Genomic DNA, 226311 nt, shown 5'->3' with positions numbered 1-226311 from the left:
TGGTTCTGCCGCACCAGGTCCTGGAAGCGCAGCATCAGCCGCATGCGGGCGCCGAGCGGCGTCGTGCGCCAGGTCTGAAACGCCTTGTGCGCCGCAGCGACGGCGGCATCCACTTCGTCCATCGTCGCGAACGGCACGCGGCCGACCACGTCCTGCGTGGCCGGATTGACGATGTCGCGCCATTCCGCGCTCTTCGATTCGACGAACTGGCCGTCGATCAGCAGCTTGGCCGTGCGGACAGACGCATTCTGCGCCGGATGTTCAGCAGCGATATTCACGAGTCACTCCTTGCGTGGGAAATTGCCGACGGGCAGGAAAGGTGGAAGGGAACAGCGAGGACAGGCGAAGAGACGCGCCGCGCGGGCGCTGGAAGAAAAAGCATCGTGTCTCCGTCTTGTTGGTATGCAGCCCGCAATGATGCAGGCTCGCTTCCTGAGTATAGTTATGCAAAAGTCCATCATGGCGCGATAAAAACACCCGATCGATATGCAAAAAAATCCGATGCCATCCGCCCCGCCCGACCTCGCCCGGCTCAACTGGGACGACCTGCGCTACTTCCTCGAAGTCGCCCGGACGCAGCGTGCCAGCGGCGCGGCGAAGCGGCTCGGCGTGGACTACACGACCGTCGCGCGGCGCGTGCGGGCGCTGGAAGACGCGCTCGGCACCCTGCTGTTCGACAAGTCGCGCAGCAGCGGCTTCATCCTGACCGCGGAAGGACAACGCCTCCTGGCCTATGTCGATTCCATCGAGACCACGGTGCAGTCGGCCACCGAGCAGATCGCGAACACGGGGCATGCGCTCTCGGGCCACGTGCGGGTCGGCTCGACCGAAGGCTTCGGCTGCTTCTTTCTCGCCCCGCAACTCGCGCGCTTTCAGGACGCGCACCCGAACATCACCATCGATTTGTTGCCGGTGCCGCATTTCGTGAGCCTGTCGAAACGCGAGGCCGATATCGCGGTGACGCTCGAACGTCCCGAACAGGGCCAGTATGTCTATACGAAGCTCTGCGAGTACCGTCTAAGGCTCTACGCCACCGCCGACTATCTCGCGGCTCACGCGCCGATCCGCACCACCGACGACCTGCGCCAGCATCGCTTCGCCAGCTATATCGATGACCTCGCCTTCAGCTATGAACTGCTGTATCTCGAACGCGCGGTGCCGGGCGCGATCTCGCGCTGGCGCAGCACGAGCGTGATCGCGCAATACTTCGCGGCGCTGCAGGGCCGGGCGCTGGCCATCCTGCCGTGCTTCATGGCGTCGTCGGACGCGCGCTTCGTGCCGGTGCTGCCCGACGAGATCATCGTGACGCGCGCGTTCTATCTCTCCTGCCGCGAGGATCTGCGCAAGCTGAAGCGCATCACGACGGTGTGGAACCATCTGCGCGCGGCGGCCGAAGCGAACCGCGCATTCCTCATGGGCGACGAAGCCACGATGGCGTGGGTGGATGTCAAGGCATCCTGATTGCTCCCGCTTCCTGGCCGGAATGCGCTCGGCGTCGCCGGTTGGAATCAGCCGTTTGGGCTAAGATTCAACGGATGGAGGCCACGCGCTCGCGCCCCCCGAGCGCCCATCGACGCGTGGCCGGGTCACATCGATAGCGTCACATCGATAACAAGAAATCGATATAAAAAAGGGCGCCCCATGCTGGTCAACTGCGCGGTTTATGAGAACGGCCGAAAGCTCGCCGATGTGCCCATCGACGACATCAATGCCTATCGCGATCGTCCCGACTCTTTCATTTGGGTTGCATTGAAGGAGCCCGGTCCCGGCGAACTCGCCCACTTGACGCAGCAGTTCGGGCTGCATGAACTGGCGGTCGAGGACGCGCAGAACGGTCATCAGCGGCCGAAGATCGAGGAGTACGGCGACTCGCTGTTCGCGGTCTTTCACACAGTCGAATTCGACGAAGAAGGCGACGTGCTGGTCGGCGAGATGAACGTGTTCGTCGGCAAGAACTATGTGCTCTCGGTGCGCAACCGGACCACGCAGGGCTTCCAGGAAGTGCGCAAGCGCTGCGAGCGCGAACCGCATCTGCTCAAGCACGGTCCCGCCTTCGTGATGTATGCGCTGCTCGATGCCGTCGTGGACCGTTACTTCCCCGTACTGGAAACGCTCGGCGCCGAACTCGACGAAGTCGAAGAACGCATCTTCGAGCAAAAGGGTTCGGTGGAGTCGCGCGAGATCATCGAGGACCTGTACTCGCTCAAGCGCCGCATGACGATTCTCCAGCATCACACGGCGCCCTTGCTCGAAGCCGTCAGCAAGCTGTATGGCGGCAGGTCGCCCGGCGTGTGTTCGGGCATGCAGGAATACTTCCGCGACGTGTACGACCACTTGCTGCGCATCGTGAAGACCATCGAGGGAAGGCGCGAAATGATCGTCACGGCGATCCAGGTGAATCTGGGCCTGATCGCGCTGGCCGAAAGCGAGGTGACCAAACGCCTGGGTTCCTTCGCCGCGCTGTTCGCCGTGCCGACGATGATCGCCGGCATCTACGGCATGAACTTCAAGTCGATCCCCGAACTTGACTGGGTATATGGCTATCCGGCCTGCATTGCTGTCATGCTGGTGGTGGATGTCGTGCTGTACTGGCGTTTCAAGAAGGCCGGGTGGTTGTAGCAAAAAGCGCCCTTGCAGAAACCTTCCGGCGAATTTCATTGTCTAATCAAGCGTTTTAGGCGAAAATAACGCCAGGGCTTGCAAGTTTGACCCTTTGGCCGCATATCAGTCAGGCGTTCGATATACGCGCCGCGGCCTGAAGACAGATTTGAAAGTTTTTTGCAAGCTTCATCGCGCGATACGTCGCGTTTCGCTATAACCCGCTTTTTAACCGCACGTCGGCACCGCAGTCCGCCGACGTCGCCGTCCCGGTCATGCCGGCCGCGGCGCGCCGCCTGCGCGGCCCGCACGTCCATCCGGCCTATGCCGTCAAGCTCACAACGAGCCTGAAGAGAGACGCGGTGCGCTTCCGTTGCGCCACGTATCGCATTGCCCTTCGAGTCCGCTGCGACGCCGTCCAGTGAAATGCCGCACGGCTGCTCATCGGCGACGAGCGCAGCGCCGGAAGCAGGTCGAACACGGGCGCAGGACGCGCGGCAGCACCCATCATTCATTACACAGGAGCCTCATATGGCGAAAGAAGAACTCATCGAACTCGACGGTATCGTTGACGAAGTCCTTCCCGACAGCCGCTATCGCGTGACGCTGGACAACGGCGTCGTGGTCGGCGCGTACGCCTCGGGCCGCATGCGCAAGAACCACATCCGGATTCTCGCCGGCGACCGCGTGACGCTGGAACTGTCGGTCTACGACCTGACCAAAGGCCGCATCAATTTCCGTCACAAGGACGAGCGTGCCGGCGGCGGTGCCCCGCGCGCACCGATGCGCCGTCGTTAAGCGCACCGGCTTCCTGCCACTGCTTCAACCACACCGAGCGTCCGCCTGATCCGCGGCGAACGCCTGAGACGCCCTACCGCGGATTTCCTGACCTTCGACGCAGCCGCCTGCCTCGCGCCCAGCCACATTCGCAGCGGCAGCGCCTCGCGTCGATGTCAACGCCCTTCGTGGCTACGTGGCTCAGCCGCCCGCGCGCGCCGCCACGATCGCCTCGACGCCCGTCGCAAAGCCATCTTCGTCATTGCTTTTCGAGACAAGGCTCGCCTGACGCCGCACGGCGTCCGACGCCTGTCCCATCACGATCGACACGCCCGCGATCTCGAACATCGGCACGTCGTTGCCCATGTCGCCGAGCACGGCCACCCGTTCGAGCGGCACGTTGGCCAGCCGCGCCAGCTCGCGCACCGCAGTGCCCTTGTTGGCGTCGATGCTGGTGACGTCGAGATAGTAGGTCTGCGAGCGGGCTGCGTGGCCGCGTTCGTGCAATTGCTGCTGCAAGCCAGTCTCGACGCGCGACAGCAGCGCGGTATCGGCCGTCGACCCGACGATCTTATCGACCGCAGCGAGATCCAGGTCCTCGAAACGCGCAACCCGCACGCCTTCGTAACCCACCGTGCGGGTTTCGAGCGGCACATAGGTCGCGTCGGGATTGGTCAGGTACCACGCATCGTCGATGAACACCCACGCATCGACACCCGCCGTCGCGAGCGTTTCGAGCGAGGTCTGTACGACGTCGCGCGGCAGCTTGTGCGACGACAGCACCTTCCACGTGCCCGGCTCGACCAGACTGCCGCCGTTGTACGACGCATAAGGCATATCGATGCCCAGCGCCTCGACGATATGGCGCATGCCTTTGCCCGGCCGGCTGCTCGCCGCCGTGAAGCGCACGCCCGCGGCTTGCAGGCGGCGCACGGCGTCGATCGCGGGCTGGCCGAGCGCCTTGTCGGTGTAGAGCAGCGTGCCGTCGCAATCGGTGACGACAAGTTCGATGTTCGCCAGTGCCTCGAACGCGTCCGCTCCGCCCGTGCTCGTCAGTCCGTACTTGCTGTCGCCTGCCATCAGTGCGCCCCTTCACGCTGGTTGAAATGCGGCAATTGCCGCGTCTCGCGCACCGAGCGCGGATGCCACAGCCGCGCGCCGCCCTCGATGCCCGCCGCATTCGACACCGTCGCGACGTTGTCCGGCAGCTTGAACTTGATGTGCGCGGCATTGCCGCCGCCGATCCACAGCTTGTCGTAGTTCACGAGCGACGCGAGGATCTCGATCGTCTTCTCCACGCGCCGGCTCCAGCGCTTCTTACCGGCCTTCTCGCGCGCCGCGTTGCCGATGTACTCGTCGTAGGTCTTGTCCTTCGCAATCGGATGATGGGCGAGCTCCAGATGCGGCATCAGTTCGCCGTCGCGGAACAGCGCGGTGCCCGCGCCGGTGCCGAGCGTCAGCACCATCTCGATGCCGCGTCCTTCAATGGCCGCGAGCCCCTGCATCTCGGCGTCGTTGATCATGCGCGCGGGGACGTCGCCGAGCCGCTCCGACAGCAACTGGGCGAGCGGCACGCCGCGCCAGGCCGGCGTGCCGAGATTCGGCGCGGTCAGCACGATGTTGTCGCGCACCACGCCCGGAAAGCCGATCGAGATATGCGTCGGCGGCGTGGCGACGATCGGCGCGATCAGCTGCATCAGCGTCTCGACGACCACGTCGGGCTTGGCCGGCTGCGGCGTCGCGACACGCAGGCGGTCGCTCTTAATCTGGCCATCCTCGGAAATGATCGCCGCCTTCAACCCCGTGCCGCCGATGTCGATCGCGAGAATGCGTTCCGCCTTGATCGCGAGTTTGTCCGCCGTCACGTGGGTTTTCTGTCTGGTTCTGGATTCTGTGCTCACGTGTGTTGTCCTTGCAGTGAAGTTCGAGTGGTGTTCAGTTCTTTTTGACCGGATCGGTCAGCGCGCGCCACGCGCGGCCATCATCGGCCAGCAGCTGGTCTGCCTGCGCCGGTCCCGTGCTGCCCGCCGCATACCCGTGCACGGGCAACGGGCTGTCCGGATGCAGCACGTGATCGACGGCGGCCCATGCCGTCTCGATGCTGTCGGCGCGCTGGAACAGCGTCTCGTCGCCGAGCATGCAGTCGTACAGCAATGTCTCGTAGCCGACGTTCGCGCGCTCCGCGAAGTAATCCGCGTAATTGAACGCCGAACGCGCCTTGCCGATCTGCATCAGCGGACCCGGCACCTTCACGTTGAAGTCGAAGGTGGTGCCGTGCGCGGGATCGATGCGCAGCGTGAAGACATTCGGCGTGAGCGCATCGACGGGCGTATCGCGGAACAGCAGGAACGGCACCGCCTTGAGCGTGATCGAAATCTCCGTGCGGCGCTCGGTCAGCCGCTTGCCGGTGCGCAGATAGAACGGCACGCCGGCCCAGCGCCAGTTCTCCACGTACACGCGCGCCGCCGCGTAGGTTTCGGTGCGGCTGTCGGGCGCCACGCCCTCTTCCTCGCGATACCCCGGCCCCGCCGGACCCGCTTCGTATTGACCGAGCACGACGTCCTGCGCCGTCAGAGGACGGATCGCGTCGAACACTTCGGCTTTCTTGTCGCGCACGGATTCGGCATCGAACGAATTGGGCGGCTCCATCGCTACCATGCCAAGCAGCTGGAACAGATGGTTCGGCAGCATGTCGCGGAATGCGCCGGTCTGCTCGTAGAACGCGCCGCGCCCTTCCACGCCGATCGTCTCGGCCGCCGTGATCTGAACGTTGTCGATGTATTCGCGCCGCCACACCGGCTCGAACATCGCATTGGCGAAGCGCACGGCCAGGATGCTCTGCACCGTGTCCTTGCCGAGGAAGTGATCGATCCGGTACACCTGCGTTTCCTGCGCGTACTTGAGAATGCAGGCGTTCAGCTCGCGCGCCGTTGCCAGGTCCGTGCCGAACGGCTTCTCGATCACGATGCGCCTGAAGTTTCCGTCCTTCTCCTCCAGCAAGCCGGCCGCGCCGAGATGCTCGACGATCGGCTCGAAGAACCGCGCGCCCACCGCGAAGTAGAAGATCACGCTGCCCGACTTGGCCTTCGCGAGACGTTCCTTGAGGCGCTTGAAGGTGTCCTCGTCGGTGAACTCGCCGGGAAAGTATTCGAGCCGCTGCTCGACCCAGCTCCAGGCTTCCTCGTCGAGCTTCGACGTGTGGAAGGTCGCGGCCTTGTCGGAGGCGAACTTGCGCAGCGATTGCGTGAGCTCGTCGCGCCAGTCGGAGGTTTCGCGTTCGCCGCGATTCACGCCGATGATCTCGAGCGCGTCGTCGAGCAGCTTGTCCGAGGCGAGGTTGTACAGCGAAGGCATCAGCAGGCGCTTGGTGAGATCGCCTCCGGCGCCGAAGATGACGAGCGTGCACGGCGGCGCGGGATGCTTGCCCGCACAGGTCTCGCTGGCCGGCTTGCCGTTTTCCGGTTGGTTCGATTGATTCGGCTGAGTCCCTTCGTTTGCATCTTTCGACATGGTGTGGCGCCCCTTATCAATTGCACGGTTGCGTATTGAACCTTGGAAAGACCATCGGCGTTGCGTCACAGTTCAACTGAACCTCAGTTGAAAGCACGGCCGCACAGCAGCGTATGCTTTTTGTAATTTCGATGCTTTCGTGAAGTAAGATATGCACGCTTGCGACAGCGCTCGCGGACATGGCGACAGACATCGAAGCCGACCCTTGCCCGGACTCCACATGAACGCACACGACACTTCACCCGACCTCGCCGCCTACTTCATGCGCATCGGCTTTTCCGCCGCCGCGCGCCCGGCGGCGACGCTCGACACCTTGCGCGCGCTGCACCTGCTGCATCCTCAAGCCATCCCCTTCGAAAATCTCGACGTCCTGCTCGGCCGCCCGGTCCGGCTGGATCTCGCCACGATCCAGCGCAAGCTCGTCACGCAGGAACGCGGCGGCTACTGCTACGAACACAACCTGCTTCTGCGCAGCGTTCTACGCGCGCTGGGCTTTCGCGTGCGCAGCTTCGCGGGTCGCGTGCTGTGGGGGCGCGAGGGGAATCATGACGTCTCAAACCTGCCTGCGCGCACGCACATGCTGCTGCTGGTCGATCTCGACGAAGGCACCTATCTCGCCGATGTCGGTTTCGGCGGCATGGTGCTTTCAGCGCCGCTCGTCTTCGAAACCGGTCTCGAACAGATCACGCCGCACGGCGCGTTCCGGGTGGAGAACGCAGACGGCGCGAGTGGCCAGCCGCCCGCGTTCATCCTGAAGGCGCTGGTGGACGGCAACTGGGCGAGCGTCTATCACTTCGATCTCGATCCGCAGTATGACGCGGACTACGACATGGCCAACCATTTCGTGTCCACTTACCCGCAATCGGTCTTCGTGCACAACCTGCTGGCCGCGCGCCTCGCGCCCGGCGTGCGCTACGGCCTGTTCAACGGGCGCCTGCACATCCATCACACGCACGACGACGGCGCGCCGAGCGAAGCCCGCGTGGCCGCGAGCGTGGCCGAGCTGCGGCAGATCCTCGCGAGTGAGATCGGCATTCGTCTGCCGGATGGCGACGACGCCGCCGCGCTCGATGCCGCCTTGTCCTGCCTGCCCTGAAGCCTGTTCTGAATCATTGGGGAACCCGCCGCCGGCACTCCCTAGCTTACTTGTGAGACAACGATGTTCAAGAAGAAGACGCGCGGCGGCAGCGATTTCCAGACGCATCACCGCAGTTCGGTCCTGACCACCACCTTGCCCGCCTGGCGTTCACGGCTGGTCGTCGTCGGCGTGACGGCGGCGTTTCTCGCGCTCGGCGCGCGCGCGCTGTGGGTGCAGGTGATCGACCACAAGTTCTATATCGGCGAAGGGCAGAAGCGCTATCAGCGGACGTTGTCGCTGTCGGCGACGCGCGGGCGCATCGTCGACCGGAACGGTTCGATGCTCGCCGTCAGTCTCGCCACTTACGAAGTCTGGGCCTCGCCCAAATTGTTCGACGGCGATCACGGCAACGAGATCGCGCGCCTGCTCGACATGCCGCCGCAGGAATTGCAGCGGCGCATCGACGGCAACCGCGCCTTCGTCCTGCTCAAGCGCCAGGTGGAAGCGGAAGCCGCCGAGCGCATCGCGACCATCGGACGCGCGGGCATCACGCTCGTGCCGGACACCAAGCGCTTCTATCCCGAAGGGGAATCGGCGGCGCACGTGGTCGGCTTCACGAACAACGAGGACCATGGCCAGGAAGGCGTCGAACTGGCCGCCGACGCCCGCCTCACCGGCGAAGCGGGTCAGCGCGAAGTGATCCGCGACCGGCTTGGCCGGGTGATCTCGCAGATCGGCGAGATCGACCTGCCGCAGAACGGCGAAACCATTCAGCTGACCATCGACCGGCGCATCCAGCAGCTCGCGCATACGCAACTGAAGGCGGCCATCCTGAAGCACAAGGCGCGGGCGGGCAGCGTCGTCGTGCTGGACGCGAAGAACGGCGAAGTGCTGGCGCTCGCCAACTACCCGAGCTTCGATCCGAACGACCGCACGCGCCTCACCGGCGAACAGTTGCGCAACCGCGCGCTCACCGACACCTTCGAGCCCGGCTCGACCATCAAGCCGCTGGTGGCCGCGCTGTCCATCGATCTCGGCAAGGTGCGGCCCGACACGCGCATCGACACCGGCCCGGGCACGATCAAGATCGGGCCGAACGTCATTCACGACACGTCGAATCACGGCGTCATCACCGTGGCGGAGGCGGTGCAGATGTCCAGCAACGTCGCGCTGACGAAGCTCGCGCTGCAGCTGCCCGCGAAAACGATCTGGGACAAGTATCGTGAATACGGCATCGGCCGCGCGCCCGAGCTGACCTTTCCCGGCGCGGCCACCGGCCGGCTGCGGTCGCCCGAGCGCTGGAAGCCCATCGAGCAGGCCACCATGGCCTATGGCTATGGCCTGTCGCTGTCGCTGGTGCAGATTGCGCAGATCTACACGGCCTATGCCGGCGACGGCCGCTTTCACGCCGCCACGCTGATCGCCGGCGACAAGCGCCGCGACGCGCTGCCGGTCACGCAACCCGCCACCGCGCGGGCGGTGCGCGACATGCTGGAGCGCGCCATCGGCGAACACGGCACGGGGCGCGCGGCGGCGGTCGACGGCTATCGCGTCGGCGGCAAGACGGGCACGGCGCGCAAGCAGATCGGGCGCGCCTATGCAGCGAACAAGTATCGCGCGTCCTTCGTCGGCATTGCGCCGATGAGCGATCCGCGCCTGATCGTCGCCGTGATGATCGACGAACCCGGCGGCAGCAGTTACTACGGCGGCACGGTGGCCGGGCCGGTATTTTCGGGGATCGTCGGCGGGACGCTGCCGCTGCTCGGCGTGCCGCCCGACGCGTGATCCGTCCCGAATCGGGCGCGGCCCTTGCTGCATCGTCCGGGATGCCTGCTCGCGAACCTGTCCGAACTGTAAAGGGCGTGTGCTCTAATGCCGGGTTCAGCCCGACACCTCGACCGGGAGCGATCCCCGGGAGATCCAGACGGAAAAGACCATGAAAAAACTTGCCGCGGCGCTCGCGCTGCCTTTGCTGATCGCCGCCTGTGCGCAATTTCACAACGAAGATGCCGGACAACCCGAGGTCGAGAAATCGTCGACCAACGACAAGGTGAACGGTATCGTCCAGTGCATCGACGCGGAAGCGAAGAAGCACGACGCCAAGTACCAGCAGACGTCCATCCCGCAAGGCGTGATGCTCGAATTCGGCGATTCGAACGTCATCAAGGTGCGCTACGACAACGGCGAAACCACCTACCGCTTCTATCCGGGCAAGCGCCACGCGTCGAATCTGTGGATCGAGGGCGCGGGCAAGAAGTGCGCGCCGTCCGACACCCCCAGCACCGACAGCACCGAGAAATAACCCGGCGATCATGCGCTCCACCCAAGCCATCAACGCCGTCGAACGGCTCAAGACGCGCAGCGGCAATCCGAACTACGCGGCGGTGTCGATGCCCGGCGGCCTCTTCTATCTCGTGGAACGCTCAGCCGCCGGCTCCGCCCGGCTCTCGGACACGATGCCCATGGACGCCTTCGTCGCGTTCGTCAACGCCCGCGATCCGGCCAGGCCGCGCAAGGTCAGCAAGCTCGATCTCGCGATGGAAGAGCAGATCCGCCGCAGCGGCAATAAGGCTGCGGAACCGCCCGAAAGCAGCGAATAAGGTTTTTCACGTCTCATGCGGCAACGTTTCATGCCGCACCTTCCGGCCGCCCGAGTGTGCGATGACAGACGGAGCCACCCGCCAGTCATTGCGTACATTTTTGCTAACGATCGAGTCAGTTGTTAACTGGCATCGATCGGTCATCCGAAGAAAAGAGCAAAGGCCGCCCGCGACAGATTTAAAAAACATGCGCGGGTGAACGGGGTGCCTGGGGCAGCACGCGATCCGCGAGCCGGATGGGGTGCTGCACGGCCGAGAGGAAGACCAGATGAAAAAGAAGAAAAGCGAGACCAAGGGCAGCCTTTTGCCCTCGGCAATGGCCGATGTCGAACTTCAGCATATCGAGCGCGCGCTCGCGCAGCTTCGCACCATGAAAAACCAGGCATCCGGAACGCTCAACGTCGAGTACTGGCGCGAGCGGCTGACGGCGGTCGTCCAGGGCTATGCGCTGGTGCCGGCGCAGAAGCAGCGCGCGGAAGCCCTGCGCGTCGCCTTTGATACGATCGATGCCGGTCCGCGCCATTCGGGTTCGCGCGGCAGGAGCCCGACCAACAGGCTTTGGGCGAAAGCGGCCTGAACCGCCGCTTTCGCCATTCGCGCGACAGGCGCGACTCCCGGTGGACGCCCGCTCTCGTTTCGTTTGGTTTCGTTGCGAGCCGGGCGTACCCAGCCAGTTCTGCATCTCACGATTCGCGGCGTCAGGCATCGAACCTGCTCGAAAGACCGTATTTCGATCATGCCGGGAGCCGCCATGTCCAGCCTTTCTCACGAACGGTTCGTTCGACTCGTCCTCGCGAGCCTGATCGCCGCGTTCAGTACCTGCGGCGTCGCGCAGATCACCCAGGGCGCGGGCGCCGGACGCCAGGACAACCGCCAGTCCGACTCGAGCGCGAACGGCGCGTCCGAGTCTGCGGGCAGTCCAGTCATTGAATCGAACAAGCCGCAGTCGAAGGATGCGGCGCAGGGTCGCCGTGCCGCCTCGGGCAGGCACCAGAAGCCCGAGGGAAATACCGGTTTCGAGAACGGCCTGTACGGCACTGGTGCGGGCAACAACAAATAGCCTGGGTTAGTCGGGGTCCGCCTTCCGCTGCGACGCGCCGCCGATCTCCGGCGCGATCGCCGCGTGATTGACGATGGCTACCATCGACACGCCGCCGATGATGTTGCCGATCAGGGTCGGCACGAAAAACACGAAGACATAGTCCGCGATGCCCGCCGCGCCGCTCATCACCGCATACGCCGCTTCGACGGAACCGGCGATCACGTGCGTCAGCTTGCTGACCGCGACGGTATAGGTCACGAGCAGGATCGTCAGCAGCCGCGCCGAACGCGCGCTCGGCAGCAGCCACACCATCAGCGCGATGAGCCAGCCGGAGAACACGCCCCGCACGACAGTCACGCCGAATTCGGCGGACAGCGGCGTCATCGCGAGTTCGGCGAGCGCCTCGGTCACGTCCGGCGCGAATACGCCGCGGATCTGCAGGATCGCCGCGAAGAGGCTCGTGCCGACGAGATTGAAGAACAGCACGATTGCCCACAGGCGCAGCGTCTTGAACAGCGTCGCGAAATCGCGGCGCGTGAGCACCGGCAGCACAGCCGTCAGCGTGCTTTCGGTGAACAGCTGCTGGCGGCCGAGAATCACGAACACGAAGCCGATCGTATAGCCGAAGCTCGATATCAGATCGCTCCAGGGACGCTTGGGCAGTGCGCTGTCGAGAACGCCCTGAACGAGAAAGGAAAAGCCCATCGAGAGGCCGGCGGCGAGCGCGGAGAACATCAGCGCGACGAAGGTGCGTTCCATCGCCACTTCGCCCTCCTCGCGCACGATCTCGTGGATCACGAGCGGATGCGGCGCGGAATGTTCGGCGGCCTGCTCCTGCTCGGCGCTGTCGAGGTGCGGCGAGTCCGCGCCGGCTTGGGGGTCGTTCATGTGGGGTCTCCCTGGTCGCCGCCCGATGCGGGATTGGATGGGCGGCTGGCCCATCCTTACAGCAGGAAGAATGCCCGTGGCTTCAGCCGGTGACGCTCTGGTCGAGGTCGTCGTAGCCGCGCCATTTCCAGATCAGCGCCGACAGCAGCCAGCACCCCACGAACAGCGCGACGATGCCGTAGCCGAGCGCCCCGAAGTGTTCCGACAGCGCGCCGGCCACGTCCCACAGTCCGCCGCTCAGTTGCAGCCGGCCGGCGATCAGTCCGATCAACTCGATGCCGCCGACCAGCACGGCGATCAGCACCGAGACGCAGGTCACGGTGAGGTTGTAGTAGAGCTTGCGAAGCGGTTTCGTGAAGGCCCAGCCGTAGGCGCCGGTCATGAGCAGGCTGTCGGCGGTATCGACGAGCGACATGCCGGCCGTGAACAGCATCGGAAACACGAGAATCGACCAGACCGGCAGGCCGCGCGCCGCTTCCGCCGCGGCGATGCCCATCAGGCCGATCTCGGTGGCCGTGTCGAAGCCCAGGCCGAACAGGAAGCCGAGCGGATACATGTGCCAGCTCTTGCCGATCAGCTTGAACAGCGGCCGCGCGACACGCGCGAGCGGGCCGCCGGCGGCGGCGAGCAGATCGGCGTCCTGTTCGCGAACCGGCTCGCCGCGCCGCACACGCCGGAACGCGCGCCACACGCCGCGCAGCACGAACAGGTTCATCGCGGCGATCAGAAAGAGGAACAGCGCCGACACCGACGTGCCGATGAGCCCGCCAATCTCCCGGAAGTCCGCAAAGCGTCCCTGCACGGCGAGCGCGGTCGCGGCAATCAGCGCGGTGGCCAGGATGACGATGGTCGAATGGCCCAGCGAAAAGAAGAATCCGGCGTACAGCGGCCGCTTGCCTTCCTGCATCAGTTTGCGGGTGACGTTGTCGATGGCGGCGATGTGGTCGGCGTCGACGGCGTGACGCAGCCCGAGCGAATACGCCAGCAAGGACGTGCCGAGCAGCAGCGGATAGTGCCGGAACGCGACCAGCGCCCAGATCCAGGTGAGCAGATTGAAGGCGATCAACCCGGCGACGAGGCGGGCGGAGCTGCGCGGCAAGAGAGCCGAGGTTTGCAGCGAGCGGGACGCGGAGGGTTCGGTCATGGGCGATGCGAAGGCCGCTAAAGGCGTCAAGGATACCGTGCCGGATCGCCCGGCCAATAATGGCGACGCCCCGAAGCTTATAGCGCCGCATCAGGAAAACTTAGACGGAATGCTTGGTTTGAGCGCGCGGGACGCGCCGTTACGATGGCCCCTCGCCCATTCTGACTCCGCGTGAATTTCGCCATGCCCCGCTATCTCGACGACGTCCAGCGCATCGAACTGCAAGCCCGGCGCGCCAGCTGGCGCTGGCGCAGCGAATGGCCGACCTGGGCGGTGATCGTCGCGGTGTACGCCGGCTGGTTCGGAGTCGCGCTGAACGCGCGTGCGCTCGGACTCGTGCCCGCGCTGGGGCTGCTTGCGCTGCTGTCGTGCTGGTACATGTCGTTGCAGCATGAACTCATGCACGGGCACCCGACGCGCTGGCCGCTCGTCAACATGCTCTTCGGCCTGGCGCCGCTCGCCGTGTGGTTTCCGTACGCGGTGTATCGCGACTCCCATCTGCGCCATCACGACGACGATCATCTGACCAAGCCCGGCCTCGACCCGGAAAGCTATTACGTGACGGCGGAGCAATGGGCGGGCGCCGGCGTCGTGCTGCGCGGCGCGCTCGCCGCGCGCAATACCTTCGCCGGACGACTGCTGCTCGGACCCTGGTTCTCGATTGCCGCCACCTTGCGCGAAGCGTTCCGCGCCGTGGTCGAGCGGCGTTGGGCGATCGTCGCGAGCTGGGTATTTCATGGTGTCGCGCTGGCGGCGCTCGCGTGGTGGCTCGATGCCCGCTGCGGCATTCCGTGGCGCGCGTTCGTCTTCGGCGTCGGCTATGCGTCGCTCGCGCTGGCGTCCGTTCGGTCGTTCCAGGAGCATCGCGCGGCGGCGCAGGTGGACGAGCGCACGGTCATCAACGAAGCCGCCTGGGCGTGGCGCCTGCTTTTTCTCAACAATAACTACCACGCCGTCCATCACGACCTGCCCGGCGCGCCGTGGTTCGCGCTCGGCGAAATCTACGCGCGCCGCCGCGACGCTTATCGCGCCCGCAATGGCTGCTTTGTCGTGCGCGGGTATGGCGAATGGATGGTCCGTCACGCGTTCGCCCAAGCCGAGGATGCCGTGCATCCGGACGCCGCGCCGCTGCGGCCGGACGTTGCTTCCGGCCGTCTCGCGACGTCCCGGCGCGGTCTCGCGGGCTGACCCGCGCCGCTGTACCATGCGGCAACGCCGACTTTCCGGATTCCCCCGATGCGCTGGATCGCCGCACTGCCGATGTACAACGTCAGCCCCGCGCTCGCGGCGGACTGGCGTGAACTGCTGCATCACGTCCGCGCGAATCTCGCGGACTGGCTGGAAGCGCGCGGCGATACGATCGACATCGTCGATGCCGACGCCGATCTGACCACCTTCTGGCTCCGCGACGACCTTCTGCTGTCGCAGACCTGCGGCTATCCGCTCGTGCATGCGCTCGCCTCGCGGGTGCGGTTGCTCGGCGCACCATCATTCGATCTTCCCGGCTGCGACGACGGCCGCTATCGCAGCGTCCTGGTGGCGGGCGCGCATGTCGGCGCGACGTCGCTCGAGGCGTGCCGTGGCTTGCGCGCCGCCAGCAACGCCGCCGATTCCAACAGCGGCATGAACCTGCTGCGACACGCCGTCGCGCCGCTCGCGCGGGACGGCCGCTTCTTTTCGTCGGTGCTGTGGACCGGCGCGCATCTCGCGTCGCTGCGCGCGCTGGCGATCGAGCGCCGTGCCGATGTCGCGGCGATCGACTGCGTGACCTTCGCCTTCGCCCAGACGCATGCGCCGGAACTGACCGACGGCGTGCGCGTGATCGGCACGACGGCGAGCGCGGGCGCGCTGCCGTTCATTGCGTCGACCCGGCTGCCGGAGGACGCGCGGGAACGCGTCTTCCAGGCGCTCGCCGACGCCTCGCGTGCCGACCCGGCGCTGGCCCGGCGGCTTCGGCTCACCGGCGTCGTCCGGCGCACGCTCGCCGATTACGCGTCGATCCTCGACTACGAACGCGACGCGATGGCGCTCGGCTATCCGAAACTCGACTAAGCCTGGGCTAGACCGCGGCGCAGGGTAACGGACCGTCCCGGCATGGTTCGCGGAGTTTCGGCACAATCGAGTCTTTCAGCGCCTGGCGCGCAACAGCGCCGCGGATCGTGCCGACCCGCACCGCGAAGCCGCGCCCGCGCCGCCACGCTTACGGAACGCCGCAATGATCCCCTTTTCGCTACTCGACCTTTCCCCCGTCCCGCAAGGCTCGACGCCCGCCGATGCGTTCGCCCATTCCCTCGATCTCGCCCAGCACGCCGAGCGCTGGGGTTTTGTGCGCTACTGGCTCGCGGAACACCACAACATGTCCGGCATTGCCAGCGCGGCGACGGCCGTCGTGATCGGCCATATCGCGGCCGGCACGAAGACGATCCGGGTCGGATCCGGCGGCATCATGCTGCCGAATCATGCGCCGCTCGTCATCGCCGAGCAGTTCGGCACGCTGGCCTCGCTGTTTCCGGGGCGCATCGACCTGGGACTCGGCCGCGCACCCGGCACCGACCAGACGACCGCACGGGCGCTGCGCCGCGATCTGATCGGCAGCGCCGAGTCGTTTCCCGATGACGTCGTCGAATTGCAGCGCTATTTCGCCGATCCCGTCGAAGGCCAGCGGGTGCGCGCCGTGCCCGGTGCCGGCCTGCATGTGCCGATCTGGCTGCTCGGTTCGTCGCTGTTCTCCGCGCAACTGGCTGCGGCGCTCGGACTGCCGTTCGCGTTCGCGTCACACTTCGCGCCGGATTACCTGCTGACCGCGCTGGAGGTGTATCGCACGCAATTCCGCCCGTCGGCGACGCTGAAGAAGCCGCACGCGATGGTCGGCGTGAACGTCTTCGCCGCCGATACCACCGAGGAAGCGCGCTTCCTCTTCACGTCGCTGGAGCAGCAGTTCATCAATCTCCGACGCGGTACGCCCGGACAATTGCCGCCGCCGGTCGAAGCGGTGGCGTGGAGCGACGCGGAACGCGCGGGTATCGAGCGTTCGCTGGCGTGCTCGGTGGTGGGCGGTCCGGCCGATGTCGAAGCGGGCCTGCGCTCGGTGATCGAGCAGACCCAGGCCGACGAACTGATCGTGACGGCGCAGATTTTCGATCACGCGAAGCGCCTGCGCTCGTTCGAAATCACCGCCCAGGCGCGCGACGCCATCGGCCAGACGGCCTGAAAGGGGCGCGCCGCGGGTTGTCATCGATTGTTGCGTGCTGGACGCCGCTGCTTTTGACAGGCAATAATGAGGAACCGGAAGGCGGCGAGCACCTCGGCGCCCTCCGCGTCCGCTTCATCCGCCCGGCCTGACCCGCTTCACGCGCGCCCGCAAAGGTGCACGCGGGATTGGGGCGCGGCGCAACAACAATGACGCAGCAAGATGGGAGGAAGAATGTCGATGCCGAGAAGCGCCGTCACGGGCGCCATCACGCTCATGACGGAATATGACGACGCCGGCGGCCAGGAAGTGCGTTCGCTGCGACTCGAACCGGCGGCGGACGGCAAGGCTGTACTGTTGATTGAAATCGACGAGCGCAAACCCGGCATTCATCGCGAAGTGCGTTATGAGATAACGCCAGCGGAATTGATTGCCGCCATACGGGCGCATGGCGCGGAATTACCGGGAGAACAACACAATCGTTAAAAGCGATTTAACAGTGACGATTGGCAGCATACAATAGACATACGCGAGGTAATCGGCCGTTCGTCATGCGGGCACTGGCTGTGATGACCTTGCTTCTGGCGGATCGTGGCTCGGTCAACGCGGCGTACCGTGCGCATCGAGGCGCGCGTCCGTCATTGCGATGCCCGGGTGGATGAATGTTCGCATTCGGGGCAAATGCCGGCAGTAATGGCAAGGTGCCCGGGCGCATTAATTGATATTGCGGTAATACACTAATTGACGCGAGGCACGCACTGCGCCACGCTTCAAGAAACACATCCAATCAAGTCATCGAGCCGCCTGCCGGTCCGCGCGGGATATCGGTTCGTCTTCTGATAATCAAAAAGCTGAATCAGGAAAGCCGTGGACGAAAGAAAGCGAGACAGCATCATTGCGTATTTGCGCAGCCGAATGGTCGAGTTCGGCATTTCGGAAAGAGCGTTGGCTGAATCATTGGCCGAAGTGCCTGCGGAGAATCCGCCGCCGCCCTCCTTCACCAAGACCAACGGACCTAATGGCGCGCCCAAGGTGAAGCGGCCGATGCCGCAACTGCCTTCCATGCCGCATGCGGCGGGCAGCGCCATGCCAATCTTCCGCAATGCATCCGGCGACACGTGGGACGGCCTCGGCGACATGCCCGAGTGGCTCAAGCGCGCGGTTCATGCGGGGCAGGACATCGAGTTCTATCGGGTTTGAGGCGGTTTGTTGCTGGAACGCCGGGTTGGCCTTTCGCAGGTCTCTGCCGTGTGACCCTTTGACCCTGCATGCCTGTGTGCCTGTGTGCCTGCCTCGCGCGGTCGTCATAGGAAATTCATCGGGAATAATCAAGCCAAAAAATTTTCGGCGATGCTGGTCCATCGTCGCTGAAAACGTTTATTGGTACATCTCGGAAAGGCGGCGCACGACAGCCGTACACCGAACTCACATCGCCCGATCCCGTCCTGCCGCCGTTACGCAACGAGCCTCACTCGACAAGGGGGCAACCATGAACGCACACCCACACCGCAAGGTTGCTTGCGGTGCGATGCGCATTGCCTGTTGCCTCGCGGCCCGTGGTCTGGCCGCGATCGGGTTGGCCTGATCGAACGGCGCGCCATGCTTCCCCGTCCCCATTCCGACACCCTGCCGAGCGTCGCACGGCGCCTGGAAGCGGGGCGCATGTTGATGGAAGGGGCGTCGGTGGAAACGGTTGCGGATGCGTTGCATCTGTCGATCCAGACGGTGCGGCGCTACAAGGCGCTCGTTGAAGAAGGCGGTCTTGATGCGCTCGGAAAAATGGCCGTGGGTGGGCGGGCGTCGGCGCTGGATCGCGCGGCACTCGACTGGATCGCGGAGGCGTTGCAAGGACCGGCGCGCGCGCACGGTTTCGAGAGCGACGCGTGGACCAATGCGCGGTTGCGCGAGCTGATCGAGCGACGCTATGGGGTGCGCTACTCACGCGTCTATGTGTGGCAGATCGCGACCAATTTGGGGTTGGGGCATGCGTTGTCGAAGTCGCGGCGGTAAGGGGTCGATTCGTCGCTGGCGATACTGTCCTTGATAGTTCAGCAAGCCGATCGCCGAAGTAACGCCTACGCCGTCGATCAATCCTTCACTCACACCCCTCATCAGGATAATTGCCTTGGCTATGTTCATCGACAAGCTCAGGAAGATTGGGTTGGTGAATGAAGCGAGCATGAGTGCCTGGGGTAGCCGGAAAGATCGTGACATTTCCGCTAAGAAATGCCCGGCATAACGAAGACTTTCTGGCGCCGCGCATGAGCATCGGCCGCCTCAACGCGTCAAGTCGATGCGCAAACGATATTGAGATGATCGCGACAAAAGGTGATTCAGAATTCGCTCCTTTATGGAGGATTTCTAATGAGACGGCTCTTTTTCGCTTCTGCCTTGGCTATCGCAGGCAGTGGGTGCGCACAGCAAGAAACTTCTGAAAGCAGGCTGAGTTGCGATATCGCTGAACCCTACTACCCAACAGTCTCTTTGCAAAGAAGGGAGTCCGGCAGCGTGAAGCTAAAAGTCAAAGCGGATCGAGAAGGGAAAATCGCGAGCGTTGAAGTGCTCGAAAGCAGCAATCGCCCGTTACTGGACGCAGCCGCGATTTCGGCTATGAAACGCTCACGATGTACTCCGTACTACGCGGATGGGCAAGCCGTCGAAGTCGGGTTCACGGTTCCGTTCACTTTTTCTGTCAATTGAGAAGCGCCCCGGATTTTTGCCCGCGTACAAGCGTGCAGGCCGTCCCGCCGGCAGAAAATCCAACGGCGTCCAGCGCCGGGAGTTACAAGCGCTCGGCGGCGATCCTCCATGGGCGCTAGCGGTCGGATAGAAAAACAACTCTCTTATTGGGTTGTGTCATGCCGACTAAAACCTTAGGAGTGAGACCCACCGACGCAGCATCATGTCAATGTCGAGGAATCGCTTGTTCTGGCTCAGCAGGCGCTTTGCGCTTGGCTTCCCGTTGTCCTGTACAACTTTCACAGCGACGATCTACTTCAGTACGACTCCCCATTGAAGCGTGAACAGAAGATGGTCGTGAATAATTCGACACGGCAAATTTGCATTCCGCCTCCTGCTCCTACAGATAGCCAGCGCCCTTCGATCTCCGAAAGCCCACCAACTCCGGGTAGATTCAACCGCTGTCCCGACTCTGAGGCAGGCTTCGTCAACGCTTCCAGTCTTGGCGTGGAAAATCAAAGACTTCAGATTGAAAATGAGAAATTGCGCCGTGCGGAGCAAGAAAATTCGAGGGCGCGAAAGAAACATGCCGCCGTCAAACGACGCGACTCCGACGAATCGCGCACATGCTCACAAGTTATCGCAAGCGTCCGACATCGAAGTCCTGGTCGCGAGATTCATGAATGCATGCACGTATTAGTTTCCATGCGTCTGAAGGCAGGAACGAAGCTGAAGAAAATCATAGGGTGTGATTTTCGGTTCGATTCGCCTGCGTGCACAACATGCAACGACAATCCCCCCAAAAAAACGGGACGCCCGCAGGCGTCCCGCCATCTCTCAGGTCCAACACCCCTTTCTCCCACCGCCCTCAAAAATTGAAATTATCGATATTCGCCGCATCGAACGTCGTGGGCGGGCCAAGAATCACTTCTCCGCTCTTCCCGACCGTCCGCTTGCCCAGTTTCCCTGCCTCAAACGAATCCCCTTCCTTCCCGGTAATCGTCCCCGACGCCAGATTCGCCGCCGCGAACGCCGCCAGATACCCGAGTTGACCCGGATCCCACAACTGGAACGCCTTGACAGTCCCGTTCTTGACAAAAGCACGCATCTGATTCGGCGTGCCGAGTCCGGTCACGACCACCTTGCCCTTGGCCGGCGAACTCGAGATATAGCGCGCGGCAGCCGCAATCCCCACCGACGTCGGCGCCACAATGCCCTTCAGATTCGGATAAGCCTGCAACAGACCCTGCGTCTCGACGAACGACTTCTGATCGTCGTCGTTGCCGTACGCAATCTTCACGAGTTTCATCTTCGCGTACTCGGGCTTCTTCAACTCCTCCTGCATCCACTTGATCCACGTATTCTGATTCGTGGCATTCGGCGTCGCCGACAAAATGGCGAACTCGCCCTCGCCGCCAATCAGCTTGGACAACAACTGGATCTGCCCGCGCCCGATCGCCTCCGAATCCGCCTGATTGACGAAAATCTGCCTTCCGTCCGGCGCGGTATCCGAATCGAACGTGACGACCTTGATCCCCTGTGACATCGCCTTCTTCAAATACGGCACGACCGCATTCGCATCGTTGGCCGCGATGACGATCGCGTTCTGCCGCTGCGTGATCAGCGTATTGATATAACTCACCTGCGACGACGCCCCCGCATCCGACGGCCCCACGACCTTGCCATCGCCCTTCATCTCCTTGATGGCCGCCATGCCGCCGTCATCGGCGATGACCTCGTACGGATTGTTGATCTGCTTCGGCAGGAAGGCGATCTTCAGGCCGCTCTTGACCTCGGCGGCGGCGGCCGTCAGCGCGACCGTCACCGCAAGAACAGCCGCCGCCACGGCCGGGCCGCGCGGAAATCGAATGGGCTTCTTCATGTCGTAAAGTCTCCTGTCATTGCGCGCGGACAGCGGCGACGCCAATCCTTGCGCTGGTTATCGACGAGCACCGCCAGTCATTCAGTCACGCCCCGGATCATCAGGCGTTTCTCGCGCACGGCCCGCCAGCGTGCCACGAGATTCGGAATCAGCACCGACGAAAGCAGCAATGCCCCCGTCACGATGGTCAGCGTCTCGCTCGATACATCCGCGAGCGTCAGCGCATTGCGCAGCACGCCGATGATCACGAGCGACAGCAGCACGCCCACCATCGAGCCGCGTCCGCCGAAAATGCTCACGCCGCCGAACAGCACCGCCGCGATGACCGAGAGCTCGAAGCCCTCGCCGTTGTCGCCGCGTGCGCTCGTGAAGCGCAGCGTATAGACGATGCCCGCGAGCGCCGCCATCGCGCCCGACATCATGAAGAGCCTGAGCTTGGTCTTCGCCACGTCGATGCCCGAGAACTGCGCGGCCGTCGGATTCGCGCCGATCGCGAACAGGCTGCGGCCGAACGGCGTCGCCTGCAACAGCACGGTAAAGATCACCGCGCCGGCGATCACGAGAATGAAGGGCATCGGCAGGAACGTGTCGCCGAGTGTATTGATGCCGAACGCCGTATAAGCCGCCGGAAAATCCGCGATCGCCTGGTCGCCGAGCAGCACGTACGCCAGGCCGCGGAACAGCGCGAGCGTGCCGATCGTCACCGCCAGCGAAGGCAGGTTGAAGCGCACGATCACCAGGCCGTTCAGGAGCCCCGCCAGCGTGCCGAAGAGCAACACGAGCACGATGACCAACGGCATCGGCAGGCCCATGTGCCAGAGCACGCCCATCAGCGCGCTGGAGGCGCCGAGCACCGAAGCCACCGAAAGATCGATCTCCGCCGCGACGATGATGAGCGTCATCGGCAGCGCGATCAGCGCGATCTCGGTGAAGTCGGCGAGCATGTTCGACACGTTGGCCGCCGACAGGAACAGCGGCGACAGCACGCGCCCCGCCGCCAGCGACACCACCAGCACGATGGCGAGCATCGCTTCCCATTGCAGGTGCCGGCGACGGCTCGTCGAGAGTGCGGAGTCCGGTTTAGCCATGATCGCGTTTCCTCATCATGCGGCGCGCCACTGAACGCGCGAGCAAGGTATCGAGCGCGATCGCCGCGACGATCAGCGCACCCTGGATGGCCTGCTGCCAGAACGGCGACACGCGCAGCACCACCAGCGCGATGTTGATGACGCCGAGCACCAGCGCGCCGAGCGTCGCGCCCGCGATGGTGCCGACACCGCCCGTGATCGCCACGCTGCCCACCACCGCCGCCGCCACCACCTGAAGCTCGATGCCCTTGGCGGTGCTGGCATCGACGGTGCCGAAGCGCGCAAGCCACAGCACGCCGGCCAGGCCCGCAATCGCGCCGGACAGCAGGAAGCCGATCATCACGCGCCGGTCCACGCGAATGCCGGCAAGCCGCGCCGCCTCGGGATTCGAGCCGATCGCGTAGTGCTCGCGCCCGCCGCGATACTGCTTCAGATACACCGACAACGCGATCAGCACCACGAGCGCAATCAGCACGAGGTTCGGCACGCCGAGCAGCGAACCGGTGGCGATCGCCGCGAATGCATCCGGCAGGCTGGTCGCGTTGATCTGGCCGCCGTGGACCCATGCGTAATCCGCGCCGCGCACGATGTACAGCGTCGAGAGCGTCGCCACCAGCGAGGGCACGCGGCCGAACGTGACGAGCACGCCGTTCACCGCGCCGATCGAGCCGCCAATACCGATGCCCGCAAGCAGCGCGACGATCACCGGCAGATGCGGGAACATGACGAACAGGCTGCCGACCGCATACGCGCTGACGCCGACGATCGACGCCACCGAGAGATCGATATGCCGCATCAGCATCACAATCGTCATGCCCGCCGTCAGGAGGCCGATGATCGAGACGTTCAGCAGCACGTCGCGCAGGTTCTGCAGGTTCAGGAAGTCGGGCTTGGCTGCCGCCGTCGCGCCGATCAGCACCAGCAGCACAATGAAGAGCGTCAGTTCGCGGCTCTTCGCGATGGAAACCGCGATACTGTCGCGCTTGGTTTCGGCCGGCGGCATCGCGGGCAGCGTCGGAGAGTGTCGGGTCATCATGCGGCGCGCCCCAGATTCTGCGGCGATGCACCCAGTGCGGCGCTCATCACCCGTTCCTCACTGGCATCCGCGCGGGCGATGTCCGCACTGATGCGCCCTTCGTGCATCACGAGCACGCGGTCCGCCATGCCGAGCACTTCCGGCAGTTCGCTCGATATCATCAGCACGGCCATGCCCTCCTTCACCAGTTCCGCCAGCGTGCGGTACACCTCGGCCTTCGCGCCGACGTCGATGCCGCGCGTCGGTTCATCGATGATCAGCACCTTCGGATGCGTGGCCAGCCATTTGCCGAGCACGACTTTCTGCTGATTGCCGCCCGACAGCGTGCCGACCGGCGCATCGAGATCGCCTGCTTTCAGGCGCAGGCGCTTGCCCCAGTCAGCCGCCAGCGACGACTCGCTGCGCGCCGTAATCAGCCCATGCCGCATCAGGCGTCCGAGCACTGTCAGCGACGCATTGCGCGCAATGCTCAACTCCAGCGCGAGCCCTTGCGCGCGACGGTCCTCCGGCACCAGCGCGAGGCCCGCGCGCACCGCCGCAGCGGGCTTGCCGAGCGCGAGCTTGTTGCCCGCGATCTTCACTTCGCCGCCATCCACCGGATCGACGCCGAAGATCGCCCGCGCCACTTCGCTGCGCCCCGCGCCGACCAGTCCCGCCAGCGCGACGATCTCGCCCGCGCGCACATCGAAGGAGATGTTCCGGAACACGCCCTGGCGCGTCAGATTGCGCACCGAGAGCCGCACGTCGCCGGGCGTGACATCGGCTTTCGGATAGAAGGTGTCGAGGTCGCGGCCTACCATGCGGCTGACGATCGCGTCGATGCTCATGTCCGGCGTCAGCGCGTCGCAGACCTTCATGCCGTCGCGCATGATCGTCATGCGCTGCGTCAGCGCGAACACTTCGTCCAGACGATGCGTGATAAAAAGAATGGCCACGTCGCGCTCGCGCAGCGCGCGCACAATCGCAAACAGCCGCTCCACTTCCGGCAGCGAGAGCGCGGCGGTCGGCTCGTCCATGATGAGCACGTTCGCATCCAGCGAGAGCGCCTTGGCGATCTCCACCACCTGCTGATCCGCAATCGACAGCCCGCGCACCAGCCGCTGCGCCCGCAGGCTCACGCCGAGCGACGCGAGCAGCGCATCCACTTCGCGATGCATCTCGTCGTAGCGGATCCGGCCCAGGCGGTCGCGCGGCTGCCGGCCCATGTAGATGTTCTCTGCAATCGAGAGATCGGCGAACAGCGTCGGCTCCTGATAGATCACTGCAATGCCGGCATCGCGCGCCTCGGCCGGATTGGCGAAGCGGCGCGCGACGCCTTCGATGCGCAGTTCGCCCGCATCGGGCTGATAGACGCCCGCGAGCAGCTTGACGAGCGTCGACTTGCCCGCGCCGTTCTCGCCGAGCAGCGCATGCACTTCGCCGGGAAAGAGTTGCAGGCTGCCGTCGCCGAGCGCCCGCACGCGGCCGAACGACTTGCTTGCGTGCAGCAGTTCGAGACGTGGTGTCATGGTCATCGCGAAACCTCTCTAGATCCGGTAGATGCGCTCGGCATTGCGCACGAACAGCGCGTCCTTCTCGCTGTCGCTCGCCCCGCCGACGATCCGCGCATACGCGTTCCACAAGCCGGTATAACTGCCGAACAGCCGGTCCACCGGAAAGTTCGACGCGAACATCGCGCGCTCGCAGCCGAACACGTCGATGCATTCATGCACGTAGGGCCGCAGGCTTTCGAGGGTCCAGTCGTGATCGAACATCGCGAAGCCGCTCAGCTTCACCGCGACGTTCGGACACGCGGCCAGCAGGCGCATGCCGTCGCGCCATTCGCGATAGCCGCGCGTCGCATTGCGATCGACGAACATGCCCGCGTGATTGACGATGAACTGCGTATCGGCATGCTCGCGTGCAAGTTGCGCCGCTTCCGCCATCTGCGACGGATACAGTTGCAGGTCGAACGACATGCCGTAGCGACGCAGCAAGCCGAAGTGCTCGCGCCATTGCGGCTCGCGCATGTAATGGCGGCCGACGTAGTCGTACAGCGGATCGTCATGCACGTTCAGGATCTGGCGGATGCCGCGCGTGTTGGCAAACACGGCATGGGCTTCGAGCACGGCCGGCGCATCGTCCGCCGAAAGATCCGCGCCCGCGATCATGCCGTTCGGCATGCCGCGCCCTGCGCCATCCGCGATGCCCTGCAGCCAGCGCGTTTCCTCCACCGGATCGGCGGGATCGTGATTGGCGTCCACATGCACGATCTTCAGCACCTGGATGTCTTCGGCATCGCTCAGCAGATCGCCGAGCAGATAGTCGTGCTTCAGCTTGCGCGCGTCGCCGACGAAGGAGGTCTGCGGATTCGCGAGCCAGGGGTAATGATGCGTGGACAGATCCCACAGATGGATATGCGGATCGACGACCTGCATGGTTGCGCTCCTCGCGAAAGCGGCCAGGGTTTCAGGGTAGATGGAAGACCGGCGTCAGCGGCACGCTCAGCGGCGCGTTGTCGGCGTGCGTCTCCATCAGTTCGGCCATGCTGTCCCACCAGGTGCGCATGATGGGCAGCATCGGCAGCGCATCGACGGTGTGGTCTGCCGTGCGCGCGTAGATGGCGAAGAGATGTCCGGTCGATTCGTCGAGAAAGATGCGGTAATCGCGGATGCCCGCGGCGCGCAACGCTTCGGCCAGTTCCGGCCAGATCTCGCGGTGACGCCTTGTGTATTCCTCGCGCATGCCTGGTTTCAGGGTCATGCGAAATGCCACTGTCTCCATGGCGGACCGCCTTGTTCTGATTGAGTGTTTCCCTGTGTCCGGGACTCGTTGTGCTGCGACTATAATTCGCCGACCGATAACACGACAATCCGAATGCAGGATTGGCCGATCGCAAAACCGTATCGCTGCGCCCTATCATCGCGCGCTTTCACGCGGACTGTCGAATGAACGAGATTGCGTCCCACACTGTGTCGCCGAGCCCATCGCCCAGCATCTCGCCGAGCGCTCTGGTCAACCGGCTGAAGTTCAAGCATCTCGCGCTGCTCGTCGCACTCGACGATGCCCGCAACCTGCATCAGGCCGCCGAAGCCATCAACGTGGCGCAGCCGAGCGCAAGCCGCATGCTGGGCGATATCGAGGAGGCGTTCGGCTTCCTGCTGTTCGAGCGCAATGCGCGCGGCATGCAGCCGACGCCGCTCGGCATGGCGGCGCTGGCTTACGCGCGCCGCTCGCTTGCGGACCTCACGCGCTTCGCCGAAGACCTCGACGCCAAGCGCCGCGGCGGTCACGGCCAGTTGACGGTGGGCGCGATCATGGGTGCCGCGCCCGACGTGCTGGCCATGGCCGTCACCGAACTGAAAACTGAGCGGCCCTTGCTGAACGTGCGCATCCTCGGCGAAACCAGCGATCAGGTCGTGCAGTTGCTGCATCGCCGCGAAGTGGATCTCGCGCTCGGACGGCTGACCACGCCGCTGCAACACAATGACTTCGACTTCGAGCCGCTCGCCCGCGAGGCCATGCGACTCGTGGTGCGCGCGAGCCATCCGCTGGTCGGCAAGACCGCGCTCACGCTCGAACAACTGGTGGGCTGGCCATGGATCCTGCAACCGATCACGAGTCCCGCGCGCGCGCTCTTCGAGGACGAACTCGCGCGTGCGCGGCTCAGCTCGCCGGCGGACATCGTGGAATGCGCGTCGATCTTCGCGACGCTTCAATTGCTGCAAAACGGCGAGGCCGTCGCGATGCTGCCCGAGTCCGTCGTGCGCGACTATCTGCGCGCGCAGTTGCTGGTGGAACTGCCGATCGAGGTCGGCAAGAGCCTGTCGGGCTTCGGGCTGCTCCGCCGCCGTTTCGAAACCTTGAGCGAACCCGCCGAGTATTTCATCGCGCTGCTGCGCAAGTACTCGGCGTCGGCGCAGCACTGACGCACTGAAGCACGTTATTGCAGGTTCACGAACAGCCCGCCATCGACCAGCAAGGACGCGCCCGTCACATAGCGCGCGCGCTCCGAGCCGAGGAACACCACGCATTGCGCGACATCATCGGGTTCGCCCAGGCGGCCGAGCGGAATGCGCTTCTCCATATAGGCGCGCTTGTCCGGGTCGGCGAGATCCTCGGCGTTGAGATCCGTCGCGATGGTGCCCGGCATCACCGAATTGCAGCGGATGCCATACGGCCCGAGCGCAATCGCGCACGACTGCATCAGCGAATGCACGCCCGCCTTGGTCGGCGTGTAATGCGTCTGCATGCCGCCGCCGACGAGCGCGCTGATCGAACTCGTCGCGACGATCGCGCCGCCCGTGCCCTGCGTTTTCATCTGGTTCGCCACCGCCTGCGTCACATAGAACGCGCCGTTCAGATTCACGGCGACCGTGGTTTCATAGACGGCGGGCGGCATGTCGAGGAACGCATGAAACGGGCAGATCCCGGCGTTGCTGGACAGCACATCGATGCGCCCGAACGCCTCCACCGTGCGCCGGACCAGTTCGGCGCCGGTATCGTGCTCGGCGACGTTGCCTTCCACTGCAATTGCGCGGCGTCCCAGCGCCTCGATCTCGCCGACGATCGATTCCACCGCCGACCCGCGGCCATAGGAACGATCGTTGTCGCCCCAGTAGTTGATGGCGACGTCCGCGCCTTCGCGGGCGCTGGCCAGCGCAATCGCCCGGCCGATGCCGCGCGATCCGCCGGTCACCACGACGACCTTGTTCTCAAGCAGCATGACGTCCTCGTCCTCGTCAGTGGGTATAAGGCCTTTCGAGCTTGCACTCGGGATTGAGCCGCACGCCGAAGCCCGGCGTCTCGGGCACCTTCATGCGGCCGTTCACCGGCACGGGTTCGTCGAGCAGGAGCGGCGTGAACATCGGCACCACCTGGTCGGCCTTGGGCGCCATCATCAGGAACTCGGCGAACGGCGAGTTGTGGCGCGTGACGACGAAGTGATAGCTATACACCGACGAACCATGCGGCACGACCAGCACGTTGTGCGCATCCGCGAGCGCCGAAATCTTGATGAGCTCGGTGATGCCGCCGCACCAGCCCACATCCGGCTGCACCAGGTCCGCGCAGCCCATCTCGAACAGCATGCGGAAGCCCCAGCGAGTCGCCTCGTGCTCGCCGGTCGACACCATCATGCCGCCGGGCACGCTGCGGCGCAGTTCGGCATAGCCCCAGTAGTCGTCCGGCGGCAGCGCTTCCTCGATCCACTTGAGACCATATTCCCGCGCCGCGTGCGCCAGCCGCTTCGCGTAGTTCACATCGAGGCTCATCCAGCAGTCGAACATCAGCCAGAAGTCGTCGCCCACTTTCGAGCGCATGTCGGCCAGCTTGGCGATATTCTTCGCGAGCCCTTCCTCGCCCTCCGCCGGACCATGCTGCAAGGGCATCTTGCCGCCGATGAAGCCCATCTGCTTCGCCAGATCAGGCCGCGCGCCGGTGGCGTAGAACTGGAGTTCGTCGCGCACCGGGCCGCCGAGCAGCTGGAACACCGGCTCCTTGCGCACCTTCGCGAGCAGGTCCCACAGCGCGAGATCGACGCCCGAAATCGCGTTCAGCACAATGCCCTTGCGTCCGTAATAGAGCGTCGCGTTGAACATCTGATCCCACATCTTCTCGATGTCGGTCACGCGCTGTCCTTCCAGAAAACGCGCCAGATGCTTCTCGACGATGAACGCGCCGATCTCGCCGCCCGTCGTCACCGCGAAGCCGACGGTGCCGTCGCTCGCCTCGATCTCCACCACCAGCGAGCCGAGCACGTTCAGGCCAAACGACTGGCGGCTCTTGCGGTATTCGGGATAGCGCGCCATCGGCGTGGCAATGTGATCGTCGATCCAGTGATCGGCGCCCTGATCGTGATAGTCGGCGCCGCCGCCGCGAACCGTGAAGGCGCGCACCTGGCGAATCGTAGGCATGGACATGGTCTGCTCCGTGTTGGGCTGGGTGTTCAGGAGGTTCAGGATGCACGGGCGTTGCCGGCGCGCGCATCGGCTAGCGGGAGGTCGCGGTGCGGGCGCACCATCACGACGATGATCAGCGCCGCCAGCACGCTCGCGCCGCCGAGCACCATGAGGCCGGTGCCGGTCGAGTGCAGGGCGGCGTCGGCGGCGGTGCGGGCCATCGGCGCGAAGAAGCCGCCGAGTCCGCCGAGCGAATTGATCAGCGCGATGCCGGCGGCGGCGGCCGCGCCGGTCAGATAACGCGTCGGAAAAGTCCAGAACAGCGGCTGCGCGGCGATGAAGCCGCTCGCGGCGCAGCACAGCGCGATAAGCGAAATGGCCGGATGCCCCGCCAGTCCCGACACGGCAATCGCGACGCCCGACATCAGCAGCAACGCGACGGCGCACAGGCGATGCCGCCCGGTGCGGTCGGCGTAGCGCGGCACGATCCACGTGACGACCACAGCGGCAAGCCAAGGCAGCGCCGTCACCAGTCCCACGCGCAATCCCACCTTCGTGCCGAGCAGCGCCGCCACTTGCTGCGGCAGATAGAACACGACGCCGTACACGGCCGCCTGGATCAGGAAGTAGACGCAGCACAGCACCAGCACGCGGGCATCGACGAGCGACGCCAGCACGCTGCGCGGGCCATGCGAGGACGCGAAACGGGCATCGTCGGCGAGTCGCGCGACCAGCGTGGCGCGTTGCTCCGGCGTGAGCCAGCGGGCGCGGGCGGGATCGTCGTCTAGATACCAGAAAGCCCACACGCCGACGATCGACGCAAGCAGCCCTTCGACGAGAAACAGCCATTGCCAGCCGTTCAGGCCGGCCGCGCCGTGCAGGTCGAGCAGCAGGCCGGACAACGGCGCGCCGAAGATAAACGCGAGCGGCGCGCCGAAATAGAACACGCCGAGCGCGCGCGCCCGCGCCGATTGCGGAAACCAGCGCGTCAGGTAATAGACGATGCCCGGAAAGAAGCCCGCCTCCGCCACCCCGAGCAGGAAGCGCAACGTATAGAAGGTCGTCGCGTTGTGCACGAAGGCCATCGACGCCGAGACGAGACCCCACGTGACCATGATGCGGCACATCCACAGCCTGGCGCCGACGCGATGCAGCAGCAGGTTGCTCGGCACCTCGAAGATCGCGTAGCCGATGAAGAACACCCCCGCGCCGAAGGCAAACGCCGCATTCGACAGACCGGTGTCCTGCTGCAACGCCTTCTGCGCAAAGCCGATGTTGGCGCGGTCGAGAAACGCCAGCACGTACATCAGTAGCAGGAACGGCAGCAGCCGGCGCATCACGCGCGACGTGACGGCGCCTTCCGCGCGTGCGGAGTCATCCATGTCTCTCTCCAGAAGCGCCGCGCAGGGACGCGCGGCGGCCGTCCGCTTCAATAGGTGGCGCGTCCGCCCGACAGGTCGAACACCGCGCCCGTGCTGAACGCGCAGTCTTCGGAGGCGAGCCACAGGATCAGCGACGCGGCCTCGTGCGGCAGCAGGAAGCGGTTCATCGGGATTTTGGAGAGCATGTAGTCGATGTGCTGCTGCGACATCGAATCGAAGATTTCGGTCTTGGCAGCCGCGGGCGTGACCGCGTTGACGAGGATGTTCTTGCCGGCGAGTTCCTTGCCGAGCGACTTGGTCAGCCCGATCAGCCCCGCCTTCGACGCACTGTAGTGCGACGCGTTCGGATTGCCTTCCTTGCCGGCAATCGACGCAATGTTGACGATGCGTCCATAGCCGCTTTTCAGCATGTGCGGCACGACCGCACGGCAGGTCAGATACGGGCCGATCAGATTGACGTCGATCACGCGGCGCCATACGTCCGGCGCGAGTTCCCAGGTGCTGCCGTTGCCGCCGGTGATGCCCGCATTGTTGACCAGCACGTCGATCCGGCCGTGCGCGGCAAGTGTTTTCTTGACGGCGGCATCGACGGAGGCCTCGTCGGTGAGTTCGACGACCGCGTCGCTCACGCGGCGTCCGGGGTGTTGCGCCGTGAGGTCGGCGCTGGTGCGTTGCAGGCGTTCGCCGTCCGCATCCCAGAGGGCGACGTCGGCGCCCGAGTCCAGCGCCCGTTCCGCAACCGCGAGGCCGATGCCCCGCGCACCGCCCGTGATGATCACCGTGCGTTCAGCCAGATCGATACGGTTCATGCGTGTCTCCTTTCGTTGTCTCGTTGGACTTATGGCCGGTTCGTGCCGTGGAAAGCACTATAGTCCGGCGCCAATAGCGGAACAATTCGAAAGGGCGATCGTTCGATAGCAAAAGTGAATCGAACGGCGTGCGACGTTGAATTTCGGGGCAATCAGCCCGTGTGGCGCTGCTTTTCGCGTGGCCGCGAACCCCCGCCGACCTGCAAGAAGCGATTTTCCGCCAGGAAAGCGCTGTCCCGGAAAGTTCTGTCTGCGAAACGCGCGAATGCAAAAAGCGCGGCGACGCCCACGGGGCTGATCAACATGACGGCAAGCAACACGATTTCGACTCCAGTCTGACCCGGTTGAAGTCTAAATCGTCGTGTGACGTCAATTGTCGTGAAATTGGACAATACTCCGTTCAACCTGCGCGAATACTGCGGCTAATCGCTCCAGACTGTCAGCCGGGGAATTCGTCTTTCGAACGCTCAGGCACGCACGTTGCTCAAGTCAGCGGCCGTCGATTGAAACGCGCATGCCGCGCGCACGACGATCACTCATCTACAAGAAAGCATGTTCACACCGAAAGCCTGTACCGCCACCTGCGTTCTCGACGGCATGCCCGTCACGCTCACCTACTACCCAGACACCACCCTGCTGCGCATCACCGACGCCAACGGCCGCTGTGTGCGCGAAACGCGCTGGCCCGCGCCGTGGCGCACGCTGCTCGCGACGCTGCGCGAATTCAGCGGCGGCAATGGCGACCACGAACTGTCGTCCCTGCTCGACGAGATTCCCGTGGCCGCCGCGCCCGCCCGGTCGCGCGTGGCGGCGATGGCCTGATCCCGGCACTGCTGCAAAACCGTATTGATCAACCCAGGCGGGACGCCGTCTCGCTCAACGCTGCAAGAAGAGGAAACAATGGCAACTGGTACTGTGAAGTGGTTCAACGACGCAAAGGGCTTTGGCTTCATCCAGCCGGACGACGGCACGCCCGACGTGTTCGCGCATTTCTCGGAAATCCGCGCCGACGGCTTCAAGTCGCTGCAAGAGAACCAGCGCGTGATGTTCGAAGTGCGCCAGGGACCGAAGGGCTTGCAGGCCGCCGAGATTCAGCCGCAGTAAGGCAGGATCAGCGCGAGCGCGGCGCCGGGAGATTGCTGCCGGCGCGACTGCGCGCTTTGTCGGAAGAATTCTTTTCTTCAATTCAATCAATGCAGTACGAGGAATCTGCCGGCACCTTTTGAGTGCGTCGGGCCGCGCCCTTTACAATGTCCGTTCGACTGCGCCTGGCCGATCGTCGCGCCAGACTGTTCCCCTCCCGCAGTCCCACTTTTCACTCCGCTGGCGGTATGGTCACTGAAACGTCTTCTTCGGAATCACTCGCCGTCGCTGAACGCGTGCGCGAGCTCATGGGCCGTCATGGCATCGGCAAGCGGCAACAGACCGCTGAGTTGTGCCGCATTCTCGATCTGAGTTTTTCGCAAGGTCACCGCAAGCTGCGCGGCAACAGTCCGTGGACGCTCGCACAAATCCGCCGGGTCGCCGACGCTTTCGACGAACCGGCCCTCAAGCTGTTCGATTCGATCAACACCCGCCCCGACGAAACCGAAGGCACCGCGCACGACGCCGTCTTCAAGCTCGGCTCGGTGGAGATTCCCTGCATGGCGTGGGTCGGCAATGCGCTCGATCCGGGCAGCCGTCCGGATTTCATCGCGCAGAAACTCAATGGCCGCTGGATCGTCAGCAAGCACGAAGGCGTGTTGCTGCACGAAGCGAGCGACGTCCACAAGATCGAGATCCAGCCGCGCCGCCCGGACACGGACAAGCCGGTGATCGCCGTGGTCGATGACGACCACGCCTCCGCCGACAACCTGCACGACTATCTCGAAGCCACCGGCTTCACGGCGATGGCCTTCTATGGTCTCGACGCTTTCCTCGAAGCCTTGCAGTCGCAGGTTTTCGATGCCGTGGTGATCGACTGGCTGTTCGGCGTGCATACGTCGGCGGGCGCGATCCGCGCGGTGCGTGAATCGGACAATCCGGATGCGCCGATCTTCGTGCTCACCGGCGAACTGACCACGGGCAAGGCAAGCGAATCGGAGATCAGCCAGCTGATCCGCGACTACAATGCCACGTGCTTCGAAAAGCCCGCCCGGCTCGGCATTCTGGTCGCCGATCTCTCCAAGCGCCTGATGCGCAGCTAGGCGCGTTGCCGGCCCTCAGCTCACGCGCCGCCGTGCCATCACAGCGCGGTGGACGGCGCCTTTCAACACTTCGTAGCGCACCGGCTTCAGCAAATAGTCGAAGAACAGGATGGCCGCGCTCGGATCCACCAGCTCGGGCGCGTATGCGCTCACCGCGATGATCGGGACGCTGGCGCCGGGCGCGATGCGCGCGCGGTATTCGTTGGCGAACGAGTAACCGTCCTTGCCGGGCATGTGCAGGTCGGCCAGGATCACGTCGGCGTCGTTGGCCCGCAGCCAGGCGAGTGCGCTGTCCACCTCCGGCATGGCGACCGCGGAATAGCCCAGATGCGTGAGCATTTCGCTCAGCGATTCCCGGATCGACTCGTGGTCGTCGATGACCAGCACGCGCGACTTGCGCTGCGCCGGCGCCGCCGCGTCGAGCTCGGCGCGCGCGGGCAGATGATCCACCGACACGACCGGCAGGCTCACGCGAAACGCCGCGCCCTGGCCCACTTCGCTCGACACCGTGATCTTGCCGCCGAGCAGTTCCACCAGTCCGCGCACGATGGCGAGGCCCATGCCGGCGCCGTCGAAACGCCGCGTGCTCGATGAATCGAGCTGGGTGAATTCCTGGAAGATCAGCGGCAACTGCTCGCGCGGAATGCCCGGCCCCGTGTCGATGACGGAAATGTCGAGGCGCTTCTCGGTGCGCATGAAGTGCACCTCGACCGAACCCGTATCGGTGTACTTGATGGCGTTGGTGACGAGATTCGTGACGATCTGCCGCACGCGATGCGCATCGGATTCGAGCGGGCCGCGCTCGCCCGCGAAGTCGCCGCGCAGCGCGAGCCCCTTGGCGGTCGCGGAGGACGCATTCGCATCGACGATCGATTCGAGCAGTTCGACCGGATCGAACGCCATGGTGCGCAGTTCCAGCTTGCCCGCGCCGAGCCGCGCGTAGTCGGTCAGGTCGCGCATTTGTGCTTCCAGATGACGCGCGCCGGATTCCAGCCGGTGCATGATCTTGCGATCCGCATCGCCGCGCGCGTTCAGCCCGAGCAGTTCCACCGACGACACGATGGCATGCAGCGGCGTGCGCAGTTCATGGCTCAGCATGCCGAGGAAGGTGTCCTTGGCGACGCCGGCTTCGCGGGCCGCGCGCGTCGCCTGGTGCTCGGCCGCGAGCGCCGTGCGTTGCTGTTCGATCAGGCGCGTGCGGCGGTAGCCGTTGAACAGCAGCAGCATGGTGGCCGCCGCCGACAGGATGCCGAGCAGAATGCCGCCAAGAATCAGATAGCGGCGCTTGGCGTCGAAATCGCGCACGATGCTTTCGCGCTCGGCCACATCCATCAGGCGCCGCCCGCTCGCCAGCTCCGCCACGACCGGCGCATTCTGGCGCAGCACGCCGACGATGCGCAGACTGTGTCTTCGCTCGGCATCGATGGCATCGACGTCGGCCTGGATGGAATCGAACGCGGTCTGCAATTGCCGCAGGATTTCGCGCTGCCGGTTGAACAGCGCTTCATGGCCGGCGGCGAGCCCCGGCGACGACGAGACCTGCAGCAGCCGCGCACGCAGCAGCCGATAACTCGTGCGCACGGCGTCGGCATCTTCGTCGATGCCGTTGCGGTACAGCAGCACGTGATTCTCGAAGCGTTCGTAGGCGATCTGGAACTGTGCGGCATCCCAATACACGTCGTACGGAGCGACGAGCGTATGGGTTTCGCGCGCGAGCAGCCCCGAATAGAGCATGTAACCGACCGCGCCGATGGGCGGCGCGATGGCCAGCGCGACCAGCGCCGCGTACCACAGGCGGCGGAACCATGGACGCACGGCCGGGCCGCGCACGGAAGAGACGGAACTCGTCACGGGCAGCCGGCCGCTACAGCGCCTCGATGGCGCGTGCGGCGCGTTCGGAGGCCACGACGATCAGCTTCATGGTCGCGCGCGTGGCGCCGACGAAGATCTTGCGCGCGGCCTGTTCGTCGAGCGGGTCGAAGTCCACTTCGGTGAGGATCACGCACGGCGCGGACTGGCCCTTGAAGCGATAGATGGATTCGAGCAGGACGTCGCCTTCGCGATATTCCGGGTTGCCGAACAGGTCGTAGGTGCCGGTGAACGCACGCAGCCTGTGCGGACCGAGCTGCTCGACCGCCGTGAGCGCCGAGCCTTCACGGCCGCGGAACGACAGCACCGCGATGTCCTGCTTGCGGAAACCGAGCGAGAGCGCCTGCGTGATCGCACGCTTGGTGGCCTCGACGATCTCCTCGGTGTGACCGTTCTCGTAGGTGGCGATGCTGACGTCCGAACCGTCGAACGGACTGCCTGCGTCGAGCCGCACCTCGGGGCCGACGATCTTGCGAATGAAACCCAGGAGATCGCGCGGGCTGCGATAGTTGGTCGATTCGCGCAGGATGGTCCAGCCCGGCAAGGGCACCGGCTCACGCAGATACAGGTTCTGCATCGGGTCTTCGAGCCACCACCATGCGCCGGCCGGGTTCAGCAGGCGTTCCAGCGCCTCGACCCAGGCCGCCTGGAAGTCCTGGCCTTCATCGACGATCAGCACGTCGGTCTTCCAGTGCTCCGGCACCGGCACGGCGGCGAAGCGCTCCTCGAGCGTGGCGAAGATATCGGGCTGGCTGAAGTCGGGCGGGCTGCCTGCATCGCGCGCCACCGCCGCGCTCAGTTGATGGTAATTCGCGACCTTCGCCTCTTTCGGCGCGATGGCGCGGATGTGATCGGCAAGCGGCCGGTTGAAGCAGACATAGAGCACGCTCTTGCCCTGCGCGAGCGCCTCGCGCATCACGCGCACCGCGAGCTGTGTCTTGCCCGCGCCGGCGGTCGCGATCACACGCAAGCGGAACGGTTCGAACTCGAGCCGCCGTGCCCAGGTGGCCAGCCCGCCCGAGAGCCGCGTGACGAGCGTATTGGCCGCGCCGACCAGCGCGTTGGTGTCGGGCGTGAGGGAGAGTTCGTCGGCGAGAAAGTGATGGATACGGGCCGCCGCCTCGAAGCGCGGTTCATCCGGCGGGAGGATATCCAGCACGACGCGCGCGAGTTTGTCCTTGCGGCTGGCGTCGACGATCCGCGCAGGCGGCACGCCCGCAATGGCCGCGTCCTTGATCGTGTAATCCGGGCAGTACAGCAGTTCCTCGATCCGGTAGGTGCCCGCGCCGAACGCCGCCGTGAAGCGCCGATGCAGGTTTTCCAGCGTGCGCGCCAGCTGGATGGCGACGTTGCGTTCCTTCTGCAGATAGACCTTCACGAGGCCGGCATTGGTTTCGCGCAGGAAGCCGGCCTTCTGTTCGATCATCAGCACGCGTCCGGACGGCGCCACGACGACGAAATCCGCCTCGCCGAATACCGAGAAGCCTTCGTTGACGCGCGTCCAGTGCACGCCGTGATACACCGTGTACTCGTCCGGCAGCTTTTCGAGCCGCGTCAGGGTTTCGAGCTCGCGCGCGGCCGCGCCCGTTGCTTCGAGATTCTTCCAGTCGTCAGGAACGATTCGAGCCATGCTTGCCTTTGGGTTTGCGTCCAGCGATTGACTTTGTGCGGCTCATTGTACGCAAGAGGCCGGGCGTTCCGAACCTGGCCGGATGGCTAGTTTTGGTTAGCGTCGGCTAGCTCGCGTAGTCGTAACGCCCGCCGCGTTCCAGCGCGCGCTGGTACGCGGGCCGCGCATGGATCCGTTCGAGGAACGCGCGGATATGCGGCAACTGCTTGGCCCCCGCGCGCTGGCTGCCCGCTTCGAGCGGGAAGCTCATCTGCACGTCGGCGGCGCTGAAGCTATCGCCGGCAAACCAGGGCGATTTGGCGAGTTCGGCGTCGATGTAGCCGAAGTGCAGCCGCAATTGCGGATCGATGAAGCTGCTCTGCATCGTCTGCGCGATGCGCCGTGCAATCGGCCGCACGAAGAACGGCATCTTCGCGCTTTCAAGACGCCGCGCGACCAGCTTGAGCAGCAGCGGCGGCATGGCCGAGCCTTCGGCGTAGTGCATCCAGTAGGTGTAGCGCACGCGCTCGGGCGAAACGCCCGGCGGCGGCGAGAAGCGCCCTTCGCCGTAACGCTCGACCAGGTAGTCGATGATCGCGCCCGACTCCGCGAGCGTCAGGTCGCCGTCCGTCACGACCGGCGACTTGCCGAGCGGATGCACGGCGCGCAGCTCGGGCGGCGCGAGCATCGTGTGCGGATCGCGCTGGTAGCGCTTCAGTTCGTATTCGACGCCCAGTTCTTCCAGCATCCATAGGACGCGCTGCGAACGGGAGTTGTTGAGGTGGTGGACCGTCAGCATGAGTTTGAATTTTCCGTGTCGCTCACCGCACCCGCACCGTGACCCCGGAAGCATCCGGGTCCACGCGCGCGGCGATCGGCGCCGAATGACCGGCCGGCCAGGCGATGCCAAACGGCAGATCGTCGTTTCGATAGATCGTCAGGTCGTTGAAGCCGGCTAGCTTCAGTTCCTCCAGCACCGACCATTCCGAGAAGCGCCGCATCTCCAGTGTCTCGCCCGGGCCGCCATGGAACACGAGGTTGTAGAAATACTGCACGTCGCCATTCGGCTTCGTATTCTTCAGCATCGGACCGAGGTATTCATCCTCGACGATCCGGTAATCGTGGAGATCGGAGAAATGCTCCGTCGTGAGGACGTGCTGCTCGCCCTGGTGGAAGTAAGGCACCGTGAACACGAACACGCCGCCCGGCTTGAGGAGCCTGCGCGTATTGTCGAAAGCCCTGTGCACCGGCGCGGCAACATGCTCGAACACATCCGTCGAGACGACGAAGTCGAGCGTCCCTTCCATCGCAGGATCGATCTGCGTGATGTCGAGCCGCGGTTCCTGGTGATAGAAGGTGTTGCGGTACGCAATCCGGTGCGCGATGGGACCGGCGTAGCCATGCCAGCAACTCATCCCGATGCCGACGATATCCGGCCGCGGCGGATCGATTTGCGCGATCGTCATGCTTCGCCCGAACAATTCGCGCGTCAGCACCTGCACGATCGACCTCATCCTCACGGTCGAGCCGCACGAGGTGCAGCTGGGCTCCTCGCGCGTCAGCCGCGCCTTCTCGACGCTGTTGGCCTGTCCGCAAATATTGCAGGTGAACGCCACGCACCGGTCTGCTTCTCGAACCACCTCATGAGCATGCGACATAGTCTCGGTCTGCCGTGTCGAAGAAAGAGTGGCTCGGATTCTATCAATATCCCCGACACACCGGCCCGTGGCGCCGGTACGCATCTTGCAGGCAGCATGCCTCTACCTGTCGACAACTAGAAACAGAGAAGGAGAAAACGATGACGTTGATCATTTACCTCGTCGGATGGCTCGTGCTGATCGGCGGCGTGTCGTGGGCGCTCGTCGCGATGCACGTCTCGCAGCACACGATCATGATCGTCGCCGTCATCATGCTCGGCATTGCGATCATCACGGGCGCAACTCGGGCACGCAACCGCGACCGGTCCTGAGCGCGTAGCGGCACGCGGCGCAGCGCGCCGCGTGCGATGGCCTTCGGCGCGCTACATCACGACGCGCGCTCCGGCCGCATCCTGGATCAAGGTGACGAGTTCATCGGGATGCACGGGTTTGGTCATGAAGTGCTGGAAACCTTCGCCGATGCTGCGCAGGCGGTATTCTTCGCCATCGTGTCCCGTCAGCGCGATGGCGACGGACGGCGGCAGGTTGCCGCGTATTTCATGGTCCCGCAAACGTTGGATCAGGTAGAAACCATCCATTTCAGGAAGGTCGAGATCGCAGATCACCGCGTCGGGAAGATGCTCGATCGCCGCCTGCGCGCCGTCCTCGGCGTCGGCTACGGCGATGACTTCGGCCCCCTCCTCTTGCAACAGCATCTGCAGCGATGCCCTGCTTTCCGGATCGTCCTCGATGAGCACGATCCGCATATGCCCCAGTCTTGCTACTTCGTTCATGATGTTCTTTTCAACTGCCAAAAACGGAATTCTCGCGACGGTCTCCTTGACTCGCCGCATCGGGCGCTCCGCAAACACGCGGTGCGCCTTGTTGACACGAAAACGCGGCGGGAATTCCGAACGCACCGCTATTTGAGCCGCGCGTGCGCCGGTGCGGAACGCCTCGCGGTTTCTTGCCACGCCCGGCGAATCGTCGCTGGCCGTGGCGTGCGTGTTCGAGCAAGAAGCGGACCGGTTTTCTCGAAACAAGCCGCGACCGCCCGTCTGGCGGGCCTGAGCGCCGGTTACACGCAGCCGGATCCGCCCTGGAACCGCACGACCATGTAATTCAGGGACCAGTTGTACCCCGATTTCCCGTCAGACTTTTGTGTCCTGCGGCGAATCGGGGCGCATTGTGCCCGATTGCAGCAACGCGCGGTATTCGGACGGCGTGATGCCGACCGTCGCCTTGAACTGGCGCGTGAACGCGCTGTGATCCGTATAGCCGCACAACGCCGCGACGTCCGTGACCTTGTCGTCTTGTGAGACCAGCAGCGCGGTGGCGGCGTCGAGACGGGTCTTCAGCAGCACCTGCCGCGGCGTCAGGTGAAACACCTTGTGGAAATAGCGCTCCAGTTGCGCAATCGACATGTTGGCCATTTGCGCGAGTTGCCGCATGTTGAGCGGCTGGACGTAGTTCTCCTGGATGTGCCGGACCACCGCGGCAAGCCGGCTGTAGGCGGGATGCGTGCCTTCGGCAGCCTGCAGGTCGCGCGAGATGCCCGCCAGCCCGACGATCGCACCCTGGCCGTCCAGCAACGGCTGCTTGCAGGTCATGCACCAGCCCGGCTCGCGGCCCGGGTAGAGATGCAGTTCGAGCTGGTCGATGAGTTGATGCCCCTGCGCGATGATCGCCTGGTCCTGCGCGGTGTAGATGCGGCCGAAGCGGCGGGGAAACACTTCTTCGGCGGTCTTGCCGAGCAACGCCGTCTTGTTGTCCTTGTAGCCGCACCGCCGGGCGAGCGTGCGGTTGACCATCGCATAGCGCGCTTCACGGTCTTTCACGAAGAACACGATGTCCGGCATGGCGTCGAACACCGGCGCGAGCTGGGCGAAATGCCCGAGCATGTCGGCAAGCGTGGATGCCGGAGGGCGCGCGATGAAAGTCCCGCTCGATGGGGCTGCCGTGCTCGTCATGCGTCGTGGTGTCGGGGTGCAATCGGGTTGAGGTCGAATGCCGCGCGCCGGAAGCGCGAGGGATTCTGGCGCTCGATTATAAAAGCGCCCCGCCCTGAAAAAAATGCGTGCCGCCCCCACGATGCATCGCGATGCGACCCACGCTGGCTGCCCCCGCCGTCAGGCGGCGATCTGCGCGGCGGCGGACTCGACGCGCTCGTCGCCTCTTCCCTTGCCGTCGTCGTACAGATGAAGCAGCCGATACCCGCTCTTGTAGACCGGCTGCAGCCGAAAGTTGTTGACCGGCTCGATTTCGAGCGCGAGCCGCAGACGCGACACGTGGCTGTCGATGGTCCGCGTCGTTTCGCGGAACTCGCGTCCCCAGACCATCGCGAAGATGTGATCGCGCGACAGCACGCGGCCGATGTTCGAGAAGAACAGCTGCGCCAGCCGGAATTGCGTGCCGCTCAGCTGCACCGGCTTGCCGCGCACCGTGACGATCTGCTGGCGGGCGTCGAAACGATACGGGCCGATTTCGAGGCAGGCGTTCGACGTGGTCGGATAGGCGCGCCGCAGCAGCGCCTCGATGCGCGCGCCGAGTTCGCCGGGACGGATGGGATAGACGACGTAATCGTCCGCGCCGGCGGTGAGCGCGCACACGACGTTGTGCTCGGCGCCGTCCGGCGTGGCGAACAGCACGGGCACGCGCTCGCCGAAGCTGGAGCGCACGGATTTGAGGAGATCCAGTCCGCACAGGCCGGTGGAATTCCAGTCGAGGATCAGCAGATCGACCGTGGAGCGCGACAGGGCTTTCGACAGCACGAGGCCGTCGCCAAAAGTCACGCAGGTATGGCCGAGTCGCTTGACGACGTCGCTGACGAGATTTCGATAACTCGGATCGGTTTGCAGAACGGCGACGCGCATGGTGTCTTACCTGATGAGTCCAAGGGACATGGAGCGGATGCGCGGCTAAAGGCATCCGCCGGGCGTCTCGTCGAAGGGATGAGACGGGCGCTTCGAACTCGGCATTCTGGGCAAGCACGCGCCGCTTTCCCATCGGACTCGTCTGAATTGTCAATGCATGTGTCCGGGCATGAGGACAATCTCGTGCCGTCTTATGCGCGCAACCCCTGCAAAAAATAGAACGGCATTTCGTTTTTTCAGCCGCTTGCATCCTGTAACATCGCGCGTCTGGCTTTTCAGTCCCCGCTTACGCCGTTTTACCGAGACGTCGCGTAGCAAGCTGCGCCGCGGCTCTCCGCCGCTTCCCGCAGCGCGGATGGACGGGTGGCGGCTCTCGACTCCGCACCTGTCCGGTCATCGGCGTTTTCCACACCCGGATCCGCCGCGCGCCCATCCGGCGCACCCGACCCTTCCCGCATCGGGCACAGCCTCGCCCTGCCCGCGCGTCACGCGTGGTCTTTTCACTCACGGGTTTTCTTTCGATGCAGGCAACACCTCTGTCCGACGCCCCGCGCGCGGCCAGCCGCGCCCTCACGCGCGGCGACTACAAGACGCTCACGCTCGCCGCGCTCGGCGGCGCGCTCGAGTTCTACGACTTCATCATTTTCGTGTTCTTCGCACCGGTCATCGGCCAGCTGTTCTTCCCGCCGGCCATTCCTGACTGGCTGCGCCAATTGCAGACTTTCGGCATCTTCGCGGCGGGTTATCTGGCGCGTCCGCTGGGCGGGATCATCATGGCGCACTTCGGCGACCTGCTCGGACGCAAGCGCATGTTCACGCTCTCCGTGCTGCTCATGTCGGTGCCGACCCTGCTGATGGGCCTGCTGCCCACGTATGCGTCGATCGGCCTGATGGCGCCCGTGCTGCTGCTCCTGTTCCGCGTGATGCAGGGCGCGGCGGTCGGCGGCGAAGTGCCGGGCGCGTGGGTGTTCGTGTCGGAACACGTGCCGGCGCGGCATATCGGCTATGCATGCGGCACGCTGACGGCAGGCCTCACGGCGGGCATCCTGCTCGGCTCGCTGATCGCGACCGGCATCAACAAGGCGTTCACGCCCGCCGACGTCGCCGCTTTCGGCTGGCGCCTGCCGTTCCTGCTGGGCGGCGTGTTCGGGCTGTGCTCGGTCTATCTGCGCCGCTGGCTGCACGAAACGCCCGTCTTCGCCGAACTCAAGCTGCGCAAGTCGCTCGCGGCGGAACTGCCGCTCAAGGCCGTGCTGCGCGACCACGGCCGCGCCGTGATCGTTTCGATGCTGCTCACGTGGATGCTGTCGGCGGCGATCGTCGTCGTGATCCTGATGACGCCGACGCTGCTGCAGAAGCAGTTCCACCTCGCCCCGGCGACGGTCCTGATGGCGAACTGCGCCGCGACGCTGTTCCTGACGATCGGCTGCGTGCTGGCCGGCGCGATCGCGGGCCGGATCGGCGCGGGCAAGACCATCTTCATCGGCGGCCTGGCGCTGGCGGTGTCGTACTGGATGCTGTTCCGCGAAGTCGCCGTCGATGCCTCCGCGCTCCTGCCGTGGTATTCGGTCGCGGGCTTTTTCGTCGGCGTGATTGGCGCGATTCCGTTCGTGATGGTCAAGTCGTTCCCCGCCGCCGTGCGTTTCTCGGGCATTTCGTTCTCGTACAACGTCGCGTACGCGGTGTTCGGCGGACTGACGCCCATTGTCGTTTCGCTGTTCATGAAGTCGAGCCCGCTCGCGCCGGTGTGGTATGTCGCCGCGCTGTGCGTGGTGGGCGCGCTGACGACGCTGTTCATCAAGCACGCCCGTTAAGTTCGGGTTTCATTCGAGAAAAATGGCGCACCTGCTGATGCAGTGCGCCATTTTTTTGGTCCGATGTCCGGATTTCACGTTTCAGGCCAGCCCGAAACATCGAACGCGCGACGCGCCTACGATGGTCGGCATGAACTCGAACCTTTCCTCCTCCTCCGCGCATCTTTCCGGGCGGCAGAAGCTCGTCGTGACCGCGACCAGCGTCGGCTTTGTCGTGTCCCAGCTGGATGTGTCCATCGTCAATGTGGCGCTCGCGAGCATCGGCCGCGATCTGAGCGCGAGCGTCTCGAGCCTGCAATGGACCGTCGACAGCTATGCGCTCGCGTTTTCCGCGCTGATGCTCTCGGCCGGTTCGCTCGGCGACCGCTTCGGCGCGCGGCGCATGTTTCTCGGCGGACTGCTGCTGTTCGGGCTGGCATCGCTTGCGTGCGCCTTTTCAACCGATGCGCCGCAGCTGATCGCCGCCCGCGCGGCGCAGGGCGTCGGCGCTGCCGCGATGCTGCCTAACTCGCTCGCCCTGCTCAACGCGGCGTGCGGCCACGATCAGCGGCTGCGCGCTCGCGCTGTCGGGCTCTGGACGGCGGCGGGCGCGGTGTCGATTGCGTCGGGGCCGATCGTCGGCGGCCTGCTGATCGCGGCCTTCGGCTGGCGCAGCATCTTCTGGGTGAATCTGCCGGTCTGCGCGGCGGGTATCGTGGCGACGTTGCTGTGGGTGCGGGCCGCGCAACCAAAGAATGCGCATGACGCCCGCGGTCTCGACCTGCCGGGTCAGGCGCTCGCGATCGTGGCGCTGGCGGCGCTGGTGGGCGCGGTGATCGAATGGCGGCCGCTCGGGATCGCTCATCCGCTCGTGTGGGGAGGATTTTTGCTCGCGCTGGCGGCGGGTGGCGGTTTCATCGCGACTGAACGAAGAAGCGCGTCGCCGATGCTGCCGCTCTCGCTGTTCGCCGAGCGCACCTTCAGCGCGGCGGTCTTGTTCGGTATCGGAGTGAATCTCACCTACTATGGAACGGTGTTCATTCTGAGCCTGTACCTGCAACGCGTGCTCGGCCATACACCGCTGCAAACGGGCCTGGCGTTCCTGCCGCTGACGGGCGGGTTCCTCATCTCGAACCTGGCGAGCGGACCCGTGGTGGCGCGTTTCGGCTCGCGCGGTCCGATGATCGCGGGCGCGCTGCTCGACGCCGCCGGTTTCGCCGCACTCTGTTTCGTCGATGCGCACACGCCCACGGCCGCCCTGCTATTGCCGTTCCTGCTGATTCCGTCCGGCATGGGGCTCGCGGTGCCCGCGATGACGACCGCCTTGCTCGGCACCGTCGGCCAGCAGCGCGCGGGGACGGCGTCGGCGGTGCTCAACACGGCGCGCCAGGCGGCGGGAGCGATCGGGGTCGCGGCGTTCGGCGCGCTCGCGGGTCATGGGGACGGCGCGGCGGGCGCGGCGCATATCGTCGATGCCGTGCGCTGGTCGGCCGGAATTTCCGTCGCGCTCCTGCTGGGCACGGCGTTGGTTGCGCGTCAGATCAGCAATTCGGCGCAGACAAACAAGGATCGCCCGTCAGACTGCGTGCGCAACGCGCTTTCGGAGAATGTTGACTAAATGCAGCAATTTGACGCGTGTCAGTCAGCGGGTACGCCTGTTGCAACGATCAAGCGAGACGCCCGGGGCAGACCGGATCGAAGCAAGCTGCCTCGGAGCCTGAAGCCATCCAACCTCAAGGAGAAGCTGATGTCGACGCTGCCCCGTTCCCCTGAAGAGCCGTACGAACCGGATCCCGACGAATTGTTCGATCCCGATGCGGCGCCGAACCCCGACGATCCGGACATGCCTGACGGCCCGGATTCCGCCACGCCGATGGTGCCCGCCGATCCGAAAAACGGCGAACCGCGCCTGTAGCGCCGGACGTTTCCGCCTGACAAGACAATGCCCGCGCGGCTCGAAGAACCGCGCGGGCACGTTTGTGTGACGCCGGCTGCCGCGAAGCCTACAGGCTCGTGGTCTGCACAGCGCCGGTTTCCAGTGCGCGCTCGATGAGCGCTTCCTGCTGCGCCTTGCGAACGGCATCGGCAACGAGCGACGCGGGCGCTTCCACTTCCGCCTTGATCGTGCTGATGATGCCTTCCGCTTCGACGATCACCAGTGACTCCGCCGAATCTGCGCGGCTGATGATGACGCGCGGCGGGCCGCCGCCGTCCGCAATGCTTGCGCAGAACTGCATGCTTTGCCCGCCGATCACTTGCTCGAATGTTTGAATCATCGCTATCTTCCGCGTTGGTTGGACAAAAGCTCACCAGGCTCGGAATATCCGGCCTGCCTTTCTGATTGATCCGCCTGCCCGCACGAGGTTCCATTCTGTAAGCCCGTGCGCGCCGGCGCAAGTTCAGCGTCGTGCCTCGGCGAGCCGGCCGAGGATGGCGGCGGTGACGTCGTCGGCGGGAAACAGGGCTTCGATCGCCAGCTCGGACAAGGTGATGTCGACCGGCGTGCCGAACACCGTGGTCGTGCTGAAGAACGAAAGCATGCCATGCGGCGTGCGCAGGCGCAGCGGCACGACCACCGGATCGGGCTCGTGACGCCTGGACGGCGGCGCGTGGGCGTGCGCGGGCGCGGGATACGCCTCCAGTTCGGCGTGCAGTGCAAGCAGCACCGGATCGCCCGACACCTCCACCTGCCGATGCAGCCGCGCGAGCAGATGCGCGCGCCACTCGTGCCAGTTGTCGATGACGCCGGCGAGTCCGCGCGGATGCATCGAGAGGCGCAGCGCGTTGACGGGCGGCGCCAGCAACGCGGCATCGGCGGATACGATCAGCGGCGGCAGCGCCGCGTTGGCCGCGACGATATTCCAGTGGCGGTCGATGGCAAGTGCCGGAAACGGCTCGTGACCTTTCAGGACCAGTTCGACGGCGCGGCGCGCGCTGGCCATATGCGGATCGGCCAGGGCGCGCTCCCGATACAGCGGCGCGTAGCCTGCCGCCATCAGCAGCGTATTGCGCTCGCGCAGTGGCACATCGAGCTGTTCGGCGAGGCGCATCACCATTTCCCGGCTCGGCAGCGCCCGCCCCGATTCGACGAAGCTCAGGTGCCGCGTCGAGACATCGGCCTCGCCGGCCAGATCGAGCTGGCTCATGCGTCTTCGCTGACGCCATTCGCGCAGCAGCGCGCCGACGGTCGCGTCCGGGGCGGAGGACGCCGGATCAGCAAGGGCGTGGACGAGAGTCGAGTTCATGCGGACGATCTTAGTCGAACCGGATGCGCCCGTTCCATTACCTGCCACGTCATCACAGCGCGACTGCCTTGCGTCCGCGGCGCCGATCGGCCGGAACGTAACATTTACGACGCAAACATTTGCGCAGAAAAACTTGCTCCGGACACCCTTCATTTCCCGTTCTTACCGGCCGTTAAGAGCCTGAACAAGCGAACAATGCGTCGCGAGCCGTGCGCGTCTTTTCTTCAAGCAAGCACGCACGGCCCGCGGCGCGCGGAAAACTGCGGAGAAATCATGTTTGTCATCATCGGATGGGTGGTGGTCATCGGCTCGGTGATCGGCAGCTTCATCGGCGTCGGCGGCCACCTGGCCGCGCTCGTGCAGCCGTTCGAGCTGCTGTGCATTTTCGGGGCGGCGATCGGCGCATTTGTCGTGTCGAATCCAACCGCGACGCTCAAGAAGACCCTGCAATCCATCCCGAAGGCGTTCAAGGGCGGCGGCTATACCAAAGAGAAGTACGTCGCGCTGATCGCGCTGCTGTACGAACTGCTTCAGAAGGCGCGCAAGGAAGGCATGATGGCGCTCGAAGCCGATGTCGACGCGCCCGAATCCAGCCCGCTGTTTCAGAAGTACGAGCACGTGATGGCCGATCATCATCTGCTCGACTTCATCGTCGACTATCTGCGCATGATGTCGGCGGGCAATGTCAACGCGCTCGAGATGCAGGACCTGATGGACGAGGAACTCGAGACGCATCACACCGAGAGCTCGGTCGCGGCCAACGCGATCCAGAAGATGGCCGATGGCCTGCCTGCGTTCGGTATCGTCGCCGCCGTGATGGGCGTGGTGCACACGATGGGTTCGGTGGGCGCCGCGCCCGCCATCCTCGGCGAGATGATCGCGGGCGCGCTGGTCGGCACGTTCCTCGGTATTCTGCTGGCTTACGGCTTCATCGGCCCGCTCGCCGATCTGCTCAATGCAAAGGGCGCTGCGGAAGCGAAACCGTTCCAGTGCGTGAAGTCGGTACTGCTTGCTTCGATGAACGGCTACGCGCCGACTATTGCGGTGGAATTCGGCCGCAAGGTGCTGTTCACGGCGGACCGCCCGAGCTTCAAGGAACTGGACGACGCGGTGCGCGCGACCAAGATGCCGAAAGCGGCTTCCTGACCTGCACGCGCACGCAAGAAGGAAATCACTCTCATGGCTGAGAAACCGTCACGCGATCCGCTGCAATCCGTACTTGCGCCCACCGTGGTCGTGAAACGCAAGAAGAAGGCGCACGGACATGGCCATCACGGCGGCGCGTGGAAGATCGCCTACGCCGACTTCGTCACCGCGATGATGGCGTTCTTCCTGTTGATGTGGCTGCTCGGGTCCACGTCGAAGTACGACAAGGAAGGCATCGAGCAGTATTTCAACACGCCGTTGTCGGCGTTGTTCGGCAACGATGGCGGTGCGTCCACGCATACGAGCGTGATTACCGGCGGCGGTCAGGATCTGTCGAGCACGCGTCCCGGCGAAGGCAAGAAGAGCCAGACGCAGCCGGTGCCGCAGACCATCGCGCGCGCCGCTGTTGCGATGGAGGATTTGCAGAAGCTTCAGCAACTGAAGCAGAAGCTGACTGCCTTGATCGAACAGACGCCGGCGCTGCGTGCGTTCAAGGATCAGATCCGGATCGCGATCACGAGCGAAGGCTTGCGTATCGAGATCGTGGACTCGCTCAATCGGCCGATGTTCGCTTCCGGCAGTTTCAGGCTCGAAGGTTATGTGACCACGATTCTGACCAACATCGGGGCTTCGCTGAACGATGTGGAGAACCGCGTGTCGATCGCGGGACATACGGATGCGGTGCCCTATTCCGGTGGTCAGGCCGGGTATTCGAACTGGGAATTGTCGAGTGAGCGCGCGAATGCGGCGCGGCGCGCGCTGGTGGCCGGGGGGATGAAGGAAAGCAAGGTGCTGCAGGTGCGCGGGCTGGCTGACGTGCTGCCGCTGAACAAGGATGTGGTTGATGAGCCGACTAATCGGCGGATCAGTATTCTCGTTCTTAACAAGGCCGCGGAGCAGGCGTTCTTCAAGGATGGTGGGAGGACGACGGTCGATCAAGGGCAACCGGTGGAGGCTGCGATTCCGGCTGCGGTGGCGGCGAAGTCGAATGGGACGGTGAGTGTGGTGAAGTAGCATTGCGACCAATCGGGCCCGCGGAGGAAACACGAGTTCGGATCGTGCTTCACGTCGCGGGCTCTTGACCCGACGTCTCACCCCACCCACTCCCCCACCGTCTGCACCACAAGCCAAGCATTCGCGGCACTGATCACCACAAACAACCCCCACGCGGCCACCTTCATCCAACTCGCGTTGACGAACTCCCCCATGAGCCTCCGATCGCTGGTCATCCGGATAAGCGGATACAAGGCAAACGGCAACTGCAAACTCAACACCACCTGACTCCCCACCAGCAATTTCCCCACCGCCCCATTCCCGAGCCAATAAACCCCGATCAGCGCAGGGATCAACGCCAGCGCCCGGGTAATGAACCGTCTCTGATAACAGGGAATCTTGAACCTCAAGAACCCTTCCATGATGACCTGCCCGGCAATCGTCCCGGTGAACGTCGAACTCTGCCCGGACGCGAACAGCGTCACCGCGAACAAGACCGCCGCCAGCCCCGTCCCCACGATCGGCGCAAGCAGCTTATAAGCGTCCTCGATCTCGGTCACCTGCGTATGCCCGGTCGCATGAAACGCCGACGCCGCCAGGATCAGGATCGCCGCGTTGATCATCAGCGCGAGAATCAGCGACACGATGGTATCCAGCCGTGAAAGCGTGATCGCAGACCGAAGACTTGTCCGGTCACGCTCCACCACCCGCGTCTGCACGATGGACGAATGCAGATAAAGGTTATGCGGCATCACAGTCGCGCCAAGAATCCCGATGGCGAGATAAAGCGGCTCCCGCTGGCTCAATGCATGGATCGAAGGCACGAGCCCGGCCGCCACCGAAGGCCAGTGCGGCTTCACGAGCACGAGCTCCACCACATAACCGATCCCGATCGTCGCAATCAGCCCGAGCATGATCGCTTCGAGATCACGAAAGTTCTTGCCCTTCAATCCGAGCACGATGAGCGTATCGAACGCTGTCAGCACGACGCCCCAGATCAGCGACACGCCGAAGAGCAAATGAAACGCGAGCGCACCACCCAGCACTTCGGCCAGATCACACGCAATGATCGACAGCTCGGCCAGCACCCACTGCGCATTCGCTACCGGCTTCGCATAGCGTTCGCGCGACAACTGCGCAAGATCCTTCCCCGTGACGATGCCGAGCCGCATGGCAAGACATTGCAGCACCATCGCCGCGAGACTGGACAGCACCACGACGAACAGCAGCCCATAGCCATAGCGCGAGCCGGCTTCGATATCCGTCGCCCAGTTTCCCGGATCCATGTAGCCGATGGAAATGAGCAAGCCGGGTCCCGCGAATTGCAGCAGCTTCTTCCAGAGCGGCGCGCCGGATGCAACGGCCACGGAGCCTTTGACTTCGGAAGGACAGAACGGCGCGGTGGCCGTAGTCGGCAGATTGAACGGCAATTTATCGATCCCCACTGCGATGCTTAATTGAACCCGGCGCGAGCAGCACGTTCGCCCAAGCCGGCGAGTCTATCACCGGCCTTCAACCTTTACAGACCACTTCCCTGCTGCCTTCAACACCCCTTTACCGGCAATCCGACACGCGCTCCAATCTGACGAAAGCGTCATTTGAACGCCAGCATGTCGTCACCACCCGAAACATAGAATGAGCCCGTGGCCGTGCATGACTTGCAGGCATGCGCCGCATTCATCGTCACCACGTTCGAGGAGTCCCTCATGAAACTGATCACCCGCTTCGCGATCGTCGCACTCGCCGCCACTCCACTCGCCGCGCTGGCACAAACCGATGGTCTGACGCGCGCCCAGGTCAAACAGGACCTGCAACGCGTCGAGCAGGCAGGCTACAACCCGTCCGAACGCGACGCCTTCTACCCCGATAACATCCAGGCCGCCGAAGCCAAGGTGCAGTCGTCGAGCGCTTACGGCGCATCGACCGATGGTTCCTCCGCCGCCGGACAACCCGCCATGCAGCAACCCGCACAGTAACCAGCAAGCCCACGCTTCATCCCGTCGAGACCCCCGCGCGGTTCCCTTCCTCTGCGAGCGTTCCCGCGCCGTCTCGCCGCTCGTCCGCTGCCGGAATTGATCAGCGCCGACGCCGTTGTATTCCCCGACACGCAAGCGATGAACGCGCCCTTTCAAGCGCTTGCTTTCAAATCGCCTAATCTGACATACGCGCCATATTCACGCCACATTGTCGTTGGCGCGCGGCCACTACCATAGCGTCACGGCAGATCTTCGCCCGCCTCGTCCGTCATTGCGTCCCGCGCGCCGCATGCAAGCTCGCCGCCGCGCCCTTTCCAAGCTCTTCCGAACGACTCAATGTGGATAGTCAACGTTGCGCTGAAGCGGCCCTACACGTTCATCGTGATGGCCATCATGATCCTGCTGGCGACGCCCTTCGTCCTCTTGACGACGCCGGTAGACGTACTCCCCGAAATCGACATCCCTGTCGTCAGCATCATCTGGAATTACACCGGCCTTTCCGCGCAGGACATGGCCAACCGCATCACGTCAGTCAACGAGCGCAGCTTGACGACCACCGTGAACAACATCGAGCACATTGAATCGCAGTCGCTGCAAGGCATCGCGATCATCAAGCTCTTCCTGCAACCCACGGCGAACATCCAGACCGCGATTGCACAGACCGTCGCGGTCGAGCAGGCGCAGTTGAAGCAGATGCCGCCCGGCGCCACGCCGCCGCTCGTCATCAGCTATTCGGCGTCAAGCATTCCGGTGATCCAGCTCGGTCTCTCCAGCCCGAAGCAATCGGAACAGGACCTGAACGACACCGCGCTCAACTTCCTGCGTCCGCAGCTCGTGACGATTCCCGGCGCCGCCGTGCCCTATCCGTACGGCGGCAAGAGCCGCGTGATCTCCGTCGATCTCGACACGCGCGCGCTGCTCGCCAAGGGCCTCACGCCCACCGACGTCGTGCAGGCCGTGAACGCCCAGAACCTGATCCTGCCGACCGGCACCGCAAAGATCGGGCCGAAGGAATACACGATCAACATGAACGGCTCGCCTGCCACCGTCGCGGGCCTGAACGACATTCCCGTGCGCACCATCAACGGCGCGACCACCTATCTGCGCGAAGTCGCGCACGTGCGTGACGGCTTCACGCCGCAGACCAACATCGTGCGGCAGGACGGCCATCGCGGCGTGTTGATCTCGGTGCTGAAGAACGGCAACTCGTCGACGCTGTCCATCGTCAACACGCTGAAGGACCTGTTGCCGCAAGCGCGCGCCTCGCTGCCGCCCGATCTCAAGATCAGCGCGTTGTTCGACCAGTCCGTGTTCGTCAAGGCGGCCGTGCAGGGCGTGGTGCGTGAAGCGCTGATCGCCGCCGCGCTCACGGCCGCGATGATCCTGCTGTTCCTCGGCAACTGGCGCAGCACCTGCATCATCGCGATCTCGATTCCGCTGTCCATCCTCTCCTCGCTGATCGTGCTGCACGCGCTCGGGCAGACCATCAACATCATGACGCTCGGCGGCCTCGCGCTCGCGGTCGGCATCCTGGTGGACGACGCCACGGTGACCATCGAGAACATCGAGCGCCATCTGCACATGGGCACCGACCTGCACGAAGCGATTCTCGAAGGCGCCGGCGAGATCGCCGTGCCCGCGCTCGTCTCGACGCTCTGCATCTGCATCGTGTTCGTGCCGATGTTCTTCCTGACCGGCGTCGCGAAGTTCCTGTTCGTGCCGCTGGCGGAAGCGGTCGTGTTCGCGATGATCGCGTCGTATATCCTCTCGCGCACGCTGGTCCCGACGCTCGCGATGCTGCTGATGGGCCACGCGCACGCACCGGATGCGCACGCCCGGCCCAATGTCTTCATGCGGCTGCATCGGCGTTTCGACCACGGCTTCGAGCGCATGCGCGCGGCGTACATCGTGATTCTTTCGACGCTGCTGGTACGCCGGCGCCTGTTCGGCTCGCTGTTCCTGGGCTTCTGCGTGATCTCCACGGGCCTCGTGTTCATCCTGGGCGAAGACTTCTTCCCGAGCGTCGATGCCGGCGACATCCGCATGCACATGCGCGCGCCGACCGGCACACGCATCGAGGAAACCGCGCGTCTCGCCGACCAGGTCGAAAACGTCGTGCGTCAAGTGGTGCCGCAGCATGAACTCTCGACGATCCTCGACAACCTCGGGCTGCCCTACAGCGGCATCAACCTGTCCTACAGCAACGCGGGCACGATCGGCACGCTGGACGGCGAGATCCAGGTCGCGCTCACCGCCGATCACGCGCCCACGCAGACCTACATCGACGAACTGCGCGCGCGGCTGCCGCGCCTGTTCCCGGGCGTCGAGTTCTTCTTCCAGCCGGCCGACATCGTCACGCAGATCCTGAACTTCGGCCTGCCCGCCGCCATCGACGTGCAGATCCAGGGGCAAAACGGCCAGGCAAACTTCGAAGCCGCGAGCAAGCTGATGAAGCAGATCCGCATGATTCCCGGCAACGTCGATACGCATATCCAGCAAAAGCTGGACGAGCCCGTCATCGACCTGCAAATGGACCGCACGCGTCTGCAACAGCTCAATCTCAATGCGAACAACGTCGCGCAGAACGTGCTCGTGTCGCTGTCGGGCAGCTCGCAGACCGCGCCGGGTTTCTGGTTCAATCCGCGCAACGGCGTCGAGTACAACCTCGCGGTGCAGACGCCGCAGTATCAGGTCTCGTCGATCGACGAACTGCTGCGCACGCCGGTCTCAGCCTCGCTCAACGGGCCCACGCAGCTGCTCGGCAATCTCGTGCGCATCGCGCCGCAAAGCCAGTTCGCGGTGGTCACGCACTACAACATCCGGCCCGTCATCGACCTGTTCGTGAGCGTCGAGGGCCGCGATCTAGGCGGCGTCGCACGCCAGGTCAATCATCTCGTCGACGAAGCCCGCAAGACGCTTCCGCGCGGCAGCCAGATCGTCGTGCGCGGCCAGGTCGAGACGATGCGCACGTCGTTCTTCGGGCTCGGCATCGGCGTCGCGATGGCCATCGTGCTCGTGTATCTGCTGATCGTCGTGAACTTCCAGTCGTGGATCGATCCGCTCATCATCGTGAGCGCGCTGCCCGCCGCGCTCGCGGGCATCGTCTGGATGCTCTTTCTCACCGGCACGCATCTCTCCGTGCCCGCGCTCACCGGCGCGATCATGACGATGGGCGTCGCCACGGCCAACAGCATCCTGATGGTGTCCTTCGCGCGGCAACGGCTGAACGCCGGCATGCCGCCGCTGACCGCCGCGCTCGAAGCAGGCGCAAGCCGCATCCGCCCGGTGCTGATGACCGCCTTCGCGATGATCATCGGCATGATCCCGATGGCGCTCGGCCTCGGCGAAGGCGCCGAACAGAACGCGCCGCTCGGCCGCGCGGTGATTGGCGGGCTGCTGTTCGCAACCGTTTCCACGCTCTTCTTCGTGCCGCTCATCTTCGCGGGCATCCATGCAAGGCTCGCGCGCCGCGCCGCGCGCAAGACGCCTTCGCAGCGCGACGCCGCAAGCGGACAACATTGATATCGATATAGACCCGATCACGAACATGACCGAAAAGAACCACGCCTCGCTTGCGATTCCCGCGCGCGACTCCGACGAAGGGCCCGCGCTGCCGCCGCGCCATGCCGAATGGAAGCGCGCCAAGCTTGCGCTCGTCATCGTGCTCGCGCTGCTGGCGATCGGCGCCGCGCGCACCGTCGTCACGGACATGGTGCACAACCGCTCCATCGCCACGCGCACGCAGCAGAACGCGCAGCAGTACGTAAACGTGGTGCAGCCCTCGCACACCGACAGCGGCGCTGAAACCACCTTGCCGGGCACGCTGCGCGGCTTCGTCGAATCGCCGATCTATGCACGCGCCACCGGTTATCTGCTGCACTGGTATGTCGATATCGGCGCACGCGTGAAGCAAGGCCAGCTGCTCGCCGATCTCGATACGCCCGAGATCGACCAGGAACTCGCGCAGGCCGTCGCGCAGCGCGACCAGACCTCATCGAGCCTCGGTCTTGCAAAGAGTTCGCTGGATCGCTGGCAGCAGTTGCGTCAGCGCGATGCGGTCTCGCAACAGGAACTCGATGAACGTCAAAGCACCTACAACCAGGACGTCGCGAATCTCGCCGCCGCCGACGCCAACGTGAAGCGCCTGCGCCAGCTCGAATCGTTCAAGCGCATCGTCGCGCCGTTCGCGGGCGTGGTCACGCAGCGCAACGTCGATGTCGGCGATCTCATCGATGCCGGCAGCGGCACGAGCCGCGCGCTCTTCGCGCTGGCGCAGTCCGATCCGCTGCGCGTGTTCGTGCAGTTGCCGCAGGCCTATGCGCAGAACGTCTCCGTCGGACAGGACGCCACCGTCACGCAGGCGGAACTGCCGGGCGAGAAATTCCACGGCAAGATCACGCATGTGTCGGGCGCCATCGATGTGCCTACCCGTTCGCTGCAAATCGAAGTGACGCTGCCCAATCCCGACGGCCGCCTGCGGCCCGGCGCCTATGTGCAGGTCGCGCTGCCGGCGGCCGCGCATGCCCGTCTGCTGGTGCCGGGCAATGCGCTGCTGTTCCGTTCCGAAGGGCCGCGCGTCGCTGTGGTCGATGCAAACGGGCACGTGCAATTGCGCAAGATCGTGATCGCGCAGGATCTCGGGCAATCGCTGGAAATCGAGAGCGGGATCGAGCCGAGCGACAAGATCATCATCAACCCGAGTGACTCCATTGCGGACGGCGATCATGTGGTCATCGCGCCGCAGCAGAAGCAAGGACAGCCGGGTCAGCAGGCCGCGTCGGGAACGAAGGCTGCATCATGAAAGCGCTGCTCGGCCTCACGCTTGTTTCCCTGCTCGCGGCCTGCACGGTCGGTCCCGACTACCGGCGCGCCGACGCCGACACGCCGCCCACCTGGAAGACCGATTCCTACTGGCGCGTGGGCGAACCGTCGCATGCGCCGCTCGCGCCCGACTGGTGGCAAGGCTTCGACGATGCCACGCTGAACGCGCTCGAAACCCAGGCGCTCGCGCAGAACCAGACGCTCGCCGCCGCCAGCGCGCACTACGCGCAGGCACGCGCGACACTGGCGCAAACGGGCGCGCTCGCGCTGCCCGAGGTCGATCTCGGCGCGAACGCATCGCGCCTGCGCATCTCGAAGAATCGTCCGGTCAACAATTACAACACGCCGAACGCCACCACCGTGCAGAACGACCTGAAGCTCGCGCCGACGGTCAATTACGACATCGATCTGTTCGGGCGCATCCGCCGTGAAGTGGAAATCGCGCGGGCCTCGGCGGATCAATCGGGCGACGACCTGGCGAACGCGCGTCTCGTGCTCACCACCGACCTCGCCAGCAGCTACTTCTCGCTGCGCGAACTCGATGCCGAGCTCGACGTGCTGAATCGCTCGGTCGCGCTGCAAAAGAAGGCGCTCGATTATGTGCAGGCGCAACACGATCTGGGCGCGGTGTCGGGTCTCGACGTGCTCCAGCAACAGGCGCTGCTCGACCAGACGCGCGTGCAGGCTCAATTGCTGTTGACCCAGCGGGCGCAGTACGAGCACGCCATTGCGGCGCTCGTCGGCACGCCCGCGCCGCAGTTCTCGATCGCGCCCGATCTCGCCATGCATCCGCTGCCGGCCATTCCGCTCGGTCTGCCGAGCGACATCCTGCAACGCAGGCCTGACGTCGCCTCCGCTGAACGCGCGATGGCTGCGGCCAACGCGCAGATCGGCGTCGCGCGCGCGGCGTTCTTCCCGAGCTTGACGCTGAACGGCACGGTCGGCTGGGAAAGCACCGCGCTCGCCAGCCTCGTCTCCGCGCCGAGCCTGCTATGGACCATCGGCACGATGGCGAGCCAGGTCGTGTTCGATGGCGGGCGCCGCTCCGCTGCCGTCGACTTCGCCAATGAAGGCTATGTTGCGGCGGTCGCGAATTACCGGCAGACGGTATTGGGCGCGTTCCAGCAGGTGCAGGACGGCATCGTCGGACTGTCGGTGCTGGATGGCGCGGCGAAGCAGTCGCACGCGGCGGTCAACGACGCGCAGCGTCTGCTCTCGCTGGCGAACGACCGCTATTCAGGCGGCCTGGTCGCGTATCTCGACGTCATCACCGCACAGCAACAATTGCTCACGAGCGAGCGCCAGGACGTGCAGATCCAGGGCCAGCAACGCACGACTTCAGTGGCGCTGGTCAAGGCACTGGGCGGCGGCTGGGACACACGCGCTGCACCAGACGACGAAGCAATGGCTGCAACGCACGGCAACACGCCCGCGCAGTGACTTGAAAGAAGACGTAAGCAGGATGATCGCGAGGCTCGTATAGTTACCGCTACAACAAGACATGAACACTGAACAGAACCCTCACAGGTGCCCGGCATGAAAGTCCTGATAGTCGAAGACGAACACAAGGTGGTGGATTACCTGCGCTCGGGGCTGACCGAGCAGGGCTGGGTCGTCGACGTCGCCATGGATGGCGAGGAAGGCACCCATCTCGCCATCGAATACGACTACGACGTGGTCGTGCTCGACGTCATGCTGCCGCGCCGCGACGGCTTCGCCGTGCTGAAGGCGCTGCGCTTGCAGAAGTCGACGCCGGTCATCATGCTGACCGCGCGGGATCACATCAACGACCGCGTGCGCGGCCTGCGCGAAGGCGCGGACGATTACCTGACCAAGCCGTTTTCGTTCCTGGAACTCGTCGAGCGGCTGCATGCGCTGGCGCGCCGCACGCGCGCGCAGGAATCCACGCTCATTTCCGTCGGCGATCTGTACGTGGACCTGATCGGCCGCCGCGCCACCCGCGACGGCGTGCGCCTCGATCTCACCGCCAAGGAGTTCCAGCTGCTGTCGGTGCTGGCGCGCCGCCACGGCGACATCCTGTCGAAGACCGCGATCACCGAACTCGTCTGGGAAGTCGATTTCGAAAGTCATACGAACGTCGTGGAAACGGCCATCAAGCGCCTGCGCGCCAAACTCGACGGCCCGTTCCGCACCAAACTCCTGCACACCGTGCGCGGCATGGGCTATGTGCTCGAAGTGCGCGAAGCCCGCGACCTGCGTGAAACCCGGGAAGATGCGAGACCATCATGAACATGCCGTGGGCGTCGTCGCCGTCTGAACCACGCGCGCACCGCTCCATCTCGCGGCGGCTCGCCGTGATGTTCGCGCTCGTCGCGCTGTTCGTGTTCGCGCTCGTCGGGTCGGGGCTGTTTCTCGTGCTGCGCATGCAGCTGGAGCAGCATCTGCGCGACTCGCTCGACAATCGTGCGGAAGTGGCCCGGCTCATCGTCGCGCACGTGTCGAATCCGGACAAGTGGAAGATCGCTCGCGAGAAGCTCGCGGACATCACGCCGCGCGACGGCTCCACGCTGTTCGCCGTCACCAGCAACGACCCGCGTTTCGAATACGGCGCGCCGCCCGCGGGCCGCGTCATCAAGCAGGTGATGGGCGGCTACGTACACTTCCGTCCGGCCGATCGCGCCTACGACATGCTGATGACCACGCTGACCATTCCGCCCAATGTGGACCGGCCGCCGCTGCAGCTGTTCGTCGCCATCGACTGTTCTCCGAACGTCCACACCATGCGCGCCTTCGGTCTGGCGCTCGCCGCGCTGATGGCGCTCGCCACGGTCGCGGTCCTGCTGCTGAGCTATTCGGTGGCGCGCCTCGGGCTTGCGCCGCTCACACGCCTGTCGCGCGATGCGCAGACGCTGAGCCCGAACAACCGCTCGCAGCGCCTCAATACGCGCGCACTGCCCATGGAACTCGACGATCTCGCGAAGTCCTTCAACGGCGCGCTCGAACGTCTGGATCACGCCTACGGCCGGCTCGAATCCTTCAATGCCGATGTCGCGCATGAACTGCGCACGCCAGTGACCATTCTGATCGGACAGACGGAAGTGGCGCTGACGCGCGACCGTTCAATCGATGAACTGCGCCACACGCTGCAATCCAATCTCGAAGAATTCGAGCGCGTGCGCGCCATCATCAACGACATGCTGTTCCTCGCCCGCGCGGACCAGGGCGAACGCGCCACCGGGCTCGTGGAGGTATCGCTGGCGGCGGAGATCAATCGCACGCTCGAATTCCTGGAGATTCCGCTCGAAGAAGCGCACGTCAGCGCAGTGGCAAGCGGCGACGCGCGCGCATTCGTCAATACATCGCTGTTCGGACGCGCGTTGTCGAATCTCGTGATGAACGCAATCCAGCATTGCGCGCCGGGCGCGACGATTGCCGTATCCGTCGTGCGCGAACACGGACGGATTCGCATCGCGGTGGCCAATCCGGGCGACCCAATTGCGCCGCACGTGATGGAACATCTGTTCGACCGCTTTTATCGCGCGGAGAGTTCGCGCACCAACAGCCGTGAGAATCACGGCCTGGGGCTCGCCATCGTGAAGGCGGTGGCCGAGATGCATCGCGGCACTGTGGCGGCCACGAGCGCGAGCGGCATCAATACCTTCTCGTTCTCGGTCGCGCGCTTCGGCAGCGAGCCGCGCACCACGCACGACATGGCGTTGCCGGTGCCGCCGGTGGCCGAGAGCAAATCGACCGCAACCTGAGTCTCATCGGCATTTCACTGGCAGAAATATTCGTCCGATGCCGCGACCGGCGCATCTGCCGTCGCCGGCTTGAAGCGGCTGTAGCGCCGATAAGTCTTGCCGTTCACCGTCACGGATTGCGCTGACTCCATCTCTCCCGCGCTCGCGCCGGATGCCGCTGCAATCGCGCTGCTGTGCGCTTCCACCTTGCCGTTGCTCCACGAGCTTGCCTGGTTCGACATGTCCATGCTGCTCTGCGCCGAGATCTGCGCCGTCACCGGATTGCCGAATGACTGCATCTCCATCGATGCATCCGGCGTCTTGTAGCCCCATTTCGACGTGAGCGTGCTCATGTCGATTACCTGCGGCTTCCAGCCGATCACCTTCGCGCCGATCGCGAGCGGCGACAACTCCAGCGCGACGATCTGCGTGCCGCGCCGCGCAACCAGCAGACACGTGCCACCCGACGTCTGCAACGGCACATAACCACTCGACGGCAACAACGCGAGCGCCTGCGCATTGGGCATCGCCTGCACGCCGGCCGGGTTCGCGGCCCACACCACGCCCGCGCTCGTCTGGGCGTGCGCGGGCGGCATCGTCGCGAGCATCGCGCCTGCCGTGAGCGCGATGGCCGCCGCTATCTTCTGACTCTTCATCGCATGCCTCAGCGGGAAAACGAAGGTTGGCTCTCCGGGAACCCTACAACGAGCCAACCCTTGAAAGGATGAGACGCTCATGCAACGCGAAGCGTCTCCTGCTCCACTGCACCACCTTGCCGGCGAACCGGCGCTGCGTCACTGCATCAGCGCGACTTCGATCTTCTCACCGATGGGCGAGCTCGCCACTTCGACGCCATTGCCGGCGACATCGGCCTTGTCGTGACCGCGCTCCGCCACCGGCGACGGCTGCACAGCCTGCTTCGCCGATGCCGGCGCGGGCTGCTTCACCTCGGGCGCGTCCTGCGTCTTCATGCTGACTTCAGGATGATTCGCGGCGGTGACCGGCAGGCCGAGGCGTGCGCGAACCAGCGGGTCGCGGTATTTCTCGTCGTCCGACAGCACGGCGTCTTCGCCCGACTTCGCCAGCGGCTTCGTCGTGCCCGGGCACAGATGGCCGGTGGCTTCGACAGCGCGGCGGTTCGAATCGCTCTGGCACAGCAGCGCGAGCGCGACATCGGTCAGGCCCATCGCGCGGAACTCGCGGGCGTCGAGGCGGCGTACGCACGCCTGGTCGACCATCGTCGTGCCGCCGGTGGCGCCGAAGCCGGTGATCGAGAGGCCGAAGCTTGCCGAGCCCATGCAGGTATCGGAGAGCGTCGTGGTGAGCGCGGGCGCGGCGATGGACGGCGTCGTGCGCACCGAGTACGAGCTCTGGTTGTAGTCCACCGTGGCGCGTGTGTCATAGGCGCTGGAACCCGGCGTCGAGGCCTTGCCGGTCGCGTCGATGCCGTTCGCAGAACCACTGGTGCCGCTCGTGCCGCTGCCGGCCGCACCCGTCGATGACGAGCTGGAGTTGGTCAGCGAGGGCATGGTCAGCGAGATGTTCACGTTCGACGAACCGCCCGTGGCCGACGAACGGCCGCCGTTCGCCGTCGCCACGCCGAGGCCGCCGACGGAAGAGGAATTCGAGGTGGTGCTGGCCGTCGAATTGGCCGACGTGCCGATGTTGTTAAGGCTCGATCCGCCGCCCTGGCCGATGCCGGTGGACGTGGACCCCGACACCGAGCCCGACGACGAGTTGGCCGTGGTATCGGCATGAGCGAGTTGCGCGGCGCAAAACAGAACCGCACAGGCCAGTTGCACAGTGGTCTTGTTCATTATGGTTCTCCGGAAGGAAGGGGGCGCCGTGAGCGTGGCGGTCCCGTGACACGATCTGGTTTTATTGTTATCGGCTGGGGCAAAGGACGCGTCTTGCGCTCTCGTGGCGCGTCACGACGCGGCCTTTGCCTGGCGGGTGAGCCGTGGCTCGTGACCCGCTTAGCGCCAGCCGCCGCCCAGCTTGCTCCAGGCGTTCGCGGCTGCATCCGCGCCGGACAGGCCGCCTGCCTGCGACGAGCCGTGGCCGAAACCGCCGACCGTCGACGTGTTGCTGTGGCTGGTCGTCGCGTTGGTCATGTTGCCGGTGACGCCATACATGCCGCCCGCGACCGACTGGGCGTTGCCGTTGGCCGTGCCGTAGTCGGTGGCGGTGAAGCGGCCGAAGCCCGAGACGGAAGCCGAGGTCGAACCGCCCGAGGTCGAGCTCGAGGTGGAATTCGTGGTCGTGGCCATGGCGGCGACGGAGACAAAAGAGAGCAGTGCGGCAGCGATCAGAGTGCGTTTCATACGGACCTTCCTTGTTGACGAAGTGAAATTGGAATCAGTTGTCGTTGCATCTGTTTGCTTCATGCGGTGACGGGAAAACGGAGCCTTCAGGCGGCATCCGCCGTCCGTCGCCGTGGCTCAATGCCAGCCGCCGCCGAGCTTGCTCCAGGCATTCGCTGCGGCATCCGCGCCCGACACGCCCTTCGCCGACGAACCGCCGAAGCCCGCGCCGCCCACCGACGAATTGTTGATGTGGCCGGTCGTCGCGTTGGTTGCGTTGCCCGTGACGCCGAAGCCCGTGCCGGCCAGCGCCGAGGCGTTGCCGTTGGCGATGCCCGAGTTGGTGGCCGTGAAGGCGCCGAAGCCGTGCACGGCGGCTGCCGTGCTGCCGCCCGACGTCGAGCTGGAGCTGGAATTCGTGCCCGTGGCGAAGGCGGCAGCGGACACGAGCGACAGGATGGCGGCTGCGATCAGTTTGCGTTGCATGGTGATGTCTCCTGGTTTTGGCGCACGTTTTTATCCAGCTACATCGACGCCGATATGTAGCGGGCACAGCAAATCCATTTATTTAGGCATCCTTGTTTCACAGGCTTGCTTCGAATCTGCCCGGTCGATCCGGGCGATGTCGCAAGCGGGTGAATCAGGAAGCGCCGGAGCGCGTGTTCAGCGTGGGTACGGGCTGGTCACGGCGCGCGCTTCCGGCAAGCGAAAGCGGCGCTCTTGAAGGCGTGGCGGACGGTGGCCGTCCGTGAAGCGGAGCGCGGCGCGCAGGCCTTCCGCTTCTTGTGCTTGTTGTTGGTCGTTCTTCATCGCAATCCCCGTATCACCTTTTTGGTGATGTTTCCAGGCGTTTGGTCTTGAACTGAGTGCCTGTGTTTTGAGTGACTGTAAGGAAAATGAACGGCAATAAGCGTGGGAAAGCCAACACTCGACCTCACGTCCTTCCAGATCGTGAGAAATTGAGTGGCCCAGCGCTCATTTGTAGGAGGTATGCAGACAGAAACGCCCTGTTTTCAGGGGTTTCCACGGAGGCGTGCGCGTTGCGCGCAGTAGCGTAGAGCAGCTTCACAGCGCCGGGCGGCGCTGTGTCATGCAATGAAAGCGAACTGCAGATGGGTCAGGCGGCGACCCACACCTTGCCGCCCGCCACCTTCACGCGATACGCGCTGACCGAAAGCTCGGGCGTCTCGAGGCATTCGCCTGTCTGGAGGTCGAAATGCTGCTTGTAGATCGGCGAGGCCACGACGATGCGCTCGCCGACGCTGCCCACGATGCCGCGCGACAACACCGCCGCCTGCGAATGCGGATCGTAGTTGTCGATTGCATAGACATGCGCCTCTTCGCCCGCGAGATGAAACACCGCGACCTGCGCGCCCTTTACGAGTGCACAGACGCCCGTGTCCGGCACGATGTCGTCGAGTTCGCACACGGCGGTCCAGTCCTGTTCGATGCGGTCGTTCATGTTGATCTCCTTGCGTTTCAATGGGTCAGACGGTCTCGACAACCACGGGGATGTCAGCGAGCCTCGACTTGCGTTCATCCGGCGTGGCGGGCCGGATCTGGCCGCGTTCCTCGACGAAGGTCACGTTGACATCGGCGGCGTCGCTGTTGACGAAGTGACGGAAGCGCTTGCGCGTCTGCGGATCCGTCACGGCCTTCTTCCATTCGTCCTCGTAGGTATCCACGACGAGCTGCATCTCCGCTTCCAGCTCCGCTGCAATGTCGAGCTTGTCGTTGACGACCACATCGACGAGATAGTCGAGGCCGCCTTCGAGGTTGTCGCGCCAGACGCTGGTGCGTTGCAGGCGGTCGGCGGTGCGCACATAGAACATCAGGAAGCGGTCGATGTAACGCACGAGCGTTGCGTGATCCAGGTCCGACGCGAGCAGTTCGGCATGGCGCGGCTTCATGCCGCCGTTGCCGCACACGTAGAGGTTCCAACCCTTCTCCGTCGCAATCACGCCGACGTCCTTGCCTTGCGCTTCAGCGCATTCACGCGTGCAGCCCGACACGCCGAACTTGATCTTGTGCGGCGTGCGCAGGCCCTTGTAGCGATTTTCCAGTTCGATCGCGAGGCCGACCGAATCGCCGACGCCATAGCGGCACCACGTCGAGCCGACACACGACTTGACCGTGCGCAGCGCCTTGCCGTAAGCATGTCCCGACTCGAAGCCGGCCGCGATCAATGCTTCCCAGATGAACGGCAACTGCTCGACGCGCGCGCCGAACATGTCGACCCGCTGGCCGCCGGTGATCTTCGTATAGAGGCCATATTGCTTCGCGATCTGCCCCACCGCGATCAGTCCATCGGGCGTGACCTCGCCGCCCGGCATGCGAGGCACGACGCTATACGTGCCGTCGCGCTGGATGTTGGCGAGGTAGTAATCGTTGGAATCCTGCAGGCTCGCGTGTTCCTTCTTCAGCACGAACTCGTTCCAGCAGGACGCGAGAATGTTGGCGACCACCGGCTTGCAGATATCGCAGCCGCGTCCCTTGCCGTGCTTCGCGAGCAGCGCGGCGAAAGTGCGATGTCCTTCCACGCGCGCGATGTGATACAGCTCCTGGCGCGAATACGGGAAGTGTTCGCAGAGGTGATTGTTGACTGCAAGACCTTGCCGCTTCATCTCCGACTTCATCACCTGCGTGACGAGCGGCACGCAGCCGCCGCAAGTCGCGCCTGCCTTGCACGACGACTTGACCGCGCCGATGCTGGTCGCGCCCGCGCATACCGCCGCGCAGATCTCGGCCTTGCTCACGTTGTTGCACGAGCAGATCTGCGCGCCGTCCGGCAGCGCTTCCACGCCAAGCGCGGGTTTCGCGCGGCCGTCGCTCGAAGGCAGGATCAGGAATTCGGGCGCCTCGGGCAGCTCGATCCGGTTGAGCATCATCTGCAACAGCGTGCCATATTCCGCGGCATCGCCCACCATGACCGCGCCGTGCAGGAACTTGCCGCAATCGGACACGACGATCTTCTTGTAGACCTGTTTGCGCTCGTCGCTGTACTGGTAGGTGCGGCTGCCCGGCGTCTTGCCGTGCGCATCGCCGATGCTCGCCACGTCCACGCCCATCAGCTTGAGCTTCGTGCTCATGTCCGCACCGGCGAAGGCGGCCTCGATGCCCAGGATCTGCTTCGCGACGATGCGCGCCATGTCGTAACCCGGCGCCACGAGCCCGAACAACTGCCCTTTCCACAGCGCGCATTCGCCGATCGCGTAGATGTCCGCATCGCTGGTGCGGCAGGCGTCGTCGATCACGATGCCGCCGCGCGCGCCAATCTCCAGCCCCGCCGCGCGCGCGATGTCGTCACGCGGACGAATGCCCGCCGAGAACACGATCATGTCGGTGTCGAGATGCGTGTCGTCGGCGAAGTTCATGCGGTTCGCCGCGCCTTCGCCCTCGACGATCGCCAGCGTGTTCTTGCCCGTATGCACGGTGACGCCGAGTTCCTCGATCTTGCCGCGCAGCATGCGGCCGCCGCCTTCGTCGACCTGCACTGCCATCAGGCGCGGCGCGAATTCCACGACGTGGGTCTGCAAGCCCATGTCGCGCAGCGCCTTGGCCGCTTCCAGTCCGAGCAGGCCGCCGCCGACTACCGTGCCGGTCTTCGAATGCGCGCCGAAGGCCTGCATCGCTTCGAGGTCCTCGATGGTGCGGTACACGAAGCAGCCCGCGCGATCGCGTCCTTCGACCGGCGGCACGAACGGGTACGAACCCGTCGCGAGCACGAGCTTGTCGTAGGCGAGGACTTCACCGGTCGAGGCAGTCACGGTGCGCGCCGCGCGATCGATTGCTACAGCGCGCGCATTCAACTTGAGCGCGTAACCCGAACGCTCGAAGAAGCCTTCCTCGACCAGCGAGAGATCATCCGCGCTCTTGCCCGTGAAGAATTCCGTGAGATGCACGCGGTCATACGCGGCGCGCGGCTCTTCGCACAGCACGGTGACCTGCACGGCATCGTTGCCGCTTTCGGCAAGCGCTTCGAGAAATTTGTGGCCGACCATGCCGTGGCCGATGACGACGATTTTCATGACGGGGGACCTTGTTGTTCTCAGTTCGCGACGACGTTGTTGGCTGCAAGCGCGTGTTCGCGCAGCGCGGCTTCGCGCGCCTTGTGTTCGGGCGAGAAGCGCACGGCCAGCGCGCACAGCGCCGTGCCGGCGACGATCACGCCGAGCATCGAAAGCGTGGCCTGGGCGCTGCCGAGGCCCTTCATCAGGAAGCCCGCCGCGACCGCGCCGACATTGCCGCCCGCGCCGATCACGCCGGCCACGCCGCCGAGCGCCTTGCGGTCGATGAACGGCACCAGCGCGTAGGTCGCGCCGCAGGCCATGTGCGTGAAGAGGCCGAAGGCGAGCATCGAGATCACGGCGAGCACCACGCCCGGCGCATGCGCGAAGGCAAACAGCCCGATCCCTTCGCCCGCGATCAGCACGAACAGCAGCGTGGAGCGCACGTCGAGACCGCGCCGCGCGGCCACCTTGTCCGAGAGCCAGCCGCCGAGCGCGCGGGCGAACAGCGCGAGCAGGCCGAAGCTGCCCGCCGCCAGACCCGCTTCGCCGAGGGTGAGATGAAAGCGGTCGACGTAATACACCGCGGCCATGTTGTGAATGAACACTTCGACGCCGAAGCACGCGCCATACGTGACGAACAGCATCCACACGCGATAGTTCGAGCACGCGGCGAGGAAGCTTTGCCAGCCGCCCTTCTTGCCGCCGTCGATGGCGATGCCCGCGCGGCGCAGTTCGACGAAGTCGCCTTGCGGGCAGTCCTGCGTATAGCGCCAGTAGAAGAACGCCATGACCGGCATCGCGAGACCGGGCACCAGCAGCGCGATGCGCCACGACGACGCAGCACCCGCACCGAGCGCGATGGCCGCCGCCACCAGCAGCGGCACGACGGCCTGCGCTGCGCCTGCGCCGGCGTTGCCCCAGCCCGCGGTCGTCGCGTTCGCGGTGCCGACCACGTTCGGCGCGAACATCACCGACGTGTGGTACTGCGTGATGACGAAGCTCGCGCCCACCGCGCCGATGGCAAGACGGCACCACAGGAAGCTGTCGTAACCGGTGGAGAGCGCCGCGCCGATCACCGGCGCCGCGCCTGCGACGAGCAACGCGCTATAGACCCGGCGCGGACCGAAGCGGTCGCACATCGGGCCGATCACGAGCCGCACGAGAATCGTCACGGCGACGGCCGCGATGTTGATGTTGGCGACCTGATCGGCGCTGAGACCGTACTCGCGCTTGATGAGCGGCATCAGCGGCGCGCACGCGAACCACGCGAAGAAGCACACGAAAAACGCCATCCAGGTGAGATGGAAGGCGCGCATCGGCACGCTGCGTATGCTGAAGAGATCGATCCGGGTGGCTTTGTCCATCGTCTAACCGCCAAAAAAAGAAAGGCGTCCCGCGCATTCAGCCGGTAAGCCGATGCGGGGGACGCCGTTGTCCGATGCCCGCACGGTGTTCACCTGCGGGCGCTGTAATCGAGACGGATCGCCGTTGATCCGATGGCAAGCCATAAGGCAAGGGCTATGCCATCGGCGGCGGAATCGGCTGCAAAGCCTTGCTGGGCATGGCTGTGCGCGGCATGACCGGAGCCTTCGCGAAGACCCGGCGCAGCGCGCTTTCGATGCAGGCGGGCACAGCGCTGGTGCGGCGCAGCACTGATGCCGTGCGGGCCGCTGCATCGACACGCAGCGCTGCTTGCTTATGTGTACCGTCTGGTTATCTTTTTTAACCACCCGGTGAACACGCACCGTTCACACAGAGCAGGCATGCATGCGCCGAAACGGTGCTCGTCCAGTGCGCCGCGCACAAGGCGGGTGCCGAAATCCGGTTGAATGTGGCATGGCCTGCTACTTGCATTGACTCATGCAGCGCCGCGCGCAACGACGTGCGCGGCACACGAATCCATGAGAGCAAGGACAATGGCGTCCCTTCGTGCACCGGCACGAGCGGACGCCATTTGTTTTTGCGCTTCAGTCGAAAGAGGACATCAAGATGAACACCGCGAAAGGGAAAGTCACCTTGCTGAGCGCAGGTCCCGGCGATCTCGACCTGCTGACGCTGCGCGCCGCCCGCGCGCTCGCCGCCGCCGACGTCCTGCTGCTCGACGACCTCGCCAATCCGGACATCGTCTCGCTCGCGCCGCAAGCGCGCGTGATCCGCGTGGGCAAGCGCGGCGGCTGCCGCTCCACGCCGCAGGCCTTCATCGAGCGGCTGATGCAGCGCCATGCACGCAGAGGCCTGCACGTTGTGCGCGTCAAGGGCGGCGATGCCTTGCTCTTCGGCCGCGCCGGCGAAGAGATCGCGGCGCTGCGCGAAGCGGGCATCGCGGTGGAGATCGTCAACGGCGTGTCGTCGGGCTTCGCGGCGGCGGCCGGACTCGGCATCTCGCTTACGCATCGCGATCATTGCCAGGGCGTCACTTTCGTCACCGCGCATCTGCAGGATCATCGCCAGCCGGACTGGCAGGCGCTTGCCGCCACCGGCACCACGCTCGCCATCTACATGGGCATGAGCCGCATGGCGAGCATCGCGGCGGCGCTGCGCGAGGCGCTGCCCGCGAGCACGCCCGCCGCCGTCGTGCAGCACGCGGGCTCGGCGCAGGAACGGCGTCTCGTCACCACGCTCGGCCGTCTCGCCGATGACGCCGCCGCAGCAGGCCTCGGCAGCCCGGCCGTGATCCTGATCGGCTGCGCGATCGGCGAGGCGGTCGAATTCGCCGTTCACGCCCAAGGCTTCGCGCATGCTGCCTGATGCGGGTTCTCAAACGGCGGGCGGCGCGTTAAAGTCGTTGAAGTCTCCGCGGCCGCCATCGCCGTTCCTCGCATGACCCCGTCTCCCGCTTCCCGCATGCTGCGCGTTCTCCTCGTCACCGACACCGACAAGCCCATCGGCGACCTGCGCGAGCAGCTCGCGCGCATGGGCTATGACATGCTCGCCGAAGTCGCCGCGCCCTCGGCGCTGCATGCGGCTGTCGAGAGTCAGAAACCCGATGTCGTCATCATCGATACCGACTCGCCGTCGCGCGACACGCTCGAACAGCTTGCCGTGATGAACAAGGCGGCGCCCCGCCCCGTGCTGATGTTCAGCAACGACGCCGACCAGCAATTCATCCGCGCGGCCGTGGGCGCGGGCGTCACGGCCTATTCGGTCGAAGGACTCGCGAGCGCGCGTCTTGCGCCGATCATCGAGGTCGCGCTCGCGCGTTTCGCCCATGAAGAACAATTGCGCCTGCGGCTCGCGCAAGTGGAAAACGAACTGGAGCAGCGCAAGGTCATCGACCGCGCCAAGCGCCTGCTGATGGACAAGCGCGGCATGTCCGAGAACGACGCCTACGCCGCGCTGCGCAAGCGCGCCATGGATCAGGGCGTGAAGGTCGCGGAAATCGCGCGCCAGCTGCTCGCCATGGCCGACCTGCTGCGCTGACCGACACCGCATTCAAGAACCATCATGAACCCGCCCGACACCCCTCTCTCCACGCCCGAACGCACGCATCTGCGGCTCGGTTTCGTTGCGCTCTCCGATGCCGCCCCGCTCGCCGTCGCCGCGTTGCGCGAACTCGGCGCGCGTCATGGCATCACGCTCGAACTGTGCCGCCAGCCGTCGTGGGCCGCCGTGCGCGACAAGCTGCTCTCCGGCGAACTCGATGCCGCCCACGCGCTCTATGGCCTCGTGTATGGCGTGCAGCTGGGCATCGGCGGACCGCAGGCGGACATGGCCGTGCTGATGGTGCTCAACCGCAACGGCCAGGCCATCACGCTGTCGCGCGCGCTCGCCGATGCAATCGAAGACGGCGCAAGCATCAAGCAAGCGTTACAGGCACTTGGCCGTCCGCCCGTCATCGCGCAGACCTTTCCGACCGGCACCCACGCGATGTGGCTCTACTACTGGCTCGCGGCGAACGGCCTGCATCCGCTGCGCGACGTGCGCAGCGTGGTGATTCCGCCGCCGCGCATGGCCGACGCGCTCGCGGCCGGCGAACTCGACGGTTTCTGCGCGGGCGAGCCGTGGCACGCGGTGGCCGAAGCGCACGGCGCGGGCCGCACGGTGGCCTATACGAGCGAGATCTGGCCGGACCATCCGGAAAAGGTGCTGGCGTGCCGGCGCGATTTCGCCGCGCTGTATCCGAACACGGCGCGCGCGCTGGTGCGCACGATGCTCGACGCCTGCGCCTGGCTCGATGCGCCCGCGCACCGCACGGAGATCGCGGAGGCGCTGGCCTCGGCGTCACTGCTGGATGTGCCGCGCGGGTTGATCGAGGCGCGTCTCTCGGTGGCCCATGGCGGCGATGCGCACGCGCTGCCCGTGCGTTTCTTCGATGGCGGCGCGGTCAACTATCCGCGCCTCTCGGACGGCCAGTGGTTCATCACGCAGTACCGGCGCTGGGGCATGCTGGACAGCGCCCCCGACGACGCCGCCCTCGCCGCGGCAGTCAACCAGACCGCGCTGTATCGCGAGGCAGCGCAGGCGGCCGGCATCGCGATACCGGGCGAGCGGCGCGCCGCCACCTTCTGCGACGGCCGCGTGTGGGACGGCGGCGACAGCGCGGCGTATCTCGCGGGCTTCGAAATCCGCGCGTGAGCGGCGCCGGAGCGCCTACCATGGAAGTTCCTGCGCGCACGGGAGACACGCCATGGAACTGCTCGCGATCGGCATCGACAAGCCCGAGAACACGAATTTCATCCTCGGCCAGTCGCATTTCATCAAGACGGTCGAGGACCTGCACGAGGCACTGGTCGGCGCGGTGCCCGGCATCCGCTTCGGACTCGCGTTCTGCGAGGCATCGGGCAAGCGGCTCGTGCGCACGTCGGGGACCGACGAAAATCTCGTCGATCTGGCTGCGCGCAATGCGCTGACGATCGGCGCGGGACACAGCTTCATCATCATGCTCGGCGATGGTTTCTTTCCGGTGAACGTGCTCAACGCCGTCAAGGCGGTGCCCGAGGTTTGCCGGATCGTCTGCGCGAGCGCCAATCCCACCCAGGTGCTGGTCGCGCAGACGGATCAGGGGCGCGGCATCGTCGGCGTGGTGGACGGCCTGCCGCCGCTCGGCGTGGAAGCGGAGCAGGACGTGCAATGGCGCAAGGACCTGCTGCGCCAGATCGGCTACAAGCTCTGACCTGCCGACGTTTGAAAAGCCCCGCCGCGCCTTGACTTGGCCGCGCAAATCGCGAGAATGAGGCCCGCCGCTGCAGCCCGGGGCGTCTCGCGCGCCTGCGCGTTCAGGCGCGTTTTTCCAGCCGGGGCGCGACATCATGGAAAATAGCGGAATTCGGTGAACGCACCACGCGCGCGTTTGCCAGGTTTCCCGCGTTGTCCCCTGTTTCGTCCCGTCGTCTTCGCAGCGAAGGCATGCCGACTGCTCGCGCAGGCGCACGGAGCACGAACCTGCGGGCATTCCGGCACCTTTCGCCCAACGGCACCCAACACCGGCCACCCGCGCCGCCCGAGGATCGGAGTCGTCCTCGCGCGGCCTACAGGAGCATCACATGACCGACATGAACCCAGGCTTTTTCGGCAGGATCGGCATTGCCTTCGGCGCCTTCTTCGGCGTCTTGGGCAACGCCGCGTTCGCCGGCCGCGTGCAGCGCCTGCGCGACGCACCCCATGCGCCCGAAGCGGCGCCTGCCGCCCCGGAACCGCCGAAGCCCGCCGCCGCGCCGGTGCAGCCCGCGCCGTCCGCGCTGAAGGAAGCCAGCCCGGTCGCCGCGCTCCAGTTGCTGGCGCTGCTGCAACGCGACGCGCGCTTCGTCGATTTCGTCGAGGAAGACATCGCCAAATACAGCGACGCCGATATCGGCGCTGCCGCCCGCCTCGTGCACGACGGCTGCCGCGCCGTGTTGCGCGAGCACTTCACGATCAACCCCGTGCGCAGCGAAGCCGAAGGCAGCCGCATCACGCTGCAGGAAGGCTTCGACGCGGCAGCCGTGCGCCTGACCGGCAATGTCGTCGGCCGCGCGCCGTTCAGCGGCAGCATCAGCCATCGCGGCTGGAAGGTCGAGGACACGCGCCTGCCGAAGCTGGCGCCGTCCCATGATGCGAGCATCGTCGCGCCGGCGGAGGTGGAACTGTGAGCGATATGAACGAAACGCGCGCCCGCTATTCGATCGGCGTCGATCTCGGCACGACGCACTGCGCGCTCTCCTACGTCGACATGAGCGCAAGCGACGGCGAAAAGACCGCGCAAGGCGTGCTGCCGGTCGCGCAGCTGACCGCGCCCGGCGCCGCCGAAGAACGCGAGCTGCTGCCCTCCTTTCTCTACCTGCCGCACCAAAACGAACTCGCGCCCGGCGACATGACGCTGCCGTGGACGCAGGAACGCCGCTTCATCGTCGGCGAACTGGCGCGCAGCCGGGGCGCGGGCACGCCCATCCGCCTCGTCTCCAGCGCAAAAAGCTGGCTGTGCCATCCGGGCGCCGATCGCCGCGCGGCCATCCTGCCCGCCGATGCCCCCGAGGAAGTCGAGCGCGTGTCGCCGCTGGAAAGCTCGGTGCGCTATCTGACGCACCTGCGGGAAGCGTGGAACCATCAGCATCCGGACGCGCCGTTCGACCAGCAGGACGTCACCGTGACGATCCCCGCGTCCTTCGATCCCGCCGCGCGCGAACTCACCGCCGAAGCCGCGGCGGCCGCCGGCTATACGCGCATGACGCTGCTCGAAGAGCCGCAGGCCGCGCTCTACAGCTGGATCCAGAAGTCGGCGGGCGGCTGGCGCAAGCAGGTGAAGGTCGGCGACGTGATCCTCGTGGTCGATGTCGGCGGCGGCACGACCGATCTCTCGCTGATCGCCGTGGTCGAGCGTGAAGGCAATTTGGAACTGCATCGCGTCGCGGTCGGCGAGCACATCCTGCTCGGCGGCGACAACATGGACCTCGCGCTCGCGCATACCGTCGCCCGGAAGCTGGCGTCGCAGGGCACGCAGCCCGATCCGTGGCAGTTGCGCGCGCTCACCTACGCCTGCCGTTCGGCCAAGGAAACCCTGCTCTCCGATCCCGCCGCCGACGCCGTGCCGCTCGTCGTGCCGAGCCGCGGCTCGAAGCTGATCGGCGGTTCGCTGCGCACCGAACTCACGCGCGCCGAGCTGACCCAGATCCTGCTCGAAGGCTTCTTCCCGCAAGTCGACGCCGCGGCGCGTCCCGTGTCGCGCGCGCGTGTCGGCCTGACGCAGCTCGGCCTGCCGTACGCGCAGGACGCCGCCGTCACGCGTCATCTGGCGGCTTTCCTCGGCCGTCAGGTGAATGCGCTTGCCGAAGTCGAAGGGCTCCGGCGCGAGGCGCCGCAGGGCGCGACGATGCTCCATCCGACGGTCGTCCTGTTCAATGGCGGCGTGTTCAAGTCGCCGCTGCTGGTGGACCGCGTGATGGCCACGCTCAATCAGTGGCTCGCCGCCGAAAACGCGCCCGCCGCACGCCTGCTCGAAGGCGCGGACCTCGACCTCGCGGTCGCGCGCGGCGCGGCCTATTACGGCTACGTCCGGCATGGCCGCGGCGTGCGGATTCGCGGCGGCACGGCGCGCGCCTATTACGTGGCGATCGAATCGGCGATGCCCGCCGTGCCCGGCCTCGAACCGCCGGTGCAGGCGCTGTGCGTCGCGCCGTTCGGCATGGAGGAAGGCACCGACGCCGCGTTGCCCGCGCAGGAATTCGGTCTCGTCGTCGGCGAGCCGGTGCATTTCCGCTTCTTCGGCTCATCGGTGCGGCGCCAGGACCAGGTCGGCACGCTGCTCGATTTCTGGCAGCCCGACGAGCTCCAGGAACTCGAAGAGATCGAGGCCTCGCTGCCGTCGGAAGGCCGCACGCCCGGCGAAGTCGTGCCGGTCAAGCTGCACGCCCGCGTGACCGAGGCGGGCACGCTCGAACTCGAAGCGATTCCGCGCGGTTCGTCGGAACGCTGGAAGGTGGAGTTCGACGTGCGCGGCGGTCCGAACGCCAGCGTCGATCAGGGCATGGGCCTGTAAGTGTCCCGTTTCAGCGTCGGCATCGATCTCGGCACGAGCAATACGGTCGTCGCGTATGCGGCGGCCGGCTCGGACGAGGTGCGCGTGTTCGGCATCGACCAGCTCGTCGCTCCGGGCGAGGTCGCGGCGCTGCCGCTGCTGCCGTCGCTGCGCTATCACTACGCGCCGGGCGAGCTTCGCAGCGAAGACCTGCACCTGCCGTGGGGCGAGATGGAAGCGGCCGCGGTCATCGGCCAGTTTGCCCGCAAGCTCGGCGCGCAGGCGCCGGGACGGCTCGTGTCGAGCGCGAAGAGCTGGTTGTCGCACGGCGCCGTGGATCGCCTCGCGCCCATTCTGCCGTGGGGCGCGGGCGACGATGTCGAGAAGATCTCGCCGGTGATCGCCAGCGCGAGCTATCTGGCGCACGTGCACGCCGCGTGGAACGAGCGCTTTCCGGACGCGCCGCTCGACGCCCAGGACGTGGTGCTGACCGTGCCCGCCTCGTTCGACGAAGGCGCGCGCGCCCTCACGCTCGAAGCGGCGCGCATGGCGGGGCTGACCTCGCTGCGCCTGCTGGAGGAACCGCAGGCCGCGTTCTATGACTGGCTGTTCCATCATCGAGCGACGCTTGGTGATGAACTTGCACAGACACGCCTCGTGCTGATCGTCGACGTGGGCGGCGGCACGACCGACCTCACGCTGATCCAGGTCGCGATGCAGGACGGCGAGCCGGTGTTGACGCGCGTCGGCGTGGGCAACCATCTGATGCTCGGCGGCGACAACATGGACCTGGCGCTCGCCCATCTCGTCGAAAGGCGGCTGACGGGCGATACCGCGCGGCTTTCGGCGGCGCGCATGGCGGAACTGGTCGAACGCTGCCGGGCCGCCAAGGAACAACTGCTCGGCAAGGACGCGCCCGCGTCCGTCGCGGTGACGCTGCTGGGCGCGGGCTCGAAGCTGATCGGCGGGGCGCGTTCCGTCGAGATCACACGCGACGAGATCGGGCAGATCATCGTCGATGGCTTCTTCCCGCAAGTCACCGCGAGCGACCGGCCGGGGCGTGCACGCGGCGGTCTGGTGGAATTCGGCTTGCCCTATGCAAGCGATCCGGCCATCACGCGGCACGTCGCGGCCTTTCTCGGCCAGCACGCGGGCGAGGCGCGCAAGGCGCTCGACCTGCCCGCCGACGCCCTCGCCATTCCCGACACGCTGCTGCTGAACGGCGGCGTGTTCCGCGCCGGGCCGCTGTCGCGGCGCATCGCCCGGACGCTGTCGGACTGGCGCGGCGCGTCGGTCAACGTGCTTGAAAACGCCGATCCCGATGTGGCCGTTGCGCGCGGCGCCGTCGCCTATGCGCTGGCGCGCTCGGGGCATGCGCCGAAGATCGGCGGCGGCTCGGCGCGCAGCTTCTTCCTGTTGCTCGACAACGCGCCCGACAGCACGCGCGGCGTCTGCGTGCTGCCGCGCGGCACCGAGGAAGACCAGCCGGTGCATCTCGCCGATCGCACCTTCGCGCTGACGCTCGGCGCGCCGGTGCGGTTCCACCTGGCGTCGTCGGTGGCGGAGACGGCCTGGCAGGCGGGCGAACTTGTGGACCTCGGCGCATCGGCCGACTTCGTGCGGCTGCCGCCGATCGCCACCGTCATCGATGCGCACGCCGGCGACCCGGCCCGCCCCCGCGACACCGCCGTGCAGCTGACGACCTCGCTGACCGAAGTGGGCACGCTGGAGATGCACTGCATCGCCGTCGATGACCCGTCGAAACGCTGGCGGCTCGAATTCGAGCTGCGCCATGAGACGTCGCCGGCCGAGCCGGCGGGCGCGGTCACGCATCCGGCGCTGCCGAAGGCTGTCGAACTGATCGACCGCACCTTTGGCGCGCGTTCGCAGGACGTCGGCCCGAAGGAAGTGAGGCGCCTGCGCGCGCAGCTCGAACACGCGCTCGGCACGCGCGATACCTGGGACATCGCCCTGCTGCGCGAGCTCTTCGGCGCGTTGTTCGAGCGCGCGAAGAAGCGCCGGCGCAGCGCCGATCACGAACGCCTGTGGCTCAACCTGACGGGCTTCTGCATGCGGCCGGGCTTCGGCCATCCGCTCGACGACTGGCGCGTCGAGCAGCTATGGACGCTGTTCGACCAGGGCATCCAGTACAGCAACCAAAGCCAGATCTGGTCGGAGTGGTGGACGCTGTGGCGGCGCGCGGCCGGCGGGCTGTCCGAAGCGGCCCAGCTGCGGTTGCTGGACGACATGGCTTTCGTGCTCCAGCCGCCCGGCACGAGCCGTTACCGCCGTGCGGCGGGCGCGGCGCGCGCGGGCTACGAGGACATGGTGCGGCTCGCGGCGTCGCTCGAACGCGTGCCGGTGGAACGCAAGATCGAGGTCGGCGAATGGCTGCTCACGCGGCTGAAGAAGCCTTCCGAGAACATCCAGAGCTGGTGGGCGCTGGGGCGGATCGGCGCGCGCCAGCCGTTCTACGGCAGCGCGCACGGCGTGGTGCCGCCCGATGTCGCTGCACACTGGCTGGACGCCCTGCTCGCGCTCGACTGGAAGAAGGTCGATCCCGCCGCGTTCGCCGCCGTGCAGATCGCCCGCATGACTGGCGACCGCTCGCGAGATCTCCCCGACGAGACGCGCGCCGCCGTCATCCAGCGCCTCGAAGCGATGAACGCGGCGCAGTCGTGGATCGCGATGGTCCGCGAGACGGTGGAACTGGATCGCGCGGACGAAGGCCGTGTGTTCGGCGAGACGCTGCCGGCAGGGCTCAAGCTGCTTCGTTGAACTGCTTCGTTGAACCGCTTCGGTGGGAGCAAGACCGAAATGCTTCGTCATCAGAAGCGTTTTCAGCCGCGCCAGGTCTTGAATAGCGGCGGAGCGCCGCCTATGGTTATCAGTGTGTCGATCCGGACACGTCCTGAAGGAGGTCATCATGCCATCCCCACGCAAGGCTTCAGCTCAGCAACCCGCCGAAACTGAAATGTCGAGCCGCAAGAAAACGGCCGGCACCAAGGCATCGCCCGCCAAGGCCGCAGACGCAAAAGAGATGCAGGTCACCAAGCGCACCACCAAGGCAAAACCGAAGTCCTGAGCGGTCATCGCACGATCCGCCCTCTTCATCGCGCGGGGGGCATTTCCTGTGGCTATCCTTCGACACGGCGGGCGCGGCCTTCGCGGCGCTCGCTGTTCGACCCCGCCGGTTCCTGCCTGATCCCCCGATACCCCGCCTGAAAAGACCCATAAAACCGCAATATTTGCCGGATATAACGGTTGTTGGCTAAAAAAAGGCGTATTGGTATGACTGCATTGTCCTAAAGTAGAGTCCCCCATCCCAGAGCGAGCATGAAGATGGCCGTACCGCAACGCGCCGCCGGCGTGCGTACCCCAGGAGTGCTGTCCGCGGCCGCCCGCGAAGCCGTAGCGAGCCTGGTGCGCAATCTCGCGATCCCGGCGCCGTTCTCCGATCCCGCTCTCGAGGCCCAGTTCCTCGAGGATCACAGTCAGCGCTTCTGCGCGTTCCGGCGCGCGTCCGCGCTGCTCGCGCTCGTCATCTGGACGTGCTTCCTCTGGTGGGACTTCAGCTTCGTGCGCGGCAACAAGGCGCTCAACGTGCGCCTCGCCGACATCCTCGCGCTGCGTTTCGCGGGCGTCGCGCTGCTGATTTTCGTCGGCGCGCTGGTGCTCCGGCCGTCGTTCCGCTCGCATGCGAACGCGCAGCGCGTCATCCTCACCGGCATCTACGGCCTGCTGTGCCTGATCCTGACGATGGTCGCGATCACCCCCGCGCCCTATAACTACACGCAGTATTTCATCGGCCTCTATCTGGCGCTGTTCTTCCAGTTCAGCTTCTTCTACCTGCGCTCGCGCGTCGCGCTGATGGCCGGCGCCATCACGATGGCCTCGGTCGTGCTGTGCCAGATCACGATCCACCTGCTCAACACCGAGGACTTCTTCGCCGGCCTGTTCTATATGTTCAACGTGCTGATCGTCGGACATGGCGTCTGCACGCACGCCGAGCGCGTCTCGCGCGAACGCTACAGCTCCGAGCGCGCGCTGGCCTCGCTGAACGACGAACTGCGTGCCGCCAACGGCTCGCTCGGGCGCAAGAACCGCGAGCTGGAGATTTCCAAGAAGGATCAGGAAAACAAGACCAACGCGCTGCTCGCGCTGCGCGAACAGCAGATGATCGCGGCGCAGACCGCGAGCCGCGACAAGTCCAACTTCCTCGCCGCCGCGACCCACGACCTGCGGCAGCCGATGCACGCCCTCAACCTGTTCCTGCAGGCCGCCGCCGAAGCCATTCGCAACGGCGAGTTCGACCAGGCCGAGCGGCTCATCAACGATTGCGGCCGTTCCTCCGTGATCCTCGCGCGGCTGCTGAACGCGGTGCTGGATCTGTCGCGGCTGGAATCGGGACGGGTCGTGCCGCGCTATCACGTGTTCGACGTGCGGCAGATCGTCGAGGAAGCCGCCGAGCAGTTGCGGCCGTTCGCGACGAGCCGGGGCGTCGAGCTGCGCCTGCGGCTGCCGAAGGAAGAAGTGGTCTGCGTGCGCAGCGATGCGCACTGGCTCGGGCGCGCGGTCGCCAATCTGGTCTCGAACGGCATCAAGTACGCGGACGCCAGCAAGTCGACCCGGCCGACCGTGATCGTCGGCGTGGTGCGCTCGGCCACGCGCGCGCGCATCGACGTGCTGGACAACGGCATCGGCATTCCCGCCGATTATTTCGACGCCATCTTCCAGCCGTTCTTCCAGGTCGACAATCCCGAGCAGGATCGCGACAAGGGGCTGGGCCTCGGACTGTCGATCGTCAACGCGGTCATGTCGATGCTCGACCAGCATCGGATCGAACTCAAGTCCACCGAGGGACGCGGCTCGCGCTTCTCGCTGGAAATGCCGCTGTGCGGGCCGTCGCAGGACAAGCCGTCGGCGCGCGCGCCGGCACGCTCGGAAGCGGCCGAAGCCGCGCAGCTGAAGGGGCGCTACGTGCTGCTCGTGGAAGACGACGGGCTCGTGCGCGCCTCCACGGAAGCGCTGTTGTCCCAGTGGGGCGTGCTGTTCGATTCGGCGGCGACCTTCGAGGAATACGAGGACATCCTGAGCGACATCGAGCGTTTTCCCGATCTCATCATTACCGATTTCCGTCTGCGCGACACCCGCACTGCCCGCCAGGTGGCGATGCTCGGCGCCGCGAAGCTCGGCCGGCCGTGTCCCGTGCTCGTGGTGACCGGCGAGCCGGCGGCCTGCATCGTGCCGCTCGCCTGTGACCAGGACGTGCTGAGCAAGCCGGTCAGCCCGGCCGAACTGCGGCGCGGCATGCTCGCGCTGCTGCCGCTTCACGAGACGGCGGACGCCGCATGACGCTGCACAAGATCATCTACGACACCGATCCCGGCATCGACGACGCCATCGCGCTCGTGTTCCAGGCGCTGCATCCGGATATCGAACTGGTGGGCATCACGAGCGTGTTCGGCAACGCGGATATCGACACGACCACCGCCAACGCGCTCTATCTCGCGCAGCGCTTCGCGCCGGGCGTGCCGGTCGTGCGCGGCGCGGCGGCGCCGCTGCGGCGGCCCGCGCCCCTGCCGATTCCGCATATTCATGGCAAGGACGGGCTTGGGGAGATCGAGCGGGATGGCGGTTCCGGGAAAGAAGACGGGCGGGAAGCGCATCGCTTCATGGTCGAGACGGTGCGGGCGCATCCCGGCGAGATCACGCTGCTCGCGGTCGGGCCGCTGACCAATCTCGCGCTCGCGCTGCAACTGGATCCCGGCATCGCGACGCTGGTGCGCGAGGTCGTCGTGATGGGCGGCGCGTTCGGCATCCATGGCGCGCTCGGCAACGTCACGCCGGCCGCCGAGGCAAACATGCACGGCGATCCCGATGCCGCCGACATCGTGTTCGGCGCGCCCTGGAAGGTGTCGATTGCCGGACTCGATGTGACGCACGAAACCGTGATGACTACCGCTTTCCTGGCCGCGCTGCGCGACAACGCCGGCGACGCGGGCCGGTTCGTGTGGGACGTGTCCCGCTTCTACGAGCGCTTTCATGCGGAGGAAGGCGTCACGGGCGGCATCTACGCGCACGATTATTCGGCGGCGGCCTTCGTCGTGGCGCGCGAATGCTACGTGACGCGGCGCGGCCCGGTGCGTGTGCTGACGGAAGGCATCGCCGCCGGCCTCACCGTGCAGAAGCCCGCTTCGATGCACGCGCCCGCGCCCGAGTGGGACACGCGTCCGGCCTGCGACGCATGCATCGGCGTGGATGCGGACGCCGTGCTGGAACTCTTCGCCGCGACCTTAAGCAACCAGGCGCGCGCCGAGCCACTGGCGTAGCGCCTCGACTTCCTCCATGCAGACCGAGTGCGGCATCGGGTAGGCATGCCATTCGACGTCGCAGCCCTGCTCGCGCGCGAACTCGCAGGCCTGTTCGCCGAGGCTCGGCTTCAGGACGTCATCGAAGGTGCCGTGCGCGGCAAAGATCGGCACCGTGCGGTTCGCCTCGCTCAAGGCTTCGCCGATCAGCCCTTCCGACGGAATGTAGCCCGACAGCACGATCAGCCCCGCGAGCCGCTCCGGATGCGTGAGGCCGGCGTGATACGTCATCGCACCGCCCTGCGAGAAGCCCGCCAGGAAGATGCGTTCAGTGGGAATGCCGCGCGCGTTCTGTTCGGCGATCAGCTCGCGCACCCGCGCCACCGATGCCTCGATCCCCGACTCATCCACACGCCGGTTCACGCCTTCGAAGGACAGGATGTCGTACCACGCGCGCATCACATAGCCGTTGTTCGCGGTGACGGCGATCTCCGGCGCGTTCGGAAACACGAAGCGGATGGCGGGGGCATCGGCGAGGCGCAGCTCAGGCACGAGCGGGATGAAGTCGTTGGCATCGGCGCCGAGGCCGTGCATCAGGATCACGGCAAAGCGCGGATCCGGCGCGGTTTCGATCTCGATAGTGGCGGGTTGGTCGGTCATTGATCGGCACTCCATGGCTTGAATACGCGGGCTGCCTGGATGCGCTGCTGGGCAGCGGGACAGCGGGACAGCGGGACAGCGGCTAGACGATCGGCACGAGAATCTGCACGATCCCCACGATGGACACCAGCCACACGAGCGAGCGCACGAACGGCACACCCGCCACGTATAGCGGCACGTACACCAGGCGCGCGACGAAGTAGGCCAGCGCGCCGTAATGCGTCAGGACGTTCTCGCGCCCGGTCACGTGCACGATCAGCACTGCGATGGCGAAGATCGGCAGGGTTTCGAAAAGGTTCGTCTGGGCCCGCAGCAGCCGCCCGGAGAGCCTGCCGGGCGGCCGTGCGGGAGCGTCGCGCGGGCCGGCGTTGTAGCGCAGCCCCACTTCGCGGCTGCGTACGAAGGCTGGCAGCAAGACTTGCACCAGCGCGAGCACGAGTGTCCATGCCAGCATCGTCAGTTCGAAACTCACGGCGCCTCCATCGATGAATGCCCGGAATGGGTCGCGCCATCATGCCATCGCGATCCGCGAGCGTGTTACCTTGAATACGGTCCGGCTCTACTCGTCCCGTCGTCATGCATGCATTGACCCTCCGCCTCTCGCCCGGCTGCGACCTGCGCGCCGCGCTCGATGACGCCTTCCAGTCGCGCGGGCTTTCGGCGGCGTTCGTGCTGCAGGGCATCGGCAGCCTGAGTGTCGCGCGGATCCGTTATGCGGGCCGCGACGACATCGCCGCGTTGCAGGGCGATCTGGAAATCCTGACGCTGGCCGGTTCGCTTTCCGCGCAAGGTCCGCACCTGCACATGAGCATCTCCGATGCCGACGGCCGGGTCATCGGCGGGCACGTCGCGCCGGGCTGCATCGTGCGGACGACGGTCGAGCTCGTCGTCGCGCATCTGCCCGAAGAGCGCTACACCCGCGAACCCGATGCCATCACCGGCTTCGCGGAACTGGTCATCCGGGCTGGGTGACGACGGCCGGCGGCAGCACGCCGTCGAGCGCCAGATCGTGCCGCGCGATCATCTCGAACGCGCCATGCGTCTCCGAATAGTCCCAGCGTTCCACCGTGGTCCGGCGCTCACCGCTTGCGGCGGCGTCATGACGGATCAGGTTCACCGAATTGTCGATGGTGCCGCGCGTGCGGCTCGACAGCGCCGTGCCCGCCTGCACCGCCCACATGCGCCGGGGCAAACCGGCGAAGGTATCGTGCAGCGGCAGGACATAGGGCAGATGGATATGCCCGCCGAGAATCAGGTCCGCGCCCGCGCGCGCCCAGCGCGTCACGGCGCGCTCGCGTCCGTGCAGCAGGTTCGTCTCGTCCTGCGCGCGCGTCACGGCCACCGGCTGATGGGTGACCACCACGCGCAACTGCGCCGGCTGTTCGGCCTGCGCCGCTTCCAGCCGTGCCGAGACGCGCCGGATCTGCGCCATCGACACTTCGCCGTCCTTGTGCCGCCAGGGACGCGTCGTGTTGACGCCGAGCACCAGCAGCGCCGCCGATTCGAAGCTCGGCTCGAGGTCCGCGCCGAACGCGCGCTGATGGTTGGCGTAGGGAGTGCAGAGACGCGCGAGCGGATTGAACAGCGGAATGTCGTGATTGCCCGGCACGACGAGCGTGGGCGTGGCCCCGAGCCTATCGACGAACGCCCGCGCGGCCGCGAACTGGCTGCGGCGCGCGCGCTGCGTGATGTCGCCCGACAGGACCACGAGATCGGGCGGCAACGTTTCGATCAGATGCAGCAGCGCGGCGACCACCGCAGGCCGTTCGGTGCCGAAATGAGGATCCGATATCTGCAACAGCAAGGTCATGAACGATTCGCTTCCGCCACCTCGGGCTCGGGTTTGAGCAGGAGCAGCGGCCGGTCGGACACGCGGAATTCGAGCGGCAGTTGCAGCCGCGTGATCTCGCCATCGGTGGCGATCTTGACGAGCTTGCGCTTCTTCGACGGATGCGTCACCACGATCCGCTCGAAGGTCAGGCTCGTCACGTGATCCGAATCGGCGAGACGCCCCGCCGCGCCATGCAGCGACAGCCACAGATGCATCAGCCGTCCGACCGGCCGCGGCGCAAGCGCTGCGAGCAAACCCTGTTCCAGTGCGCGCGCGGCATCGGGCATGCCGATCTGCTCCATTTGCAGCCGGTTGTTGGCGACGAAGAGCGTCGATGAGCGCAACTCGGTCGTGCAGCCTTCGTGTTCGAGATGCAGGCGCAGATGGCGGTGCGGCTTGAGCATCGTATACAGCGCCGACCACAGCGCCACCAGCCGGCTGCGGCCGAACTGCTGCTTGTAGGTTTCGCGGTCTTCGAGCAGGCGCGGATAGAGCCCGAGGCTCGCGTTGACGAGAAACATCCGTCCGTTGGCGAAGCCGGTCTGCGTCGGATACGCGCGCGCGGCGAGCAGCAGTTTCGTGGAGGATTCGAGGTCGGCGGGAATGCCGTGATCGCGGCTGAAATAGTTGAAGGTGCCGCGCGGCAGCACCGCGAACGGGCAGCCGGCGTCCAGCGCCGCGTGCGCGACGGTGCAGAGCGTGCCGTCGCCGCCCGCGCCGACGAGCACGCCGTCCTGCGCGCGCGCCGCGTCTGCCGTTTCACGCGCGACGGCTTGCAGCCGGCGCGGATCCTCGACGACGCGCAGTTCGAAGCGGCGCCCCGCCGCGCCGAGTTCGCGTTCCAGTACGGCGCGCGTTTCGTCGACGAGCTTGCGGCCGGAACCCGCGTTCATCACGATGAAGAACGGCGCGTCAGGAGCGAGGGTGATGGCCGTTTCGGCCGACGTGACGGATGGGGATGCAACGGTAGGGGTCATCGGCAGCGCTCCTCGCGGTTTCGTTGCGATTCCCGTGCGCGATGGACACGGCGAACCGCCGCGCGCCTGATGCGCAGGTGCGCGGCGGCTTGCCGATTATAACGAATGGCTTACAGTCCGGATGCGGCAGCTTACGTGTGTTCGCCGCGAATGTAGTACTCGAGCTGCTGGATGGTGTACTGCTGCTCGGCCATGATGTTTTTCACCAGATCGCCGATCGAAATCATGCCGACCAGCTTGCCGCCGTCGATCACCGGCAGATGGCGCATGCGCTTTTCGGTCATGAGCGCCATGCAGTCGTCGGTGGTCTGGTCGGGGCGCACGTAGCGCACCTGCGACGTCATGATGTCGCGCACCGGCGTCTGCTTCGACACGCGGTCCATCAGGACGACTTTGCGCGCATAGTCGCGCTCGGTCATGATGCCGACGATCTCGTCGCCCTCGGTGACGATCACCGCGCCGATATGCCGGTCGGCCATCATCTTGATGGCATCGAAGACCGATGCCGTGGCGGCCACCGTAAAGACCGTCTGGTCGGGTTTCGAACTCAGTACCTGTGCGACTGTTGCCATCGAGCGCCTCCGACTGGCTTCGCGCGGTCTGCCGGCGCATCGTGCCGGCGTGGTGCGCATTGTTGTACGCGGAAAACGATGCTGTCTCTGGGCGACGGTCTTGTTGTGCGCCTTTCAAGAGCCTAAAGCCTTGCGCGCGACGCCCTCATCGGCATTAACCCGACCATTCGGAAAAAAGTATAGATCAACGATGTGACGCGCCGCCTGCATCGTGCAAAGGCCGCGCACCGTCTTCCTTCAGTTTCCGCGACGCGTGCCGCTATTCAGACACCCGGCGGAAATCATCGCCGGATGCGGCATACAGGACGGCAACGCGGCGCGACGCGCCACTCAGGGAGAACAGGTGAGCACTTCACAACAGGATATCGAGCAGCGCGTGCGGCTCGCAGGCAGCAACATGTTCGAATTGCTCCTTTTCAGGCTCGGCGAGGCGCCGGGCTCGGAGCAGCGCGAACTGTACGGCATCAACGTCTTCAAGGTCCGCGAGATTCTCGCGATGCCGTCGATCACGGCCGTCGCCGGATCGAGCGAAGAGATTCTCGGCGTCGCCGATATCCGCGGCCAGATCATTCCGGTCATCGATCTCGCGCGCATCACCGGTTGCCGTCCGAAGAACGGTCCGAAAATCCTGCTGGTCACCGAATTCGCGCGCACGACGCAAGGCTTCGCCGTCGAGGAAGTCGACGATATCGTGCGGCTCGAATGGAATCAGGTGCTGTCGGCGGAATCGCACTCAGGGGGCACCGCCGTGACGAGTTTCGCGCGGCTGGACGGCAACGTCGACGGCTCGCGCCTCGCGCAGGTGCTCGATGTCGAGCGCATCGTGCGCGACGTGCTGCCGGGACAGACCTCCGACATCACCGAGGCCAGCACCGGCCGCCTGCAACTGAGGCCGGGCGCACGCGTGCTCGCCGCCGACGATTCCGGCGTGGCGCGCGCGCTGATCGAGCAAAGCCTGACCGCGATGGGCGTGCCGTTCGTCATGACGAAGACCGGCCAGGAAGCGTGGAACGTGCTGGAAGCCGCGCTGAAGAAAGCGCAGAAGGAAGGCACCGAAGTCGCCGATCAGATCGCGCTTGTACTCACCGATCTCGAAATGCCGGAGATGGACGGCTTCACGCTCACGCGCCGCATCAAGGCCGAGAGCGGCCTGATGCACATTCCGGTGGTGATCCATTCGTCGCTGTCCGGTTCAGCGAACGAACAGCATGTGCGCAAGGTCGGCGCGAATGCCTATGTGTCGAAATTCGAGGCGTCCGAGCTGGCCAGCGTGATGCGCGGCGCCCTCGCCCGGGCCGCGTGACGCCGGCCTGAACAGCGTTTCCCAAAACGATCGGCGCCCGCTGGTGCAGACCTCGTGAGTCTGCGCCGCCGGGCGCCGAAATTCATTCAGACCGTCAGCCTGGCCGGTACGCCAGGCTTGACCGGTTCGATCAGTGACCGAAGAAAACCGATTGCGCGTTGTTGTTGCTCGATTGGGCGCGATTGCCCGATTGAGCCAGCGATTCACGCGAGCCGCCGAAAGCGGTCGTGTTCACGCCGTTGGCGTTTTCCTGAGCGGCGATGGCTTGTGCGCTCGGGCCTTGCTGCGAAGCGGGCGCGCCGACAGCCGGACGGTAGAACGGAGCCGGACCGTAGCCGCTTGCAAACGCGGGGGCGGCGACAGCGGCGGAAACAGCGATAAGCAGGGTAGCGAGAAGATTGCGTTTCATGGTGTGTGCTCCAAAGACGGTTGACGTTCAATCAGAAAGCGCCGCAGCGGTCTTGCGAGAAACTGTCTGCTACGTCGATGGAATGCAGTGTATACCCCTACTATCGCTTTTTTATCCCCATTGGTTTCAATACAGTTTTCGTGGAATGCCAACAATCGCTGGCCGCACAATCGTGCTGAAACCGCGCAGCGGCTCGCAGCGTAAGGGATTGAAGCCGGAATAGATGTTCTGTCACCGCACGCTTCATTCGGCGGGGACGGAACAATATTTAGCGCACGAGCGTGCGTTAAAAACGTTGGCGCACGTGATTTCCGGCGTTATCAGTGAACGACCAGCCGCTCGATCAGATGCACCAGCGCGCCGGGCGGGTTGCCCTTCTGGCAATAGCCGTCGAAACCTGCGGGCAGCCCTTGCGGCCGCACGCTTTCCTCGCCGAGCGCCGTGAACGCAATGATCACCGCATCCCGCGTATGAGCGATACGCCGAAGCACGCGCGCGGTTGCGTAGCCATCGTGTTCGGGCATGGTGATGTCGAGAATGACGACATGCGGCACCCAGTGATCGACGGCGTGCAGCGCGTCCACGCCGGAGAGCGCGAAGCGCGTGTCGAAACCGTCCGAGATCAGCGCGGCAGAAAGCGCTTCGGCGCTGAAGGCGTTGTCGTCGACGACCAGGATGCGCCACTGGTCGCGATCCACGTCGACATTACGGCGCGACCACAGGGCGCAATGGGGGGAATGCAGGGAAACGGACATGAGCCAGTCGACGGATTCGTATGCCCGCAGTGCAGCACGAATCGAGCCCGGCCCAGGCGGAAAGCATTCAGGCGGTGTCGTCGTTGGCGGACGGTGCGGCCTTGTCGTCCTTCTTGCCCTTGCGTTTCTTGCCGGACGCTGCCGCTTCGGTGTCGCGCAGGCGAGCGTTGGCCTCGACCAGCGATGCGGCGTCGCGCTGGCGCAACACGAGATCCAGCTCGCCGAGCGCGCCCAGCAGCGCCGCCTGCTCGGCGTCGTCCAGCAGCGCACCGCTCTGTGTCACGCGCCGCGCCTCCTTGTCGAGACGCTTCAGGAGTTTCGCGCCGAAGCGCGTATCGATGGCGCTCTCGCGCGTCAACGTCCCAATGACCGATGCCAGCCGGATGAGTCCTCCGGCGGTAGTCTGAGTCGCGCCGTCCAGATCGTCGTGGTCTTCCAAAACCTTCTCCCCAAGTTGGCGCGCGGCGCCCGGTGCGCGGCCGGCCCGATGCGGACGCCGCATGAGCGCCCGTCTCCGGTCCGGCGATGATACGCCGCCAATATGACAGTCATTATTTGCATGTACCGATGCACTCACCATGATCGTTTCACGGTCGTCACGCGTTACGATCCCGATTCGGGGCGCGACCGATGGCACACTACTGCGTGGCGTCCGCCGCGGCGCCTGTCGCAGACACGCAGATCGCCCCAGAACCGCAACCGAATCCCGCATGAATCCCGCTACCCTGCAAAGACCGCCTTACGGCTCCGATTTCTCCGGCCTCGTCTGCGGCTTTCGATTCCACGTCGATCAGCCCGGCGAACCGATCGATGCAGAGGCCGCGAGCGCATGGCTCGCCCGCGACGACACGACCAAGGAGTTCGTCTGGCTGCATTTCGATCTGGCGAACAGTGCGTGCGAACGCTGGATGCGCGGCCGGCTCGACTTGCCGGACGCGTTCTTCGACACGCTGCACGAAGGCTCGCACTCGACGCGCCTCGAGCATCACGAGGGCGCGCTGTTCGCGCTCATCAACGACGTGATGTTCAACTTCGAACTGACGCCTTCCGAGATCGCCACATTGTGGGTTTATACGCACCAGAAGCTGATCGTGACCGCGCGTCTCAAGCCGTTGCGATCGGTCGACTCGTTGCGTGAATCGGTCAGGCGCGGCGAGGTCTTCCGCTCGCCGGCCGAATTGCTGGCGCATCTGCTGCGCGATCAGGCCGACCTGCTGGTGCAGATCGTGCGGCGCACGAGCGTCGAGGTCGATGGACTGGAAGACCGCTTTCTGTCGATGCGCGGCACCGAGATGCGCACCGACCTCGGTGGACTGCGCCGCGTGCTGGTCCGGCTGCAACGCCTGCTCGCGCCGGAACCCGGCTCCGTGTTCCGGCTGCTTGCCCGGCCGCCGCGCTGGCTGCATGCCCAGGACATTCAGGACCTGCGTGACGCCACCGAAGAGTTTTCACTCGTGCTCAACGATCTCGCGGGTCTGGTCGAGCGCATCAAGCTGCTGCAGGAGGAAGTGGGCACGCGCATGGACGAACAGAGCAACCGCACACTGTTCACGCTGACGCTCGTGACCGTGCTGGCGCTGCCGATCAATATCGTCGCGGGCTTCTTCGGCATGAATGTCGGCGGCATTCCGCTCGCCGAGAATCACCACGGCTTCTGGCTGCTCGTGGTGATCGTCGCGAGTTTCACCGCGTTGGCGGGATGGTGGGCCTTCCGGCGCCGCCGCAACGGCTGAGCGTCTCAAGGGCGCGTCAGAAGCCCAGGTTGCTCAGGCCCGGATGCTCGTCGGGACGACGGCCCAGCGGCCAGTGATATTTCCGGTCCGCTTCCTTGATGGGCAGGTCGTTGATCGACGCATGACGATGCGTCATCAGCCCCTGCTCGTTGAATTCCCAGTTCTCGTTGCCGTAGCTGCGATACCAGTTGTTGGCATCGTCGTGCCATTCATACGCAAAGCGCACCGCGATGCGGTTGCCCGTGAAGGCCCACAGTTCCTTGATCAGGCGATAGTCCAGCTCGCGCGCCCATTTGCGGCGCAGGAACGCCACCACTTCCTCACGTCCGTTCGCGAATTCGGCGCGATTGCGCCAGCGTGTATCCGTGCTGTAGGCGAGCGACACACGCTCCGGTTCACGCGTGTTCCATGCATCTTCCGCGAGACGCACTTTCAGACGGGCCGATTCTTCATCGAACGGCGGGAACGGCGGCTTGCTTTCCATGACGATTCCTCCTGTAAACAGAACAGCGGCAGACAATTGACAGATTCGCGCCTGGTAGACAAGTCTGTCTCCTCCGACGCACTCTAGCGCAGGTAGACGAACCTGTCTACAATCGCCGGCATGAATACGGCAGCCTCCCTGATCGAGTTTCCGGAACTCACGCCCGATGCGCGCATTCTCCAGACCGCGCATGATCTGTTTTATCGCGACGGCATTCGCGCCACGGGCATCGACCGCGTGATCGCCGAATCAGGCGTCGCGAAGAAGACGTTCTATCGTTATTTTCCGAGCAAGGACGATCTGATTGTCGCGTTCCTCGAGTTCAGGCACGACAACTGGATGAACTGGTTCAAGGACGCGCTGCAACGGCACGGCGGCACGCTGGCGGCGCTGGTGCCGGCGCTGGCGGAATGGTTCGGCGCTGAAAGCTATCGCGGCTGCGCGTTCATCAACTCGGTGGTGGAAATCGGCGGCACGTTGCCGCAGGCGGTAGAGATCGCGCGACGGCACAAGCGCGACATGACGTCCGCCATTCGCGCACTCATGCCGGCCGCGCGCACCGCCAAAGCCGACGCGCAGGCGCTCGCCGTCGCAGTGGACGGCGCCATTGTCGCCGCGCAGTTCGCCGACTCGCCCGCGGATGCGTTGAAGGCGCTCGCGCGCCTGGTGCGCGCGGTGAAGCGCGGCACCAGCGCGGAATGAAGCAGTCTTAGCGGGAAGACACTTCGGGCGAGCCGCCCAGCAGCGCGTTCATCGAATCGATGTCTTCCATGCTCAGCGTCGCCACGTCCGCCTTGAGCCGCAGGAACGCAACCAGCGCCTCATAACGTGAACGCAACAGGTCGCGCTTCGCGGTATAGAGCGTGTCGATGGCGCGCAGGACGTCCGTGCTCGCGCGGCTGCCTACCTTGAAGCCGACCGTCGTCGCCTGCAGCGACTCGTCTGCCGTCGCGACGAGATGCGTCAGCGATTCACTGCGAATGCGTTCACGCACATAGCGCGCGTGGTCATCGCGCGCGGCGGCTTCGGCCTGCACCGAGGCCGCGTTGAAGGTCTGCTCCGCCTTGTCCTGCTGCGCGAGCGACTGCTTCACCCGCGCCTGGATCTCGCCTCCCGAGAACAGCGGAACCTGCACCTGCAACATGCCGACGGTGGTCGTGGTCGGACGCGAATAGCCGCCCGCCGCGCCCGCCGGCGTATAGCTGCCCGTCACGCTGACCACCGGATAGCCGGCCGCGCGCGCCTTCGCGGAATCGAATTGCGCGATCTTCCAGCCCAATTCTTTCGACTGCACTTCATACGCGCTCGTCTTCGCCTGCTCGGCCCAGGCTTCCTGCCCCTCCGTGAGACCCGGCGGAGTCATGCCGGCGGGCAACGGCGTCAGCGCCACGAACGGCTGTCCCGTCGCCTGCTGCACCGCGCGACGCTTGACGCCCAGTTCCTCTTGCGCGTCCATTGCCTGCAATTGCGCCTGTTCACGCGCGGCGTCGATTTCGCGTTCGTCGATCAGCGTCGCCTCGCCCGCCGCGCGCTTGCGGCGCACCTGATCGCGCTGCGCCTCGATGGCCTTCAGATACTCGCCCGAGCGCTTCACTTCGTCTTCCGCGGCGAGTTCGTCGAAGTAGGCACGCACTGCGCGAAGGATGGACTTCTGCTGCGCCGCGGCCAGATCGACGGCCCCTTGCGCAACGATGTAATCCGCCTGCCGATAGGCCGTCCACTTGCTCCAGTCGAACAGCGGCTGCGTGATGTTGACCATCCAGCCGCTCTGCCAGTAGGTCTGCCGCGGATAGGGATCCATGTCGATACGGTTGTACGCGCGGCCCCAGCCGCCGGTGATTTGTGGCAACAAGCCCGCGCGTGCGATCGGTACCGACAGCTTCGCGGCCTCGTAGGCAGCGCGGGCCTGGCCCAGCTCCGCGTCGTAATCGAGTGCTTGCTGCACGACCGTGGAAAGATCGTCGGCTTGCGCCAGATGGGTGGTTCCGAGCAGCACGAGCAGCGCCGTTGCGCCCAAGCCTCGCTTAAGCATAGGCGGCCTCCTGCTCAGCGCCGGCGTCTTCGCGCACCAGCGCGCCGTCTTCGAAGCGATAGCGGATGTCGAACCACGATGCGAGCGACATGTCATGCGTGATCACCACCACCGTGCGATTGAGATTGCGCAGCAGCGTGGCGATATGCTGTACGGACACCGGATCGAGATTCGAGGTGGGTTCGTCAAGCAGCAGCACCTCGCGCTGCTGATACAGCGCCCGCGCCAGCAGCAGACGCTGACGCTGCCCCGCCGAGATGTTCGCGATGGTGTCGCTGATGACCGTGCGTGTGCGCATCGGCAGCCGCATGACGTCCGGCAGCAGACCGACGTCGTCGAGTATCGCGTGGACGCGATCCTCGTCCGTCTGGCCTGCGAACAGTGTGATGTTGTCGGCGATGGAACCATGCAGGATGATGTCGCCCTGCCGCATGTGCGCCTGATGCCGGCGGATTTCATCGACGGCGAGATTCGGCCACGCGATGCCGTTCAACACGATCTGCCCGTCCTGCAGCGGCTCGGCCGCCGACAACAGCTTGAACAGCGTCGACTTGCCGCTGCCGGACGGTCCGGTGATGACGATCTTGTCGCCCTTGCTGATCCGGAAACTCGCATCGCGCAATACCGGCTGATCCGAAATGCCGTACTTGAAGGTCACGTTGCGCACGTCGATGCAGTCGAACTGACGCACTTCCGTTGCGCGTTGCGTATCGGGCAGCGGCGTATAGCGCTCGTTCTCGCATTCGACGATGTCGTCGACACGCGCCGTCGGCACACTCAGCATGAAGTACTGGAACATTGCGCCGATGGCGCTCGCGAGCCGCTCCGACATCAGCGACTTGTAGATCAGGAACGAATAGAACACGCCGACCGAAATCTTGCCGCCCAGCATGAGGCGCGCCGCCATCCAGGTGATGACGAGCGTGTCCGCATAATTGACCAGCTTGAGAAAGCCGTCGCGCCGGCAGGCCAGGCGGCTGCTCTGCAACAGGGCCGAGGCATAGGCCTTGAACAGCGTCATGTGAATGGCCGTGCGGCGCGTCTCCCCCTGAGCCAGCTTGAGCAGCGACGCGGCGCGGATGGTCTCGATCAGCGAATCGTCGCAACGCGCGGAGGTTTCGAGCACGAGCGCGTGAGTGTCGCGCATCGCCGGGTACATGCTCAGCGCGATGAGCACATACAGCGCGAACACCGCCAGCGCGATGAACGTGAGCTGCGCGCTCTGGATCAGCATCAGTACGAGCGCCAGCACGCCGACCGCCAGATCGATGTGCAGCGTAATGGCCGAACGCGTGGCATACGCGCTGATTTCATCCTGCGCCTTCACGCGGGCGAAGACATCGCCGACGTGACGCTTCTCGAACCACGACATCGGATTGCGCAGCAGATGACGCACGACACCTTCCGTCGAGTTGATCTGCGTGAGGGTATAGAGCAGTTCGGTCAGATACTTCTGCACGTACTCGCTCAGCGCGCCCAGCAGGAAGATGCTGGCGAAGCTCATGATGAGCACGTTCAGCAGGTTGCGATTGTCCGCCGCAACGACATGGTCCAGCGTGAGATTGCCGAAGTACGGCATCGAGAGAATGGCGAACTGGCTGCCGAGCGCGACGAACAGCACCTTGGCCGTCTGCCGCTTCAGTTGCGGACTGAAGGCGCGCACGCGCTTCAACGCTGCCGGCACGCGCGACTTCGCGCGGATGCGCGGCATCTCGGGTGTGGGCGAGAACTCGAGCAGGAAGCCGGAAATGGCTGAGCGGAAGGTATCCATCGACACGCGCCGGCGGCCGGTGGCCGGATCGAGGATGCTGATATAGCCGCGGCTCACCTTCTCGAACACGACGAAGTGCGCGCCGCCGAAGTGCAGGATCGAGCCCTTCTTGACTTCGGAAAGATGCGACGGGTCGAAGCGATACGCCTGCACCGCCAGGCCAAAGTCCACGGCCACGTCGTACAGGTCCATCAAGCTCAGGCCGTTCGCGGAGATGGGCTTGTAGGCGGACAGCTCGCGCACTTCCGTCGCGCGGCCGAGATGCGACAGCACCATCGCCAGGCACGCGTAGCCGCATTCGGCTACTTCATTCTGATAGATCACTCGCACGTTCATCCCCTCAACATTCGAAACAGTGGCGCCAACACCCATTCGGCAATGCTTCTGCGCTCCACGACGATGCTCGCGGTCGCGCGCATGCCGGGAAGAATCGCGAAATGCTGACCTTCGAAGTCGAAGGTATTGCCGCGCAGCGTGGCCCACGCGAGATAGTCGCCTTCGCTGTCCGAGCCTTTCGAGCCGGCGGTCTGCTCCGGGTCGGGCGTGCCCGGCGTGCCCTGGTTGCTGGGCGGGCTCGCGGGCAGCACGGTGGTTCCCGAAATGGAATCGATGCGCGCCTCGTAGGTGCCGAACTTGGCGTAGGGAAAGGCGTCGAACTTGAGCCGCACGAGCTGACCTTCGCGCACGAAGCCGCGACGCCGCGACGGAATGCTCAGCGCGACACGCAGCGGCCCGCCCTCCTTGGTCGCGATGACCAGCGCGACATCGCTCGTCGACAACATGCGTCCCGCCACCAGTCCCGAGAACGTCACCACGCCGCCCTTCGGCGCGGACACCGTCGCGTCCTGGCGCTGCTGCTCGTAGCGGGCCTGTACGTCCTGGATGTCGCGTGCGCGGCGCGCGTCGAGCTCGCCCAGTTGCGCGGCGAGATCGGCCTGCGCACTGCGCGCGGCGCCGATCTCGCCATTGAGCTGCTGACGCCGCGCCACGATCTGCGACACGCTCGCCTTGCCCTGATGCACGTCGGCGCGGGCTTGCTCGACCTTGTCGGCGGTCACGTACTCCGCCACCGAATTGAGCCGCGTCAGACGCTGCTGATACTCGCCGACCAGCTGGCTGGTCTGAGAGATCTGGGCATCGAGCGCGGCCAGTTCTGCACGGCGGCTCGCTTCCGTGGTCCGCGATGCCGCGCGCTGCGCATTCAGTTGCGCGCGGCGTTCGCTGTACTGGGCGTCGATGGCGGCGATCTGCGCCTCGCGCATCTGCTGATCGAAGACCTGGCGGCGCAGGCCGTCGGTGCTCAGCGAGAAGTCGCGTTGCAGGCGGAACAGCGGCGTGCCCGGCACCACCTCTTGCGACGGACGCACATAGATGGAAGAGACGAGCCCCGACAAGCCTTGAATCTTGACTTCGGAAGGCGACATGATTTCGCCCGATACGTCCTGCTTGAGTTCAATCTGATGCAGGAACGAAAAGGTCACCGCGACGATCGTGAAAGCCGAAGTGGCATACGCAATCCAGCGCCAGGGCACGTCCCTGAAGTGAGGAAGATCAGTTGGTTGCATGGAGGATTGAGCCTGCGGTGCGCGTGTTGAGTGCGCGGCGTTGGCCTGCGCACGTATTGTTGGAGTGGCCGGCTGCGTCAGTGGGCAGGCGCGAACGCGTACATGGCCGGATAGCCCGCCGGCAGCCACTGCTCGTAGTTTTCGAGTAATGCGGTTTCGATGTAGTCCGCGAGCGTCTGAGGCGCGGTGGACACGGTGAGGTCCAGCGGCTCGAATGCACGGAGACTGAAACGTCCGCGCGCGAAACGCAGGTAGAAGGGCACCATGCGCGCGCCGAAAGTTTCCCCCAGCCGGAAGATGCCGTTATGAACCCGCGCATCCTTGCCGAACATCGTGACGCGCGCGGTCTGCATGGGATAACGATGCATGGTGAAAGGCGGCACGTCGGCGAACAGGACCGCGACGCCATCGCGCTTCAGTGAGCGCGCCACGCGCACGCCGAGGTTGTTGCGATGCGCGTCTCCGTAGGTGTACAGCACCTTGATGCCCGGGATGAGGGCGTGATCGTCGCCGTATTGATTCTGGATGACGCCCGATACCACCGCCATGGATTCGAGCCCGAGCAGTTGCCCCACGCGCTCGACCACCGCGATGTTGGCGTATTGGGAGACATAGTGGAAAGGCGAGAGGAACACGGGCTTCTCGGGCGCTTCGCGTCGCAAGGTTTCGACGCGTTGCGCCAGTTCGCAAGCGATGGCGTCCAGATCTGGCCAGACTTCCTGCCTTTTGAGCTGGCGACCGAAATGAAGACGTTGATCGACGAAGTTTTCCAGCTTGGCGCCAGAGACTGCGCGCTGCGCCTGGGACTCAGGCAAGCCGAGTACGTCCCTTCCGATCTCCGCGCGAATCCTGCCGCTGGCGTGGACCTCGGAATTGAACAGGCTGTGCAGCGTCCAGGCCGTTTTGGCCACAGGTTCAAGCCAGGCCGCGGGAATCCGACCGACCACCGCACGACGCAACGAATGCCTTGCGCGCGCCAGAGAGTGTCGAACCAAAAAGTTAACCGTAGCCATGTGAATTTGCCCCGTAACACGATTCACAAGAAAACGGACCCCGGAAGGTCCGCTTTCTTATCGAGCTTCTTCCTGTACCGACCGGCGTAGGCCGGTTAGCGGCTCACTTCTTCAGATAGACCGTGACATACGTGACGTTGGTTGCCGCGGCTTGCGACCGGCTGGCCTTGCAGCCGCCAGCCACGTCCGACAGGTTCAGCTCGTTGCGTGCGATTTTTTGCATTTTGGTTTCCTCTATTGAACAGTGATGCGATTTCTCGTAGAGCGCGCCCTGCTCGCCGGCAAACCGGGCAGTGCGCGCTTGATACAGCGTCAGCTGACACCGGCGAGCGGTGTCGGGCGTGACTTAACCCACGCGAACGGTGACGTACGTGACGTTGGTTGCGGCAGCGCGTGACTGGCTAGCCTTGCAGCCGCCGGCGACGTTCGACAGGTCGAGCTCTTTGCGTGCGATTTTTTGCATTTTGTTTCTCCTTCGAATGACATGGACAGACTGAAGTTGAACGCGCCTTGGTCCGGTGAACGGATTGCGACGCGCCTTGCTGACTTACATCGACAGCGTGATATTCACGTTCGTGGTCGAATACGATGCCGAGCTGGAGCTCGAGCCCCCGCCGCCGCCCTTCGCCGTACCACCTGCGATTTGCGACTTGATGAGTGCGTTGCGGTCAATCTTCTGCATTTAAAAACCTCTAATAAAAAAAGTAAGCACCGGAGATAAAGGCATGCGTTTGTAGGTACGACTGCTTCAAACCAACCTTATCGCCGGTGATTGAATTATAGGTTTCCAACCGGATAACGGTTATGCATCGATATAAAGTTACAAAAATGTCGCCTTAAAATTAAATCAGGACGCAAATATTAATCCAACTCCTATAATCCATCGCACGGATTTATTGATTAATCCGGCTCTTATTTACGGCCCCTCATGATGCTTTGACTAGCTTTTCTATCCCTCTACGCGGCCTTTAGCTGTTTGACGCTTGCGGCCATAGTCGTTCATGGCTGGCGCCCTCCAGATTCCGGGTCGTTCCGCCAAAGCTTGAAGACGCCGCGTCATGATTGTGGAGCGCGGTATCATGGCGCCAAATTAAAAAGGCTGATTTCATGCAGACATGAAATCAGCCTTGAAAAAACAATTACCTGGTTACTTGTCCAGGGTACTATCGAGGTGGGTTTTCTACCCCCTGATTAACGGCCCCGACGCGCGCACTCACTATCTCTCAGGTTACCGAAATAGAGAATGCGCCAGTTTTACCATTTCCCTTCGAGATACTCGCGTTGATCGTAATATTAGTCAATGATGAACTGATGCTCGAACTGCTTGCACCTCCGGCAAAATTCACATTAGCCAGATCTTCACGGTTAATCTTTTCCATTTTTGAACTCTTTTTTAAAAAAACCCGTAGTTGTTCGAGCGCTCGGTCCATGCATCAAGGATGGCCGCGTCGTGCTCGATCCCGATCAATGACTCAAAGTCAGTACTTGTTTCTCACCGACAATTGAGTCTAACGACATCTCAGGAGGCTGATCAATCCTCCGTTTTCTTAAATCTGCTGAACGATCAGTTGTAAGTGAAGTTCACCGTTGCAGTTGCAGCCACGGTTCCGGCTGTCAGTGCCCCCAGTTTGTAGAATTGTGCAACCATCGGGATGGTCATCTTATTGGTTGCGTCCACAAGGCCGAGCGTCATTGCACTGCCCAGTGTGATAGCGGTTCCCGTGGTGTCCCCAACCGTACTCGCCTTGAGCAGCTGCACGCCCACCTTTCCGGCGTCGCCCGTGTTCTTGAGAACGCTGGTAACCGTATCCGACGTTCCGTTGACCGTCATGGCGACGTTGGTGCCTGCTACACAACTCTCAAGATTGATCTGAAACGCCGTGGGATTCTGAGTGGTGCCAGTAAAGTCAGTGATCTTCACTGTTCCCAGATCGATCGTCTGATTGACGTACGCCGCATTCACCGTACAGGTGGGAAGAATGATCTTCCCGGTGAAGTTGAGTGTAGCGTCGGCCGCCCATGTGGACGCCGAACATAGCATCATCGCACCTGCGATGATGGATCTTGTCTTGTGCATCTTGATAAAACCTCCTCGATAAAAGCCTCGCCCGCCGCCCTCGCGACGAACATCCCATGTTCACTGCGTGACCAGGTTACTGATACTGCACGGTCATCAACAGTGTCGCGTTTGCCGTACCCGGACTGATTGCGCCAATACGGAAATAACTAGCCTTCATTGAAAGGCTATAACTGTTCGCCTTGGTTCCGTCGAAACCATTCAGCGGCATGTAGGTCGCCAGTGGAAGAACCGCGCCCGTGCTGTCGTACAACTGAATGCCTACACCGCCTGCCTGCGACGTTCCGCTGTCCAGCGCCACGACATTGCTGTATCCGGACACCAGGCGGTCGGGCGAGATGGGATCAATCCTGTATTGAACGCTATGGATCAATCCGGAAAGGCTGGCTGGATCGGTGCTGTCCGCCACGCCCGCGGGACAATTGTTGAAGGCCAGGTTGAATGATCTCGACTTGCTTGATGGAGCGCCAAGTCCCGGGAAGTCGGCCGGTGTTTGCGTACCCATATCCACATTGACATCAGGCGTCTGGCAGGTCAGAACGGTGATGATGACGGGCGTCATGTCGAAATTGATGACCCCCGCGGAAAAATCCAGGTTTCCAGGGGGTTGCGTCTTCAGTGCGGACTCCCACGAGAATGCCTGCGCGAGTTGGCCGCTCACTGTTCCGGGCGTGACACTTCCGATCTTGACCAGCGACCCGATCAATTGCCCACCATTGTTTACGGCGGTGCCGTTCTGATTCCATTGATAACCCAGTTGCGGAAAGCCAAACGGCCCACGTGTTCGGCCGTTGGTATAGATCACGCCGCCCAAGGCCATCCCCACGCCTGGTACATTTGTCGCATAGACGGGAAAAGAGACGCCGTTATAAGAGCGGGTGTACGACGTCGGCGTAGTGGGGATAATTCCCGCCGCTTCGAAGTCGGTTCCCGTGAACCAGCTTTCCGACTGATTGCACGTCCAGTAATTCGTAGTTAATGGAGTGGACACCCACCCCGTCAACGGTGATCCGTTCGGCAGATCCCGCGCCACTGCCACTCTGGCCGGAAAATTCAGCGTATAGAGCCAAGGCGGATTCGAATGGCACGACGCGGTTGCCCACACATGCCCGGGCGAAATAGCCAACACGCCAACGCAATACAACACACAACGGATCCACGCCCGCACCGCTCTTCCCATCACTCTCATGTTCTGTCCTTCGTTGAATTGGAGCGCGCCAGACTTATCCGCAGACGCCATCGGAAATGGCCAGTGAAGCTGGCTGCTTGTTCTTTTGCATCGGCGGCAATTGATAACGCACCGCGCACGTCTGATTCGGCGAGTCACCCCATTTGACATGCATCCTGCCCTCGTCGATCTTCAGACCAGTCGCAATAATTCGACTTCCCTGCGCCACCACACCAACGTTGTCGCCCTTGTCGTCGAACACTTGCGAGCCGAACGGAAGCGGCTTGCCATCCGGCTGGGTGACGTGCATCACTGCCGCGCGGCCGGTATCTTCCGTGTCGAACTTCAATGCCACCACCGCGCCCGCAGTGGGCGCCGAACGCTGCACCGTCGACTTCAGCATGACGTTGATCGGCAGGCCCTTCGGGTCGATTTCGACATCGTTGTTCGAGTACGGCTGCATGCCCGAGACGACCGCATGCCCCCACGGATCGACGCGCAGCCCCGCGCCGCTCGCGACACGCGCGCCGGCTGCGTCCTTCGCTTCGACAATGCCGATGGTTTCCGCCATGTTCGGCGTGAACGCGACGCCGCCCTTCCAGGCCACCACGCCACCCGACACCCCCGCGCCGACTTGCGAATAGTTGCGCCCCGTGCTGCCGTTCAAGGTCATTTGCGCGAACGGCGCCACGTAGCCCAGGTTGCCGCCGACGGTGGTGGCGCTCGAGCCGGCATTGCCGCCATCGCTGTAATTGGCATTGACGCCGTATGACAAAGCGCCGTCGGTGCCCAGGGTTCCGTTGACCGACTCCTGCATGCTGTAGGCGCGATTCGCCGAGTCATACTGGAAGTTGGTCGACGAGACCGGCGCGCGTGCGCCCAGGCCCAGCGGAATCATCACGTTGAACATCACGCGGTTATCCCACTTGTTCGTGTTGACGACGAATTGCCGCACGAACGACGCGCCGTACGTGATCCGCTTCCAGCTGTTCGAATAGCCGATCTGAAGCTGCGTATCCTGCCCCGAACGATTCCAGTAGTTGGCAATGGAGCCGATGGCATAGGCCGAGCCATACCGGCCATTGGATCCCAGCGCCTGATTGACCGTGAACTGCATGCGCGACTTCTGCCGCGCCGTCATCTGGTCGGGATTGCCGGTCTCGTATAGCTGCCGCATGACCATCGCGTCCGACAGGCTATAGAAGCCGTTCGTCGAATAGCGATAGGCCGCGATCGCAATATTCGTATTGGTCGGCTGAAGCAGCTGGCTGTAGCTCAGCCGGAAGCTCATGCCGTTGTGCGTGCCGACCCGCTTGAAACTCGCGGTCGCGTGAGTCGCGTCGAAACCGAAGGCGCCGATCCGCGTATTGATCGCGGCGCCCATCATGCCGGCAAAGTATTGATCGGCGCCCGTGAAGCCGCCATAAAGCGTCAGCAGGTTGCTGATGCCATGCTGCACCGTCATTTGCGAAACGAACGGATGAATGTCGAGCGATGCATCGCGATACTGGCCGATGGTGGCGCTATAACGCGTGATCCCCGGCCGCAGTGCGTTGACCGCCGCTGCATAGGGCACGGTAGACGTGTGCTGCGTCCCGTCGGCCTCGGTCACGATCACATCGAGATTGCCGCCGTAGCCCGTGGGATACAGATCGGTCAGTTCGAATGCGCCAGGCGCGACCGTGGTTTCGTAAATGATGTTGCCGCCCTGCCGCACCTGCACGCGCGCATTGCTGTTCGCGATGCCGCGCACGATCGGCGCATAGCCGCGCTGCGACTCGGGATACATGCGGTCGTCGGTTCCCAGCGTGACACCGCGCACGCCATAGCTGTCGAACAGGGCGCCATCCGTGAAGGTGTCGCCGAGCGTGAGCTGGCTCTTGATGTCGCTGAACCCGCGCTGCGCGTAGGTCTGCACCGTCTGATAATGCGTGCCCGCCGAGCTGGAGCTGTTCAGGTTGCCCTGGTAGCGGAACCGCCACGCCCCTGCGTTCAGGCCGCCCGTCACGCCGAGATACTGTGAATCGTTCGTGAAGCCGCCGGCCGTGCTGTGGTAGGCGTTCGCGTTGTACTGGAGCGTGGCAGCGGGAATGCCGTTGTCCCAATACTTCGGGTCCACGTAACCGCGTGCACGGCTGAACATCACGATTTGCGGAATGCTGACATCCAGCCGCTGCTCGCCGCCGTCGAACGACGCGAACGCGCTCGGAATCAGGTCCGACAGCGCGAAACACGCGCCCTTTCCGGCGGCACCCTCGGCGCCGCCCTCCGCCGCGGCGAGCTTTGCAGCCGACTCGGGCGAGAGCTTCCTGAGATCCACGCCGATCCGCTCCAGCAAATCGCTGTTGAAGCACGGCCGGACTTCGCCCGAACCCGGTCCGATTTCGCGGATATCGACGTCGAACTTTCCGCGCCACATGTCGTTGACGAACGTCTCGGCCCGGTAGGTACCGGGAAGGACTTGCTGGCCCTTGTTGAATCGGGAAATATCGACTTTCTCGCCGCTGCCCGAATCGAGAAACTGGTCATTGAATTCGACCTGCGAGAGTTTCATCGATTCATCCGCCAGCGCCTGGGCACTGACACCCATCGCGGCAATTGCCTGTAGCGTCACCACGCTGATCGGTCTTTTCGACAGACCGAACATTTGAGTTCTTCCGAATTGCATAGGGATAGGTACTTCGAACAAAAGGCTGGACGGAAATCCGCGCATGCCTTCGTTCCAGCACGCTACGCTTTGCTACGGATTCAGACGTGAAGGACCACCCCGGCGCCCAACCTCTTGCCGGGAAGTCATTGGAGAAATTCGTTGAATAAAACGCTCAGGGCGCCAGCCGCGATTCGCCATGCTGCGGTCCGCCGTAATCATTGATGACAGTCCAGGCGACCTTGCCGGAACTCGGCACATCACCTTTAAGCGGAAAGTCCTTTGTCTCGCCGGGCGCAACCATGCCGCCATCAATGAAAGACGCAGTACGCGTGCCGTCCGAGTACGAGACGCTGTCGAACGAAACGTGATACTCCGTGGGATTCGACGCCTCGATCATCGTCTTCCCGTGGTCCTGCTTCAGATGCCACACGACCTGTCCCGCAGCATCGACAGGCTGCTTCTGGAGTGCGGAAGGGCGATAGAAGAACTTGATGCGCGTGCGGAAAGCCAGCTGCAATTGATTCGCGGAGGCTGCCTCGCCCGTGGCTTTGGGCGGAACTTCCAGAACATTCAAATAAAAGATTGACTCTTTGTTTGCAGGCAATGGCTCACCGGCAAACATGATGCGCAGGGTCTGCGACTTGGTGGGGTCGATCCGCATCAGCGGAGGCGTAATGGTGAACGGCACCTCGATGGTATCCGGCTGGGCATCCGGGTCGCCCTTGTCGAGCCAGACCTTCACGAGGCCCGGAACCTTGCCATTATTCGTGAGCTTGACCGTGACTTCGGGTTCGCTCTGGTTATAAACGACCCGCGTACCCGCGATGACCACCGAAGCATGCGCGCAGACAGAAAATCCCCACACCACAACAAATGAAGTCGCGATTCTTGCCAGTTTCTTTGCCAGTTTCATGGTGACGATGCAACACCTAACCTCAAGCTGATTACAAACAGGCGGGCAACCAAGCCCGCCCGCCTTTCGGCGAACCGTCAGATAAGCCGGTCCGTCTTCAGGAAAACCGATTTACTGGTAGTCGATGCTGTACACGACGGACGAGTTGGCCGCGCCTGCCGTGGTCTGGCCGGTGGCGTAGTAGCGTGCGATGTAATACAGCGTGGCCTGGCCCGAGGAAATGTCCACCGGCTTCGAGTTCTGCAGGTCGCTTGCGTAACCCACCTTGATCTGCGTGCCGTCCTGGTTCAACAGTTCGAGCTTGACGTTCTCTGCACCACCCGGCTGCACGATCAGGCGACCGTCGACCGGATCAACCGTTGCGCCTGCCTGATAGAACACCGCCGCCTTCGAGTGACCCGACACCGGCGTGCAGTTCTTCAGCGCGATCTTGTAGCTGGTGTCGCCAGCGGTGATCTTGCCGGAAGCGCCCGTCAGGTCGCGCGTCTGAACCTTCGGCAGCGCAACCGTGCCGTCGGCCGAACCGCCGCCGTTGACATCGGTGTCGCACGTTCCGGCAATCAGTTCACCGTTGAACTGGATCGTGCCTGCATCGGCAAATGCGCCCGCGGCGGCCGTACCCAAAATACCAGCGACAAGCGCAGAGACAGCAATCTTCTTCATTTCCTATTACTCCAATCGATTATTAACATCTGGTGTTTCCAGTGTCGTCGTTTTCTAATAGACCAGGTGGTGATCTATCATTACCCACACCTTAACCCCGGGGTCGCGATTTCAATGCCACTCGTCCCAGATTTCTCCTAAGTTGATTCGGATGACCAAGTAACGAGTACAAAAGCATGAAACGCGGAACGAATGATGCAATATCCGATCGATTTTTGTTACCCGATCTTTCCTACTATTTGATTCCGCAGCAAGAGAGATCGCCATTACAGGATAAGTCTTATGCAAGACGAGTGAAAATCAACAGCCAGTTGTCCGATAACTCTCTTAACCCGCTGCCGATTCGTCTGTATCGCTTGATAGGCTGCATCGGTCTATTCTTATTGCATGCGAGAAAGCATGCGTTTGTTCCGACTCACTCAGCGACCGAAAGCCATCGCCGCCGGCGCCAGTGCGCGCTCGATCACATCCGCGAGACGCGCAAAGTTGGGCGCGATCTCTGCGTTGGGCACGCAGGCATAGCCCAGCATCAGGCCGCGCAGCGCCTCGTCCTGCTTCAGGTAGTAGTTGACGAGCGGACGCGTCACCACGCCCGCGGCGAGCGCCTCGGCGGCGATGACCCGGTCATCGGCATGGCGCGGTAGCTCGAGCACGAAGTGCAGTCCGGCTTCGTCGCCGCGCACCGGCAGTGCATCGCCGAAGCGGGCGCGAATCGCATTGATCAGCAACTCGCGCCGTTCGCCGTATAGCCCGCGCATGCGCCGCACGTGTGAAGTGAGATGGCCGTCCAGGATGAATTCGGTCAGCACCGCCTGCTGCATCAGCTGCCCTTCGCGATACAACTCGGCCACGCCGGTGCGGAAGGAATCGACGAGATCGTCCGGCACGACCATATAGCCCATCCGCAAGCCGGGATACAGCATCTTCCCCAGGCTGCCGACGTAGATGACCTGGCCGGACTCGTCGAGTCCCTGCAGCGAGGACAACGGCCGGCTGCCGTAGCGGAACTCGCTGTCGTAGTCGTCCTCGATGATCCACACCTTGTGCTGACGCGCGAATTCCAGCAGCGCGCGACGCCGCGCCAGCGTCATCACCATGCCGAGCGGATATTGATGCGAAGGCGTCACCAGCGCGACCCTCGGCGGATCGGCCATGTCGCGCGCGCCAGGATTGAGCCCTTCCGCGTCGACAGGAACCGGTGCGAGCGTCAGCCCCGATGACTGCAGCACGCTGCGCACGCCCCAGTAGCACGGTTCCTCGACCCATGCGCGATCGCCGAAATCGGTGAGCAGGCGCACGGCGAGGTCGATCGACTGATGAATCCCCGTCGTGATGATGATCTGGTCGGGCTGGCACTTCACCGAGCGCGCGACCCGCAGGTAGTCCGACAACGCGCGGCGCAGCGGCCGGTAGCCGCCGCCAGGCGCATAGGTGAGCAGATCGGGACTTGGACGCTTCCAGAGCTTTGCCTGCAGGCGGCTCCAGGTGCGCGCCGGAAACTCCGCGACGTCCGGCACGCCCGGCATGAACGCGCCCCACTGCTTCGGCGACACGCCTGCCTGTGCGATCAGCCGCTCGCCACGGCGCGAGATGGCGCTGGGCGGCTTGGCCTCGTCCGGACGCGGCGGGCTGGCCGCGCCGTCGCGCGGCGCGGTGTCGGCGACATAGGTGCCGCTGCCGGTCGCCGAGCTCACGTAGCCTTCGGCCGTCAGCTGGTCGTAGACGTGCAGCACGGTATTGCGCGCGATGCCGAGATCGATCGCCAGCGTGCGCGAACTCGGCAGCTTGGTGCCGGGCGCGAGCTGGCTCGTCAGGATGGCCTGCTGCATCAGCTCGAGCATCTGGCGATACATCGGCTCGGCGGCCGAGCGGTCGAGCCGCGCGCTCAGCCAGTCGGCCAGGATGATGGTGTCCATGCGCCTCTCTCCTCTTTTTCTTTGCCTCACCGCCGACGCGCAAGCCGCCTCAAGTGGTTCCATTCTGAATATTGAAATGGCTCCCCATTGTAGAACCGTGCCGGGCTATAGTTATCCGAAGCAAGAGAAAAAATTTCCGGGTATCTCCGTATGCCCGGCGGATAAGGAAGCCACCAGAATTTCCGAAGGGAGACACGACGATGAAATCCGATCAGGTGATCGTCAGCTTTCGCGGGGTGAGGAAGACTTACGACGGCGAGACGCTCGTCGTCAAGTCGCTCGATCTCGACATCTACCAGGGCGAATTCCTCACGCTGCTCGGTCCGTCCGGCTCCGGCAAGACCACCTGTCTGATGATGCTCGCGGGCTTCGAGTTTCCGACCGGCGGCGAGATCTGGCTCGACGGCAAGCTGCTCAACAAAGTGCCGCCGCACAAGCGCGACATCGGCATGGTGTTTCAGAACTACGCGCTGTTTCCTCATCTCTCGGTCCAGCAGAACGTCGACTATCCGCTGTCGGTGCGCAGGATGTCCGCCGAAGAACGCGCGCATCGCGTCGACAACGCACTCAGGATGGTGCGCATGGAGAGTTTCGCGAAGCGCTATCCGGCGCAGCTCTCCGGCGGTCAGCAGCAGCGCATCGCACTGGCGCGCGCGCTCGTGTTCGAACCCAAGCTCGTATTGATGGACGAGCCGCTCGGCGCGCTCGACAAGCAATTGCGCGAGCACATGCAGATCGAACTGAAGGCGCTGCACGAGAAACTCGGCGTCACCTTCGTCTATGTCACGCACGACCAGGGCGAGGCGCTCACGATGTCGGACCGCGTCGCGGTGTTCGACAAGGGCATCGTCCAGCAGCTCGACACCGTCGATCATCTTTATGAAGCGCCGTGCAACGAGTTCGTCGCCAACTTCATCGGCGACAGCAACCGGCTGCGCGGCACCATCGAACAGGCTCAAGGCGACTACTGCGCCATCCGCCTCGCCGACGGCACCCGCCTCTCCGGCCTGAACATCGCGAACGCCAAGCCGGGCGCGCCAGCCGTCGCGTGCATCCGGCCCGAGCGCATGACCCTCACGCACGGCAAAGGCAATGGCAATAGCCACGCGAACGGCAACAGCAACGCGCTGTCCGGCGAGGCGCGCAGCCTGATCTATTTCGGCGACCACGTGCGCATGCGCTGCGGCGTGCGCGAGCAGGACGAATGCTTCGTCAAGGTGCCGCTCGGCACCGCCGCGCTCGACGCATTCACGCCCGGCGCGCCCGTCGCGCTCGAATTCGCGCCCGAGCATCTGCGCGTGTTCGCCTGAACTTTCCAGCCACACGTTGTGCCGTCCAACCGCAAGTCCATCGATAAAACCAGGCAGACAGAGGAAACCATCATGAAGAAGTTCGCACTGTGTTCCATCACGGCCGCGCTCGCGTGCGCGTCGGCAGCGTCGGGCGCGGCGGAAATCACCGTCGTCAACTTCGGCGGCGCCAATGGCGACGCCCAGAAGGTCGCATTCAACCAGCCCTTCGAGCAGTCGAGCAAGAACAAGGTCACGGCGGTCGAGTACAACGGCGAACAGGCCAAGGTCAAGGCGATGGTCGAAGCCAAGCACGTGAACTGGGACGTGGTCGAAGTCGAATCGGGCGACCTCGGACGCGGCTGCGACGAAGGCCTGTATGAAAAGCTCGACTGGTCGAAGATCGCGAAGAAATCGGATCTCGTGCCCGAGTCGCCGGCGACTTGCGGCGTCGGCTTCTTCGTGTGGTCGACGGCGCTCGCCTATAACGCCGACAAGCTCAAGACCGCGCCGACCGGCTGGGCCGATTTCTGGGACACGAAGAAATTCCCCGGCAAGCGGGCCATGCGCAAGGGCGCGCGCTACAACCTCGAGTTCGCGCTGATGGCCGACGGCGTCGCGCCGAAGGACGTGTACAAGGTGCTCGGCACGAAGGCCGGCGCGGATCGCGCGTTCAAGAAGCTCGACGAACTGAAGCCGAGCATCCAGTGGTGGGAGGCCGGCGCGCAGCCGCCGCAATTCCTGGTCGCCGGGGACGTGGTGATGTCCACCGCCTATAACGGCCGCATCGACGCCGCGCGCAAGGAAGGCAAGAACCTCAAGGTCGTGTGGAACGGCAGCATCTACGACCTCGACTACTGGGCCATTCCGAAGGGCTCGCCGAACAAGGACGTGGCGACGCAGTTCATCGCGTATTCGGTCTCGCAGAAGCCGCAGGAAACGTATGCGAAGAACATTGCCTACGGTCCGGTGAACAAGGCGGCGATCTCCGCGCTCGACGCGAAGACCAAGGCGGACATGCCGAACTCGCCGGAGAACGCGAAGAACGCGGTGCTGCAGGACATGGCGTTCTGGACCGACCATGGCGACGAACTCGAGCAGCGGTTCACCGCGTGGGCGACGAAGTAAGCGCGCAACCGTGAAACCGACGGCTGCGCTGGCAGGACGAAGCGCGGCCGGGAAGGAGACATCCCCGTGCATACCATGACGATCCCCGCGGAAGACGCGCTTGAATCGAGCGCGCGTCTGAAACGCGAACTGAAGATCGCCGACGCGAAGAAGCGCGCGATGGCCCTTGCGCTCATCGCGCCGCTCGCACTCTTCCTGTTCCTGATTTTCGTGGTGCCGATCGCCGCGCTGCTCACGCGCGCGATCGAGAATCCGGAAGTCGCGAATGCGCTGCCGCACACGGGCGCCGTGCTCAAGAAGTGGGACCGCAAGACGGCGCCGCCGGACGAAGCCTATGCCGCGCTCGCGCAGGATCTGACGGCCATCCAGGAAGGCGATTCGATGGGCGCGCTCGCGCGCCGCCTCAACACCGAGATTCCCGGCTATCGCTCGCTGGTCGCCAAGACCGCGCGGGCGATGCCGCTCACCGGCGACGACGGCAAGCCGCTCGCCGCGCCGCAGATCAAGGCGAAGATCGTCGAGCTCGACGAGCGCTGGAACGATCCCGCGTACTGGCAGGCCATCGCGAAGAACGCCGGGCGCTATTCGCCGTTCTACGTGCTCGCGTCGCTCGATCACAAGCAGGACGGCTTCGGCAACCTCGTCCATGCCGATCCCGACCAGTCCATCTATCTGAACGTCTTCGCGAGGACCTTCGTGATCGGCGTGGGCGTGACACTGTTCGCGCTGCTGCTCGGCTATCCGCTCGCCTACTGGATCTCGACACTGCCCGCGCGCCGCGCGAACCTCGTCATGGTGCTCGTGCTGATCCCGTTCTGGACTTCCGTGCTGGTGCGCGTAGCCGCGTGGATCGTGCTGTTGCAGAGCGAGGGACTGGTGAACAAGGCGCTGATCGGCAGCGGGCTGATCGGCTCGCCGCTCGCGCTGCTGTTCAACCGTGTCGGCGTTTATATCTCGATGACGCACATCCTGCTGCCGTTCATGATCCTGCCGCTCTACAGCGTGATGAAGTCGGTGCCGCCGAGCTACCAGCGCGCGGCGGTGTCGCTGGGCAGTCATCCGTTTGCGGCCTTCTGGCGCGTATACGTGCCGCAGACGTATCCGGGCATCGGCGCGGGCGTGCTGCTCACGTTCATTCTGGCGATCGGCTACTACATCACGCCGGCCCTGCTCGGCGGACCGAACGACCAGATGGTCAGCTACTACATCGCCTACTTCACCAACGTGACGATCAACTGGGGCATGGCGTGCGCGCTCGGCGCACTGCTGCTCGCCGCGACGCTGCTCCTCTATGTCGTCTACGGCCGCTTCACGCGCTCGAACGTGAGCCTGGGCTGACTGGGAACGCCACATGAAACTCGCCAAACCGATGTTCGCGCCGCACACGTCCGCCATCGAACGCGTCTGGTACTTCGCATTGCGGATCCTCTGTGTGCTGACGCTGCTGTATCTGATCCTGCCGGTGCTCGCCATCGTGCCGCTGTCGTTCTCGTCGAGCACCTTCCTCGTCTATCCGATTCCCGGCTGGTCGATGCGCTGGTATCACAACCTCGTCATGTCCGACGAGTGGCGCATGGCGGCGAAGAACAGCTTCATCGTGGCGCCTTCGGCGACGCTGGTGGCGACCATTCTCGGCACGCTCGCCGCGGTCGGGCTGACCAAGGCGAACTTCATCGGCAAGAGCCTGCTGATGGCCGTCCTGATTTCGCCGATGATCGTGCCGGTGATCGTCGTGGGCGTCGGCATGTATCTGTTCTTCGCGCCGCTCGGCATCGCGAACACGTACTTCGGGCTGATCCTCGCGCATGCGGCCCTGGGCGTGCCGTTCGTCGTGACGACGGTCGGCGCGACGCTGCAGAACTTCAACCACAACCTCGTGCGCGCGAGTCAGTCGCTGGGCGCCGGCCCGCTGCGCACGTTCTTCAAGGTGACGCTGCCGGTGATTGCGCCGGGCGTGATCTCCGGCGCGCTGTTCGCCTTCGCGACCTCGTTCGATGAAGTCGTCGTCACGCTCTTTCTCGCCGGCGCTGACCAGACCACCTTGCCGCGGCAGATGTTCACCGGCATCCGCGAGAACATCAGCCCGACCATCGCGGCGCTTGCCACGATCCTGATCGTCTTCTCGACGAGCCTGCTGCTGGCGCTGGAATGGTTGCGCGGCCGCGCTGCGGCGCGGGCCGTTGCCTGACACAGCGAGACTCGCTGTCGGCAGGCTGTCTCGTCCGACATTCGAACTTTTAAGCTTACAGAAGGCTTTTCCCTGGCATCGTTGATGCGGAGGACAGACGCCTGGAAATCGCGTAAAGTCCTGTCGCGCAAGGCTTTTTCACACTACCGTTCGATTATTCGCATCGACGGGATAGTGTATTCACTGATGCAGCCTTTATCGGAATATGCTTAATGACGTACGTTCTAGGTCGAGTCAAAGCCTGGAACATTGCCATGACAGCTTTTTCGAAGAGAGCGGACCCGTGGTCACAGACGGTTCACCTGCTCGAGGCGGCGCCCCAAGACGTCGCCCGCACCGCGCCATCTCAGAAATCCGCACGCATCGAGAGTTCGTTTCTCGAGCGCCTCACGCGCGACTGGAACCGTACGCATCCGCAGCAGGTGGATCGCGGTCTGCCGTATCCGCAAGCCATCGTTCGGGTGATCGAACGCCCGAGCAGCGCGACGGCGCTCGTCTACTGGTCTGATCCCGGCACCTGCCATTACGGCTATCAGGGCTGGCGCGCGACGACCGCGACGAGTGAAGGCGTGTGCTCGCTGTCGGGAATGCCGATTCATCGCGGGGATCAGGTGTATCGGCCGTCGCAACGCGATCCGAAGCCGCAGAACGCCGCCGCGATGATTCTCGCGGCAGCGATGCCGAAGAACAGCGAGGAAGTCGAAGTCGACATGCACGGCTAGGCGCAGCCTGCCGTCGTGACCGAACGCGCGCGTCAGTATCCGACTGTGATGCGCTGCTTGATGTGCGCGTGCGATTCGAACTCGTCGAGAAAGGCGATGGCGTAGTCGTCGAACGTGATCCAGCTGCGGCCGTTGCTGTCGACCAGCAGCTCGTCGACGCCGAGCCGGTAGCGTTGCGTGCGCGCGCCCGGAACGAATTCCGCCGACGGCGAAATAAAGGTCCAGTCGATGTCGCGCTGGCCGCGCAGGGCGTCGAGGAACATGGCGCCGGCTGTCGCTTCCGGCTTCCAGTCGGCGGGAAAATCCGGCGCGTCGAGCACGCGTTGACCGGGCGCGGCATAGAGGCTCCCCGCGCCGCCCACCACGAGCAGGCGGCGCACGCCCGCGCGCTTCACCGGTTCCACGATCGCTTCCGCCGGAACCCCGCTGAACGGCATCGCGCTGAATACCGCGTCGTGCCCGGAGATTACGCTGGAAAGTGCATCGGCATCGAGCGCGTCGACGTTACGGGCGGTGACGCCGGAGCGTGTCTCGACGCCCGAGGTATCGCGGGCGAGCGCGGTGACCGTGTGCCCACGCCGCAACGTTTCGTCAAGCAGACGGCTGCCCACCTTCCCCGTTGCTCCGATAATCGCGATTGTGCTCATTGCCATCGACTCCTTTTTTCGAGGGCATTCGCCCCGAAACACGTACAAGTGTTCGCTTTGTGATAAGACGACATAAACTGAGACGCTCAAACCATTCGGGTGAGCGTTTGTTGTGCCTGCTGCTGAAATAGCAGAATCAACGCATTCATACCACGTTTTCAGCATTTACATGGCGAGCAGTTTTAACGCAAATTCCGGGCCGAATTTCACCTGTTCAAGAGATAGTGCCGCGCGCTCTTCATAAGGCTTGAGCGCCGTCCCCCGCCCGCTACGCCGTTAAACTGGAAAGCCCCGTGCTCCATCTGAAATGGGCCTCGTGGCGATACCGGCGCGCTTCACGCAGCGATTTCAGATTGAGTTTCCAATACGGCAGTCGCCAAATTGTCATCGCGTTGGTTTATATTGCAGTTCCTCGCCGCTCCATTACCGGAAGGAGTTAATCGTGAAGAATCCGCAATTGCAGGGTGCCATCGAAGGACGCGAAAATCCGGCAGGCGAATCCGGCTACGAGCCGATCCCGGCCCGCGCCGTCCCCAAGGAGTCCGCCGCAGATTCCGGCTACTCCGATTCCCTGGACATCCCGCTCAATTACGGCATTGTGATGGACGCTGTCAGGGACGCCGTCCGCGCAAACCTGTAAGCGTCACGAAACCCATCTGAAGCGTCCCGGTCGGGGCGCTTTTTTTTTGGCCCGTTCAAGCGCTAATTTCGAGCGCCTTCCATTTTTCTCATACAAATCATTCTGTTGCAGATCGGCACGGGAAAAGTCGGGCGAAATTTCCGTCGTTAGCCAGTCGGGCTCCGCGCCATGCGGTACAGCCAAAAGTCAATCCGTGCGAATCACCGTGAAGCCCTTCAGCGCTGAATTAACGGAGTGGTACACTGCCGCCGCCTTTGCGGGTGCACGTCAAAAAGTGCGTGATGGTTGTCGAATTTTCGTTCAGGTCAGCGCGGGTCAAATGTCCAAACTGGACGGCCTGTTGCGTCTTAATTGGTCAATTCGCCAAAAAAATCTCCTGCTAGTGTTTCTACTGGCGAAAAAATCAGCATTGAGATAAGTTCAGTCGTGTACTCGCGCCTGGACAACCGTCCGGATCAATGCTCTCGGTCAAGAGTTGTCCGCCAAGGACGTAAACAATGACTAATCACGTGGCGCGCGTGCGCCCAGCCGACTACACATGGCCGCTATCTTTGAACACCTGCTGGACAGCCACACCTCTCGCCAATGGCGCGGGCTTCTGTCCGCGCTCGCCGATGAATTCGAAGCGCAAATCGGGCGCACCGAACTGCGCCAGCTGATGCATCGCGTCGGCAGCCGCTTCGCGGACGCACGGCCGCTGCCGTCCTGCAATTCCACAGCCGAACTGGCAGAAGCGCTCAACGCGCAGTGGCGCGATGCCGACTGGGGCTTCGTCGAACTCACCGACGAGCGCGATCACCTGAGCATCGTCCATTACTGCGCGCCGCTGCCGGCTTTCGGTGAAAGCGCGCTCGCGTGGACGCCGGCGTTCCTGGAAGGCGCGTATCAGCAGTGGCTCGCCGCGCTTGGCGCGCAGGGCCTTGCCGTACGGCAGGCAGGCGAATTCGGCGACGACACCGCCATCGAGTTCAGGCTCGCACGCACCGTGGTTTGACGAGAACCCCGGAATCACCGACCGCCGCCTCGAAGCGACGGCTCAAGCCCCCTGTCGATCAGGTGGCACAAACAAGTTGAAACGGCCAGGCAGGGCAGGCACGGACGAGGAAGCGGCACCATGAATACATCGCGCGACATCGAGAAGCTGTTCGATCATTTCGGCGGCAATGCAGGCGACTATCAGGAAATCGGTCGGGAGAACGAGGCCAAGTCGGCCCGTACCCGCTGGCCGCTGCTCGCGACGCTGGACTTCGCGCAGCCGGCCATTCCTGAAATCGCGCCGCGCCGCGACACTCAAGCCAGCACGTCCGGCGCGCCCGGCAGCGAACCGGCCGCAGAATCCGCCGCCCGCCCGACGCCGATCCATCGCGGCCGGCCGCAGTTGTTCACGCGGCCGCATCGCCGCACGATTCCGCCGGTCGATGCGCCCGCCGCTCAATCGCTGAGTGCGCTGCGTTTCTCGGCGCTCGCCGATCCCGCTGCGATCGAAACCGAAACCGCCCCGGACATGGCGTCGGCTGCAGCGCCGACACCGGCACCGACGCCGGCAGAACCGCGCCCCGCCGCAGCCACGTTCGGTTCGAGCGTCCTCGCGCGCCGCGCCCCTGCCGCCGCCCCCGCTCCGGCAGCGACGCCAGCAGAACCCCCGCGCGTCCAGCCGGCCCCCGAAGCCGAACCGCACTCCATTCTCGGCAAGCTGTTCAAGCCGCAGACGCCGCCCGCTCCGAGCGCGCCCGCCAACTCGCTTCAGTCGATGTTTGACCGCCTGCGCCACACCGGCGAATCCGCGAACACTGAACCCGCCGCCCATCGCACGAGCCGCCTCTCACGGTCATGAAAGTCATCACGGTAGTTTCCGCGAAAGGCGGAGTCGGCAAGACGACGCTCGCCGCCAATCTCGCTTCGGTACTCGCTGCGCGCAACCGCCGCGTGATCGTGCTCGATCTCGATCCGCAAAACGCGCTGCGCCTGCACTTCGGCATTCCGCTCGACAGCATCGACGGCATCTCGCGCGCGACACTCGCCGGCGAACCCTGGCAGACCGTGATGTTCGACGGCATCGACGGCGTCACGGTGCTGCCCTACGGCGCGCTGCTCGAGGACGACCGCCGGCGCTTCGAGGCGCTCGTCGACGCCGATCCCGCCTGGCTCGCGCACGCGCTCGAGGCGCTGGCGCTCGATGCCAACGACATCGTGATCGTCGATACCCCGCCGGGCTCGTCCGTCTACACGCGCACGGCGCTGACCGCGGCGCACTTCGCGCTGAACGTCGTGCTGGCCGATGCCGCCTCCTACGCCGCGATTCCCGGCATGGAGCGCATGGTCGATGCCTATGCCGCGCCACGCCAGAACTTCGCGGGCCAGGGCTACGTCGTGAACCAGGTCGATCAGTCGCGCCAGTTGAGCAAGGACGTGCTGAAGGTGCTGCGCAACATGCTCGGCACGAAGCTGTTCCCGGGCGTCATCCATCTGGACGAAGGCGTCTCCGAGTCGCTCGCGTGCGACACGACGCTGATCCACTACGATCCGCTGTCGCAGGCCGCCGCCGATCTCCGCGCGTGCGGCGAATGGCTGCTCGCCGCAATCGATGCGCTGCCCGCTTCGTCGAGGAAACTCGCATGAGCTCCGCCAAGATCCCGTCGCCGGAAACGGAAGTGAGCGTGGCGACGTCGCGGCTCGAACGCTTCGTCGATGCGCGCATCTGGGGCAGCCGCATCCTCGTGGTCCTGCTGACGGCGTTTGCGTTGTGCGCGCTGTACTTCGTGGTCACGGTGCCGCTCGTGTTCGGTCAGCAACTCGCCTTTGCGAGCGTCTGTTTCGTTTTCGCGCTCGGCTTCCGCCGTCTGCAAGGCCAGTACGCGACGCTCGTGATGATCATGCTGTCGATCATCGCGTCGGGCCGCTACATGTTCTGGCGCCTGACTGAGACCACCTACTGGGAGCGCCCGCTCGACGCAGCCTGGGGCCTGCTGCTGGTGGCCGCCGAAGTCTACGCGACGCTGGTGCTCCTGCTCGGCTACTTCCAGACGGCATGGCCGCTCAAGCGCAAGCCCTTGCCGCTGCCCGCCGACCGCGCCGACTGGCCGACGGTCGACGTCTTCATCCCCACGTACAACGAGCCGCTCTCGGTGGTCAAGCCGACCATCTACGCGGCGCTCGCGCTCGACTATCCGGGCGACAAGCTCGCGATCCACGTGCTCGACGACGGCCGCCGTCCCGAGTTCAAGGCCTTCTGCGAGGAAGTGGGCGTCAACTGGACGATCCGCACGCACAACCGGCATGCGAAGGCGGGCAACATCAACGAGGCGCTGAAGATCACGAAGGGCGAGTTCCTCGCGATCTTCGACTGCGACCACATCCCCACGCGCTCCTTCCTGCAGATCTGCCTGGGCTGGTTCCTGCGCGACAAGCTGCTGTCGATGCTGCAGACGCCGCACCACTTCTTCTCGCCCGATCCGTTCGAACGCAATCTCGGCACGTTCCGCAAGGTGCCGAACGAAGGCGAACTGTTCTACGGCCTCGTGCAGGACGGCAACGACCTGTGGAACGCCACGTTCTTCTGCGGCTCGTGCGCGGTGCTGCGCCGCTCGATGGTCGAGGAAATCGGCGGCATCGCGGTCGAGACCGTCACCGAGGACGCGCACACGGCGCTGAAGCTGCACCGTCTCGGCTACACCACCGCCTATCTCGCGATTCCGCAGGCCGCGGGTCTCGCGACGGAAAGCCTCTCCGGCCATATCGGGCAGCGCATCCGCTGGGCGCGCGGCATGACACAGATCTTCCGGATCGACAATCCGCTGACCGGCAAGGGTCTGAAACTCGGCCAGCGGCTCTGCTATCTGAACGGCATGCTGCACTTTTTCTACGGCGTGCCGCGTCTCGTGTTCCTCACCGCGCCGCTGTCGTACCTGTTCTTCGGCGCGCACGTGATCGAAGCCGCGGCCAGCACCATCGCGATCTTCGCGCTGCCGCACATGATGCACGCGAGCATCACCAATTCGCGCATGCAGCGCAGCTTCCGCCATTCGTTCTGGGCCGAGGTGTACGAGTCGGTGCTGGCGTCGTACATCACCGCTCCCACGTTGCTCGCCGTCATCAACCCGAAGCTCGGCAAGTTCAACGTGACGGCCAAGGGCGGCCAGATCGCCAAGGATTACTTCGACTGGTCCATCTCGCGGCCCTATCTGTTTTTGCTGTTGCTGAACCTGCTCGGCTTCATCGCGGGCATCGTGCATATCGTCATGTACTGGCAGATCCGCAGCGAGGTCAACACGACCATCCTCAACCTCTGCTGGACCGTCTACAACATGCTGATCCTGGGCGCATCGGTGGCGGCGGCGAGCGAGCGGCGGCAAGTGCGCGCGACCCATCGCGTGACCATGAAGATGCCCGTGATGCTCAAGTTCTCCACCGGCCGCACGCTCGCCTGCGAGACGATCGACTATTCGGAAGGCGGCGTCGGCGTCGCGCTGCCGAGCAAGATCGAAGTGCCGATGCACGAGCGCGTGACCGTCTCGCTGTTCCGCGGCGACGAGGAATACGCGTTCCCGGCGAGCGTCGGCTATACCGAGCCGGGGCGCGTCGGCCTGCGTTTCGGGCAGCTCACGCGCGAGCAGGAATACGACTTCGTGAAGACCACTTTCGCGCGCGCGGACGCCTGGACCGGCTGGTCCGAGGGCCGCCGCCCGGATACGCCGCTGCGCGGCCTGTCGCATGTGTTGCTGGTGGGCACGCGCGGCATCGCCGGACTGTTCGAGCACTTGTACAGCGACCTTCGTACCTGGATGAACAAGCGCCCGGTCGACGTGAAGAAGCTGAAAACCAAAGACCAATAATGGGCATGGGTATGTCGAAGTTGCACGTTGAATTCGGAACGGGCGGGCGCACGCCGCGTTTTTGCGAAAGACCTCTGGTGCGTGCGCTGGCCGTCTTCGCTGCCTTGCAGACTGCGTTCGCCGGGCCGCTCGCGTCCATCGCGGCGGCCGCGACCGCTGTTGCTGCGCCGGCCTCGGCTGCCGTCGCGCCGGCAACCGCCGCACCGCAGGCCACTGGCGCTGGCGCCGTGCCCGCGCCGAGCCCGGCGGCCGTCTACAACCCGGCGTCGATCCAGCAGCCCGCGCTCGCGATGCCCGTGCCCGCGTTCTCCGGCAAGCCCGAGAAGCCGCTGACTTCGCGCCTTCCGACCACCGCCGATCCCGGCACGCTGGTGCCCGGCGGCCGCCGCCAGACGCTGACCTTCGCCGACTACGGCGCGCTCGATCCACTGCAATTACGCGGCACCGATGGCCAGAACGGCATTGCCTTCTCGGTGCGCGGCGACGAAGTCGTGACGGGCGCGATCCTCCATCTGATCTACAGCTATTCGCCGTCGCTGCTGCCGTCCATCTCGCAACTGAAGGTGCTGATCAACGGCGAAGTAGCCGCGACGCTGCCCGTGCCGCGCGACCAGGCGGGCGTGCTGGTGGCGCGCGACGTGGCCATCGATCCGCGCTTCATCACCGAGTTCAACCATCTGAACGTCCAGCTGATCGGCCATTACACGCAGCAGTGCGAGGACCCGTCGAACTCGACGCTGTGGGCCACCGTCAGCAATTCGAGCTCGCTGGACCTCACCTACGCGTCGATCGCGAACAAGCCCGACCTCGCCGCGCTGCCGAATCCGTTCTTTGATCGTCGCGACGTGCGCCGTCTCGAACTGCCGTTCGTGTTCGCCGGCAAGCCGAGCCTGCCGACGCTCGAAGCGGCCGGCATGGTGGCGTCGTATTTCGGTTCGCTCGCGGGCTATCGCGGCGCGATGTTCCCGGCCCAGACCGACAACGTGCCGCTCTCGGGCAATGCCGTGGTGTTCGCCGTCGGCGACGCCAAGGTGGCGGGCGTCGACATTCCGGCGGTGTCGGGCCCGACGATTTCCGTCGTCGAACGCGATGCCAACGCGCGCGGCCGCATCCTGCTGATCCAGGGCCGCGACGAGAACGAGCTGAAGACCGCCGCGAAGGCGCTGGGCATCGGTCAGAACACGCTGTCCGGCACGAGCGCGACAATCACGCAATTCAGCGACCTGCAACCGCGCCGTCCCTATGACGCGCCGAACTGGCTGTCGACGGATCGCCCGGTGCGCTTCGGCGAGCTCGCGGAAGCGCGCGACCTGACCGCGCGCGGCTACGACGCCGACGCCGTGCGCGTCAACCTGCGCGTGCCGCCCGATCTCTTCATGTGGCAGACCAAGGGCGTGCCGATCGATCTGGCCTACCGCTACACCGTGCGGCCCGCGCCGGACCGTTCCTCGCTGAACATCAGCGTGAACGACGGCTTCGTGCAGTCGCTGCGCATCCCGGCCGTCTCCGCCTCGACCTTCGACCTCGGGCATTACTTCAGCCGCGTGCTGCCGGACAAGACCGTGTCCGCGCGCCGCGAGGTCTACATTCCGCCGCTGCTGCTCACGCCGCGCGCGCAGTTGCGCCTGCACTTCTACTACGACATCCCGAAGACCGGCGAATGCCAGGGCCGCGTGCTGGACAACGTGGTCGGCGCGGTGGACCCGAACTCGACCATCGACCTGTCGGGCTTCCCGCACTACATGGCGCTCCCCGACCTGGCCGCGTTCGCCAACGGCGGCTTCCCGTTCACGCGCATGGCCGACCTGTCGCAGACGGCGGTGGTGCTGCCGAACGACCCGAACTCGGCCGACTACAGCCTGTATCTGCTCGAAATGGGCCGCATGGGCACGTCGACGGGCTATCCGGTGACCGGCGTCACCGTGACCAGCGCGAACGACGTCGACCGCTTCGCCGACAAGGATCTGCTGATCCTCGGCTCGCCGGGCCGCCAGCCGCTGTTGCAGCGCTGGGCCAAGCAGATGCCGTTCTCCAGCGACGGCGACTCGCACACGTTCCAGCTCACCGATGTCGCGTTCAAGCTGGTTGACTGGTGGCATGGCGAGCATGGTCCGGAACGCTCACCGGCGCGCGCGGATCTCTCGCTCGTCAGCTCGAACGGCGACGCCCTGCTCACCGGTTTCGAATCACCGCTGAAGAGCGGACGCAGCGCGGTGGCGCTGATCAGCGCGGCGGGACAGTCGGATGCCGATCTCTCCGCCGCCCTGCTCGACAACGACCTGCTGCCGTCCATCCAGGGCGCGATGGCCGTCATCCACGGACGCACCGTGACCGTGACCTCGAACGGCGAGGCGTATTACGTCGGTCATCTGTCGCCGATGCATTACATGCGCTGGGCGCTCTCGTCGCATCCGGTGTTGCTGGTGCTCGGCGGCGTGCTCGCCGCGCTGATCATCGCCGCCCTGTTCTATCGCGCGCTGCGTTCGCTCGCCGCGCGGCGCCTGAGGGACTGACATGCGGCCATTCACCGCAAGCGTCGTGGCCGGCGCATTCGTCGCCGCCGCCAGCGCGGGAGCGGCCGGCGCCGCCCGCGCGCAGCCCGCGCAAGCCCCGCAAGCCGCCCAGCAATGCGACTGGCCGGCGTACCGGCAATTCGTCGAGCGCGCGGTGCAGGCCGACGGCCGCGTAATCGACCGTTCGACCGAGGTGCAGCAGACCACCTCCGAAGGCCAGTCGTACGGCATGTTCTTCGCGCTCGTGGCCAACGACCGCGCCACCTTCGAGCGCCTGCTCGGCTGGACCCGCACGAATCTCTCCGGCAATCAGTTCGATGCCGCCAACCTGCGCCTGCCCGCGTGGCAATGGGGCAGGAAGCCGGACGGCTCATTTGGCGTGCTGGACCCGAACTCGGCCTCCGATTCGGACCTGTGGATCGCCTACGACCTGTTCCAGGCCGGCCGGCTGTGGAAGGAGCCGGCCTATACGAAACTCGGCTACGCCCTGGCGACGCAGATCGCGAAGCAGGAAATCGCCGATCTGCCGGGCCTCGGACCGATGCTCCTGCCCGGCCCGCACGGTTTCCGGAACGGCGACGTGACGCGTCTGAACCCGAGTTATCTGCCGCTGCCGCTGCTGCGCGCACTGGCGCACGAGATGCCCGACGGCCCGTGGAGCAAGCTCGCGCAGAACGCCGCGACGATGATCCGCGTGACCGCGCCGCGCGGCTATGCGCCGGACTGGGCGGCGTATCAGAACGGCCAGTTCGCCGTCGATCCGAAGAACGGCGATGTCGGCAGCTATGACGCCATACGCGTCTATCTGTGGGCCGGCATGACGGCGAGCCGCGATCCGCTCGCGCGCCCGTGGCTCGATGCGCTCGGCGGCATGCGCCAGAGCGTCGCGCAAAACGGCTTTCCGCCGGAGAAGGTCTCCACCCTGAACGGCGCGGTGAGCGGCGAAGGCCCGCTCTCTTACTGGGGCGCGCTGGCGCCCTACTTCAAGGCACTGAACGACGAGCACGGCCTGGGCCTCGCCCGCGCCCATCTCGAAGCGCTGACGGCGCCGGCTGTCGCAGGACGCGAACCTGCGTACTACGACCGCGTGCTGGGCCTGTTCGGCGGCGGTTTCGTCGACGGGCGCTATCGCTTCGATGAAACCGGCCGTCTGGTGCCGAACTGGAGAAGCGCATGCTGATCCGGGTCAGGAAACACGCAATGAAGCGGACTCTCGCAATGCACATCGCGGCGGCCATCGCGGCCGGCGCGCCGATGTTCGCCCTCGCCCAGGCCAGCGCCGATCCGCTGACCGTGCTGGTCGACCAGGGCAAGTACTGGCAGGCGCACAGGCGCGGCGATCTCGCCGAGCAGGCGTGGCAGAAGGTGCTGCGCATCAACCCGAAGCAGCCCGATGCGCTGTTCGGCATGGGCATGGTGCTCGCCGATCGCAAGGACGGCAGCGGCGCGCAGCAGTATCTCGCGCAACTGCGTCAGGCCGCGCCGAACTATCCGAACATCGACGAACTCGGCCGCCGGCTCGGCGAGACCAGTTCGCGCGATCAGACCGTCAACGACGCGCGCCGTCTCGCACAGAGCGGACAAAGCGCGTCGGCGGTGCAGGAATACCGCCGCGCGATCGACGGCAAGCCCGCCACGCCGCAGTTGCAGCTCGAGTATTACCAGGCGCTCGCCGCCACGCCGCAAGGCTGGGACGAGGCGCGCCGCGGACTCGAACAGCTCGCGCGCGACAATCCCGACGAGCCGCGTTACCAGCTCGCCTACGCGCAGCATCTGACCTATCGCGACTCGACGCGGCGCGACGGCATCGCGCGGCTCGCGAAGCTTGCCAGCGACAGCGCCGTCGGTGCGGACGCGAAGAAGAGCTGGCGCCAGGCGTTGTTGTGGCTCGGCGCGCGCGCATCGGATGCGCCGCTGTACCAGGCCTATCTCCAATCCTCGCCCGACGACGCCGCCGTGAAGGCGCGCTTCGATTCGATGGTGCAGCAGGACCGCGCGGCGCAGGATCGCGCGCAGGCGGGCGTGGCCGTCGATACGCGCGGACGCACGGTCGGCGAAGGTTTCGCGGCGCTGGATCGCGGCGATCTCGTGACGGCGCGCGCACGCTTCGCGTCGGTGCTCGCGAGCAACCCGAACGACGCCGACGCGCTCGGTGGCATGGGCATCGCGGCGCTCAAGCAGGAACACTTCACCGAAGCGCGCAACGATCTCGAACGCGCGTCGCGGGCCGGCAATCCGGCGCGCTGGAAGGACGCGCTCACCAGCGCCACGTACTGGTCCTACACGAGCGACGCCATCGGCGCGCGCAGCAACGGGCAGATCGCGCAGGCGAAGGCGTTGTTCGAACGCGCGATCGCCGTCAATCCGTCCGATGTCACCGCCCAGGTCCTGCTCGGCGAGATGTTGCTTGCGAACAGCGATCCGCGCGGCGCGGAGCAGGCGTATCGGATGGCGCTGCGCCGTCAGGCCGACAACCCCGACGCGATCCGCGGACTCGTCGGCGCGCTGGCCGCGCAGGGACGCGGCGACGAGGCGCTCGAATTCGCCAATCGTCTCAACACCGAACAGCAAGCCAAGGCCGGCGGCATCAACAAGCTGCGCGGCGAGGCGCAAGCGGCGCAGGCGCGCGCGGCCGAAGCGCGCGGCGATCTCGGCGCGGCGCGCAGCCTTTTTGAAGACGCGCTGCTCAACAATCCCGACGATCCGTGGCTGCGCCTCGACCTGGCGCGCATCTACGTGCGTCAGGGCGCGGTGGGCAACGCGCGCAGCATGATGGACGGGCTGCTCGCGACCCATCCGGACATGACCGACGCGCTCTATGCAAGCGCGCTGCTGTCCGCCGAAACCCAGGACTGGGCAACTGGCCTCGGACAACTCGAACGCATTCCGGCGGCCCAGCGCACGCCCGCGATGACCGCGCTCCAGCATCGTCTGTGGGTGCAGCAGCAGGCGGAACTCGCGACGCAGGCGGCCGCCGCAGGACAGCGTCAGCAGGCCTTCGCGATCCTGAGCCGTGCCGCGCCGGTCGCGAGCGGCAACGCCGAGCTGACGGGCGCGATCGCCACGGCCTATGTGAAGGCGGGCGATCCGGCTCGCGCGCTGGCGCTGGTGCGCGGCGCGATCGCGCAGGCGCCGAACGACACCGGACTGCTCCTGCAATACGCGGGCATTCTCTCGGCGACGCAGCAGACCGCCGAACTGGGTTCGGTGATGCGCCGCCTCCAGTCGATGTCGCTCACGACGCAGCAACGCACCGACTTCAACAATCTGAATGTGGGCATCGTCGTCGCGCGTGCGGACGAAGTGCGTCGGCAGGGCAATCTCGCGAGCGCCTACGACGTCATTTCGCCGTGGCTCGCCGCGATGCCCGACAACGCCGATCTGCAGGCCGCGCTGGGCCGCATGTACACGTCGGCGGGCGACGACCGCAGTGCGCTGGCATGCTTTCAGAAGGCACTGACGCGCCGTCCCGACGACCTCGCGCTGCAGACCGCCGCGATGGCCGCCGCGAGCAACGTGCGCGACTTCCGGCTGGCCGAGACCTACGCGAACCAGGCCTATCAGGCCGCGCCGAACGACCCGGGCGTGCTGGCGTCGATCGGCCGGATGTATCGCGCGCAGGGCAAGCTCGATCTGGCCGCGCAGTTCCTGCAACGCTCGCTCGTCGCGGCCAACACGCCGCCGATGCAGGCCGCCGCGCCTACGCAGGCGCGCGGCAATGTTCCGCCGGGCTGGGAAAGCGCGCTGAGCCGCATCGGCTCGAATCCGCTGCCCGGCACCAATCCGTTCGAAGGCAAGACCGCGGTCGATACGGCGTCGAGTCCGGCGCTGGCGTCCGGCGCGTCGTATCGCCAGGTCATCCCTCAGACTTACTCGCAGCCCGTGCCGACCTATCTGCCGCCTCCCCAGCCCGCCACGTATTCCACGCCGTATCTGGCGCCCTCCGCCGCGCCCGCGCCGATGCAGCAAGGCGCGCCGCGTCAGGTGACGAGCGGCGGCTATGGTCCCGACACGTCCGGTTCCGGGCAGTCGGGCGGTCCGCTTCAGCCTTATCCGGGGCAGGACGGGGGCGCGTCGGGCGGTTATGCGCAGCCGGCTTATCAGGCGCAGCCGTATCAGCAGCAGCCGGCGTATCAGCCTTACCCGCAACAGCAGGCGTATCCGCAACAGCAACCGTACGCGCAGCAGCAGCCGTATCCGCAGCAACAGGATCCGTATGCATCGCCGTGGCCGATGTCGCCCGGCGCGCGCGAAGCGCAGTCGAATGCCTACGCGCCGCCGCCTGTCGCGAGCAGCCACGCGAGCACGACGCGCACGAAACGCCCGGCGACGACCTCCACCCGCAAAACCGCGGCGGCGCGTCCCGCGGATCCGTACGCCTACGGCGCGCCGCCGCAGCAGCCCTATCCCCAGCAGCAGCAGCCGTACGCCCCGCAGCCCTACTATCCGCCGCAGCAATACGCGCAGCAGCCGTACATTCCGCAGCCGCCGGCGGGCTATGCCCAGCCGTACTATCCGGCCCAGACGCAGCAGCAGCAGCGCGCCGCCGCGGCCGCGACGATGTCCACCGGCGGCATGCCCGCGCCCGTCGCCAATTCGCAGACGACGGGCGTCGCCGATGAACTCGCGCAGATCAACCGCGAGCAGGCCAGCACGGTGTCGGGCGGGATCATCTTCCGCAATCGCGATGGCGAGGACGGACTGTCCAACCTGACCGACATCGAAGCGCCCATCGAAGGCCGCATCAAGGCGGGCAACGGCCACGTCATCGTGCGCGCGACGCCCGTCACGCTCGACGCCGGCACCGCGAGCAGCCAGGCGAACACGCTCGCGCGCTTCGGATCCGGACTGGGCGCGGTCGCCACGCCGCCGACCAACAACTACGGCTCGCAGACGGCGACGGGCGTCGGCTTGTCGATCGGTTATGAGAACCGCAACTGGAAGGGCGATGTCGGCACCACGCCGCTCGGCTTCCGCGAAACCAACGTGGTGGGCGGCGTGCAGTATCAGAACGCCATCACCGACAAGGTCTCCTACTCGCTGGCCGTCGCGCGCCGTGCGGTCACGGACAGCCTGCTGTCCTACGCCGGGGCCCGCGACCAGGGCGCGGGACTCGAATGGGGCGGCGTGACGTCGACCGGCGGCCGCGCCGATTTCGGCTGGGACGACGGCACCAACGGCGTCTATGCCAACGCGGCGTACCAGTTCCTCGACGGCAAGCAGGTCGCGACCAACACCGCGGTGAAGGGCGGCGGCGGCATCTATACGCGCCTCATCAAGGATGCGGACCAGACGCTGACCATCGGCGCGAATACCACGCTGATGCACTACGACAAGAACCTGTCGTACTTCACCTATGGTCAGGGCGGCTATTTCAGCCCGCAGCAGTACGTGATTCTCAACTTCCCGGTCGAGTATGCCGGGCGTTCGGGGCTGTTCACCTACGACCTGAAGGGCTCGATCGGCGTGCAGCATTACCGGCAGGACGAGTCGGATTATTTCCCGACGAACGGCACGTTCCAGGCACGCGCCGCCGGCTCCGGCGCCACACCCGATGCGAACGCCGTCTATCCCGGCCAGAGCAAGACGGGCGTGTCCTATTCGCTCAGCGCGACCGGTGAATATCAGCTCGCGCCGCAACTGGCGGTTGGCGCGACGGCCTCGTTCGGCAACGCGTATCAGTATCGCGAGTGGCTCGCGGCCGTGTACGTGCGCTATACCTTCTCGAATCGCGGCGGCGTACAGCCCGTGTTCCCGCCGCAGGCGTTCAGCTCGCCGTATCTGTCGTTGTCGAATTGACACCGGTCCGGCTTGCAGAGAGCTCGAAAGACGCCTTCTGCGAGCCGGCACCGATTTCTTACAAATTTTTCACCGCATTATTGAGCTACCGCCTGGCGGAAAATCTCATCCGCCACTTTTTGTCCGCAATTCCCTCATATTCGCCTGATACCGCGCGGCGCCAGACGCTGCGCCGGCCTCGGAGCCATGCCCAGCGGGCGTGAGCGCCTTCACTGAGGGTGCTGAAGCCACATCGCGCAAGCGCTTTTTGTTGCGTGAACGTCACATTTCCCGGCAATAAATCCCGCCAGTCATTACGGATATTTTCGAAATATTTCCGACCATGTAATGATAGCGATTCGCATTTACCCATCGACACGATAGCCCGGCGCAATGAGTCGTACTGAACAGCACGGCGCCACAGCTTTCGATCGACGACATCGCACACCTCGAAAAGCCGTGGCGGCAGGACGCCCGATCCGCCGCCATCGGACCTGAACAACAACGACCTGGACCACGACATGTTGAGGAAAACGCCGCTGGCAGCGGCATGGGTAACGATTGCCGCCGTGCCCATGGCGGCACCGCTATACGCCCAGACTGCATCGCAAACCACGCCCACCGCAGCACCGAACGCCGCGCAAGCCGCGCCGGACGCGCCCGAATCCGCTTCGCTGCCCGCCGTTCGCGTGACCAGCCAGGCCGACGCGCCCGATTTCCAGGCCGACGTGTCCAGCGTCGGCGCCAAGGTGCCCACCGCGCTGCGCGACATTCCGCAGGCCGTCGTCGTGGTGCCGAAGGCCGTGCTGCAATCGCAGGCCATCAGCTCGTTCTCCGATGCCCTCCGCAACGTGCCCGGCGTCACGCTCGGCGCGGCGGAAGGCGGCCAGATCGGCAACAACATCAACCTGCGCGGCTTCTCCGCGCGCACCGACATTTACCTCGACGGCTTCCGCGACCGTGGCCAGTACTATCGCGACACCTTCAACCTCGAGTCGATCGACGTGCTGTACGGGCCGTCGTCGCTGTACTTCGGACGCGGCTCCACCGGCGGCGTCATCAACCAGGTCAGCAAGCAGCCGGACCTGAAGCCGCGCGCCGATGTCTCGCTGCAGGCGGGCACGCACGACCGCTTCCGCTCGACGGTCGACATCAACCAGCCGCTGACGGACACCTCGGCGTTCCGTGTCAACGCGTTCGGCCAGTCGCTGGGTTCGAGCCGCGACGAGATGATCAACAAGGACTACGGCATCGCGCCGGAAGTGAAGTTCGGCATCGGCACGCCGACGCAGGTGACGCTGAGCGCGCTGATCCAGCACAACCGCGACCAGCCCGACTACGGCATTCCGCCGCTCAACGGCCATCCCGCGCCGGTCGATACGAAGACCTTCTACGGCTTCACCGACGACCGCACGATCCAGGACGTCCAGACGGTCAGCGCGCGCGTCCAGCATCGTTTCGACGACATGTTCACGCTGCGCAACCAGACGCAGTTCAGCCACTACAGCACCGAAGCGCGCGCGACCAATGCGGCGGCCGTGCTGACCGGACCGCTCGGCAACTCTACAGCGCTCACCAACGGCAACTACACCGCCCTGCCGCTGAGTTCGCTGTTCGTGCGCCTGCAAGGCAAGGACCGCAACATCAACGATCACTCGGTCTACAACACGACCGACCTCGAAGGCAAGTTCGCCACGGGCTTCCTGAAGCACGACATGCTGGTGGGCGTCGATCTGAGCCACGAGACCTATAGCAACCAGAGCTTCACCGCAACGACGCCGGGCCTGCCCTCGAACACGCTCGCCATCGTGCCGCTGGTCGATCCGGCGTATGTGCCGCGTCCCGCCAACTATCGCGAGGTGGCGACCAACCTGGCGGAGTCGAGCGCGAACGGTCTCGGCCTGTACCTGAACGACACCATCTCGCTCGGCGAGCACTGGAAGTGGATTGGCGGCGTGCGCTGGGACCGCTATGAAGCGGCGATCCACAACTCGATCAACGCGCCCTCCTACGCCACCCAGACCAATTACTTCACGAGCGTGCGCACGGGCCTCGTGTTCCAGCCGACGGAGACGCAGTCGTACTACGTGTCGTACGGCACCTCGTTCGATCCGTCGCTCGAAGCGCTCACGCTCACCAACGGCCAGCAGAACCTGCCGCCCGAGCACAACAAGTCGTATGAAGTCGGTTCGAAGTGGGATCTGCTGAACGGTGGCCTGTCGGTCACGCAGTCGCTGTTCAACATCGAGAAGACCAACGCGCGCACGCTGGCCTCGGACGGCACCTATTCGCTCGACGGCGACATCCGCGTACGCGGCTATCAGCTGGGCGTGGCGGGCCACATCACGAAGCAATGGCAGATGTTCGGCGGCTATACCTACATGGACGGCACGATCCTGAAGGCCTTCGACGGCACGCAGGGCAAGACGCCGGCCAACACGCCGCATCACATGTTCACGCTGTGGACGACCTATGACTTCACGCCGGTGTGGCAGATCGGCGGCGGGCCTTCGTATGTGTCGTCGCGTTACGCGGCGAACAACAATCTCGTCGAAGTGCGCGGCTACGTGCGCTGGGACGTGATGGCCGCGTATCATCAGAAACGCTACGATATCCAGTTCAACGTGCTGAACCTGACGGACAAGAAGTACTACGACGCCCTGATTCCGTCCGATGGCGGACGCGCGGTGCCGGGCCTGGGCCGCACGTTCCTCGCCACCTTGAACTACCGTTTCCGCTGATGCCGTGCCGGCGCGCGCCGCACGCACGCGGCGCGCGCCACGTCCCATGGAACCATGATCCTCTCGATACCGAACGTCCTCAGTCCCGCCGATGCCGCCGCCATGCGCGCCCGCCTCGAAGCCAGCGACGCCTGGGTCGACGGCCGCGCCACCGCGGGTTATCAGGGCGCGCCGGTCAAGCGCAACATGCAGATCGCCGAAGGTTCGCCGATCGCATTGGAACTCGGCGATGCGATCGTCGGCGCGCTGGAGCGGCATCCGCTCTTCATCAGCGCCGTGCTGCCGAACCGCGTGTATCCGCCGCTGTTCAACCGTTATGAAGGCGGCATGCACTTCGGCAGTCACGTCGATGGCGCGATCCGCATCGTGCCGGGCCACGGCGCGCGCGTGCGCACGGATGTCTCGGTCACGCTGTTCCTCACGCCGCCCGACGAATATGACGGCGGCGAACTGATCATCGAAGATACCTTTGGCGTGCAGGAAGTGAAGCTGCCCGCCGGCCACGCGCTCGTCTATCCGGCGACGAGCCTGCATCAGGTGCGTCCGGTGACGCGCGGCGCGCGCGTGTCGAGTTTCTTCTGGGCGCAGAGCCTCGTGCGCGACGACGGACAACGCGCATTGCTGTTCGATCTCGACAACGCCATCCAGCGCCTCAACGCCACCGACGGCGACGAAGCCGCGAAGCGCACGCTGGTCGGCTGCTATCACAACCTGCTGCGCATGTGGAGCGACACCTAGGCACAAGATGCATGTCGCGTGCTGCGCCGCAAAAGCGAATCTCCGCACGAAGGAAGCCATCGCGGAAAGATCGGGCGCACAATGGCGAGAGCCCGCGTGGACGGGCGAACAGGAGGAGCGCCATGACCGCCATCACGTGGGTTCTCGCGGCCGACGGCAAGCGTGCGAGAGTCTTCGAGACGCACGGATTGACGCTGGATCTGAGGCAGGTCGAGGACCTCAGGAATCCGTCGGCAAGCGTGACGGACGACGACGGCGCAGCGTTCGCGCGCAAGGTCGCCGCCTTTCTTGAAGACAGCCGCCGGCAGCACAGGTTCGACCGGCTGCGACTTGCCGTGGAACCGCGATTTCTGAACGTGCTGCGCGCGCACCTGAGCGCCGACACACGCACACTCGTCTACGAAGACACCACTGACGACGCCTCACACGACCTGCGCCACGGCCTGGGCCGGCGTTGAATGCCGGCCCGTCACCTCCTCACGCCGCCGGCACGATGTTCTGATTGCTGCGGAACACGTTCTCCGGATCGTAACGCTGCTTCACTCGCGCGAGCTTCTCGTAGTTGGGTCCATACGCCGCCTTCACCCGATCGCCTTCATCGCCCGTCAGAAAGTTGACATACACGCTGCCCAACGCGTGCGGCGTCAGCGCGGCGAACATGTCGCGCGCCCAAGCCGTGCATCTGGCATCATCGGCGGCGTCTTCCCAGCGGCCGTGAATGTTGATCGTATAGATCGAATCGCGATTCGCGTACGCAGTGGCATCGACGGGCACGCGGTTCGTCTCGCCGCCCATCGCGCCGACGAAGATCTCGCATTGCGTCGAAGGCAGCGATTTCACCGCGTTGGTGAGGATGTCGAAGGTCGCGTCCGTCAGAACGGCAAAGTTATGCGACTTCCAGTAGTTGCGCGAGCCCGGCGTCAGCAGCGGATCGAAGGCTTTCTGCCATGCTGCAAAGGGCATCGGTCCGAGATGCTCGCCATAGGGCGTGGCGAAGCCGCGCGCGGGCGCCAGCACACGCTCGCCGTTTTCAACCGGGCCGACATAGCAACTCGCCAATACGATCACCGGCTTGCCGTGCGCTTCCGCGGGCAGGAACGGCAGCGGCGGCGCGAGACGCATGACGGCCCAGACGCTCAGCTCGTCGGGACTTTGCGCGACGAACTCGCGATACTTCGGCAGGACGTCGGCGGCTTGTTCGAGCGGATACACCACCAGCCCGCCATAGATCTCCGGCCCGACTTCATGCAGCCGAAATTCGAACAGCGTGACCACGCCGAAATTGCCGCCGCCGCCGCGCAAGGCCCAGAAGAGTTCGGGATCGGCATGCTCGTCCACGCGACGCCATTCGCCGTCCGCCGTGACGATCTCCGCCGCCACCAGATTGTCCACCGTGACGCCGAACTTGCGGCTGATCCAGCCAAAGCCGCCGCCGAGCGTGAGACCGGCGATGCCGGTGGTCGAGTTGATGCCGAGCGGCGTCGCCAGTCCGAACGCCTGCGCTTCGTGATCGAAATCGGAGAGCAAGGCGCCGGGCTCCACGTACGCGCGCCGCGCCTGCGGATCGATGCGCACCGACCTGAGCGCGGAGAGATCGATCATCACGGCATCGTCGCTGACGGCGCTGCCCGCGATGTTGTGCGAGCCGCCGCGGATCGACACGAGCATGCCGTTGCCGCGCGCGAACGCCAGCGCCGCCTTCACGTCGGCCACGCCCGCGCAGCGCACGATGAGCGCGGGCCGCCTGTCGATGGTGGCATTCCAGACCTTGCGTGCTTCGTCGTAATCGGCATCGGCGGGTGCGATCACCCTGCCGCGCACCGATGCCTTGAGAGCGTCGATCACTTCGCCCGATAACTTGATCATGTAAGACCTCGCTGCAAATGACGCGCTGCGACGTGCCCGACCCTGCCCGCTGGAACGGCGAAAGCGCAAGGATCCTGCGATCGGTTCGCGTGTGGCGTAACGATTGAATTCACACCGGGATGACCGCGAGGACGGATAGAGAAAGACATGCCGGACGGCTTCGTCCGCTCATTGATTAAATGCCGTGACTTACCGAATGTAAAGCGTGCGGCGAGTGTATTCGCGCATGCGACCTAGCATGGATCCGACAAAGTGGACGCATCAGGCATGAATCGAATTCAATGCTTCATGAATTGCTTCGGATCACTGATGTCATGAAGTACACATGAAAAAAACGGGCGCTTGCGAGGCGCCCGCTTTTTCATCACACGGCGAAGAAGGTCTACGCGCGTTCGAGCACCGCCATCTCGCGCACCACGACCAGCAGCATCGAAAGACTCGCGCCGCCGCTCGCGCGCAGTTCGGTCAGCAGGCGCGTGTAGCGGTCGAGCGCCTGCTCGCGCTTCGCTCGCCAGGTCTCGACGATCACATCCGCCGCATCGATACCGCGCGACTGTTCGAGCGCGCTCACCGTCAGCGCGCGCTTCAGGCGCGCCAGTTCCTCCAGCGCGGCTGCACGCGCGAGCAAGTCCCAGTGCGTCGCGACGGGCAAGGCCATCGCGCGCTCCGCAATGCCGCGATAATCGAGCAGCGTGCCGATGCCGAAATACACGCTCGCCACCAGTTCGAGACTGCGCTGCGTGCAGGCCGCCACTTCGGCGCTGTCGAGCACGGCCGTGGCAATCTCGCCGCTCGCGACCCGCGCCGCCAGCGTGCTCTCGACGCCCGCATCCTCCAGGTCGCGCCGGCGCGCATACCACGCGTCGAGCTGCGTCGCAGGCAGCAGCGCCGGCAGTTGCGGCGCCAGCCGCTGCGCCGCTTCACGGCAGCGCGCCAGCACGCCGCGCGCTTCATGCGCATCCGCACCGCTGTGCTTCAGATGACGCAGGAACCACAGCGACGTATCGTCGAGCAGCCGCACGACCTCGACGAACATGCGCGCCTGCACTTCATCGGCGACGATGTTGTCCAGCCCGTCGATGCTGCGCCACAGGTCGTCGAGATCGAAGACATCGCGCGACATGAGCGCCGCCCGCACGATGTCGCTCGGCTGCGCATCGGTCTCTTCCATCAGGCGATGCACAAAGGTGCAGCCCACGCGATTGACGAGCGCATTGGTCAGGTGCGTCGCGAGAATCTCGCGCTTGAGCGGGTGGCGCTGCATCGTGTCGCTGTAGCGCTGCTGCAGCGGCTTCGGGAAATACTCCGGCACCATGTCCGCGACGAGCGCATCCTCCGGCACGTCCGATTCGAGCAGTTCGTCGTACAGCCACATCTTGCCGTATGCAAGCAGCACCGCACGCTCGGGCGACGTCAGCCCGGACTTCGCCGCCGCGCGCTCGGCGATCTCGTCGTCGGAGGGCAGGAACTCGATGCGGCGCTTCAGGCGCCCGGCGCGCTCCAGGAAGCGCATCATGCGCGCCTCGGCATCGAGCGTCTCGGCTTCATAGCGCTTCGCGATCGACAGCGCCTGCGTCTGCGCGTAGTTGTCCTTCAGCACGAGCAGGCCGACTTCGTCGGTCATCTCGGCGAGCAGCGCGTTGCGCTGCTTCTCGGTCATCTCGCCATCCGCGACCACGAGGCCCAGCAGGATCTTGATGTTGACCTCGTGATCCGAGCAATCGACGCCCGCAGAATTGTCGATGGCATCCGTATTGATGCGGCCGCCGCGCTGCGCGAACTCGATGCGCCCCAGTTGCGTGAGACCGAGATTGCCGCCCTCCGCGACCACCTTCACGCGCAGCTCCGCGCCGTTCACGCGCACGGCGTCATTGGTGCGGTCGCCGACTTGCAGATGCGTTTCCGCCGTCGCCTTCACATAGGTGCCCACACCTCCGTTGTAGAGCAGATCGGCTTCGGCCAGCAGGATCGCGCGGATCAGCTCGTTCGGCGCGAGCACCGACGCGCTGATACCGAGCGCCGCCTGCACCTGCGGCGACACCGGTATCGACTTCGCCGTGCGCGGATACACGCCGCCGCCCGTCGAGATCAGCGAGGCGTCGTAGTCGGCCCAGCTGGAACGCGGCAATGCAAAGAGACGCGCGCGTTCTTCGAAGCTCTTTGCGGTGTCGGGCGTCGGATCGAGAAAGATGTGGCGATGATCGAACGCCGCGATCAGCCGGATGTGACGCGACAGCAGCATGCCGTTGCCGAACACGTCGCCGGACATGTCGCCAATGCCGACCACCGTGAAATCCGTGGTCTGGGTATCGAAGTTCATCTCGCGGAAATGGCGCTTCACGGATTCCCACGCGCCGCGCGCCGTGATGCCCATCTTCTTGTGGTCATAGCCGACCGAGCCGCCGGAGGCAAACGCATCGTCGAGCCAGAAACCGTATTCGTGTGCGATCGCGTTCGCGTAATCGGAGAAGGTGGCCGTGCCCTTGTCGGCCGCGACCACGAGATAGGGATCGTCCGGATCGTGGCGCACCACGTCCGGCGGCGGCACGATGCCGTCCGGCGTGCGGTTGTCGGTGACGTCGAGCAGGCCGCGCAGGAACATCTGATAGCACGCGACGCCTTCGCTGAGATACGCCTCGCGATCCGTCACCGGCGGCGGATTCTTCACGACGAAGCCGCCCTTCGATCCCACCGGCACGATCACCGTGTTCTTCACCATCTGCGCCTTCATGAGGCCGAGCACTTCGGTGCGAAAATCCTCGCGCCGGTCCGACCAGCGCAGGCCGCCGCGCGCCACGCGTCCGCCGCGCAGATGCACGCCCTCGACACGCGGCGCGTAGACCCAGATCTCGAACATCGGCTTGGGTTCGGGCAGCCCCGGCACTTTCGACGGATCCAGCTTGAACGACACATAAGGCCGCGGCTGGCGGTGTGCATCGCGATGAAAGTGATTGGTGCGCACCGTCGCGCAGATCACGCCGAGGAACTGCCGCAGGATGCGGTCTTCATCGAGATTGGGCACCTTGTCGAGCGCCGCTTCGATGTCGGCGAGCACGCGCTCGGCGGCGGCGTCGCGCGCCTCGCCGCCGCCGCCATGCGCCGGATCGAAACGCACCATGAACAGTTGCAGCAGCTTCTTCGCGATCAGCGGATTGCCGATCAGCGCGCGCTCGATATAGGCATCGCTGAACGTCGAGCCCACCTGGCGCAGATACTTCGCATAGGCGCGCATGATGGTCACGTCGCGCGAGCCGAACTCCGCGCGCAGCACGAGGCGGTTGTAATCGTCGTTCTCGATCTCGCCCGACCACACGCTCGCGAACGCGTTCTCGAACAGCGGCTTCACGCGATCGATGTCGAATTCCACGTCGTCCTGCAACTCCAGGCCGAAGTCGTGAATCCATGCGTTCGGCGCGCCGGTCGGCTCGATCAGGTACGGGCGCTCTTCATCCACGCGCACGCCGAGATGTTCGAGCATCGGCAGGCTGTGCGACAGCGCAATCGGCTCGCCCACGCGATACACCTTGAAGCGGAACGCGCGCTTGCCGGCCTCGATCGGCCGGTACAGGCTCATGGAGAGACCGCCGGCGCTCGTATGCGTCGCCTCGATCATTTCGATGTCGCGCACCGCCGTACGCGCCGGATAGTCCTCGCGATAACCCGCCGGGAATGAATCCGCGTAACGCTGCAACAGGCGGTTGCCGGCTTCCTCGCCATGACTGTCGATGAGCGCATCGGCGAGATCGTCCTGCCAGCGCCGCGCCACCTGCACCACACGCGTTTCGAGTTCGCGCGTATCGACTTCGGGCATGGTGCCGCGATCCGCCCGCACCACGATATGAATGCGCGCCAGCGGCGACTCCGACAACAGCGGCGTGAACTCGATGCTGCGGCCGTTGAAGGCCTCCATCAGCACGCGGCTGATGCGGCGGCGCAGGTCGGTATTGAATTTGTCGCGCGGCACGAACACGAGGCACGACACGAAGCGGTCGAAGCGGTCGCGCCGCACGAACAGCCGCGTGCGCTGATGTTCCTGCAAGCGCAGCACGCCGAGCGCGATGTCGAAGAGCACGTCTTCGTCGGCCTGGAACAGTTCGTCGCGCGGGTACTGTTCCAGGACCGTGATGAGCGACTTCGCCAGATGCCCTTTCTCGAGGAAGCCCGCGCGCCGCACGATGTTCGCGCACTTGCGCCGCACGATCGGAATCTCGTAGGTGGGCACCAGATACGCAGTGGACGTGTACAGGCCGAGAAAGCGCCGCTCGCCGATCACCTTGCCCTCCGGCGATACGCGCTTCACGCCGACATAGTCCAGATAGCCCGGCCGATGCACCGTCGCGCGCGAATTGGCCTTGGTCAGAAAGATGGGCGCCGCGCCTTCGATGATCGCGGCTGCGCCCGGCGGCAGCGGCGTCAGGTCGCCTGCCGCCGGCGCGCGCAAGGTTTCGCGCAAGAGGCCCAGCCCGGAGCCGGACACGCCGCGCAACGCGAAGCCGCCTTCGTGCTCCACCAGATCATAGTCACGGCAGCCGAGGAACGTGAAGTGATCGCCCGCCATCCATTCGAGGAACGCACGGGACTCGATGCCGTCCGGACTCGTGTCGCGGGTCTTGAGTTCGGTGATCGCGGCGCGGGCGGTGTCGAGCAGCTTCGGCCAGTCTTCCACCGACGCGCGCACGTCGCCCAGCACGCGCGCGATGTTGTCGCGCACTTCGTCGAGGCGGGCGCCATCGCCGCAGCGGTCCACTTCGAAATGAATGAACGATTCGAGCTCGGACTGGCCGTCGCCGGCCTCGCTGTGGCCCTGCGCAACGCGCTCGATCTCGCCCTTCGCGCCGCGCCAGACGCGGAACACCGGGTGGATCACGGAATGCAGCGCAAGCCCCAGCCGGTTGAGTTCCATGCTCACGGAATCGACGAGGAACGGCATGTCGTCGTTGACGATCTCGACCACCGTATGATCCGAGTGCCAGCCGTGCTGCTCCAGGTTCGGGTTATAGACCCGCAGCACTTCGCGCCCGTGGACGAACTTCTGCGCCGTCTGGACGTGCGCCATGGCGGCGCCGTAGAGATCGGCGACATCGCGGCTCGCGATGTCCTCGACATCGACCTGCTCGTAGTAGTGGCGAAGCAACGGCTCGATGATCCGCCAGGTCTGCTCCGGCAACCGTCCTCGTGCGAATTCGAGGAGATCGTTGATGAGTTGTTCGACGCGCGCTTCGTTCCTGACCAGCATGGTGTCCTCCCGAGGGTGTCGGTTGCGATGCCGCTATGGTCTGCTCTCACGTCATCGAGATTATGCGCCGCGCCGCGTGTTTGCCTGCCGCCGGGCATGTGCGCCTGCACAAAGTCCGTGCCCTTCTACGGTAGACGCCGCGCATGACCTTTGCGCGACACGCGCTTTCGACCTATCGTCGATGAGAAGATTCGCAGCGCAGTCCGGACACGGAGGAATCGCCATGCAGGACACCACGGAAGTTGCCGCGCAGCAGACGGTCGTCACCGTGCGGCCTCAGGAAAAGCTCGCGACAGTGCAACACCTGCCGTATTTCATCGGCCTCTCGGCGGCGACGGCCGGCACGCGCGGACTCGCGATGCATCTCGTCGTCGTGCCGCCGGGCGGGCGCGGCGAGCCGCACGTTCACATCGGCTACGAAACCGGCATCTATATCCTGGAAGGACGCATCGAGACGCGCTACGGAGCGGGGCTGGCGCAATCGATGATCAACGAGCCGGGCGACTTCGTCTTCATTCCGCCCGGCGTGCCGCATCAGCCGGTCAATCTGAGCGACACCGAGCCTGCGCGCGCGGTGATCGCCCGCAACGACGCGAATGAAGCGGATCGCGTCGTGCCTTACGATCCCGACGAAGCTCGAGCGTCTCAGTAGCCGGACGCGCCGTTCATCGGCAGGTCGACGTAACCGGTATCGGCAAAGCGCGCGCCGCCGAGCAGGCCGCCCGCGAGCTTGCCGCGTACCGCATACGAGACCTTGTTCGGGACGTCGCCGGTGGCGAAGCCGAGCGCCTGCCGCGCCACCGAGAACGCCGACACCGTCACCGGCACGGCCACCACCGTCTCGCCGAAACGCGGCACCACGCCGCGCTGGTCGCTGACGCCCGTGGCGAACGGACGGCCGTTGAGGTCGAGATCGAGCGCGACGCCGTCGAAGTCGAGCGGCTCGTTGTTCGGATTCTGCACGCGCAGTTTCACGGTAAAGCGCATCTCGAGGCCCTGTCCTTCGAGCGGCTCGATGCCCGCCACCGTCACGCGCATGGCGTCGCGATTGAAGAAGCCCGCGCAGCCATGCAGCGCGAACAGCGCGGCCAGGCCGGCGAGGAAGAGAAGGAAGCGGCTGCGCGGGTGATTCGCTTGCATGGGATCGGGGCTCCTCGCTTGGGTCATGCTGCGGGCCGCAGCACGTTCAGCAGCATGCGGCTACAGGCATGATGAAACCAGACATCGTCGACGACGAACAGCGCGGCAACCCACGCCGCGCCCACGACGATCAGATCGCAGTGCCCGCTCGTCCACAGATTGAGCGAGTGGCGCGGGCCGACCCACGGCACGCCGAGCGGATTGGGCCAGTCCGCCAGCAGATGCATGAGGCCGCCGCAGGCGAAGCCGAACGCCACGGGCGCCGCCGGATGCCGCCCGAGTTCGTGCCAGGACAGCGCGAGCAGCGCCGCCCAGCCCAGGCCCCAATGCGTCAGCGTGCGATGCGTGATCCAGAGCCTGCGGGCGCGTGTCCACCACGCGACTTCGAGCCAGTCCGGCGCGGTAGCGCCGGCCACCCCGGCGAGCAGCGCGAGCACCGCGGGAATCATGCCCGCGCCCGCGGAGGCAGGTCCGTGCGCAGCCGACACGAGCGCCGCCGCGATGATGCCCGCAGCCCATCCGGTTGCATGATGAGCCTTGTTCGACGCCATGGAAAAACCTGCCTTGATCGCTTGCCTGGGGAGCGCGCATGTTCGCATGCGCGTTGCACCCGGCGCCGGGCTGAAACATAAACTTACGCAAATGCGTACGCGGAAACACGCCGCGCCGCCGCTGCAACGGGCGAGTCCGCGCGGCGTTGACTAGAATGGTTGTCAGAATGCTGCGCCCTTCCCGCTGCGGACGCCCCTGGCGCGTCCCACGCCCGCCTGCGCAAGCAGGCTTTGAGAGATTCTTCAGAACACCGCCGTCATGCAACACCTGAAATACCTGAGCGCTTACCCGAACACGCTTCAGGACAAGGTGCGCCGACTGATCGCCCAGCAGCAACTGGGCACCTATCTCGACGCACGCTATCCGAACCGGCACGCCGTGCAGTCCGATCGCGCGCTGTATGCGTATTGCTCGGACCTGAAGCAGGAATTCCTGCGCGTGGCGCCCGCCATCGACAAGGTCATCTACGACAGCAAGCTCGACGTCCTGCGTCACGCGCTTGGACTGCACACGGCCATTTCCCGTGTACAGGGCGCGCGGCTCAAGGCGAAGAAGGAGATTCGCATCGCCTCGCTGTTCCGCGACACGGCGCCTGAGTTCCTGCGCATGATCGTCGTGCATGAGCTCGCACATCTGAAGGAAAGCGATCACAACAAGGCGTTCTATCGGCTGTGTGAGCTGATGCAGCCGGGCTACCATCAGATCGAATTCGACCTGCGCCTGTATCTCACGCACAGAGACCTGCTGCGCGCGAAAGTCGCGTGAGCCTCGCTGCGCCGCATCAAACCTGCCACGCGAGGGCGGCGGCATAGCCGGAAGGCGCGTCCAGCGCGATGGCCGCGAACCCCTCCGCTTCCGGCGACACCGCATGGCGCAAGCCCTCGCGCGGCAAGACCGAGAAGCCTTTCAGCCCGATCCAACCGCCGCCGATACCGACACCGTGCGCCTTCAGCACGGCTTCCTTCGCGGTCCAGCAGTCGAAGAACGCGCTCTGGCGCGCGGCTTCGGGCAGCGCCTCGATGGCCTGCCGGTCGCGCTCCGCCAGCACGGCAGGCGCCAGTTCACGCCAGCCGAAGCCGGTGCGCGCCGCCTCGATATCCACCCCGACGCGTCTTGCCCGCGACACGCCAATCAACCCGTACGATCCCGAATGCGAGACGTTGAAGTCCGGCGCATCCGGCTCGTCGAGCAGCGGGCGGCCGTTCTCGCCGGCGTCGAGCTTCAGACGCGCCGGATCGCCGCCGGTCAGCGTCGCCAGCACCTGACGCAGCGCCGCACGCATGACGCTGAAGCGCGCCGCATCCTCGGGACGCAGATAGCGCGCCGCGCGCGCGCGTTCGCTTGCATCCAGCGCGGCGCAGGCGGGATCGTCGGGCGCGATGGTCAACGGGATCGGAACGCGCCAGACGCGGATGTCGGCAGGCACGTCGGCCGGCAATGCGAGCGGTTCCAGATCGAAAGATGCGGTGGTGATGGTCACGCGGTCACGTGGGCGCGTATTGCGCCTCGCCGTTGCCGAAAGACCAGTTCTCCTTTTTCACCTCGACGAGACTGATGAACACATCCTCGCGACGCAGCTTCAGGCGCTCATGCAAGCCATCGGCGACGGCCTTGTAGAACGCGCGCTTCTTCGGCGCATCGCGGCCTTCGTTCAGCGTGACCTGGATCACCACGCAATCGTCGCTGCGGGGAATACCCAGATAAGTGCGATCCACGATGAAGTCCGGCGCGTCGCGCTCTGCGATGATCTGGAAGCGATCGTTCTCGGGCACGTCGAGGGTGGCGCGCATCGCGTCATACACCACGTCGCCGATGGCCGTGCGGTAGGCGCTGTCTTTTCCCTTCAGCAAATCGATGCGGACGAGCGGCATGTCGAATTCTCCGGTTGGATGATGAGGGCTCAGCGATGCCCCGGATGCAACAGCAAGTGCGGCGGGTTCCCGCGATCCACCATGACGACGGCGTGCTGCTCGAATTCGGTCAGCAGGGCATCGGCGGTGGATTGGGTCGCGCCGAGCACCAGCAGACTGTCTTCGGCGATCCAGACCTGCAACGGGTCGATACCCGCGCCGGACAATGCACGCAGTCCCCATTGCGCGATCCGTGCAGCCAGCGCGCGTTGCCGCGTCGCGTTGGCTTCCGGCGGCAGCTTATGGCCGAATGGATTGCATGCCGTCACGAACACCGCGGTGTCGGCTTCGTGTGCTTCGAGCAACGCGATCAGCGCCGGATTGCTCACGCCGATCTTCATCTCGATCGCCGGCGTTCCGTCGATCCGGTAGATTGCCGCGCGATAGGCACCGAGCGTGGCGGCGGGCAGCGCGCGCAGCACATGCTGCTTCGACGCATTCGCGACGTCCAGCACGATGGGCTGTCCATGCGGCGTGGCGCGCGCGGCTTCGTCCCACTCGTGGCGGCGCTGCGCGAGCGTCTCCTGGCTGACGCAGCCCTTCGCGGTGCTCAAGCCTTCCAGCGCGCTCAGCCAGTGCGCATAGTAGGTGTCGCCGTGATCGGGATCGCCGGCAGCCTGCGCCGCGCGGATCGCCTCGCTCAATGCGTGCGCCCATTCCTGCCACGTGAACACCCCGCGCTCGTGCAACGCGAGCGTCATCGCAAAAGCCTGCGCTTCCCAGGGCGCGCGGAATACCGGGCCGTCGTCGTTGAAGGGCAACGCGGGTAAAGCGGTGCGGAGTTCGTGGAACTGTTGCGGGTCATTCATGCGCGGCATCGAGTAGATAAGACTCCCAGCAATCCACGCACACCGACGACGCGCTCGTGTCCGCGCCCCACAGCTCGGCGGCGTCGAAACGCACCGTGTAGAGCCATTGCGGATGCTCGCCGTGGCCGAGCGCGTTTTCATCGGGAAAGACGTGCGTGCCACGCACTGCGACGACCTGTCCGGACTTGCCGCGGCAATAGCGCGGCAGACGCGTGTGCGTGGGTGGATTCATCAGCTTCGTGCGCACGGTATCGCCGACGGCGAAGCGCGCCGGTCCGAGCGCCGGCCGATCCACGGGCGCACCTCGCAGCAAGGCTGCGCTGACGTCGGCAGCCCGCAGCATGCGCACGTTGGACGCGGGCGCGGCCTGCGAATAGCCGGCCTCGATTTCCGCGGCACTCGCGAGGCCCTTCGCGAGCAGCAGCTTCTTCAAGCCCTCGAACCAGATTTCGTAGTAGCTGCTGCCGAGGTATTGCGCGGGCGGCAGGCTTTCGCGCGCGGCCCGCGAGGTGTCGATGTTCCACTGGCCCGTCGCGCCCATCGCAAGCGTCACGGCCAGTACGCGCCGCTCCCATTCCGCATGGAAGGGCGACGCGCCCGGTGCATCGCAAGGATCGTTCTCGACGGGCCCGAAGCCCTGCATGCCGCCCATGTCATGCGCCGCGTTCATGCCGCCACCTCGCTCGCTGCCGATGGGCTCAACGCGAGACCCGTGCCGATCATCGAATCGCGTGTGACGAGTGCGGCGAGCGCGTCTTCGTCGAGATGATCGGTGCCGGGCGGGCGCATCGGCAGGACGAGATAGCGGACCTCGGCCGTCGAATCCCATACGCGCAGTTCGACTTCATCCGGCAAGCGGACGCCGAAGTCCTGCAACACGCCGCGCGGATCGATGACAGCTCGCGACCGATACGACGCCGACTTGTACCACACCGGCGGCAAGCCGAGCACCGACCACGGATAGCACGAACACAACGTGCAGACGACCATGTTGTGAACCTGCGCGGTGTTTTCGAGTGCAACCATGTGTTCGCCCTGGCGTCCGGTGAAGCCGAGCGAAGCGATGGCCGCGGTGGCGTCATCGAGCAGCCACGCGCGAAACTGCGGATCGCTCCATGCCCGGGCCACGACGCGCGCGCCATTGCGTGGTCCGACCTTGTGCTCGTAGGTCTGGATGAAGATGTCGAGGGCTTGCGGATCGATATAGCCTTTCTCGACCAGCAGCGATTCGAGCGCCTTCACGCGCAGGTCCATTTCGGGCAGCGGACTGCCGGTGTGGTCGTGGTCGTGATGAGGGTGATCGTGGCTCATGAGCGGTCTCGCGAGTGACACAGACGCATCACGTTACCGGAGTGCGCGAAGGCGTGCAAACATCGGGCACGCGCGTATCAGCCCAGTTCGAAGGTGGTCACGCCGAATACTCGCGCAAGAGGCACATCCGGCACGCCGCGCGTGTACATGCGCGCCGTTTCGAACACGCTCGTCATACCATGTCCGACGGCAAGCGCAACCGCCGCGGGATTGCTCTCAGGGACGTCGAGGAACACGGTTTCACCCGCGACTTCCGCGACGAGCGCGCGATACAGCGCCTGCGCGGTGGGTGAATCGTCGGCGAAGAGCGGACCGATCTTGTAGCCGCGCATGCAGCGGCGGATCACGCCGAAACCGCGCATCGTATCGCCGGTCAGCGCCACGCGTGCGGATGCATGCGGCAGCGTCAGCCAGTCACGCAGAAACGCTGCGCGCCGGCAGGCGAACAGGGTGGCGTCGTAGTCGAGCAAGGTGGAGAAGGGAACGGCTGCCGCGTCGACGAGAGTGAGCGTCGCAGGAACCGGCTCGACGCTGGCCCGCGCCACGCCTTCATAGCGCACGTTACGCCCGGCAAGCACGAAACCCGATGCGCGATAGTTCGCTTGCTGTGCGAGCACGCCGTCGAGCCCGATATTGCGCGCGCCGAGATACGCCATGCCCTCGTTCCACAGGCGCAATCCGAAGCCCCTGCCGCGCCATCCGGGACGGACGATGTACAGCCCGATGAAGCCGAACCTCTCGTCATACGCGACAGCCGCGATGCAGCCGATCGGTCCGCCATCCCATGTGCCGATGAAAAACCCGTGCGGGTCGGCGGCAAGGAAGGCGCGGGCATCGTCGAGACCGGGGTTCCAGCCTTCCGCGGCGGCCCAGTCGAGCGCGATCTGCACCTCGGGCGGCGTCATGCGGCGCACGGTGAAGCGTGCGTCTTCGGGACTGGCGTGCGACGGAGCTTCCATGAAGGACATGCGAACCTCATAGAGCTGAAGGAACTTCAGTGTCGCGCGTTTCTGATGTGGAGAAAAGATGCGGGAAAAACGGCGGACTGCGGAGGATGTGTCGAAAGAACGGGACGATGGCGCGCCGTCCCGTTCAGGAATACCCGTGTCGCCGCTCGCTGCGGCTAAAACTCTGGCGCGAACGCCAGTCTTCGGAACGAAGGACATGTTCGCCGTCCTCGCGCGCCTGCTCTTCCGAATCGAAGCCTTCGTCGCTGTAAGCGACGACCTTCATGCCACCGCCCGCCGTGCGTTCGATGGTAATGCCCCAGTGCCACCCGCCTTCCTGATGGAAGACGTGCAGCGTCGGGTTCGACGTTGTGGTCAGTTCCATGTGCGGCTCCTTCCCCGCGATGTCCGCAAGGCCCGCCTGCTGCCTTCGACGCTCGCCCTTGCTTGCCGGCGGCCGGCTTGTCAACGTTCAATCCGCTGCCGAAAGTGAACACAGCCTTAAAGACGGCCGTACGGACGGCCCCTGCCGCCTCGTTAAACAGCATACGCAATGCGATGCTGCGGCGCAACACGAAGTTTCCCTAGGTCGGGTGGACGTCGCGCAGACGCCGCCTGACGGAGAGCCTGCTGGCGATTGCACGGTAGCGCATTGCCTGTGTCTCCGCATTGACGGTCCGATGGCGCTTTTTTGAAATCGCCCGGCGTGATGGGCTGATGAGGTCGTTACGACCCGCTTCTGACGCGCCTAGCCGCCCTTCGCCCGTGCTTCCGGCGCGGCGAGCCACGCCACGATGGCGCGACAGGTCCAATTGGCGTCATCGTGCGGCAGGTCGTGGCCTGCCCACGGATGCACGGCATGCGCCGCGCCCCAGTGCATGGCAGCGCGTACTGAACAGACGGGATTGACCAGCCGGTCCCGCGCCGACGACAACATCAACACCTTCCCCGCCGGCATCTGTTTCTCCGCGCGAAACCGTGCCGCCGCGAGCAGCTGCCGCAACGCATTGCCCGCGCTGGCGCCGTGCGTGCGCCGCAACGCCGCCCAGTGCGCGATATCCGCGTCCGCGCCGGCCTGCCGTTGACAAGTCAGCCGATGAATCGACCCTTCGCAGCGTGCAGGCCGCCGCCAGTTCGCCGCGATGCGCAGCAGCACCGGCCATGCCGACGGCCGGAGCCGTTCGTGCATTTGGGCGAACGGCCGCATGCTCGTATTGATCAGCGCCAGCCGTTCGATATCGCCCGGATGCCGTTGCGCCCACGCGGTCGCCACCATCGCGCCGAGCGACATCGCGATCACCCGGCACGGCATGCGCACGCCGAGCGCCGTGGCACGGGCGCGGACGAATTCCATCATCGCCTCGACCGAGAGCGGCGCCGGGTGTCCCTGCTCCACGCCATTGCCCGGCAAATCGATACAAACGATGTCTTGAACGCCCTCCGCCAGCCCGTGCGCCACCAGCGCCGCCTCGAAGCCGCCCCAGTGGCGCGCTTCACGCGTGAGGCCGCGCAGCAGGATCCATTGGCTCATCGAAGGCCCGAGCGTTGCCAGTGCTCCTGCGCGCGCCGCAGCAGTTCGTCGCGCGGCGCGCCGCCCGGCAGCCAGCGTTGCGACGAATACGCGGCGCGCGTCAGGAAATCGAAGAAGTTCGGATGACGCCGCAGCACCCGCCGCGTGCGATGCGCCTTGATCGGATTGAAAATGCCGAGCCGCGAGAACAGCTGCATCGGATTCTTGCGGATCCAGCGCCAGGAGCCGAGTTCGAGCGTCATCGGCAGGAAAATGTCGGGCGGGCGCGAGCGATCGTAGGCGAAGTCCCACAGGTCGCCATGCAGCAGGTACTGATGGCTCTGCGGTTCGAACGCATAGCCGTGATGCGGGTACGACTCCTCGAACATCCGCTTGAGCAGGAACATTTCGGGCAGATGCGCCATCTGCCGCTCGGTGCGCGCATACGGAAACCAGATGCTGTCGTCCCAGCCGAAGCCCGAATGGCAGTCGAGCGCGAAGCTCAGCGGCCGCGACATCAGCTCTTCCTCGACCACGCCGAGCAGCGCGGCGCTTTCGGCCTCCATGTGACCGTCGACGGGACCGCGATACCACGGCAGCCACGGCCCGATGCGCTGCCCGCCCGCGAGAAACGGCACCCGTCCCTCGGCGCTTTGCGGTGCGTTGCGCATCAGATCGACGCCGTTCGGGTTCGCCCGCGTGCGCGCGAACATGCCGCCGGGATTGACGATCGGCATGAAGATCAGACGGATCGCGCGCAATTGCTGTTGCAGCGTGTCGTCCCATTCGAGGCGCGTCAGCAAGGCGCGCATGTATTCGAGCACGAGCTGCGTGCCGATGCATTCGAGCCCATGCACGCCGCCGAAGAAGCCGATGGCGGGCGCGCCTGGATCGCTGGAACCGATGGATGCGGTCAACAGCGGAAACACCCGTCCGCGCGAGTGCACTTCGCAGCGCGTGCGCCATTCGAAGTGCGCGCCGCCCGCGACGCGAAGCGCTTCGAGTTCGTCCATCTCGGGAAAACTGCTCGTGACGACACTGCTTGCGTTCATGACGACGGCCCGCGGTCCTGTATCTGTTCTGTGCTGCGTTTTTTGAATCAGACTGTGGTTCCGTGCTTCGGTGCCTTGCGCTGGCACGATGCTGACCATGCATTGACCGTGCGCTGACGTTGCACCGGCAAGGCCACTGCGCTCCACCCGGAAGCCCCGAGTATAGGCGGATGACCGGCAGACAATATGTCTGTGCGACGACTTGCTTCTGGTGCGTGACATCAGGACCGTCACTGCACGAAGGCGCTGCGTCACCTAGAATCGAATCACTGCCTTATGTCCGCCGTCCCGGCGCGCGAGGTCATCGTCATGACACATCCATCCCGCCTGATCCTGTCCGCGCTCGCGCTGTGCTGCGCGACATCCGTATTCGCCCAGACCGCCGCGCAGCCCGGCGATCCCAACGCGCCCAAGACCCGCGCGCAGGTCCGCCAGGAGTTCCTGATGTGGCGCGCCGCCGGCTATGACCCGGACGACTGGCTCAACTATCCCGACAACGCCATCGCGGCAAGCCGCATCGTTGCGCAGCAGCAGGCGCAGAGGAACACCACGCAACATTGAACGAAGCGAAGCAGGCGCTCAGTCTTCCTGGTCGGAGTAATCGGTGTATTTGCGCGCGTCGCCTTTGACGCGCTCCGCCGGATACTTCTCGCGGTTGAGCGCCATCTTCTCGACCAGCGCGCGATACAGATCGACATCGAGCGCATCGGCAAGCATCACGAGATAGGCGAGCACGTCGGCCATCTCGTGGCGGATCGCGCGCAGCTTCGCTTCGTCGAGTTCGCTCCTGTCGCCGCTCGCCAACCATGTGAACGGTTCGAGGAGTTCGCTCGCCTCCACCGAGAGCGCCGCCGCCAGATTCTTCGGCGAATGAAAGCGGCTCCAGTCGCGCTCGCGGACGAACTCGCGCAGCAGGTCGCGCATCTCCGCGAGTTCGCCGCGCTTTTCGTCCTGCCGGTTACCGGGCTCCATGCCGCCCTCCGACGCTGTTCCGCGCTCACGCATCCGGATAGAGCCCCAGCGTGCGCGCATGCAGCCGCGCCAGTCCGAGCAGCGCATCGGTGAAGGGCGTCGGCACGCCCGTCATGGCGCCGAGTTCACGCACGGAGGCCACCAGCGCGTCGAGTTCCACCGCCTTGCCCGCCTGCACGTCCTGCAGCATCGAGGTGCGCATCGCACCGAGCCTGCGCGTGACGGCGTGACGGTCTTCGGGCGCCTGCTCGATCGGAATGCCGAAGCGCGCGCCGATCTCCTTCGCCTCCAGCATGACTCCGGTGACGAAGCCGCGCACCAGATCGTCGGCGAGGATGCGGTCCGTGGTGGCGCCGGTGATCGCGCTGATGGGATTCATCGTCATGTTGCCCCACAGCTTGAACCAGACATCGCGCTGGATCAGCGGCGAGAGCGTGGCGTCGAAGCCCGCCTTGGCGAACAGCGAGACGAGCGCCTCGGTGCGCGCGGCCGGTCCGCCCGCCACTTCGCCGATGATCAGTCCACGCCCGTGATGATGGCGGATGACGCCCGGCGTCTCGACGTAACAGCTCGCATGGACCACGCAGCCGACCGTTTGCGCAGCCGGGATTGCGGCGCCGATGCTGCCGTGCGGATCCACCGACGACAGTTGCTTGCCGGTGAAGGGCGCGGGCAGCCCGTCGCAGAACCACCAGGGCACGCCGTTCATCGCGGTCAGGACGATCGTGTCGGGTCCGATGAGCGGCGCGATGTGCGCGGCGACCGATTCCATCGCCGGGGCCTTGACGGCCACGATGACCAGGTCCTGCACGCCGAGGTCCGCCGGGTCGGCGCTCGCCGCGACCTTCACGGTATGGGTCGCGTCCTGTTCGATGAGCCGCAGCCCGTCCTGCCGCAGCGCCTCGAGCGTCGCGCCGCGCGCGACCACGCTGACGTCGCAGCCCGCCTGCGCGAGCTTGACGCCGAGCCAGCCGCCGATGGCGCCCGCGCCGTAGATGCCTGTTTTCATGGTGCTGATTCCTCTCTTCGCTGGCTATCGATCGTTCGCCATTGTAAGAGCGGAACCCGGCGCCGCTGCACATTCAATGCGCGATGCCCGTCGCGAGCCGGGCCACGATCAGCAGCGTCGCGCCGAACGCGCCCGCCAGCGCGACGGCGATGAACGGCAGCAGCGACACCTTGACCTGCGCGAAATCGGCGTTGTGCGACGCGCGCCTGCGCACGCCGAAAAAGCTCCACAGCACGATGCGGATCATCTTCAAGAGGTTCACGAGCGGCTCCTTCAGGGGACATGCGTTGTTCATGTCCCGATGATGAGCGTTGCCGCCCGCAAAAAACAGCAGCAGTTGCGGCGTTTCGAGCGGTAGCAGAAGGCTGCGCTCTAGGGGCTCGCGCCGCTGTTTCAAGAGACGCGCGGCAAAAATATAGTCTGCTTGAAGCCCTGTTGGAGGGTATTGAAACGATAGCCTGCGCACCTACCTTGGATCCAGAGGCGGCGAACCGACACGCTGCCGTTTCAACTTCCTGCTGCCGGCCGCATGGCCGCAACCCTGGAGACTGGACCATGAGTGACTTTTATTTTGGCGGCGACCTGTTCTCGGAACTGGATCGCGTGCAACGGCAGGTGTCCTCGCTGTTCGGCAACGTGCCTTCGAGCATTCGTTCGAGCCGCGCCGACAGCTTTCCGCAACTGAACATCGGCAGCACCGACGAGGCCATCCAGATCGTCGCGTTCGCGCCGGGCGTCGAGCCTGCATCGCTCGATGTCACCGTCGACAAGGGCACGCTCACCATCAGCGGCGAACGGCGCGCGCCGGCAGCCACGGAAGGCTCGCGCACTTATGCGAAAGAGCGCTTCAAGGGCAGCTTCCGCCGCGTGATCGAACTGCCGCAGAACGCGGACAGCGACAAGGTCGAAGCGCGCTATGAGAACGGCACGCTGTTCATCACCATCGGCAAGCGCGAGGCCTCGAAGCCGCGCGCCATCACCATTCAGTAAGAGGGAGCCCATCATGATCGATACCCCGCAAAGCGCAACGCAAGCAACGCCGCAAGCCACGCCGCAAACCACGCCGCAAACCGCCGCCCGCGTCGCACCGCAGACCGTGGACGCCGTGCGCCGCGCCACCGTGACGCCCGCCGTCGACATCATCGAGGACAGCCAGGGCATCACCGTCTATGCCGACCTGCCCGGCGTGCCGCGCGACAAGCTCGATGTGAAGGTTCATGACGCGCGCCTCACCATCGAAGCCGAAGCGGACTTGCCGGTGCAAGGCGCGGTCCGTGCGCATCACACCGAACTGCGCGCGCCGCGTTTCGTCCGCGCGTTCACGGTGAGCGACGACTTCGACACCACGAAGATCGACGCCAATCTCAGCCATGGCGTGCTGAAGCTCACCATTCCGCGCCGTGAACAGGCGCGTCCGCGTCGCGTCGAAGTGCGCGCAAGCTGAAACACCGGCAAGCCGGGCAAGAACGGCCGCAATCTTCGCGGCCGTTTTCGCGTCTGGAAGCGACTCTCTATAATCGTCCCTGGGGGCGCCCGCCGCCCAAGTTCAATCACTCAAGAAAACAAGGGACTATCGTGAAGAGGCTGTTGACGGTGTTGTTGGGTTCGATGCTGACGGTATCGATCGGCGCGCATGCGAAGGAATGGTCGACGATCCGCTTTGGCGTCGACGCAAGCTATCCGCCTTTCGAATCGAAAGCGCCGGACGGCTCGCTGGTCGGCTTCGATATCGATGTCGGCAATGAACTGTGCCGCCGCCTCAACGCGAAGTGCGTGTGGGTGGAAAACGCCTTCGACGGCATGATCCCCGGCCTCAAGGCCCGCAAGTTCGACGGCGTCCTGTCCACCATGTCGATGACGCCCGCGCGCGTCAAGCAGATCGCCTTCTCGAGCAAGCTCTTCCACGTGCCCACGCGCCTCGTGGCGAAGCGCGCCTCGTCCATTCAGCCGACCGCCGAAGCGCTCGCGGGCAAGACCGTCGGCGTCGAGCAGGGTTCGATGCAGGAAACCTATGCGAAGGTCCACTGGGGCGCGCAGGGCGTGAAGGTGGTGTCGTATGCCGATCAGGACCAGGTCTACCAGGATCTGCTGGCCGGCCGTATCGACGCCTCGCTGCAGAACGCCGTGCAGGCCGAGCGCGGCTTCCTCGATACGCCGCGCGGCAAGCCCTATGGCTTCGCGGGCGGCGCGCTGGAAGACAGCGCGATCTTCGGGCCCGGCACGGCCATCGGCCTGCGCAAGGAAGACACCGATCTGAAGGAAAAACTCGACGGCGCCATCGCCGCGATGATCAAGGACGGCACGTACAAGCGCATCGAGCAGAAGTATTTCGACTTCGACATCTACGGCGAGTAATCATCATGACGCAGCCGCCCGCATCCGCTTCCTCGAACGTCCACCGCGCGGCGGCGGTCGGCTATACGGCCCACGCGGATAGCTATGTGCGCGGACGGCCCGACTATCCGCCCGCGCTCGCGGGCTGGCTTACTGAACAGCTTGGGCTCGGGCCGGGCGCGAGCGTCGTCGATCTGGGCGCGGGCACCGGCAAGTTCACGCCGCGGCTCGTGCAAACCGGCGCGCAGGTTTTCGCGGTCGAGCCGGTCGATTCGATGCGCGCGAAGCTGTCCGCCGCGTTGCCCGAGGTGAAGGCGCTGGCGGGCACCGCGCAGTCCATTCCGCTTGCCGACGCCTCGGTGGATGCCGTCGTGTGCGCCCAGTCGTTCCACTGGTTCGCCGGCCGCGCGGCGCTCGACGAGATCCGTCGCGTGCTCAAGCCGGGTGGCAGGCTCGGCCTCGTCTGGAATATGCGCGATGCCCGCGTGCCGTGGGTCGCGAAGCTGGACGCCATCGTCAACCGCTACGAAGGCGACACCCCGCGCTACTACACCGGCGCCTGGCGCAGCGCATTTCCGCATGCGGGTTTCGGGCCGCTCGTCGAAACGCACTTCGGCATCGGCCACACGGGCGCGCCGGAAGACGTGATCCTGAATCGCGTGCGCTCCACGAGTTTCATCGCGGCGCTGCCTGAGGCGAAGCGCGAGGATATCGAGCGCGCGGTGCGGCAGTTGATCGACGATGAACCGGACTTGCGCGGTAAAAGCGAAGTCACCGTGCCTTACGAAACCGCCGCCTTCCTCGCCGTGCGTCAGTAGCCTTCGACGCATCCGCCGCGCACCCTGCCGGCATCCCGCGTACGCCGCCAGTAGAATGAACACGACCTCGCATCGGCACTGAAATACCGCACTGAAATGCCGCACTGAACGAGGCCTCGCACGAATGGAGATCCGATCCGCATGATCTGACATGACCGGAGCGACCGGCGGGCCAGCGCCGCTCACTCTCGCAAGGAGAGTCCATGAAGGTGCTTGCCGTTCATCCCAGCGGGCTGATGTACACCCGCGTATTCCTCCGCCTCGAACCGCTCGGGCTCGAAACCGTCGCGGCCGCCGTGCGCCGCGCCGGACACGATGTGCGCCTGATCGACCTGCAGGTCGAAACGCATCGCGACCTCGACCGTCTGATCCGCGACTGGCGTCCTGATGCGCTGTGTTTCTCAGGCAACTATCTCGCCAACATTCCGGAAATCATCGATCTCGCCCGCGCCGTCCGCGACGTTTTGCCGGGGTGCTTCGTGTTCGTCGGCGGCCATAGTGCATCGTTCACGGCGGCGGATCTGCTGCGCCACGCGCAAGGCGCGATCGACTGCGTGCTGAAAGGCGAAGGCGAGGCCTCGGTGAATGCCTTGCTGCACGCGTTCGCGACCGGCGCTTCCCTGCTCGACGTGCCCGGCGCGGTGACGAGCGAAGGCGCGGGGCCGCCGCCGCGCTTCGTCGACAGTCTCGATGATCTGCTGCCCGCGCGCGACCTGCTGCGGCATCGGCGCAAGTATTTCATCGGCACGCTGGATCCGTGTGCGTCGATCGAATTCGCGCGCGGCTGCCCGTGGGACTGCACGTTTTGCAGCGCGTGGACCTTCTATGGGCGCAGCTATCGCGCGCGCAGTCCGCAGGTGATCGCCGATGAACTGGCGTCGATCCGCGAGCCGGGCGTGTTCATCGTCGACGACGTCGCCTTCGTGCACGCCGAGCACGGCATGGAGATCGGCCGCGCGATCCAGCAACGCGGCATCCGCAAGCAGTATTACCTCGAAACCCGCGGCGACGTGCTTTTGCGCAACCAGGAAGTCTTCAGTTTCTGGCGCACGTTCGGCTTGCAGTACATGTTCATCGGCATGGAGGCGATCGACGCCGAAGGGCTGAAAGCGTTTCGCAAGCGCATCACGCTCGACAAGAATTTCGAGGCGCTGGAGTTCGCGCGGTCGCTCGGGATCACGGTCGCGATCAATCTCATCGCCGATCCCGACTGGACGCGCGAACGCTTCGAGGCCGTGCGTCAATGGTGCCTGGAGATTCCGGAGATCGTGAACATCAGCGTCAACACGCCTTATCCCGGCACGGAGATCTGGCTGCGCGAGCAGCGCCGGCTGACGAGTCTCGACTATCGCCTCTACGACATCCAGCACGCCGTGCTGCCCACGCGCCTGCCCTTGCCCGAGTTCTACGCGGAACTCGTGCGCACGCAGCAGGTGCTCAATCGCAAGCACATGGGCTGGGCGGCCTTGCGCGGCGCGGCGGGCCAGGCCGTGCACTTGCTGATGCAGGGTCAGACGAATTTCATCCGCATGCTGTGGCGCTTCAACTCGGTGTTCGATCCGCGCCTGCAACTGGGCGATCACGCGCGCACGGTGCGTTACCCAATGACGCCGCCGCCCCCGCCCGACGCGGTCGCGAACGTCAAGGCCGTCTACGTGCACGGACCGATGGGGCGCAAGTCGCGGCGCATCGATGACGCGACCGAGAAGTTCGTCGACGAAACGCGAAGCGGCGCGGACTAGCGCTTTCTTCAATAACAAGGAGAGGTCGATGGCAACGCTCAAGCAGATTCAGGCCCGGCTCAGGAAGTTGCAGGAACGCGCGGAGAGCCTGATTGCGGACCACGCCCAGGCCGTGCTCGACGACATCCGCACGATGATGGAGCGCCATGGACTGACGACGGGCGACATCGAACGGCATCGCAGGAAGGCGAAGCGCGCGGCCAAGCCGAATGTCGCGATTCCCGCGCCCTCGAAGCGGCACGAAGCGGTGAACCGGGCCGCGAAAAAGGGCAAGCTGCCGGCGAAGTATCGCAATCCGGAGACCGGCGAGACCTGGAGCGGCTGGGCGCGGCCGCCTGCGTGGATCGCCAATGTGAAGGACCGCAGCCGGTTTTTGATTGATGCGGAGGGGGTGGAGATCGCAGTGAAGTCGAAGGCGAAGCCCGCAGCGAAATCGAAGCCTAAGCCGAAGCCCACGCCGAAGCCGCCCGCGAAGAAGCAGACGCCGAAGCCCGCCGCGAAGAAGTCCGGCAGGAAGACGGCAGCATCGGCGAAGTGAGGATGCTTGCGTGTGAGGAAACGCATCGAGATGGGTTCATACGCACGGATTCAGCGATTCTGCACAGGCAAGCGAGGGAAAGTCTGAATGGCGGACTGAAAGAGGTGAGGAACGGCCGATAGTGGCCGGATACAGCCCACACAACCGGAGTATTTATGCCGATCACAACGTCAATGCGATCCCAATAATTCGCGTTTCGCGTCCGGCAAGTCCTCCGAATTTCATGCGAGCGTCGCCCGCCGCGAGACTGAACTCGTGAGCAAGTCACTGACTGCGCCGGAGCACCAATGTCAACAATTCAGTGCTCTTGCAGAAGCTTTTACACACATCCCAGCGCCACGAACCACGGACGCATGCGCCTTCGAAAAATCGGCACACTGTTTGCATGACGCAGCCTGACCCTGTCGATAACGCCGAGGACCTCATGCATCATTCGATCGAACCTCATGAGCTGACCCACATCGATCTCTCGCGGTTTCAGGTGGTGCAGGTCTCCGATGGCACCTTCACCGTGGTCCTGTGGGAAGCGCCCGAACTCACGCCCGTTCCAACAGGCCCGGCCACGCTCACCATTCGTCTGTGCGATCCGCTCAATCCGGTGCGCCGCAAGGATGTCTGTGAGCATCTGCGGACGCATCTCGGGGCTGCGCGCATCAAGCAGAACCGACCGCACCACATGCAGCATCAACACGCGACTGCTTGAGACTGCTCATCAGCCACCCCTGATCGCTTTCTCCAGGAACGTCCATAGCGCGTCATCGGCGGAATAAGGCACGTTGAAGCGGAAGCAAGGACTTGCCGCGTCGCCGGGACGGAAGTAGGAACCCGGCGCCAGCCAGATGCCATGCTGCAAGGCCTGGGTCGCGACGGCGTTGCCGCGCGCGGGATCGATCGGCAGCGCGCCCCACACGAACAGTCCCGCACGCGGCCGGCGGAACAGTTCCACGCCGAGCGCGTCCATGCGCTCTTCGATCAGCACGTGCGCATCCTTCAGCTTTTCGACGACGAACTCGACGTGCCGCGTGTAGCGTCCTTCCGTCAGCACCTTTTCCACGATCCGTTCGGTCGCCTCCGAGGTCGTCAGCCCCACCGCCATCTTCGTGCGCGCCAGTTCGCGCAGCACCTCGCGCTCCGCGACGACGTAGCCGCAGCGCAGCGACGGCGTGATCGTCTTCGCGAACCCGCCGACGTACAGCACGCGGTTGAGCCCTTCCATCGATGCGAGCAGCGGCGCGCCGGGCGGCGCGAGTTCGCGGTTCACATCGTCTTCGACGACCCACACGCCGTGGCGCTCCGCAATCTGCATCAAGCGGAAGGCCGACGCCATGCTGAAAGTCGCGCCCGTGGGATTCTGCAGCGTGGTGTTGAGGAACACCGCTTTCGGCCGGTGTTCGATGACGACGCGCTCGAACACATCGGTATCGATGCCCGCGACCGTGCGCGGCACGCCATGCACCTGCAAGCCCGCGAGTTGCAGGATCTGCAGCAGGTTGCAGTAGCCGGGATCCTCGACGACCACGGCATCGCCCGGGCGCAGCAGCGTGCGCACGATCAGGTCGAGGGCCTGCGTGGCGCCGGCGGTCAGGAGGACGTTCGTGGCGGCATCGACCGGCAGGCCGTGGCGATCGAGCTGCTCCGCGATGCGCTCGCGCAGCGGCGCGAACCCGTACGGATGCCCGTAGTCGGCGATGCGCGCCGCCGGCACGCGGCTCACCGCGCGCAGCGCGTGCTGCAGGCCGCTTTCGTTGACCCATTCATTGGGCAGCCAGCCGCAGCCGGATTTGATCGGCACCGAATGATCCGCGAAAACATCCGACAGCAGCCAGGTCGCCGTGAGGCTCGGCGGCTGCCAAGCCCGTTCGCGCACAGGCTCGCTGCGGCCACGCACGGCCACCCGATAACCCGAACCGCGCCGCGCGGTGACGAGGCCCATCGACACGAGCCGGCCATACGCCTCCGTCACCGTGAAGGTGCTGATACGTTCGGCTTCCGCCAGCCGCCGCACCGACGGCAGCAGCGCGCCCGCGCGCAGCGTCTGCTCCTCGATGGCCTGCGAGAACGCGCGCACCAGTTGTTCGACGAGCGTCGGCGTCTGACGCGAGCCACGCTCCAGCTTGAGTTCGATCATGACGGCGAGAATAGCGCGAGCCATGCGCGCTGACCAATACAGTTTGCAGCATTTTGCCAGCACAGTTAGCAACGCAGTGAGACAACTGTCTATGCCGCGCAAAATGGCTGCGGAATACAGTGCCGTAACCGCCCTTTTCCCGGAGAAGACCTGCCATGAATGCCCGCCCCGTCATCGAAGACCTTTCGTCGTTCTGGATGCCCTTCACCGCCAATCGCCAGTTCAAGGCCGCGCCGCGCCTGCTGGAAAGCGCGAAAGGCATGTACTACCGTTCGACCGACGGCCGCGACGTGCTCGACGGCACCGCCGGCCTGTGGTGCGTGAACGCGGGACATTGCCGGGACGAGATCGTCGAGGCGGTGCAGAAGGCCGTCTCCACGCTCGACTTCGCGCCGACCTTCCAGATGGGCCATCCGCTGGCGTTCGAAGCCGCCAGCCGCGTCGCCGGCCTGATGCCCGAAGGGCTCGACCGGATCTTCTTCACGAACTCGGGCTCCGAGTCAGTCGATACCGCGCTCAAGATGGCCCTCGCCTATCATCGCGCGCGTGGCGAAGGCCAGCGCACCCGTCTGATCGGCCGGGAGCGCGGGTATCACGGCGTCGGCTTCGGCGGCATTTCGGTGGGCGGCATCGCGCCGAATCGCAAGACCTTTTCGGGCGGCCTGCTGCCGTCCATCGATCATCTGCCGCATACCCACGATCTCGCCCACAACGCGTTCACCAAAGGCCAGCCGGCGTGGGGCGAGCATCTCGCGGAAGAACTGGAGCGCATCGTCGCGCTGCACGACGCCTCGACGATCGCCGCGGTGATCGTCGAACCGCTCGCGGGCTCGACCGGCGTGCTGGTGCCGCCGAAGGGCTATCTGCAAAAGCTGCGCGACATCTGCACGAAGCACGGCATCCTGCTGATCTTCGACGAGGTCATCACCGGATTCGGCCGTCTCGGCAAGGCCACCGCCGCCGAATATTTCGGCGTGACGCCGGACCTCATCACGATGGCCAAGGCGATCAACAACGCGGCCATCCCGATGGGCGCAGTGGCCGCGCATCGCAAGGTTCACGATGCGATCGTCGATGCGGGCGCCGCCAACGCCATCGAACTGTTCCACGGCTATACGTACTCGGCGCACCCGGTCGCGACGGCGGCGGCGATCGCCACGATCGATCTCTATCAGCGCGACAAGCTCTTCGAGCGCGCCGCGTCGAAGGCGGAGAAGTTCGGGAGCGCCGTCCACGCGCTGCGCGACGCGCCGTTCGTCAAGGACATCCGCAATCTGGGTCTGGTGGCGGGCATCGAACTCGAATCGCGCGAAGGCGCGCCGGGCGCGCGTGCGTATGAAGTGTTCGTCAAGTGCTTCGAGGCCGGCGTGCTGGTCCGCTACACGGGCGACATTCTCGCGTTCTCGCCGCCGCTCATCGTCGAGGATGCGCAGATCGAGCAGATCTTCGGCACGGTGAAGAAGGTGCTGGAAAGCGTCAAGTAAGCGTCTTCAGCTGAAGCGGACTTGCCACATGCATGAGGCAAGTCCGCAAGGCATCACGCCTGATTCGCCACCGCGCGGGACTCGATCAGCAGTCCCCGATTCACCACGTAGTAGAGAATGCCGGGCACGAGCAGGCTCGGAATCAAGCTCACACCCGCGCCGATGATCTTCGCGAAGTAGCTGTGATAGAACGACAGGTCCATGAACGGCAGCGTGCTGGCAATGCCCAGGCAGTAGATCGCCAGCGTCGAGAGATTGAACTTCCCGTAGCGTCCCCGGCTTTCGTACGTCTCCGTGACCGAATAGTCGCCGCGGCGCACGAGGTAGTAATCCACCAGATTGATCGAACTCCACGGCACCAGCACGTAGATCTGGGCGTTGAGGATGTCGGCGAAGTAGTCGTTGAAGTGATACTGCGTGCCGATGGCAATCACGGTCGCCACGGCCGCCGTCACCGCGAGCACCGAAAACTTCACGAGCTTGCCGACGCGCGTCATCTTGCGAAAGCCGCTGAAGATCGTGACCGTCGACATATACGGGCTGTACAGGCTGAGCACGTTGAATTCGAGCACGCCGAGCACGATGATCACGAGCGCCGGACGCGACCAATGGCCGAATATCGACGCAATGCCGGTGTTCGGAAAGACGGGTCTTCACTGATGACGGCGCAAGAACCGGGGTGAAGGAAGCGCGCGGCATCCGCATCATGGACACATTCACTCAACGAGGAAGAAACCATGAATGCGCCTCACGTCGTCGCCGAACCGCACATCCTGTATCTCGGCACGCCCGTCGTGCTCGTCAGCACCGTCAACGAAGACGGCACGCATAACCTCGCACCGATATCGTCGGCATTCTGGCTGGGCTGGCGCGGCGCGCTCGGCATCGCGACGAGTTCGCAGACCGCGCAAAATCTGCTGCGCACCGGCGAATGCGTGCTGAACCTGCCGTCGAGCGGAGAAGTGAGCGCCGTCGACCGGATCGCGCGAACCACGGGCATGAATCCCGTTTCACCGTTCCGGCAGGCGTTGGGCTATGTGTATGAACCCGACAAGTTCGGCCGCGCGGGCATGACGCGAGTGAAGTCCGATACCGTCGCCGCTGCACGCGCGCTCGAATGCCCGATCCAGCTCGAAGCCGTGCTGGCGGCGGCTCATGGCATCGGCGAGGACAGTGACGAATTGCGCGGCGCGTTGAGTCTCTTCGAAGTGCGGATCCAGCGCGTTCACGTTCATCCCGATCTGCTCATGGAAGGTCACGCCAATCGCATCGATCCGGACAAGTGGTCGCCGCTCATCATGAGCTTCCAGAAGTTCTATGGGCTCAGCGGACAAGTTCATCCGTCCAGACTCGCCGAGATTCCGGAGAATGCATACGAGGCGCTTGCGCAGGTGTGAAGCCAGCACGTCCGAACGCACGACGCCGCGCATGAGCGCGGCGTCGTGCAGTCCAACGGAAGTACAACCGGTCTCAACCGTAGACCGGGAACCGCTCCGTCAATTCCGCGACCTGCGCGCGCACGCGTTCGAGGCTGGCCGCGTCCTCCGGACTTTCGAGCACATCGGCGATCAGGTTGCCGACGATCTCCGCCTCCTTCACGCCGAAGCCGCGCGTGGTCATCGCGGGCGAACCGAGCCGGATGCCGCTCGTGACGAAGGGCTTCTCCGGATCGTTCGGGATCGCGTTCTTGTTGACCGTGATGTGCGCCGCGCCGAGCGCCGCTTCGGCAGCCTTGCCGGTGATCTTCTTGGCGCGCAGATCGACCAGCATCACATGGCTTTCCGTACGGCCCGACACGATGCGCAGGCCACGCTTCACCAGCGTTTCCGCCAGCACGCGGGCGTTGTCGACCACCTTCTGCTGATACTCCTTGAACTCCGGCGAGAGCGCTTCCTTGAACGCAACGGCCTTGGCGGCAATCACGTGCATCAGCGGACCGCCCTGGATGCCCGGGAAAATCGCCGAGTTGATCTGCTTCTCATACTCGGCCTTCATCAGGATCACGCCGCCGCGCGGGCCGCGCAGGCTCTTGTGCGTGGTCGTGGTGACGAAGTCCGCATGCGGCACCGGATTCGGATACACGCCCGCCGCGATCAGCCCGGCATAGTGCGCCATGTCCACCATCAGATAAGCATCGACGCTCTTCGCGATCTTCGCCAGCCGCTCGAAGTCGATCTTCAGCGCAAACGCCGAAGCGCCCGCCACGATCAGCTTCGGCTTGTGCTCGCGCGCCTGCTGCTCGGCCGCGTCGTAGTCGATGTCTTCAGCTTCGTTGAGGCCATAGCTCACGACGTTGAACCACTTGCCCGACATGTTCACCGGCGAGCCGTGCGTCAGGTGGCCGCCGTGTGCGAGGCTCAGGCCCATGATCGTGTCGCCCGGCTTGAGCATCGCGAAGAACACGCCCTGATTGGCTTGCGAACCCGAGTTCGGCTGCACGTTGGCGGCTTCCGCGCCGAACAGTTGCTTCACGCGGTCGATGGCCAGCTGTTCCACCACGTCCACATACTCGCAACCGCCGTAGTAGCGCTTGCCCGGATAGCCTTCCGCATACTTGTTGGTGAGCTGCGAGCCTTGCGCTTCCATGACGGCGGGGCTCGTGTAATTCTCCGACGCAATCAGTTCGATGTGCTCTTCCTGACGGCGATTTTCATGGCTGATGGCCGCCCAGAGTTCGGGGTCGACGTTTTCGACGGTGCTGCTAGCGCGATTGAACATGGTGAAGTATCGATGAAAGTTGAAGTCGAACTGCTTCGGGTGCCTGATCCACACGCTGCATTTCACCGAAGTCGCGCGCGGCCTGCTAGAAGAATTCCGACATTCCGATGGGACGGGACGCCACAACAGCACAAAAAAAATCGAAGGCCGCATTGCTGCATGACCTTCGATTCGCATGATCGTGCGTTGAACCTTCGGCAGCGGAAGATCAGATAGCCGAGAAGCAGTTGTCCACGAACAGATGCGTGCCGTTGACGAAGCTGGATTCATCGGACGCGAGAAACAGGGCTGCGGCCGCCACCTCGGCCGGTTCGCACAGACGCCCCTGCTGCGCGGCGATGGCTTCCTCGGTGACATCGACGCCCATGGTGTCGCCGACAACCTGCGCGGTCTGCTCAAGCAGACGCTGGCGGCTGCGGCGCAATCGTCGCCGGGCGAACAGGCGGACACCGACGAGCGCATCGAACTGCCCGAACGCACGGTGCTGTATGCCGTCTCCGATGTGCTGTCGGCGTCTCCCGCTGTCGCCGATACGCGTCCCACGCGTTACTGGTGGCTGGTCAACGAAGTGCAGGAGCGGCTGCAGGATGCGAGCACGTGTCCGCTGTCCATCGCCGAGCTGTGCGTGCAGTTGCAGCTCAGCCGACGCACGCTGCAATATGCCTTCCAGGAAGCGCTGAACCTCAATCCGATCGCGTGGCTGCGCGCGGTGCGCCTCAATCACGTGCGGCGCGATCTGCGGCTCGGCGCGTCCGTGACCTCGGCTGCGACCAAGTTGGGGCTTCTGGCATCTCAGCAGCTTCGCGAACGACTATCGCGTCATGTTCGGCGAACTGCCTTTGGCAGCCGCGAAACGCTACGCGCGCCGCCACGCGTGACGCTTTTTAAGCCTGGCGTTCCATCACCAGCAGCGTCGACGTCGCCGATGCGAACAGCCGCCCGCTCATGTCCATCAGCGATGCCTCGGCGAACGCCGCACGCCGTCCGATGCTGAGCACGCGCCCTTCCGCGCGCACCACGCCGGTGTCGCGCGTGATGGCCTTGTGGTACGCCACCTTGAGTTCGAGCGTCGTGTAGGCCTGCGTCGCGGTCAGGCACGAATGCACCGCGCAACCGCAGGCGGAATCGAGCAGCGTGGCTGCATAACCGCCATGCACGGTGCCGATGGGGTTGTACGCATGATCGCCGGGCACGCCCGCGAATACCGCCCGGCCCGCTTCCACTTCGATGAAGTCGAATTCCAGTGACACCAGGATGCCGGGCCTGCGCCCGCTCGCGATGAGCTTGCGCATTTGCGCGAGGCCATCGAGGCCCGCAGCCGTTTCTTCGATCAGACTCATTTCGCCTTCTCCGTCGTGCTGCTTGCTGTCTGGATCGTGCTGTCGTCGCCGGTGACGCTCCAGCCGCCGCCCAGCGCGCGGTACAACGCCACGGCGGCGAGCGCATGGTCGCGTTGCGACTGGTTGAGCGCATCGGCGTCGCGCAGATAGGTCTGCTGGGCGTCGAGCATGTCGAGGAAGCTCGCCGCGCCGCCCTTGTACAGCTGCGTCGACAGCGTCAGCGACTGACCGGACGCCGTGAGCGCATCGTTCAGGCGCGCGCTCGATTCAGTCGTGCTGACGAGATCGCTGCGCGTATCCTCGACGTCCTTCAGCGCTTGAAGCATCGTCTGCCGCAGATCGAGTTCCGATTCGCGCATGCGGCTCTCGTTCTGGCCGATCTCCGCCGTGATGCGCCCCGCGTTGAAGATCGGACTGGTGGCATTGAGCGCGGCTGAGAAGAGGTTGTCGGTAAGCGTCGGCAGCCCGAGATACGACGACGCCAGCAGGCCATCGGTCAGGCGCAGCGAGAACTTCGGATAGCGCTCCGCCCGCGCCACGCCCACCTCGGCCGCGCGTTGCTGAACCGTGGCGTAGGCCGCCAGCACGTCGGGACGGCGCAACAACGCCTCCGACGGCAACAGCTGCGGCGCGCCGCCCGCCGGCACCGGAATGCGCGGCGCCGTGCCGGCATCGGCGAGCATCAGGCGGTCGAGCGCTTCCGGCGTCCGTCCCGAATACACCGCGATCAGGCTCAACTGATGTTGGATCGTGGCCTGCGTGCGCGGAATGCGCGACAGCAGATCGCTCAGTTGATTCTGCGCGCGCGCGACATCGAGCTGGGTGGAAAGGCCGTATTGCAGGCGGCGCTGCGTGAGTCTGAGCGCGCGCTCGCGGATCGCCTGATTGTCCTGCAGGATCTTGAGTTCGGCCTGGGCCCAGCGCAGGTCGATATATGCGGCAGCCGTGTTCGCCGCCAGCGCGAGCCGCACCTGATCCGCCGCATGTTGCCGTCCGACCAGTTGCGCCTGCGAGGCCAGCAGTTCCAGCCGCTCGCCGCCGAACACGTCAGGCGTCCAGCTCAGCGCGAGCCCGATGCCCGCCTGCCTCACGTATCCGAGCGGCGGCGGCGTGTTCTGACGCGAATCGGATGCGCCGGCGTTGACGTCGAGTTGCGGCAGCAGCACCGAGCGGCGCTGCGTCGTGATGGCCTGCGCCTGCTTCACGCGTTCGAGCGCGGCTTGCAGATCGAGGTTCTCATCGAGCACCGACGCCACCAGTTCGTGCATCAGCGGATCGTCGAACTGCTGCCACCAGGCGAGCGGATCGGCGGCGGCTTTTGGCGTCTCGACGCTCCAGTCGACGGGCGCGCTGGCCTGGACGGTCGCGGGCAGGTCGGCGTGCGTTGCGGGCTGCACCGCGCAGGCAGCAAGCGTCAAAAGCGCGATGGTTGAGAGGACGAGTTTCTTCATGGTCGAAGTCGGATGGAAACCGGATTCAATGAGCGTCCGGCGAGGCCGGCGCAACGCCTATCGGCTTGGCGAACAGCACGGTCGCGAGGCCGAACAGAAAACACAGCGCGAGCACGTAGAAGCAGTCGGCGAAGGTCAGCACGAGCGCCTCGCGCAGCACCAGCGCGTGCAGCGACGCCAGCCCCGCCTGCGAGGCGTTCAGCGCGTCGCCCGCCACCGAGGCGAGATGCGACGAACTGCGCGACAGCATGTCTTCCACGGCGGAGCGGCCGGTCGTCACGTTTTCGTTGAGGCGCAGATAGTGCAGATTGAGACGGTCGTTGAGCATCGTGGAACTCACCGCAATGCCGATCGCGCCGCCCAGGTTGCGCATCAGGTTGAACAGGCCGCTCGCCGACTTGAGCCGCGACGGCGGCAGCGAACCGAGCGCCATCGTGACGATGGGGGGCACCGCGAACTGCTGGCCGATGCCGCGCAGCGCCTGCGGCAGCAGGAATTGCTGCCAGCCCCAGTCGTGCGTGAGCGGCGTGTAGAAGTAACAGCCCGCGCCGAAGCAGACGAGCCCGAAGGCCAGCAACACACGCATGTCGATGAAGCGCGACGCAAAGCCGTACACGCCGATCGACAGCAACTGGAAACAGCCGACCGACAACAGCGCGAGACCCGTGTGCAGCGAATCGAAGCCGCGCACGCGCGCGAGGAACACCGGCGTCAGGAACACCGAGACGAAGATGCCGATGCCGGTCACGAACGACAGCACGCTGCCGATCGCGAAGTTGCGCACCGCGAGCGCACGCAGATCGACGATGGGGTCTTTGGCGGTGAAGGCATGCACGAGGAACAGGAAGCCGCAGATCGCCGAGATCCACGTGCACGCGATGATCACGTTGTCGCCGAACCAGTTCTTGCGCGGCCCTTCTTCCAGCACATATTCGAGGCAGCCCAGAAAGCCCGACATCAGGGCGATGCCCAGATAATCGCCCTTCTTCAGCAGCGAGAGATCCGGCGTGTCGATATGCACGTACTTCGGCACCAGCAGCGCGACCACGAGACCCGGCACGACGTTCAGGTAGAACAGCCAGTGCCACGACCATTGATCCGTGATCCAGCCGCCGATCACCGGACCGACCGCCGGAGCGAGCGAGGCCAGCGCGCCGATGGTTGTCGATGCAATCAGTCTCTGCCTGCCCGGAAACAGCACGAAGGCGGTCGTGAAGACGGTCGGGATCATCGCGGCGCCGAGCGCGCCTTGAAGACAGCGGAACAGGATCATCGAGTTGATGTCCCACGCCATGCCGCACAGCATGCTGGTGATCGTGAAACCCACCGCCGATGCCGCGAACAGCCAGCGCGTGGAGAACACTTTCGAGAGCCAGCCGGACATCGGGATCACCAGGATTTCGGCGATCAGATACGAGGTCTGCACCCACGAGAGTTCATCCTGGCTCGCAGACAGGCCGCCGCCGATGTCCTTCAGCGACGACGCGACGATCTGGATGTCGAGCGTCGCCATGAAAAAGCCGAGGCACATCAGCGCGAACGCGAAGGCGCGCAGCTTGAGCGGCTGGGTCGACGGGTCGGCGAGCGGCGCCGGGGTCGGTGATCGGGTCATGAGCGCGCTCCTCAGCCGTTCGCCTGCTGGCGCAGATGCACCTTCACCGTCGCGGACAGGCCCGGACGCAACACGTTCTCCATGCCCTTCGGCACGTCGAGACGGATGCGCACCGGCACGCGCTGCACGATCTTCGTGAAGTTGCCGGTCGCGTTCTCGGCTGGCAGCACGCTGAAGGTCGCGCCGGTCGCGGGCGCCAGGCTCTCGACGTGGCCGCTGAGCGGCAGGTTCGACGCATCGAGTTCGATATCGGCCGTATCGCCCGCGCGCATCTTCTTCAACTGGTCTTCCTTGAAGTTCGCGTCGATCCACAGGCCCGTCGCGGGCACCACGGTCAGCAACGACGTGCCGACATTCGCCAGCACGCCGACGCGCGCCGTCCGGTTGCCCACATAGCCGTCGACCGGCGCGCGGATCGTCGTGTATTCCACGTTCAGCGCCGCAACCCGTCGTGCCGCTTCTGCAGTGGCGACGCGCGCCTCGGCGTCGGCGATCTGCGCATCGATCACGCTCAGCTGGCGCTTTGCCGCGACCAGCGCCGCGCCGCTGCGGTCCACCGACGCCTGTGCCTTCGCGTAGTCCGCATCGGCGCGCTCGACGATCTGGTTCGATACCGCGTCGTCCTTCACCAGCTCGCGATAGCGTGAACGGTCCTGCGCGCTGCGCGTCAGTTCCGCCGCCGACGCATGGACTTCCGCCTGCTGCTGGTTGATCACCGCGGCCTGGAGCGCGTCCTTCGCCTGCAGTTCGACCACGGCGGCGCGCGCGCCCGACAGATCGGCGTCCGCCTGCGCGAGCCGCGCGTCATAGTCGCGGGAATCGAGACGGATCAGCACCTGGCCCGCCTTGACGGGCTGGTTGTCCTGCACCAGCACGGCCGTCACGAAGCCGTTCACCTTCGGCGCCAGCACGGTGACATCGCCGCCCACGTAGGCATCATCGGTCGATTCCTGAAAGCGCAGCACCAGCGCCCACCACGCCGCCGCCGCGATCACCACCAGTCCGACCACACCTAGCGCCAGCAGCATCCACGGAATGCGCCGCGCGGGCCGCGCCAGGGCGGGCGCGGCGACCGAGGGAATGTTTGTCGTTGGAGTCGTCATTTTGTCAGCTTTGTGTGCATATGCACGATTGAGAGTGAAAATGGACCGATCAAGCCGTCCGTCATAGGCCGGAAGACTAGATGTGCATATGCACCCCGTCAACCGTCACAGGCTGCATGAGTGAATGACACGGATGGAAACAATCGCCCCGAGCCAGGCTGGGCGGGGCTGTAGTCAGGACTGGGCGGTGTCGGCCAGCATCGCTGAATCGATGCAGAAACGCACCGCATGCTCGACGAACGCGCGCACCTTGGCCGGCAACAGCGCACGCGTGCTGTAGGCAATGCGGATCTCGATGGCCGAATCGACGCGTTCATAGGCGTCGAGCAGCGTGACGAGGCGGCCTTCGGCCACGTCGCGGTCGACGAGCGCCGTCGGCAGCACGCCGATGCCGAAGCCCTGCAGCACCATCTCGCGGTTGAACACCGCGCTGTTCGACGTCACGCCGTGACCGAGCGGCACCCGCAGCTCCTCGCCGCCGATGCGGAAGGTCAGCGCGGGCTTGCGGATCGACGGGGACATCGGCACGAATTCGTGATCCGTCAGTTCGGACGGATGGCGCGGCGCGGGATGCCGCGCGAGATACGCGGGACTCGCGACCAGCACCAGCGGGATGGTTTCGAGCAGGCGCGTGACCGCCGTGTCCGTGGAGAGCATGAACGGCAGCACGATGGCCAGATCGTAGCCTTCGCCGACGAGATCGACGGGCCGCTCGGTCAGCGTCACGTCGAGGCGCACGTGCGGATGCGCGCGCCTGAAGCTGGCGACGAGCGGCGTATAGCGGCTCGTCATCACCGTGGTATGCGCGACCAGCCGCAACAGGCCTGTCGCCTCGCTGGCGCGGTGCGACGCGCGTTCTTCCATGGCCTGGAGTTCGTCGAGCAGGCGCGAGCAATCGGCATAGAAGCGCTCGGCCGTCTCGGTCAGCGAGATCTGCCGCGTGGTGCGGTTGAACAGGCGGCTGCCGAGCCGCTCTTCCAGCCCCGCGATGGCGCGCGAGACCACGGGCGGCGACAAGCCCAGGATGTCGGCGGCGCGCGCGAAGCTCTTCGCTTCGACCACCGAGCAGAACACTTTCAGGCTCGTCAGATAATCCATTGCGGTTTCGTCGATGCAGAGGCGAAGCCCCGATCATGGCATGAAGCAAGCCGGGACGCTCTTCCGACGCTTGAGACGATCGCGCGGTTTTACGAGTCGATCGGACATTCACGCAGCGACGGCGCGCGCCTAAAGTTCACTCACGCCATCCAGATGGCTTGTCAACGAACCCAGGAGCTCACCATGTCACGTCTTTCCCAAGTCAACGTCAACGAAGCCACGGGCGTCACCGCCGACCTGTTCGCCGGCATCAAGAAGGCCATGGGCCGTGTGCCGAATGCCTATGCAACCATCGGCACGCACAGCCCGGCCGCGCTCGGCGCCACGCTCAACGGCGACGCGATCCTCGCGAAGAGCAGCCTCGAAAAGGCCGATGTGGAAGCGATCAAGCTCGCTGTCAGCGAACTCGTCGGCTGTGACTACTGTGCCGCCGCGCATACGGTGGTCGGCAAGATGGTCGGTCTCACGCAGCAGGAAACCCAGCAGATCCGCGCGGGCGAAGCCACCGGCAACGCGAAGCGTGACGCTTTGGTGCGCTTCGTGCGGCACCTCGTCAGCAGCAGCGGCACGGTGGATGCGGCGCGTCTCGACGAAGTGCGCGCGGCGGGTTACTCGGAAGCGCAAGTGATCGACGCGCTGTTCGCGATGAGCGTCATCAACTTCACGAACCTCGTGAACCGCGTGAACGACACGACGCTCGACTTCCCGAAGCTGGTCTGAAGCGGCTCAGGGCGCGTTGTTCTTGCCGGTGAAGCGGTCGACGATCGCGCTGACGAGATCGACCGGCACCGGAAAGACGATCGTCGAATTCTTGTCGCCGGCGATCGTCGTCAGTGTCTGGAGATAACGCAGTTGCATCGCCTGCGGCGCCTGCGCGAGCATCTGCGCCGCCTGCAACAGCTTCTCGGAGGCCTGCAGTTCGCCTTCCGCATGGATGATCTTCGCGCGGCGCTCGCGTTCGGCCTCGGCCTGCCGGGCGATCGCGCGGATCATCGTCTCGTTGATGTCGACGTCCTTGATCTCCACGTTCGATACCTTGATGCCCCACGCGTCGGTCTGCGAATCGAGCACGCGCTGGATGTCGGCATTGAGACGCTCGCGCTCGGACAGCAGTTCATCCAGTTCGTGCTTGCCGAGAATCGCGCGCAACGTGGTTTGCGCGAGTTGACTCGTTGCGTCAAGAAAGCGCGCAACCTGGATCACTGCCTTCTCCGGATCGACGACCCGGAAGTACACCACCGCATTCACCTTCACGGAGACGTTGTCGCGCGTGATGACGTCCTGCGGCGGCACGTCGAACACCACGGTGCGCAAGTCCATGCGCACGACCTGCTGCACCACGGGAATGATCAGCACGAGGCCCGGCCCCTTGACCTTCCAGAAGCGCCCGAGCATGAAGACGACGCCGCGCTCGTACTCGCGGAAGATGCGCACCGCCGACGCCAGGATAAAGACGACAAGGGCAATCAGAATGCCGCTGAAACCGAAGGTAAGCCCCATTTCGCGAGCCTCGCTGTAAAGGTGTTCATGGATGACCGGCTTTGATCGCTTCGTGCGCTTTGATCGCTTCGTGCGCTTCAAGCGCTTCGACCGTCAGCGTCAGTCCCTGGCGTGAGATCACGCGTACGCGCGCGCCTTCGGCCGGCAGCGCCTGCGCGTCGCCGGTGCGCACGCGCCAGCGCTCGCCGTGTACGCGCGCCCAGCCGCTGCCGGGCGCTGCGCCGTCGCTCGGCAGCATCACGCCGATGCTGCCGGTCATCGCCTCCGCGCCGCTCACGACCGGCCGCCTGCGCGCTTTCAACGCGACGCCGCCCACGACGAACACGAACAACGCCGTAAAGAGCGCAAGGCCGATCACGAGACCCAACGGAATGCCGAAGCCGGGCACGTCGGTATCGATCAGCATCAGCGCGCCGATGGCAAACGCGACAATGCCGCCGATCCCGAGCGCGCCGAAGGTCGGCAGGAACATCTCGGCGATCAGGCAGCCGAGGCCGAACACGACGAGTCCCAGTCCGACATAGCTGACCGGCAGGAGTTGCAGCGCAAACAGTCCGATGAGCAGACAGATCGCGCCCGCAACGCCCGGCAGCACCATGCCCGGATTGGCGAATTCGAAGAACAGGCCGTAGAGGCCGATCATCATCAGAATGAGCGCGACGCTCGGGTCCGTGATGGTCGCGAGAAAGCGGCTGCGCCAGTCCGGTTCCAGCGTCTCGACGGACGCGCCGCGTGTGGCGAGCACATGTTCTCCGGCGACGGTTCGAACGTGGCGGCCGTCGAGCTTCGTGAGCAGATCGGGGATATCGGCGGCGTTCAGGTCGACCACGTGCTGGGCGAGCGCCTCGTCCGCCGAGAGCGCCACGGCCTCGCGCACGGCGCGTTCGGCCCATTGCGCATTGCGCCCGCGCAGCTGGGCGAGGCCGCGAATATAGGCAGCGGCGTCCTGCATTTGCTTGCGGGTTTCCGTCGATTGGGAATCTGTTTTGGAATCGGTTGCCGATGCTTCCTTGCCCGCGCGCGACGGCTCGCCTCCCGTGCCGCCGATGCCGAGCTGCACCGGCGACGCCGCGCCGAGCGTCGTGCCGGGCGCCATCGCCGCGATATGGCTGGCATAGGCGATGTAGGTGCCGGCGCTCGCGGCGCGTGCGCCGCTCGGTGCGATGAACACGGCCACCGGCACCGGCGACGCGAGCATGGCCTGGATGATCGAGCGCATCGACAGGTCGAGGCCGCCGGGCGTGTCCAGTTGCAGCACCGCGAGCTGTGCATGCCCGGCGGCGGCACGAGCCAGCGCGCGCACGACGAAATCGGCGCTCGCCGGGCCGATGGCCCCCTTCAGCGGAATCACGACGACCGGCGCCGGCGCCGCGTGTGCGGACGCCGTCACGACCAACGCAACCAGCGCGACCAGCCACAGCCGGACGCAGGTCCGCATGCAGTCAACGAGTTTCTTCGTCATGGGCTGACACCGCCAGCGCGCACGCCGCTGCGGTCCTCCTCATGCTGCCGTGTTGTCTTCGCTTCAAGCTTAGAGCAAACGGATGCGCCGCGCGTTCACTGCCGAACCGTGATCCGGTCGATGACCTTGTCGACATCGGCCGTCTCGCCGAGTGCCGAGATAAAACGGCTTTTGTCGAAATCGCGCGGGACGCAGCCATCGACGTAAATGAAGCGACGCTGGATGGTCAGCCACAGCGTGGTCTTCTCGCGCCACTGGAACGACGCATTCAGCGCGTTGAGGCGCCGCGTCACACTCGCCGCGATCTCCTGGTCGTAGTCGTAGCTGTTCGAGAGACGGCAACGGCCCGCGAGCCAGCAGCTATTGCCGCGCTCGATGCGGTAGTGCGCCTCGTCCAGCCACTCCTGCTCGGTCTCGAACGGTCCAGGCGGTGCGATGCAACCGGGCAGCGCGCTCGACACCTGAATGAAAGGATCGTGGCCGCGGTTTTCACGGGCTTCGTCGGCGTGGGCGAACGTGGACACGATCAGCGCGACGGCCAGCACCGTGCGTACGCGCGGGAGCGTTCTTGAGCTGGGGAGCGCTGCGCACATCGTGACGCCCTTCATCGAGCCGGGATTCGAACAGCATAGTTCATTGCCCCGGCACGAACCGCTCGCGTTCAAGCCGATACACTGAACATCCCGACGCACTTTTCGCACCGAGACCGACATGAAACAGGCACTGCACCATCTGACGGTCGCGACAGGCTCGCGTGGCCTGCACGAAGTCACCCGCGATATCGACCGCTGGATCGACCTTCAGGACATCCGCACCGGCTTGCTGACACTGTTCTGCCGGCATACGTCGGCTTCGCTGCTGATCCAGGAAAACGCCGATCCGGACGTGCGCGTGGATCTGGAGCGCTATTTCGAAACCGTTGCTCCCGAGGCGCCCGGCCGCTACGTGCATGACGCCGAGGGCCCCGACGACATGCCGGCGCATCTGCGCACGGCGCTGACGACCGTGCAGCTTTCGATTCCCGTCGAGGCCGGACGCATGGTCCTGGGCACGTGGCAAGGCATCTATGTCTTCGAGCACCGCACGGCGGAGCATCAGCGCGAACTGGTGTTGCATCTGATTGGCGAGTGATCTACTATACGCACCGCGTATATTTTGGAGCAGCGCCATGTCCCATCTTCAGCAGCAGACCATTCTTCGCGACGCCATGCGCCGTCTGAACATGACCCGCGATGCTTTTGCCGGACGCATTGGCGTGACGCGGCGCGCGCTGGACACCTGGCTCCTGCCGGACGAGTCGCCGGAATCCCGCGCGATGCCGGAAATCGCGGCACGCTACGTCGCCGAGATTCTCAGCAGCATGCCGCAGAACGGCGAATATACGCAAAGCGCACATTCGGACATCGAGTTCGAGGGACGGCCGCAATTGCTGTCCATCGACCAGTTCTCGCGCGAATCGGCCGAGGCGCTGTTCCGCACGGCCGACATGATGCAGCCCATCGCGCGTCGCAAAAAGATCACGCGGGTTCTCGAAGGTGCGGTGCTGGCCAATCTGTTTTTCGAGGCCAGCACGCGTACGCGCGTGAGTTTCGGCGCGGCGTTCGCGCGGCTGGGCGGCTCGGTCTGCGATACCACGGGCTTCACGTTTTCGTCGATGGCCAAGGGCGAATCGATCTACGATACGAGCCGCGTGATCAGCGGTTACGCGGACGCGATTGTCGTGCGGCATCCGGAACAGGGCTCAGTCGCCGAGTTCGCGCGCGCGACGAACATTCCCGTCATCAACGCCGGCGACGGACCGGGAGAACATCCGAGCCAGGCGCTGCTCGATCTCTATACGATCCAGCGCGAGTTCTCGCGGCTCGGCAAGATAGTCGATGGCGCGCATATCGCGATGGTCGGCGATCTCAAGTACGGCCGCACCGTGCATTCCCTCGCCAAGCTGCTCTCGCTCTACAAGGGGCTCAAATTCACGCTCGTCTCGCCGGGATCGCTGGAGATGCCGGCGCATATCATCGACCGTCTTGCACGCAACGATCATGTGATCGAACAGACCAGCGATTTGCGCGCCGGGCTGGCTGGCGCGGACGTGGTGTATGCAACGCGCATTCAAAAAGAGCGATTCGCCGATGAGTCCATCGAAGGCTATACGCCCGACTTCCAGATCAATCAGGCACTCGTCGATGCGGTATGCGGCCGCGACACGCTCATCATGCATCCGCTGCCGCGCGACAGCCGGCCGGGCGCGAATGATCTCGCGACGGACCTGAACCACGACTCGCGCCTCGCGATCTTCCGGCAGACCGATAACGGCATTGCGGTGCGCATGGCGATTTTCGCGGTGCTGCTGGGCGTCGAACATCAGGTGCGTCATTCGATGCGCGATGCCGCGTGGAAGTCGCCTGTTTCTATTGGCCCGGACGATGCCGTGTTTCAAGGGTTTGATTGATGGGTCGCGCGCCGCACGTGATGGCCCAAGGGCTAGTGACGTGCGGCGGGGTTGCGGCTATGCATCGCGCTATCGGTCACCTGCCTTTCGGCGTTCCTCCTCATAGATGGCGTAGGGCTTGAGTTGTTTGAGCTCTTCGTCGGTCAGTTCCCAGGTGTCCGGGTCTAATCCTATGCCTCGGTTGATTTCCTCGTTTTCCTCGGGCGTTGGGCGGATGATTTCGCTAAGCTTCCTTCGCATACTTTTCGATCCTTCTAGCGTTTGCCCGGCGCAGACCGATCACGCGCCGCGACTTGAATCTTCCGCGCAAACCATGCGAAGCACACGCCTGCGGACAGGCTTCCAGGATTTGATCGCGTTATTTCACGCGCCGCAAACAACGCTTTGAAGACGATAGAGTGCGGCGCGGTCACGGTAACCCACGTCACTACCGCTGACCAGCCCTCCGGCGCTCCTCCTCATAAATGGCGTAGGGCTTGAGGCGCTTGAAAACTTTGTCGGTCAACTCCCAGGTGTCCGGGTCCAACGCTATGCCGCGGTTGATTGCTTCGTCTTCTTCGTCCGTGGGATAGATGAAAACTTTGGGTGTTCGTTTCTGTTCCATTACTCTTTCTTTTAGCCAGGTTACGGTACAGTTGATCGCGTCCTTCAACGGGTCAAACGTGATATCCGAATGCATTCATTGTGGTTCCCGGAAGATGAAGTAACAACCCGCGAAATCTCCGAATTCGCAACCGCCTGATACGAATCCTCGCGAGATCCCGCGTCACTTCATTCTTCTGCAACCCTCAGGGTTTCTCTATAGACCGATCGGCCAGCGAGCACGTGTGATCCTGAAGCTCCTCCGACGAAGCCCAGTCGCCCGCCTGCACATGATCGTTGAGCAGATAGAAAGCAGCCGTCCCGTCGCCGCGCACCGCGCCCACCAGCAGCAGCGTCTGCTGGCCCATCGTCTGTCCGCGTTGCGCGGCATACGGCGCGAGCAGCTTGAACGGATCCGTGTGCGACAAATCAGCGTCGTCGATGCGCATCGCGCTGTAGACGTGCCCACGGAACCGCACCGGCAGCGGCGCCCATTCCGTGCCAATACGCGGCCCGACCTCACGCAGCGTTTGCGCGACATCGGCGGCGAGGCAATCGATATGGATATGCAATTGATTCTGCGTGCGCCCGCTCGCGGAGTTGATCGCAAGCGACACTTCATCGCGCGGCAAGGTGCGATGCAGCTTGCGGTCGACGTACCCGCGCGCGTTCCAGGCATCGCGAAAGTAATTGGGTGAATCCGGTGCCAGCAGCGCGGGACTTTCGATACCGGAGACGCGCGCCGTCGGAATCAGCAGATATTGCGCGACGCCCACAAGATCCTTCAGCACCGCATAACCTTCCGGCAGATTTACGTCTGCGCACTTCTGCTTCACCGGCGCGCCTTCGGCGGCCGGCTCGCAATAATCGTGGACGATGTCCCACAATGCGTTCGGGTTCGCCACGCATGCGAGCGGCAACGCGAGCGCAACTGCGACGCCGCACAGCGCCACAAGGCGCCCCATTCCCTGAACAATCTTCATCGGCATGATCCGGCAGTGTGAGAAAGTCACCAGCCTGCCGGATTATGCTTGCGAGCGCGTGAAAGAGCGTGAAACCGCATCTGCAAAAACAGCCACGCCACGCAGCGGCTGCCTCAGACCCGCTCCACCGGATGCGGCTCCTTCAACCGGTTCGCCACCCGAGCCGCCTCGAAGTAAGACCCATTCGGCGGACGCTTCAGATACTGCCCCGCGCCGCGCTCCGCGCGCAACTCGCCGTCCGTCCAGACAAGCGCGCCCCGCGAAAGCGTGCTGGTCGCGACGCCCTGCACCGTCATCCCCTCGAAGACATTGAAGTCCACGTTCTGATGATGCGTCTTCACGGAGATGGTGCGCGTCGCGTTTGGATCCCAGACGACCAGATCCGCGTCCGCCCCCACCTGCACCGCGCCCTTGCGCGGATACAGATTGAAGATCTGCGCCGCATTGGTCGAGGTCACGCGCACGAATTCGTTCGGCGTCAGGCGGCCCATGTTGACGCCGTGGTGCCACAGCACCGACATCCGGTCTTCCACGCCGCCGCAGCCGTTTGGAATGCGCGTGAAGTCCTCGCGGCCCATCGCCTTCTGCGACGCGCAGAACACGCAATGATCCGTCGCCGTGGTGTGCAATTGGCCCGATTGCAAGCCGCGCCACAAGGCCTCGCGATGTTCGGCCGACCGGAACGGCGGGCTCATCACGTGCGCGGCGGCACGCGTCCAGTCCGGATCGCGATAAACGGATTCATCGATCACCAGATGTCCCGGCAGCACCTCGCCAAACACGCGCAGGCCGTCGTTGCGCGCCTTAGCGATGACCTCGACGGCATCCTTCGCCGACACATGCACGATGTACAGCGGCACGCCGAGCACCTGCGCAATGCGGATCGCGCGGTTGGCGGCCTCACCCTCCACTTCCGGCGGACGCGACAGCGGATGCGCCTCCGGTCCGCGAAAGCCCTTGGCCAGCAACTGCTTCTGCAGCTGGAATACGAGTTCGCCGTTCTCGGCATGCACCGTCGGCAACGCGCCGAGTTCGAGCGAGCGCGTGAAGCTGTTCACCAGCACTTCGTCGTCGGCCATGATGGCGTTCTTGTACGCCATGAAATGCTTGAAGCTCGACACCCCATGTTCCTGCACGAGCAAACCCATGTCGCGGTGCACGGACTCGTCCCACCACGTCACCGCGACGTGAAAGCCATAATCCGCCGACGCCTTCTCGGCCCAGCCGCGCCACTCCTTGAACGCGTCCATCAGCGGCTGTTTCGGGCTCGGAATCACGAAGTCGATGATGCTCGTCGTGCCGCCCGACAAACCCGCCGCCGTGCCGGTGTAGAAGTCGTCGCTGGCGGTCGTGCCCATGAAGGGCAGTTCCATGTGCGTATGCGGATCGATGCCGCCGGGCATCACGTACTGCCCGCCCGCATCGACCGTCTGCGTGCCGGCGGGCGCGTCGAGATCCGTGCCGATGGCGAGTATCGCGCCGCCGGCCTGCCGGTCCGCGCACAGCACGTCGGCGCGCCAGGTGCGGTCCGCATCGATGATGGTACCGCCGCGAATCAGGATAGGCATGAGTCGTCCTCCAGAAAGCAATCCGATAATGAGCCGTTCAGGCGCTGAGTACGCCGGCGCGCGGCGAGCCGCGCAGTTTCATCCACGATCCATAGACCAGCGCCGCCAGCACGAGGCCCACGAACCACGCATACGTGTAGAGCGTATTGAAGAAAGCCGGTACACCCGGGAACGAGGCTGGAAACGCGGTGTGCAGGAAGCCCGGCAAGTTGGGCAGCACGCCGACCAGCAACGCAACCACGGCGGCCACGTTCCAGCCGTTGCTATACGAGTACTGGCCGTGCTCGTCGAAGAGTTCGCGCTGATCGAGCCGCGTGCCGCGAATCAGGAAATAGTCGACCATCAGGATGCCCGCCACCGGTCCGAGCAAGGCCGAATAGCCGACCAGCCAGGTGAAAATATAGCCCTGCGTGGTCGCGAGGATCTTCCACGGCATCATCACGATGGCGATGGTCGCCGTGATCATGCCGCCCGCCCGGTACGAAATGCCCTTCGGCCACAGGCTCGAAAAGTCATAGGCCGGTCCGACGAGATTGGCCGCGAGATTGCAGCACATGGTATCGAGCGTGAGAATCAGCAGCGCGACACCCACGCCGATGCCCGTCATGCGGCTCGTCAGGTCAATCGGGTCCCAGATGGCGTGGCCGTAGATCACGACCGTCGCCGAGGTCACGACCACCGAGATCACGGAGAGCAAGGCCATCGGCACGGGCAGTCCGATCGACTGGCCGATCACCTGATCACGCTGCGTGCGGGCGAAACGCGTGAAGTCGGGAATGTTGAGCGCGAGCGTCGCCCAGAAGCCGACCATCGCCGTGAGTCCCGGCCAGAAGGTCGCCCAGAACAACCCTTCCTTCTTGCCGCCCGCCGCGAACTGCGACGGCGCCGACAGCATCGAACCCAGTCCGCCCGCCTTCGAAGTCGCCCACCACACGAGCGCGATGCACATCACGACCTTGATCGGCGCCGACCAGCTTTCGAGCCAGCGGATCGAATCCGTGCCATGCCAGATGAAGTACAGCTGCAAGGCCCAGAACACGAGGAAGCACGCCAGCTGTCCGAGCGAGATGTCGATGAGCGGCAGCGCGGCGCCGTGCAGCGCGTTGCCGGTGAGGATGTTCAACAGCGTGTAGATCGCGCTGCCGCCCAGCCAGGTCTGGATGCCGTACCAGCCGCACGCGACCACCGCCCGCAGCAGAGCGGGCAGCTTCGCGCCCTGCGTGCCGAACGACGAACGCACGAGCACCGCATAAGGAATGCCGTGCTTCGCGCCCGCATGGCCGATCAACAGCATCGGCGCGAGCACGATCAGGTTGCCGAGCAGCACGGTCAGCACCGCCTGCCACGGCGACATGCCCTGCTCCGTGAGACCTGCCGCGAGCATGTACGACGCGATGTTCATCACCATGCCGACCCACAGCGCCGCGAAGTGATACCACTTCCAGGTTCGCTGCGCGGGGCCGGTGGGCGCGAGATCGTCGTTGTACAGGCTGCTGGCCTCGACGTCGTGCGCTGTCTGCTTCATCGGATGCACTCCGGTTGATGTGTCCAGGAAACGATGGATGCGGAACGCTAAGCCTCGCTCAAGCTGCCTTCACGGACTCTTCGTCGGTCACGCGCGCCGGATTGTTCGGGTGCGTGGTCCAGTTCGCGTACTCGCCGGCATCGACGCGTTCCATCGTGATGCACTGCTCGACCGGGCACACATGCATGCACAGGTTGCAGCCGACACATTCCGCATCGACCACTTCGAAATGACGCTTGCCGTCCTTCTGCGCAAGAATGGCCTGATGCGATGTGTCCTCGCACGCGATATGACACAGCCCGCACTGAATGCACTTGTCCTGATCGATGCGCGCCTTGATGTCGTACTTGAGGTTGAGGTATTTCCAGTCGGTGACGTTGGGCACGGCGCGGCCGCGAATGTCGTCGAGCGTCGCATAGCCTTTTTCGTCCATCCAGTTCGAGAGGCCATCCGCGAGATCGCTGACGATGCGAAAGCCGTAGTGCATCGCCGCCGTGCAGACCTGCACGCTGCCCGCGCCCAGCACCATGAACTCGGCCGCGTCGCGCCACGACGAGATACCGCCGATGCCCGAGATCGGCAGGTTCGGCGTCTCCGGATCCCGTGCGATTTCCGCGACCATGTTCAGCGCGATCGGCTTCACGGCCGGGCCGCAGTAGCCGCCGTGCGTGCCGCGGCCATCGACGGTGGGCATCGGCGCCATCTCGTCGAGATCGACGGCCACGATCGAGTTGATCGTGTTGATCAGCGACACGCCGTCCGCGCCGCCCTTGAACGCGGCGCGCGAGCCCATGCGGATGTCGCTGATGTTGGGCGTCAGCTTGACGAGGCACGGCAGCTTCGTGCCCTCCTTCACCCAGCGCGTGACCATCTCCACATATTCGGGCACCTGTCCCACAGCCGCGCCCATGCCGCGCTCGCTCATGCCGTGCGGACAGCCGAAGTTCAGTTCGACCGCATTGGCGCCCGTGTCCTCGACCTGCGTCAGGATCCACTTCCAGTCGCGTTCGTTGCACGGCACCATCAGCGACACGATCAGCGCGCGATCGGGCCAGTCGCGCTTCACCTGTTCGATCTCGCGCAGGTTGATGTCGAGCGGCCGGTCGGTAATCAGCTCGATGTTGTTCAGCCCCGCGATACGCTGGCCGTTCCATTGCACCGCGCCGTAGCGCGAACTCACGTTGACGACGTGCGGGTCCAGTCCCAGCGTCTTCCAGACCACGCCGCCCCAGCCCGCCTCGAAGGCGCGGTTGACGTTATAGGCCTTGTCGGTGGGCGGCGCGGAGGCCAGCCAGAAGGGATTCGGCGAAGTGATGCCGGCGATGTTGCAAGTCAGGTCAGCCATGTTCGTTGGATTCCTTCCAGGGATTCACGCAGGGATTCACGCAGCCTTGATGGCGGTCAGTTCGAACGATGCATCGATGGACGCCGCCGCGATCTTGCCGTCCTGCACGGCCTGCACGGTGAGATCGAGTCCTTCATGGGTCGCGCAGTCGCCGCCCGCCCAGACTTTCGCGAGGGTCGTCTGACGGTTCTCGTCCGTGACGATGCGTCCGCCATCCAGCGTCAGCAGTTCGCGCGCAACGCCCACCGGCACGAGCGTCTGACCGATCGCCTTCAGCACCATGTCGGCCTCGATCACGAAGCGCTCCGCGTCGCGCTCGAACTCCACGCCGCTCACCTGGCCGTCCATGCCGAGCAGCCGTACGGGCTTCGCATGCGTGACGATCGTGACGCCGTTGGTTTGCGCGAACTCGCGCTCCGCCCACGTTGCGCTCATGTTGTCGACGCCGCGCCGGTAAGCCATCGTCACGCTGGTCGCGCCGAGCTTGCGGCTCTGCACGCAGGCATCCACGGCCGTATTGCCGCCGCCGATCACAACGACACGCCGCCCCACCGGCACGCTCGCGAGTTCATCGGCCTGACGCACCTGCTCGATGAAATCCACCGCGTTCATCACGCCGCCGAGCGTCTCGCCTTCGAGCGCCAGCTCACGCACGCCCGCCAGCCCGAAGCCGATGAACACCGCGTCGTATTGCGTGCGCAGTTCGTCGAGCGTGACATCGCGGCCGAGCGCCATGCCCGTCCTGATCTCGATGCCGCCAATCGAATGCAGCCATTCGATCTCGCGTTGCGCATAGTCTTCGACCGTCTTGTACGCCGCGATGCCGTATTCGTTGAGGCCGCCCGGTTTGTCGCGCGCATCGAAGATCACCGCGCGATGACCCGCCAGCGCGAGCCGGTACGCGCACGCGAGCCCCGCCGGACCCGCGCCGACGACCGCCACGCGCCGGCCCGTCTCCGGCGCGCGCGCGAACAAGGGCTCGCCCCGGGCCATTGCGCGGTCGGTGGCGTGACGCTGCAATGCGCCGATCGCCACCGGCTGGTCGCCCGGATGATTGCGTACGCAACTACCTTCGCAAAGAATCTCCGTCGGGCAGACGCGCGCACACATGCCGCCGAGCGGATTGGCGGAGAGAATGTCCACAGCGGCGCCCTTCAGGTTGCCGTTGCCGATCTTGCGAATGAAGCCGGGAATGTCGATTTGCGTGGGACAGGCCTGGATGCACGGCGCGTCGTAGCAGTAAAAGCAGCGGCTCGCCGCAGCGGCCGCGGCGGTGGCGTCGAGCAAGGGCGCGACATCCGCGAATTCGCAGGCGAGCTGTTCCGGTGCAAGGCGTCCGGTCGCAATGTCGCCGATGGTTTTCATGGTCATACACGTTCCTCGATGAAGGCGTGACGATGCCTTCCGTCCGCGTTTGGGGTCGCGGACGGATTGATTTGCGATGACAAAAGCGTTGCTTAAGAGGCGGGTTCCGACGCGCGTTCGAGCATCGCGTGCAGGAGCACGTTGGCGCCCGACTCGATCCACTCCTGCGTCGCGTCTTCGATTTCGTTATGACTGATGCCGTCCACGCACGGCACGAACACCATCGATGTCGGTGCGACCCGCGCGAGATAGCACGCGTCGTGGCCCGCGCCCGACACCATGTCGCGATGCGAATAGCCGAAGCGCTGCGCCGCCGCGCGGACGGACGCGACACACGCGGCATCGAACTTGACGGGCTCGTAGTAGAAGATCTGCTCGAGTTCGGTCTGCAAGCCGATCTCGCCTGCAATGCGCTCGACGCCTTCGCGCAGCGCCGCATCCATGCGGGCGAGCACGGCGTCGTCGGGATGACGGAAGTCCACCGTGAAGAACACGCGACCCGGGATCACATTGCGTGAATTCGGATGCACCTGCAGCATGCCGACCGTCGCGCAGGCAAGCGGCGCATGGTCGAGGCCGATGCGGTTCACCAGATCCACCACGCGCGCGGCGCCGAGCAAGGCGTCCTTGCGGCGCGGCATCGGCGTGGGGCCCGCGTGCGCTTCCTGACCCGTCAGCGTGATCTCATACCAGCGCTGACCCTGCGCATCGGTCACGACGCCGATCGTCTTGTTTTCGGCTTCGAGTATCGGTCCCTGCTCGATGTGCAGTTCGAATGCCGCATGCAGCTTGCGCCCGCCGCATGGCTGATCGCCCGCATAGCCAATGCGCTTCAGTTCCTCGCCGATCGTCTTGCCGTCGGTGTCCTTGCGCGACAGGCCATAGTCGAGCGTGAAGGCGCCTGCGAAGACGCCGGACGCCACCATCGCCGGGGCGAAGCGCGAGCCTTCCTCGTTGGTCCAGATGACGACTTCGATCGGATGTTCGGTCTCGATGCCGCGATCGTTCAGCGAGCGGATCACTTCCAGTCCGCCGAGCACGCCATAGATGCCGTCAAAGCGGCCGCCGGTGGGCTGCGAATCGGCGTGTGAGCCGGTCATCACGGGCAAGGCGTCGAGGTTGCGGCCGGCGCGCCGCATGAACACGTTGCCCATCTGATCGACCCTCACCGTGCAGCCCGCTTCCTTCGCCCAGGAAACGATGAGATCGCGGCCTTCCCGGTCGAGGTCGGTCAGCGCCAGGCGGCACACGCCGCCTTTGGGCGTGGCGCCGATCTTCGCCATCGTCATGAGACTGTTCCACAGTCTCTCGCCGTTGACCTTGATGGATGTGTCGAGACCAGCCTCTCGAAGTGAATCCGTGACAGCGTTCATGCGGCGCGCTCCTTACTATCGGCCTTCGTCTGTGGGAACCGCGCTCGTGCATGCCGCACAGTGGCGGTGCACAAGTCTGTTCTGCGATGCATGCTGCAAGCGGTGTGCTTCTTTTCGATCGGAGCACTTGTCGAATCCTGTCCGGTTGGACAGGTTGTAGCCGATTAAAATAAGCAAATCAACGTCTTTCGTGCGCAGGCGTACCAAGCGATTTGCATGCCATTGCTGTGCAGCATCGATGTGGCATGGCTCAGGCGGCGCTTTCGTCGCGATGCAGCGCGGCGTGCATGAACGGCGCAATTGAGGCACGATGCGGCACACACGAGCTCGACAATCGACGATGAGACACGACGACGCGGCACACGGCATCACCGGAAGCGAGGCCGAGACGCCCCCCTTGCGGCGGCGCAAGGCGCAGATCCGCGAGAGCAACGAGGCGCAGTTGCTGGCCTGCGCGGAAGAGGTATTTGCGGAAAAGGGACTCGAAGGCGCGAGCACCGCGATGATCGCCGAGCGCGCCGGCCTGCCCAAGGCCAACCTGCATTACTACTTTCCGACCAAGCTGGCGCTGTACCGCCGGGTGCTCGAAGACCTGTTCGAAGACTGGCATCGCGCGGCGGACACGTTCGAATGCAGCGATGATCCGGTGGAAGCGATTGGCGGCTATGTCCGCGCGAAGATGGAGCTGTCGCGACGCAGGCCGCTCGGCTCGAAGGTGTGGGCGAGCGAGATCATCCACGGCGCCCATCACATGCAGGACATTCTCAACGAGCGCGTGAAGCCTTGGCTCGACACGCGCGTGAAGGTGATCGACGGCTGGGTCGCGCGCGGCCTGCTCGCGCCGGTCGAGGCGGATACCTTCATGTTCATGATCTGGGCGATTACCCAGCATTACGCCGACTTCGATGCACAGATCCGCGCGCTCAAGGGCAAACGTGCGCTGACGCGCAAGGCCTTCGATGCGCAGACGGAGGAAGTGGTCAGGCTCGTGATTCGCGCATGCGGCGCGGTGTCGCCTGGCAATGCAGACGCAGTCGAGAAATAAAAAAAACGCCGGTCGCTCTGTAGCGGCCGGCGTTCCGGTACTGCGTGATGCTTACTGCTTGCAGCGGTAATGCTTCACTGCCTACTGCATTTCTCGCAAATACTGCTGGTAATGCCACTGCTCTTGGTTTCTGAGACTGCAACTACAACGTCAACTGCTTCTTCACCTTCAACTGCCACCTCAGTTGCTACATCAACTGCACCTGCTCTTCAACGCTGCTGTCCCGGCGCATCCGCCGGGTCGAATCAGTGACCGAAGTAGACCGAGTTGCGATCCGACATCGACACATTGGCGCGCGCTGCACCGTTCGCAGCACCCGACTGCGAGGTACCTGCGGTCGAAGCGCCATAAGCCGTCTGGCCGTCTTCGGCGTTCACGCGGGCTTGTGCTGCTTGCAGTTGCTGCGGATAGTTCACGCGGTCTTGCGACGGGTTGTAGCCGGCCTTTTCCAGTTGAACCAGTTCGGCGCGGACTTGAGCGCGGGTCACCGGCGCATTGCTTTGTGCAAACGCGAAGCTCGGAGCAGCAAGAGCAGTGGCGATGACGAGCGCGGGAACGAATGCCTTGATCATGATGAACCTCCAGATTGTCTTGTTTTGAAATCGAAACCGAATCGGAAGCTAATTAAGTCGTTTCAGATTTGTTTCGCTTGAAGACAGTGTAGGAGGCATGCAACCTAGGGGAAACCCCGATTTCAACGAAACTTATTTGTTCTTATTGCAATAATGCGTTTCTTCAGGTTAGAACGCCGACGGCAGCCCAAGTCGTGCCGGCCCGCTCCATCTTATTGATTTCAATGTGTTTTTTAAGAAATAAGCCGTGCCTTGCCCGCTATCCCGCGGCAACGACGCGAAAACGTCATTGCGCATAGGCCAGCCAATCGCCATCTTCCTGACAGCTTCAACTGGCCTTCGCGCGATCCCGATTCAAGTCGATACCGATATGCAGCCACCCCGCCTCGTCCTGCGCGATGCACGCTGCCGGTTGATCGAGCCGCATCGTGTCGCCTGAATGAAGCGTGAGACAAGCGCCATCGGCAAGCGCCATGTCGATCTGTCCGCTCACGCAAAAGACGAACGTCACATCATGCCCACACTCGATCGCATGCGTGCCCCGACGGGCCTCGACAGTCGCGCGCGCGAGATCGCGACGCACCATCACGTTGAAATCGCGCGTCGGACCGTCGATCAGCGTCGCCTGAATCGCTGTCTCGCCCGCAAAGCGCGCCATGGCCAGCGGCCGGTCGAGCACATGCATCGCACCGCCCGCTTCCGCGAGCCGCATGCCTGCGCCATCGAGCAGCACGAGCACCCGATCGACGCCCGCAAACGAAGAGAACGCGCCATCCAGCGCCACATCCGCGAGCGAAAGACGCCACGCGAACCCATCCAGCGACGCGCCCTGCGGCCCCGTCGCGATTTCGCGCGTCATCCCGCCGCCGTTCTTCCACGGCTGCGGCACGAGCGAAGCTGCACGAATCATCATGAATTCAGAAGTGTCCGGTGAACTGATAGCGGTCGCCGGGATGCCAGAGGTTGGCCACGGACGCCACTGCGTCGCGCGACCAGGTGCGCCGGTGCAGCAGCAAACAAGGCGCGTGCTCTTTCATCGCGAGCGCAAGCCGGATCTCCGCCGACGGCACCGACGCCTCGATCCGATACTCCACGCGCTGCAACGGCGCCGCGCTCATCAGGTACTGGTTAGGCGTGATCGTCGTAAAGTCCTGACGCGCATATTCCGGCGCAAGCACGGGATTCACGTAACGTTCTTCGAGCTGCACGGGCTCGTCGTTTTCAAGATGCAGCACGCGCGAATGGAACACCGGACTGCCGAGCGCAAGCTGCATCTCGGCGGCCAGTTGTTCGTCGACGATGGACGCCCCCAGATGCAGCACCTGCGCACGATACGCATGCCCGCGCGCGGCAATCTCGTCCGAGATGCTGCGGATTTCCACGAGCGTCGACGCATATTTCGGCTGCGCGACGAAGGTGCCCGCGCCTTGCACGCGCGTGAGAACCTGCTCGGCGGTCAGCTCGCGCAGCGCACGGTTGACGGTCATGCGCGCCACCTTGAACTCCCGCGCGAGCTCGTTCTCGGAGGGCACCTGATCGCCCTCGCGCCACTCGCCCACATGGATGCGCCGGAGAATGTAGTCCTTGATCTCCTGATACGCAGGCGTGCTCATGCCACCTGTTCCGACGCGAACGCAAACGGGCTGTGCCGTGCAATCGCGCCCTGCTGCACGAGCGTGGCGATCGCCGCGATGTCCGGCGCGAAATAACGGTCGAGATCGTAATGCGGCACGTGTGCGCGCAAGGTCTCCATGACTTCGAGCAATGGCGCGCTGGTGCGATGCGGCGCGCGCAGATCGACGCCCTGCGCCGCGGCCAGCAGTTCGATGGCGAGGATGTTGGCCGTGTTGCTGGCGATATCGCCGAGCTTGCGCGCGGCGAAGGTAGCCATCGAGACGTGGTCTTCCTGGTTGGCGGAAGTCGGCAGCGAATCGACCGATGCCGGATGGGCCAGCGTCTTGTTCTCCGACGCCAGCGCCGCCGCCGTCACGTGCGCGATCATGAAGCCCGAGTTGACGCCGCCGTCGCGGACCAGGAACGGCGGCAGCCCGGAGAGCGTGGCGTCGATCAGCAGCGCGATGCGACGTTCCGCCAGCGCGCCGATTTCAGCGGCGGCGAGCGCGAGATTGTCGGCGGCGAAGGCGACCGGCTCCGCGTGAAAGTTGCCGCCCGAGAGGACTTCCCCGGTGTCGGGGAAGATCAGCGGATTGTCCGAGACCGCATTCGATTCGATCAGCAGCACTTCGGCCGCATGCCGCATCTGGTCGAGACACGCGCCCATCACCTGCGGCTGGCAGCGCAGGCTGTACGGGTCCTGCACCTTCTCGCAGTCCGCGTGCGACAGATTGATGCCCGAGCCCTTCAGCAGCGTCCGATACGCCGACGCCGCCTCGATCTGCCCGCGATGCCCGCGCAGTTCATGAATGCGCGCATCGAACGGCACGACCGAACCCGCCGCCGCATCCACCGACAGCGCGCCCGCGACCAGTCCGGTGCGGAACAGGTCCTCGATCGCGAACAGGTTATGCAGCGCGAGCGCCGCCGACGCCTGCGTGCCGTTGAGCAGCGCGAGGCCTTCCTTCGCCTGCAGCGTCAATGGCTTGAGACCGGCGGCCGCAAGACCGTCGGCGGCCTGGGCGCGCTCGCCGCGGATCGTCACTTCGCCGAGCCCGAGCAGGGCCGTCGACATATGCGCGAGCGGCGCGAGATCGCCCGATGCGCCGACCGAGCCCTTCACCGGAATGACCGGCAGGACGTCGGCGTTGAACAGCGTGACGAGCGCCTCGATGACCTCGCGGCGGATCCCCGAATGCCCGCGCCCGAGACTCGACAGCTTGAGCGCCATCAGGAGGCGCACGACGGGACGCGACATTGGCTCGCCGACGCCCACCGCATGCGACAGCACCAGATTCTTCTGCAGCAGTTCGAGCTGATCGGCGGGGATATGCGTGTTGGCGAGCCGCCCGAAGCCCGTATTGATGCCGTAGGCCGGATCGCCCTTTGCGGCGATCGCCGCGACGGCGCGCGCGCTGGCATCGATGGCGCCGAAGCTCGCGGGATCGAGCTGGAGCGTGTCCGAGCCGCGCGCGATGCGGCGCAATTGTGGCAAGGTCAACTGGCCGGGCGTGAGCATCATCATGATTCGTCCTGTCTATACAAGTTGGGCTCAAGTCTAAACGCAGCACGAGCCCGCGACAAGATCGAAACACAGGACATGCGGGATTCCACCAATCCTGCGGCAAGCGGAATCCGCATGTTGTCTATACATTTTCAGTCAGTCAAAGCACTTTTTCCATGACGTACTGGATGAAGCGCTCATCGCGCACGACCACGGCGCGCGCCAGCAGCATCGTGAAGCCGCAATATTCGAAGAACGGCTTCGCCGTGATGCTGGAATAGGTGTGCAGGCAGGTGATGCCGCACTCGTCGGCCTCGGCCTCGATCCGCGCGAGCAGCGAGGTCCCGACGCTTTGGCGCTGATATTTCGGATGGACGAACATCATGTCGATCAGGCCGTTCTTTTCCAGATCCGCGAATCCGGCGATGTCGCCATCGACCAGCGCCACCCAGGTCGGCCGGCTCGCGCGGGCGAGTTCCCATTCGTCGCGATCGACTTGCACCCATGCGTCGATTTGCGCCTGGTTGTAATCGGCCGAGGCTGTTTCGCGGATCGAATGCTGGAACAGCTCGATCACCGCCGATAGGTCACTCGGCTGATAGGGCCAGACTTCGATGAGCGGGAACCCTGCCATATCTTTACCTTCCTGCTTTCAAGAGTAAAAAAATCATTGCGTCAGCTGCATGCGCGGCCGGCGTGGAGACGCGGCGCGCAAACGTTTGACCTGATGCGTGTGAGAGGACGGCGACGGTATTGACACGCGTCGTGTCAGGTGGCCACGGCGACCGTCGCGATGCCGAGCGCGGTCATGAGCAGCGAGGCGCCCACGTGCAGGGCGATCTCGGTGAATGCCCAGCCGAGCCGTCCTTGCTGAAGATGCGCGACCACTTCGGCGGAAAACGACGAGAACGTCGAAAGTCCGCCCATCAGCCCGGTGATGATGAAGAGCCGCCATTCCACCGGGATATCGGGGAAGCGCGCGAAGACCGCGACTGCCACGCCGATGATGTAGCCCGCGATGACGTTGGCCGCGAACGTGCCGAGCGGCAGGTTCGGAAAGACGGCGTTGAGACGCAGGCTCAAGACCCACCTGAGCAGCGACCCCAGGCCGCCGCCGATTCCCACGGCGATGATCGACAGATACATGTCAGTTGAACCGCTTCGATGTTGTTTGGATGGTGCGATGGCTGCGCGGGCAGACTCATGCCGCGCCGGCAAGCCGCCCGATCAGCGCGTCCCGGCTCGGCTCGACGATCCATCCGTCGCGGTGCCGCACGTGCGCGGCCCACGTGCCGTCGCGCCGCTGTTCCCAACTGCCGGCGTCATGACCGTCGATGAACAGCGAGCCGCGCGCCGCGACCTGGGGCGCGGCGGGATCGAGGGTTTCGTCGTCGTTGTGTTCGAGCTTCACGTCGTGCATGAGGGTCGCCTGCGATGTGCGTCAAGGGTAGCCAGTCCTACGGCGGGCTCCATTCTAGCGACAGACCACCCGATCCGTTAAGGCGCTTAACGTAACATGAAGGACATTGCCGAAAGGCAATTTAATGTGCGCACCACATGTTCGATGCAGGGCGCATCGAAAGCGAGCGTGACGGCATCGATGCGTTCGAGCGCAGGCCACTGGCCGAAGAGATCGGCGTAGGCGCTGCTCTGCGCGCGCAGTTCACAGCGATGCTCAGCGCGTGAAAGCTTGGGCATCCGATCAAGCGAAGCCGCGCCCTCGATAGTCTCGCGCGCCGCGAGCTGGATCGCCTCGCAGGCGGCTGTGGGCGTTTCAGTCACGCCGCTCGAATAGCCGTGCGCGGTCTTGACGCACAGGAAGCGCGCGCCGGGAAACACCGGCAGCGTTTCGGCGCCGAATACGTCGTCGCCGGTGAGCAGCGCGACACGTGCGCCGCGTTCCTCGGCGAGCCGGCCATACAGGCCCGCTTCGCCGGTTTCCTCGCCGTCGAGCGTGACGCGCGCGAACGCCGCGCTGTTAATGGTGTGCGCGAGAATGCCGCGGCTTTGCGCACGCGCGTGATAGCCGATCATGAACACCACATCGGGCGTGGCTTCGAGACCCGCCATCATGCCGAGCGTACGCGGCTTGCCGAGCACGAGGCGCACGCGCGGATCGAACAGGTCGGGCAGCAGATTGCGAAAGCCGCCATGCGAATCGTTGATCCATACCTGCGTCGCGCCGCCTTCGAACGCGCCGAGCGCGGCCGCGTTGGCCTCGCGGGACATCCAGCGGCGCGCCTGCTCGTACTCGCCGTTGCCGGCGCGCACCTGCTCCGGATGGAACACGCCCGCGATGCCTTCGATATCCGTCGAAATAAGGACTTTCATGTTCGCGCCTGCAAAGCTTCGTTGAGCGAGACACGCCGATGGCCGTCGCGCCCGGTGACCGTCTGCGCACTGAACAGCGCGTCGAGAATGGCTTGTTCGATGCTGTCGGCGGCGGCCTGGAACAGCGGGTCGAGCGCGGCGTCGGCGAGCAGCGGCGGCACGTTCACGTAAGCGGCGTCGTGTGGCACGGTATAAGCCGTCGAGAAGGCCAGCGCGATGTCGCCGCTGCCATGTCCATAAACCGAACCGGTGCGCGCGAGGCCCGCCGCCGCGCGCTGCGCGAGCCGCCGCAACTGGCGCGCATCGAGCGGCGCGTCGGTGGCGACGAGCATGATGATCGAGCCCTGCTCGGGCTGTGCTTTCGCATCGCCGTGCAACTCGCGGCCGAGCGCCACACCGTCGATGGTCAGTTGCGGCAAGCGGCCGAAATTGGCGAGCACGAGCGCACCGGTCGTGTAATCGCTTGCCTCGACGCGCGCCACGCGCGACGCCGTGCCGATGCCGCCCTTCAGTTCGAAGCACGACATGCCGCGCCCCGCGCCCACCGCGCCGCGCTCGAACGTGGCGCTGCAGGCATCGAGCGCGCTGCCGTAATGCGCTTCGTCCACGGCAAGCGCCTGCAAGTCGTTGAGATAGCTGTCGTTGCATTCGAGCACGAGCGGATTGACGCTCGGCTCCTCGCGCCCGATGCGCGGATTCGCGCGAATCGCCGCGCGAATCTGCGCATTCGCGACCGTGCCGACGCCGAACGTGTTGGTCAGCGCGATGGGCGTTTCGAGCACGCCGAGTTCTTCCACCTGAACGAGCCCGATGCTCTTGCCGAAGCCATTGATGACGCAGACGCCGGCGGGCGTCTTCGCGCGGTACGGATCGCCGGGATGGGTACGCAATACCGTGACGCCGGTCTGGATCGCGCCTTGATCGAGCGTGCAATGACCGACGCTCACGCCGGCGACATCCGTGATGCTGCCGCGCGCGCCCGCCCGCAACCTGCCGATATGCGGTACCTGCATCATGGCCGGTCGAGCTTCGGATCGAGCGCGTCGCGCAGGCCGTCGCCGAGCAGGTTGAAGGCGAGCACCGTGAAGAAGATGGCCAGGCTCGGGAAGATCGCGACGTGCGGCGCCATGGCCATGTCGGCGCGTGCTTCGTTGAGCATCGCGCCCCACTCGGGCGTCGGCGGCTGCGCGCCGAGGCCGAGGAACGACAGGCTGGCGGCAGTGATGATCGACGTGCCGATGCGCATCGTGAAGTACACGACCACCGATGAAATCGTGCCCGGCAGGATGTGCCGCGCGAGAATCGTCCAGTCCGACGCGCCGATGCTCCGCGCCGCCTCGATGTAAGTCAGATGCTTGAGCGCGAGCGTGTTGCCGCGCACCAGCCGCGCGAACGCGGGAATGCTGAAGATCGCGACCGCGCACACCACGTTCACCATGCCGTTGCCGAGAATCGCGACGACGCCGATGGCAAGCAGAATGCCCGGAAACGCGAACAGCACGTCGGCGACGCGCATGACGATGCGGTCCCACCAGCCTTCGTAGTAACCGGCGAGCAGCCCGAAGAAGGTGCCGATGACCGCGCCGATCACGACCGACAGCAAGCCTGCCGTCAACGAGATGCGGCTGCCGACGAGGATCCGGCTCAAAATATCGCGCCCGAGCGAATCGACGCCGAGCCAGTGCGCCGCCGAAGGACCCGCGTTGAGCGCGTCGTAGTCGAAGTAGTTCTCCGGATCATAGGGCGCGATATACGGCGCGATGATCGCGATCACCACCAGCAGCAACACGAACCCCGCCGCGATCAATGCAACATGCTGCCGTTTGAACTTGCGCCAGAATTCGCGCCACGGCGTGCGGATCTCCTGCGCGGCATTCACTGCGCTTTCTGCGGTCGCGCTCATGCGGTCCTCACTTGACTTACTTGAAACGGATGGTCGGGTTGATGACGGCGTACAGCACGTCCACGACCAGATTGATCACGATGAATTCGAGCGAAAACAGCAGCACTTCCGCCTGGATCACCGGGTAGTCGCGCATCTCGACGGCATCGACGAGCAGCCGTCCGAGCCCCGGCCAGTTGAACACCTTCTCGACCACGATCGAGCCGCCGAGCAGGAAACCGAATTGCAGGCCCATCATCGTGACGACCGGGATCATTGCGTTGCGCAGGCAGTGCTTGACGATGACCATCGGCTCGTGGACGCCCTTCGCGCGCGCGGTACGCACGAAGTCCTCGCCCAGCACCTCGACGAAGGACGCCCGCGTGAAGCGCGCCATCACCGCCGCGACAGCCGCGCCCAGCGTGATGGACGGCAGCACGTAGCCCTTCCAGGTGCCGTCGCCGACAATCGGCAGCCAGCCGAGCTTCACCGAGAAAATCTCGATCAGCAGCATGCCGAGCGCGAACGCCGGAAACGAAATGCCCGAGACGGCGAGCGTCATGCCAAGCCGGTCGGGCCAGCGATTGCGCCACACCGCCGAAACAATCCCGATCGCCATGCCGAAGATCACGGCCCACACCATGCTCGCGAGCGTGAGCCAGAGTGTCGGCATGAAGCGCTCGGCGATTTCCGTCGAGACGGGCCGCTTGCTGCGCGTCGAGGTGCCGAAGTCGAACTGCACGATCTTCCCGAAGAAGCTCACCAGTTGCTGCGGCAGCGGCTTGTCGAGGCCGAGATCGGCGCGCACCAGCGCAACGGTCTGTGCGTCGGCTTCGGGGCCGGCGGCGAGCCGCGCCGGATCGCCCGGCAGCATGTGTACGAAGAAGAACACCAGCACCGCGACGATGACGAGCGTCGGCAGCAGGCCGAACAGACGCTTGACGAGGAAAGTGAGCATCGTTTTGAGTGAGAGAGCGGCCGGGCGGCGAAGCCCGGCCACGGGCCATTACTTGAGCGCGATCTCGTCGAAGCTGAACGAGCCGTCAGGCATCACGTACGCGCCGGACAGACGCTTGCTGTGCGCGTACACCACCTTCTCCGTGACGAGGAAGATCCACGGCGCATCGGTCCAGATCTGCTTCTGCGCGTCGGCGTAGAGCTTCGCCTTCTCGCCGCGATCGGTCGTGGCGAGCGCTTTCGCGAGATCGTCGTCGACCTTGTCGTTCTTGTAGTACGCGGTGTTGAAGAGCTTCGGCGGGAAGGACGAGCCGCCCAGCAGCGGCGAAATGGCCCAGTCCGCTTCGCCCGTCGACGACGACCAGCCGATGTACAGCATGCGCACCGGCGCCGTCTTCGGATCCGGCGCGCTCTCGACACGCTGCACCCGTTGCCCTGCCTCGAGCGCTTCGACCGTCGTCTTCACGCCCACTTGCGCGAGCTGCTGCTGCACGAACTGGATGATCTTCTGCGCGGTCGTGTGGTTATAGCCGGACCAGAGCGTGGTCTCGAAGCCGTTCGGATAGCCCGCTTCCTTCAGCAGTTCGCGCGCTTTCGCGGGATCGTATTTCCAGGGGCCGAGCTTGGTCGCATAGTCGACGCCCGGCGGCACCACGCCTTCGGCCGGCACCGCGTAGCCCGCGAACGCGACCTTCACGAGCGCTTCCTTGTTGATGGCGTAGTTGAGCGCCTCGCGCACCTTCGGATTGTCGAACGGCTTCTGCAGCACGTTCATGCTGACATAGCGCTGGATGATCGACGGCGCCGCAACCAGGTCCACCTTCGGGCTCGCCTTGAGCGCGGCGGCCTGCTCGAACGGAATCGAGAACGCGAAGTCCGCTTCACCGGTCTGCATCAGCGCGGCGCGCGTGTTGTTGTCCACCACCGGCTTCCAGTCGATCATGTCGATCTTCGGCAAGCCCTTCTTCCAGTAGCCGGCGAACTTCTTCACCTTCAGGTCGTCGGTCTGCTTCCATTCGACGAACTCGAACGGCCCCGTGCCGACCGGATGGAACGCAATCTCCTTGCCGTACTTCTTGAGGGCGGTCGGCGAGATCATCACCGCCGACGGATGCGCCAGCACGTTGATGAACGCCGAGAACGGAATCTTCAGCGTGATCTTCACCGTGTACGGGTCGATCACTTCAGTCTTCTCGATCTTGTTGAACAGGTTGTAGCGCTTGAGCTTGTTGTCCGGATTCGTGACCCGGTCGAACACGGCCTTCACCGCGTCCGCGTTGAAGTCGGTGCCGTCGTGGAACTTGACGTCGTGGCGCAAGTGGATCGTGTAGACCTTCGCGTCCGGGCTCGCCTCGTAGCTGGTGGCGAGCACGTTCTGGATCTTCATGTCCTTGTCGAAGCCGAACAGCCCCTGGTAGAAGGACTTCGCCACCGCCTGCGAGAGCGTGTCGTTGGCGTCGTACGGATCCATCGTCGTGAAGGTCGAGGCGACGGCCATCACGGCGGTGCTTTGCGCATGCGCCGCCGTGACCGGGCCGAGCGCGGCGAGCGTCGCGAAGGCGCCGGCTGCAATCAGCGCGCGCAACGAATGAGGACGAGAGGACGGCATCGGTTGACTCCTTGTTGAAGTGCTTTTAGTAAGCGCCGCCCACGTGATGCTCGGCGACAAAGTGGTCTGGTCCGACCGCAACCAGTTTCGCGACTACGGGTTCGTCTCCGAGCGCGCGGATCGGGCTCGGGATTTCATCGGCGGCGAGCATGCGCTGCGCATGGCGGCGCGCGGGATCGGCCACCGGCACCGCGCTCATCAGCTTTCTCGTATAGGGATGACGCGGCGCCTCGAACACGGCGGCGCGCGGCCCGATCTCGACGATCTGCCCCAGATACATCACCGCCACGCGATGGCTCACGCGTTCGACCACGGCCATGTCGTGCGAGATGAACAGATACGCGACGCCCAGTTCCCGTTGCAGATCGAGCATCAGATTGACGATCTGCGCGCGCACGGAAACATCGAGCGCGGAGACGGATTCATCGGCGATCACGACCTTCGGATTCAGCGCGAGCGCGCGTGCAATGGCGATGCGTTGCCGCTGTCCACCCGAGAATTCGTGCGGATAGCGCTGCGCGGCTTCTGGCGGCAAGCCGACCTTGTCGAGCAGCCAGTCCACGCGCGCCTGCGCTTCGCGGCCGCTCGCGACGCCATGCACCAGCAGCGGCTCCATCACCGAGAAGCCCACCGTAAGACGCGGATTGAGCGAGGCGAACGGGTCCTGGAAGATGAACTGGATATTGCGCCGGAGTGCCTGAAGTTCGTGCCCTTGCAGCTTGCTGATGTCGCGTCCGTCGAATTCGATGGAACCGCTCTGGCTTTCCACCAGCCTGAGCAGCGAGCGCCCGGTGGTCGACTTGCCGCAGCCCGATTCGCCGACGAGCGCCAGCGTCTCGCCCGGGCGCAAGTCGAAGCTCACGCGTTCGACCGCATGCACCGCCGCCGTCGTGCGCCCGAACAGGCCCGTCTTCACCGGGAAGCGCGTGACCAGGTCGCGCACGCGCAGGATGGGCGGCGTGGCCTGATCGACGGCGGGTTGGGTCTCGTGTTCCACCGCCGCCGAAGGGCGCAACGCGCTTGCATCGTCGGGCGCGGCTTCCACCGGCGCGACTTCGAGGATCGGGAACTTGGCCGGACGGTCGGTGCCGTGCATCGCGCCCAGCGTGGGCACCGCGGCAAGCAAGGCCTTCGTGTACGGGTGCTGCGGCGCGTGGAACAGCTGGTCGGAATCCGCCTCCTCCACTTTTTCGCCGCGATACATCACGAGCACGCGATCCGCCACTTCGGCGACCACGCCCATGTCGTGCGTGATGAAGATCACGCCCATGTTCATCTCGTCCTGCAAACCGCGCACGAGTTGCAGGATCTGCGCCTGGATGGTCACGTCGAGCGCAGTGGTGGGCTCGTCGGCGATCAGCAGTGCGGGCTTGCACGAGAGCGCCATCGCGATCATCACGCGCTGGCGCATGCCGCCCGACAACTGGTGCGGATAGCGCGCGAACACGCGTTTCGATTCGGGAATGCGCACGAGATCGAGCAGGCGCAGCGCCTCCGCGCGCGCTTCGCCTCGGCTCTTGCCCTGATGCAGCGCAATGGCTTCCGCAATCTGGTCGCCGACCGTGAAGACCGGATTGAGCGAGGTCATCGGCTCCTGGAAGATCATCGCGATGTCGGCGCCGCGCACGCCGCGCATCGTCGCCGAGGAAGCCTTCGCGAGATCCAGCACCTGGCCGTTGCGCCGCCTGAAGTCGATGCTGCCCGCCGAGATCCGCCCGCCGCCATGCTCGACGAGCCGCATCAGCGCAAGCGACGTCACCGACTTGCCCGAACCCGATTCGCCGACGATCGCCAGCGTCTCGCCACGGTCGACGGCGAACGATACCTTGCGCACGGCCTCGACGGTGCGCGCACGCGAGCGGAACGACACCGACAGATCACGCACGTCGATGACGCGCGAACCGGGAAGCGTGTTGGCCGTATCGATCATCGGTAGATCGCCGTGACGGGCGCTTCACCGACGCGCGCGTAGCCGCGATACATGCCCTCGGTGTTGAACGGCAGCACGACGTTGCCGCGCGCATCGACGGCGACGAGACCGCCGCGTCCCTCGATGCGCGGCAGCTTGTTCATCACGACATCGTGCGAGGCTTCGTCGAGCGACACGCCGCGATATTCCATTTGCGCCGCCACGTCATACGCCGCGAGCATGCGGATGAACATCTCGCCCGTGCCGGTGGTGGACACGGCGCAGGTGGCGTCGCTGGCGTAGCAGCCCGCGCCGATCAGCGGCGCATCGCCGACGCGGCCCGCCTGCTTGTTGGTGATGCCGCCCGTCGACGTCGCCGCCGCGAGGTGGCCGTGCGCATCGAGCGCGACCGCGCCGACCGTGCCGAACTTCTTCGCCGGATCGAGCGGATCGTCTTCGCCCGGCGCGTCCTGTATTTCAGACGCACCCGCGAACGCAAAGGTCGCGGCGTCGTGATCGAGCATCGTGCGCGAGGTGCCGCGCGCCTTCTGCCATTGCTGATGGCGCGCCTCGGTGTAGTAGTACGACGGCTCGACGAATTCCAGCCCCTGCGCCGCCGCGAACGCTTCCGCGCCCGCTGCCGTGAACATCACGTGATCGCTCACGTCGAGCACGCGGCGCGCGGCCAGCACCGGATTCTTCACGCGCGTCACGCAGCTGACCGAACCGGCTTCAAGCGTCGCGCCGTCCATCACGGAAGCATCGAGTTCATGCGTGCCCGCCGCCGTGAACACGGCGCCGTGGCCGGCGTTGAAGAGCGGACAGTCTTCAAGCAGGCGCACGGCCTCGGTGACTGCGTCGAGCGCGCTGCCGCCACCGGCGAGCAGGCGCTGGGCCGCGCCCAGGATCTCGTTGAGCGCGGCGTGATAGCGCGCTTCGGCGTCGGTGTTCATCGCGCTGCGCACGATGGTGCCTGCGCCGCCGTGAATGGCGATGACGGGGATGGCGTTCATGATTCGCGCGGTTCCGTTTGAAGATGTCGCTTTGACGTGGCGGGCCGGCTGGCCCGCAGCCCCGGCGTTTCGTTCGACGCCGACGGCACCGGCGGCACGACGAGCCAGGGCAACACGAATTCGGTCAGACCCGATGCGGCCTCCACCGAGCGCTTCGCCCGGTGCGCGACCGCATCGCACAATGCTTCGATGACGGCCAGCACCGCCGTATCGCAATTCGCCGCAAGCCGCCGCTCGGCGCGGATCGCGAGCACGAGATCCGCCACTTGCGCGAGCGGCGAGGCGGCATGATCCGTCAGCGCGATCACGCGCAAGCCGTGAGCGCGCGCGCGCCGCGCCAGCGTGATGGTGTCGTCCACGTAGCGCGGGAATGCAATCGCCACGAGCACGTCGCCGGGCGTCGCGGTGAACAGGCGGCGCGCCGCGTGCGACGGTCCGCCCATCAGCGCCAGCGACTGCACGTTCGCGCAATACGGCGTGAGGCCGTGCTCCATCAGTCCGGCGAGGAACGCGCTCGCGCCATAGCCCAGCACGAACACGCGCGGCGCGGCGAGGATGGCGTCCACGATGGTCTCGGCAGTCGCGGCATCGACGGAGGTTTGCGCCAGATGCAGGTTCGCCGCCGCCTGCGCCAGCGACGCGTCGAACACGTCGGCGGCGCTCGCGGGCTGTTCGAGCGCGGTCCGCAGCCGCTCGACCGGCGCAATCGTCGCCTCGAAGCCGCGCACCAGCGCCTCGCGAAACGCCGGATAGCCGGAGAAGCCGAGCGCGCGCGCGAAGCGGTTCGCCGTCGCCACCGATGCGCCCACCGCGCCCGCCAGTTCGTCGATCCGCATGGTCGCCGAACGGAACAGGTTGGCCAGCACGAAAGCCCCCATGCGTCGGTGGATCGGCGTGAGCGTCGGCATGGCCGCGGTGATGCGCGCGGCGATCAGATCATCGGCATGAGCCGTTGTCTGCATGTGAGCGGGGACTGACTGCGTTCGGGACATGGAGCGCGCGAGTTCGTTGCCAGTGAGCGATGAAAGTATATTTACTCGAAAAACTCGCCAAAAAAAATTCATTTTCATCGAACTCGGGTTTTCCGGGAGGCTTTGTCACCGCTCCCCCAGGAACCGCGGTTCGGCCCTGTCCGATGCCCCCGCCTCGCGCCTTCATGCACAATACGGGGCCAGACGCGCTGCAAGGTGTGCGCCCACCGGCCAACGACCCAGCATGAATTTCGACTTCCTTCCCGGCACGCTGCCGCAACAACTCGATGCCCATCCATGGGCGCAGACCCTCGCGGGATTCATCGCGCTCGCGCTCATCGCGCTGTTCGTGCAATGGGTCGTCGCGCGCATCGTCCTGTATTTCGCGCACCGCTTGCTGGTGCTGGCCGGTCATGTGAAGTGGGATCAGGCGTTCATCCGGCGGCGCGCCTATCACCGGCTCTGGTACGCGGTGCCCTTCGCGACGGTCGCGCTCGGTATCGACGAGGTGCCGCACGTCGGTCACTGGGCCACGATGATCGGCCGCGTCGCGCATGCCGGCGCGTGGATCTGCGCGTTTCTCGCCGCCGGCAGCGCGCTGTCCGCCTGGCAGGACGTCTATGCGGAAAGCAAGGAAGCGCAGACGCGCTCCATCAAGGGCTATATCCAGATCGGCAAGCTGGCGCTCGCGCTGGTGTGCGGCGTGCTGGTGCTGTCGATTCTCATCGACCGTTCGCCGCTCTGGATGCTGTCCGGCATCGGCGCGCTTTCGGCCGTGCTGCTGCTGGTGTTCAAGGACACGCTGCTGTCGCTGGTGGCGAGCACCCAGCTCACGTCGAACGACATGCTGCGCATCGGCGACTGGATCGAGATGCCGCAGGCCGCCGCCGACGGCTTCGTGAAGGACATCGCGCTGCACACGGTCAAGGTGCAGAACTGGGACAACACCGTGACGACGGTGCCCACCTACAAGCTCTTTTCGGAGAGCTACCGCAATTACCGGCACATGTTCGAATCGGGCGGGCGGCGCATCAAGCGCACGCTGCGCATCGACGCGCAATGCGTGCGCTTCCTGACCGAAGAGGAGACCGCGCGGCTGCTGCGCTTCCGCCTGCTGCACGACTATCTCGAGCAGAAGCAGACGGAAGTGGAGCAGGCCAACCGCAATCTCGGCGAACTTGCGAACGAGCCAGCCAATCGCCGGCGGCTCACGAATATCGGCACGTTCCGCGCCTATGGGCTTGCGTATCTGCAACGGCATCCGGAGATCCGCCAGGACATGGCGATCATGGTGCGGATGATGGAGCCGGAGTCGCAGGGCATTCCGGTGGAGGTCTACTGCTTCACCGCGACGACCGCATGGACGCAATACGAACGCATCCAGGGCGACGTGTTCGACCATCTGCTGTCCATCCTTCCCGAGATGGGGCTGCGGCTGTATCAGGCGCCGTCGGGCTCGGACTTCAATGGCATGGCCGGGCGCCTGCGCGGCGAGATGCCGACGCTCTGAGCCGCATGGCGTCTTGCCCGATGCTCTTCGTCAGGGTCCACCCTGAAAAAAGGATCAGGCAAGAATCCTCCAGTTTTGTGTATTCACGTTGACGTCTCCCGTCCGTACGATCTAACCATCGCCGATGCGCCCTTTTTCCGCAGCCTTGCAGCCGCGGCGGAGACGCTTTTTCTCGCGCATCGCCATTCAATCGTCATCAAGGGAAAACTCAACGTGATCGATCGCGTCCATGCCATGCGTGTTTTCACGCGTGTCGTCGATACGAACAGTTTCACGCGCGCCGCCGAATCACTCGGCATGCCGCGCGCGAGTGTTTCGACGACCGTGCAACAACTCGAAGCGCTGGTCGGCGTGCAATTGCTTGCACGCACGACGCGGCGCCTGAATCTCACCGTCGACGGCGCGGCGTACTACGAACGCAGCGCGCAGATTCTCGCCGACATCGACGAACTCGAATCCGGTTTCGGCGCGGGCGAAGAACGCCTGCGCGGCCGCCTGCGGGTGGAAATGCCGGATACCGTCGCGACTTCCATCGTCGTGCCCGCGCTGCCGGAATTCCATGCGCGCTTTCCGCACATCGAGCTCTCGCTCGGCATCGGCAATCGCAATGTGGATCTGGTCGGCAGCGGCGTGGATTGCAGCGTGCAGTTGGGCGAACTGCCCGATTCCGGTCTGATCGCCCGGCGTCTCGGCGTGCTCGAACAGGTGACGTGCGCGAGCCCCGCGTATCTGGAGAAGCATGGCGCGCCCGCGACGCTCGGCGAGCTGGCGCAGCATGTCGCGGTGAACTGCGTGTCGGAGAAAACAGGCCGCCCTGCCGACTTCGATTTCGACGTGGACGGCGAGCCCGTCACGATGAAGATGCGCGGCTTCGTGCAAGTGGCCGACGAACATGCCTATCTCGCCTGCGGCATCGAGGGGCTCGGGCTGATCCAGCCGCTGCGCATCGCGGCGCAGCCGTATCTGCGCTCCGGCCAGCTGCACGAAGTGCTGCCGGATCTGAAGGCGCCGCCGCTCAAGGTGTCGGTGGCGTTCCTGAAGAGCCGTCAGGCGACGCCGCGCGTGTCGGTGTTCGTCGACTGGCTGGCGACGCTGTTCGAGCGCTCGCAGCTGATCGACGACACGCTGACGAACCTGTATCGCTCGGCGCAGCGGCGCGGCGGGCCGCGCCGCGATCGTCCGGAAGAGGAGACGGCGGACGCTTGATGACGTTTTATCAGGCGTAGAGGTCAGCGCACCGGCGTCGCTGCGTTCGTGCCGACGACCGTATTCCACTTGCGCACTTCCCAGCGCGTGACCAGGCCGTTGGTCACATACGGATCGTTCCGGGCGAACGCCTCCGCCACCGCCGGCGAATCGCTGTGAAACAGCAGCATGGCGCGGTCGGCGGGGGCGTCGAGCGCGCCTGCCAGCACGATCTCGCCGCGCTCGACGGCGGCCCACGCCAGCGCGAGATGCGCATCGCGAAACTCGCCGCGACGCGCCAGATAATCCGCACACAGTTCGTAGATCAACAGGTGATGCATCGCCTTCTCCCGGGGTGAATCGGCGGAGCGCCGATTTAGCTGATTCTGGCGCAATTTCAACGCGATGGTTTGCGTTACGCTTCAAGTGGCAATCAGACCTGTCCTATCCCTTTGCGAAACGGCTTCGCCCATCATGAAGCGGAGCCGCCGAGGACCGTCATGAGCTGCAATCAACCGCCCTGCAATACCTGTTTGACGCGCGACTGCCGGACGTGCGCGTGGACCGCCCGGTTCGATGCAGCGAAGCGTGCGCCCGCGACGGAAGTGTTCATCACGCTGACGGTGACCCGGCGCGAAGCGCGGCGTACGTGGTCTTCATGGCTGCGCATGCACGCGCGGCGTCTGCTTGCCCTGTTTCGACGTTGAAGCACCCGCCGCCGTGGCTCAGTTCGGCTTGGTGAAGTCGTTCTCCGCCCAGCGCTCAGCGCTTGCCTTCGTGAGCTTGAATGCCGGCGAGACGCGCACATGCGCGAGCTGCGTGCCGAAGGCATCGAGCGCTTTCAGATTGGCGTAGGGATCGTCTTCGTCGGGCACGATCTCCAGCGTCACGGTGATTTCCTCGCCGTTCACCTCGATCGTCACGTTCTTGTGCAGCATCGCATGCCGCTGTTGTTCGTGGCGGCGCAGCACTTCCGAGGCCGTCTTCACCAGCGTGCGGAACGCCGCGCCATCGAGCGGCTTGGGGTTCTTCTTGTCGCGACCCATGGTCCACGGGCCGACGAGCGCGGGCTCGGCCTCGCCCGCCTGGATCATCGCGACAGCCCAGCCGTCGTCGTCTTCGTTCTTGATGACCCGCGCGGTCCAGCCGTCATCGCGCCACAGGCGGTCTTCGTGGATGGCTTCGTCGGCGGAGGGAAATTCGGAATCGGTCATGGCGTGAATGCGCAAGCAGGCAGTGAGGCAATGCCGCGAATTTTACCGTGTCAACGACGCGCGGCATTGTTCGTGCTGATGCAACCGTCCGAATGGCCGATCCCGGCCTCGCGGGCTTCGGCATGGCCCTGTCATACCCAAACGCAGTGCGCCGTGCTAATTTGAAGCTGCCGGATGTTCCCGGAAACAACCGGCAGCTCAGGTCAGAAGCCGTCAACTACTGCTAAGGAGCAAGCGCATGTTCGCATTCATCGGTACTTTGATCGTGGGACTCGTCGTTGGCCTGATCGCGCGCGCCGTCAAGCCCGGCGACGACAACATGGGCTGGATCATGACCATCGTGCTTGGCATCGCCGGCTCGCTGATCGCTGGCTATGTGGGTCGCGCGCTCGGCTGGTATCAGCCGGGGCAACCGGCCGGCTGGATCGCTTCCGTGATCGGTGCGATCGTGCTGCTGGTCATCTGGGGGATGATCCGCAAGCGCAGCACGTAAGCACCCATCGAGATTGAGGCAGGCAACGCCTCGCCCCGCACCGGGCGAGGCGTTTTTTTATGCGCGCCGTCTATGCAGGCAGCCGCGCAAAGTCCAATTCCGCGCCGCCGCGCACGACCCGCGCGGGCAGCGCGCCACCCAGCCAATAGGCTAGTTCGGCAGGCCGGCCGATGCGCCACGCCACGAAATCCGCCGCCTTGCCCGCTTCGAGCGAGCCATGCGTGGCATCGAGACCCAGCGCCCGCGCCGCATGAAGCGTCACACCGGCGAGTGCTTCTTCCGGCGTCAGGCGAAACAGCGTGCAGCCCATGTTGAGCATCAGGCGCAGCGACAGCGCGGGCGACGTGCCCGGATTCATGTCGCTGGCGAGCGCGATGGGCACATGGTGGCGGCGCAGCGCATCGACCGGCGGACACTGCGTTTCCCGCAACAGATAGAACGCACCCGGCAGCAGCACGGCGACGGTGCCGGACTGCGCCATTGCTTCGGCATCGCCTTCGGTCATGTATTCGAGATGATCCGCCGAGAGCGCCCGATAACGCGCCGCCAGCGTCGCGCCGTGCAGGGACGACAACTGTTCCGCGTGCAGCTTGACGGGCACGCCGAGTTCCTGCGCGCGCCAGAATACGCGCTCCACTTGCTGCGGCGAGAAGGCGATGTGCTCGCAGAAGGCATCGATGGCATCGACGAGCCCTTCGGCCACGAGCGCGGGCAGCATGACATCGCAGATATGGCCGATGTAATCGTCCGCGCGCGCAGTGTACTCGGGCGGCAACGCGTGCGCGGCGAGACAGGTGGCGCGCACCGTCAGCGGCAGGGCATCGGCGAGACGGCGCGCGACCCGCAGCATCTTGCGCTCGCCGGCGAGATCCAGTCCATAGCCGGACTTCACCTCGATCGTCGTCACGCCTTCGCGCAGCAAGCCGCGCGCACGCGTGCGCGCGTCGTCGAACAAGCTGTCCTCGCTCGCCGCGCGAGTCGCGCGCACGGTTCCGGCGATGCCGCCGCCGCGCGCCGCGATGTCGGCGTAGCTCACGCCTTGCAGACGCTCTTCGAACTCCCCGCTGCGATCGCCGCCGAACACGAGATGCGTGTGGCAATCGATCAGACCAGGCGTCACCCATGCGCCTTGCAGATCGACGCGCTTGCATCCATCCAGTTCGGGCGCCGCCGCGCGCGGACCGATCCACTCGATACGCGGGCCATCGGTGAGGATCGCCGCGTCCTCGATGATCGAATACGCGCCGTGCGCCATCGTCGCGGCGTGGCAGTGATGCCAGAGTGTCTTCATCGCGTGATCATCGGCAGATCGAGGCCTTGCTCGCGCGCGCATTCCACGGCGATGTCGTAGCCCGCATCCGCATGACGCATGACGCCGCTCGCCGGATCGTTATGCAGCACGCGGGCGATGCGGGCATCGGCTTCATGGCTGCCGTCGCACACGATCACGACGCCCGCATGCTGCGAGAAGCCCATGCCGACGCCGCCGCCATGATGCAGCGACACCCACGTCGCGCCGCTCGCGGTGTTGAGCAGCGCGTTGAGGAGCGGCCAGTCGGAGACGGCGTCGGAGCCGTCGCGCATCGCTTCGGTCTCGCGGTTCGGGCTCGCGACCGAACCCGAATCCAGATGATCCCGGCCGATCACGACCGGCGCCGACAGTTCGCCGTTGCGCACCATTTCATTGAACGCGAGACCGAGCTTCGCGCGCTGGCCCAGCCCGACCCAGCAGATGCGCGCGGGCAAGCCCTGGAAGCTGATGCGCTCGCGCGCCATGTCGAGCCAGCGATGCAGATGGGCGTCATCGGCGATCAGTTCCTTCACTTTCGCGTCGGTTCGGTAGATGTCTTCGGGATCGCCGGACAGCACGGCCCAGCGAAACGGCCCGACGCCCCGGCAGAACAGCGGCCGGATATACGCCGGCACGAAGCCCGGAAAGTCGAACGCGTTCGCGACGCCTTCTTCCTTGGCCATCTGGCGGATGTTGTTGCCGTAGTCGAAAGTGGGCACGCCCTGTTCGCGGAACGCGAGCATCGCGCGCACGTGCTCCGCCATCGACTGCTTCGCCGCCTTCACCGTGCCCGCGGGATCGCTCTGCGCGCGGTCGCGGTACTGCGCCCAGGTCCAGCCCTTCGGCAGATAGCCGTTCAGCGGATCGTGCGCGCTCGTCTGGTCGGTGACCATGTCGGGACGCACGCCGCGCCGGACCAGTTCCGGCAGCACGTCGGCGGCGTTGGCACACAGCGCGACCGATACCGCCCGGCCTTCCGCGGTGTAGCGCTGCATGCGTGCGAGGGCGTCGTCGAGATCGGTGGCCTGTTCATCGACGTAACGCGTCTTCAGGCGGAAGTCGATACGGCTCTGCTGGCATTCGATATTGAGCGAACACGCGCCCGCCAGCGTCGCGGCGAGCGGCTGCGCGCCGCCCATCCCGCCCAGTCCCGCCGTGAGCACCCAGCGACCCTTGAGGTCGCCGGCGTAATGCTGCCGTCCCGCTTCGACGAAGGTCTCGTACGTGCCCTGCACGATGCCCTGACTGCCGATGTAGATCCAGCTGCCGGCGGTCATCTGGCCGTACATGGCGAGACCCTTGGCGTCGAGTTCGTTGAAATGCTCCCAGCTGGCCCAGTGCGGCACGAGATTCGAATTGGCGATCAGCACGCGCGGCGCGTTCTCATGCGTCCGGAACACCCCGACCGGTTTGCCCGACTGGATCAGCAGCGTTTCGTCGGCTTCGAGGCGCTTCAGCGTCTCGACGATCTTGTCAAAGCACGCCCAGTCCCGCGCCGCCCGGCCGATGCCGCCGTACACCACCAGTTCCCGCGGATTCTCGGCGACTTCGGGATCGAGGTTGTTCATCAGCATGCGCAAGGGCGCTTCGGTCAGCCAGCTTTTGGCGTTCAACTGGACACCACGCGGCGCGCGAATCTCGATGTCGCGGAAACGGGAAGATGAAGTCACGGGCAGCTCCTGAATGGATGATCGACCTCATCTTCTTGTATATACAACTTGGGTTGTATTAGGGCGAACCCGAGGCCGTTTCTTATGCTTTTCAGTTCAGGTGGCGACATTCTTGTATAGACAATACTCATGGCATCGGCAGGCCGCTGTCGCGCTTGATCTCGCGCAGCGACAGCATCGATTCCACCGCTGTGACGCCCGGCAGCGTCCGCAAGACGTCGCGCAAGAACTCGCCGTACTCGTCCAGATCGCGCGCCACGACTTGAAGCAGGTAATCGGCGGTGCCTGAAATGTTGTGGCACGACAGGATGCGCGAAATGCCCCGAATCTCGCGCTCGAAGCGATCGGACAACGCGCGGTCGTGGACGCTGAAGCGCACCTGCGCAAACGCCACGACGCCGAGTTGCAGCGCCTTGCGCGACAGCACGGCGCGATAGCCGTCGATGTAACCCTCGCTCTCCAGGCGCTTCAGCCGCCGAGCGCAGGGCGTTTCGCTCAGCCCGACGCGCTCGGCGAGCTTCGCCACCGGCATGCGTCCGTCCTGCTGAAGCGCGGCGAGCATCGCGCGGTCGATTCGGTCCAGATCGGTCATGGTGGTTTCCCCTTTTATTATCGATCATTCTAGGGTAAAGCCGCTCAAAGACGCGAATGCGTGTCTGAAATTGCCATAAATCGCCGCGCGCGGCATGGCACGATAGAGCCCTCGCAAAGGAGTTTCAACATCATGGTTTCGGCACATTTGCTCTGGGTTTTCATCGGCGCGCTCGCCATCGTCTACGCGTTGCCAGGGCCCGACATGGCGCTCGTCCTGCAAACGAGCGCGACCCGGGGCATCCGCCATGGCGTCGCGGTGGCGTTCGGACTGGCCTCCGCCCGTGCCACGCATGTGACGCTCTCGGCGCTCGGCGTCGCCGCGCTGTTGCGCAGTGCGCCCTGGCTCTATGACGGCGTGCGCATCGCGGGCGGCCTGTATCTCGCCTATGTCGCGATCCAGATCTTCCGCTCGCCGGCCTTCGGACTCGATACCCCGCCCGCCGGCGCCGGTGCGCCGACGCTGCGCGCCGCCTATGCGAAAGGCATTCTGAGCAGCATCCTCAATCCCAAGGCGCTGCTCTTCTGCTCCGTATTGCTGCCGCAATTCGTGCATCCGGAAGCCGGGCCGGTGTGGTCGCAAGTGCTTGAACTGGGCGTGGTGCTGGTGCTTGTCGGCATGGCTTTCGACCTCGCGCTGGCCGCCGGCACCACGCATCTCTCCGGCTGGCTCAAGCGCCATCCGAGAGCGCAGACCGTGCAGCGCTGGACCTTTTCGGCCGCACTGCTTGCCTTCGCCGTGCGGCTGTCGCTGGACTGAAGCGCGCGGCCTTCGCGGGCGAGTCAGCTTTCCAGCGGCTTCAGAAAGAGTTCGTGCTTCGGCGCGAAATGCGCATAGAGCGGCAGGATCGCGCCGCCCATCGCGCGGGCGTCGGGGCCGATCTGCCCTTCCACCAGACGCGGCCGCGTCATGCCTTGCCAGTCGAAACCGGACAGGGCCTGATCCGTGGCACGAATCACTGCGCGCAGCAGCGTGCGATCGATTTCCCCATCGATCACCACCGCCTCCAGATCCAGCAACGCCGACGACGACGCGATCCCGTGCGCGATGGCCGGACACGTCTCGCTCATCCATGCTTGCGCGAGCGGCCGCCAGGCGCTGGACCACGCGCGTGCGTCGTGCGCCGCCTCGGCGGGTGCGCCCGCGGCGGCCAACGCCTTCTCCAGCACATACACCGATGCCGTATTGAGCAGTTGCCCCGGCTGCCCATCGCTGGCACTGCGGGTGAGCGGCAGGGAACCGATCGCGCCCGCATTGCCGCCGGGGCCCGCGTGCAGCCGGCCATCGATCACGAGTCCGCCGCCAATGAAAGTACCGATAAACACGTACAGAAAATTGCGCAGACCGCGCCCCTGCCCCATTACGAGTTCGGCGGCGCAGGCGGCGGTCGTGTCCTTCGCGAACTCGACCGGCAACGCGGTCATCGCGCCGATGCGCGCGCGGATGTCGATCTCGTTCCACGCCGCGAGCGCGTCGGGAGGCGTGTCGAAGAAATCGCGCCAGCCGCCGAGCCACAGAGGCGCAGCCACGCCGATTCCGGCGATCTTGCTTGCGTGCTCGCCGAGCGCGGCCGTCACGCGCGCGAGACGCTTTTCGAGCGCCGGAAACAGCGTGCGCGGATCGGGATAGGCATAGTCGAGGGTTTCGCGCGCGCGCACGCTGCCGGCGAAGTCCATCGACAGCACATCGAGACTGCGCCGCCCCACTTTCACGCCGATCGAAAACGCGCCGTCCGCGCGCAACGAAATGGGCACCGACGGCTGGCCAAGCCGTCCCGGCACGCGCGTGCGCGGTTCCTTGGCGAGCAGGCCGTCGCCGATCAGATGATCGACGATCAGCGAGACCGTCTGCATCGAGAGCCGCGTGAGGCGGGCGATATCGGCCTTGGGCAGCGCGCCGTGCAGGCGGATGGCCTGCAGGACGATGCGCTCGTTGAACTGGCGCATGCCCAGCTGATTCGAGCCGATGGATTGCGTGGAGGCCGGAGACGCCCGCTCGAGCTTGGGTTCAGGCATCGGCGCGGGCCTCGTGGCGCGGCCGCGCGCGTCGGACAACTTTCATGGACAGGTCCCCGTGTGGCTCATTCTGCTGATTTTATCGGGTAAGGCCGCCTGCTCCGCTTCCGGCAAGCACGTGAGCGCCTGACTTGATGGCCCGAACCGTTATTTTTGACGCGATTTTTAGTCGGTTATGTTCGGCGCAGGATCATTCATTAAAACCTCGCCGAAACATGAGCACACTCGAAGCGCTGCACGCCATCGTCAACGACGACAACGCGCCCCAGATCATCCGCGATCACATCGTCGATTCGCTGCAGTTCGCGCTGCGCAATCACCCGGGCTATTTCACCCGCAAGGAAATCCAGTGGCTCGCGCAATGGGACGACACCCGCATTCCCATCGCGGCAAGCAAGATTCTCAACGAGATGGACACCGCGTGATCGACGGACTGGCGCGCTTCAGTGCGTGCCCGACGCGCGCGCCTGCCAGTCGTAATTGAAGACGGTGGCCTGGACGGGCTCCGAGAGTCCTTCCACAAAGCTCACCACGTCCGGATCCTTGAGGAAGCTCGCCGCCGAAGCCGCCGTGAGAATGGCGGTGCTCTCCTGCGGCCGCGCAACGAGGTAGCCCTGCACGTAATCGACGCCGATCTCCTGCAACGCCCGCAAGGTATCCAGGTCCTCCACCCACTCCGCGACGCTGCGCATGCCGAGATTACGCGCCAGCGCGACGATCGCCTCGACGATCGCGATATCCGCCGGATGCGCGCACATCGAGCGCACGAACTCGCCGTCGATCTTCAGCGCATCCGCCGACAGCGCCTTCAGATACTTGAATGACGTGTAGCCGGCGCCGAAGTCGTCGAGCGCGATCTTGCCGCCCATGTCATGCACGCGCGCGATGAAGCGCTGCGTGTTCTCGAGATCGTGCAGCGCCACGCTCTCGGTGATTTCCAGGCAGAGGTAATGCACGATGGACTGGTAACGGCCGAACAGCGCGAAGATGTCCTCCATGAACTGCTCGTCGTTGAGCGAGCCGCCCGACAGGTTCACGCAGATGAACTGCGTGTTGGCCAGCAGATGCTGGTGCGCCTCGATCCATTCGAGGAGTGTGGAGATGACCCAGCGGTCGATGGCCGCGATATTGCCCGACTCCTCCGCCGCGACGATCACCTTGCCGGCGGGCAGCGTGGCGCCGTCGGGCGCGCGCATGCGCAGCAGCACTTCGAAGTTGAGCGATTCGGTGGGCGCCGCGAGCGACATGATCGGCTGCATGACGAGGAACAGGCCCGGCGGCAGGCGATTGCGGCCGAGCGTCTCGACCAGCCTCAATTCTTCCGCGCGCTCCTCGAACGCGGCTGCGCCCTTGCGATACGTGACCAGATGCGTGTGCGCGACCTTCTTCGCCTCGCGGCACGCGCGGTCCGCGTGCGACAGCGCTTCCTGCACGCGCACGCCCTGCGAACATTCGACCAGGCCGATCGACGCCTTCACCTGGAACGCGCGATTGCCGACCTGATAAGGCGCGTCGGAGAGGATGGAAATGAGCTCGCGGCATTGCGCGATGGCCTCTTCGATCGACGTGTCGTGCATCACGCAGACGAACTCGTCGCCGCCAATACGCCCTACCGGATAGCTGCGCGCAAAATGCGCCCGCGTGCGCGCCGCGACCTGGCGCAGCACTTCGTCGCCGCTGCGATGGCCGAACAGGTCGTTGACGAGCTTGAAGCGGTCGAGATCGACATAGGCCAGCGCCCAGGGCAACGTTTCATCGCTTTGCGCGGCGATCGCCTTTTCGATGCCGCGCCGGTTCAGCGAGCCGGTCAGCGGATCGTGTTCGGCGAGGAAGCGCAGGCGCTCGACGGCCTTCGAGCGCTCGGTCGTATCCTGCAGCGAGCCTTCGATCCAGCCGTTCGAGCGAATGGCCTTCAGCAAATAACGACGCTCGCCGGTGCCGCGTTCGGGCGAACCGCTCATTTCGAGTTCGCCGTCGCTGCCCTTCGACGCCAGCGCCTGCAGCGCTCCCCAGGCGCCCGCCTCGAAATAGTCGTTCCAGTGGCGGATCTTGTAGTCGGACTTCTGCAGGTCGAGCATCGCGCGCAAGGACGGATTCGCGCGCACGAAGCGACCTTCGGCATCGAGCGTGAAAAGCCCGATGGGCGTGACTTCGTAGGTGTTGCGCAGTTCCATCTGCGCCTGACGGCGGAAATCGCGCTCGGCGCGCATCTGCTCGGCAATGGCGAATGCCGCCATCATGCTCGACGACAACGCGGCCATCACGGTATTGACGCCGCCGACCAGGAACTTCAGGCCGAAGGCCGCGCCCAGGACTTCGGAAAAGGTGGCGAACAGCACGACCGCGAGCGAGGCCACATACCAGAGGACGGTGCGCGAGCGCGCCATCCACACGAGCCGGACAAGGAAGAACAGCAGCACACAGATGCCGAAGCCGGCGATGACCCACAGCACCGGAATGAAATACGCATACGGCAGCGCGAGTGCAGCGGCGAGCAGCACGATGCCGACGTATTGAATGACCCGCAGCAGCCACCGGTATCCGACGACTCGCAGTTCACGCCTGAACAACTGCTGAAACAGCGCGGCGGTCAGCAGGTAATAAGCGGCGAAGGTAATTTGCCGCAACGGCTGAAGGTAATCCGACGGCAGCATGCGGCCGAGCCATTGCATGTCCCAGCCCATTGCATTCGCGCACAAGCGCAAATTGCCGACCAGCCATACCGCAAAAATCACATAGGTCCACTCGTGATTGATCAGCGCGGTGACAAACACGAAAACGGCGAGCGTCAGCAAGCCGCCGGCAATCAAACCCGAGCTTTCCTGAAAATCGAGCGCTGAACTGCGCAGGCCTTGCCATTCCCAGGCAAAAGCGTTGATTTGCGCGGGACCTGAAAATGTGCCTTTACAGAGAATGTTTTCAGATTGGCGCAGGCGGCCCGCCTGAATGTAATAACCGGCCTTGACCGGATGCATATAGCCGCTGACGCTGTCACGGTCCGCCGTCCCCAGCGGCGCGAGCGTGCTGGCATTCCAGCAGGCGAGAGTCTGCGCGTGGCGCGACGGCAATTCCGCAGCCGTCGACGCGTCCGCGCTCATACTGGGCAAGGTGAAGCCGAACCAGATGGGTTTTTCGGAAAGACGCGTGCTGTAGCTTGTGACCGGCGCGGTCCCGTGCAATGCCTCGAGGGCGTCGGCAGGGTCGGTGATATCGCTCCGATCGGCGACAACCTGTAAAGAAAGCGGAATGGCGCCGCGGGTTTCATATTGGCGCGGCAGAAAATAAAGCGTGGCCAGCGTGCCGAGCAGAATCAGGACGGGCACGGCATAAACCGCGACGACATAAAGCGCGTCGTCGATCCACGAGCCGCTGCGTCTGATACGCGAAAGGGAAGCTGGAATAACCGACGCCATACCTGGAAAAACCCCCGTGTGCGCCGACGCCCGATGCGTCTGCGCAAAGCGGCGGCGGAGCCGTGTGAATCCCCGGGCGCCGCCGCTTCTGGCCAACCGGACCGCTCCGTGTCCGGTTTTTTTTGCTATTACCGTCCTAGATACGACCGTACTTTTTTACCCGCACGAGACCCATATTTTTACCGTCCGTAAGCCATCAACGGGGTCTTGGAACATCCTACCGTTTCCCACTCAAAAGATAAATCTACAGAATGCAAATCGATGTCCGGATGGTGCGTATTGACCATGTAGTTGAACAGCGGATGACGCGCCTCCTCCCAACGCTGGCGCGCGGCGGCGACATCCTTGGCCAGCACCCGGTGGGGCAGGCCGCCGACATGCGTCATCGGCAGGAACTCGTTGACGCCGAACACGTCCTTGAAGAGCATCGCTTCGTACTCGCGGTCCAGCGGCGTACGCGCCGTGATCACCATGTAGTCGATCTCGTGCAATTCGCACAGCATCCACAGCGCCTTGCACAATGCCACCTTCACCACCCGTCCCACCATTCCGCCCGCCACGCCGAGCCGGGTCGCTTCCGCGAGCCGGCTGCCGGCCAGTTCGTCGGGCAGACGCACCGACTGCTCCACCGCCAGCGGGCTGTAAGCATTGGTCTGAATGCGCATGGTGCCGAGCGGCGCGCCATCGAGCTTCGATTCCGCCAGCAGCACGACCGTACCGCGCTCGCGGTCGGACGATTCGATGGTCATCGTATCGGCGAATTCGGGCAGATGTCGCCCATAGGCCGAACGTCTGATGCTCACGGCCTTCTGGAGCCCCGCATCGTCACGGACGATACGAATCGTAAACGGCATCCGCTCCGTTTTCTGAAGCGTGGGCACCACGGTGAGAGTCGGACGGGCCGCTGCTTCAGTCAGGTTAGCGGCGGTGTGATTGGCAAGGTTAAGACGATCCATTTGTAATACCCCATTTTTTCTTGGCGATTGGAAAGGTCCGTGTGTGAAGGACGGTTTTGGGTGAGTTCCTCACACACGGCTCAACGAGCCTCTCACGAAGTCAAATACGGGGGTGCGCGCTTGCCGCCGTTTCCCAGCAAATTTCAGGCTAAAGCATTGGAGGAAAGCTTCTAATCGACGAATCGACCGTCAGACAGCCGCCGCAAGCCGAAATATGCATATGCGCTACCGATATATGCGGGCCGGAAATTGAGTGAAATGGCAACCAGGGCGTGCTGTGCTGACGACGTGAGAAGCCTGATGAAGAATAGCGTTCGAAAAACCTTTTCGGAGGACATCGTAAATACTGGAAAACACGGGAAAAACGCGACGCGGTAACGTTTGCTGTCCGCGGCGCTTCGCAGATCCTGCGAAATGGCATAAATGGAGAAAATCCGGATTCACCCCGAATGGAATGAACAAACAAAAGCGGACGCTCTGCGATGAGAGACGTCCGCCTTTGGCACGACATAATCATGTCGGGCGTGTGAATGACGACAAAACAGTCTGAAAAAATCAGTCGTCTTCGTCGAGCCAGGGAATATCCACGTCGGTAATGAACGCGACCATCGCGAGCGGCTTGCCTTCCTGACGGCCGAGATTCCCGTCAGCCCGTTGCCATTCGCAGCGGAAAATCGTGGCCGGGGTATCGGCGAGCAGGGTTACGGTGCGGATTTCATCCGGATCGTTTTCCTCGACCGGGCCATCGAGCGAAATCAGCAATTGCTGCGGCCAGACGCCGTCGGCGGGATCGTAGATCTTGTCGCCATCGTGAATGACGACGTGCGCTTCAACGCCGATGGTCGCCGATGCCTCGACGATCATCTTGCCGAGTGCGCGGAGCACCGCGGTGGCGCGGCCCGAGTTGGCCTGACGGATCGCGAGATCGCCGCGGGTCAGCGCCTGTTCGAGTTTCGGGTTGGTTTTTTGTTGCGCCATCAGTCTCTCTCTAGGGTTCGTTGCAGCGTTCGACGAGCGACACGCGGCAGAAGTTGCAGGCGGATCATACCGCCGCATCAACAAAGATAGGTCGCGGCGGCCGAGGCGGCAATCCGGGCGCGCAGTGCAGACGTCTGGACGACCGCTGCTCAAGTTTGAGCACGATCAGCCGATATTGCCCACATCCCCACGAAAACGCGTGACTGCCGTGTTGTTCATCGACCTGTCTGCCATTTTCTGCGCTCGTCCGACGGCGCGCGCGTCCCTCGAGCCGAATACGGCCGTCGCGCAGGCGACGCCGGTCTCCGCCGTCTGAACGTGGCGACCGCACGGACGCAAATCGTCGACGGGATCACGCTGCGCACGCACCTGCAGCCGATCTACAGCCTGCCGCATCAGCGCGAGGTCGGCTACGAGGCGCTGCTGCGCGGCGATGCGGGCGATGGCGCGCTGATCGGCCCGTTCGATCTGTTCGGGCGGGCGATCGTCGCGGGCACGCTGACCGAACTCGACCGCATGAGCCACGTCACGCATCTGCGCAACGCCGCGCCGCTGCTGCCGCCCGCGCAATGGCTCTTCCTCAATATCAATCCGGCGACCTTCACCGATCCCGGCTATGCCGCACGGCTCGCCGCGGCCACGCGCGGCGCGGGTTTGGCGCCAGAGCGGCTCGTGATCGAAGTGCTCGAATCCGGCGGCACCGATGTCGTCGAAATCGCGCGCGCGACGCACGCGTTCCGTGCGCAGGGCTTCCTCGTCGCGGTCGATGACTTCGGCGCGGGCCATTCCAATATCGACCGGCTGCTCACGCTCAGGCCGGATATCGTCAAGCTCGACCGCAGCCTCGTGCGCGCGAAAAGCGCCCACATGCGCGACGCGCTGATGCCGAAGCTCGTCGATCTGCTGCATGAATCGGGCATGTTCGTCGTGGCGGAGGGCATCGAGACGGGCGAGGACCTGATGCTCGCCGCGCGCTCGAACGTCGACTTCGTGCAGGGCTATCTGTTCGGGCTGCCCGCCGCGCAACTCGCCGCGCGCGGCGCGGCCACGCCGCTTTTCGAGGACGTCTTCGACCAGCTCGCCCACCTGCGCCGCGCCGAGCGGCTGGCGGGCGATCTGCTGGTGCTGCCGTATCGTGCGGGGCTGTTGCAGGCAGCCGAGCGCTTCGCCGCCGGCGCCGCGACGCACAGCGCCTGCGCCGAACTGCTCGCCCTGCCCTGCACCCTCAGTTGCTTCTTTCTGGATCAGGCGGGCCGCGAATTCACGCCGGGGCTGGCCGGTTCCGCCGCGAAGACGCCCAGCGAACGTTTCGCGCCGATCGCCGACCCGGCGACGGGCCGCTGGGACAACCGCCCGTATTTCGTCGATGCCCACGCCAACCCGCAGCAGGTCATTACCAGCGCGCCGTATCTCTCCGTGACGGGCACCTCGCTGTGCGTGACGCTGACCATCGCGACGCAACGCGCGTCGAAGCCCGTCGTGATCGGCGCGGATCTCGACTGGCGGCGTCTGATTGAAGACGCGCCCGCGATTCTCTGAGCCGCTCTCCTGCCTAGGCCTGCTTGACCGCGCCGGCAAGCGCTGCCGCGCCCGCGCGCAGCGCCGCCACATTTCCGGTCTCGAAAGTCCAGTGCCCCGCCGCATCCACGATCGACAGGTGCGCGCCGGGCCAGTGAGACGCGAGCGCGCTCGCCTGGTCGGCCGGGCACACCATGTCGAAGCGCCCGTGCACGATCCGGCAAGGCAGATGCGCGATGCGCGCAACCTGCGGCAGCAGCGGCGCCGGCGGCAATTCGTGCGCCATGTAGTGGCGTTCGAGCAGGGCCATCGAGATTGCCGCGGCATTGGCTTCCGCGCTCGGCCGCTTCGCCTCGTCCGACGGTTCCTTCTCGGGCTTGTTCACGACCGACAACGTGGTTTCGTAGCGGGTCCACGCACGCGCGAGCTGCGTACCGGCTTCGTCGAAACGCGCGAGCGGCGCCTCGGTCAATTGCAGGATCTCCGGCGCGCTGGCGGGCCGCTTGCCGCTGGCTGTCTCGATGGCGTCGAGAAAGGCGCGATGCGCATCGGGAAAGACGCGGCGCACGTCCCACAGGAACCAGTCGATGTCCTCACGCCGCGCCAAAAAGATGCCGCGCAGCAGGAAGCCGAGACAGCGCTCGGGATGCGCGACGCCGTAGGCCAGCGCGAGCGTCGTGCCCCACGAGCCGCCGAACAGCGCCCAGCGCTCGATCTGCAACGCCTCGCGCAGTTTTTCCATGTCGCCGACCAGCGCCTCGATGCCGTTGTGCTCCAGCTTGCCGAACGGCGTGGACTTGCCGCAGCCGCGCTGGTCGAAGAACACGACGCGCCACGCGTCCGGCTCCAGCACGTCCGCCCATTTGAGGTTCATCGCGCCACCGGGGCCGCCATGCACGACGAGCATCACCGGCGCGTCGCGCGGACCTTGTGCCCGCCAGTAGATCGAATGGCCGTCGCCCACTTCGAGCATGCCTTCGTCGAAATCCCTGGGCGCCTGATTTTCCATGAGCTCGCTTCCCTGCGTGATGGTTTGACCGGGGGTCCATTGTTGCATCGCTCGCGCGGGGCCGCTGGACGCGTCGCCCGCCGCAGCCGCCCCGGCCAGGCCAGGCCCGATACGCTATGCTTGCGGCTTGCTCCGCTGTCACCCACCCGTCATCTTGTGAATCCGATGCGCCGCACCCTCGTCAAGTGGCTGTTCGCCACGTATCTGCTCGGCAGCGGCATCGTCTGGTCGATCCTGATCCTGCCGCTGTTTCCCTTCGTGGGCCGTAACGGGCGCTACCGGCTTGCAAGGCTCTGGTGCCGCGCGATGGTCACGATGATGCGCGTCATCACCGGCGTCACCTGTTCCATCGAAGGTCTGGAGCACCTGCCGGCGGGACCGTGCATCATCCTGTCGCGGCATGAATCGACCTGGGAAACGCTGTCCTTCATGGCGCTTTTCCCGCGCCGCATCAGCTTCGTGTTCAAGCACGAACTCATGAACATCCCGTTCTTCGGCTGGGTGCTGCGCGGGCTCGACATGGTGAGCCTCGATCGCGGCTCGATCCGCCAAGCTCACGGCGCGGTAACGCGCGAATCCGCCGTGCGGCTGAAGAAGGGCGACTCGGTGGTGATCTTCCCCGAAGGCACGCGCGTCGCGCACGATGCGCCGCTCAAGCTGGCCTCGGGCGGCGTGCGCCTCGCCTGCGCGGCGCGGGTGCCCGTCGTGCCGGTGGTCCACGATGCCGGCAAGGTATGGCCCGCGAAAGGCTGGCCGGACCGGGGCGGACATATCCGCGTGATCGTTACGCCGTGCCTGCCGCTCGACTGCGAGATCCCGCAGCAACTGAACCGGCTCGCGCAAACGCAGATGGACGAAGCGCTGGCGATTCTGCGCTAGCCATCCCTCAGTAAAGTGGCCGCTTCTTCGCGGCGCACAAGCGGTTGACGGCGGAAATGAGCGTTTCCATGTCGACGGGCTTGCGCAGGTAGCCGTCGTAGCTGACGAATGCCGGCGGATTCGGATGGCCCGAAATCATCAGGAAAGGGATATGCGAGAACGCCGTGTCGTTCTTCATCGTCTGGCACAGCAGCGCGCCGCCCAGGCCCGGCATCATCCAGTCCGAAACGACGATATCCACTTGCTGCTCGCCGAGTATCGTCAGGGCGCCATTGCCGTCGAACGCGCATAACACGGTGCAGTCCTCGCCCTCCATGCAGAGGGTCCAGGCTTCGATGGTGGCGGGGTCGTCGTCGACGAGCAGTACTGTCTTCATCTTGCGAACATGTTCGGGGTACGGTGCGGTCAAACGGTGGCAACCATGACGCGGGCGGAATCTGCTTCTGACCGTCGTGGCCCGCATTCGTTGCAGCCGCGCCGTTCCTCCACCCTATCGTCATAGTATTTCTTTCGCGCCAGATCTGCGCGGTAAATGCTCCTTAAGCAACTTGCGCGCCGCTCATGCCTTCCGGTCATTTGCTCCCGGCACGGCCCCTGCCCGCTTCCCGCAGCGCATCGACCAGCGTCTCCTCCACCGGCGTGCGCGCCGCGTCGTTGCGGCGGATCAGGCCGATCGGCTCGTCGGTGCCGGCGAACGGCATCGGCAAGGCGGCCAGCAGCCCGAGCGCGATGTCCTGCTCCACCGCGCCCGCGGGTACGAACCAGACGGCATCGTTGTTCAGCGCGAGCGAACGTCCAAGCGACACCGACAGCGTCTCGACCAGCGCCGTCAGCGCATGCGCGCCGAACGCGGTCAGCACGCTTTCAGCCGACTGACGAATCAGCGTGCCGAACGGCGGCACGACGATGGCAAAGCGCGCCAGCAGCGCGGGCGTCAACGGCGTTTCCAGCGTAAGCGGATGTTCGCGCCTTACCACCACCGCCAGTGGTTCCCGATAAATCTGCTCGAATGACAGCCCGTGCATGGCCTCCGGCTCGGACAGCCGGCCGACCACCAGATCCACCTCGCCCGCCTTGAGCTTTTCCAGCAGCAGCGCATTCGAATCTGTCCAGACGGACAGCGACACCGCCGGCCACTGCTGCCGGAACGACAGCAGCGCCGGCGACAGCAGCACGGGCGCGACCGTCGGCAGGATGCCGATGGAGATGGAACCGGGCACGTCGCCGCGCTCGCGCAGCAGCATGTCGACGCCTTCCCGCAGCGACGCCACGCACGCGCTCGCATGCGGCGCGAAGAGGCGCCCTTCGCGGGTCGGAACCGCGCCGCGCCGGCCGCGCTCGAACAGACGCACGCCCAGCATCGATTCCAGTTCCCCGATGGTCTTCGACACCGCCGGCTGGGTGATCGACAGACTGTCGGCCGCGCGCTGCACGCTGCCGAGCTGCGTGACGGCCAGGAAACACTGCAGATGCCGGAACTTGACGCGGGTGTTGGTGAAGTCGGTATCCATGAGGATTGGTTATGCAAGATGGCACGAAACATCATTTTCCATAACTTGCGTCGTTCTATAAAGTACTTGTCAGAAACACCGGGTTCGGACCTCACAAAATTCAAGGAGACAGTCGAATGACCTCCCCCATCCTCACGCCGCGCGACTGGGAATCCCATCCGCCGTATCTGTCGCCGGGCTACAAGTCGTCGGTGCTGCGCAGCCCCGGGCTGCCGCTGATCCCGCTGAAGGAAAACCTGCGCAATCGCCGCGTGCCGGTCTACGGCGCCGACGACCTGGGCGTGCTCGACGCCGACCTCACCCGCAACGCCGCGAAGAACGGCGCGCCGCTGGGCGAGCGCATCGTGGTGACGGGCCGCGTGCTCGACGAGGGCGGCCGCCCCGTGCGCAACACGCTGGTGGAAGTGTGGCAGGCGAACGCGGCGGGCCGCTACGTGCACAAGGCGGATCAGCACGACGCGCCGCTCGACCCGAACTTTCTCGGCGCGGGCCGCTGCCTGACCGACGACGAAGGCCGCTACCGCTTCATGACGATCAAGCCCGGCGCGTATCCGTGGGGCAATCACACGAACGCATGGCGCCCGAACCATATCCACTTCTCGCTGTTCGGCGAGTATTTCGGTTCGCGTCTCGTCACGCAGATGTACTTCCCCGGCGACCCGCTGCTGGAACTGGACCCGATCTTCCAGGGCATCCCCGAACAGGCGCGCAACCGTCTCGTGTCGCGCTTTTCCATCGACACCACGCAGGAAGGCTACGCGCTCGGCTACGAATTCGACATCGTGCTGCGCGGCCCCGACCAGACGCCGACGGAGTGAACCCCATGACCACGCTCAAGCAAACCCCTTCGCAGACCGTCGGCCCGTACTTCGCCTACGGCCTGGTTCCCGAGCAGTACAACTTCGACCTGAAGAGCCTGTTCACCGCATCGGCGGCGGACCGTGAGGTGCCGGGCGAACATATCGCCGTGGTCGGCAATGTGTTCGACGCCGAAGGCAAGCCCGTCAACGACGCGCTGCTCGAAGTCGCCCAGGCCGATGCCTCGGGCCGCTATGTGCAGAGCGTGCAGGAAGCGCGCGAGTCGGGCTTTCGCGGCTTTGCCCGCGTCGGCACGGGCACGGATCCGAAGCTGCGCTTCATCGTCGATACGGTGAAGCCCGGCAAGACCGCTGACGATTCCGCGCCGCATCTGGACGTGATCGTGCTGATGCGCGGCATGCTGCTGCATACCTACACGCGCATCTATTTCGAGGACGAAGCCGAAGCCAACGCGAAGGACGCGGTGCTGCAGAGCGTTCCGGCCGAGCGCCGGCATACGCTGATTGCGAAGCGCGAGACGGGTCCGGCGGCGAAGCCGGGATCGTCGGGCAGCATCTATCGCTTCGACGTCCATCTGCGCGGGCCGAACGAGACGGTGTTCTTCGACCTGTAAGACACGCGCGGCAGAAGTCAGAACAGAAGGCGTCCGGCACTGCGCTATAGTGTCGGACGCCTTTCGTTTTCTCCCCGCCTCACATCATGTCCGACGCCTCCACGCCCAGCCCGCTCTACGCCCGGCTCCTCGGTGAAACCGCCCAGATCGGCTGGTCCGAACTCGAACGCTTCTTCGCGCAGGGCAAGCTCATCTGGGTCAAGGGCGATCTCGATCTGGTAAGCGTCGCGGAAGCCGTTGCCAATGACGACACCCGCCAGGTCACGCAATGGCTCTCGGCCGGGCTCGTCGAGCGCATGCAGGCCGAAACCGCTGCCGATCTCGCCGCGCGCGACCCCGAATTGTGGGCGGTAGTGACGTCGCCGTGGGTCTGCGTGCAGGAACGCGGCTGAGGCCCGGTCACGCGCGCGGACCGCTGCGCCGCTCCACGACGTAATCGGTCCACAGCACGACGAGGATCGTCATCAGCGCCGGGCCGATGAACAGGCCGATGAGTCCGAAAGTCTCCGCGCCGCCGAGAATCCCGAACAGCACCAGCAGGAACGGCAGCCGCGCCGAGCCGCCGATCAGCACCGGCCGCACGAAGTGCTCCGCCACGAACACGACGATCAGCCCGAACACGGCGACGCAGATGGCCGCGACCGTCGAGCCCTGCGCGAGCAGCCACAGCGCCGAGCCAAGAAAGACGACCGGCGCGCAGAACGGCAGCATCGCCGCGACGGCGGTGAGCATGCCGAGCAGGCTCGCGTGCGGCACGCCTGTGACAATGTACGCGACGCCGAGCAGCGCGCCCTCGCCCAGCCCCACGACCACCAGCCCGACCACCGTGCTGCGCACCGATTCGGCCATGCGCCGCACGATCGCCGCGCCATCGGCGCCGAACGCGCGGCGCGAGCCCGCGAGCAACTGCTGCCCGAGCTTCGATCCCGCCTGGAATACGAAGAACAGCGTCATCAGCATGAAGCCGAAGATGAAGAAACCATGCACCACGCGCCCGCCGAAGTGACGGGTCATCGCGACCACGGTGGCGCTGTGCAGGTTCTTGACGGCGGGCGAGGCATCGAGCGGCGTCGCGAGATTCGCCTGCCACCAGCGCGAGATCTGCGCGCTCATCGGCAGATGATCGACGAAGGCGGGCATCGGGAAGCCGGTGCGCAGGACATCGTGGAACCAGTGCAGCATGTCGTGCGCTTCATTGATGGTCTGCGCCGCGACGATGAAGAACGGCACCACGAACAACAGGCCGATGGCCGCCGTCAGGCACACCGCAAGCACGATGTGATGGTGCTTGAAGAACGGCTTGCGTTCGAGCCAGCCGAGGGCCGGCCAGAGCGCGATGGCGATCACGGCCGCCCACACGACCGCCGGGATGAAGGTGCGCGCGGTGTACAGCGCCACCAGCACGAGAACCGCGTACAGCACCGCCGAAGCCGTGCGCTGCATCTTGAAGGTGCGTCCGGATGGATCCGGCGTCGAGTCGTTGCGCGGCGGGATGGGCATGAAAACGGGGGCCTCGTGAGGGTGCGGATAAGCAAGCAAAAATCGGAAGCAAAAATCGTCCCCGTTCATTGTAATCACGCATGCCCGGGCGCGTGCCGACGCCCCCTTTGCGGGACGGCGCGCCGCTCTCCCTATAATCGAAGCTCCGCATCGATGCAGGGAAGGTTCAATGACGGGAAAGACCGCACAGGGAATGACGCTGCGGGCCACGGCTTCGGCATGCGTGGCGCTCGCGCTGCTGGCCGGTTGTTCGACCAAGCTCAACCGCTCGAAGGAAGACGAGGTCAATGCACGCTATGGCATCACGACGCTTGCCGTGAAGGGTGGCGTCGAAATCCGGCTGCCCGAGGCGCCGCTGTTCGACACCGACGAAGTCGACATTCGCGCGGGACAGTCGCCGATGCTGGATCGGGTCGCCGTCGTGCTGAAGCGCAGCATGCGGCCTGTGCTGATCGAAGGACACACCGACAATCAAGGCTCGCTCGGCTACAACCGCAACCTGTCCGAAGCGCGCGCGCAGGCGGTGGCGCAGGCGCTGATCCAGCGCGGCGTGCCCGCCCAGCGCATCACGACCAAGGGCGCGGCCTGGCTGCGGCCGATCGCCAGCAACGACACCGCGCAAGGCCGCGCGCTGAACCGGCGCGTGGAAATCCTGGTGCGCACCGAAAGCGAAAGCACGCTGCTCGGCACGCCCACCCGGGGCCGGCGCTAGCTTTCAGGCGGCCTGCGCGGCTTCCAGCACGAGCAGCTGCGAGCCGTCGGCAACCTGATCGCCCACCGCGAACAGAATCTCGCCGATCGTGCCCGGCCCCGGCGCGACGATGGTGTGCTCCATCTTCATCGCTTCCATGACCATCAGCGGCGCGCCCTTCTGCACCAGCGCGCCCGGTTCCACCAGCACGGCGATCACCTTGCCCGGCATCGGCGCGGTGAGGCGACCTTCCTGCTCGACATCGCCGGCGTGGGCCATCAGGTTCTGCCACTCGAACTGCATCGCCGCGCCTTCGTGGAAGACGTGGAACAGATCGCCGTCGGTGAAGACGTGACCTTTGATGAGCGCGTCGTCCAGTTGCACCGCGAACGAGGTCTCGCCGCTATGCGACCAGTCGAAGCGCGCCTGCTCGCCGTTGAGTTGCAGACGCTTGTCGCCGGCTTTCGTGAAGATCACCTTCAGCGTTTCGTCCGTGTCCGCCGCGCGCCAGTTCAGATCCTGGCTGTAGCCGCCCGCCATGCGCCAGTGCGACAGCGCATCCCACGGCGAGTGACCATGCGCCTCGCCGCCCTCGCGCGTGAGGAGTGCCGCGCAGGCGAGCGCCAGCGCATGCTTGCGCGAAACCTTCGACGGCGCGAACAGCGCGTCGTGATGCCGCTCGATCAGCCCCGTGTCCAGCTCCCCCGTGCTGAACGGCTCGCTCTGCACGATGCGCAGCAGGAATTCGACATTGGTCGACAGCCCGACGATCTCGCATTGCGCCAGCGCGCGCCCCATGCGGGCGAGCGCGTCGCGGCGGTCGCGGCCATGCACGATGAGCTTCGCGATCATCGGGTCGTAGAACGGCGTGATCGCATCGCCGCGACGTACGCCGCTGTCCACGCGCACGTCGCCGTCGATGGAAAATTCCACCGCGTGCGGCATGCTCAGATGCTTGAGCGTGCCCGTCGACGGCAGGAAGCCGCGCGACGGATTCTCCGCGTAGATGCGCGCCTCGATGGCGTGTCCGTGTACCTTCAGTTGATCCTGGCCGAGCGGCAACGGCTCGCCCGCCGCCACGCGCAACTGCCATTCGACGAGGTCCAGTCCGGTCACCATCTCGGTCACCGGATGTTCCACTTGCAGGCGCGTGTTCATCTCCATGAAGTAGAACTGGCCGTCCTGCGTCAGGATGAACTCGACCGTGCCCGCGCCGACGTAATCCACCGCGCGCGCCGCCGCAACGGCGGCTTCGCCCATCGCGCGGCGGGTTTCATCGGCGAGACCCGGCGCCGGCGCTTCTTCCAGCACTTTCTGGTGGCGGCGCTGCACGGAGCAATCGCGGTCGAACAGATAGACCGCGTGACCATGCTGATCCGCGAACACCTGCACTTCGACGTGCCGCGGACGCTGCAGATACTTCTCGATCAGCACGCGGTCGTTGCCGAAACTCGAGGCCGCCTCGCGCTTGCACGAGGCCAGCGCCGCCGCGAAATCCTCGCTGCGTTCGACCACGCGCATGCCCTTGCCGCCGCCGCCCGCACTCGCTTTCAGCAGCACCGGATAACCGATGCCGTCGGCCTCGCGCTGCAACAGCGCGGGATCCTGGTCGTCGCCGTGATAGCCCGGCACGAGCGGCACCGCAGCGGACTGCATCAGTGCCTTGGCGGCGGCCTTGGAACCCATCGCGCGGATCGCATCGACGGGCGGTCCGATGAACACCAGCCCCGCCTTCTCGCAGGCGTTGGCGAAGTCCTCGTTTTCCGAGAGAAAGCCATAGCCCGGATGAATGGCCTGCGCGCCGGTCGCCAGCGCGGCCGCGACGATGCGCTCGATGCGCAGATAACTCTCCGATGCCGCCGCGCCGCCCACGTGCACGGCTTCGTCGCAGACATCGACATGCTTGGTCTTCGCGTCCGCATCCGAATACACGGCGACGCTGCCGATGTTCATCCGCTTGGCGGTCGCCGCGACACGGCAGGCGATCTCGCCACGATTTGCAATCAGTATCTTGTTGAACATGTCTTTGCTCTGCAGAGGACAGGAGTAAGGCGCTAAAGCGCCAACTCCTGTCGTCACATCCGGAATACGCCGAAGCGCGTGTCTTCGATGGGCGCGTTCAGCGTCGCGGCCAACCCGAGGCCCAGCACGTCGCGCGTCTGCGCGGGATCGATCACGCCGTCGTCCCACAGACGCGCGCTCGCATAGTACGGATGGCCTTGCACTTCATATTGATCGCGGATCGGCGCCTTGAACGCCTCTTCCTCTTCCTTCGACCACGCGCCGCCCTTCTTCTCGATGCCGTCGCGCCGCACCGTGGCGAGCACCGACGCCGCCTGTTCGCCGCCCATCACCGAGATGCGCGCGTTCGGCCACATCCACAGAAAGCGCGGCGAATACGCGCGGCCGCACATGCCGTAGTTGCCCGCGCCGAACGAGCCGCCGATGATGATCGTGAACTTCGGCACCTTCGCCGTGGCGACGGCCGTCACCATCTTCGCGCCGTTGCGTGCGATGCCTTCGTTCTCGTACTTGCGGCCGACCATGAAGCCGGTGATGTTCTGCAGGAACACGAGCGGAATCTTGCGCTGCGCGCACAGTTCGATGAAATGCGCGCCCTTCAGCGCGGACTCGCTGAACAGAATGCCGTTGTTCGCGACGATGCCCACCGGATGCCCCCACACATGCGCGAAGCCGCAGACGAGCGTGGTGCCGTAACGGGCCTTGAATTCGTCGAAGGCGGAGTCGTCGACGATGCGCGCGATCACTTCGCGCACGTCGAAGGGCTTGCGGGTGTCGGCGGGAATCACGCCGTAGACGCTCTGCGGGTCGTAGCGCGGCGGCAGCGGTTCCTTCAGCGCCAGCGTAGGCGTCTTCACGCGGTTCAGATTGCCGACGATGCTGCGCGCAATGCCGAGCGCATGTGCATCGTTCTGCGCGAGATGATCCACGACGCCCGACAGACGCGTATGAACATCGCCGCCGCCGAGATCCTCGGCGCTCACTTCCTCGCCGGTCGCGGCCTTCACGAGCGGCGGGCCGCCCAGAAAAATCGTGCCCTGGTTCTTCACGATGATCGATTCATCCGACATCGCGGGTACGTAGGCGCCGCCCGCGGTGCACGAACCCATGACCACCGCGATCTGCGCAATCCCTTGCGCCGACAGGTTCGCCTGGTTGTAGAAGATGCGGCCGAAGTGATCGCGGTCGGGGAACACGTCGTCCTGATTCGGCAGGTTCGCGCCGCCCGAATCGACCAGATAGACACACGGCAGCCGGTTCTGCTCTGCGATTTCCTGCGCGCGCAAATGCTTCTTCACCGTGACGGGATAGTAGGTGCCGCCCTTCACGGTGGCGTCGTTGCACACGATCACGCATTCCTGCCCCGCGATGCGCCCGATGCCCGTGATGATCCCCGCGCCCGGCGCTTCGTCGTTGTACATGCCGTACGCGGCCAGTTGCGACAGCTCCAGGAACGGCGTGCCCGGATCGAGCAACTGCGCGATGCGGTCGCGCGGCAGCAGCTTGTTGCGTGATACGTGGCGGTCGCGCGCGGCCTGCCCGCCGCCTTCCGCGAGTTTCGCGACCTTCTGCTTCAGATCGGCGACGAGCGCTTCGAGCGCCTGCACATTGGCGCGGAACTCCTCGCCGCGCGGATTCAGCTTCGATTCGATGATCGTCATGTCGCGCCCTCAAGCCGTCTCGGCGAACAGTTCGCGGCCGATCAGCATGCGGCGGATCTCGCTCGTGCCCGCACCGATTTCATACAGCTTGGCGTCGCGCCACAGACGGCCCACCGGATACTCGTTGATGTAGCCGTTGCCGCCGAGGACCTGGATGGCTTCGCCGGCCATCCACGTGGCTTTTTCGGCGGTGTAGAGGATCACGCCCGCGCAGTCCTTGCGCACCTGGCGCACGTGGCCGGCGCCGAGCGTGTCGAGCTGGCGGCCGACCGCGTAGAGATACGCGCGGCACGCCTGCAACGTGGAATACATGTCGGCGACCTTGCCCTGGATCAGCTGGAATTCGCCGATGGCCTGGCCGAACTGCTTGCGATCGTGGATATACGGCACCACCGCGTCCATGCACGCAAGCATGATGCCGGTCGGGCCGCCCGCGAGCACGGCACGTTCGTAGTCGAGGCCGCTCATCAGCACCTTGGTGCCGCCGTTCAACTGCCCGAGGATGTTTTCCTTCGGCACTTCCACGTTCTCGAACACGAGTTCGCCGGTATGCGAGCCGCGCATGCCCAGCTTGTCGAGCTTCTGCGCGACCGAGAACCCCTTCATGCCCTTCTCGACGATGAACGCCGTGATGCCGCGCGCGCCCGCTTCGATGTCGGTCTTCGCGTAGACGACCAGCGTGTCGCAGTCGGGGCCGTTGGTGATCCACATCTTCGTGCCGTTGAGCACGTAGTGGTCGCCCTTCTCTTCGGCGCGCAGCTTCATGCTGACGACGTCCGATCCCGCGTTCGGCTCGCTCATCGCGAGTGCGCCGATATGCTCGCCGGAAACGAGCTTCGGCAGGTACTTCTGCTTCTGCGCCTCGGCGCCGTTGCGATGAATCTGGTTCACGCACAGATTCGAATGCGCGCCGTACGACAAGCCCACCGACGCCGACGCCCGCGAGATTTCCTCCATGGCCACCATGTGGGCGACGTAGCCCATGTTCGCGCCGCCGTATTCCTCGGACACCGTCATGCCGAGCACGCCCAGGTCGCCGAATTTCTTCCACAGGTCCATCGGGAACTGATCCGAATGGTCGATTTCGCCGGCGCGCGGGGCGATTTCCTTCGCCGCGAAATGGGCGAGCGAATCGCGCAGCATGTCGATGTCTTCGCCCAACGCGAAATTCAGACCGGGCAGGTTGCTCATGAAGCGTCTCCTCGTGAATACGGATGTTTTCGGCGGCTACCGCGTGTTGAGTCTGGCTCACACCACGCCGGTAACCGCTGGATTGGGCAATTTCACGCTCAAATTGGCTGGCCGTCAATAGGTTTTTGAGCTACGCTCACATTTATTCGAGACGTTCCCAGGGCTGCATTCCGATCATGTCGACGCATACCACCGCTTCCGGCCGCCGCGCGCCCGCCGGCATCAAGTCGCAGCAGCGCGTGAAGGAGATTCTCCAGGCCGGCCGCGAAGTCTTCGCCGAGAAGGGTTACGACGCCGCAACCAGCGCGGAGATCGCGCAGCGCGCGGGCATCTCCGAAGCCACGGTCTTCAGCTATTTCAGCGGCAAGCGGGATTTGTGCGCGCGCGTGATCGCCGACTGGTACGACGAGATCATCGATGCCTTCGAAACCGGCCTGCCGCGCGACGGCACGGTGCATCAGCAGTTTGCGTTCATCGTCAGGACGCACATGCGGCTCATGCTGATGAACGGCACCGGGCTCTGCTCGCTGGTGCTGTCGGAGGGCCGCACCAAGCAGCACGATCTGTCGGACGCGCTCACGGAATTGCAGCGCCGCTACACCGCGCCGCTGATGGACGTGCTCGCGCACGGCCAGGCGCTCGGCCACGTGCGCAGCGACGTGCCGCTGCGGCTGTTGCGCTCGCTCGTGTTCGGCCCGATGGAGCACGTTCTGTGGGATGCGACGCTCGCGAAGCGGCGCTTGAGTCAGGCTCAGATCGAGACGACGGCGAACGAACTCGTGGACGTCCTGTGGGCGGCGCTGCAGCCGCCGGACACGCAGGTGGCCGCGCTGGTGCGCTTCCGGCAGGAGGTCGAGGAAGCCTCGCGGCGCTTCGATGCGTCAGCGAAGCGGAAACAGGAAGAATGAGGCCTTATTTGCGGATGAAGCGCAGCGCGAGGCGCGCGAGCTTCGGCACGGTGACGGGGCGCAGGAGCCGCGCGTCGTAACCGCCCATGCGGCGGTCGTTCTCTTTCAGACACGTTTCGATCAGCGCGCGCACCGAAACATCGCCCGCCACCGAATCGCCGACATTCGCCGGGAAATTCGCGTCCTGCGCGGCGCCGCTCGTATCGAAGCCGCGCGCGAGGGAAATGCGGTCGCGGATCAGCGAGACCCACACGCTCGCGGTCTTCGCCAGGAACCACGGCTTGCGATACCACGGCAGGCTGCGCCGGTACCACGCCACCCAGTTGGCGAAGAACAAGATATGACGCGCTTCTTCCTGGATCACCGGCTCGAAGGTTTCGACCAGCGCTTCGGGAAAGTAGCCCGATTGCCGCGCCGCCTCGAACAGCCCGAACGCGAAGAAACTGTCGATGCATTCGCTGTAGCCGGTCAGCATCCAGGCGCGTAAAGGATCGGCGGGGGCGGGATATGGCGGTTCCGGCGCGAGTTCGATGCCATACGCCTCCACCAGCTTCGACAACACCAGCTTGTGACGCGCCTCCTCGCCGCCGTTCATGCGCAGCGCCTCGCGCAGATGCGCGTCGGCAACCGTGGCCGCGTAGGTGGCGACGCGGATCGATGCGCGCCCTTCCGTCTGCACCGCGATATCCCAGATGGGCAGCGAGGTCACGCGCTTCAGCGCGGCGGGTTCGAGCGGCGGCCAGTCGATGACGGCGGGCTTGTACGGGTTGTGCGTCGTCAGGAGCATCTCGCAGAACATGCGCTTGTGCAGGTCCGAACCGATCGGGATTTTCCCAGTGGACCGGTAGGTCCAGTGGCGCATCGCATGATCTGCTTCGACTGGGTTGAGCGTGTCGGACATATTCGAAGATTGGTCTCGGCCCGGGTACGTCCTGCGGAGTTTGGCACACGGAACGCAAACATGCAGCAAGTGCACGCAGAGCCGCGAAATCCTTCCCAAGTCACGCCAATTCGAAGCAACTCGGACAACACAAGCCGACGACCAAATTTCACATCGCCTAAGCCTCAAAAATATACATATACTTGTATATTGTAGCGATGAGAACCTTACGCTTCGTCGGTACAACATTGGAGGATCTGCGAAAAATTCCCCTGGAAGCGCGCCGCCACACCGGATTCCAGCTGGACGCCGTGCAGCGTGGCTGATGCCGGATGACTTCAAACCCATGCCAACAGTCGGCGCGGGGGCGTATGAAATCCGCATTCATGTCGAGGGAGAGTGGCGAGTACTTTACGTCGCGAAGTTCAGCGACGCAGTCTATGTGCTTCACGCGTTCCAAAAGAAGACCCAAAAACGCGACAGGAAGATATTGAACTGGCGGCTCGCCGCTATCGGCTGATTGGAGGCTGAATCATGAACGAACCCATTGTAGATTCGAGCGGAAACGTCTTCGCCGACCTCGGCTTTCCCGAGGAAGAGGCTCTCCTGCTCAGTCTCCGCGCCGACCTGATGGCTTCGTTGCGTCAGGTGATCGAAGCCCGCGGCTGGACCCAGGCACAGGCTGCTCAGGCGCTCGGCATCACCCAGCCGCGTGTTTCCGACCTAAACCGAAGCAAGTGGGACAAGTTCAGCCTCGACATGCTGCTGGCACTGGCCGTGCGCGTCGGGTTGCATCCGCACATCGAGTTGAAGGCCGCATGAAGCACCTTCCTCACACCGCAAGGCTTCAAAGACCCGCTATCGGGGCTTTCACTAGCTCCCCAACATTTTTGGCTTGGTAACCTTCTGCCGATTCTGAGCGGACACGATCCGCGGAATGCACCTGATCCGGCGCCCCAACCATGCGCCGGTCGCCTGGAAACGAGACCTTCCGGGTAGAACCGACCACCTTCTGGAGTTACAACAGTGAAGAAACTGCTCGCGGCACTGACGATGTCCCTTCTCGCCGCCACGTCGCTCACCGCCGTCACCGCCGCGCAGGCGAAGGACTATTCGACGATCCGCTTCGGTGTCGACGCCAGCTATCCCCCGTTCGAATCCAAGGGTTCCGACGGCAAGCTGGTCGGTTTCGATATCGATCTCGGCAACGAGATCTGCTCGCGCCTCAAGGCGAAATGCGTGTGGGTCGAGAATGACTTCGACGGCATGATCCCCGCCCTCAAGGCGAAGAAGTTCGACGGCGTGCTCTCGTCGATGTCGATGACCCCGCAACGCGCCGAGCAGATCGCCTTCTCGAGCAAGCTGTTCAACACGCCCACGCGCCTGGTCGCGAAGAAAGGCAGCAACATCCTGCCGACGGCCGAAAGCCTGAAGGGCAAGAACGTCGGCGTGGAACAAGGCACGATCCAGGAAACCTACGCGAAGACCTACTGGGCGCCGAAGGGCGTGACGGTCACGCCGTACCAGAACCAGGATCAGGTCTACGCCGACCTGACGTCGGGCCGCCTCGACGCCGCGCTGCAGGACGCCGTGCAGGCCGAAATCGGCTTCCTGAAGACGCCGCGCGGCGCGGGCTTCGACTTCGCGGGCAAGGACCTCGACGATCCGAAGACGCTCGGCAACGGCGCCGGCATCGGCCTGCGCAAGGAAGACACCGACCTGAAGACCAAGATCGACAAGGCCATCGCCGACATCATCAAGGACGGCACCTACAAGAAGATCGAGAAGAAGTACTTCGACTTCGACGTGTACGGCAGCTAAGCCGCCTCGCCTTCCCTAAAACGGGCTCCGCGCCGCAAG

The 226311-nt window shown here is 64.9% G+C and carries 219 protein-coding genes and 1 pseudogene (1 of these 220 only partly in view); 96 read left to right on the top strand and 124 right to left on the bottom strand.

The genetic code is table 11. From position 1 onward, the window contains the following. Positions 1-278, bottom strand: the start of a protein-coding gene (locus QCE62_RS29835; protein WP_309926100.1) for a CoA-acylating methylmalonate-semialdehyde dehydrogenase. The gene continues 1255 nt to the left of window position 1, outside the view; the window shows 278 of its 1533 coding nt (coding positions 1-278); its start codon is at positions 276-278; the stop codon falls past the left edge of the window. Between the two features lie 223 nt (positions 279-501). Here QCE62_RS29835 and QCE62_RS29830 point away from each other — a divergent pair, with 223 nt between their 5' ends. The 3 genes from QCE62_RS29830 to infA all read left to right on the top strand — a co-directional run bounded on the left by QCE62_RS29830 (position 502) and on the right by infA (position 3396). Beyond that, positions 502-1461 carry a LysR family transcriptional regulator gene (locus QCE62_RS29830; protein ID WP_309926097.1) on the top strand — a complete coding sequence of 320 codons (960 nt, stop codon included), beginning with the start codon at positions 502-504 and terminating at the stop codon, positions 1459-1461. 180 nt (positions 1462-1641) lie between these two features. Then, on the top strand, positions 1642-2619 hold the full coding sequence (gene corA / locus QCE62_RS29825; RefSeq protein ID WP_309926095.1) for a magnesium/cobalt transporter CorA: 978 nt from the start codon (positions 1642-1644) through the stop codon (positions 2617-2619). Positions 2620-3129: 510 nt separating this feature from the next. Further along, positions 3130-3396, top strand: coding sequence for a translation initiation factor IF-1 (infA, locus tag QCE62_RS29820; RefSeq protein ID WP_006999277.1), 267 nt, complete (start codon positions 3130-3132; stop codon positions 3394-3396). Positions 3397-3576: 180 nt separating this feature from the next. On the opposite strand, the gene QCE62_RS29815 is transcribed toward infA, so the two are convergent. From QCE62_RS29815 to zwf, 3 genes are read right to left on the bottom strand one after another with little or no spacing between them, the layout of a single operon-like run. Beyond that, on the bottom strand, positions 3577-4455 hold the full coding sequence (locus QCE62_RS29815; protein ID WP_309926093.1) for an HAD family hydrolase: 879 nt from the start codon (positions 4453-4455) through the stop codon (positions 3577-3579). Then, positions 4455-5276: an ROK family protein gene (locus QCE62_RS29810; protein WP_409017939.1), complete on the bottom strand. Its 822-nt coding sequence runs from the start codon at positions 5274-5276 to the stop codon at positions 4455-4457. Before QCE62_RS29810 ends, QCE62_RS29815 begins: the two co-directional genes overlap by 1 nt. 34 nt (positions 5277-5310) lie before the next feature. Further along, positions 5311-6885 carry a glucose-6-phosphate dehydrogenase gene (gene zwf / locus QCE62_RS29805; RefSeq protein ID WP_309926091.1) on the bottom strand — a complete coding sequence of 525 codons (1575 nt, stop codon included), beginning with the start codon at positions 6883-6885 and terminating at the stop codon, positions 5311-5313. A 220-nt stretch (positions 6886-7105) separates the two neighbouring features. Between zwf and QCE62_RS29800 the strand changes: the two genes are divergently transcribed. From QCE62_RS29800 to QCE62_RS29775, 6 genes are all read left to right on the top strand, one after another. Beyond that, positions 7106-7981, top strand: a complete 876-nt coding sequence (locus tag QCE62_RS29800) for an arylamine N-acetyltransferase (RefSeq protein WP_309926089.1) — start codon at positions 7106-7108, stop codon at positions 7979-7981. Positions 7982-8044: 63 nt separating this feature from the next. After that, positions 8045-9748: a penicillin-binding protein 2 gene (locus QCE62_RS29795; RefSeq protein ID WP_309926088.1), complete on the top strand. Its 1704-nt coding sequence runs from the start codon at positions 8045-8047 to the stop codon at positions 9746-9748. Between the two features lie 151 nt (positions 9749-9899). Continuing rightward, the gene (locus QCE62_RS29790; RefSeq protein WP_309837933.1) at positions 9900-10265 is read left to right on the top strand and encodes a hypothetical protein; all 366 of its coding nucleotides are present in this window, start codon (positions 9900-9902) and stop codon (positions 10263-10265) included. A gap of 10 nt (positions 10266-10275) precedes the next feature. Next, positions 10276-10563 (top strand): hypothetical protein, encoded by a 288-nt coding sequence (locus QCE62_RS29785; RefSeq protein WP_309926086.1) that lies wholly within the window; start codon positions 10276-10278, stop codon positions 10561-10563. A 268-nt stretch (positions 10564-10831) separates the two neighbouring features. Beyond that, positions 10832-11140: a hypothetical protein gene (locus QCE62_RS29780; protein ID WP_309926084.1), complete on the top strand. Its 309-nt coding sequence runs from the start codon at positions 10832-10834 to the stop codon at positions 11138-11140. 174 nt (positions 11141-11314) lie between these two features. Further along, positions 11315-11623 (top strand): beta-xylosidase, encoded by a 309-nt coding sequence (locus tag QCE62_RS29775; protein ID WP_309926082.1) that lies wholly within the window; start codon positions 11315-11317, stop codon positions 11621-11623. A 6-nt stretch (positions 11624-11629) separates the two neighbouring features. Here the strand turns inward: QCE62_RS29775 and QCE62_RS29770 are convergent, their stop codons facing one another. Both QCE62_RS29770 and QCE62_RS29765 read right to left on the bottom strand, forming a co-directional pair. Beyond that, entirely contained in the window at positions 11630-12493 is an 864-nt protein-coding gene (locus tag QCE62_RS29770) for a formate/nitrite transporter family protein (RefSeq protein ID WP_309926081.1), read from the bottom strand. Positions 12494-12575: 82 nt separating this feature from the next. Further along, a complete protein-coding gene (locus tag QCE62_RS29765; protein ID WP_309926080.1) occupies positions 12576-13637 on the bottom strand; it encodes a HoxN/HupN/NixA family nickel/cobalt transporter in 1062 nt (353 codons plus the stop codon). Between the two features lie 183 nt (positions 13638-13820). Here QCE62_RS29765 and QCE62_RS29760 point away from each other — a divergent pair, with 183 nt between their 5' ends. From QCE62_RS29760 to QCE62_RS29745, 4 genes are all read left to right on the top strand, one after another. Beyond that, positions 13821-14825 carry a fatty acid desaturase gene (locus QCE62_RS29760; protein WP_309926079.1) on the top strand — a complete coding sequence of 335 codons (1005 nt, stop codon included), beginning with the start codon at positions 13821-13823 and terminating at the stop codon, positions 14823-14825. A 48-nt stretch (positions 14826-14873) separates the two neighbouring features. Beyond that, positions 14874-15689 (top strand): PhnD/SsuA/transferrin family substrate-binding protein, encoded by an 816-nt coding sequence (locus tag QCE62_RS29755; protein ID WP_309926078.1) that lies wholly within the window; start codon positions 14874-14876, stop codon positions 15687-15689. Positions 15690-15852: 163 nt separating this feature from the next. Next, positions 15853-16848: an LLM class flavin-dependent oxidoreductase gene (locus QCE62_RS29750; protein WP_309926077.1), complete on the top strand. Its 996-nt coding sequence runs from the start codon at positions 15853-15855 to the stop codon at positions 16846-16848. 219 nt (positions 16849-17067) lie between these two features. Next, positions 17068-17313: a hypothetical protein gene (locus QCE62_RS29745; RefSeq protein WP_309819900.1), complete on the top strand. Its 246-nt coding sequence runs from the start codon at positions 17068-17070 to the stop codon at positions 17311-17313. Between the two features lie 284 nt (positions 17314-17597). Here QCE62_RS29745 and QCE62_RS35330 read toward each other — a convergent pair whose 3' ends face one another. Continuing rightward, a complete protein-coding gene (locus QCE62_RS35330) occupies positions 17598-17915 on the bottom strand; it encodes a hypothetical protein (RefSeq protein ID WP_404987600.1) in 318 nt (105 codons plus the stop codon). Between QCE62_RS35330 and QCE62_RS35325 the strand changes: the two genes are divergently transcribed. From QCE62_RS35325 to QCE62_RS29730, 3 genes are all read left to right on the top strand, one after another. Continuing rightward, positions 17914-18027 carry an H-NS family nucleoid-associated regulatory protein gene (locus QCE62_RS35325; RefSeq protein WP_404985904.1) on the top strand — a complete coding sequence of 38 codons (114 nt, stop codon included), beginning with the start codon at positions 17914-17916 and terminating at the stop codon, positions 18025-18027. The two genes, QCE62_RS35330 and QCE62_RS35325, sit on opposite strands and share 2 nt — an antisense overlap. Positions 18028-18426: 399 nt before the next feature. After that, on the top strand, positions 18427-18837 hold the full coding sequence (locus QCE62_RS29735; protein WP_309926075.1) for a helix-turn-helix domain-containing protein: 411 nt from the start codon (positions 18427-18429) through the stop codon (positions 18835-18837). 354 nt (positions 18838-19191) lie between these two features. After that, a complete protein-coding gene (locus QCE62_RS29730) occupies positions 19192-19527 on the top strand; it encodes an energy transducer TonB (RefSeq protein WP_309926074.1) in 336 nt (111 codons plus the stop codon). A gap of 847 nt (positions 19528-20374) precedes the next feature. On the opposite strand, the gene rhaS is transcribed toward QCE62_RS29730, so the two are convergent. From rhaS to QCE62_RS29700, 6 genes are all read right to left on the bottom strand, one after another. Next, positions 20375-21388 (bottom strand): rhamnose ABC transporter substrate-binding protein, encoded by a 1014-nt coding sequence (gene rhaS / locus QCE62_RS29725; RefSeq protein WP_309819890.1) that lies wholly within the window; start codon positions 21386-21388, stop codon positions 20375-20377. 77 nt (positions 21389-21465) lie between these two features. Then, positions 21466-22476, bottom strand: coding sequence for an ABC transporter permease (locus tag QCE62_RS29720; protein WP_309837911.1), 1011 nt, complete (start codon positions 22474-22476; stop codon positions 21466-21468). Further along, the gene (locus tag QCE62_RS29715) at positions 22469-23509 is read right to left on the bottom strand and encodes an ABC transporter permease (protein ID WP_404987794.1); all 1041 of its coding nucleotides are present in this window, start codon (positions 23507-23509) and stop codon (positions 22469-22471) included. Before QCE62_RS29715 ends, QCE62_RS29720 begins: the two co-directional genes overlap by 8 nt. Next, a complete protein-coding gene (locus QCE62_RS29710; RefSeq protein WP_309926073.1) occupies positions 23509-25026 on the bottom strand; it encodes a sugar ABC transporter ATP-binding protein in 1518 nt (505 codons plus the stop codon). Before QCE62_RS29710 ends, QCE62_RS29715 begins: the two co-directional genes overlap by 1 nt. 12 nt (positions 25027-25038) lie before the next feature. Further along, the gene (locus QCE62_RS29705; RefSeq protein WP_309926071.1) at positions 25039-25929 is read right to left on the bottom strand and encodes an amidohydrolase family protein; all 891 of its coding nucleotides are present in this window, start codon (positions 25927-25929) and stop codon (positions 25039-25041) included. 31 nt (positions 25930-25960) lie between these two features. Then, positions 25961-26275, bottom strand: a complete 315-nt coding sequence (locus QCE62_RS29700; protein ID WP_309926070.1) for an L-rhamnose mutarotase — start codon at positions 26273-26275, stop codon at positions 25961-25963. Positions 26276-26439: 164 nt separating this feature from the next. Between QCE62_RS29700 and QCE62_RS29695 the strand changes: the two genes are divergently transcribed. Next, complete coding sequence (locus QCE62_RS29695) at positions 26440-27420, top strand: LysR family transcriptional regulator (protein WP_309926068.1); 981 nt, start codon at positions 26440-26442, stop codon at positions 27418-27420. Between the two features lie 14 nt (positions 27421-27434). On the opposite strand, the gene QCE62_RS29690 is transcribed toward QCE62_RS29695, so the two are convergent. The 4 genes from QCE62_RS29690 to QCE62_RS29675 are packed head-to-tail and all read right to left on the bottom strand — an operon-like array spanning position 27435 to position 31582. Then, positions 27435-28217 carry an SDR family NAD(P)-dependent oxidoreductase gene (locus QCE62_RS29690; protein WP_309926065.1) on the bottom strand — a complete coding sequence of 261 codons (783 nt, stop codon included), beginning with the start codon at positions 28215-28217 and terminating at the stop codon, positions 27435-27437. Between the two features lie 16 nt (positions 28218-28233). After that, positions 28234-29412, bottom strand: coding sequence for an L-rhamnonate dehydratase (gene rhmD, locus QCE62_RS29685; protein ID WP_309819875.1), 1179 nt, complete (start codon positions 29410-29412; stop codon positions 28234-28236). A gap of 35 nt (positions 29413-29447) precedes the next feature. Further along, positions 29448-30773 (bottom strand): MFS transporter, encoded by a 1326-nt coding sequence (locus QCE62_RS29680; RefSeq protein WP_309926063.1) that lies wholly within the window; start codon positions 30771-30773, stop codon positions 29448-29450. A gap of 47 nt (positions 30774-30820) precedes the next feature. Further along, positions 30821-31582, bottom strand: coding sequence for an SDR family NAD(P)-dependent oxidoreductase (locus tag QCE62_RS29675; protein WP_309819871.1), 762 nt, complete (start codon positions 31580-31582; stop codon positions 30821-30823). Positions 31583-32134: 552 nt separating this feature from the next. On the opposite strand from QCE62_RS29675, the gene QCE62_RS29670 reads away from it, so the two are divergent. From QCE62_RS29670 to QCE62_RS29660, 3 genes are all read left to right on the top strand, one after another. Then, positions 32135-32404, top strand: coding sequence for a hypothetical protein (locus QCE62_RS29670; protein ID WP_309926062.1), 270 nt, complete (start codon positions 32135-32137; stop codon positions 32402-32404). Between the two features lie 78 nt (positions 32405-32482). Beyond that, positions 32483-32686 carry a cold-shock protein gene (locus tag QCE62_RS29665; protein WP_309837892.1) on the top strand — a complete coding sequence of 68 codons (204 nt, stop codon included), beginning with the start codon at positions 32483-32485 and terminating at the stop codon, positions 32684-32686. 227 nt (positions 32687-32913) lie between these two features. Next, the gene (locus QCE62_RS29660) at positions 32914-33768 is read left to right on the top strand and encodes a helix-turn-helix domain-containing protein (protein ID WP_309926060.1); all 855 of its coding nucleotides are present in this window, start codon (positions 32914-32916) and stop codon (positions 33766-33768) included. Between the two features lie 15 nt (positions 33769-33783). Here QCE62_RS29660 and QCE62_RS29655 read toward each other — a convergent pair whose 3' ends face one another. The 4 genes from QCE62_RS29655 to QCE62_RS29640 form a co-directional block, all read right to left on the bottom strand. Continuing rightward, positions 33784-35619 (bottom strand): ATP-binding protein, encoded by a 1836-nt coding sequence (locus QCE62_RS29655; RefSeq protein WP_309926058.1) that lies wholly within the window; start codon positions 35617-35619, stop codon positions 33784-33786. A gap of 13 nt (positions 35620-35632) precedes the next feature. Continuing rightward, the gene (locus tag QCE62_RS29650; protein WP_309926057.1) at positions 35633-37267 is read right to left on the bottom strand and encodes an ATP-binding domain-containing protein; all 1635 of its coding nucleotides are present in this window, start codon (positions 37265-37267) and stop codon (positions 35633-35635) included. A 106-nt stretch (positions 37268-37373) separates the two neighbouring features. Further along, positions 37374-38045: a glutathione S-transferase gene (locus tag QCE62_RS29645; RefSeq protein ID WP_309926056.1), complete on the bottom strand. Its 672-nt coding sequence runs from the start codon at positions 38043-38045 to the stop codon at positions 37374-37376. A gap of 22 nt (positions 38046-38067) precedes the next feature. Next, the gene (locus tag QCE62_RS29640; RefSeq protein WP_309926055.1) at positions 38068-38988 is read right to left on the bottom strand and encodes a class I SAM-dependent methyltransferase; all 921 of its coding nucleotides are present in this window, start codon (positions 38986-38988) and stop codon (positions 38068-38070) included. A gap of 56 nt (positions 38989-39044) precedes the next feature. On the opposite strand from QCE62_RS29640, the gene QCE62_RS29635 reads away from it, so the two are divergent. Beyond that, positions 39045-39215 carry a hypothetical protein gene (locus QCE62_RS29635; RefSeq protein ID WP_309819855.1) on the top strand — a complete coding sequence of 57 codons (171 nt, stop codon included), beginning with the start codon at positions 39045-39047 and terminating at the stop codon, positions 39213-39215. Between the two features lie 51 nt (positions 39216-39266). Here QCE62_RS29635 and QCE62_RS29630 read toward each other — a convergent pair whose 3' ends face one another. The 3 genes from QCE62_RS29630 to QCE62_RS29620 all read right to left on the bottom strand — a co-directional run bounded on the left by QCE62_RS29630 (position 39267) and on the right by QCE62_RS29620 (position 41756). Next, a complete protein-coding gene (locus QCE62_RS29630) occupies positions 39267-39737 on the bottom strand; it encodes a response regulator (protein WP_404986150.1) in 471 nt (156 codons plus the stop codon). A 297-nt stretch (positions 39738-40034) separates the two neighbouring features. Beyond that, entirely contained in the window at positions 40035-40853 is an 819-nt protein-coding gene (locus QCE62_RS29625; protein ID WP_309926054.1) for an AraC family transcriptional regulator, read from the bottom strand. Between the two features lie 159 nt (positions 40854-41012). Beyond that, positions 41013-41756: a response regulator transcription factor gene (locus tag QCE62_RS29620; protein ID WP_309819853.1), complete on the bottom strand. Its 744-nt coding sequence runs from the start codon at positions 41754-41756 to the stop codon at positions 41013-41015. A gap of 521 nt (positions 41757-42277) precedes the next feature. Between QCE62_RS29620 and QCE62_RS29615 the strand changes: the two genes are divergently transcribed. From QCE62_RS29615 to QCE62_RS29605, 3 genes are all read left to right on the top strand, one after another. Further along, positions 42278-43570, top strand: a complete 1293-nt coding sequence (locus tag QCE62_RS29615) for an MFS transporter (RefSeq protein WP_309926053.1) — start codon at positions 42278-42280, stop codon at positions 43568-43570. A 130-nt stretch (positions 43571-43700) separates the two neighbouring features. Beyond that, entirely contained in the window at positions 43701-45167 is a 1467-nt protein-coding gene (locus tag QCE62_RS29610; RefSeq protein WP_409017937.1) for an MFS transporter, read from the top strand. 129 nt (positions 45168-45296) lie between these two features. Continuing rightward, positions 45297-45464, top strand: a complete 168-nt coding sequence (locus QCE62_RS29605; RefSeq protein WP_309819848.1) for a hypothetical protein — start codon at positions 45297-45299, stop codon at positions 45462-45464. A gap of 88 nt (positions 45465-45552) precedes the next feature. Here QCE62_RS29605 and QCE62_RS29600 read toward each other — a convergent pair whose 3' ends face one another. Together QCE62_RS29600 and QCE62_RS29595 are read right to left on the bottom strand one after the other, a co-directional pair. After that, positions 45553-45825, bottom strand: a complete 273-nt coding sequence (locus QCE62_RS29600) for a hypothetical protein (protein WP_309926050.1) — start codon at positions 45823-45825, stop codon at positions 45553-45555. Between the two features lie 123 nt (positions 45826-45948). Continuing rightward, positions 45949-46794, bottom strand: a complete 846-nt coding sequence (locus QCE62_RS29595; protein ID WP_309926048.1) for a helix-turn-helix transcriptional regulator — start codon at positions 46792-46794, stop codon at positions 45949-45951. A gap of 273 nt (positions 46795-47067) precedes the next feature. Here QCE62_RS29595 and motA point away from each other — a divergent pair, with 273 nt between their 5' ends. Both motA and motB read left to right on the top strand, forming a co-directional pair. Next, complete coding sequence (gene motA, locus QCE62_RS29590) at positions 47068-47940, top strand: flagellar motor stator protein MotA (protein WP_309926047.1); 873 nt, start codon at positions 47068-47070, stop codon at positions 47938-47940. Positions 47941-47973: 33 nt separating this feature from the next. Continuing rightward, a complete protein-coding gene (gene motB / locus QCE62_RS29585; RefSeq protein ID WP_309926045.1) occupies positions 47974-48954 on the top strand; it encodes a flagellar motor protein MotB in 981 nt (326 codons plus the stop codon). Between the two features lie 77 nt (positions 48955-49031). On the opposite strand, the gene QCE62_RS29580 is transcribed toward motB, so the two are convergent. Then, positions 49032-50363 (bottom strand): Nramp family divalent metal transporter, encoded by a 1332-nt coding sequence (locus tag QCE62_RS29580; RefSeq protein ID WP_309926043.1) that lies wholly within the window; start codon positions 50361-50363, stop codon positions 49032-49034. Positions 50364-50639: 276 nt separating this feature from the next. Here QCE62_RS29580 and QCE62_RS29575 point away from each other — a divergent pair, with 276 nt between their 5' ends. The 6 genes from QCE62_RS29575 to QCE62_RS29550 all read left to right on the top strand — a co-directional run bounded on the left by QCE62_RS29575 (position 50640) and on the right by QCE62_RS29550 (position 59452). Further along, entirely contained in the window at positions 50640-50909 is a 270-nt protein-coding gene (locus tag QCE62_RS29575) for a DUF4148 domain-containing protein (RefSeq protein ID WP_309819837.1), read from the top strand. Between the two features lie 336 nt (positions 50910-51245). Next, positions 51246-54431, top strand: a complete 3186-nt coding sequence (locus QCE62_RS29570) for an efflux RND transporter permease subunit (protein ID WP_309926041.1) — start codon at positions 51246-51248, stop codon at positions 54429-54431. Positions 54432-54456: 25 nt separating this feature from the next. After that, positions 54457-55710 carry an efflux RND transporter periplasmic adaptor subunit gene (locus QCE62_RS29565; RefSeq protein ID WP_309926040.1) on the top strand — a complete coding sequence of 418 codons (1254 nt, stop codon included), beginning with the start codon at positions 54457-54459 and terminating at the stop codon, positions 55708-55710. Next, positions 55707-57170: an efflux transporter outer membrane subunit gene (locus QCE62_RS29560; RefSeq protein ID WP_309926039.1), complete on the top strand. Its 1464-nt coding sequence runs from the start codon at positions 55707-55709 to the stop codon at positions 57168-57170. The genes QCE62_RS29565 and QCE62_RS29560 overlap by 4 nt, the downstream gene beginning before the upstream one ends. A 96-nt stretch (positions 57171-57266) precedes the next feature. Beyond that, positions 57267-57980 (top strand): heavy metal response regulator transcription factor, encoded by a 714-nt coding sequence (locus QCE62_RS29555; protein WP_309819829.1) that lies wholly within the window; start codon positions 57267-57269, stop codon positions 57978-57980. After that, complete coding sequence (locus tag QCE62_RS29550) at positions 57977-59452, top strand: heavy metal sensor histidine kinase (protein ID WP_309926038.1); 1476 nt, start codon at positions 57977-57979, stop codon at positions 59450-59452. The genes QCE62_RS29555 and QCE62_RS29550 overlap by 4 nt, the downstream gene beginning before the upstream one ends. A gap of 14 nt (positions 59453-59466) precedes the next feature. Here QCE62_RS29550 and QCE62_RS29545 read toward each other — a convergent pair whose 3' ends face one another. The 8 genes from QCE62_RS29545 to QCE62_RS29510 form a co-directional block, all read right to left on the bottom strand. Beyond that, entirely contained in the window at positions 59467-60087 is a 621-nt protein-coding gene (locus QCE62_RS29545) for a hypothetical protein (protein ID WP_309926037.1), read from the bottom strand. 138 nt (positions 60088-60225) lie between these two features. Continuing rightward, positions 60226-61248, bottom strand: coding sequence for a hypothetical protein (locus tag QCE62_RS29540; protein WP_309926036.1), 1023 nt, complete (start codon positions 61246-61248; stop codon positions 60226-60228). 159 nt (positions 61249-61407) lie between these two features. Further along, complete coding sequence (locus QCE62_RS29535) at positions 61408-61755, bottom strand: hypothetical protein (RefSeq protein ID WP_309926035.1); 348 nt, start codon at positions 61753-61755, stop codon at positions 61408-61410. 117 nt (positions 61756-61872) lie between these two features. Then, entirely contained in the window at positions 61873-62220 is a 348-nt protein-coding gene (locus QCE62_RS29530; RefSeq protein WP_309926034.1) for a hypothetical protein, read from the bottom strand. 177 nt (positions 62221-62397) lie between these two features. Beyond that, complete coding sequence (locus tag QCE62_RS29525; RefSeq protein WP_309926033.1) at positions 62398-62544, bottom strand: hypothetical protein; 147 nt, start codon at positions 62542-62544, stop codon at positions 62398-62400. Positions 62545-62851: 307 nt separating this feature from the next. Further along, positions 62852-63196, bottom strand: coding sequence for a nitrite reductase small subunit NirD (nirD, locus tag QCE62_RS29520; protein ID WP_309926032.1), 345 nt, complete (start codon positions 63194-63196; stop codon positions 62852-62854). Between the two features lie 25 nt (positions 63197-63221). Next, positions 63222-65762 carry a nitrite reductase large subunit NirB gene (gene nirB, locus QCE62_RS29515; protein WP_309926031.1) on the bottom strand — a complete coding sequence of 847 codons (2541 nt, stop codon included), beginning with the start codon at positions 65760-65762 and terminating at the stop codon, positions 63222-63224. Between the two features lie 20 nt (positions 65763-65782). After that, a complete protein-coding gene (locus QCE62_RS29510; RefSeq protein WP_309926030.1) occupies positions 65783-67108 on the bottom strand; it encodes an MFS transporter in 1326 nt (441 codons plus the stop codon). 625 nt (positions 67109-67733) lie between these two features. Here QCE62_RS29510 and cobA point away from each other — a divergent pair. From cobA to QCE62_RS29460, 10 genes are all read left to right on the top strand, one after another. Beyond that, complete coding sequence (gene cobA, locus QCE62_RS29505) at positions 67734-68492, top strand: uroporphyrinogen-III C-methyltransferase (RefSeq protein ID WP_309926029.1); 759 nt, start codon at positions 67734-67736, stop codon at positions 68490-68492. 96 nt (positions 68493-68588) lie between these two features. Next, complete coding sequence (locus QCE62_RS29500; protein WP_309926028.1) at positions 68589-69164, top strand: ANTAR domain-containing protein; 576 nt, start codon at positions 68589-68591, stop codon at positions 69162-69164. A 24-nt stretch (positions 69165-69188) separates the two neighbouring features. Beyond that, positions 69189-70319: a CmpA/NrtA family ABC transporter substrate-binding protein gene (locus QCE62_RS29495; protein WP_309926027.1), complete on the top strand. Its 1131-nt coding sequence runs from the start codon at positions 69189-69191 to the stop codon at positions 70317-70319. A 52-nt stretch (positions 70320-70371) separates the two neighbouring features. Beyond that, the gene (locus QCE62_RS29490; RefSeq protein WP_309819806.1) at positions 70372-70857 is read left to right on the top strand and encodes an adenosine-specific kinase; all 486 of its coding nucleotides are present in this window, start codon (positions 70372-70374) and stop codon (positions 70855-70857) included. A 370-nt stretch (positions 70858-71227) separates the two neighbouring features. Then, positions 71228-71812, top strand: coding sequence for a DUF2760 domain-containing protein (locus QCE62_RS29485; protein ID WP_309926026.1), 585 nt, complete (start codon positions 71228-71230; stop codon positions 71810-71812). 5 nt (positions 71813-71817) lie between these two features. Further along, positions 71818-73695 (top strand): Hsp70 family protein, encoded by a 1878-nt coding sequence (locus QCE62_RS29480; protein WP_309927498.1) that lies wholly within the window; start codon positions 71818-71820, stop codon positions 73693-73695. Further along, on the top strand, positions 73696-76452 hold the full coding sequence (locus tag QCE62_RS29475) for an Hsp70 family protein (protein WP_309926025.1): 2757 nt from the start codon (positions 73696-73698) through the stop codon (positions 76450-76452). A gap of 148 nt (positions 76453-76600) precedes the next feature. Next, positions 76601-76759 carry a hypothetical protein gene (locus QCE62_RS29470; RefSeq protein ID WP_309926024.1) on the top strand — a complete coding sequence of 53 codons (159 nt, stop codon included), beginning with the start codon at positions 76601-76603 and terminating at the stop codon, positions 76757-76759. A 251-nt stretch (positions 76760-77010) separates the two neighbouring features. After that, positions 77011-79029 (top strand): ATP-binding protein, encoded by a 2019-nt coding sequence (locus tag QCE62_RS29465; protein ID WP_309926022.1) that lies wholly within the window; start codon positions 77011-77013, stop codon positions 79027-79029. Next, entirely contained in the window at positions 79026-80006 is a 981-nt protein-coding gene (locus QCE62_RS29460; protein ID WP_309926020.1) for a nucleoside hydrolase, read from the top strand. Before QCE62_RS29465 ends, QCE62_RS29460 begins: the two co-directional genes overlap by 4 nt. On the opposite strand, the gene QCE62_RS29455 is transcribed toward QCE62_RS29460, so the two are convergent. Further along, positions 79971-80645, bottom strand: a complete 675-nt coding sequence (locus QCE62_RS29455) for an alpha/beta hydrolase (RefSeq protein ID WP_309926019.1) — start codon at positions 80643-80645, stop codon at positions 79971-79973. The two genes, QCE62_RS29460 and QCE62_RS29455, sit on opposite strands and share 36 nt — an antisense overlap. A gap of 82 nt (positions 80646-80727) precedes the next feature. Next, the gene (locus tag QCE62_RS29450; protein WP_309837833.1) at positions 80728-81117 is read right to left on the bottom strand and encodes an MAPEG family protein; all 390 of its coding nucleotides are present in this window, start codon (positions 81115-81117) and stop codon (positions 80728-80730) included. Between the two features lie 104 nt (positions 81118-81221). Here QCE62_RS29450 and QCE62_RS29445 point away from each other — a divergent pair, with 104 nt between their 5' ends. Then, positions 81222-81617, top strand: coding sequence for a DNA-binding protein (locus tag QCE62_RS29445; RefSeq protein ID WP_309926018.1), 396 nt, complete (start codon positions 81222-81224; stop codon positions 81615-81617). Here the strand turns inward: QCE62_RS29445 and QCE62_RS29440 are convergent. The 3 genes from QCE62_RS29440 to QCE62_RS29430 form a co-directional block, all read right to left on the bottom strand. Next, positions 81601-82455 (bottom strand): metallophosphoesterase family protein, encoded by an 855-nt coding sequence (locus QCE62_RS29440; RefSeq protein ID WP_309926016.1) that lies wholly within the window; start codon positions 82453-82455, stop codon positions 81601-81603. The genes QCE62_RS29445 and QCE62_RS29440 overlap by 17 nt on opposite strands. Further along, complete coding sequence (locus tag QCE62_RS29435) at positions 82452-83453, bottom strand: diacylglycerol kinase family protein (RefSeq protein ID WP_309926014.1); 1002 nt, start codon at positions 83451-83453, stop codon at positions 82452-82454. Before QCE62_RS29435 ends, QCE62_RS29440 begins: the two co-directional genes overlap by 4 nt. 131 nt (positions 83454-83584) lie before the next feature. Further along, a complete protein-coding gene (locus QCE62_RS29430) occupies positions 83585-84025 on the bottom strand; it encodes a CBS domain-containing protein (protein ID WP_309926012.1) in 441 nt (146 codons plus the stop codon). A gap of 343 nt (positions 84026-84368) precedes the next feature. Here QCE62_RS29430 and QCE62_RS29425 point away from each other — a divergent pair, with 343 nt between their 5' ends. Further along, positions 84369-85328, top strand: a complete 960-nt coding sequence (locus QCE62_RS29425; RefSeq protein ID WP_309819785.1) for a chemotaxis protein — start codon at positions 84369-84371, stop codon at positions 85326-85328. A 130-nt stretch (positions 85329-85458) separates the two neighbouring features. Here QCE62_RS29425 and QCE62_RS29420 read toward each other — a convergent pair whose 3' ends face one another. The 3 genes from QCE62_RS29420 to QCE62_RS29410 all read right to left on the bottom strand — a co-directional run bounded on the left by QCE62_RS29420 (position 85459) and on the right by QCE62_RS29410 (position 86931). Beyond that, positions 85459-85737, bottom strand: coding sequence for a hypothetical protein (locus tag QCE62_RS29420; protein WP_309837826.1), 279 nt, complete (start codon positions 85735-85737; stop codon positions 85459-85461). Between the two features lie 320 nt (positions 85738-86057). Then, positions 86058-86492, bottom strand: coding sequence for a response regulator (locus QCE62_RS29415; RefSeq protein ID WP_309926010.1), 435 nt, complete (start codon positions 86490-86492; stop codon positions 86058-86060). A gap of 67 nt (positions 86493-86559) precedes the next feature. Then, complete coding sequence (locus tag QCE62_RS29410; protein WP_309926008.1) at positions 86560-86931, bottom strand: hypothetical protein; 372 nt, start codon at positions 86929-86931, stop codon at positions 86560-86562. A gap of 271 nt (positions 86932-87202) precedes the next feature. On the opposite strand from QCE62_RS29410, the gene QCE62_RS29405 reads away from it, so the two are divergent. Then, complete coding sequence (locus tag QCE62_RS29405) at positions 87203-88225, top strand: transporter (protein ID WP_309926007.1); 1023 nt, start codon at positions 87203-87205, stop codon at positions 88223-88225. A 16-nt stretch (positions 88226-88241) separates the two neighbouring features. On the opposite strand, the gene QCE62_RS29400 is transcribed toward QCE62_RS29405, so the two are convergent. Continuing rightward, complete coding sequence (locus QCE62_RS29400; RefSeq protein ID WP_309926006.1) at positions 88242-88709, bottom strand: nuclear transport factor 2 family protein; 468 nt, start codon at positions 88707-88709, stop codon at positions 88242-88244. Between the two features lie 120 nt (positions 88710-88829). Between QCE62_RS29400 and QCE62_RS29395 the strand changes: the two genes are divergently transcribed. Then, positions 88830-89411 carry a TetR/AcrR family transcriptional regulator gene (locus QCE62_RS29395; protein ID WP_309926005.1) on the top strand — a complete coding sequence of 194 codons (582 nt, stop codon included), beginning with the start codon at positions 88830-88832 and terminating at the stop codon, positions 89409-89411. Between the two features lie 7 nt (positions 89412-89418). Here QCE62_RS29395 and QCE62_RS29390 read toward each other — a convergent pair whose 3' ends face one another. The 12 genes from QCE62_RS29390 to QCE62_RS29335 all read right to left on the bottom strand — a co-directional run bounded on the left by QCE62_RS29390 (position 89419) and on the right by QCE62_RS29335 (position 104477). Further along, entirely contained in the window at positions 89419-90741 is a 1323-nt protein-coding gene (locus tag QCE62_RS29390; protein WP_309926004.1) for a TolC family protein, read from the bottom strand. Continuing rightward, positions 90734-92842, bottom strand: coding sequence for a peptidase domain-containing ABC transporter (locus QCE62_RS29385; protein ID WP_309926003.1), 2109 nt, complete (start codon positions 92840-92842; stop codon positions 90734-90736). Before QCE62_RS29385 ends, QCE62_RS29390 begins: the two co-directional genes overlap by 8 nt. 2 nt (positions 92843-92844) lie before the next feature. Beyond that, on the bottom strand, positions 92845-94077 hold the full coding sequence (locus tag QCE62_RS29380; protein ID WP_309926002.1) for an HlyD family efflux transporter periplasmic adaptor subunit: 1233 nt from the start codon (positions 94075-94077) through the stop codon (positions 92845-92847). Positions 94078-94154: 77 nt separating this feature from the next. Continuing rightward, on the bottom strand, positions 94155-95117 hold the full coding sequence (locus QCE62_RS29375; protein ID WP_309926001.1) for a hypothetical protein: 963 nt from the start codon (positions 95115-95117) through the stop codon (positions 94155-94157). Between the two features lie 520 nt (positions 95118-95637). Continuing rightward, complete coding sequence (locus QCE62_RS29370; RefSeq protein WP_309926000.1) at positions 95638-95772, bottom strand: hypothetical protein; 135 nt, start codon at positions 95770-95772, stop codon at positions 95638-95640. Positions 95773-96313: 541 nt separating this feature from the next. Continuing rightward, positions 96314-96469, bottom strand: coding sequence for a hypothetical protein (locus QCE62_RS29365; RefSeq protein WP_309925999.1), 156 nt, complete (start codon positions 96467-96469; stop codon positions 96314-96316). A 185-nt stretch (positions 96470-96654) separates the two neighbouring features. Continuing rightward, the gene (locus QCE62_RS29360; RefSeq protein WP_309925998.1) at positions 96655-97167 is read right to left on the bottom strand and encodes a fimbrial protein; all 513 of its coding nucleotides are present in this window, start codon (positions 97165-97167) and stop codon (positions 96655-96657) included. A 76-nt stretch (positions 97168-97243) separates the two neighbouring features. After that, on the bottom strand, positions 97244-98356 hold the full coding sequence (locus tag QCE62_RS29355) for a fimbrial protein (RefSeq protein WP_309925996.1): 1113 nt from the start codon (positions 98354-98356) through the stop codon (positions 97244-97246). A 34-nt stretch (positions 98357-98390) separates the two neighbouring features. Then, the gene (locus QCE62_RS29350) at positions 98391-100982 is read right to left on the bottom strand and encodes a fimbria/pilus outer membrane usher protein (RefSeq protein ID WP_309925995.1); all 2592 of its coding nucleotides are present in this window, start codon (positions 100980-100982) and stop codon (positions 98391-98393) included. A 175-nt stretch (positions 100983-101157) separates the two neighbouring features. Next, positions 101158-101898 (bottom strand): fimbria/pilus periplasmic chaperone, encoded by a 741-nt coding sequence (locus QCE62_RS29345; RefSeq protein WP_309925994.1) that lies wholly within the window; start codon positions 101896-101898, stop codon positions 101158-101160. Between the two features lie 111 nt (positions 101899-102009). Further along, the gene (locus QCE62_RS29340; protein ID WP_309925992.1) at positions 102010-102561 is read right to left on the bottom strand and encodes a fimbrial protein; all 552 of its coding nucleotides are present in this window, start codon (positions 102559-102561) and stop codon (positions 102010-102012) included. Between the two features lie 419 nt (positions 102562-102980). Continuing rightward, positions 102981-104477, bottom strand: a complete 1497-nt coding sequence (locus tag QCE62_RS29335) for a PLP-dependent aminotransferase family protein (RefSeq protein ID WP_309925990.1) — start codon at positions 104475-104477, stop codon at positions 102981-102983. 200 nt (positions 104478-104677) lie between these two features. On the opposite strand from QCE62_RS29335, the gene QCE62_RS29330 reads away from it, so the two are divergent. The 5 genes from QCE62_RS29330 to QCE62_RS29310 all read left to right on the top strand — a co-directional run bounded on the left by QCE62_RS29330 (position 104678) and on the right by QCE62_RS29310 (position 109804). Next, positions 104678-105787, top strand: coding sequence for an ABC transporter ATP-binding protein (locus QCE62_RS29330; RefSeq protein ID WP_309925988.1), 1110 nt, complete (start codon positions 104678-104680; stop codon positions 105785-105787). A 72-nt stretch (positions 105788-105859) separates the two neighbouring features. Next, positions 105860-106894: an ABC transporter substrate-binding protein gene (locus QCE62_RS29325; protein WP_309925987.1), complete on the top strand. Its 1035-nt coding sequence runs from the start codon at positions 105860-105862 to the stop codon at positions 106892-106894. Positions 106895-106969: 75 nt separating this feature from the next. Continuing rightward, a complete protein-coding gene (locus QCE62_RS29320; RefSeq protein WP_309927497.1) occupies positions 106970-108232 on the top strand; it encodes an ABC transporter permease in 1263 nt (420 codons plus the stop codon). 13 nt (positions 108233-108245) lie between these two features. After that, positions 108246-109082, top strand: coding sequence for an ABC transporter permease (locus tag QCE62_RS29315; protein ID WP_309925985.1), 837 nt, complete (start codon positions 108246-108248; stop codon positions 109080-109082). Positions 109083-109336: 254 nt separating this feature from the next. Further along, positions 109337-109804, top strand: a complete 468-nt coding sequence (locus tag QCE62_RS29310) for a DUF3331 domain-containing protein (RefSeq protein ID WP_309925983.1) — start codon at positions 109337-109339, stop codon at positions 109802-109804. 32 nt (positions 109805-109836) lie between these two features. Here the strand turns inward: QCE62_RS29310 and QCE62_RS29305 are convergent, their stop codons facing one another. Further along, on the bottom strand, positions 109837-110451 hold the full coding sequence (locus QCE62_RS29305; protein ID WP_309927496.1) for an NAD(P)-dependent oxidoreductase: 615 nt from the start codon (positions 110449-110451) through the stop codon (positions 109837-109839). 442 nt (positions 110452-110893) lie between these two features. Between QCE62_RS29305 and QCE62_RS29300 the strand changes: the two genes are divergently transcribed. From QCE62_RS29300 to QCE62_RS29245, 12 genes are all read left to right on the top strand, one after another. Further along, positions 110894-111091 (top strand): hypothetical protein, encoded by a 198-nt coding sequence (locus QCE62_RS29300; RefSeq protein WP_309925982.1) that lies wholly within the window; start codon positions 110894-110896, stop codon positions 111089-111091. Between the two features lie 193 nt (positions 111092-111284). After that, positions 111285-111509, top strand: a complete 225-nt coding sequence (locus QCE62_RS29295; RefSeq protein WP_309925980.1) for a hypothetical protein — start codon at positions 111285-111287, stop codon at positions 111507-111509. A 120-nt stretch (positions 111510-111629) separates the two neighbouring features. Further along, positions 111630-112085 (top strand): cellulose biosynthesis protein BcsD, encoded by a 456-nt coding sequence (gene bcsD, locus QCE62_RS29290; RefSeq protein WP_309925978.1) that lies wholly within the window; start codon positions 111630-111632, stop codon positions 112083-112085. Between the two features lie 120 nt (positions 112086-112205). After that, positions 112206-112925, top strand: coding sequence for a cellulose biosynthesis protein BcsP (gene bcsP / locus QCE62_RS29285; RefSeq protein WP_309925977.1), 720 nt, complete (start codon positions 112206-112208; stop codon positions 112923-112925). Then, complete coding sequence (gene bcsQ, locus QCE62_RS29280) at positions 112922-113710, top strand: cellulose biosynthesis protein BcsQ (protein WP_309925975.1); 789 nt, start codon at positions 112922-112924, stop codon at positions 113708-113710. The genes bcsP and bcsQ overlap by 4 nt, the downstream gene beginning before the upstream one ends. Continuing rightward, positions 113707-115923, top strand: coding sequence for a UDP-forming cellulose synthase catalytic subunit (bcsA, locus tag QCE62_RS29275; protein ID WP_309925973.1), 2217 nt, complete (start codon positions 113707-113709; stop codon positions 115921-115923). The genes bcsQ and bcsA overlap by 4 nt, the downstream gene beginning before the upstream one ends. Next, the gene (gene bcsB / locus QCE62_RS29270; RefSeq protein ID WP_309925971.1) at positions 115923-118436 is read left to right on the top strand and encodes a cellulose biosynthesis cyclic di-GMP-binding regulatory protein BcsB; all 2514 of its coding nucleotides are present in this window, start codon (positions 115923-115925) and stop codon (positions 118434-118436) included. Before bcsA ends, bcsB begins: the two co-directional genes overlap by 1 nt. A gap of 1 nt (position 118437) precedes the next feature. Then, positions 118438-119616, top strand: coding sequence for a cellulose synthase complex periplasmic endoglucanase BcsZ (bcsZ, locus tag QCE62_RS29265; RefSeq protein WP_309925969.1), 1179 nt, complete (start codon positions 118438-118440; stop codon positions 119614-119616). Beyond that, the gene (locus tag QCE62_RS29260; protein WP_409017936.1) at positions 119610-124235 is read left to right on the top strand and encodes a cellulose synthase subunit BcsC-related outer membrane protein; all 4626 of its coding nucleotides are present in this window, start codon (positions 119610-119612) and stop codon (positions 124233-124235) included. Before bcsZ ends, QCE62_RS29260 begins: the two co-directional genes overlap by 7 nt. 500 nt (positions 124236-124735) lie before the next feature. After that, complete coding sequence (locus QCE62_RS29255) at positions 124736-126955, top strand: TonB-dependent siderophore receptor (protein WP_309925964.1); 2220 nt, start codon at positions 124736-124738, stop codon at positions 126953-126955. A 54-nt stretch (positions 126956-127009) separates the two neighbouring features. Continuing rightward, entirely contained in the window at positions 127010-127693 is a 684-nt protein-coding gene (locus tag QCE62_RS29250) for a Fe2+-dependent dioxygenase (RefSeq protein ID WP_309925963.1), read from the top strand. Between the two features lie 122 nt (positions 127694-127815). Beyond that, positions 127816-128151: a host attachment protein gene (locus tag QCE62_RS29245; RefSeq protein WP_309925961.1), complete on the top strand. Its 336-nt coding sequence runs from the start codon at positions 127816-127818 to the stop codon at positions 128149-128151. Positions 128152-128170: 19 nt separating this feature from the next. On the opposite strand, the gene QCE62_RS29240 is transcribed toward QCE62_RS29245, so the two are convergent. Both QCE62_RS29240 and QCE62_RS29235 read right to left on the bottom strand, forming a co-directional pair. Further along, positions 128171-129559 carry an FAD-binding oxidoreductase gene (locus QCE62_RS29240; RefSeq protein WP_309925960.1) on the bottom strand — a complete coding sequence of 463 codons (1389 nt, stop codon included), beginning with the start codon at positions 129557-129559 and terminating at the stop codon, positions 128171-128173. 382 nt (positions 129560-129941) lie between these two features. Then, complete coding sequence (locus QCE62_RS29235) at positions 129942-134795, bottom strand: NAD-glutamate dehydrogenase (RefSeq protein ID WP_309925959.1); 4854 nt, start codon at positions 134793-134795, stop codon at positions 129942-129944. A 223-nt stretch (positions 134796-135018) separates the two neighbouring features. Here QCE62_RS29235 and QCE62_RS29230 point away from each other — a divergent pair, with 223 nt between their 5' ends. Further along, complete coding sequence (locus tag QCE62_RS29230) at positions 135019-135447, top strand: cupin domain-containing protein (RefSeq protein ID WP_309925958.1); 429 nt, start codon at positions 135019-135021, stop codon at positions 135445-135447. On the opposite strand, the gene QCE62_RS29225 is transcribed toward QCE62_RS29230, so the two are convergent. Beyond that, positions 135441-135935 carry an LEA type 2 family protein gene (locus tag QCE62_RS29225; protein WP_309925955.1) on the bottom strand — a complete coding sequence of 165 codons (495 nt, stop codon included), beginning with the start codon at positions 135933-135935 and terminating at the stop codon, positions 135441-135443. The genes QCE62_RS29230 and QCE62_RS29225 overlap by 7 nt on opposite strands. 23 nt (positions 135936-135958) lie before the next feature. Continuing rightward, positions 135959-136486: a metal-dependent hydrolase gene (locus QCE62_RS29220; protein ID WP_309819704.1), complete on the bottom strand. Its 528-nt coding sequence runs from the start codon at positions 136484-136486 to the stop codon at positions 135959-135961. Between the two features lie 259 nt (positions 136487-136745). On the opposite strand from QCE62_RS29220, the gene QCE62_RS29215 reads away from it, so the two are divergent. Continuing rightward, positions 136746-137252: a M48 family metallopeptidase gene (locus QCE62_RS29215; protein WP_309925954.1), complete on the top strand. Its 507-nt coding sequence runs from the start codon at positions 136746-136748 to the stop codon at positions 137250-137252. A 16-nt stretch (positions 137253-137268) separates the two neighbouring features. Here the strand turns inward: QCE62_RS29215 and QCE62_RS29210 are convergent, their stop codons facing one another. From QCE62_RS29210 to QCE62_RS29170, 9 genes are all read right to left on the bottom strand, one after another. Then, complete coding sequence (locus QCE62_RS29210) at positions 137269-137967, bottom strand: 4'-phosphopantetheinyl transferase superfamily protein (protein WP_309925951.1); 699 nt, start codon at positions 137965-137967, stop codon at positions 137269-137271. 4 nt (positions 137968-137971) lie between these two features. After that, positions 137972-138358, bottom strand: coding sequence for a tautomerase family protein (locus QCE62_RS29205; protein WP_309925950.1), 387 nt, complete (start codon positions 138356-138358; stop codon positions 137972-137974). A gap of 29 nt (positions 138359-138387) precedes the next feature. Then, positions 138388-139206 (bottom strand): nitrile hydratase accessory protein, encoded by an 819-nt coding sequence (locus QCE62_RS29200; RefSeq protein WP_309925949.1) that lies wholly within the window; start codon positions 139204-139206, stop codon positions 138388-138390. After that, entirely contained in the window at positions 139199-139876 is a 678-nt protein-coding gene (gene nthB, locus QCE62_RS29195; protein WP_309925947.1) for a nitrile hydratase subunit beta, read from the bottom strand. Before nthB ends, QCE62_RS29200 begins: the two co-directional genes overlap by 8 nt. Next, complete coding sequence (nthA, locus tag QCE62_RS29190) at positions 139873-140517, bottom strand: nitrile hydratase subunit alpha (protein WP_309925945.1); 645 nt, start codon at positions 140515-140517, stop codon at positions 139873-139875. The genes nthB and nthA overlap by 4 nt, the downstream gene beginning before the upstream one ends. A 77-nt stretch (positions 140518-140594) precedes the next feature. After that, positions 140595-141476 carry a GNAT family N-acetyltransferase gene (locus QCE62_RS29185; RefSeq protein ID WP_309927494.1) on the bottom strand — a complete coding sequence of 294 codons (882 nt, stop codon included), beginning with the start codon at positions 141474-141476 and terminating at the stop codon, positions 140595-140597. Positions 141477-141609: 133 nt separating this feature from the next. After that, positions 141610-141849, bottom strand: a complete 240-nt coding sequence (locus QCE62_RS29180) for a hypothetical protein (protein WP_309819688.1) — start codon at positions 141847-141849, stop codon at positions 141610-141612. Between the two features lie 363 nt (positions 141850-142212). Continuing rightward, the gene (locus QCE62_RS29175) at positions 142213-142995 is read right to left on the bottom strand and encodes an alpha/beta hydrolase (protein WP_309925943.1); all 783 of its coding nucleotides are present in this window, start codon (positions 142993-142995) and stop codon (positions 142213-142215) included. After that, a complete protein-coding gene (locus tag QCE62_RS29170; protein WP_309925941.1) occupies positions 142992-144026 on the bottom strand; it encodes a M14 family zinc carboxypeptidase in 1035 nt (344 codons plus the stop codon). The genes QCE62_RS29175 and QCE62_RS29170 overlap by 4 nt, the downstream gene beginning before the upstream one ends. Positions 144027-144335: 309 nt before the next feature. Between QCE62_RS29170 and QCE62_RS29165 the strand changes: the two genes are divergently transcribed. After that, positions 144336-144587: a DUF4148 domain-containing protein gene (locus QCE62_RS29165; protein WP_309925939.1), complete on the top strand. Its 252-nt coding sequence runs from the start codon at positions 144336-144338 to the stop codon at positions 144585-144587. Positions 144588-144605: 18 nt separating this feature from the next. Here the strand turns inward: QCE62_RS29165 and QCE62_RS29160 are convergent, their stop codons facing one another. From QCE62_RS29160 to QCE62_RS29150, 3 genes are all read right to left on the bottom strand, one after another. After that, complete coding sequence (locus QCE62_RS29160; protein ID WP_309925936.1) at positions 144606-144998, bottom strand: nucleotide pyrophosphohydrolase; 393 nt, start codon at positions 144996-144998, stop codon at positions 144606-144608. A 25-nt stretch (positions 144999-145023) separates the two neighbouring features. After that, positions 145024-146007: a 2-dehydropantoate 2-reductase gene (locus QCE62_RS29155; protein ID WP_309925935.1), complete on the bottom strand. Its 984-nt coding sequence runs from the start codon at positions 146005-146007 to the stop codon at positions 145024-145026. 73 nt (positions 146008-146080) lie between these two features. Further along, positions 146081-146269 carry a DUF2970 domain-containing protein gene (locus QCE62_RS29150; RefSeq protein ID WP_309839291.1) on the bottom strand — a complete coding sequence of 63 codons (189 nt, stop codon included), beginning with the start codon at positions 146267-146269 and terminating at the stop codon, positions 146081-146083. A gap of 293 nt (positions 146270-146562) precedes the next feature. On the opposite strand from QCE62_RS29150, the gene QCE62_RS29145 reads away from it, so the two are divergent. From QCE62_RS29145 to QCE62_RS29115, 7 genes are all read left to right on the top strand, one after another. Further along, positions 146563-146997, top strand: coding sequence for an Hsp20/alpha crystallin family protein (locus QCE62_RS29145; RefSeq protein WP_309925933.1), 435 nt, complete (start codon positions 146563-146565; stop codon positions 146995-146997). Between the two features lie 13 nt (positions 146998-147010). Beyond that, positions 147011-147451, top strand: coding sequence for an Hsp20/alpha crystallin family protein (locus QCE62_RS29140; protein ID WP_309925932.1), 441 nt, complete (start codon positions 147011-147013; stop codon positions 147449-147451). A 131-nt stretch (positions 147452-147582) separates the two neighbouring features. Next, on the top strand, positions 147583-148362 hold the full coding sequence (locus QCE62_RS29135; protein WP_309819672.1) for an ABC transporter substrate-binding protein: 780 nt from the start codon (positions 147583-147585) through the stop codon (positions 148360-148362). A 5-nt stretch (positions 148363-148367) separates the two neighbouring features. Further along, the gene (locus QCE62_RS29130) at positions 148368-149159 is read left to right on the top strand and encodes a methyltransferase domain-containing protein (RefSeq protein WP_309925929.1); all 792 of its coding nucleotides are present in this window, start codon (positions 148368-148370) and stop codon (positions 149157-149159) included. A 203-nt stretch (positions 149160-149362) separates the two neighbouring features. Beyond that, positions 149363-150901, top strand: coding sequence for a hopanoid C-3 methylase HpnR (gene hpnR / locus QCE62_RS29125; protein WP_309925927.1), 1539 nt, complete (start codon positions 149363-149365; stop codon positions 150899-150901). Positions 150902-150929: 28 nt separating this feature from the next. Continuing rightward, complete coding sequence (locus QCE62_RS29120) at positions 150930-151439, top strand: H-NS histone family protein (protein WP_309925926.1); 510 nt, start codon at positions 150930-150932, stop codon at positions 151437-151439. A 424-nt stretch (positions 151440-151863) separates the two neighbouring features. Beyond that, positions 151864-152142, top strand: a complete 279-nt coding sequence (locus QCE62_RS29115; protein ID WP_309925923.1) for a hypothetical protein — start codon at positions 151864-151866, stop codon at positions 152140-152142. 9 nt (positions 152143-152151) lie between these two features. Here QCE62_RS29115 and QCE62_RS29110 read toward each other — a convergent pair whose 3' ends face one another. Further along, positions 152152-153567: a PLP-dependent aminotransferase family protein gene (locus QCE62_RS29110; RefSeq protein WP_309927493.1), complete on the bottom strand. Its 1416-nt coding sequence runs from the start codon at positions 153565-153567 to the stop codon at positions 152152-152154. Between the two features lie 155 nt (positions 153568-153722). Here QCE62_RS29110 and QCE62_RS29105 point away from each other — a divergent pair, with 155 nt between their 5' ends. Next, entirely contained in the window at positions 153723-155051 is a 1329-nt protein-coding gene (locus tag QCE62_RS29105; protein ID WP_309925921.1) for an aspartate aminotransferase family protein, read from the top strand. A 53-nt stretch (positions 155052-155104) separates the two neighbouring features. Here the strand turns inward: QCE62_RS29105 and QCE62_RS29100 are convergent, their stop codons facing one another. Then, a complete protein-coding gene (locus QCE62_RS29100; RefSeq protein ID WP_309925918.1) occupies positions 155105-155641 on the bottom strand; it encodes a cytosine permease in 537 nt (178 codons plus the stop codon). A 147-nt stretch (positions 155642-155788) separates the two neighbouring features. Between QCE62_RS29100 and QCE62_RS29095 the strand changes: the two genes are divergently transcribed. Continuing rightward, on the top strand, positions 155789-156448 hold the full coding sequence (locus QCE62_RS29095) for a flavin reductase family protein (protein WP_309925916.1): 660 nt from the start codon (positions 155789-155791) through the stop codon (positions 156446-156448). A gap of 73 nt (positions 156449-156521) precedes the next feature. Here the strand turns inward: QCE62_RS29095 and glyA are convergent, their stop codons facing one another. Both glyA and QCE62_RS29085 read right to left on the bottom strand, forming a co-directional pair. Further along, positions 156522-157769 (bottom strand): serine hydroxymethyltransferase, encoded by a 1248-nt coding sequence (gene glyA, locus QCE62_RS29090; RefSeq protein ID WP_309925915.1) that lies wholly within the window; start codon positions 157767-157769, stop codon positions 156522-156524. 208 nt (positions 157770-157977) lie between these two features. Beyond that, positions 157978-158097: pseudogene (locus QCE62_RS29085) on the bottom strand (SDR family oxidoreductase); the annotation flags it as partial. Between the two features lie 153 nt (positions 158098-158250). Here QCE62_RS29085 and QCE62_RS29080 point away from each other — a divergent pair. After that, the gene (locus QCE62_RS29080) at positions 158251-158763 is read left to right on the top strand and encodes a helix-turn-helix domain-containing protein (RefSeq protein ID WP_309925914.1); all 513 of its coding nucleotides are present in this window, start codon (positions 158251-158253) and stop codon (positions 158761-158763) included. On the opposite strand, the gene QCE62_RS29075 is transcribed toward QCE62_RS29080, so the two are convergent. The 5 genes from QCE62_RS29075 to QCE62_RS29055 form a co-directional block, all read right to left on the bottom strand. Continuing rightward, entirely contained in the window at positions 158654-159109 is a 456-nt protein-coding gene (locus QCE62_RS29075; protein ID WP_309925913.1) for a PaaI family thioesterase, read from the bottom strand. The two genes, QCE62_RS29080 and QCE62_RS29075, sit on opposite strands and share 110 nt — an antisense overlap. Continuing rightward, positions 159106-160560: an efflux transporter outer membrane subunit gene (locus QCE62_RS29070; RefSeq protein WP_309925911.1), complete on the bottom strand. Its 1455-nt coding sequence runs from the start codon at positions 160558-160560 to the stop codon at positions 159106-159108. The genes QCE62_RS29075 and QCE62_RS29070 overlap by 4 nt, the downstream gene beginning before the upstream one ends. Positions 160561-160585: 25 nt before the next feature. Next, on the bottom strand, positions 160586-162172 hold the full coding sequence (locus QCE62_RS29065; RefSeq protein ID WP_309925910.1) for a DHA2 family efflux MFS transporter permease subunit: 1587 nt from the start codon (positions 162170-162172) through the stop codon (positions 160586-160588). 11 nt (positions 162173-162183) lie between these two features. Beyond that, a complete protein-coding gene (locus tag QCE62_RS29060) occupies positions 162184-163275 on the bottom strand; it encodes an HlyD family secretion protein (protein WP_309925908.1) in 1092 nt (363 codons plus the stop codon). Positions 163276-163449: 174 nt separating this feature from the next. Further along, positions 163450-164373, bottom strand: a complete 924-nt coding sequence (locus QCE62_RS29055; protein ID WP_309925906.1) for a LysR substrate-binding domain-containing protein — start codon at positions 164371-164373, stop codon at positions 163450-163452. 183 nt (positions 164374-164556) lie between these two features. On the opposite strand from QCE62_RS29055, the gene QCE62_RS29050 reads away from it, so the two are divergent. Further along, on the top strand, positions 164557-165093 hold the full coding sequence (locus QCE62_RS29050; protein ID WP_309925904.1) for a carboxymuconolactone decarboxylase family protein: 537 nt from the start codon (positions 164557-164559) through the stop codon (positions 165091-165093). 6 nt (positions 165094-165099) lie between these two features. On the opposite strand, the gene QCE62_RS29045 is transcribed toward QCE62_RS29050, so the two are convergent. The 3 genes from QCE62_RS29045 to QCE62_RS29035 form a co-directional block, all read right to left on the bottom strand. After that, positions 165100-165873: a slipin family protein gene (locus tag QCE62_RS29045; RefSeq protein WP_309925901.1), complete on the bottom strand. Its 774-nt coding sequence runs from the start codon at positions 165871-165873 to the stop codon at positions 165100-165102. A 25-nt stretch (positions 165874-165898) separates the two neighbouring features. Next, positions 165899-167335 carry an NfeD family protein gene (locus QCE62_RS29040; protein ID WP_409017934.1) on the bottom strand — a complete coding sequence of 479 codons (1437 nt, stop codon included), beginning with the start codon at positions 167333-167335 and terminating at the stop codon, positions 165899-165901. 95 nt (positions 167336-167430) lie between these two features. After that, complete coding sequence (locus tag QCE62_RS29035) at positions 167431-167928, bottom strand: BON domain-containing protein (protein ID WP_309925900.1); 498 nt, start codon at positions 167926-167928, stop codon at positions 167431-167433. 118 nt (positions 167929-168046) lie between these two features. On the opposite strand from QCE62_RS29035, the gene QCE62_RS29030 reads away from it, so the two are divergent. Both QCE62_RS29030 and QCE62_RS29025 read left to right on the top strand, forming a co-directional pair. Continuing rightward, positions 168047-168466 (top strand): secondary thiamine-phosphate synthase enzyme YjbQ, encoded by a 420-nt coding sequence (locus tag QCE62_RS29030; RefSeq protein ID WP_309837700.1) that lies wholly within the window; start codon positions 168047-168049, stop codon positions 168464-168466. A gap of 37 nt (positions 168467-168503) precedes the next feature. Next, positions 168504-169784: an aspartate carbamoyltransferase gene (locus tag QCE62_RS29025; protein WP_309925898.1), complete on the top strand. Its 1281-nt coding sequence runs from the start codon at positions 168504-168506 to the stop codon at positions 169782-169784. Positions 169785-170211: 427 nt separating this feature from the next. Here QCE62_RS29025 and QCE62_RS29020 read toward each other — a convergent pair whose 3' ends face one another. From QCE62_RS29020 to QCE62_RS28990, 7 genes are all read right to left on the bottom strand, one after another. Then, positions 170212-170463, bottom strand: coding sequence for a hypothetical protein (locus QCE62_RS29020; protein ID WP_309925896.1), 252 nt, complete (start codon positions 170461-170463; stop codon positions 170212-170214). A gap of 109 nt (positions 170464-170572) precedes the next feature. After that, a complete protein-coding gene (locus QCE62_RS29015; protein ID WP_309925895.1) occupies positions 170573-171349 on the bottom strand; it encodes a CDP-diacylglycerol diphosphatase in 777 nt (258 codons plus the stop codon). A gap of 113 nt (positions 171350-171462) precedes the next feature. Next, positions 171463-172917 carry a dihydropyrimidinase gene (hydA, locus tag QCE62_RS29010; protein ID WP_309925893.1) on the bottom strand — a complete coding sequence of 485 codons (1455 nt, stop codon included), beginning with the start codon at positions 172915-172917 and terminating at the stop codon, positions 171463-171465. Between the two features lie 37 nt (positions 172918-172954). Next, on the bottom strand, positions 172955-174442 hold the full coding sequence (locus QCE62_RS29005) for an NCS1 family nucleobase:cation symporter-1 (RefSeq protein WP_309925891.1): 1488 nt from the start codon (positions 174440-174442) through the stop codon (positions 172955-172957). Positions 174443-174500: 58 nt separating this feature from the next. Next, positions 174501-175787, bottom strand: a complete 1287-nt coding sequence (gene preA, locus QCE62_RS29000) for an NAD-dependent dihydropyrimidine dehydrogenase subunit PreA (RefSeq protein ID WP_309925889.1) — start codon at positions 175785-175787, stop codon at positions 174501-174503. Positions 175788-175823: 36 nt separating this feature from the next. Beyond that, positions 175824-177158: an NAD(P)-dependent oxidoreductase gene (locus QCE62_RS28995; RefSeq protein WP_309925887.1), complete on the bottom strand. Its 1335-nt coding sequence runs from the start codon at positions 177156-177158 to the stop codon at positions 175824-175826. A gap of 86 nt (positions 177159-177244) precedes the next feature. Then, positions 177245-178525 carry a Zn-dependent hydrolase gene (locus tag QCE62_RS28990; RefSeq protein ID WP_309925884.1) on the bottom strand — a complete coding sequence of 427 codons (1281 nt, stop codon included), beginning with the start codon at positions 178523-178525 and terminating at the stop codon, positions 177245-177247. Positions 178526-178865: 340 nt separating this feature from the next. Here QCE62_RS28990 and QCE62_RS28985 point away from each other — a divergent pair, with 340 nt between their 5' ends. After that, positions 178866-179570, top strand: a complete 705-nt coding sequence (locus tag QCE62_RS28985; protein ID WP_404987555.1) for a TetR/AcrR family transcriptional regulator — start codon at positions 178866-178868, stop codon at positions 179568-179570. Between the two features lie 245 nt (positions 179571-179815). On the opposite strand, the gene QCE62_RS28980 is transcribed toward QCE62_RS28985, so the two are convergent. From QCE62_RS28980 to QCE62_RS28910, 15 genes are all read right to left on the bottom strand, one after another. Further along, on the bottom strand, positions 179816-180139 hold the full coding sequence (locus QCE62_RS28980) for a DUF4148 domain-containing protein (protein ID WP_309927490.1): 324 nt from the start codon (positions 180137-180139) through the stop codon (positions 179816-179818). 331 nt (positions 180140-180470) lie between these two features. Then, a complete protein-coding gene (locus tag QCE62_RS28975) occupies positions 180471-181052 on the bottom strand; it encodes a HutD family protein (protein WP_309927489.1) in 582 nt (193 codons plus the stop codon). A gap of 7 nt (positions 181053-181059) precedes the next feature. Further along, positions 181060-181755, bottom strand: coding sequence for a histidine utilization repressor (gene hutC / locus QCE62_RS28970; RefSeq protein WP_309925882.1), 696 nt, complete (start codon positions 181753-181755; stop codon positions 181060-181062). Continuing rightward, complete coding sequence (gene hutH / locus QCE62_RS28965) at positions 181752-183281, bottom strand: histidine ammonia-lyase (protein ID WP_309925881.1); 1530 nt, start codon at positions 183279-183281, stop codon at positions 181752-181754. Before hutH ends, hutC begins: the two co-directional genes overlap by 4 nt. A gap of 139 nt (positions 183282-183420) precedes the next feature. After that, complete coding sequence (locus QCE62_RS28960) at positions 183421-183894, bottom strand: GNAT family N-acetyltransferase (protein ID WP_309925879.1); 474 nt, start codon at positions 183892-183894, stop codon at positions 183421-183423. A gap of 134 nt (positions 183895-184028) precedes the next feature. Further along, positions 184029-184406 carry a fluoride efflux transporter CrcB gene (gene crcB, locus QCE62_RS28955; RefSeq protein ID WP_309925878.1) on the bottom strand — a complete coding sequence of 126 codons (378 nt, stop codon included), beginning with the start codon at positions 184404-184406 and terminating at the stop codon, positions 184029-184031. Between the two features lie 55 nt (positions 184407-184461). After that, positions 184462-184680 (bottom strand): hypothetical protein, encoded by a 219-nt coding sequence (locus QCE62_RS28950; RefSeq protein WP_309925876.1) that lies wholly within the window; start codon positions 184678-184680, stop codon positions 184462-184464. 86 nt (positions 184681-184766) lie between these two features. Continuing rightward, positions 184767-185591, bottom strand: a complete 825-nt coding sequence (locus QCE62_RS28945) for a M55 family metallopeptidase (RefSeq protein WP_309925874.1) — start codon at positions 185589-185591, stop codon at positions 184767-184769. Beyond that, complete coding sequence (locus QCE62_RS28940; protein ID WP_309925872.1) at positions 185588-186607, bottom strand: P1 family peptidase; 1020 nt, start codon at positions 186605-186607, stop codon at positions 185588-185590. Before QCE62_RS28940 ends, QCE62_RS28945 begins: the two co-directional genes overlap by 4 nt. Continuing rightward, on the bottom strand, positions 186604-187494 hold the full coding sequence (gene gsiD, locus QCE62_RS28935; RefSeq protein WP_309819600.1) for a glutathione ABC transporter permease GsiD: 891 nt from the start codon (positions 187492-187494) through the stop codon (positions 186604-186606). The genes QCE62_RS28940 and gsiD overlap by 4 nt, the downstream gene beginning before the upstream one ends. A gap of 16 nt (positions 187495-187510) precedes the next feature. Continuing rightward, positions 187511-188431, bottom strand: coding sequence for a glutathione ABC transporter permease GsiC (gene gsiC / locus QCE62_RS28930; RefSeq protein WP_309819598.1), 921 nt, complete (start codon positions 188429-188431; stop codon positions 187511-187513). Between the two features lie 48 nt (positions 188432-188479). Then, positions 188480-190039: a glutathione ABC transporter substrate-binding protein GsiB gene (gene gsiB, locus QCE62_RS28925; protein WP_309925870.1), complete on the bottom strand. Its 1560-nt coding sequence runs from the start codon at positions 190037-190039 to the stop codon at positions 188480-188482. Positions 190040-190064: 25 nt separating this feature from the next. Continuing rightward, positions 190065-191969, bottom strand: a complete 1905-nt coding sequence (locus QCE62_RS28920) for a dipeptide ABC transporter ATP-binding protein (protein WP_309925869.1) — start codon at positions 191967-191969, stop codon at positions 190065-190067. After that, positions 191966-192961: an isoaspartyl peptidase/L-asparaginase gene (locus QCE62_RS28915; protein ID WP_309925866.1), complete on the bottom strand. Its 996-nt coding sequence runs from the start codon at positions 192959-192961 to the stop codon at positions 191966-191968. The genes QCE62_RS28920 and QCE62_RS28915 overlap by 4 nt, the downstream gene beginning before the upstream one ends. Beyond that, a complete protein-coding gene (locus QCE62_RS28910; RefSeq protein WP_409017933.1) occupies positions 192958-193953 on the bottom strand; it encodes a MurR/RpiR family transcriptional regulator in 996 nt (331 codons plus the stop codon). The genes QCE62_RS28915 and QCE62_RS28910 overlap by 4 nt, the downstream gene beginning before the upstream one ends. Positions 193954-194176: 223 nt before the next feature. Between QCE62_RS28910 and QCE62_RS28905 the strand changes: the two genes are divergently transcribed. Further along, a complete protein-coding gene (locus tag QCE62_RS28905) occupies positions 194177-195442 on the top strand; it encodes a mechanosensitive ion channel family protein (RefSeq protein WP_309925862.1) in 1266 nt (421 codons plus the stop codon). A 213-nt stretch (positions 195443-195655) separates the two neighbouring features. Then, positions 195656-196648 (top strand): LysR substrate-binding domain-containing protein, encoded by a 993-nt coding sequence (locus QCE62_RS28900; RefSeq protein ID WP_309925859.1) that lies wholly within the window; start codon positions 195656-195658, stop codon positions 196646-196648. 23 nt (positions 196649-196671) lie between these two features. Here the strand turns inward: QCE62_RS28900 and QCE62_RS28895 are convergent, their stop codons facing one another. Next, positions 196672-196968 carry a YciI-like protein gene (locus QCE62_RS28895; protein WP_309925857.1) on the bottom strand — a complete coding sequence of 99 codons (297 nt, stop codon included), beginning with the start codon at positions 196966-196968 and terminating at the stop codon, positions 196672-196674. A 159-nt stretch (positions 196969-197127) separates the two neighbouring features. On the opposite strand from QCE62_RS28895, the gene QCE62_RS28890 reads away from it, so the two are divergent. Next, complete coding sequence (locus tag QCE62_RS28890) at positions 197128-197334, top strand: hypothetical protein (protein ID WP_309925854.1); 207 nt, start codon at positions 197128-197130, stop codon at positions 197332-197334. Positions 197335-197352: 18 nt separating this feature from the next. Here the strand turns inward: QCE62_RS28890 and QCE62_RS28885 are convergent, their stop codons facing one another. Next, positions 197353-197841, bottom strand: coding sequence for a hypothetical protein (locus QCE62_RS28885; protein ID WP_309925853.1), 489 nt, complete (start codon positions 197839-197841; stop codon positions 197353-197355). Between the two features lie 238 nt (positions 197842-198079). Here QCE62_RS28885 and QCE62_RS28880 point away from each other — a divergent pair, with 238 nt between their 5' ends. Beyond that, positions 198080-198334, top strand: coding sequence for a GlsB/YeaQ/YmgE family stress response membrane protein (locus QCE62_RS28880; protein ID WP_309925851.1), 255 nt, complete (start codon positions 198080-198082; stop codon positions 198332-198334). Between the two features lie 70 nt (positions 198335-198404). Here the strand turns inward: QCE62_RS28880 and hutI are convergent, their stop codons facing one another. The 3 genes from hutI to QCE62_RS28865 form a co-directional block, all read right to left on the bottom strand. Beyond that, positions 198405-199625, bottom strand: a complete 1221-nt coding sequence (hutI, locus tag QCE62_RS28875) for an imidazolonepropionase (RefSeq protein WP_309925848.1) — start codon at positions 199623-199625, stop codon at positions 198405-198407. Beyond that, positions 199622-201295: a urocanate hydratase gene (hutU, locus tag QCE62_RS28870; RefSeq protein ID WP_309925845.1), complete on the bottom strand. Its 1674-nt coding sequence runs from the start codon at positions 201293-201295 to the stop codon at positions 199622-199624. Before hutU ends, hutI begins: the two co-directional genes overlap by 4 nt. Before the next feature lie 127 nt (positions 201296-201422). After that, positions 201423-201887 carry an Lrp/AsnC family transcriptional regulator gene (locus QCE62_RS28865; RefSeq protein WP_309925841.1) on the bottom strand — a complete coding sequence of 155 codons (465 nt, stop codon included), beginning with the start codon at positions 201885-201887 and terminating at the stop codon, positions 201423-201425. A 132-nt stretch (positions 201888-202019) separates the two neighbouring features. Here QCE62_RS28865 and QCE62_RS28860 point away from each other — a divergent pair, with 132 nt between their 5' ends. Next, the gene (locus tag QCE62_RS28860) at positions 202020-202646 is read left to right on the top strand and encodes a LysE family translocator (RefSeq protein ID WP_309925840.1); all 627 of its coding nucleotides are present in this window, start codon (positions 202020-202022) and stop codon (positions 202644-202646) included. Between the two features lie 23 nt (positions 202647-202669). Here QCE62_RS28860 and QCE62_RS28855 read toward each other — a convergent pair whose 3' ends face one another. After that, positions 202670-203902 carry an ROK family transcriptional regulator gene (locus QCE62_RS28855; protein ID WP_309925839.1) on the bottom strand — a complete coding sequence of 411 codons (1233 nt, stop codon included), beginning with the start codon at positions 203900-203902 and terminating at the stop codon, positions 202670-202672. Positions 203903-204117: 215 nt separating this feature from the next. On the opposite strand from QCE62_RS28855, the gene QCE62_RS28850 reads away from it, so the two are divergent. Then, positions 204118-204327, top strand: coding sequence for a hypothetical protein (locus QCE62_RS28850; RefSeq protein WP_309819565.1), 210 nt, complete (start codon positions 204118-204120; stop codon positions 204325-204327). Positions 204328-204345: 18 nt separating this feature from the next. On the opposite strand, the gene QCE62_RS28845 is transcribed toward QCE62_RS28850, so the two are convergent. From QCE62_RS28845 to QCE62_RS28835, 3 genes are all read right to left on the bottom strand, one after another. Then, on the bottom strand, positions 204346-207315 hold the full coding sequence (locus tag QCE62_RS28845; protein WP_409017932.1) for a putative bifunctional diguanylate cyclase/phosphodiesterase: 2970 nt from the start codon (positions 207313-207315) through the stop codon (positions 204346-204348). A 179-nt stretch (positions 207316-207494) separates the two neighbouring features. After that, positions 207495-208271, bottom strand: a complete 777-nt coding sequence (locus tag QCE62_RS28840) for an N-acyl amino acid synthase FeeM domain-containing protein (protein ID WP_309925836.1) — start codon at positions 208269-208271, stop codon at positions 207495-207497. Between the two features lie 555 nt (positions 208272-208826). After that, a complete protein-coding gene (locus tag QCE62_RS28835; RefSeq protein ID WP_309819560.1) occupies positions 208827-209249 on the bottom strand; it encodes a hypothetical protein in 423 nt (140 codons plus the stop codon). A gap of 318 nt (positions 209250-209567) precedes the next feature. Between QCE62_RS28835 and QCE62_RS28830 the strand changes: the two genes are divergently transcribed. Further along, on the top strand, positions 209568-210788 hold the full coding sequence (locus tag QCE62_RS28830) for an EAL domain-containing protein (RefSeq protein WP_309925834.1): 1221 nt from the start codon (positions 209568-209570) through the stop codon (positions 210786-210788). Between the two features lie 13 nt (positions 210789-210801). On the opposite strand, the gene pip is transcribed toward QCE62_RS28830, so the two are convergent. Beyond that, complete coding sequence (gene pip / locus QCE62_RS28825; protein ID WP_309925832.1) at positions 210802-211776, bottom strand: prolyl aminopeptidase; 975 nt, start codon at positions 211774-211776, stop codon at positions 210802-210804. Positions 211777-211941: 165 nt separating this feature from the next. Between pip and QCE62_RS28820 the strand changes: the two genes are divergently transcribed. Next, positions 211942-212655: a lysophospholipid acyltransferase family protein gene (locus tag QCE62_RS28820; RefSeq protein WP_309819555.1), complete on the top strand. Its 714-nt coding sequence runs from the start codon at positions 211942-211944 to the stop codon at positions 212653-212655. A gap of 7 nt (positions 212656-212662) precedes the next feature. Here QCE62_RS28820 and QCE62_RS28815 read toward each other — a convergent pair whose 3' ends face one another. Continuing rightward, complete coding sequence (locus QCE62_RS28815; protein WP_309925831.1) at positions 212663-213031, bottom strand: response regulator; 369 nt, start codon at positions 213029-213031, stop codon at positions 212663-212665. Between the two features lie 196 nt (positions 213032-213227). Continuing rightward, a complete protein-coding gene (gene pcaQ / locus QCE62_RS28810) occupies positions 213228-214166 on the bottom strand; it encodes a pca operon transcription factor PcaQ (protein WP_309925830.1) in 939 nt (312 codons plus the stop codon). A 116-nt stretch (positions 214167-214282) separates the two neighbouring features. On the opposite strand from pcaQ, the gene pcaH reads away from it, so the two are divergent. From pcaH to QCE62_RS28795, 3 genes are all read left to right on the top strand, one after another. Then, positions 214283-214984, top strand: coding sequence for a protocatechuate 3,4-dioxygenase subunit beta (pcaH, locus tag QCE62_RS28805; protein WP_309819549.1), 702 nt, complete (start codon positions 214283-214285; stop codon positions 214982-214984). Between the two features lie 5 nt (positions 214985-214989). Beyond that, positions 214990-215598, top strand: coding sequence for a protocatechuate 3,4-dioxygenase subunit alpha (gene pcaG / locus QCE62_RS28800; RefSeq protein WP_309925829.1), 609 nt, complete (start codon positions 214990-214992; stop codon positions 215596-215598). Between the two features lie 86 nt (positions 215599-215684). Further along, positions 215685-215990 carry a DUF2288 domain-containing protein gene (locus QCE62_RS28795; protein WP_309925828.1) on the top strand — a complete coding sequence of 102 codons (306 nt, stop codon included), beginning with the start codon at positions 215685-215687 and terminating at the stop codon, positions 215988-215990. Positions 215991-215997: 7 nt separating this feature from the next. Here QCE62_RS28795 and QCE62_RS28790 read toward each other — a convergent pair whose 3' ends face one another. Then, positions 215998-217098, bottom strand: coding sequence for an AI-2E family transporter (locus tag QCE62_RS28790; RefSeq protein ID WP_309925827.1), 1101 nt, complete (start codon positions 217096-217098; stop codon positions 215998-216000). 169 nt (positions 217099-217267) lie between these two features. Between QCE62_RS28790 and QCE62_RS28785 the strand changes: the two genes are divergently transcribed. After that, positions 217268-217810 (top strand): OmpA family protein, encoded by a 543-nt coding sequence (locus QCE62_RS28785; protein WP_309925825.1) that lies wholly within the window; start codon positions 217268-217270, stop codon positions 217808-217810. 3 nt (positions 217811-217813) lie between these two features. On the opposite strand, the gene QCE62_RS28780 is transcribed toward QCE62_RS28785, so the two are convergent. From QCE62_RS28780 to QCE62_RS28770, 3 genes are read right to left on the bottom strand one after another with little or no spacing between them, the layout of a single operon-like run. After that, positions 217814-219811: an acetyl/propionyl/methylcrotonyl-CoA carboxylase subunit alpha gene (locus QCE62_RS28780; protein ID WP_309925822.1), complete on the bottom strand. Its 1998-nt coding sequence runs from the start codon at positions 219809-219811 to the stop codon at positions 217814-217816. A gap of 53 nt (positions 219812-219864) precedes the next feature. Next, positions 219865-221472, bottom strand: a complete 1608-nt coding sequence (locus QCE62_RS28775; RefSeq protein WP_309925820.1) for a carboxyl transferase domain-containing protein — start codon at positions 221470-221472, stop codon at positions 219865-219867. A 9-nt stretch (positions 221473-221481) separates the two neighbouring features. Beyond that, positions 221482-222663 (bottom strand): isovaleryl-CoA dehydrogenase, encoded by a 1182-nt coding sequence (locus QCE62_RS28770; RefSeq protein WP_309925818.1) that lies wholly within the window; start codon positions 222661-222663, stop codon positions 221482-221484. A 176-nt stretch (positions 222664-222839) separates the two neighbouring features. On the opposite strand from QCE62_RS28770, the gene QCE62_RS28765 reads away from it, so the two are divergent. Continuing rightward, the gene (locus tag QCE62_RS28765; protein WP_309925815.1) at positions 222840-223571 is read left to right on the top strand and encodes a TetR/AcrR family transcriptional regulator; all 732 of its coding nucleotides are present in this window, start codon (positions 222840-222842) and stop codon (positions 223569-223571) included. 4 nt (positions 223572-223575) lie between these two features. On the opposite strand, the gene QCE62_RS28760 is transcribed toward QCE62_RS28765, so the two are convergent. Continuing rightward, complete coding sequence (locus QCE62_RS28760) at positions 223576-224472, bottom strand: ferritin-like domain-containing protein (protein WP_309925814.1); 897 nt, start codon at positions 224470-224472, stop codon at positions 223576-223578. Positions 224473-224776: 304 nt separating this feature from the next. Between QCE62_RS28760 and QCE62_RS28755 the strand changes: the two genes are divergently transcribed. From QCE62_RS28755 to QCE62_RS28745, 3 genes are all read left to right on the top strand, one after another. Further along, positions 224777-224971, top strand: coding sequence for a type II toxin-antitoxin system RelE/ParE family toxin (locus QCE62_RS28755; protein ID WP_309925812.1), 195 nt, complete (start codon positions 224777-224779; stop codon positions 224969-224971). Positions 224972-224985: 14 nt separating this feature from the next. Continuing rightward, positions 224986-225273 (top strand): helix-turn-helix transcriptional regulator, encoded by a 288-nt coding sequence (locus QCE62_RS28750; protein WP_309819528.1) that lies wholly within the window; start codon positions 224986-224988, stop codon positions 225271-225273. A 204-nt stretch (positions 225274-225477) separates the two neighbouring features. Then, positions 225478-226272, top strand: coding sequence for an ABC transporter substrate-binding protein (locus tag QCE62_RS28745; RefSeq protein ID WP_309925808.1), 795 nt, complete (start codon positions 225478-225480; stop codon positions 226270-226272). The last annotated feature ends 39 nt before the right edge of the window (positions 226273-226311 follow it).

Origin of the sequence: Caballeronia sp. LZ033 (assembly GCF_031451265.1) — a bacterium.
Taxonomy (GTDB): Bacteria; Pseudomonadota; Gammaproteobacteria; order Burkholderiales; family Burkholderiaceae; genus Caballeronia.
The sequence above is the reverse complement of the archived record's forward strand: the minus strand, read 5'-3'. Positions and strand labels throughout refer to the sequence as shown.

Excerpts from the sequence above, each read along its gene's own strand:
- QCE62_RS28940 (WP_309925872.1), bottom strand. The coding sequence starts at position 186,607 with ATGATGCAGGTACCGCATATCGGCAGGTTGCGGGCGGGCGCGCGCGGC.
- QCE62_RS29330 (WP_309925988.1), top strand. The coding sequence starts at position 104,678 with ATGAAATCCGATCAGGTGATCGTCAGCTTTCGCGGGGTGAGGAAGACT.
- QCE62_RS29245 (WP_309925961.1), top strand. The coding sequence starts at position 127,816 with ATGACCGCCATCACGTGGGTTCTCGCGGCCGACGGCAAGCGTGCGAGA.
- QCE62_RS29710 (WP_309926073.1), bottom strand. The coding sequence starts at position 25,026 with ATGACCATGACACCACGTCTCGAACTGCTGCACGCAAGCAAGTCGTTC.
- QCE62_RS29635 (WP_309819855.1), top strand. The coding sequence starts at position 39,045 with ATGACGTTGATCATTTACCTCGTCGGATGGCTCGTGCTGATCGGCGGC.
- gsiC (WP_309819598.1), bottom strand. The coding sequence starts at position 188,431 with ATGCTCACTTTCCTCGTCAAGCGTCTGTTCGGCCTGCTGCCGACGCTC.
- pcaQ (WP_309925830.1), bottom strand. The coding sequence starts at position 214,166 with ATGGATACCGACTTCACCAACACCCGCGTCAAGTTCCGGCATCTGCAG.
- QCE62_RS29140 (WP_309925932.1), top strand. The coding sequence starts at position 147,011 with ATGATCGATACCCCGCAAAGCGCAACGCAAGCAACGCCGCAAGCCACG.
- QCE62_RS29415 (WP_309926010.1), bottom strand. The coding sequence starts at position 86,492 with ATGTCCGTTTCCCTGCATTCCCCCCATTGCGCCCTGTGGTCGCGCCGT.
- hpnR (WP_309925927.1), top strand. The coding sequence starts at position 149,363 with ATGAAGGTGCTTGCCGTTCATCCCAGCGGGCTGATGTACACCCGCGTA.
- motA (WP_309926047.1), top strand. The coding sequence starts at position 47,068 with ATGTTTGTCATCATCGGATGGGTGGTGGTCATCGGCTCGGTGATCGGC.
- QCE62_RS29355 (WP_309925996.1), bottom strand. The coding sequence starts at position 98,356 with ATGAGAGTGATGGGAAGAGCGGTGCGGGCGTGGATCCGTTGTGTGTTG.
- pcaG (WP_309925829.1), top strand. The coding sequence starts at position 214,990 with ATGACCACGCTCAAGCAAACCCCTTCGCAGACCGTCGGCCCGTACTTC.
- rhaS (WP_309819890.1), bottom strand. The coding sequence starts at position 21,388 with ATGAAGAAGCCCATTCGATTTCCGCGCGGCCCGGCCGTGGCGGCGGCT.
- motB (WP_309926045.1), top strand. The coding sequence starts at position 47,974 with ATGGCTGAGAAACCGTCACGCGATCCGCTGCAATCCGTACTTGCGCCC.
- QCE62_RS29235 (WP_309925959.1), bottom strand. The coding sequence starts at position 134,795 with ATGCTGGTCAGGAACGAAGCGCGCGTCGAACAACTCATCAACGATCTC.
- QCE62_RS29440 (WP_309926016.1), bottom strand. The coding sequence starts at position 82,455 with ATGACCTTGCTGTTGCAGATATCGGATCCTCATTTCGGCACCGAACGG.
- bcsQ (WP_309925975.1), top strand. The coding sequence starts at position 112,922 with ATGAAAGTCATCACGGTAGTTTCCGCGAAAGGCGGAGTCGGCAAGACG.
- QCE62_RS29695 (WP_309926068.1), top strand. The coding sequence starts at position 26,440 with ATGAACGAGATTGCGTCCCACACTGTGTCGCCGAGCCCATCGCCCAGC.
- QCE62_RS29035 (WP_309925900.1), bottom strand. The coding sequence starts at position 167,928 with ATGTGCGCAGCGCTCCCCAGCTCAAGAACGCTCCCGCGCGTACGCACG.
- QCE62_RS29630 (WP_404986150.1), bottom strand. The coding sequence starts at position 39,737 with ATGCGGCGAGTCAAGGAGACCGTCGCGAGAATTCCGTTTTTGGCAGTT.
- QCE62_RS29645 (WP_309926056.1), bottom strand. The coding sequence starts at position 38,045 with ATGCTGACGGTCCACCACCTCAACAACTCCCGTTCGCAGCGCGTCCTA.
- QCE62_RS29640 (WP_309926055.1), bottom strand. The coding sequence starts at position 38,988 with ATGCGTACCGGCGCCACGGGCCGGTGTGTCGGGGATATTGATAGAATC.
- QCE62_RS29145 (WP_309925933.1), top strand. The coding sequence starts at position 146,563 with ATGAGTGACTTTTATTTTGGCGGCGACCTGTTCTCGGAACTGGATCGC.
- QCE62_RS28920 (WP_309925869.1), bottom strand. The coding sequence starts at position 191,969 with ATGATCGATACGGCCAACACGCTTCCCGGTTCGCGCGTCATCGACGTG.
- QCE62_RS29400 (WP_309926006.1), bottom strand. The coding sequence starts at position 88,709 with ATGGAAAGCAAGCCGCCGTTCCCGCCGTTCGATGAAGAATCGGCCCGT.
- QCE62_RS35330 (WP_404987600.1), bottom strand. The coding sequence starts at position 17,915 with ATGGCGCTGCCCGCCGCATGCGGCATGGAAGGCAGTTGCGGCATCGGC.
- QCE62_RS28795 (WP_309925828.1), top strand. The coding sequence starts at position 215,685 with ATGTCCGACGCCTCCACGCCCAGCCCGCTCTACGCCCGGCTCCTCGGT.
- pcaH (WP_309819549.1), top strand. The coding sequence starts at position 214,283 with ATGACCTCCCCCATCCTCACGCCGCGCGACTGGGAATCCCATCCGCCG.
- bcsZ (WP_309925969.1), top strand. The coding sequence starts at position 118,438 with ATGCGGCCATTCACCGCAAGCGTCGTGGCCGGCGCATTCGTCGCCGCC.
- QCE62_RS29610 (WP_409017937.1), top strand. The coding sequence starts at position 43,701 with ATGAACTCGAACCTTTCCTCCTCCTCCGCGCATCTTTCCGGGCGGCAG.
- QCE62_RS29335 (WP_309925990.1), bottom strand. The coding sequence starts at position 104,477 with ATGGACACCATCATCCTGGCCGACTGGCTGAGCGCGCGGCTCGACCGC.
- QCE62_RS35325 (WP_404985904.1), top strand. The coding sequence starts at position 17,914 with ATGCCAATCTTCCGCAATGCATCCGGCGACACGTGGGACGGCCTCGGC.
- QCE62_RS29200 (WP_309925949.1), bottom strand. The coding sequence starts at position 139,206 with ATGAATGACCCGCAACAGTTCCACGAACTCCGCACCGCTTTACCCGCG.
- QCE62_RS29775 (WP_309926082.1), top strand. The coding sequence starts at position 11,315 with ATGTCCAGCCTTTCTCACGAACGGTTCGTTCGACTCGTCCTCGCGAGC.
- QCE62_RS29470 (WP_309926024.1), top strand. The coding sequence starts at position 76,601 with ATGCCATCCCCACGCAAGGCTTCAGCTCAGCAACCCGCCGAAACTGAA.
- QCE62_RS29830 (WP_309926097.1), top strand. The coding sequence starts at position 502 with ATGCCATCCGCCCCGCCCGACCTCGCCCGGCTCAACTGGGACGACCTG.
- QCE62_RS29170 (WP_309925941.1), bottom strand. The coding sequence starts at position 144,026 with ATGAACGCAAGCAGTGTCGTCACGAGCAGTTTTCCCGAGATGGACGAA.
- QCE62_RS29455 (WP_309926019.1), bottom strand. The coding sequence starts at position 80,645 with ATGACCGACCAACCCGCCACTATCGAGATCGAAACCGCGCCGGATCCG.
- QCE62_RS29095 (WP_309925916.1), top strand. The coding sequence starts at position 155,789 with ATGAATGCGCCTCACGTCGTCGCCGAACCGCACATCCTGTATCTCGGC.
- QCE62_RS28915 (WP_309925866.1), bottom strand. The coding sequence starts at position 192,961 with ATGAACGCCATCCCCGTCATCGCCATTCACGGCGGCGCAGGCACCATC.
- QCE62_RS29525 (WP_309926033.1), bottom strand. The coding sequence starts at position 62,544 with ATGAAGAACGACCAACAACAAGCACAAGAAGCGGAAGGCCTGCGCGCC.
- QCE62_RS29540 (WP_309926036.1), bottom strand. The coding sequence starts at position 61,248 with ATGAACAAGACCACTGTGCAACTGGCCTGTGCGGTTCTGTTTTGCGCC.
- QCE62_RS29015 (WP_309925895.1), bottom strand. The coding sequence starts at position 171,349 with ATGAAGATTGTTCAGGGAATGGGGCGCCTTGTGGCGCTGTGCGGCGTC.
- QCE62_RS29570 (WP_309926041.1), top strand. The coding sequence starts at position 51,246 with ATGTGGATAGTCAACGTTGCGCTGAAGCGGCCCTACACGTTCATCGTG.
- QCE62_RS29595 (WP_309926048.1), bottom strand. The coding sequence starts at position 46,794 with ATGAACTCGACTCTCGTCCACGCCCTTGCTGATCCGGCGTCCTCCGCC.
- QCE62_RS29680 (WP_309926063.1), bottom strand. The coding sequence starts at position 30,773 with ATGGATGACTCCGCACGCGCGGAAGGCGCCGTCACGTCGCGCGTGATG.
- QCE62_RS29535 (WP_309926035.1), bottom strand. The coding sequence starts at position 61,755 with ATGAAACGCACTCTGATCGCTGCCGCACTGCTCTCTTTTGTCTCCGTC.
- QCE62_RS29745 (WP_309819900.1), top strand. The coding sequence starts at position 17,068 with ATGCCGAGAAGCGCCGTCACGGGCGCCATCACGCTCATGACGGAATAT.
- bcsA (WP_309925973.1), top strand. The coding sequence starts at position 113,707 with ATGAGCTCCGCCAAGATCCCGTCGCCGGAAACGGAAGTGAGCGTGGCG.
- QCE62_RS29750 (WP_309926077.1), top strand. The coding sequence starts at position 15,853 with ATGATCCCCTTTTCGCTACTCGACCTTTCCCCCGTCCCGCAAGGCTCG.
- QCE62_RS28995 (WP_309925887.1), bottom strand. The coding sequence starts at position 177,158 with ATGACCATGAAAACCATCGGCGACATTGCGACCGGACGCCTTGCACCG.
- QCE62_RS29790 (WP_309837933.1), top strand. The coding sequence starts at position 9,900 with ATGAAAAAACTTGCCGCGGCGCTCGCGCTGCCTTTGCTGATCGCCGCC.
- QCE62_RS29715 (WP_404987794.1), bottom strand. The coding sequence starts at position 23,509 with ATGACCCGACACTCTCCGACGCTGCCCGCGATGCCGCCGGCCGAAACC.
- nthA (WP_309925945.1), bottom strand. The coding sequence starts at position 140,517 with ATGAGCCACGATCACCCTCATCACGACCACGACCACACCGGCAGTCCG.
- QCE62_RS29395 (WP_309926005.1), top strand. The coding sequence starts at position 88,830 with ATGAATACGGCAGCCTCCCTGATCGAGTTTCCGGAACTCACGCCCGAT.
- QCE62_RS29110 (WP_309927493.1), bottom strand. The coding sequence starts at position 153,567 with ATGATCGAACTCAAGCTGGAGCGTGGCTCGCGTCAGACGCCGACGCTC.
- QCE62_RS28780 (WP_309925822.1), bottom strand. The coding sequence starts at position 219,811 with ATGTTCAACAAGATACTGATTGCAAATCGTGGCGAGATCGCCTGCCGT.
- QCE62_RS28775 (WP_309925820.1), bottom strand. The coding sequence starts at position 221,472 with ATGACGATCATCGAATCGAAGCTGAATCCGCGCGGCGAGGAGTTCCGC.
- QCE62_RS29050 (WP_309925904.1), top strand. The coding sequence starts at position 164,557 with ATGTCACGTCTTTCCCAAGTCAACGTCAACGAAGCCACGGGCGTCACC.
- QCE62_RS29600 (WP_309926050.1), bottom strand. The coding sequence starts at position 45,825 with ATGATTCAAACATTCGAGCAAGTGATCGGCGGGCAAAGCATGCAGTTC.
- crcB (WP_309925878.1), bottom strand. The coding sequence starts at position 184,406 with ATGTATCTGTCGATCATCGCCGTGGGAATCGGCGGCGGCCTGGGGTCG.
- QCE62_RS29670 (WP_309926062.1), top strand. The coding sequence starts at position 32,135 with ATGTTCACACCGAAAGCCTGTACCGCCACCTGCGTTCTCGACGGCATG.
- QCE62_RS28790 (WP_309925827.1), bottom strand. The coding sequence starts at position 217,098 with ATGCCCATCCCGCCGCGCAACGACTCGACGCCGGATCCATCCGGACGC.
- QCE62_RS28860 (WP_309925840.1), top strand. The coding sequence starts at position 202,020 with ATGGTTTCGGCACATTTGCTCTGGGTTTTCATCGGCGCGCTCGCCATC.
- QCE62_RS29480 (WP_309927498.1), top strand. The coding sequence starts at position 71,818 with ATGAACGAAACGCGCGCCCGCTATTCGATCGGCGTCGATCTCGGCACG.
- QCE62_RS28890 (WP_309925854.1), top strand. The coding sequence starts at position 197,128 with ATGAGCTGCAATCAACCGCCCTGCAATACCTGTTTGACGCGCGACTGC.
- QCE62_RS29025 (WP_309925898.1), top strand. The coding sequence starts at position 168,504 with ATGTCCCATCTTCAGCAGCAGACCATTCTTCGCGACGCCATGCGCCGT.
- QCE62_RS29120 (WP_309925926.1), top strand. The coding sequence starts at position 150,930 with ATGGCAACGCTCAAGCAGATTCAGGCCCGGCTCAGGAAGTTGCAGGAA.
- QCE62_RS29605 (WP_309819848.1), top strand. The coding sequence starts at position 45,297 with ATGTCGACGCTGCCCCGTTCCCCTGAAGAGCCGTACGAACCGGATCCC.
- infA (WP_006999277.1), top strand. The coding sequence starts at position 3,130 with ATGGCGAAAGAAGAACTCATCGAACTCGACGGTATCGTTGACGAAGTC.
- QCE62_RS29815 (WP_309926093.1), bottom strand. The coding sequence starts at position 4,455 with ATGGCAGGCGACAGCAAGTACGGACTGACGAGCACGGGCGGAGCGGAC.
- QCE62_RS28950 (WP_309925876.1), bottom strand. The coding sequence starts at position 184,680 with ATGCACGACGTGAAGCTCGAACACAACGACGACGAAACCCTCGATCCC.
- corA (WP_309926095.1), top strand. The coding sequence starts at position 1,642 with ATGCTGGTCAACTGCGCGGTTTATGAGAACGGCCGAAAGCTCGCCGAT.
- QCE62_RS29755 (WP_309926078.1), top strand. The coding sequence starts at position 14,874 with ATGCGCTGGATCGCCGCACTGCCGATGTACAACGTCAGCCCCGCGCTC.
- QCE62_RS29530 (WP_309926034.1), bottom strand. The coding sequence starts at position 62,220 with ATGCAACGCAAACTGATCGCAGCCGCCATCCTGTCGCTCGTGTCCGCT.
- QCE62_RS29115 (WP_309925923.1), top strand. The coding sequence starts at position 151,864 with ATGCATCATTCGATCGAACCTCATGAGCTGACCCACATCGATCTCTCG.
- QCE62_RS29165 (WP_309925939.1), top strand. The coding sequence starts at position 144,336 with ATGACACATCCATCCCGCCTGATCCTGTCCGCGCTCGCGCTGTGCTGC.
- QCE62_RS28990 (WP_309925884.1), bottom strand. The coding sequence starts at position 178,525 with ATGAACGCTGTCACGGATTCACTTCGAGAGGCTGGTCTCGACACATCC.
- hutC (WP_309925882.1), bottom strand. The coding sequence starts at position 181,755 with ATGAGCACGCCTGCGTATCAGGAGATCAAGGACTACATTCTCCGGCGC.
- QCE62_RS29620 (WP_309819853.1), bottom strand. The coding sequence starts at position 41,756 with ATGCGCGTCGCCGTTCTGCAAACCGATCCGAGTTATCGAAATCTCGTC.
- QCE62_RS28985 (WP_404987555.1), top strand. The coding sequence starts at position 178,866 with ATGAGACACGACGACGCGGCACACGGCATCACCGGAAGCGAGGCCGAG.
- nirD (WP_309926032.1), bottom strand. The coding sequence starts at position 63,196 with ATGAACGACCGCATCGAACAGGACTGGACCGCCGTGTGCGAACTCGAC.
- QCE62_RS29770 (WP_309926081.1), bottom strand. The coding sequence starts at position 12,493 with ATGAACGACCCCCAAGCCGGCGCGGACTCGCCGCACCTCGACAGCGCC.
- QCE62_RS29215 (WP_309925954.1), top strand. The coding sequence starts at position 136,746 with ATGCAACACCTGAAATACCTGAGCGCTTACCCGAACACGCTTCAGGAC.
- QCE62_RS29575 (WP_309819837.1), top strand. The coding sequence starts at position 50,640 with ATGAAACTGATCACCCGCTTCGCGATCGTCGCACTCGCCGCCACTCCA.
- QCE62_RS28855 (WP_309925839.1), bottom strand. The coding sequence starts at position 203,902 with ATGCCTGAACCCAAGCTCGAGCGGGCGTCTCCGGCCTCCACGCAATCC.
- QCE62_RS28765 (WP_309925815.1), top strand. The coding sequence starts at position 222,840 with ATGTCGACGCATACCACCGCTTCCGGCCGCCGCGCGCCCGCCGGCATC.
- QCE62_RS28835 (WP_309819560.1), bottom strand. The coding sequence starts at position 209,249 with ATGGCGCAACAAAAAACCAACCCGAAACTCGAACAGGCGCTGACCCGC.
- QCE62_RS28895 (WP_309925857.1), bottom strand. The coding sequence starts at position 196,968 with ATGCATCACCTGTTGATCTACGAACTGTGTGCGGATTATCTGGCGCGT.
- QCE62_RS29175 (WP_309925943.1), bottom strand. The coding sequence starts at position 142,995 with ATGAGCCAATGGATCCTGCTGCGCGGCCTCACGCGTGAAGCGCGCCAC.
- QCE62_RS28885 (WP_309925853.1), bottom strand. The coding sequence starts at position 197,841 with ATGACCGATTCCGAATTTCCCTCCGCCGACGAAGCCATCCACGAAGAC.
- QCE62_RS29075 (WP_309925913.1), bottom strand. The coding sequence starts at position 159,109 with ATGAGTCTGATCGAAGAAACGGCTGCGGGCCTCGATGGCCTCGCGCAA.
- QCE62_RS29485 (WP_309926026.1), top strand. The coding sequence starts at position 71,228 with ATGACCGACATGAACCCAGGCTTTTTCGGCAGGATCGGCATTGCCTTC.
- QCE62_RS29225 (WP_309925955.1), bottom strand. The coding sequence starts at position 135,935 with ATGCAAGCGAATCACCCGCGCAGCCGCTTCCTTCTCTTCCTCGCCGGC.
- QCE62_RS29785 (WP_309926086.1), top strand. The coding sequence starts at position 10,276 with ATGCGCTCCACCCAAGCCATCAACGCCGTCGAACGGCTCAAGACGCGC.
- QCE62_RS29565 (WP_309926040.1), top strand. The coding sequence starts at position 54,457 with ATGACCGAAAAGAACCACGCCTCGCTTGCGATTCCCGCGCGCGACTCC.
- QCE62_RS29500 (WP_309926028.1), top strand. The coding sequence starts at position 68,589 with ATGCTGCGCGTTCTCCTCGTCACCGACACCGACAAGCCCATCGGCGAC.
- QCE62_RS29315 (WP_309925985.1), top strand. The coding sequence starts at position 108,246 with ATGAAACTCGCCAAACCGATGTTCGCGCCGCACACGTCCGCCATCGAA.
- glyA (WP_309925915.1), bottom strand. The coding sequence starts at position 157,769 with ATGTTCAATCGCGCTAGCAGCACCGTCGAAAACGTCGACCCCGAACTC.
- QCE62_RS29490 (WP_309819806.1), top strand. The coding sequence starts at position 70,372 with ATGGAACTGCTCGCGATCGGCATCGACAAGCCCGAGAACACGAATTTC.
- QCE62_RS29065 (WP_309925910.1), bottom strand. The coding sequence starts at position 162,172 with ATGACCCGATCACCGACCCCGGCGCCGCTCGCCGACCCGTCGACCCAG.
- QCE62_RS28840 (WP_309925836.1), bottom strand. The coding sequence starts at position 208,271 with ATGGATCGTCTTAACCTTGCCAATCACACCGCCGCTAACCTGACTGAA.
- zwf (WP_309926091.1), bottom strand. The coding sequence starts at position 6,885 with ATGTCGAAAGATGCAAACGAAGGGACTCAGCCGAATCAATCGAACCAA.
- QCE62_RS28850 (WP_309819565.1), top strand. The coding sequence starts at position 204,118 with ATGAGCACACTCGAAGCGCTGCACGCCATCGTCAACGACGACAACGCG.
- QCE62_RS29040 (WP_409017934.1), bottom strand. The coding sequence starts at position 167,335 with ATGACGAAGAAACTCGTTGACTGCATGCGGACCTGCGTCCGGCTGTGG.
- QCE62_RS29665 (WP_309837892.1), top strand. The coding sequence starts at position 32,483 with ATGGCAACTGGTACTGTGAAGTGGTTCAACGACGCAAAGGGCTTTGGC.
- QCE62_RS28815 (WP_309925831.1), bottom strand. The coding sequence starts at position 213,031 with ATGAAGACAGTACTGCTCGTCGACGACGACCCCGCCACCATCGAAGCC.
- QCE62_RS29615 (WP_309926053.1), top strand. The coding sequence starts at position 42,278 with ATGCAGGCAACACCTCTGTCCGACGCCCCGCGCGCGGCCAGCCGCGCC.
- QCE62_RS29690 (WP_309926065.1), bottom strand. The coding sequence starts at position 28,217 with ATGCTGCTTGAGAACAAGGTCGTCGTGGTGACCGGCGGATCGCGCGGC.
- QCE62_RS29625 (WP_309926054.1), bottom strand. The coding sequence starts at position 40,853 with ATGACGAGCACGGCAGCCCCATCGAGCGGGACTTTCATCGCGCGCCCT.
- QCE62_RS29325 (WP_309925987.1), top strand. The coding sequence starts at position 105,860 with ATGAAGAAGTTCGCACTGTGTTCCATCACGGCCGCGCTCGCGTGCGCG.
- QCE62_RS28880 (WP_309925851.1), top strand. The coding sequence starts at position 198,080 with ATGTTCGCATTCATCGGTACTTTGATCGTGGGACTCGTCGTTGGCCTG.
- nirB (WP_309926031.1), bottom strand. The coding sequence starts at position 65,762 with ATGAAAATCGTCGTCATCGGCCACGGCATGGTCGGCCACAAATTTCTC.
- QCE62_RS29370 (WP_309926000.1), bottom strand. The coding sequence starts at position 95,772 with ATGCAGAAGATTGACCGCAACGCACTCATCAAGTCGCAAATCGCAGGT.
- QCE62_RS29250 (WP_309925963.1), top strand. The coding sequence starts at position 127,010 with ATGATCCTCTCGATACCGAACGTCCTCAGTCCCGCCGATGCCGCCGCC.
- QCE62_RS29800 (WP_309926089.1), top strand. The coding sequence starts at position 7,106 with ATGAACGCACACGACACTTCACCCGACCTCGCCGCCTACTTCATGCGC.
- QCE62_RS28910 (WP_409017933.1), bottom strand. The coding sequence starts at position 193,953 with ATGTCCCGAACGCAGTCAGTCCCCGCTCACATGCAGACAACGGCTCAT.
- QCE62_RS29560 (WP_309926039.1), top strand. The coding sequence starts at position 55,707 with ATGAAAGCGCTGCTCGGCCTCACGCTTGTTTCCCTGCTCGCGGCCTGC.
- QCE62_RS29435 (WP_309926014.1), bottom strand. The coding sequence starts at position 83,453 with ATGACCCCTACCGTTGCATCCCCATCCGTCACGTCGGCCGAAACGGCC.
- QCE62_RS29205 (WP_309925950.1), bottom strand. The coding sequence starts at position 138,358 with ATGCCGCTCGTCCGCATCGATTTGCTGAAGGGAAAAGACAGCGCCTAC.
- nthB (WP_309925947.1), bottom strand. The coding sequence starts at position 139,876 with ATGAACGCGGCGCATGACATGGGCGGCATGCAGGGCTTCGGGCCCGTC.
- bcsP (WP_309925977.1), top strand. The coding sequence starts at position 112,206 with ATGAATACATCGCGCGACATCGAGAAGCTGTTCGATCATTTCGGCGGC.
- QCE62_RS29720 (WP_309837911.1), bottom strand. The coding sequence starts at position 22,476 with ATGGCTAAACCGGACTCCGCACTCTCGACGAGCCGTCGCCGGCACCTG.
- QCE62_RS29795 (WP_309926088.1), top strand. The coding sequence starts at position 8,045 with ATGTTCAAGAAGAAGACGCGCGGCGGCAGCGATTTCCAGACGCATCAC.
- QCE62_RS29310 (WP_309925983.1), top strand. The coding sequence starts at position 109,337 with ATGACAGCTTTTTCGAAGAGAGCGGACCCGTGGTCACAGACGGTTCAC.
- QCE62_RS29160 (WP_309925936.1), bottom strand. The coding sequence starts at position 144,998 with ATGGAGCCCGGTAACCGGCAGGACGAAAAGCGCGGCGAACTCGCGGAG.
- QCE62_RS29320 (WP_309927497.1), top strand. The coding sequence starts at position 106,970 with ATGACGATCCCCGCGGAAGACGCGCTTGAATCGAGCGCGCGTCTGAAA.
- gsiB (WP_309925870.1), bottom strand. The coding sequence starts at position 190,039 with ATGCCGTCCTCTCGTCCTCATTCGTTGCGCGCGCTGATTGCAGCCGGC.
- QCE62_RS29430 (WP_309926012.1), bottom strand. The coding sequence starts at position 84,025 with ATGGCAACAGTCGCACAGGTACTGAGTTCGAAACCCGACCAGACGGTC.
- QCE62_RS29730 (WP_309926074.1), top strand. The coding sequence starts at position 19,192 with ATGAGACGGCTCTTTTTCGCTTCTGCCTTGGCTATCGCAGGCAGTGGG.
- QCE62_RS29420 (WP_309837826.1), bottom strand. The coding sequence starts at position 85,737 with ATGAAACGCAATCTTCTCGCTACCCTGCTTATCGCTGTTTCCGCCGCT.
- QCE62_RS29230 (WP_309925958.1), top strand. The coding sequence starts at position 135,019 with ATGCAGGACACCACGGAAGTTGCCGCGCAGCAGACGGTCGTCACCGTG.
- QCE62_RS28845 (WP_409017932.1), bottom strand. The coding sequence starts at position 207,315 with ATGGCGTCGGTTATTCCAGCTTCCCTTTCGCGTATCAGACGCAGCGGC.
- QCE62_RS29380 (WP_309926002.1), bottom strand. The coding sequence starts at position 94,077 with ATGCAACCAACTGATCTTCCTCACTTCAGGGACGTGCCCTGGCGCTGG.
- QCE62_RS28975 (WP_309927489.1), bottom strand. The coding sequence starts at position 181,052 with ATGATTCGTGCAGCTTCGCTCGTGCCGCAGCCGTGGAAGAACGGCGGC.
- bcsB (WP_309925971.1), top strand. The coding sequence starts at position 115,923 with ATGGGCATGGGTATGTCGAAGTTGCACGTTGAATTCGGAACGGGCGGG.
- gsiD (WP_309819600.1), bottom strand. The coding sequence starts at position 187,494 with ATGAGCGCGACCGCAGAAAGCGCAGTGAATGCCGCGCAGGAGATCCGC.
- QCE62_RS29460 (WP_309926020.1), top strand. The coding sequence starts at position 79,026 with ATGACGCTGCACAAGATCATCTACGACACCGATCCCGGCATCGACGAC.
- QCE62_RS28820 (WP_309819555.1), top strand. The coding sequence starts at position 211,942 with ATGCGCCGCACCCTCGTCAAGTGGCTGTTCGCCACGTATCTGCTCGGC.
- QCE62_RS29060 (WP_309925908.1), bottom strand. The coding sequence starts at position 163,275 with ATGACGACTCCAACGACAAACATTCCCTCGGTCGCCGCGCCCGCCCTG.
- QCE62_RS28760 (WP_309925814.1), bottom strand. The coding sequence starts at position 224,472 with ATGTCCGACACGCTCAACCCAGTCGAAGCAGATCATGCGATGCGCCAC.
- QCE62_RS28960 (WP_309925879.1), bottom strand. The coding sequence starts at position 183,894 with ATGGCAGGGTTCCCGCTCATCGAAGTCTGGCCCTATCAGCCGAGTGAC.
- QCE62_RS28750 (WP_309819528.1), top strand. The coding sequence starts at position 224,986 with ATGAACGAACCCATTGTAGATTCGAGCGGAAACGTCTTCGCCGACCTC.
- QCE62_RS29780 (WP_309926084.1), top strand. The coding sequence starts at position 10,832 with ATGAAAAAGAAGAAAAGCGAGACCAAGGGCAGCCTTTTGCCCTCGGCA.
- QCE62_RS29465 (WP_309926022.1), top strand. The coding sequence starts at position 77,011 with ATGAAGATGGCCGTACCGCAACGCGCCGCCGGCGTGCGTACCCCAGGA.
- QCE62_RS29660 (WP_309926060.1), top strand. The coding sequence starts at position 32,914 with ATGGTCACTGAAACGTCTTCTTCGGAATCACTCGCCGTCGCTGAACGC.
- QCE62_RS29445 (WP_309926018.1), top strand. The coding sequence starts at position 81,222 with ATGCATGCATTGACCCTCCGCCTCTCGCCCGGCTGCGACCTGCGCGCC.
- QCE62_RS29255 (WP_309925964.1), top strand. The coding sequence starts at position 124,736 with ATGTTGAGGAAAACGCCGCTGGCAGCGGCATGGGTAACGATTGCCGCC.
- QCE62_RS29650 (WP_309926057.1), bottom strand. The coding sequence starts at position 37,267 with ATGGCTCGAATCGTTCCTGACGACTGGAAGAATCTCGAAGCAACGGGC.
- QCE62_RS29765 (WP_309926080.1), bottom strand. The coding sequence starts at position 13,637 with ATGACCGAACCCTCCGCGTCCCGCTCGCTGCAAACCTCGGCTCTCTTG.
- bcsD (WP_309925978.1), top strand. The coding sequence starts at position 111,630 with ATGGCCGCTATCTTTGAACACCTGCTGGACAGCCACACCTCTCGCCAA.
- QCE62_RS29030 (WP_309837700.1), top strand. The coding sequence starts at position 168,047 with ATGAAACAGGCACTGCACCATCTGACGGTCGCGACAGGCTCGCGTGGC.
- QCE62_RS29240 (WP_309925960.1), bottom strand. The coding sequence starts at position 129,559 with ATGATCAAGTTATCGGGCGAAGTGATCGACGCTCTCAAGGCATCGGTG.
- QCE62_RS29020 (WP_309925896.1), bottom strand. The coding sequence starts at position 170,463 with ATGCATTCGGATATCACGTTTGACCCGTTGAAGGACGCGATCAACTGT.
- QCE62_RS29070 (WP_309925911.1), bottom strand. The coding sequence starts at position 160,560 with ATGAAGAAACTCGTCCTCTCAACCATCGCGCTTTTGACGCTTGCTGCC.
- QCE62_RS29005 (WP_309925891.1), bottom strand. The coding sequence starts at position 174,442 with ATGAAGCAGACAGCGCACGACGTCGAGGCCAGCAGCCTGTACAACGAC.
- pip (WP_309925832.1), bottom strand. The coding sequence starts at position 211,776 with ATGGAAAATCAGGCGCCCAGGGATTTCGACGAAGGCATGCTCGAAGTG.
- QCE62_RS29705 (WP_309926071.1), bottom strand. The coding sequence starts at position 25,929 with ATGCAGGTCGTCGATCCGCATATCCATCTGTGGGATCTGTCCACGCAT.
- QCE62_RS28905 (WP_309925862.1), top strand. The coding sequence starts at position 194,177 with ATGAATTTCGACTTCCTTCCCGGCACGCTGCCGCAACAACTCGATGCC.
- QCE62_RS29495 (WP_309926027.1), top strand. The coding sequence starts at position 69,189 with ATGAACCCGCCCGACACCCCTCTCTCCACGCCCGAACGCACGCATCTG.
- QCE62_RS29390 (WP_309926004.1), bottom strand. The coding sequence starts at position 90,741 with ATGCTTAAGCGAGGCTTGGGCGCAACGGCGCTGCTCGTGCTGCTCGGA.
- QCE62_RS29735 (WP_309926075.1), top strand. The coding sequence starts at position 18,427 with ATGCTTCCCCGTCCCCATTCCGACACCCTGCCGAGCGTCGCACGGCGC.
- QCE62_RS29550 (WP_309926038.1), top strand. The coding sequence starts at position 57,977 with ATGAACATGCCGTGGGCGTCGTCGCCGTCTGAACCACGCGCGCACCGC.
- hutH (WP_309925881.1), bottom strand. The coding sequence starts at position 183,281 with ATGATGATGCTCACGCCCGGCCAGTTGACCTTGCCACAATTGCGCCGC.
- QCE62_RS29185 (WP_309927494.1), bottom strand. The coding sequence starts at position 141,476 with ATGGAAGCTCCGTCGCACGCCAGTCCCGAAGACGCACGCTTCACCGTG.
- hutI (WP_309925848.1), bottom strand. The coding sequence starts at position 199,625 with ATGAAGACACTCTGGCATCACTGCCACGCCGCGACGATGGCGCACGGC.
- QCE62_RS29360 (WP_309925998.1), bottom strand. The coding sequence starts at position 97,167 with ATGCACAAGACAAGATCCATCATCGCAGGTGCGATGATGCTATGTTCG.
- QCE62_RS29675 (WP_309819871.1), bottom strand. The coding sequence starts at position 31,582 with ATGAACCGTATCGATCTGGCTGAACGCACGGTGATCATCACGGGCGGT.
- QCE62_RS29155 (WP_309925935.1), bottom strand. The coding sequence starts at position 146,007 with ATGAAAACAGGCATCTACGGCGCGGGCGCCATCGGCGGCTGGCTCGGC.
- QCE62_RS29260 (WP_409017936.1), top strand. The coding sequence starts at position 119,610 with ATGCTGATCCGGGTCAGGAAACACGCAATGAAGCGGACTCTCGCAATG.
- QCE62_RS28945 (WP_309925874.1), bottom strand. The coding sequence starts at position 185,591 with ATGAAAGTCCTTATTTCGACGGATATCGAAGGCATCGCGGGCGTGTTC.
- QCE62_RS28770 (WP_309925818.1), bottom strand. The coding sequence starts at position 222,663 with ATGAGCAACCTGCCCGGTCTGAATTTCGCGTTGGGCGAAGACATCGAC.
- QCE62_RS29045 (WP_309925901.1), bottom strand. The coding sequence starts at position 165,873 with ATGGGGCTTACCTTCGGTTTCAGCGGCATTCTGATTGCCCTTGTCGTC.
- hydA (WP_309925893.1), bottom strand. The coding sequence starts at position 172,917 with ATGCCTATCCTGATTCGCGGCGGTACCATCATCGATGCGGACCGCACC.
- QCE62_RS29545 (WP_309926037.1), bottom strand. The coding sequence starts at position 60,087 with ATGAAGAGTCAGAAGATAGCGGCGGCCATCGCGCTCACGGCAGGCGCG.
- QCE62_RS29345 (WP_309925994.1), bottom strand. The coding sequence starts at position 101,898 with ATGAAACTGGCAAAGAAACTGGCAAGAATCGCGACTTCATTTGTTGTG.
- QCE62_RS29055 (WP_309925906.1), bottom strand. The coding sequence starts at position 164,373 with ATGGATTATCTGACGAGCCTGAAAGTGTTCTGCTCGGTGGTCGAAGCG.
- cobA (WP_309926029.1), top strand. The coding sequence starts at position 67,734 with ATGAACACCGCGAAAGGGAAAGTCACCTTGCTGAGCGCAGGTCCCGGC.
- QCE62_RS29555 (WP_309819829.1), top strand. The coding sequence starts at position 57,267 with ATGAAAGTCCTGATAGTCGAAGACGAACACAAGGTGGTGGATTACCTG.
- rhmD (WP_309819875.1), bottom strand. The coding sequence starts at position 29,412 with ATGTCCATGCCTACGATTCGCCAGGTGCGCGCCTTCACGGTTCGCGGC.
- QCE62_RS29130 (WP_309925929.1), top strand. The coding sequence starts at position 148,368 with ATGACGCAGCCGCCCGCATCCGCTTCCTCGAACGTCCACCGCGCGGCG.
- QCE62_RS29180 (WP_309819688.1), bottom strand. The coding sequence starts at position 141,849 with ATGGAACTGACCACAACGTCGAACCCGACGCTGCACGTCTTCCATCAG.
- QCE62_RS29510 (WP_309926030.1), bottom strand. The coding sequence starts at position 67,108 with ATGGACAAAGCCACCCGGATCGATCTCTTCAGCATACGCAGCGTGCCG.
- QCE62_RS28755 (WP_309925812.1), top strand. The coding sequence starts at position 224,777 with ATGCCGGATGACTTCAAACCCATGCCAACAGTCGGCGCGGGGGCGTAT.
- QCE62_RS29305 (WP_309927496.1), bottom strand. The coding sequence starts at position 110,451 with ATGAGCACAATCGCGATTATCGGAGCAACGGGGAAGGTGGGCAGCCGT.
- QCE62_RS28865 (WP_309925841.1), bottom strand. The coding sequence starts at position 201,887 with ATGACCGATCTGGACCGAATCGACCGCGCGATGCTCGCCGCGCTTCAG.
- QCE62_RS29350 (WP_309925995.1), bottom strand. The coding sequence starts at position 100,982 with ATGTTCGGTCTGTCGAAAAGACCGATCAGCGTGGTGACGCTACAGGCA.
- QCE62_RS29220 (WP_309819704.1), bottom strand. The coding sequence starts at position 136,486 with ATGGCGTCGAACAAGGCTCATCATGCAACCGGATGGGCTGCGGGCATC.
- QCE62_RS29405 (WP_309926007.1), top strand. The coding sequence starts at position 87,203 with ATGAATCCCGCTACCCTGCAAAGACCGCCTTACGGCTCCGATTTCTCC.
- QCE62_RS29365 (WP_309925999.1), bottom strand. The coding sequence starts at position 96,469 with ATGGAAAAGATTAACCGTGAAGATCTGGCTAATGTGAATTTTGCCGGA.
- QCE62_RS29105 (WP_309925921.1), top strand. The coding sequence starts at position 153,723 with ATGAATGCCCGCCCCGTCATCGAAGACCTTTCGTCGTTCTGGATGCCC.
- QCE62_RS29760 (WP_309926079.1), top strand. The coding sequence starts at position 13,821 with ATGCCCCGCTATCTCGACGACGTCCAGCGCATCGAACTGCAAGCCCGG.
- QCE62_RS29700 (WP_309926070.1), bottom strand. The coding sequence starts at position 26,275 with ATGGAGACAGTGGCATTTCGCATGACCCTGAAACCAGGCATGCGCGAG.
- QCE62_RS28785 (WP_309925825.1), top strand. The coding sequence starts at position 217,268 with ATGACGGGAAAGACCGCACAGGGAATGACGCTGCGGGCCACGGCTTCG.
- preA (WP_309925889.1), bottom strand. The coding sequence starts at position 175,787 with ATGGCTGACCTGACTTGCAACATCGCCGGCATCACTTCGCCGAATCCC.
- QCE62_RS29340 (WP_309925992.1), bottom strand. The coding sequence starts at position 102,561 with ATGAAGAAGATTGCTGTCTCTGCGCTTGTCGCTGGTATTTTGGGTACG.